Origin of the sequence: Chryseobacterium sp. R2A-55 (genome assembly GCF_021401085.1) — a bacterium.
In the GTDB taxonomy this organism is placed as follows: domain Bacteria; phylum Bacteroidota; class Bacteroidia; order Flavobacteriales; family Weeksellaceae; genus Kaistella.
Genome location: NZ_JACBFP010000001.1, coordinates 1 through 230,686, shown reverse-complemented (window position 1 = coordinate 230,686; position 230,686 = coordinate 1). Strand labels below are relative to the sequence as shown.

At 39.4% G+C, this 230,686-nt stretch carries 210 protein-coding genes and 5 tRNA genes (1 of these 215 cut by a window edge); 134 read left to right on the top strand and 81 right to left on the bottom strand.

Translation table 11 applies throughout. The features are described from left to right. From hpt to L0951_RS01045, 5 genes are all read left to right on the top strand, one after another. A protein-coding gene (hpt, locus tag L0951_RS01065) for a hypoxanthine phosphoribosyltransferase (protein ID WP_234108811.1) crosses the window boundary here: on the top strand, position 1 shows a 1-nt sliver of it. Its footprint begins 557 nt before the window's first position; a 1-nt sliver of its 558-nt coding sequence is all that appears in the window; the start codon falls outside the window, past its left edge; its stop codon straddles the left edge of the window (only 1 of its three bases is visible, at position 1). A gap of 116 nt (positions 2-117) precedes the next feature. Next, positions 118-699 carry an adenylate kinase gene (locus L0951_RS01060; RefSeq protein WP_234108810.1) on the top strand — a complete coding sequence of 194 codons (582 nt, stop codon included), beginning with the start codon at positions 118-120 and terminating at the stop codon, positions 697-699. An 80-nt stretch (positions 700-779) separates the two neighbouring features. After that, a complete protein-coding gene (gene obgE / locus L0951_RS01055) occupies positions 780-1,763 on the top strand; it encodes a GTPase ObgE (protein ID WP_234108809.1) in 984 nt (327 codons plus the stop codon). A gap of 503 nt (positions 1,764-2,266) precedes the next feature. Further along, entirely contained in the window at positions 2,267-2,734 is a 468-nt protein-coding gene (locus L0951_RS01050; RefSeq protein ID WP_234108808.1) for a DUF6438 domain-containing protein, read from the top strand. Between the two features lie 174 nt (positions 2,735-2,908). Then, positions 2,909-4,192: a DEAD/DEAH box helicase gene (locus tag L0951_RS01045; RefSeq protein WP_234108806.1), complete on the top strand. Its 1,284-nt coding sequence runs from the start codon at positions 2,909-2,911 to the stop codon at positions 4,190-4,192. 55 nt (positions 4,193-4,247) lie between these two features. Here L0951_RS01045 and L0951_RS01040 read toward each other — a convergent pair whose 3' ends face one another. The 6 genes from L0951_RS01040 to L0951_RS01015 all read right to left on the bottom strand — a co-directional run bounded on the left by L0951_RS01040 (position 4,248) and on the right by L0951_RS01015 (position 10,868). Further along, positions 4,248-5,021, bottom strand: coding sequence for a TatD family hydrolase (locus L0951_RS01040; protein ID WP_234108800.1), 774 nt, complete (start codon positions 5,019-5,021; stop codon positions 4,248-4,250). A 3-nt stretch (positions 5,022-5,024) separates the two neighbouring features. After that, complete coding sequence (locus L0951_RS01035; protein ID WP_234108798.1) at positions 5,025-5,987, bottom strand: GSCFA domain-containing protein; 963 nt, start codon at positions 5,985-5,987, stop codon at positions 5,025-5,027. Between the two features lie 87 nt (positions 5,988-6,074). Beyond that, complete coding sequence (locus L0951_RS01030) at positions 6,075-7,046, bottom strand: polyprenyl synthetase family protein (protein WP_234108796.1); 972 nt, start codon at positions 7,044-7,046, stop codon at positions 6,075-6,077. Positions 7,047-7,185: 139 nt separating this feature from the next. Then, positions 7,186-8,328 (bottom strand): inorganic phosphate transporter, encoded by a 1,143-nt coding sequence (locus L0951_RS01025; RefSeq protein WP_234108793.1) that lies wholly within the window; start codon positions 8,326-8,328, stop codon positions 7,186-7,188. Between the two features lie 27 nt (positions 8,329-8,355). Next, the gene (locus L0951_RS01020) at positions 8,356-8,994 is read right to left on the bottom strand and encodes a DUF47 domain-containing protein (protein WP_234108792.1); all 639 of its coding nucleotides are present in this window, start codon (positions 8,992-8,994) and stop codon (positions 8,356-8,358) included. Between the two features lie 161 nt (positions 8,995-9,155). After that, complete coding sequence (locus L0951_RS01015; protein ID WP_234108789.1) at positions 9,156-10,868, bottom strand: DEAD/DEAH box helicase; 1,713 nt, start codon at positions 10,866-10,868, stop codon at positions 9,156-9,158. Between the two features lie 177 nt (positions 10,869-11,045). On the opposite strand from L0951_RS01015, the gene L0951_RS01010 reads away from it, so the two are divergent. The 17 genes from L0951_RS01010 to L0951_RS00930 all read left to right on the top strand — a co-directional run bounded on the left by L0951_RS01010 (position 11,046) and on the right by L0951_RS00930 (position 26,053). Next, positions 11,046-11,714 carry a DUF2461 domain-containing protein gene (locus tag L0951_RS01010; protein WP_234108781.1) on the top strand — a complete coding sequence of 223 codons (669 nt, stop codon included), beginning with the start codon at positions 11,046-11,048 and terminating at the stop codon, positions 11,712-11,714. Between the two features lie 92 nt (positions 11,715-11,806). After that, positions 11,807-13,093 carry an adenylosuccinate synthase gene (locus L0951_RS01005; protein WP_234108779.1) on the top strand — a complete coding sequence of 429 codons (1,287 nt, stop codon included), beginning with the start codon at positions 11,807-11,809 and terminating at the stop codon, positions 13,091-13,093. Positions 13,094-13,305: 212 nt separating this feature from the next. Next, positions 13,306-14,544, top strand: coding sequence for an aspartate kinase (locus L0951_RS01000; RefSeq protein ID WP_234108777.1), 1,239 nt, complete (start codon positions 13,306-13,308; stop codon positions 14,542-14,544). A 6-nt stretch (positions 14,545-14,550) separates the two neighbouring features. Beyond that, complete coding sequence (locus L0951_RS00995; protein WP_234108775.1) at positions 14,551-16,374, top strand: lysophospholipid acyltransferase family protein; 1,824 nt, start codon at positions 14,551-14,553, stop codon at positions 16,372-16,374. 156 nt (positions 16,375-16,530) lie between these two features. Continuing rightward, a tRNA-Phe gene (locus L0951_RS00990) sits at positions 16,531-16,603 on the top strand. 139 nt (positions 16,604-16,742) lie between these two features. After that, positions 16,743-17,354 (top strand): WbqC family protein, encoded by a 612-nt coding sequence (locus L0951_RS00985; protein WP_234108774.1) that lies wholly within the window; start codon positions 16,743-16,745, stop codon positions 17,352-17,354. A 10-nt stretch (positions 17,355-17,364) separates the two neighbouring features. Next, positions 17,365-19,095, top strand: a complete 1,731-nt coding sequence (locus L0951_RS00980; RefSeq protein ID WP_234108773.1) for a S8 family serine peptidase — start codon at positions 17,365-17,367, stop codon at positions 19,093-19,095. Between the two features lie 110 nt (positions 19,096-19,205). Further along, entirely contained in the window at positions 19,206-19,685 is a 480-nt protein-coding gene (locus L0951_RS00975) for a lipocalin family protein (RefSeq protein ID WP_234108772.1), read from the top strand. Between the two features lie 21 nt (positions 19,686-19,706). Next, positions 19,707-20,402, top strand: a complete 696-nt coding sequence (locus L0951_RS00970; RefSeq protein WP_234108771.1) for an OmpA family protein — start codon at positions 19,707-19,709, stop codon at positions 20,400-20,402. A gap of 91 nt (positions 20,403-20,493) precedes the next feature. Beyond that, complete coding sequence (locus L0951_RS00965; protein WP_234108770.1) at positions 20,494-21,378, top strand: decaprenyl-phosphate phosphoribosyltransferase; 885 nt, start codon at positions 20,494-20,496, stop codon at positions 21,376-21,378. Next, on the top strand, positions 21,378-22,694 hold the full coding sequence (locus L0951_RS00960) for an FAD-binding oxidoreductase (RefSeq protein ID WP_234108768.1): 1,317 nt from the start codon (positions 21,378-21,380) through the stop codon (positions 22,692-22,694). The genes L0951_RS00965 and L0951_RS00960 overlap by 1 nt, the downstream gene beginning before the upstream one ends. 59 nt (positions 22,695-22,753) lie before the next feature. Further along, the gene (locus L0951_RS00955; RefSeq protein ID WP_234108767.1) at positions 22,754-23,479 is read left to right on the top strand and encodes an SDR family NAD(P)-dependent oxidoreductase; all 726 of its coding nucleotides are present in this window, start codon (positions 22,754-22,756) and stop codon (positions 23,477-23,479) included. A 64-nt stretch (positions 23,480-23,543) separates the two neighbouring features. Beyond that, positions 23,544-24,131 carry an HAD family hydrolase gene (locus tag L0951_RS00950; RefSeq protein ID WP_234108764.1) on the top strand — a complete coding sequence of 196 codons (588 nt, stop codon included), beginning with the start codon at positions 23,544-23,546 and terminating at the stop codon, positions 24,129-24,131. Positions 24,132-24,178: 47 nt separating this feature from the next. Continuing rightward, a complete protein-coding gene (locus L0951_RS00945; RefSeq protein ID WP_234108762.1) occupies positions 24,179-25,354 on the top strand; it encodes a cysteine desulfurase family protein in 1,176 nt (391 codons plus the stop codon). Between the two features lie 71 nt (positions 25,355-25,425). Next, positions 25,426-25,743, top strand: coding sequence for a thioredoxin (gene trxA / locus L0951_RS00940; protein WP_048500253.1), 318 nt, complete (start codon positions 25,426-25,428; stop codon positions 25,741-25,743). A gap of 129 nt (positions 25,744-25,872) precedes the next feature. Then, a tRNA-Asp gene (locus L0951_RS00935) sits at positions 25,873-25,946 on the top strand. Between the two features lie 33 nt (positions 25,947-25,979). Then, positions 25,980-26,053: transfer RNA gene (locus L0951_RS00930), tRNA-Asp, on the top strand. 154 nt (positions 26,054-26,207) lie between these two features. Here the strand turns inward: L0951_RS00930 and L0951_RS00925 are convergent. Further along, the gene (locus L0951_RS00925; protein ID WP_234108760.1) at positions 26,208-27,116 is read right to left on the bottom strand and encodes a hypothetical protein; all 909 of its coding nucleotides are present in this window, start codon (positions 27,114-27,116) and stop codon (positions 26,208-26,210) included. Between the two features lie 496 nt (positions 27,117-27,612). Between L0951_RS00925 and L0951_RS00920 the strand changes: the two genes are divergently transcribed. From L0951_RS00920 to L0951_RS00900, 5 genes are all read left to right on the top strand, one after another. Further along, positions 27,613-28,920, top strand: a complete 1,308-nt coding sequence (locus L0951_RS00920) for a TolC family protein (RefSeq protein WP_234108758.1) — start codon at positions 27,613-27,615, stop codon at positions 28,918-28,920. A 78-nt stretch (positions 28,921-28,998) separates the two neighbouring features. Continuing rightward, positions 28,999-30,084, top strand: a complete 1,086-nt coding sequence (locus tag L0951_RS00915; protein WP_234108750.1) for an efflux RND transporter periplasmic adaptor subunit — start codon at positions 28,999-29,001, stop codon at positions 30,082-30,084. 108 nt (positions 30,085-30,192) lie between these two features. Further along, positions 30,193-33,453: an efflux RND transporter permease subunit gene (locus L0951_RS00910; RefSeq protein WP_234108748.1), complete on the top strand. Its 3,261-nt coding sequence runs from the start codon at positions 30,193-30,195 to the stop codon at positions 33,451-33,453. A gap of 79 nt (positions 33,454-33,532) precedes the next feature. Then, complete coding sequence (locus L0951_RS00905; RefSeq protein WP_234108746.1) at positions 33,533-33,838, top strand: P-II family nitrogen regulator; 306 nt, start codon at positions 33,533-33,535, stop codon at positions 33,836-33,838. 66 nt (positions 33,839-33,904) lie between these two features. Then, positions 33,905-34,111: a DUF2892 domain-containing protein gene (locus tag L0951_RS00900; RefSeq protein WP_234108744.1), complete on the top strand. Its 207-nt coding sequence runs from the start codon at positions 33,905-33,907 to the stop codon at positions 34,109-34,111. 439 nt (positions 34,112-34,550) lie between these two features. On the opposite strand, the gene L0951_RS00895 is transcribed toward L0951_RS00900, so the two are convergent. Together L0951_RS00895 and L0951_RS00890 are read right to left on the bottom strand one after the other, a co-directional pair. Continuing rightward, the gene (locus L0951_RS00895) at positions 34,551-35,243 is read right to left on the bottom strand and encodes a ZIP family metal transporter (protein ID WP_234108741.1); all 693 of its coding nucleotides are present in this window, start codon (positions 35,241-35,243) and stop codon (positions 34,551-34,553) included. A 22-nt stretch (positions 35,244-35,265) separates the two neighbouring features. Continuing rightward, on the bottom strand, positions 35,266-36,057 hold the full coding sequence (locus tag L0951_RS00890; RefSeq protein WP_234108739.1) for a class I SAM-dependent methyltransferase: 792 nt from the start codon (positions 36,055-36,057) through the stop codon (positions 35,266-35,268). 118 nt (positions 36,058-36,175) lie between these two features. On the opposite strand from L0951_RS00890, the gene L0951_RS00885 reads away from it, so the two are divergent. From L0951_RS00885 to prmA, 3 genes are all read left to right on the top strand, one after another. Further along, complete coding sequence (locus L0951_RS00885) at positions 36,176-37,348, top strand: class I SAM-dependent RNA methyltransferase (protein WP_234108737.1); 1,173 nt, start codon at positions 36,176-36,178, stop codon at positions 37,346-37,348. Between the two features lie 63 nt (positions 37,349-37,411). Then, positions 37,412-38,410 (top strand): glycosyltransferase, encoded by a 999-nt coding sequence (locus tag L0951_RS00880; RefSeq protein ID WP_234108735.1) that lies wholly within the window; start codon positions 37,412-37,414, stop codon positions 38,408-38,410. 277 nt (positions 38,411-38,687) lie between these two features. Then, positions 38,688-39,515, top strand: a complete 828-nt coding sequence (gene prmA, locus L0951_RS00875; RefSeq protein WP_234108733.1) for a 50S ribosomal protein L11 methyltransferase — start codon at positions 38,688-38,690, stop codon at positions 39,513-39,515. Between the two features lie 81 nt (positions 39,516-39,596). On the opposite strand, the gene L0951_RS00870 is transcribed toward prmA, so the two are convergent. After that, entirely contained in the window at positions 39,597-40,811 is a 1,215-nt protein-coding gene (locus L0951_RS00870; protein WP_234108731.1) for a glycosyltransferase, read from the bottom strand. 121 nt (positions 40,812-40,932) lie between these two features. Here L0951_RS00870 and kbl point away from each other — a divergent pair, with 121 nt between their 5' ends. The 5 genes from kbl (at position 40,933) to L0951_RS00845 (ending at position 46,290) form a co-directional block, all read left to right on the top strand. After that, a complete protein-coding gene (gene kbl / locus L0951_RS00865) occupies positions 40,933-42,129 on the top strand; it encodes a glycine C-acetyltransferase (RefSeq protein WP_234108729.1) in 1,197 nt (398 codons plus the stop codon). A 46-nt stretch (positions 42,130-42,175) separates the two neighbouring features. After that, entirely contained in the window at positions 42,176-42,448 is a 273-nt protein-coding gene (locus tag L0951_RS00860; RefSeq protein ID WP_234108725.1) for a YciI family protein, read from the top strand. 119 nt (positions 42,449-42,567) lie between these two features. After that, on the top strand, positions 42,568-43,443 hold the full coding sequence (locus L0951_RS00855) for a glycosyltransferase family 2 protein (RefSeq protein WP_234108723.1): 876 nt from the start codon (positions 42,568-42,570) through the stop codon (positions 43,441-43,443). Between the two features lie 60 nt (positions 43,444-43,503). Further along, a complete protein-coding gene (locus L0951_RS00850; protein WP_234108721.1) occupies positions 43,504-45,204 on the top strand; it encodes an amidohydrolase in 1,701 nt (566 codons plus the stop codon). A 15-nt stretch (positions 45,205-45,219) separates the two neighbouring features. Then, positions 45,220-46,290 carry a hypothetical protein gene (locus L0951_RS00845; RefSeq protein ID WP_234108719.1) on the top strand — a complete coding sequence of 357 codons (1,071 nt, stop codon included), beginning with the start codon at positions 45,220-45,222 and terminating at the stop codon, positions 46,288-46,290. A 33-nt stretch (positions 46,291-46,323) separates the two neighbouring features. Here the strand turns inward: L0951_RS00845 and L0951_RS00840 are convergent, their stop codons facing one another. Then, entirely contained in the window at positions 46,324-47,802 is a 1,479-nt protein-coding gene (locus L0951_RS00840) for a lipopolysaccharide biosynthesis protein (protein WP_234108717.1), read from the bottom strand. Continuing rightward, the gene (locus L0951_RS00835; RefSeq protein WP_234108715.1) at positions 47,799-48,611 is read right to left on the bottom strand and encodes an FkbM family methyltransferase; all 813 of its coding nucleotides are present in this window, start codon (positions 48,609-48,611) and stop codon (positions 47,799-47,801) included. Before L0951_RS00835 ends, L0951_RS00840 begins: the two co-directional genes overlap by 4 nt. A 127-nt stretch (positions 48,612-48,738) precedes the next feature. Here L0951_RS00835 and L0951_RS00830 point away from each other — a divergent pair, with 127 nt between their 5' ends. Both L0951_RS00830 and L0951_RS00825 read left to right on the top strand, forming a co-directional pair. Continuing rightward, on the top strand, positions 48,739-50,370 hold the full coding sequence (locus L0951_RS00830) for an alpha-amylase family glycosyl hydrolase (protein WP_234108713.1): 1,632 nt from the start codon (positions 48,739-48,741) through the stop codon (positions 50,368-50,370). Continuing rightward, on the top strand, positions 50,367-50,888 hold the full coding sequence (locus L0951_RS00825; RefSeq protein ID WP_234108711.1) for a TlpA family protein disulfide reductase: 522 nt from the start codon (positions 50,367-50,369) through the stop codon (positions 50,886-50,888). Before L0951_RS00830 ends, L0951_RS00825 begins: the two co-directional genes overlap by 4 nt. Positions 50,889-50,944: 56 nt before the next feature. On the opposite strand, the gene mscL is transcribed toward L0951_RS00825, so the two are convergent. Beyond that, complete coding sequence (gene mscL / locus L0951_RS00820) at positions 50,945-51,313, bottom strand: large conductance mechanosensitive channel protein MscL (RefSeq protein ID WP_234108709.1); 369 nt, start codon at positions 51,311-51,313, stop codon at positions 50,945-50,947. 141 nt (positions 51,314-51,454) lie between these two features. Between mscL and L0951_RS00815 the strand changes: the two genes are divergently transcribed. After that, entirely contained in the window at positions 51,455-52,951 is a 1,497-nt protein-coding gene (locus tag L0951_RS00815; protein ID WP_234108707.1) for an NAD(P)H-hydrate dehydratase, read from the top strand. Positions 52,952-52,957: 6 nt separating this feature from the next. Here L0951_RS00815 and lgt read toward each other — a convergent pair whose 3' ends face one another. After that, complete coding sequence (gene lgt, locus L0951_RS00810) at positions 52,958-53,827, bottom strand: prolipoprotein diacylglyceryl transferase (RefSeq protein ID WP_234108705.1); 870 nt, start codon at positions 53,825-53,827, stop codon at positions 52,958-52,960. A gap of 134 nt (positions 53,828-53,961) precedes the next feature. Beyond that, positions 53,962-54,219 (bottom strand): membrane protein insertion efficiency factor YidD, encoded by a 258-nt coding sequence (yidD, locus tag L0951_RS00805; protein ID WP_234108703.1) that lies wholly within the window; start codon positions 54,217-54,219, stop codon positions 53,962-53,964. 91 nt (positions 54,220-54,310) lie between these two features. Between yidD and L0951_RS00800 the strand changes: the two genes are divergently transcribed. Then, positions 54,311-55,588, top strand: coding sequence for a replication-associated recombination protein A (locus tag L0951_RS00800; protein WP_234108701.1), 1,278 nt, complete (start codon positions 54,311-54,313; stop codon positions 55,586-55,588). Between the two features lie 80 nt (positions 55,589-55,668). Here the strand turns inward: L0951_RS00800 and L0951_RS00795 are convergent, their stop codons facing one another. After that, on the bottom strand, positions 55,669-56,115 hold the full coding sequence (locus L0951_RS00795; RefSeq protein ID WP_234108699.1) for a hypothetical protein: 447 nt from the start codon (positions 56,113-56,115) through the stop codon (positions 55,669-55,671). A gap of 192 nt (positions 56,116-56,307) precedes the next feature. On the opposite strand from L0951_RS00795, the gene L0951_RS00790 reads away from it, so the two are divergent. Further along, positions 56,308-56,931 carry a class I SAM-dependent methyltransferase gene (locus L0951_RS00790; RefSeq protein WP_234108697.1) on the top strand — a complete coding sequence of 208 codons (624 nt, stop codon included), beginning with the start codon at positions 56,308-56,310 and terminating at the stop codon, positions 56,929-56,931. Positions 56,932-56,952: 21 nt separating this feature from the next. After that, positions 56,953-57,645: a dipeptidase PepE gene (gene pepE, locus L0951_RS00785; RefSeq protein ID WP_234108694.1), complete on the top strand. Its 693-nt coding sequence runs from the start codon at positions 56,953-56,955 to the stop codon at positions 57,643-57,645. An 83-nt stretch (positions 57,646-57,728) separates the two neighbouring features. Here the strand turns inward: pepE and L0951_RS00780 are convergent, their stop codons facing one another. After that, complete coding sequence (locus L0951_RS00780; RefSeq protein ID WP_234108692.1) at positions 57,729-58,139, bottom strand: acyl-CoA thioesterase; 411 nt, start codon at positions 58,137-58,139, stop codon at positions 57,729-57,731. 133 nt (positions 58,140-58,272) lie between these two features. On the opposite strand from L0951_RS00780, the gene dnaA reads away from it, so the two are divergent. The 3 genes from dnaA to L0951_RS00765 all read left to right on the top strand — a co-directional run bounded on the left by dnaA (position 58,273) and on the right by L0951_RS00765 (position 61,026). Then, the gene (gene dnaA / locus L0951_RS00775) at positions 58,273-59,727 is read left to right on the top strand and encodes a chromosomal replication initiator protein DnaA (protein ID WP_234108691.1); all 1,455 of its coding nucleotides are present in this window, start codon (positions 58,273-58,275) and stop codon (positions 59,725-59,727) included. A gap of 111 nt (positions 59,728-59,838) precedes the next feature. Beyond that, a complete protein-coding gene (locus tag L0951_RS00770; RefSeq protein ID WP_234108689.1) occupies positions 59,839-60,300 on the top strand; it encodes a low molecular weight protein-tyrosine-phosphatase in 462 nt (153 codons plus the stop codon). Between the two features lie 27 nt (positions 60,301-60,327). Continuing rightward, entirely contained in the window at positions 60,328-61,026 is a 699-nt protein-coding gene (locus tag L0951_RS00765; protein ID WP_234108688.1) for an SAM-dependent methyltransferase, read from the top strand. A gap of 4 nt (positions 61,027-61,030) precedes the next feature. On the opposite strand, the gene L0951_RS00760 is transcribed toward L0951_RS00765, so the two are convergent. The 5 genes from L0951_RS00760 to L0951_RS00740 form a co-directional block, all read right to left on the bottom strand. Continuing rightward, positions 61,031-61,429 carry a hypothetical protein gene (locus L0951_RS00760; RefSeq protein WP_234108686.1) on the bottom strand — a complete coding sequence of 133 codons (399 nt, stop codon included), beginning with the start codon at positions 61,427-61,429 and terminating at the stop codon, positions 61,031-61,033. Between the two features lie 83 nt (positions 61,430-61,512). Continuing rightward, positions 61,513-61,986, bottom strand: a complete 474-nt coding sequence (locus L0951_RS00755) for a DUF962 domain-containing protein (protein WP_234108684.1) — start codon at positions 61,984-61,986, stop codon at positions 61,513-61,515. An 82-nt stretch (positions 61,987-62,068) separates the two neighbouring features. After that, entirely contained in the window at positions 62,069-63,247 is a 1,179-nt protein-coding gene (locus tag L0951_RS00750; RefSeq protein ID WP_317207189.1) for a cystathionine gamma-synthase, read from the bottom strand. 36 nt (positions 63,248-63,283) lie between these two features. After that, positions 63,284-63,610, bottom strand: coding sequence for a gliding motility protein GldC (gene gldC / locus L0951_RS00745; protein WP_234108679.1), 327 nt, complete (start codon positions 63,608-63,610; stop codon positions 63,284-63,286). A gap of 26 nt (positions 63,611-63,636) precedes the next feature. Then, positions 63,637-64,617, bottom strand: coding sequence for a gliding motility protein GldB (locus tag L0951_RS00740; protein WP_234108677.1), 981 nt, complete (start codon positions 64,615-64,617; stop codon positions 63,637-63,639). 43 nt (positions 64,618-64,660) lie between these two features. On the opposite strand from L0951_RS00740, the gene L0951_RS00735 reads away from it, so the two are divergent. The 5 genes from L0951_RS00735 to L0951_RS00715 all read left to right on the top strand — a co-directional run bounded on the left by L0951_RS00735 (position 64,661) and on the right by L0951_RS00715 (position 67,600). After that, positions 64,661-65,203, top strand: a complete 543-nt coding sequence (locus L0951_RS00735; RefSeq protein ID WP_234108676.1) for a GNAT family N-acetyltransferase — start codon at positions 64,661-64,663, stop codon at positions 65,201-65,203. 97 nt (positions 65,204-65,300) lie between these two features. Continuing rightward, the gene (locus L0951_RS00730; protein WP_234108675.1) at positions 65,301-65,735 is read left to right on the top strand and encodes a carboxymuconolactone decarboxylase family protein; all 435 of its coding nucleotides are present in this window, start codon (positions 65,301-65,303) and stop codon (positions 65,733-65,735) included. 104 nt (positions 65,736-65,839) lie between these two features. Then, a complete protein-coding gene (gene nadE / locus L0951_RS00725; protein WP_234108673.1) occupies positions 65,840-66,631 on the top strand; it encodes an NAD(+) synthase in 792 nt (263 codons plus the stop codon). A gap of 111 nt (positions 66,632-66,742) precedes the next feature. Beyond that, the gene (locus tag L0951_RS00720) at positions 66,743-67,261 is read left to right on the top strand and encodes a ribonuclease domain-containing protein (RefSeq protein ID WP_234108671.1); all 519 of its coding nucleotides are present in this window, start codon (positions 66,743-66,745) and stop codon (positions 67,259-67,261) included. Between the two features lie 54 nt (positions 67,262-67,315). Next, positions 67,316-67,600: a barstar family protein gene (locus tag L0951_RS00715; protein WP_234108669.1), complete on the top strand. Its 285-nt coding sequence runs from the start codon at positions 67,316-67,318 to the stop codon at positions 67,598-67,600. A gap of 96 nt (positions 67,601-67,696) precedes the next feature. Here L0951_RS00715 and L0951_RS00710 read toward each other — a convergent pair whose 3' ends face one another. Together L0951_RS00710 and L0951_RS00705 are read right to left on the bottom strand one after the other, a co-directional pair. Continuing rightward, the gene (locus L0951_RS00710; protein WP_234108667.1) at positions 67,697-68,935 is read right to left on the bottom strand and encodes a hypothetical protein; all 1,239 of its coding nucleotides are present in this window, start codon (positions 68,933-68,935) and stop codon (positions 67,697-67,699) included. A 32-nt stretch (positions 68,936-68,967) separates the two neighbouring features. Further along, positions 68,968-71,436, bottom strand: a complete 2,469-nt coding sequence (locus L0951_RS00705; RefSeq protein WP_234108666.1) for a TonB-dependent receptor domain-containing protein — start codon at positions 71,434-71,436, stop codon at positions 68,968-68,970. 191 nt (positions 71,437-71,627) lie between these two features. On the opposite strand from L0951_RS00705, the gene L0951_RS00700 reads away from it, so the two are divergent. From L0951_RS00700 to L0951_RS00690, 3 genes are all read left to right on the top strand, one after another. Beyond that, positions 71,628-72,305, top strand: a complete 678-nt coding sequence (locus tag L0951_RS00700; RefSeq protein WP_234108665.1) for a response regulator transcription factor — start codon at positions 71,628-71,630, stop codon at positions 72,303-72,305. A 33-nt stretch (positions 72,306-72,338) separates the two neighbouring features. Next, positions 72,339-73,373 (top strand): sensor histidine kinase, encoded by a 1,035-nt coding sequence (locus L0951_RS00695; protein ID WP_234108664.1) that lies wholly within the window; start codon positions 72,339-72,341, stop codon positions 73,371-73,373. Between the two features lie 137 nt (positions 73,374-73,510). Next, positions 73,511-74,092 carry a plasmid pRiA4b ORF-3 family protein gene (locus L0951_RS00690; protein ID WP_234108660.1) on the top strand — a complete coding sequence of 194 codons (582 nt, stop codon included), beginning with the start codon at positions 73,511-73,513 and terminating at the stop codon, positions 74,090-74,092. A 209-nt stretch (positions 74,093-74,301) separates the two neighbouring features. On the opposite strand, the gene L0951_RS00685 is transcribed toward L0951_RS00690, so the two are convergent. Continuing rightward, entirely contained in the window at positions 74,302-75,843 is a 1,542-nt protein-coding gene (locus L0951_RS00685) for a bifunctional response regulator/alkaline phosphatase family protein (RefSeq protein ID WP_234108658.1), read from the bottom strand. Between the two features lie 221 nt (positions 75,844-76,064). On the opposite strand from L0951_RS00685, the gene L0951_RS00680 reads away from it, so the two are divergent. From L0951_RS00680 to L0951_RS00645, 8 genes are all read left to right on the top strand, one after another. Next, on the top strand, positions 76,065-77,279 hold the full coding sequence (locus tag L0951_RS00680; protein WP_234108655.1) for an HD domain-containing protein: 1,215 nt from the start codon (positions 76,065-76,067) through the stop codon (positions 77,277-77,279). Positions 77,280-77,336: 57 nt separating this feature from the next. Then, on the top strand, positions 77,337-78,377 hold the full coding sequence (gene lpxD / locus L0951_RS00675) for a UDP-3-O-(3-hydroxymyristoyl)glucosamine N-acyltransferase (protein WP_234108654.1): 1,041 nt from the start codon (positions 77,337-77,339) through the stop codon (positions 78,375-78,377). A gap of 4 nt (positions 78,378-78,381) precedes the next feature. After that, on the top strand, positions 78,382-79,779 hold the full coding sequence (locus L0951_RS00670; protein WP_234108653.1) for a bifunctional UDP-3-O-[3-hydroxymyristoyl] N-acetylglucosamine deacetylase/3-hydroxyacyl-ACP dehydratase: 1,398 nt from the start codon (positions 78,382-78,384) through the stop codon (positions 79,777-79,779). Next, positions 79,780-80,571 (top strand): acyl-ACP--UDP-N-acetylglucosamine O-acyltransferase, encoded by a 792-nt coding sequence (gene lpxA / locus L0951_RS00665; RefSeq protein WP_048499926.1) that lies wholly within the window; start codon positions 79,780-79,782, stop codon positions 80,569-80,571. Positions 80,572-80,628: 57 nt separating this feature from the next. Beyond that, positions 80,629-81,192, top strand: coding sequence for an elongation factor P (efp, locus tag L0951_RS00660; RefSeq protein WP_234108652.1), 564 nt, complete (start codon positions 80,629-80,631; stop codon positions 81,190-81,192). Between the two features lie 75 nt (positions 81,193-81,267). Continuing rightward, positions 81,268-82,170 (top strand): LpxD N-terminal domain-containing protein, encoded by a 903-nt coding sequence (locus L0951_RS00655; RefSeq protein WP_234108651.1) that lies wholly within the window; start codon positions 81,268-81,270, stop codon positions 82,168-82,170. An 82-nt stretch (positions 82,171-82,252) separates the two neighbouring features. Beyond that, positions 82,253-83,125 (top strand): succinate--CoA ligase subunit alpha, encoded by an 873-nt coding sequence (sucD, locus tag L0951_RS00650; protein WP_234108650.1) that lies wholly within the window; start codon positions 82,253-82,255, stop codon positions 83,123-83,125. Positions 83,126-83,146: 21 nt separating this feature from the next. Next, positions 83,147-83,815 carry a porin family protein gene (locus tag L0951_RS00645; protein WP_234108648.1) on the top strand — a complete coding sequence of 223 codons (669 nt, stop codon included), beginning with the start codon at positions 83,147-83,149 and terminating at the stop codon, positions 83,813-83,815. Positions 83,816-83,908: 93 nt separating this feature from the next. On the opposite strand, the gene L0951_RS00640 is transcribed toward L0951_RS00645, so the two are convergent. After that, entirely contained in the window at positions 83,909-85,111 is a 1,203-nt protein-coding gene (locus tag L0951_RS00640) for an aminotransferase class I/II-fold pyridoxal phosphate-dependent enzyme (protein WP_234108640.1), read from the bottom strand. 155 nt (positions 85,112-85,266) lie between these two features. Here L0951_RS00640 and L0951_RS00635 point away from each other — a divergent pair, with 155 nt between their 5' ends. Further along, positions 85,267-85,728, top strand: coding sequence for an Lrp/AsnC family transcriptional regulator (locus tag L0951_RS00635; RefSeq protein ID WP_234108637.1), 462 nt, complete (start codon positions 85,267-85,269; stop codon positions 85,726-85,728). Between the two features lie 3 nt (positions 85,729-85,731). On the opposite strand, the gene L0951_RS00630 is transcribed toward L0951_RS00635, so the two are convergent. The 4 genes from L0951_RS00630 to idi all read right to left on the bottom strand — a co-directional run bounded on the left by L0951_RS00630 (position 85,732) and on the right by idi (position 90,227). After that, the gene (locus L0951_RS00630; RefSeq protein ID WP_234108636.1) at positions 85,732-86,700 is read right to left on the bottom strand and encodes an alpha/beta hydrolase; all 969 of its coding nucleotides are present in this window, start codon (positions 86,698-86,700) and stop codon (positions 85,732-85,734) included. 171 nt (positions 86,701-86,871) lie between these two features. Next, positions 86,872-87,510, bottom strand: coding sequence for an alpha/beta hydrolase (locus L0951_RS00625; RefSeq protein ID WP_234108635.1), 639 nt, complete (start codon positions 87,508-87,510; stop codon positions 86,872-86,874). Positions 87,511-88,246: 736 nt separating this feature from the next. Beyond that, positions 88,247-89,542, bottom strand: coding sequence for a tyrosine--tRNA ligase (tyrS, locus tag L0951_RS00620; protein ID WP_234108634.1), 1,296 nt, complete (start codon positions 89,540-89,542; stop codon positions 88,247-88,249). 175 nt (positions 89,543-89,717) lie between these two features. Continuing rightward, the gene (gene idi / locus L0951_RS00615; protein WP_234108633.1) at positions 89,718-90,227 is read right to left on the bottom strand and encodes an isopentenyl-diphosphate Delta-isomerase; all 510 of its coding nucleotides are present in this window, start codon (positions 90,225-90,227) and stop codon (positions 89,718-89,720) included. Positions 90,228-90,504: 277 nt separating this feature from the next. Between idi and L0951_RS00610 the strand changes: the two genes are divergently transcribed. Then, the gene (locus L0951_RS00610) at positions 90,505-90,906 is read left to right on the top strand and encodes a phosphoheptose isomerase (protein WP_234109326.1); all 402 of its coding nucleotides are present in this window, start codon (positions 90,505-90,507) and stop codon (positions 90,904-90,906) included. A 1-nt stretch (position 90,907) separates the two neighbouring features. After that, the gene (locus L0951_RS00605; protein ID WP_234109325.1) at positions 90,908-91,867 is read left to right on the top strand and encodes a D-2-hydroxyacid dehydrogenase; all 960 of its coding nucleotides are present in this window, start codon (positions 90,908-90,910) and stop codon (positions 91,865-91,867) included. Positions 91,868-92,116: 249 nt separating this feature from the next. Here L0951_RS00605 and cysK read toward each other — a convergent pair whose 3' ends face one another. From cysK to L0951_RS00590, 3 genes are all read right to left on the bottom strand, one after another. After that, positions 92,117-93,049: a cysteine synthase A gene (cysK, locus tag L0951_RS00600; RefSeq protein WP_234108631.1), complete on the bottom strand. Its 933-nt coding sequence runs from the start codon at positions 93,047-93,049 to the stop codon at positions 92,117-92,119. A gap of 27 nt (positions 93,050-93,076) precedes the next feature. Continuing rightward, positions 93,077-93,892: a serine O-acetyltransferase EpsC gene (epsC, locus tag L0951_RS00595; protein ID WP_234108629.1), complete on the bottom strand. Its 816-nt coding sequence runs from the start codon at positions 93,890-93,892 to the stop codon at positions 93,077-93,079. Between the two features lie 117 nt (positions 93,893-94,009). Continuing rightward, positions 94,010-94,378 (bottom strand): hypothetical protein, encoded by a 369-nt coding sequence (locus L0951_RS00590; RefSeq protein WP_234108627.1) that lies wholly within the window; start codon positions 94,376-94,378, stop codon positions 94,010-94,012. 301 nt (positions 94,379-94,679) lie between these two features. Here L0951_RS00590 and L0951_RS00585 point away from each other — a divergent pair, with 301 nt between their 5' ends. After that, entirely contained in the window at positions 94,680-95,051 is a 372-nt protein-coding gene (locus tag L0951_RS00585; RefSeq protein ID WP_234108625.1) for a hypothetical protein, read from the top strand. 616 nt (positions 95,052-95,667) lie between these two features. Here the strand turns inward: L0951_RS00585 and L0951_RS00580 are convergent. Next, positions 95,668-97,269: a S8/S53 family peptidase gene (locus tag L0951_RS00580; RefSeq protein WP_234108623.1), complete on the bottom strand. Its 1,602-nt coding sequence runs from the start codon at positions 97,267-97,269 to the stop codon at positions 95,668-95,670. Between the two features lie 84 nt (positions 97,270-97,353). Then, positions 97,354-97,866 (bottom strand): hypothetical protein, encoded by a 513-nt coding sequence (locus tag L0951_RS00575; protein ID WP_234108621.1) that lies wholly within the window; start codon positions 97,864-97,866, stop codon positions 97,354-97,356. Between the two features lie 94 nt (positions 97,867-97,960). On the opposite strand from L0951_RS00575, the gene L0951_RS00570 reads away from it, so the two are divergent. Then, a complete protein-coding gene (locus L0951_RS00570) occupies positions 97,961-99,088 on the top strand; it encodes a DegT/DnrJ/EryC1/StrS family aminotransferase (protein ID WP_234108620.1) in 1,128 nt (375 codons plus the stop codon). A gap of 7 nt (positions 99,089-99,095) precedes the next feature. Next, the gene (locus L0951_RS00565) at positions 99,096-99,386 is read left to right on the top strand and encodes a hypothetical protein (RefSeq protein WP_234108618.1); all 291 of its coding nucleotides are present in this window, start codon (positions 99,096-99,098) and stop codon (positions 99,384-99,386) included. On the opposite strand, the gene L0951_RS00560 is transcribed toward L0951_RS00565, so the two are convergent. The 3 genes from L0951_RS00560 to L0951_RS00550 all read right to left on the bottom strand — a co-directional run bounded on the left by L0951_RS00560 (position 99,364) and on the right by L0951_RS00550 (position 102,986). Continuing rightward, positions 99,364-101,397 carry a site-specific recombinase gene (locus L0951_RS00560; RefSeq protein ID WP_234108616.1) on the bottom strand — a complete coding sequence of 678 codons (2,034 nt, stop codon included), beginning with the start codon at positions 101,395-101,397 and terminating at the stop codon, positions 99,364-99,366. The genes L0951_RS00565 and L0951_RS00560 overlap by 23 nt on opposite strands. Before the next feature lie 18 nt (positions 101,398-101,415). Beyond that, positions 101,416-102,060: a monofunctional biosynthetic peptidoglycan transglycosylase gene (gene mtgA, locus L0951_RS00555; RefSeq protein ID WP_234108614.1), complete on the bottom strand. Its 645-nt coding sequence runs from the start codon at positions 102,058-102,060 to the stop codon at positions 101,416-101,418. A 71-nt stretch (positions 102,061-102,131) separates the two neighbouring features. After that, on the bottom strand, positions 102,132-102,986 hold the full coding sequence (locus tag L0951_RS00550; protein WP_234108612.1) for an ABC transporter substrate-binding protein: 855 nt from the start codon (positions 102,984-102,986) through the stop codon (positions 102,132-102,134). A gap of 238 nt (positions 102,987-103,224) precedes the next feature. Here L0951_RS00550 and L0951_RS00545 point away from each other — a divergent pair. Continuing rightward, positions 103,225-103,298, top strand: a tRNA-Arg gene (locus tag L0951_RS00545). 54 nt (positions 103,299-103,352) lie between these two features. Here the strand turns inward: L0951_RS00545 and L0951_RS00540 are convergent. The 8 genes from L0951_RS00540 to L0951_RS00505 form a co-directional block, all read right to left on the bottom strand. After that, a complete protein-coding gene (locus L0951_RS00540; protein ID WP_234108610.1) occupies positions 103,353-105,284 on the bottom strand; it encodes a M1 family aminopeptidase in 1,932 nt (643 codons plus the stop codon). A gap of 78 nt (positions 105,285-105,362) precedes the next feature. Further along, entirely contained in the window at positions 105,363-106,811 is a 1,449-nt protein-coding gene (dacB, locus tag L0951_RS00535) for a D-alanyl-D-alanine carboxypeptidase/D-alanyl-D-alanine-endopeptidase (protein ID WP_234108605.1), read from the bottom strand. 153 nt (positions 106,812-106,964) lie between these two features. Further along, positions 106,965-109,409, bottom strand: a complete 2,445-nt coding sequence (gene priA, locus L0951_RS00530) for a primosomal protein N' (RefSeq protein ID WP_234108603.1) — start codon at positions 109,407-109,409, stop codon at positions 106,965-106,967. Between the two features lie 22 nt (positions 109,410-109,431). Then, entirely contained in the window at positions 109,432-110,448 is a 1,017-nt protein-coding gene (galE, locus tag L0951_RS00525) for a UDP-glucose 4-epimerase GalE (RefSeq protein WP_234108602.1), read from the bottom strand. A gap of 42 nt (positions 110,449-110,490) precedes the next feature. Next, a complete protein-coding gene (gene recF, locus L0951_RS00520; RefSeq protein ID WP_234108601.1) occupies positions 110,491-111,573 on the bottom strand; it encodes a DNA replication/repair protein RecF in 1,083 nt (360 codons plus the stop codon). A gap of 284 nt (positions 111,574-111,857) precedes the next feature. Next, the gene (locus L0951_RS00515) at positions 111,858-112,094 is read right to left on the bottom strand and encodes a hypothetical protein (RefSeq protein ID WP_234108600.1); all 237 of its coding nucleotides are present in this window, start codon (positions 112,092-112,094) and stop codon (positions 111,858-111,860) included. Between the two features lie 302 nt (positions 112,095-112,396). After that, the gene (locus tag L0951_RS00510) at positions 112,397-114,118 is read right to left on the bottom strand and encodes a hypothetical protein (protein WP_234108599.1); all 1,722 of its coding nucleotides are present in this window, start codon (positions 114,116-114,118) and stop codon (positions 112,397-112,399) included. 95 nt (positions 114,119-114,213) lie between these two features. Continuing rightward, complete coding sequence (locus tag L0951_RS00505; RefSeq protein ID WP_234108598.1) at positions 114,214-115,002, bottom strand: hypothetical protein; 789 nt, start codon at positions 115,000-115,002, stop codon at positions 114,214-114,216. A 117-nt stretch (positions 115,003-115,119) separates the two neighbouring features. Between L0951_RS00505 and L0951_RS00500 the strand changes: the two genes are divergently transcribed. Then, positions 115,120-120,963, top strand: coding sequence for an alpha-2-macroglobulin family protein (locus L0951_RS00500; protein ID WP_234108596.1), 5,844 nt, complete (start codon positions 115,120-115,122; stop codon positions 120,961-120,963). Between the two features lie 373 nt (positions 120,964-121,336). Here L0951_RS00500 and L0951_RS00495 read toward each other — a convergent pair whose 3' ends face one another. Continuing rightward, entirely contained in the window at positions 121,337-121,900 is a 564-nt protein-coding gene (locus L0951_RS00495; RefSeq protein WP_234108593.1) for a hypothetical protein, read from the bottom strand. 429 nt (positions 121,901-122,329) lie between these two features. Between L0951_RS00495 and L0951_RS00490 the strand changes: the two genes are divergently transcribed. From L0951_RS00490 to L0951_RS00470, 5 genes are all read left to right on the top strand, one after another. After that, a complete protein-coding gene (locus tag L0951_RS00490; RefSeq protein ID WP_234108590.1) occupies positions 122,330-122,785 on the top strand; it encodes a DUF1569 domain-containing protein in 456 nt (151 codons plus the stop codon). 73 nt (positions 122,786-122,858) lie between these two features. Continuing rightward, entirely contained in the window at positions 122,859-123,329 is a 471-nt protein-coding gene (locus tag L0951_RS00485; protein ID WP_234108589.1) for a hypothetical protein, read from the top strand. A gap of 6 nt (positions 123,330-123,335) precedes the next feature. After that, positions 123,336-123,788 (top strand): VOC family protein, encoded by a 453-nt coding sequence (locus tag L0951_RS00480; RefSeq protein WP_317207185.1) that lies wholly within the window; start codon positions 123,336-123,338, stop codon positions 123,786-123,788. A 12-nt stretch (positions 123,789-123,800) separates the two neighbouring features. Continuing rightward, a complete protein-coding gene (locus L0951_RS00475) occupies positions 123,801-124,262 on the top strand; it encodes a GNAT family N-acetyltransferase (RefSeq protein ID WP_234108588.1) in 462 nt (153 codons plus the stop codon). 200 nt (positions 124,263-124,462) lie between these two features. Then, positions 124,463-124,909, top strand: a complete 447-nt coding sequence (locus tag L0951_RS00470) for a VOC family protein (RefSeq protein WP_234108587.1) — start codon at positions 124,463-124,465, stop codon at positions 124,907-124,909. A gap of 57 nt (positions 124,910-124,966) precedes the next feature. Here L0951_RS00470 and L0951_RS00465 read toward each other — a convergent pair whose 3' ends face one another. After that, on the bottom strand, positions 124,967-126,109 hold the full coding sequence (locus L0951_RS00465) for a methionine aminotransferase (RefSeq protein WP_234108586.1): 1,143 nt from the start codon (positions 126,107-126,109) through the stop codon (positions 124,967-124,969). Between the two features lie 72 nt (positions 126,110-126,181). Here L0951_RS00465 and L0951_RS00460 point away from each other — a divergent pair, with 72 nt between their 5' ends. After that, a complete protein-coding gene (locus L0951_RS00460) occupies positions 126,182-127,195 on the top strand; it encodes a M28 family metallopeptidase (RefSeq protein WP_234108580.1) in 1,014 nt (337 codons plus the stop codon). A gap of 60 nt (positions 127,196-127,255) precedes the next feature. Here the strand turns inward: L0951_RS00460 and L0951_RS00455 are convergent. The 3 genes from L0951_RS00455 to uvrA form a co-directional block, all read right to left on the bottom strand. Further along, positions 127,256-127,327: transfer RNA gene (locus L0951_RS00455), tRNA-Arg, on the bottom strand. 393 nt (positions 127,328-127,720) lie between these two features. Further along, positions 127,721-128,314 (bottom strand): TetR/AcrR family transcriptional regulator, encoded by a 594-nt coding sequence (locus tag L0951_RS00450; RefSeq protein WP_234108578.1) that lies wholly within the window; start codon positions 128,312-128,314, stop codon positions 127,721-127,723. 98 nt (positions 128,315-128,412) lie between these two features. Further along, positions 128,413-131,211, bottom strand: coding sequence for an excinuclease ABC subunit UvrA (gene uvrA / locus L0951_RS00445; protein ID WP_234108576.1), 2,799 nt, complete (start codon positions 131,209-131,211; stop codon positions 128,413-128,415). Positions 131,212-131,995: 784 nt separating this feature from the next. Between uvrA and L0951_RS00440 the strand changes: the two genes are divergently transcribed. The 8 genes from L0951_RS00440 (at position 131,996) to L0951_RS00405 (ending at position 140,051) form a co-directional block, all read left to right on the top strand. After that, positions 131,996-132,331 (top strand): ArsR/SmtB family transcription factor, encoded by a 336-nt coding sequence (locus L0951_RS00440; protein WP_234108575.1) that lies wholly within the window; start codon positions 131,996-131,998, stop codon positions 132,329-132,331. Between the two features lie 67 nt (positions 132,332-132,398). Next, on the top strand, positions 132,399-133,238 hold the full coding sequence (locus tag L0951_RS00435) for an arsenite methyltransferase (protein ID WP_234108572.1): 840 nt from the start codon (positions 132,399-132,401) through the stop codon (positions 133,236-133,238). Between the two features lie 188 nt (positions 133,239-133,426). Beyond that, positions 133,427-134,044, top strand: a complete 618-nt coding sequence (locus L0951_RS00430) for a class I SAM-dependent methyltransferase (RefSeq protein ID WP_234108570.1) — start codon at positions 133,427-133,429, stop codon at positions 134,042-134,044. Next, positions 134,045-134,659, top strand: coding sequence for a low molecular weight phosphatase family protein (locus tag L0951_RS00425; RefSeq protein ID WP_234108568.1), 615 nt, complete (start codon positions 134,045-134,047; stop codon positions 134,657-134,659). Between the two features lie 119 nt (positions 134,660-134,778). Further along, positions 134,779-135,489 carry a DUF2490 domain-containing protein gene (locus L0951_RS00420; protein WP_234108566.1) on the top strand — a complete coding sequence of 237 codons (711 nt, stop codon included), beginning with the start codon at positions 134,779-134,781 and terminating at the stop codon, positions 135,487-135,489. A gap of 140 nt (positions 135,490-135,629) precedes the next feature. Beyond that, positions 135,630-136,760 carry a DNA polymerase III subunit beta gene (gene dnaN / locus L0951_RS00415; protein ID WP_234108561.1) on the top strand — a complete coding sequence of 377 codons (1,131 nt, stop codon included), beginning with the start codon at positions 135,630-135,632 and terminating at the stop codon, positions 136,758-136,760. 383 nt (positions 136,761-137,143) lie between these two features. Next, a complete protein-coding gene (gene pheT, locus L0951_RS00410) occupies positions 137,144-139,543 on the top strand; it encodes a phenylalanine--tRNA ligase subunit beta (protein WP_234108554.1) in 2,400 nt (799 codons plus the stop codon). A gap of 103 nt (positions 139,544-139,646) precedes the next feature. Continuing rightward, complete coding sequence (locus tag L0951_RS00405) at positions 139,647-140,051, top strand: META domain-containing protein (RefSeq protein WP_234108552.1); 405 nt, start codon at positions 139,647-139,649, stop codon at positions 140,049-140,051. A gap of 40 nt (positions 140,052-140,091) precedes the next feature. On the opposite strand, the gene L0951_RS00400 is transcribed toward L0951_RS00405, so the two are convergent. From L0951_RS00400 to L0951_RS00380, 5 genes are all read right to left on the bottom strand, one after another. After that, the gene (locus tag L0951_RS00400) at positions 140,092-140,331 is read right to left on the bottom strand and encodes a hypothetical protein (protein WP_234108550.1); all 240 of its coding nucleotides are present in this window, start codon (positions 140,329-140,331) and stop codon (positions 140,092-140,094) included. Between the two features lie 125 nt (positions 140,332-140,456). Next, positions 140,457-141,779, bottom strand: a complete 1,323-nt coding sequence (locus L0951_RS00395) for a hypothetical protein (protein WP_234108548.1) — start codon at positions 141,777-141,779, stop codon at positions 140,457-140,459. Positions 141,780-141,823: 44 nt separating this feature from the next. Next, entirely contained in the window at positions 141,824-142,714 is an 891-nt protein-coding gene (locus tag L0951_RS00390; protein WP_234108546.1) for a 3-hydroxyacyl-CoA dehydrogenase family protein, read from the bottom strand. A 106-nt stretch (positions 142,715-142,820) separates the two neighbouring features. Then, positions 142,821-143,597, bottom strand: a complete 777-nt coding sequence (locus tag L0951_RS00385; protein WP_317207184.1) for a M23 family metallopeptidase — start codon at positions 143,595-143,597, stop codon at positions 142,821-142,823. A 113-nt stretch (positions 143,598-143,710) separates the two neighbouring features. After that, a complete protein-coding gene (locus L0951_RS00380; RefSeq protein WP_234108544.1) occupies positions 143,711-144,673 on the bottom strand; it encodes a Gfo/Idh/MocA family oxidoreductase in 963 nt (320 codons plus the stop codon). A gap of 145 nt (positions 144,674-144,818) precedes the next feature. Between L0951_RS00380 and L0951_RS00375 the strand changes: the two genes are divergently transcribed. Continuing rightward, positions 144,819-145,469 carry a protein-L-isoaspartate(D-aspartate) O-methyltransferase gene (locus L0951_RS00375; protein WP_234108542.1) on the top strand — a complete coding sequence of 217 codons (651 nt, stop codon included), beginning with the start codon at positions 144,819-144,821 and terminating at the stop codon, positions 145,467-145,469. Positions 145,470-145,737: 268 nt separating this feature from the next. Then, complete coding sequence (gene ccsA, locus L0951_RS00370; protein ID WP_234108540.1) at positions 145,738-149,112, top strand: cytochrome c biogenesis protein; 3,375 nt, start codon at positions 145,738-145,740, stop codon at positions 149,110-149,112. Between the two features lie 136 nt (positions 149,113-149,248). Here the strand turns inward: ccsA and L0951_RS00365 are convergent, their stop codons facing one another. The 13 genes from L0951_RS00365 to L0951_RS00310 form a co-directional block, all read right to left on the bottom strand. After that, positions 149,249-150,100, bottom strand: coding sequence for a diacylglycerol/lipid kinase family protein (locus tag L0951_RS00365; RefSeq protein WP_234108532.1), 852 nt, complete (start codon positions 150,098-150,100; stop codon positions 149,249-149,251). A 53-nt stretch (positions 150,101-150,153) separates the two neighbouring features. After that, complete coding sequence (locus L0951_RS00360) at positions 150,154-150,966, bottom strand: RsiV family protein (RefSeq protein WP_234108527.1); 813 nt, start codon at positions 150,964-150,966, stop codon at positions 150,154-150,156. Positions 150,967-151,079: 113 nt separating this feature from the next. Beyond that, complete coding sequence (gene gyrB / locus L0951_RS00355; protein WP_234108525.1) at positions 151,080-153,014, bottom strand: DNA topoisomerase (ATP-hydrolyzing) subunit B; 1,935 nt, start codon at positions 153,012-153,014, stop codon at positions 151,080-151,082. A 404-nt stretch (positions 153,015-153,418) separates the two neighbouring features. Next, positions 153,419-154,240, bottom strand: a complete 822-nt coding sequence (locus tag L0951_RS00350) for an RteC domain-containing protein (RefSeq protein ID WP_234108523.1) — start codon at positions 154,238-154,240, stop codon at positions 153,419-153,421. Positions 154,241-154,320: 80 nt separating this feature from the next. Beyond that, positions 154,321-156,057: an ATP-binding protein gene (locus tag L0951_RS00345; protein ID WP_129758666.1), complete on the bottom strand. Its 1,737-nt coding sequence runs from the start codon at positions 156,055-156,057 to the stop codon at positions 154,321-154,323. A 1-nt stretch (position 156,058) separates the two neighbouring features. Continuing rightward, positions 156,059-157,180 (bottom strand): sensor protein KdpD, encoded by a 1,122-nt coding sequence (locus tag L0951_RS00340; RefSeq protein WP_123247943.1) that lies wholly within the window; start codon positions 157,178-157,180, stop codon positions 156,059-156,061. A 78-nt stretch (positions 157,181-157,258) separates the two neighbouring features. Further along, positions 157,259-158,341, bottom strand: a complete 1,083-nt coding sequence (locus L0951_RS00335; protein WP_132776748.1) for a porin — start codon at positions 158,339-158,341, stop codon at positions 157,259-157,261. A 182-nt stretch (positions 158,342-158,523) separates the two neighbouring features. Beyond that, positions 158,524-159,084: a K(+)-transporting ATPase subunit C gene (locus L0951_RS00330; RefSeq protein WP_055041566.1), complete on the bottom strand. Its 561-nt coding sequence runs from the start codon at positions 159,082-159,084 to the stop codon at positions 158,524-158,526. 22 nt (positions 159,085-159,106) lie between these two features. Then, entirely contained in the window at positions 159,107-161,116 is a 2,010-nt protein-coding gene (gene kdpB / locus L0951_RS00325; protein WP_234108521.1) for a potassium-transporting ATPase subunit KdpB, read from the bottom strand. A gap of 20 nt (positions 161,117-161,136) precedes the next feature. Further along, positions 161,137-162,825, bottom strand: coding sequence for a potassium-transporting ATPase subunit KdpA (kdpA, locus tag L0951_RS00320; protein WP_234108519.1), 1,689 nt, complete (start codon positions 162,823-162,825; stop codon positions 161,137-161,139). A 242-nt stretch (positions 162,826-163,067) separates the two neighbouring features. Further along, positions 163,068-163,145 (bottom strand): potassium-transporting ATPase subunit F, encoded by a 78-nt coding sequence (locus tag L0951_RS13765; RefSeq protein WP_078691099.1) that lies wholly within the window; start codon positions 163,143-163,145, stop codon positions 163,068-163,070. Beyond that, entirely contained in the window at positions 163,142-163,525 is a 384-nt protein-coding gene (locus tag L0951_RS00315) for a hypothetical protein (RefSeq protein WP_032131839.1), read from the bottom strand. The genes L0951_RS13765 and L0951_RS00315 overlap by 4 nt, the downstream gene beginning before the upstream one ends. Before the next feature lie 300 nt (positions 163,526-163,825). Further along, positions 163,826-164,185, bottom strand: a complete 360-nt coding sequence (locus tag L0951_RS00310) for a hypothetical protein (RefSeq protein ID WP_234108511.1) — start codon at positions 164,183-164,185, stop codon at positions 163,826-163,828. A 563-nt stretch (positions 164,186-164,748) separates the two neighbouring features. Between L0951_RS00310 and nhaA the strand changes: the two genes are divergently transcribed. Genes nhaA through L0951_RS00290 form a run of 4 tightly spaced genes read left to right on the top strand, consistent with a single transcriptional unit; the run spans position 164,749 to position 169,864 of the window. Continuing rightward, complete coding sequence (nhaA, locus tag L0951_RS00305) at positions 164,749-166,080, top strand: Na+/H+ antiporter NhaA (protein ID WP_234108509.1); 1,332 nt, start codon at positions 164,749-164,751, stop codon at positions 166,078-166,080. A 13-nt stretch (positions 166,081-166,093) separates the two neighbouring features. Beyond that, positions 166,094-167,401, top strand: coding sequence for a DUF389 domain-containing protein (locus L0951_RS00300; RefSeq protein WP_234108506.1), 1,308 nt, complete (start codon positions 166,094-166,096; stop codon positions 167,399-167,401). A 17-nt stretch (positions 167,402-167,418) separates the two neighbouring features. After that, complete coding sequence (locus L0951_RS00295) at positions 167,419-169,158, top strand: TrkH family potassium uptake protein (RefSeq protein WP_234108501.1); 1,740 nt, start codon at positions 167,419-167,421, stop codon at positions 169,156-169,158. Positions 169,159-169,171: 13 nt separating this feature from the next. After that, entirely contained in the window at positions 169,172-169,864 is a 693-nt protein-coding gene (locus tag L0951_RS00290) for a potassium channel family protein (protein ID WP_048500228.1), read from the top strand. Positions 169,865-169,907: 43 nt separating this feature from the next. Here L0951_RS00290 and L0951_RS00285 read toward each other — a convergent pair whose 3' ends face one another. The 3 genes from L0951_RS00285 to mobA form a co-directional block, all read right to left on the bottom strand. Beyond that, positions 169,908-171,245, bottom strand: coding sequence for a sigma-54-dependent transcriptional regulator (locus L0951_RS00285; protein ID WP_129758656.1), 1,338 nt, complete (start codon positions 171,243-171,245; stop codon positions 169,908-169,910). A 122-nt stretch (positions 171,246-171,367) separates the two neighbouring features. Further along, complete coding sequence (gene mobB / locus L0951_RS00280; protein ID WP_234108500.1) at positions 171,368-172,630, bottom strand: conjugal transfer protein MobB; 1,263 nt, start codon at positions 172,628-172,630, stop codon at positions 171,368-171,370. Between the two features lie 4 nt (positions 172,631-172,634). Next, the gene (gene mobA, locus L0951_RS00275) at positions 172,635-173,069 is read right to left on the bottom strand and encodes a conjugal transfer protein MobA (RefSeq protein WP_234108499.1); all 435 of its coding nucleotides are present in this window, start codon (positions 173,067-173,069) and stop codon (positions 172,635-172,637) included. Between the two features lie 547 nt (positions 173,070-173,616). Between mobA and L0951_RS00270 the strand changes: the two genes are divergently transcribed. The 3 genes from L0951_RS00270 to L0951_RS00260 all read left to right on the top strand — a co-directional run bounded on the left by L0951_RS00270 (position 173,617) and on the right by L0951_RS00260 (position 175,248). Further along, a complete protein-coding gene (locus L0951_RS00270; protein ID WP_234108497.1) occupies positions 173,617-174,072 on the top strand; it encodes a DUF3408 domain-containing protein in 456 nt (151 codons plus the stop codon). 75 nt (positions 174,073-174,147) lie between these two features. Next, positions 174,148-174,891: a nucleotidyl transferase AbiEii/AbiGii toxin family protein gene (locus L0951_RS00265; protein WP_234108495.1), complete on the top strand. Its 744-nt coding sequence runs from the start codon at positions 174,148-174,150 to the stop codon at positions 174,889-174,891. Between the two features lie 39 nt (positions 174,892-174,930). Next, positions 174,931-175,248, top strand: coding sequence for a DUF6922 domain-containing protein (locus L0951_RS00260; RefSeq protein ID WP_139420220.1), 318 nt, complete (start codon positions 174,931-174,933; stop codon positions 175,246-175,248). 226 nt (positions 175,249-175,474) lie between these two features. On the opposite strand, the gene L0951_RS00255 is transcribed toward L0951_RS00260, so the two are convergent. After that, positions 175,475-175,699 carry a hypothetical protein gene (locus L0951_RS00255; protein WP_234108494.1) on the bottom strand — a complete coding sequence of 75 codons (225 nt, stop codon included), beginning with the start codon at positions 175,697-175,699 and terminating at the stop codon, positions 175,475-175,477. Positions 175,700-175,804: 105 nt separating this feature from the next. Here L0951_RS00255 and L0951_RS00250 point away from each other — a divergent pair, with 105 nt between their 5' ends. The 3 genes from L0951_RS00250 to L0951_RS00240 all read left to right on the top strand — a co-directional run bounded on the left by L0951_RS00250 (position 175,805) and on the right by L0951_RS00240 (position 176,860). After that, on the top strand, positions 175,805-176,185 hold the full coding sequence (locus L0951_RS00250) for a hypothetical protein (protein ID WP_234108493.1): 381 nt from the start codon (positions 175,805-175,807) through the stop codon (positions 176,183-176,185). A 100-nt stretch (positions 176,186-176,285) separates the two neighbouring features. Beyond that, the gene (locus L0951_RS00245) at positions 176,286-176,582 is read left to right on the top strand and encodes a helix-turn-helix domain-containing protein (protein WP_234108487.1); all 297 of its coding nucleotides are present in this window, start codon (positions 176,286-176,288) and stop codon (positions 176,580-176,582) included. Further along, positions 176,579-176,860: a helix-turn-helix domain-containing protein gene (locus L0951_RS00240; protein WP_034979496.1), complete on the top strand. Its 282-nt coding sequence runs from the start codon at positions 176,579-176,581 to the stop codon at positions 176,858-176,860. Before L0951_RS00245 ends, L0951_RS00240 begins: the two co-directional genes overlap by 4 nt. Positions 176,861-176,960: 100 nt before the next feature. Here the strand turns inward: L0951_RS00240 and L0951_RS00235 are convergent, their stop codons facing one another. Continuing rightward, positions 176,961-177,734 (bottom strand): LuxR C-terminal-related transcriptional regulator, encoded by a 774-nt coding sequence (locus L0951_RS00235; protein WP_234108486.1) that lies wholly within the window; start codon positions 177,732-177,734, stop codon positions 176,961-176,963. Between the two features lie 188 nt (positions 177,735-177,922). Between L0951_RS00235 and L0951_RS00230 the strand changes: the two genes are divergently transcribed. The 10 genes from L0951_RS00230 (at position 177,923) to L0951_RS00185 (ending at position 184,912) form a co-directional block, all read left to right on the top strand. Then, positions 177,923-178,312, top strand: coding sequence for a hypothetical protein (locus L0951_RS00230; RefSeq protein ID WP_234108485.1), 390 nt, complete (start codon positions 177,923-177,925; stop codon positions 178,310-178,312). 105 nt (positions 178,313-178,417) lie between these two features. After that, the gene (locus tag L0951_RS00225; protein WP_234108484.1) at positions 178,418-179,701 is read left to right on the top strand and encodes a tetratricopeptide repeat protein; all 1,284 of its coding nucleotides are present in this window, start codon (positions 178,418-178,420) and stop codon (positions 179,699-179,701) included. Positions 179,702-179,853: 152 nt separating this feature from the next. Further along, positions 179,854-180,552 carry a hypothetical protein gene (locus tag L0951_RS00220; protein WP_234108483.1) on the top strand — a complete coding sequence of 233 codons (699 nt, stop codon included), beginning with the start codon at positions 179,854-179,856 and terminating at the stop codon, positions 180,550-180,552. 11 nt (positions 180,553-180,563) lie between these two features. Beyond that, entirely contained in the window at positions 180,564-181,040 is a 477-nt protein-coding gene (locus tag L0951_RS00215) for a hypothetical protein (RefSeq protein WP_234108482.1), read from the top strand. A 98-nt stretch (positions 181,041-181,138) separates the two neighbouring features. Then, a complete protein-coding gene (locus L0951_RS00210) occupies positions 181,139-181,684 on the top strand; it encodes a hypothetical protein (protein WP_234108480.1) in 546 nt (181 codons plus the stop codon). A gap of 11 nt (positions 181,685-181,695) precedes the next feature. Beyond that, the gene (locus L0951_RS00205) at positions 181,696-182,250 is read left to right on the top strand and encodes a hypothetical protein (RefSeq protein ID WP_234108478.1); all 555 of its coding nucleotides are present in this window, start codon (positions 181,696-181,698) and stop codon (positions 182,248-182,250) included. A gap of 5 nt (positions 182,251-182,255) precedes the next feature. Next, on the top strand, positions 182,256-182,822 hold the full coding sequence (locus L0951_RS00200; RefSeq protein ID WP_234108470.1) for a hypothetical protein: 567 nt from the start codon (positions 182,256-182,258) through the stop codon (positions 182,820-182,822). 5 nt (positions 182,823-182,827) lie between these two features. Then, positions 182,828-183,394, top strand: a complete 567-nt coding sequence (locus L0951_RS00195; RefSeq protein WP_234108468.1) for a hypothetical protein — start codon at positions 182,828-182,830, stop codon at positions 183,392-183,394. Positions 183,395-183,405: 11 nt separating this feature from the next. Further along, the gene (locus tag L0951_RS00190; RefSeq protein ID WP_234108467.1) at positions 183,406-184,308 is read left to right on the top strand and encodes an RHS repeat domain-containing protein; all 903 of its coding nucleotides are present in this window, start codon (positions 183,406-183,408) and stop codon (positions 184,306-184,308) included. Positions 184,309-184,327: 19 nt separating this feature from the next. After that, positions 184,328-184,912 (top strand): hypothetical protein, encoded by a 585-nt coding sequence (locus tag L0951_RS00185; protein WP_234108465.1) that lies wholly within the window; start codon positions 184,328-184,330, stop codon positions 184,910-184,912. A gap of 105 nt (positions 184,913-185,017) precedes the next feature. On the opposite strand, the gene L0951_RS00180 is transcribed toward L0951_RS00185, so the two are convergent. From L0951_RS00180 to lysS, 4 genes are all read right to left on the bottom strand, one after another. Continuing rightward, entirely contained in the window at positions 185,018-186,268 is a 1,251-nt protein-coding gene (locus tag L0951_RS00180) for a site-specific integrase (protein ID WP_234108463.1), read from the bottom strand. Positions 186,269-186,526: 258 nt separating this feature from the next. Beyond that, positions 186,527-186,892 (bottom strand): type II toxin-antitoxin system HigA family antitoxin, encoded by a 366-nt coding sequence (locus tag L0951_RS00175; protein WP_234108461.1) that lies wholly within the window; start codon positions 186,890-186,892, stop codon positions 186,527-186,529. Between the two features lie 10 nt (positions 186,893-186,902). Continuing rightward, on the bottom strand, positions 186,903-187,199 hold the full coding sequence (locus L0951_RS00170) for a type II toxin-antitoxin system HigB family toxin (RefSeq protein ID WP_234108459.1): 297 nt from the start codon (positions 187,197-187,199) through the stop codon (positions 186,903-186,905). A gap of 177 nt (positions 187,200-187,376) precedes the next feature. Beyond that, positions 187,377-189,077 carry a lysine--tRNA ligase gene (lysS, locus tag L0951_RS00165; protein WP_234108457.1) on the bottom strand — a complete coding sequence of 567 codons (1,701 nt, stop codon included), beginning with the start codon at positions 189,075-189,077 and terminating at the stop codon, positions 187,377-187,379. Positions 189,078-189,286: 209 nt separating this feature from the next. On the opposite strand from lysS, the gene L0951_RS00160 reads away from it, so the two are divergent. The 9 genes from L0951_RS00160 to lipB all read left to right on the top strand — a co-directional run bounded on the left by L0951_RS00160 (position 189,287) and on the right by lipB (position 199,543). Further along, complete coding sequence (locus L0951_RS00160) at positions 189,287-189,670, top strand: hypothetical protein (protein ID WP_048499871.1); 384 nt, start codon at positions 189,287-189,289, stop codon at positions 189,668-189,670. A 95-nt stretch (positions 189,671-189,765) separates the two neighbouring features. Beyond that, complete coding sequence (locus tag L0951_RS00155; protein ID WP_183325340.1) at positions 189,766-190,290, top strand: hypothetical protein; 525 nt, start codon at positions 189,766-189,768, stop codon at positions 190,288-190,290. Positions 190,291-190,455: 165 nt separating this feature from the next. Further along, complete coding sequence (locus L0951_RS00150; protein WP_317207182.1) at positions 190,456-193,626, top strand: CusA/CzcA family heavy metal efflux RND transporter; 3,171 nt, start codon at positions 190,456-190,458, stop codon at positions 193,624-193,626. Between the two features lie 21 nt (positions 193,627-193,647). After that, positions 193,648-194,856, top strand: a complete 1,209-nt coding sequence (locus L0951_RS13740; protein ID WP_317207181.1) for a TolC family protein — start codon at positions 193,648-193,650, stop codon at positions 194,854-194,856. A gap of 48 nt (positions 194,857-194,904) precedes the next feature. Further along, a complete protein-coding gene (locus L0951_RS00145; protein ID WP_234108454.1) occupies positions 194,905-196,035 on the top strand; it encodes an efflux RND transporter periplasmic adaptor subunit in 1,131 nt (376 codons plus the stop codon). 137 nt (positions 196,036-196,172) lie between these two features. Next, positions 196,173-197,267, top strand: a complete 1,095-nt coding sequence (locus tag L0951_RS00140; protein ID WP_234108452.1) for a VIT1/CCC1 transporter family protein — start codon at positions 196,173-196,175, stop codon at positions 197,265-197,267. Positions 197,268-197,381: 114 nt separating this feature from the next. Next, positions 197,382-197,948 carry an anthranilate synthase component II gene (locus tag L0951_RS00135; RefSeq protein WP_234108450.1) on the top strand — a complete coding sequence of 189 codons (567 nt, stop codon included), beginning with the start codon at positions 197,382-197,384 and terminating at the stop codon, positions 197,946-197,948. A gap of 176 nt (positions 197,949-198,124) precedes the next feature. Beyond that, positions 198,125-198,757, top strand: a complete 633-nt coding sequence (locus L0951_RS00130; RefSeq protein ID WP_234108447.1) for a TetR/AcrR family transcriptional regulator — start codon at positions 198,125-198,127, stop codon at positions 198,755-198,757. A 63-nt stretch (positions 198,758-198,820) separates the two neighbouring features. After that, entirely contained in the window at positions 198,821-199,543 is a 723-nt protein-coding gene (lipB, locus tag L0951_RS00125; protein ID WP_234108445.1) for a lipoyl(octanoyl) transferase LipB, read from the top strand. Here lipB and L0951_RS00120 read toward each other — a convergent pair. Then, positions 199,540-199,830: a putative quinol monooxygenase gene (locus L0951_RS00120; protein ID WP_234108443.1), complete on the bottom strand. Its 291-nt coding sequence runs from the start codon at positions 199,828-199,830 to the stop codon at positions 199,540-199,542. The two genes, lipB and L0951_RS00120, sit on opposite strands and share 4 nt — an antisense overlap. A 119-nt stretch (positions 199,831-199,949) precedes the next feature. Between L0951_RS00120 and L0951_RS00115 the strand changes: the two genes are divergently transcribed. The 5 genes from L0951_RS00115 to L0951_RS00095 all read left to right on the top strand — a co-directional run bounded on the left by L0951_RS00115 (position 199,950) and on the right by L0951_RS00095 (position 203,914). After that, complete coding sequence (locus tag L0951_RS00115) at positions 199,950-201,275, top strand: dihydrolipoamide acetyltransferase family protein (protein WP_234108441.1); 1,326 nt, start codon at positions 199,950-199,952, stop codon at positions 201,273-201,275. A 219-nt stretch (positions 201,276-201,494) separates the two neighbouring features. Next, complete coding sequence (locus L0951_RS00110; RefSeq protein ID WP_234108439.1) at positions 201,495-201,968, top strand: GNAT family N-acetyltransferase; 474 nt, start codon at positions 201,495-201,497, stop codon at positions 201,966-201,968. Positions 201,969-202,103: 135 nt separating this feature from the next. Continuing rightward, positions 202,104-202,715 (top strand): DUF4142 domain-containing protein, encoded by a 612-nt coding sequence (locus L0951_RS00105; RefSeq protein ID WP_234108437.1) that lies wholly within the window; start codon positions 202,104-202,106, stop codon positions 202,713-202,715. After that, positions 202,715-203,107, top strand: a complete 393-nt coding sequence (locus tag L0951_RS00100) for a plastocyanin/azurin family copper-binding protein (protein WP_234108433.1) — start codon at positions 202,715-202,717, stop codon at positions 203,105-203,107. Before L0951_RS00105 ends, L0951_RS00100 begins: the two co-directional genes overlap by 1 nt. A 129-nt stretch (positions 203,108-203,236) precedes the next feature. After that, a complete protein-coding gene (locus L0951_RS00095; RefSeq protein WP_234108430.1) occupies positions 203,237-203,914 on the top strand; it encodes an RNA polymerase sigma factor in 678 nt (225 codons plus the stop codon). Positions 203,915-203,920: 6 nt separating this feature from the next. On the opposite strand, the gene L0951_RS00090 is transcribed toward L0951_RS00095, so the two are convergent. Continuing rightward, entirely contained in the window at positions 203,921-205,429 is a 1,509-nt protein-coding gene (locus tag L0951_RS00090) for a glycoside hydrolase family 28 protein (RefSeq protein ID WP_234108427.1), read from the bottom strand. A 452-nt stretch (positions 205,430-205,881) separates the two neighbouring features. Between L0951_RS00090 and kduI the strand changes: the two genes are divergently transcribed. The 9 genes from kduI to L0951_RS00045 all read left to right on the top strand — a co-directional run bounded on the left by kduI (position 205,882) and on the right by L0951_RS00045 (position 215,946). Then, complete coding sequence (gene kduI / locus L0951_RS00085) at positions 205,882-206,724, top strand: 5-dehydro-4-deoxy-D-glucuronate isomerase (RefSeq protein WP_410685684.1); 843 nt, start codon at positions 205,882-205,884, stop codon at positions 206,722-206,724. Position 206,725: 1 nt separating this feature from the next. Then, the gene (locus L0951_RS00080) at positions 206,726-207,511 is read left to right on the top strand and encodes a gluconate 5-dehydrogenase (RefSeq protein WP_234108420.1); all 786 of its coding nucleotides are present in this window, start codon (positions 206,726-206,728) and stop codon (positions 207,509-207,511) included. A gap of 12 nt (positions 207,512-207,523) precedes the next feature. After that, positions 207,524-208,924, top strand: coding sequence for a glucuronate isomerase (gene uxaC / locus L0951_RS00075; protein WP_234108417.1), 1,401 nt, complete (start codon positions 207,524-207,526; stop codon positions 208,922-208,924). A 23-nt stretch (positions 208,925-208,947) separates the two neighbouring features. Continuing rightward, complete coding sequence (locus tag L0951_RS00070; RefSeq protein ID WP_234108413.1) at positions 208,948-209,988, top strand: sugar kinase; 1,041 nt, start codon at positions 208,948-208,950, stop codon at positions 209,986-209,988. Next, on the top strand, positions 209,988-210,440 hold the full coding sequence (locus tag L0951_RS00065; protein WP_234108411.1) for a YhcH/YjgK/YiaL family protein: 453 nt from the start codon (positions 209,988-209,990) through the stop codon (positions 210,438-210,440). The genes L0951_RS00070 and L0951_RS00065 overlap by 1 nt, the downstream gene beginning before the upstream one ends. Positions 210,441-210,504: 64 nt before the next feature. Then, complete coding sequence (locus L0951_RS00060) at positions 210,505-211,170, top strand: bifunctional 4-hydroxy-2-oxoglutarate aldolase/2-dehydro-3-deoxy-phosphogluconate aldolase (RefSeq protein ID WP_234108409.1); 666 nt, start codon at positions 210,505-210,507, stop codon at positions 211,168-211,170. Positions 211,171-211,220: 50 nt separating this feature from the next. Next, positions 211,221-212,735: an MFS transporter gene (locus L0951_RS00055; protein WP_410685681.1), complete on the top strand. Its 1,515-nt coding sequence runs from the start codon at positions 211,221-211,223 to the stop codon at positions 212,733-212,735. Positions 212,736-212,814: 79 nt separating this feature from the next. Next, the gene (locus tag L0951_RS00050; protein WP_234108405.1) at positions 212,815-214,284 is read left to right on the top strand and encodes a tagaturonate reductase; all 1,470 of its coding nucleotides are present in this window, start codon (positions 212,815-212,817) and stop codon (positions 214,282-214,284) included. Positions 214,285-214,335: 51 nt separating this feature from the next. Then, on the top strand, positions 214,336-215,946 hold the full coding sequence (locus L0951_RS00045; RefSeq protein WP_234108404.1) for a UxaA family hydrolase: 1,611 nt from the start codon (positions 214,336-214,338) through the stop codon (positions 215,944-215,946). Positions 215,947-216,018: 72 nt separating this feature from the next. Here the strand turns inward: L0951_RS00045 and L0951_RS00040 are convergent, their stop codons facing one another. Then, the gene (locus tag L0951_RS00040; RefSeq protein WP_234108403.1) at positions 216,019-217,029 is read right to left on the bottom strand and encodes a LacI family DNA-binding transcriptional regulator; all 1,011 of its coding nucleotides are present in this window, start codon (positions 217,027-217,029) and stop codon (positions 216,019-216,021) included. A 184-nt stretch (positions 217,030-217,213) separates the two neighbouring features. Between L0951_RS00040 and L0951_RS00035 the strand changes: the two genes are divergently transcribed. From L0951_RS00035 to L0951_RS00005, 7 genes are all read left to right on the top strand, one after another. Then, on the top strand, positions 217,214-218,689 hold the full coding sequence (locus L0951_RS00035) for a glycoside hydrolase family 28 protein (RefSeq protein ID WP_234108402.1): 1,476 nt from the start codon (positions 217,214-217,216) through the stop codon (positions 218,687-218,689). 15 nt (positions 218,690-218,704) lie between these two features. Then, positions 218,705-221,686, top strand: a complete 2,982-nt coding sequence (locus L0951_RS00030) for a SusC/RagA family TonB-linked outer membrane protein (protein ID WP_234108401.1) — start codon at positions 218,705-218,707, stop codon at positions 221,684-221,686. A gap of 46 nt (positions 221,687-221,732) precedes the next feature. Beyond that, the gene (locus L0951_RS00025) at positions 221,733-223,520 is read left to right on the top strand and encodes a RagB/SusD family nutrient uptake outer membrane protein (protein ID WP_234108399.1); all 1,788 of its coding nucleotides are present in this window, start codon (positions 221,733-221,735) and stop codon (positions 223,518-223,520) included. 98 nt (positions 223,521-223,618) lie between these two features. Further along, the gene (locus tag L0951_RS00020; RefSeq protein WP_234108393.1) at positions 223,619-226,837 is read left to right on the top strand and encodes a pectinesterase family protein; all 3,219 of its coding nucleotides are present in this window, start codon (positions 223,619-223,621) and stop codon (positions 226,835-226,837) included. A 45-nt stretch (positions 226,838-226,882) separates the two neighbouring features. Next, on the top strand, positions 226,883-228,217 hold the full coding sequence (locus tag L0951_RS00015; protein ID WP_234108391.1) for a T9SS type A sorting domain-containing protein: 1,335 nt from the start codon (positions 226,883-226,885) through the stop codon (positions 228,215-228,217). Between the two features lie 163 nt (positions 228,218-228,380). Next, positions 228,381-229,154, top strand: coding sequence for a T9SS type A sorting domain-containing protein (locus L0951_RS00010; RefSeq protein WP_234108383.1), 774 nt, complete (start codon positions 228,381-228,383; stop codon positions 229,152-229,154). Between the two features lie 215 nt (positions 229,155-229,369). Beyond that, the gene (locus L0951_RS00005) at positions 229,370-230,194 is read left to right on the top strand and encodes a T9SS type A sorting domain-containing protein (RefSeq protein ID WP_234108382.1); all 825 of its coding nucleotides are present in this window, start codon (positions 229,370-229,372) and stop codon (positions 230,192-230,194) included. Positions 230,195-230,686: the final 492 nt, after the last annotated feature.

Sequence of the window (230,686 nt, the reverse complement as noted above, 5' to 3'; positions counted from 1 at the left end):
ATTTGATGAGCTAATTCCTTATGGAGATTGGCTTTAAAAATATTTAAATTTAAATCTAATAAAAATGGCGTTCGCAAAAAGCCACCCGCTCATTGCCAAATGCCGAAAGTAAAAGAAATGATCAACATCGTACTCTTTGGTCCTCCCGGAAGTGGGAAAGGAACTCAAGCCCAAAACCTTATCGAGAAGTTTAATCTGAAACAGATTTCTACAGGCGATTTGTTTCGCTACAATATGAAAAATGATACGGAGCTCGGTAAATTGGCAAAATCATATATTGACAAAGGCGAACTGGTTCCCGACGAAGTGACGACCGACATGCTGATTGACGAGGTGAAAAAACCAACCGAAAGCAACGGTTTTATTTTCGACGGTTATCCAAGAACCGCCAATCAAACTGAAGCATTGGAGAAAATTGTGAAGGAGGTTTTGAATTCTGATATTTCCGTGTGTTTGTCTTTGGTGGTGGAAGATGAAATATTGGTCGAAAGACTGCTGAAAAGAGGCGAAACTTCCGGTAGAGTTGACGACTCCAACGAGGAAATCGTTAGAAACAGAATCAAGGAATATTACGCAAAAACTGCTGAAGTTGCCGAACTCTACAAAAAACAGGGAAAATATGTAGAAGTAAACGGAGTTGGTGGCATTGATGAAATATCGCAAAAACTTATTGCGGAAGTGGAAAAAATAAAAAAATAATTGTTTCGGGTTTCAAGTCTCAAGTTTTTAGTTGGGAAAACCTGAAATTTTAAACCAAAAAACTTGAAACTAAGAATTTTATGAGCAATTTCGTAGATTACGTAAAAATACATTGCAAAAGCGGTCACGGCGGTGCTGGTTCGGCACATCTTCGGCGTGAAAAATACATTCCGAAAGGTGGACCAGATGGTGGTGACGGCGGCAGAGGTGGAAGCATCATCATGAAAGGGAATTCCCATGAATGGACGCTTCTCCCGCTTCGTTATACCCGACACATCAAAGCAGAACGCGGCGAAAACGGGGGAAAAAACCAACTGACCGGTGCAGCAGGAGCAGATGTTTATATAGAAGTTCCCGTAGGAACCATTGCTAAAAACGAAGAAGGTGAAATCATCGGCGAGATTTTGGAAGACCAACAGGAAATTGTTTTGATGAAAGGTGGAAAAGGAGGACTCGGAAACGAGCATTTCAAATCCGCCACCAATCAAACGCCTAGATATGCACAACCCGGACTTCCCGGTGAGGAAGGTTTCATTACTTTTGAGCTGAAACTCTTGGCAGATGTAGGTTTGGTCGGTTTTCCAAATGCGGGGAAATCCACATTGCTGTCTTCTGTTTCAGCAGCAAAACCGAAGATAGCAGATTATGCGTTTACGACTTTGACCCCGAATCTCGGAATTGTGGAATACCGGAACCATCAGTCTTTTGTGATGGCGGATATCCCGGGAATCATCGAAGGTGCAGCGGAAGGAAAAGGTCTTGGTCACCGCTTTTTACGGCATATCGAAAGAAACTCTATTTTACTTTTTCTGATCCCGGCAGATTCCCAGGAACATTTTGAGGAATTTAAAATCCTTGAAAACGAATTGAAAGAATACAATCCAGATCTTTTAGACAAGGAATTCATCCTTTCCGTTTCAAAATCGGATTTGCTGGATGAGGAATTAAAGACAGAAATCGCAAAAGAGTTCCCGGAAAATAAAAAGCCGATTTTCTTTTCCGCAGTTACAGGCGAAGGTTTGATGGAATTGAAAGATGTGATTTGGAAGCATTTGCACGAATAATTTCTCTTTACAAAGGGATTTGCTCTATATAAGTATTGACGGAAAATCAAAAGTGGATTTAAAGAAAATGACAACGGTATTTATATCGATATTGTTTATGTCCTTGCAACATACTGAAGCTAACAAATAATGTTGCCTGTAAGTGCAAAGTATCAAATTCTTAATAGTTTTTATATTTCAGCGGAAATCAATTATTTCGCAATTACTTTGAGCAGCGAGCCAAGTCAGGGTTTTAATGGAAATGGTTTGCGCAATGCCAAAGATCTCGAAAGTGCAAAAACCCTCAATATTTTTCCATTTGTAGGCTCCGGATTTTTTTTCACCAAGAATTTTTTGTCGATGCAAGGTATGATTTTGGAGTTTCAGACCTGATGAAAAGTGAGATTAATCTAAAAGGCTAACTCTTTCAGTTTGGTTTGGGATAAAGGACCAAATAATTTCGGAACAATTATTGAACGGAATATTACATTAAAGTAAGAAACATGAAATATTTGCCGGTCTTTATGCTCATCCTCCTAAGTTCCTGCGCAACACCAAACAAAACCAACTATTCAAAAATTGAGTACGAAGCAGGTGCCTGTTTCGGGTTTTGTCCGATTTTCAAAATGACAATTAATCCTGATAAAACAGCGATTATCGATGCAGAAAGATTTACTTTTTACGAAGGAAATTCAAAAGCCGATTTTTCTAAGCCTAAAGAAGGAACCTTTAAAACAACTTTAGACCAAGAAAGTTTTGATAAACTTATAGAAATGTTGGATTCTTTGAATTTGAAATCCTTAAAAAATGATTATGGAGACCGAAATATTACCGATTTGCCGACTTCGTATCTCACGGTCACCTTTAATGATCATTCCGTAAAACAGGTGGAAGATTACGGCAAAAACGGAAACGAAGACTTATCCCGTCTTTACCTATTCATCGAAAGCTTGACGAAAACCCAAACCTGGACCAAACTCAAAGGGCATTAAAAAAAAATGATGTACATTTGCGGCATAAAACCCTTCTTTGGTAGAAGGTTTTTTTATGAACGTAGTCATTCTTGATGAATCCGCTTTCTTGCGGTACTGAAAATCTCTTTTCATTCATTTCTTCGTTACATTAAAAGAATGACGCAAGTTTCATTTTAACCAAAAACATTTCATTTGAATTTTACAGACTTAAAACTCATCGACCCCATCGCGAAAGCGGTGAAGGAAGAAGGTTACACGCAGCCAACCCCAATTCAGGAGCAGGCAATTCCCAGTATTTTGTTGGGAAAAGATTTACTGGGAACAGCTCAAACGGGAACGGGTAAAACCGCCGCATTTGGGATTCCGATCCTTCAAAACTTATCTTTAAGAAAAGAAAAAAACAGACACATCAAGGCTTTGATTCTCACTCCAACCCGAGAATTGGCGATCCAGATTGAAGAAAGCTTTAAAGCTTATGGAAGACACCTCCCCTTGAAAACCTTAGTGGTTTTCGGCGGCGTGAAACAAGGTGGGCAAGAAGCAGCAATAAGAAATGGTGTGGACATCTTGGTAGCAACTCCCGGAAGATTGCTGGACTTCATCGGCCAAGGCTTGATTTCACTGAAAAACCTGGAAATATTTGTACTGGACGAAGCCGACAGAATGCTCGACATGGGATTTGTGCATGATGTAAAAAAAGTTTTGAAACTTCTGCCGTCAAAAAGACAGACTTTGTTTTTCTCAGCGACTTTTCCAGATGAGATCAAAAACCTGGCAAACTCCATGCTCACCAATCCTGTGAAAGTGGCAGTTGCTCCGGTTTCTGCAACCGCTGACACGATTCAGCAGAAAGTCTATTTTGTGGAGAAAGACAATAAACTGGATTTGTTAACGCATATTTTGGAAAATGATATCTCCGAATCGGTTTTGGTTTTTTCAAGAACCAAACATGGTGCGGATAAAATTGCCAGAAAACTTCAGAAAAGCAAGATTTCCGCAGAAGCAATCCACGGGAATAAATCGCAGAATGCCAGACAAAATGCCCTGAACAATTTTAAATCCGGAAAAACCAGAATCCTTGTGGCTACCGATATTGCAGCGCGTGGAATCGATATTGACGAACTAAAATATGTGTTGAATTTCGAACTTTCCGATGTCTCCGAAACTTATGTCCATAGAATTGGAAGAACCGGAAGAGCAGGCGCTGAAGGAAATTCCATCTCGTTTGTTGACGGGCTGGATTTGGTCAACCTGAAAAATACGGAGAAACTCATCGGTAAAAAAATCCCGGTGGAAAAAGACCATCCGTTTCATACCGACGATTTGGTGGTTCAGAAAAGGGATTCCAACAATAAACCCTTTCATGCGAATCAAGGCCAACGAAGCTCGGCCGATACGCAAAAATCCCGGCCAAAAGAGAAGGACGAAATTGGCTTTAGAAAAGTAAAAAACAAGAGTTTTTTCAGGAAAAAATAATCATTTTTCTGGCGCCGGTAATTATTGCCACTTTTTCATGATTTTTTTTTGTGAATTAGTGGCATTTTTTTCCAAAAATCCGTTCTGCATTTTCAGTGGTAATCCGATCAATTTCCAGAAAATCCATTTCGTAAATATCCACCAGTTTTCCAGCGACCAGCTCCAGATAAGAGCTTTCGTTTCGTTTTCCGCGGAAAGGAACCGGTGCCAAGTAAGGTGAATCGGTTTCCAAAACGATTTTTTCTAACGGGATTTCATGTAGAAACTGGTCGATTTTGCCGTTTTTAAAAGTCACCACTCCACCAATTCCAAGCACAAAGTTCAATTCGATGGCATGTCTTGCCTGTTCCAGATTTCCGGAAAAACAGTGAAAAATTCCGCGCAGTTTGGGGTGTTTTTTCTTTTCCAAAACCTCGAAAACTTCTTCAAAACTTTCACGCGTGTGAATCACAATCGGCAAATCTTTTTCAATTGCCCAATCGATTTGCTTTTCAAACGCTTTGATTTGGATCGCTAAGGTAGATTTGTCCCAATAAAGGTCAATGCCGATTTCTCCGATAGCGGAAAAAGTTCTTTCATTGAGGTAATTTTCTACGATTTCCAGCTCTTTTTCCCAGGTTTCCGGTTTTACATCACACGGATGAAGTCCCATCATCGCGAAAATTATTCCTGGATATTCCGATTCTAATTTCAGCATTTTTTGGTGATACAGGGAATCAATGGCGGGAAGGTAAAATTTTGTGATTCCTTTATTCATCGCACGTTGAATCATTTCGTCACGGTCAGAATCAAATTGCTCTGAGTAAAGGTGAGTATGGGTGTCGATCATGAGTTAAGTACTTTTTTGGAATATCGGAAATTTCACTTTGGTCTGCTGCAATGCGATTCTCCCTTTCAAATTCTCCAGGAATTCGTGGTATTTCGGGTGGGTCTCATCATTGGGTTTATGTTCCAATGCTTTCATGATCCTGAAGTTTTCTTCCACAAAATCCATGGTCCTATCTGAAAAATAGGCGTTCCCGAACTTTTCCCAAATATATTGAACCGCCTGGGAATTCGGATGGATCAGGTCTTCCTGATAAAAACGATAATCGCGCAAGTCATCCATCAAAATCTCGTAAACAGGGAGATAATGGCAGTTTTCAAACTGGGGCAAAACTTCGTGAACCGCAGAAATGAGTTTGGATTTGCTCAATGTATTTTCCATCATGCCGTCTTTTGTATGACGGACCGGCGAAACGGTGAATAGAATTTGCACGTCGCTTTTACAGATATCGTTCAGGTTTTCGATGGTTTCCCGAATGGAATCCATGATTTCTTGTTGAGTCAAAAGTCTTTTCTCGAAATATTTTCCGGGAATTTTATGGCAATTGGCAACTAATTTCTTCTTGGGCAAAAATTCATAGATGAAAGAGGTTCCGTAAGTAATTAAAACCCAGTTTGCATCCTGCAGGAAAAGATTTGCCTCTTCAATTTTTGCGTTGATGTTTGCAAGTGTCTGATGTGAAAATCTGGAATCAAAACTGGTGTGATGATCCAGCGAAATCACCTGATTATCATATCCGATGAGGTCTTGCTCGGTATAAAATTCGGAAAGGTGGATTTTTCTTATGGCAAGATTGATGGAAAACGGATTGAAGATCGTACCGAAAGGATTATTTAGACTTTGAATTTGCCCCGTTTCCAACAACTCCGAAATCTCGGTGGAGAAGCAAGATCCGATGGAAAAGATATGGTCTTCCAATTCAATTTTCTTTTCAGAATCATTTATTTCAACTGCTGTGCGGAATTTCATTTATTTTTTATTATTTACGAAGTTGTATTCCTGTCCGTCTTCAGATAGGTTTTCTTCCCTGTCTGTCTGCAGAAAGTTTTCGTATTTCTAAGATTCTCTTCTTAACAGATAATTGGCTAACTCAATAAACGGTTTTTTCTTTTCGTCGGGTACATTGATTTTGTTGAGGTAATGTTGGGCGATTTCGTTGTGTTTTTGGATGAGCAAAAGTGTTTTTTCGTCCACTTTTGTCCGGCGGAAAATTTTCTCCACACTGTAGATTTTATCGAGGTTATCCGTCTTTTTCGAATACCAGAATTCCAGTTCCTTCAGTTCCTCTTCGGTGGCATGTTCTTTGGCCAAAAGATAGAGTACGGTTTTCTTGTTTTCCACGATGTCACCCGCATGCATTTTTCCGAAAGACTGCTGGTCACCGAAAACGTCCAGGTAATCATCCATAATTTGGAATGCGATTCCCACGTGTTTTCCGAAGTTAAATATGGCTTTCGCATCTGTGAAATTCGCACCTGCGATCAAAGCGCCGATTTCAAATGAAGATGCGCTCAAGATTCCGGTTTTGTAGGTGATCATTCTGATATAGTCATTGAAGGTAACATCACCTTTTGTTTCAAAATTTATATCATATTGCTGCCCTTCGGAAAGTAAAAGTCCGGTATGGTTGAAAACCCTCATGCATGCTTTGAACAGATTGGGTTCCAGATCTTCAAAAAATTTGTATGCCTTGAAAAGCAATGCGTCTCCAGAAAGTATCCCCACGTTGACTCCGTGCAAGGTATGGATAGTTGGTTTCCCTCTTCTGAGTGGAGCTTCATCCATGATGTCGTCATGAATTAAGGTGAAGTTGTGGAAAAATTCAATTGCTAAAGCCGGTTTTAGGGCTTTTTCTATTTCGCCGTCGAACATATCATTGGCCATCAAGACCATGATAGGTCGAAGTCTTTTTCCTCCATGTGAGATGATGTAGTTCATCGGCTCATATAATTCCGCGGGTTTATCCCTAAAGGTATATTTTTCGATGGCTTCTGCCACAATTCTTTGGTAATCATCTAAAAACTGCATAAAATTTCCTGTTTACGCAAAAATACGATTTTAATAGTATTTGTCTAAAATTTAAGTTGAAAAAAGCCACTCCTTCAGGAATGACTTTTATTATTTTTTGTTGGTCAAGAAGCGTATTGCTTCTCCAAAAATTTCTTTATTATTTTACCATAATCACAAGCAAGTAGGTGATTCCGGCTACGATTGCAGAAATAGGAATTGTTAAAATCCAGGCCCACAAAAGACTTACAGTAATTCCCCAGCGAACCGCCGAAATTCTTTTCGTTAATCCAACTCCAATGATTGCACCTGTAATGGTGTGTGTGGTAGAAACTGGAATCCCGAAATGCTCTGTCAAAAACAGGGTGATTGCACCTGCTGTTTCTGCGCTAACTCCTTCCAGTGGGGTTACTTTTGTGATTCTTGTTCCCATAGTTTTCACGATTTTCCAACCTCCGCTCATGGTTCCCAAAGCAATCATCAAGAAAGAAGTGAAGGGGACCCAATAATAATGTTCCACAAAATAGGTGAACTGGTGTGCTCCGTCCATCGAAGTATAAACTGGATCTCCCAACATTGATACATGGTAGTAAATCACTGCCGCACCGATGATTCCCATTACTTTTTGCGCATCGTTGGTTCCATGTCCTAAACTGAAAAGTGCAGATGAGACCAATTGTAGTTTTCTGAAAATATGGTCTGCTTTTCGAGGATTTGTTCTCTTCGCGATATTTACTATCAGCAAGGTGATCACCACGGAAATAATCATACCAATAATCGGTGCCAAGAAGATGAAAAGGAAAATCGGAATGACCTTATCATATTTGACTACTTTCTGCGTAAAAAGCTGATGTATGGATAGCTTGATTTTTTCGAAAAATCCCAGATCCGGTTGTGCCAATGCGACGGCATGGTAATCGGAAACCAATGCATACATTAAAGCGGCACCCAGAAATCCTCCGATTAAGGTGTGCGAGGAGGAAGATGGGATTCCGAACCACCAAGTCAGCAAGTTCCATGCGATGGCTGCGATGAGTCCGGCGAAGATGACTTCTAGATTGATGAAGTTCTCATTGACCGATTTTGCAATAGTATTCCCGATTTTGAATTCTCCGATGACATAGGCGGCGAGAAAAAATGCCGCAAAATTCCAAACTGCCGCCCAAATTACTGCTTGGAAAGGTGATAGAACTTTGGTGGAAACAATGGTGGCGATAGAGTTTGCCGCATCGTGGAACCCATTGATATAGTCAAAAATTAATGCCAGAACAATAATGACAACTAATAATATTGGTAAATCCATTCTTTATTTTTTGTGTTAATGAATAGATTAGGCGTATTTGATGATGATGTTCTCAATCGTGTTTGCCACGTCTTCTGCCTTGTCAGTAACAGTTTCGAGGTATTCCAGAACAGATTTTATTTTGATGATGTTGATCGCGTCCTGAGTTTCGAAAAGTTTTACGGTAGCTTGGCTCAAAACGTCATCCGCAATATTTTCGAATGAATTGATCTTAATGCAGGATTCCTTTACTTCTTTTGGGTTCTTGAAATCCTTCATATTTTTGATTGCGTTTTCGATTTCTACGCAAGATTTGTAAATCAGTAGGGAGAATTCCGTGTATGAAGGATCCAGCGGTGTTTTATAAAGATAAATATATTTCGCTGAAGCAAACATGAAATCAGCGATATCGTCTAATCCACTTGCCAAAGTACTGATGTCTTCACGGTCAAATGGGGTGATGAAGTTTTCACCAAGCTGTACGAAAATCTCGTGGGTTAAATCATCGAGTTTGTGTTCGTAATCGCTCATATCTTTTAGCATCGTGTCGTCATTGATGTCAAATTCCAGCAAGCTTTCATGGAATTCTTTAGACATGGAAACCAAAGTTTCTGCCACCTTTTCAAACAATACAAAAAACACTTTGTCTTTAGGTTGGAATGCCTTAAAAATATTTCCGATTCCCATTTTTTTGAGTTTAAAATTAATGATGCAAATTTCCGAAAAAGTCTAAGGCTAATTTTTATTTTAATATTAAGTTTTGTTAACATTGCAAATTCAGATTCACAGAAAACAAAAAAATCAGCAATATTTTTGCTGATTTTATATTTGTCACATAATGATTTCTCCTAATTGGCTTCTTCCGCACGCATTTCTTTCCCTTTGAATTTCAGCGTTTGCAAGCCTCTTAAAACATCCTCTTTGAAGGATTTTTCCACTTCGAAGAAGGAAAACTTCTCCATAATTTCTATATCTCCAATATCCGGTCTTTTCTTGGATTTGGAAGTGGCTTTGTTCAGAATTTCCAGCATGTCGATCTTTTTCAGATGGTCTCTTTTTCCCAAATTGAAGAAGAATCTGGTCATTTCGCTGTTGTTTTTTCTGGAACCTCTTGTTCTGGATTCACCTCTGTCACGATCTCTTCTGTCCCCTCTGTCTCGGTCTCTTCGATCACCGCGGTCACGGTCGCCACGATCACGGTCTCTTCGGTCTCTTCTGCTTTCGCGGCCATCTTCTTTAAGGTGCTGCTCGCTCATGTCGTTTTTGTCCTTGTAAAAAAGTGCCAAATCCCGGAGCTGGAATTGCAATAATTTGTGAACCAGTTCTTCCTTGGAAAACTCAGACAAATCTGGAATCAACTTGTTGTCGAACTCAAAGAAATCTTCGTGTTCTGTCAATAGTTTTTCGAAAACGCCACCCACCTGAGCTTTGATGATTTCTTTCCCGGTAGGAACCACTTTTTCGATAATATCGATTTTTGTTGCAGATTTAATCTGCTTTAATTTTCGTGATTCTTCCGGCTTAATCAATGCCATTGAGATGCCGTCTTTCCCTGCTCTTCCGGTTCTTCCGCTTCGGTGAACGAAAACTTCAGGATCATCGGGAAGCGAATAATGAATCACGTGAGTCAATGAGTTCACGTCCAAACCTCTTGCTGCTACATCAGTTGCAACGAGAATGTCAATATTCTTCAGACGGAATTTTTTCATCACCGTGTCTCTTTGCGCCTGAGACAAATCGCCGTGAAGTGCGTCTGCACCGTAACCATTCTGCATCAGGAAATCTGCTACTTCCTGGGTTTCCATTCTGGTGCGGCAGAAAATAATGGAGTATTGATTGGGATTGTTGTCAATTAATCTTTTTAAGGCCTCCTTCTTGTTCCGGTAACCCACCACGTAATATTCGTGGGTGATGTTTTTCTTCACTTCGTTAATTGAACCCACCGAGATTTTGTGAGGTTTGTCCAAATAATTTTTAGAGATTCTCTCTACCTCTTTATTCATCGTAGCTGAGAATAGGAGGGTTTGTTTTGTCTCTGGGGTTTCGTTTAAAATGGTTTCCAATTCATCTTTGAAACCCATGGAAAGCATTTCGTCTGCTTCGTCTAAAACCAACCAGCTGATTTCAGAGAAATCCAGTGCTTTTCTGTTGATCAAGTCGATTACCCTTCCCGGCGTTCCCACGATAATCTGTGGTTTCTCACGCAGAGATCGGATTTGTTCGGTAATACTGCTTCCACCATAAACCGCTGTGGTTTTGATGTTTTTCATGTATTTCGAATAATTTTTAATGTCTTTGGTAATTTGCAAACAAAGTTCTCTTGTAGGACACAGCACCAAAAGTTGGATTTTGCGACTCCCGTCGTCAATCATATCCAAAATCGGAAGCGAAAATGCTGCTGTTTTGCCTGTTCCTGTTTGCGCAAGTGCGATGAGATCGCGGGTATCTGTAGAGATAAAAGGAATAGTCTGTTTTTGGATTTCTGTCGGGCTCGTAAAGCCCAGTTCGCCAATTGCCTGCAATATTTCAGGACTTAGATTGGTCTCCGTAAATAAATTCATGTAAATGATCGTCTAATAATTTGGCGGCAAAGATACGGAAAAAGTTGGAAGGTAAGACAGGTGGCGGAAATTTTTTTTATTTTTGATAAAAATTAACGACTTTTTTTAATTTTTTATTAAAAATAAATAAGGAGAAAGTTTACAATTTGTTTTAATTTTGATCAAAATCTACAGCTTATGAATCCGGTCATCGAAAATTCCACGCTGCAGTTCCTTCGCGAACTATCCAGAAACAATAACCGCGAATGGTTCCTTGAAAACAAGGAGAAGTATATTTCCGCAAATGAAAACGTCATCGTTTTTGTGGAAAAACTGATTGAAGAAATCGCAAAATTTGACGAGGATATTGGCAAATTGGACGCCAAAAAATCCCTGTTCAGAATCTACAGAGACGTCCGCTTTTCAAAAGATAAAACGCCATACAAAAGCAATTTCGGCGCTGGTTTAGGAATTGGAAAAGGCAATAAGGTTTCCGGGTATTACCTGCACATCGAACCCGGCAAGTCATTTTTGGCAGGCGGTGCTTATCAACCTAAAAGTCCTGTTTTAAAGGAAATCCGAAAGGAGATTTCAATGAATGGAGCTGAATTTTTAGAAATCTTAAAAAAAGACGATTTCAGAAATAATTTCCGGGGATTGAGCGTGGAAGACAAGCTGGTGAAAGTTCCGCAAGGATTCGAAAAATACGACCCGATGGCGGAATATCTTAAGCTGAAAAGTTTCGTGGTGATCCACCCAGTTGCAGATGCTGAGCTTCATTCGGAGAAAGCCATCCATCACTTTTCCAAAATATATCAATCCATAAAACCCCTCAATGATTTTTTGGATGCTCCGTTTTCAGGCTGAGTCATTCTGGTCCAGACAATTATTTTTCCACAATTTTTGCCCGATATTTTTATTAAAACTAATTTTGTAGAAATCTAAAAAAGTATAAATTTATGGCAACTTATGTGGTTGTAGGTCTTCAGTATGGTGACGAAGGCAAGGGAAAGATTACGGACGTGCTTTCCGCAAAATCAGATTACGTCGTTCGTTTTCAGGGCGGAGACAATGCCGGTCACACCGTTTATGTGGGCGATGAGAAATTCGTCCTTCACCTCCTTCCATCCGGAGTGCTGCAGTGCAAAGGGAAATGCATCATCGCAAACGGCGTAGTGGTGAATCCAAAATCTTTTATCCGCGAAATTGAACAGATTGAAAGCAAAGGGCTGAAAACTGACCACGTCTATATTTCCAGAAGAGCGCATGTCATCATGCCTTACCATATTTTGCTGGACCAATACCGCGAAGAAGAAGAGGGGGGGACCCAAATCGGCACCACAAAAAAAGGAATCGGACCGTGCTACGAAGATAAAATCGCCAGAGTGGGAATCCGTATGGTGGATCTTTTGAATCCAGATATTTTAGCCGAGAAGATTAGAAAAAACCTTAAGATCAAAAATTCTCTTTTTGAGAAATATTTTGAAAAACCTGGATTGGAATTCGATGAAATCTACCATGAGTTTCTAGAATATGGTAAAAAATTGCAGGACCGAATTGTGGATACTGAAGTGGAATTGAATCACGCCATTCACGACGGGAAAAATATTCTGTTCGAGGGTGCACAAGCATTAATGCTGGATATTGATTTTGGGACTTATCCTTATGTGACGTCTTCATCTCCCACCACCGGTGGTGTTTGTGCAGGCGCTGGAGTTCCTCCGACAAGTCTGCAGAATCTCATCGGTGTAGCGAAAGCTTATACTACCAGAGTCGGACATGGACCTTTTCCCACAGAACTCGACAATGAACTCGGCGAAAAAATCAGAAAGATCGGTTTTGAATTTGGTGCAACTACCGGAAGACCAAGGAGAACCGGTTGGTTGGATCTGGTTTCACTGCGTCACGCGACCATGATCAACGGGATCAACAATCTGGTGATTACCAAACTGGATGTGCTTTCCGGCATTTCGCCACTTAAAATAGCTACGGCTTACAAAACGGAAGATGGTAAAATCATTGATTATTTCACCTCTTCTACCACTAAATTATATGATTACGAACCGATTTACGAGGAACTTGAAGGGTGGGATGAAGATATTTCCCACGCCAGAAGTTATGACGAACTTCCGGAAAACGCCAAGAAATACATCGAGTTCATCGAAGGGTATTTGGGAATTAATGTTTACTTGGTCTCAGTTGGTCCGGAAAGAAGTCAGAACATCATCCGCAAGGAATTATTTTAGTATAAAAGTCCCTACGGAGGGATTTTTTTGTGAAGTGACATGGAATGTCTGATAGACGTTCTGGTACGATGGTTTCTCTAAAATCTTTTTGTGGAAATAAGTTTTTGTATCCCACGTGAAATAAGTATTTTTGGAGCTTCAAATTTTTTGGGAAAATATGGAATTCTTGAGAAATCATTTTTCAGTTAAAATATTGGTTTTTAAATATTTACATGAAGGTTTTTAAGTTTGGTGGAGCATCGGTAAAAGATGCGGAAGGCATAAAAAATGTGGCATTGGTTTTGGAGTCGCAAGGTTTCGAGCAATGTCTGCTGGTGGTTTCCGCTATGGGAAAGACCACGAATGCGCTTGAAATGGTGGTTCACAATTATTTTGACAAAGTGGATTATCAGCAGGAAATCGAAAAGATCAAACAAAACCACCTGGATATTTCAAATGGAATTTTTGCTTCTGGTCATCCGGTTTTTGCAGAAATTTCGTTGTTTTTTGATGACATCGAATCATTTTTAAGACGAAATAAGTCACCGAATTACAATTTTGTTTATGACCAAGTCGTAAGCTGCGGCGAGATGATTTCTTCAAAAATTTTAAGTGAATATTTAAATGATATTCAGTTTACCAACAAGTGGATTGATGCGAGAGATTACATCAAAACAGATAATTTTTACCGCGAAGGAAATGTAAACTGGGAAGAAACCGAAAAAAATATTTGTAAGCTGGATCAGTCCATTTGCTATGTCACTCAGGGATTTATCGGTTCCGAGGAAAATAATTTCACAGTGACTTTAGGAAGGGAAGGTTCGGATTATTCTGCGGCGATCTTTGCATACTGCATGAATGCGGAAGCGATGACGATCTGGAAGGATGTTCCCGGAGTGATGACCGGCGATCCGCGCAAATTTGAAAATGTGCAGCTGCTCTCGGAGATTTCTTATGAGGAGGCGATTGAAATGGCTTATTACGGAGCTTCAGTAATTCACCCGAAGACCCTGCAGCCGCTGAAACAAAAGAATATTCCATTTTTCGTGAAGTCGTTTTTGGAACCGAAAAAAAGTGGGACCAAAGTGGGAAATTCAGCAGATGCGCAAAAAGCAGAATCCTATATTTTAAAGGAAAATCAGCACATGATGCGGATTTCCACCAGGGATTTCTCGTTCATCGCAGAGCAGCATCTGACGCAGATTTTTGCCTTATTGGTTAAAAATAAAATTAAAATCTCATTGATGCAGAATACAGCGATTTCTCTGGAACTCTGTCTGGAAGACAAATACGGGCAAATCGATGAATTTAATTCTGAACTTCAAAAAGATTTCCAGACCGAACTTTTGAAAAATGTATCGCTTTATACAATTAGAAATGCTAAATTAGACGACTTGAATGATTTCTATAAAGACAAAAATGTGCTTTTTGAGCAAAGTTCTAATAAAGTCATTCAGGTAGTGACAAACTGATACCCAATGAGTCTAATTTCCAAAAATGATTTAATCCTTGCATCTGGACTGAATAAGGTCGGTTTTCTGAAAAGCCCGATCGCTTCGGTGTTGATGCGACTTACCAAGTTGGACAAGGTAAACCGGCTGTACGACGTCTTGAAAGATAAATCCGGGAAAGATTTCTTTGATTCTTTCGTTAGGGAAAGGGATTTGAAATATGTTGTTTTTGAGGAAGATCTGGCGAAGATTCCCAAAACGGGTCCTTTCATACTGGTTTCAAACCATCCTTTAGGTGCGATTGACGGCATTTTGATGACGAAAATTTTAACTGAAATCCGTCCGGATTTTAAAGTCATGGGAAATTTCCTTTTGGAGAAAATAAAGCCGATGGAACCTTATGTGATTCCGGTAAATCCTTTTGAAAACAGAAAGGAAATCCGCAACAGTTCAACCGGAATGCGTGAAACGCTCACTCATCTGAAAAACGGGGGCTGTGTAGGAATTTTCCCGGCTGGTGAGGTTTCAAACAAGAATAATGAGTTCGGTGATGTTTTAGATAAGAAATGGGAAAAGCCAGCACTGAAGCTGATTAAGATGGCGAAAGTTCCGGTGGTCCCCATGTACTTCCATGCCAAGAATAGTGCGTTGTTTTATCAGGCTGCAAAAATTCATCCGGATCTGCAAACCTTGATGCTGCCATCTGAAATGATGCACAAAAGGGAGAAGCCGATCAGAATCCGTTTCGGGAAATGCGTTTCCGTAAAAGCAATGGATGAATATGAGTCTGTGGATGAATTGGGGGAATTTCTGCAAAAGAAAATCTACATGCTGAAATCCTATTATGACAAGCGGAAATCGATTACCGAACGGCTCAATATTCCGAATTTGAAGATCAATATTCCGGTGATGAAGCGGGAAAATGTGGTTCAGAATATCATTGACGAAACACCGCAAGAAGATATCGTGAAAGATATAGAATCGCTGTACCAAAAGGATAAATTGCTTTTCCGAAATGGAAATTATGAAGTTTTCTTCGCAGCCTATTCAGAGATTCCATCAATTATGAGGGAAATCGGGAGACAGCGTGAACTCACCTTCCGAAAAGTGGGAGAGGGAAGCAACCTGCCTTTCGACCTGGATGAGTATGACCAACATTACCATCATCTTTTTTTGTGGGACAGTGCCGAGAAGAAAATTGTGGGTGCATACCGGATGGCTTTGGGGGCCGAAGTACTAAAGAAATACGGAATTGATGGGTTTTATACCAGTTCGCTGTTTGAATTTGATCCGGAATTAAGACCGTTTTTCAGAAAAGTCATCGAAATGGGACGAGCCTATATTTCGGCGGATTATCAGCAGAGACCATTGCCGCTTTTCCTTCTTTGGCGCGGGATCATCCATGTTTGCGTGAGAAATCCCGAATACAAATTCCTGATGGGCGGAGTGAGTATATCTGATAAGTTTTCTGAATTTTCAAAATCTCTGATGATCGAGTTCATGCGTTCGAATTATTACGATTCTGCGGTTGCTCAGTATGTTCATCCCAAAAAAGAATTTAAGGTAAGGCTAAAAGAACGGGACAAAAGTCTGTTTTTTGAAGAAGTGGAGTCGGATCTGAACAAGTTGGATAAAATCATTGACGACCTGGAACCTCAAATGAGATTGCCGGTCTTGATCAAGAAATATATCAAGCAAAATGCGAAAGTGATCTCTTTTAATGTGGATCCAAGTTTCAATGACGCCATAGACGGATTGATGTATATCCGAATCAGCGAGATTCCGGAAAGTACCATCAAACCGGTTTTGGAAGAATTGAGCGAACAAATCCGGAAGGAAGAAGGAGAATAAACAGGCAATTGTCTGAAAGTAAACATTTGCCGAAAGATATTTTGCAAAATAATCCTTCTGAAAATCAATGGGTTTTTATTCAAAGCAAAAAAGTTTTCCGAAAAGTTTGTGTAATACCGATAAAGTTTATATTTTTGCCGCACTCAATTACCAAACGGTTTCTTAGCTCAGTTGGTAGAGCAACGGACTGAAAATCCGTGTGTCCCTGGTTCGATTCCTGGAGAAACCACTGAAAAAAAACCATCTACTAATTGTAGGTGGTTTTTTGTTTTCATGATGAGGAGATCCATTTTGGGGTTTCTATAATGAGAACGTTATGCTTATTGGCGCCCAATCTCAAATTTACCCAATCAAAAAAGCTAAATACTTTGGAAATCCTGCTCCCCATTTTCTATCTGCCTCCAATTTCATGGTTTTCGGTTTTCCTCAAGGAAGAAAACGAGATCACTTTTGAACAAAATGAAAATTTTCCCAAACAGACTTATCGCAACCGATGCAATATTTATGGTGCAAACGGCAAGCTTTCATTAATTATCCCGATCAGTCATAATGGGAAAAGAAAGTTGAGCGAGATACAGATTTCCCACCGCGAAAACTGGCAATCGCTGCACTGGAAATCCATTAAGACCGCTTATCAAAGTTCGCCTTATTTCGAATTTTATGAAAACCGGCTAGAGGAAATATTTCAATTTAAGACTGAAGCACTCATAGACTTTAATTTGAATGCCTTAAAAATCATTCAAAATATTTTGAAAACCGAAAAGGCATATTCTTTGAATAGTGAGTATGTGAAAAATCCCCCAAAAGTTGATTTCAGGGGGAAGTTTTCGGCGAAACAGGACCCGGAATTTGAAATGGAAGAATATTATCAGACTTTTTCGGAGAAAATGGGATTTCTAGAAGATCTTTCAATTCTTGATCTGATCTGTAACAAAGGACCGGAATCTCTGACCTATTTACGTAATATTAAGAACAAATAAATAGTATCAAATGAAAAAAATATTGATTGCGGCTTGTTTTATGACGGGTTTTGCAACCTTTGCCCAAACTGCGAAAGCCAATGTGGATCCGATGAAGGATCAAGATCTGATGAATTGGTATCATAAGGATTTCTCGGCAACCAACGTTTATGGAGTCAATACTCAAAATGCCTATAAGTATTTGGAATCTAAGGGTTTGAAACCGAGAACTGTGGTGGTGGGAGTTTTGGATAGTGGGGTACAGGTGGATCATCCAGGTTTGGTCAATAATATGTGGAAAAATCCAAACGAAATTCCAAACAACGGTAAAGATGATGACGGAAACGGTTATGTGGACGATATTTACGGATGGAACTTCATCGGCGGGAAAAATGGAGATGTGGATGTGGACAACATGGAAGTGACTCGGGTGGTAAAAAAATATCAACCGATTTTTGAAGGAGCCGATTCTTCGACCAATAAAGCCAACCAGGCCAAAATGCCGGAAGAATTTGCCATGTACATGAAATCGAAAGAGATTTTTACCAAGAAAAGTATTGAAGGAAAACAAGGTTTTGAAACCTATAGCATGATCCAGAAAATGATACCATCGATGGTTGCCATGCTGGATGGGAAAAACCTGACTCCGGAAGTAGTAGCAGCAATTAAACCGGCAACCCAGGAACAGGCGATGGCGGCATCCGTTTTGGGGCAAATCGCTCAGGATCCTGCCATAAAAGGAAAATCCCCGGTTGAAGTACAAAAATTTCTGGAAGATCAAATGAAGGAAGCTCTGGATTATTATGGTCCACAAGCCACTAAGCAATATAATTTGGATTATGATCCTAGAGCTGCAATTGTGGGGGATAATTATGATGATTATTCAGAAAAATTTTATGGAAATAATCATTATGAGGGACCAGATGCGAAACACGGTACACACGTTTCAGGAATTATTGCAGGTTATCCGCAAGGAAAGGAAATACAGTACGGAGTGGCCTATAAAGTGGCCAAAATTATGACGGTTCGTGCCGTTCCAGATGGTGATGAGAGGGATAAAGATGTGGCAAATGCAATTCGGTATGCAGTTGATAATGGAGCCAAAATATTGAATATGAGTTTCGGTAAACCGGTTTCTCCTGGAAAAACCTATGTTTGGGATGCTTTTAAATATGCACAAGACAAAGGGGTTCTCTTAGTGAAAGCAGCTGGAAATGAAAATGAGGATATTTCTGAAGATCTGGCATACCCAACCAATTATAAAGATGTGAAAGATGCAAAGCCTTTTATTAACAACATGATTGTAGTGGGAGCTTCTACCAATGATAATGAGTTTTTACGGGCAAGTTTCTCCAACTACAACCAAAAAATGGTCAACGTTTTTGCGCCGGGTGATAAAATTTATTCCACCGTTCCACACAACAAATATGAATATTTGCAGGGAACTTCTATGGCTTCTCCTGTCGTAGCGGGTGGCGCAGCTGTTTTATTGGCCTACATGCCGAATTTGAAACCAGAGCAGATCATTGAGGCTTTCGTAAAGACCGCCAATAAATCCTCGGTAAATGCAATGATCAAGTCCAATACCAACAACAGATTCGATTTGATTTCCGAATCGGGTGGCGTCATTGACCTTAGAAAAGCGGCAGAATATGCTTATACTAACTTCTACAAACCGTCTCCATCATTAGAACATTTGACCAAACCAGCGTTAAATAAACGGGTGAAAAAGAGCAGCAAGAATGCAGTGAAAAAAAGATAATAACTCTTCGCATAAAATTTAAATGAAAGTCCGTTGATTCGGGCTTTTTTTGTAAATTTACAAAAGTTGGCACGGTTTTTTGTGATTCCTAAACAATTAATTTAACTACTATGAAAAATTTACTTCTTGCAGGAATTATCGGTGCAGCTTTCACCGTTTCTTGTTCCACTGCCAAAACAGCTCAGACAAACAGAGCGGAATTCTTAAAGCTCAAAGGAACCTGGGAAATCACCAGTGTGGATTATGACCATAACTTCAAGATCAAACCTTTTGACGAAGGAGTTGACATTCAGTGCTTCGTGGGAAGTCAGTGGCATCTGATCCCGAATAACTGGACCGGTTCATATACCTTAAGCGGAAGCGGCTCTTGCCCAAATACGGTGATGCCGATCAAGTTTGAAGTGGTGAACGGAAACGAATTCAAGTTCAAAAAAATACTTGAGGGATCAAAAGCAAAATCGGTTGTTTCCGGATATACTTTGGAGATGACCAATCAGACCACTGATCAATTCACTTTGGTAGACAATATCAATTCTGGCGGGCAAAACGTGCGGGTTCAGTATAACTTTGCCAGAACAGGAATAAAATAATCTATAGCTAAATCAAAAAATATGAAACTTATCAACAAGACCAATATCGCTGCAGTACTATTCTCAGCTTCATTATTCACTTTCACCGGTTGTGACTCTGTGAAAAATGCCAATAACCAACAAAAGGGAACCGTGATCGGAACTGCTGCTGGTGCAGTCATCGGAGGTATTCTCGGAAACAATATCGGTAAAGGTGGAAATGCTCCTATCGGTGCAGTTTTAGGTGGAATCGTGGGTGGTGTTGCCGGAAATGTAATCGGTGCAAAAATGGATAAACAAGCCAAAGAAATCAAAGAAACTTTGCCAGGTGCAGAAGTGGAAAGAGTAGGTGAAGGCATCAAAGTTACTTTGAAAGAAAATATGGTGAACTTTGCATTTGATAAATCGGATTTGCAGCCTCTGGCAAAAAGCAACCTCGACAAACTTGCCGAAATCTTGAAAAACAATCCGGATACCAATATCAACATTTACGGATATACCGATTCCAAAGGAACTGATGCTTATAATCTGGCGTTATCCGACAGAAGGGCAGCGTCTGTAAAAACTTATCTCATTTCCAAAGGAATCGCCTCCAGCAGAATGAACACTATGGGAATGGGTGAAGCTAATCCAATCGCAACCAACGATACCGATGCAGGCAGAGCTCAAAACAGACGTGTTGAATTTGCCATCACCGCTAACGAGAAAATGATTAATGAGGCTAAGCAGGGAAATTAAGCCAGGAAATTAATCTGAGCATATTTAAAGTCCGCTTTTGCGGATTTTTTTATTTTAAAATCATTAGTTTTGTGACTGATTTTATATAAGGATGACACAATTCTTTAAACTGCTTCGTGTAGAACAATGGGTGAAAAATTTATTCGTTTTTGCACCCTTGTTTTTTTCCGGAAATGTAACCAATTCCAAACTGCTCATTGAAAGCATTTTTGCGTTTGTTGTATTTTCCATCACAGCAAGTTGTATTTATATCATTAATGATTATTCGGATATTGAATCCGACCGCAAACATCCAGAAAAAAGAAACAGACCATTGGCAAGTGGTGCTATTTCAAAAAACAAAGCGCTTGGTATTTTGGGATTTCTGATTGCGTTTGCCACTGCACTCATTTTTTTCGGTCAGTCCTTTTTCCACCACAGTTACTGGAAATTTTCCGCCATCATTCTGTTCTACTTTATGATGAACCTGCTTTATACCTTCAAGTTAAAGCACGTCGCAATTGTGGATATTTGCATCATCGCCACAGGATTTGTGTTACGGGTTTTGGCGGGCGGTTATGCAACCGGAATCTATATATCTCAATGGGCAATTTTGCTGACCTTCGTTCTGGCACTGGTTTTAGCGATTGGCAAAAGACGCGGGGAATTGATTAACGCCCAGATTTCTGGCAGAACCAGAAAGGCTTTGGATGGCTACAATGTGCAGTTTGCAGATATTGCGCTTTCCATCAGTTGTGCTCTGGCAATTGTTTGTTATCTCATGTTTACTCTATCGCCTGAAGTTCAGAAGCGTTTTCATCCAAGGGTTTTCTACACGGTAATTTTTGTGGTGTTCGCTTTTTTAAGGTATTTGCAACAGACTTTGGTATACAACAAAACCGAATCTCCTACTAAAATAGTGTACAAAGACCATTACATTCAGGCCACATTGGTGCTTTGGCTCATTTCTTTTTTACTTCAAATCTATTTCAAATAATGAAGGCGAATTTTATACAGAAAGTAACGAATTGGGGGAATTTTCCGGTAGTAGAAAAAGAAATGAGATCAGACGATTCCTTAAACAAGATTAAAGAGTTTGTAAGAAACCACAATGAAATTATCGCCCGAGGAAACGGAAGGTGTTATGGAGACGCATCACTTTCTGAACATATTTTTTCCACCAAAAGGCTCAACAAATTCATCAGTTTTGACCGCTTAAACGGAATTATCGAATGTGAATCCGGAGTTCTGCTTTCAGAAGTTTTGGAAGTGGTGGTTACTCAAGGTTACTTTCTCTATGTGACGCCGGGAACAAAATTTATTTCCATTGGAGGGGCAATCGCATCTGATGTTCACGGAAAAAATCATCATGCCGAAGGATGTTTTTCGGAGTATGTCCTGGAATTTTCGTTGCTTAATGAACATGGTGAAATTGTGATTTGTTCGCGAACTGAAAACTCCGACAAGTTTTGGGCAACCATTGGCGGAATGGGCTTGACCGGAATTATTCTCTCGGCAAAATTTAAGTTGAAAAATATTGAAACTGCATATATTCGTCAGGAAAGCATTAAAGCAGAAAATCTGGATGAGATCTTTAGGCTTTTTGAAGAAAGTGAATCCTGGACGTATAGCGTGGCATGGATCGATTGCCTTCAAACTGGAAAAAACATAGGCCGAAGTATTTTGATGCGCGGTGAACACGCTTTCAGACATCAACTCCCTGATAACCTTCAAGATAATCCACTCAGATTAAAACCCAAATTTAGTCCCACAGTACCTTTTTATTTTCCAAATTTTGTTTTAAATAATTTCACCGTGAAGTTGTTTAACACGCTTTATTTTAAAAAGCAACGGTCCAAGGAAGTCAAGAATTATATTGATTACGAAACATTTTTCTACCCTTTGGATGCCATTAATGAATGGAACAAGATTTATGGCAAAAGAGGATTCATCCAATACCAAATGGTGATTCCCAAAGAAAAAGGAAAAGAGGGAATGAAGCAGATTCTGGAGACCATCGCCAAAAGTGGAAACGGATCTTTTTTGGCGGTGTTAAAGCTTTTCGGAAAAAATAATCCTGAAGCCTACAATTCATTTCCTTTTGAAGGATACACATTGGCTTTAGACTTTAAGGTGAATCGCAATTTGAAAACTTTGGTGCATCAACTGGATGAAATTGTGGAAGAGTTCGGCGGAAGAATCTATCTGACCAAAGACGCCATGAGCAAATCGTCATTGACAAATTACCTGCAAAATGTTCAGAACCCAAAATTTGTATCGCACCAACATAAAAGAATCATCAATAATATTTGAATTCCATCCAAAGGGAATTCACAGCGAAGCTCATTCAAATTTAAAATCACTTACCAGTTATGATCGTTCTCGGCAGTAATTCAGAAGTAGCACAGGCGTTTGTAGAAAAGGTTTTACAATCGGGAGAAAAGTTTGCTTATGTTTATTTGTTCACTTCGGATAGGGAAACCGCGGAGAGATTTGCGCAGCACATTGATGTGAAATATCTTCAGCAAAGCAAAATCATTGAACTTGACCTGCTACGCGAAATCGATTATTCCACCTTTGATGAAATTGATTCAGAGCTGCTTTTTTGTGCCACCGGTTATTTGGGTCAAAGTACCGAAGAAGGACTCTATGACCAAAATAACACCCAAAAAATAATCGACATTAATTACGCAAAACTGGTCCCAATTCTGAATTTTTTCGCTGAAAAAATGGAAAGAAAGCGCTCGGGAAATATGATTGTGTTATCCTCCGTTGCCGGTGACCGCGGAAGACAGAGCAATTTTATCTACGGAAGCGCAAAAGCCGGTTTGACGGCCTATTTAAGCGGCCTTCGAAATTACCTTTTTAGCAAAAAGGTTCATGTGATGACGGTGAAACCTGGTTTCATGGACACCAAAATGACAGAAGGAATGCCACTGAATCCAGCACTTACGGCGAGTCCAAAACGAGCTGCCGAAGAAATCTATAAAGCTTACAAAAAACAAAAAAATATTGCGTATATTTTGCCGGTTTGGGGAATTATCATGCTGGTTATCAAAAATATACCTGAGTTTGTTTTTAAGAAATTAAAACTTTAGTGAGATTCTTTCTAATAACGCAAAACTCATCGATGAAAGCTGAATGCCGATCGCAAAAATACTCATGAAAAAACTCTATTTATTCGATTTTGATGGAACCTTGACTTACAAAGACACCATGTTTTTGTACCTTAAATTCTATAATCCTTCGAAGTTTAAGTTTCAGTTTATCAAACACGTTCCGCTTTTTATCTTATTAAAGTTAAAATTGGCCAATACCGAAAAAGTAAAAAAAAGCTTCATCTCATCGATCCTAAAAGGACAAAGCAAAAGCAGAATAGAAGAAAAATCAAAAAAATTCTTTGAAAATCATTACCCGGAAATCATTCGGGGAAATGCCCTTGAATTCATCAATAATAGGGATAGCCAAAACACCGAAGGTTATATAGTCTCCGCATCACTGGATATTTGGGTGAAACCTTTTGCAGAAAAACTGGGAATGAACATGATAGCAACGAGGGCGGAATTTAAAAACAATATTTTCACCGGCAATTTTGTGGGAAGAAATTGCAACGGTGCAGAAAAAGTCAACAGGATCAAACAAGCCATACATGGGAAAAAATTCGACAAAATCATAGCTTTCGGTGATACTTCCGGAGACCGCCCAATGATGGATTTTGCTGATGAAAGCCATTTTGAATTTTTTCACTAAATTTAGTCCCGAAAAAAACACAGCAAAAAACCCCTTTTCAAGTAAAAATGGACAAAATATATTTGGATAATGCCGCCACAACTCCACTTTCGGAAGAAGTCATCGATGCGATGGTCGACGTTATGAAATTCAATTTCGGAAACCCTTCATCCACACATAGTTATGGTCAGGAAGCAAAAATCCTCATCGAAAAAGTCCGGCGCGAAATAGCGGATTACCTTCATGTGACGCCTGCCGAGATTATTTTCACCAGTTGTGGCACAGAGTCAAATAACATGATCATCAAATCATGCGTCGAACATTTGGGTGTGGAGCGAATCATCACTTCACCACTTGAGCACAAATGTGTTGCGGAAAGTGTTCTGGATATGAAAAAGCGGAAGGGAATAGAGGTGGTTTATCTTCGACCAGACAAAAATGGGGATATTCACCTCGGAAAATTAGAAGAAGCATTAAAAAGCTCTGACAAGAAAACCTTGGTTACCTTGATGCATGCCAATAATGAAATTGGGAATCTCTTTGACATTAAAAAAGCTGCGGAAATTTGCAAAGCAAATCATGCGTTGTTTCATTCAGATACCGTGCAGTCCATGGCGCATATGGCACTGAATTTCTCAGATATTCCAGTAGATTTTGCTTCTTGCAGCGCACATAAGTTCCATGGTCCGAAAGGATGCGGATTCGCATTCATCAGAAAATCCTCGGGATTGAAGGGGATTATCATTGGTGGTCCACAGGAAAGAAGTCTGAGAGCAGGTACGGAGAACGTTTGCGGAATTGTTGGTTTAGGAAAGGCGCTGGAAATTTATCTGAAAAACATGGATGAATTCGCCAATACGATCAAGGAAATCAAACAATACACCATCGAAAGGATAAGTTCCGAAATTCCGAACGTGAAATTCAATGGCAGAAGTGCGGATCTGGAAAAAAGTTTATATACCGTTCTGAGCGTTTTGCTGCCCTATAAAGATCCTATGATTGGTTTGAAATTGGATATGAAGGGAATCGCAATTTCTCAGGGAAGTGCCTGTTCATCGGGAGCTTCTCATCCATCAATGGTGATGATGAGCATTTTATCGGAGGATGAGATGGAAAATTCCACTCCTTTAAGGATTTCGTTCAGCCACCTTACCACGAAGAAAGAAATTGACGCATTAGTTGATGCTTTGAAGGAGATTTCGCTTACTTTCGATATAGAAAAAGCTAATGTGGAGCATAGATAAGATGCGCATTAAATTGGCAGGAAAATTGTAAATTTGTACCCTAAAAGAAGTTATATAAAAAATTAGATAAAATGGCATTAGAAATTACAGATCAGTCGTTCCAAGAAACGGTTTTGAATTCAGATAAACCAGTATTGGTTGATTTTTGGGCAGTTTGGTGTGGTCCATGCAGAATGTTGGGGCCAATCATTGAGGAAGTTGCCGCAGATTTCGAAGGAAAAGCAATCGTAGGTAAAGTAGATGTGGACAATAACCAACAAGTTTCTGTGGATTACGGAATCCGAAATATCCCAACCGTTCTGATCTTCAAAAATGGTGAAGTGGTTGATAAAATTGTGGGTGTGGTACCAAAAGAAACCATCGCAGAAAAACTAGCGGCCCACGTTTAAGAAATAATTTAATTGAAAATGAGTGCTTTCCTACTAAGGGAGGCATTTTTTTTGGGATTTGTTTGTGGAAACGGATAAAAATTGTATTTTTGCAGTCACCAAAAAGAAAGAGTTCTTTTAATTTATTGAGATCCGGTAGTTCAGCTGGTTAGAATGCCGCCCTGTCACGGCGGAGGTCGCGGGTTCGAGTCCCGTCCGGATCGCAAAAGATTTACAATTTTATCTTCGAAAAAATTGATCCGGTAGTTCAGCTGGTTAGAATGCCGCCCTGTCACGGCGGAGGTCGCGGGTTCGAGTCCCGTCCGGATCGCAATTATTACAACAAAGTAATAGAAAATGCAGTAAAACAGATATTTTACTGCATTTTTTGTTTTAAAGTGGCACCCGAAGGAACCAAAATTTACTAATCCATCAATTCATCATGCTGGTGTTTTTAAGAAAGTCTTTTTCCTATTTTAGGTCCACTACAATGTGGTATTCACTACTCCGTAATTAACAGATATTACTGGTTCATAATATTCTATGTGGGTGTTGCCAGTACCACCTACAAATAATTTAATGCCGTGATCCACAATTTCCTGGGTTACAATCAGCGGTGACATCACCAATTCATCCCGCACATAGCTAAATCCACTGGTAGCATTGAGTTTGAAAAATAGATCTTTGAGTTTTGTTCCTCCGGAAATATAGAATCCAGTAACACTGTCTGTCACAGCATCTCCTGTGTAAGCGACCAAACGGGTTGAAAGTGAATTGGAACTCACCTGTTGGTATTTCAGGGAAACGTTGATGGTGACGGCATATCCCTTCAACTGTTGGGGAAATTTGATGGTGGAGGTTGCATTATCCCACATCTGCACACCGAGGGGATTACTTTCAATAATAAGATCCGGAGTGCCACCTGAATTACCGTAAAGCGGATTCAAAAGTTTAAGATCCGGGCTGTGTGGAGAATTAAAAAAATTGCCTCCCTGCGGAAAATCATTATTATCACCGTACACAAAGTTCATTGGTTTGACCAGTGCCAGAATATTGTTGATAATGGTGGTGTTATTCGCGATACTTACCCAAACCGCGCCGTCCCAATAGTAATAGCCTTTAGCCGTCAGGTTCACTCCCACCCCGGTTTGGTTACTCACAGAGGCAGGGGAAGTGGCATACACTAAATTTCCTTCATTCGTGGCGGCAGATATCGGCATGTTGAAGATTTGATCCCCGGTTAATTTCGGAATCAGAATTCCTTCAACATGCGTAGCAGGCGATTTGGCGACAATCTCTAAGGTTGTTGCAGGCGCAGCAGTATTTATTCCTACTTGTGCGTCGATGCCCACCATCCATGGAAGGCAAAAGCAGATAAACAGTATTTTTTTCATCACTTAGGAATTTAAAATGTTATGTAAAGTTACACCTTTATCAGTTTATTTTCAAAGGTTTATGAGTTTTTTTTTAACATTTTATGATGGAGGTTAGTAGTTGATGAATACGGGATTTTTTATGAATTGCATTAAAAATTTCCTAATATACCCTATATTGATTATTAAATTTAAGTGCAATAATTCAAGAAAAAGTATGCTGATTTTTTAAAGAGAAGGCATGTACCTTATGCAGAATAATTTCGTCATCTCTCCCATGGTTTTTCAACATTTAAAAACAATATTTTCCGCAATTACTTTTTTTCGGCGTTTGATTTAATTCCCAGGATGTCAGAATTTGCCTTTTCTGATGTCTGATTAAAATTCAGAATCATTTTTAAAACTTTCTTTTTTCTTAACTCTAACACATCAATTTTTGTCGTGTTTTTTCTTATGTAACCAAGGTTACGTACTGCTAGGTAAGTTCCCGGTACTTTTGCAGCAAAATAAAATGAAAATGAGGAAATACCTTTTTACTGGATTTGCAATTCTTTCCTTTTTTACCTCCCGAGCACAGGAAATCGTCAAGATTTCTAAAAAGGATTTGGAACAAAAGATCTTCAACCAAAATCTGCAGCTCAAACTTGCGGAAGCAGAAGTGAACGCTGCCAATGCCGATTTGTTGATGAGCAGAGCAATGTATTTGCCAAACGTGACCGCATCTTACACGGGGATTTCTACGAACAGTCCTTTGATGGCGTTTGGTTCCAAACTGAATCAGGCTCGAGTGGAAATGGAAGACTTCAATCCATCCAATTTAAACAACCCGAAAAACATTTTCAATTTCGCTACCAAATTGGAAGTGCAACAACCCATTTTTAACAAAGATGCCGCCTACCAAAAGAAAGCAGGCGAAGTGAAGGTGGAGGTTTTGAAACTGAAGCAGAGTCGCGCCAAAGATTATCTGCAATTTGAATTGAATAAAGCCTATATGCAGCTGCAAATGGCTTACAGCGCTGTAGCGGTTTTGGAGCATGCAAGAAATACCGTACTCGCCAACAAAAAAGTCATCGACAATTATTTCAAAAACGGAATGATTCAGAAATCAGATGTTTTGGATATGAATGTGCGCGTCTCCGAAATTGACAATCAAATTCAGTTTGCCAAGTCAAACGTTCGAAACGCTTCAGACTATCTTTATTTTTTGTTGAATGAAAATTCGGAAAACAAAGTCTTTCAACCCGATGAAAAATTAGAATATCAGGAAAGTTTTTTAAGCCGGGATCCAAAATTAAAGACAGACCGAAAAGATTTACAGGCCTACGAAAAATCCCTGCAAGCCTACGATTTTTTGATTAAATCTTCGCAAGCGAAGTTTTTGCCAAAAGTAAATGCTTTCGGAAGTTTTGAAATGTTTGACAAGCGGCCTTATGAATTTCATGCAAATGGTTATTTGGTCGGTGTTCAGGTGGCATGGAATCTCTTTGACGGGCTAAAATCCAAGAGCGAAATCGAAAAATATAAAGCCGATCTGCTAAAATCCCAAACCGAAATCGAACAGTATCAAAAGCAAAGCAGTTTGGAACTCAAAAAATCTTATCGGCAAGTCTTAGATGCTGATAACAAGGTGAATCTTACAAAACTGGCATGGGAACAAACGGCAGAAGCCTATCGGATCTATAAAAACCGATACGAACAGGGGTTGGAAAAATCATCAGATCTTCTCAACGCAGAATCACAGATGTCTAAAAAAGAACTGGAACACCAGCAAGCCATCTTTGAATATAATATGGCGCTGGAATATTACAAATTTTTGAACGAGTGATGCAGCTCAGATCAGCTGAATTTTCAAACAATTTAAATATAGAGTAAAAAATCGTAAACCATTTCAAAAATATCAGTTATGAAAATTATAAAGACAGGATTATTTCTTTCAGCAGTTGCAATCCTCGCAAGTTGCTCTTCAGACAAAAGCGAAATTAAGGACAGCTCCAAACCGATCGAAGTGCAGCTCAGCAATTCTGCCACCACCGATGCGTTGGCTAATGCCGGTGCAAGCGGGAAACTGGTTGCCAGGAATTCGGTGAATGTTTCCACCAGAATGATGGGATATATCACCGGATTGAAAGCCGATGTAGGTGATTTTGTAAGTGCGGGACAACTTTTGGTGAGGATTAATAATACGGATATTCAGGCAAAAGGTGGACAAACCGACGCACAGATTGCACAAGCTCAGGCGAATTTTAATCTGGCTCAAAAGGATTTCAAGCGTTTCCAGAATTTGTACAATAATCAAAGTGCTTCCCAAAAAGAGCTGGACGACATGAGCGCCCGCTATGAAATGGCGAAAGCCAATCTGGACGGTGCGAAAATGATGAAAAACGAAGTGAATTCCCAATATCGCTATACGAATATTACAGCGCCAATTTCCGGGGTGATTACCGCAAAATATGCAAGCCAGGGAGATTTAGCCAATCCGGGAATGCCGATCTTGACGATTGAAAGTTCAGGGAATTTGCAGGCGCAGGTGCTGGTTTCTGAACAGGATATTACCTTAATCAAAAACGGTATGCCTGTTAAAGTGCTGATGAAATCAACGAACAAAGAAGTAGTCGGCACGGTGGATGAAGTAAGCCTGTCATCCATCAAAACCGGTGCACAATATTTAGTGAAAATCAATGTACCTCAAAATCATGAATATCTTGCGGGAATGTTCGTGAATGTGGTTTTCCCTTTCAAGAGAAACGGAAGTGCGAATCAGGATTTTCAGGAATCGGTTACTGTTCCTAAATCGGCGACGGTGGAAAATGGTCAGCTAACCGGGATTTATACGGTGAGCTCTGCCAATACAGCAACATTGCGTTGGGTGAGAATCGGAAAAATCTTGGGAGATCATGTGGAAATTCTTTCCGGATTGAATTCCAGAGAACCTTACATCGTTTCCGCAAACGGAAAATTGTTTAACGGGGCGAAAGTTCGAGTAAAATAAAAGCCCCAATTAACCTCCCGAAAAGGGAAGGAAATTGAATATCTTAAAATTAACATTTAATCTAAAAATGTTCCAACACACCATTAAGGAATAAGGGACAGATATATTATGGAAAAAGGATTTGCAGGCCGTATCGCGGAGTTTTTCATCAATTCAAAACTCACTATTTTGCTGATGATGGCATTGATGATTATAGGCGTTTATAGTTCCACACTGATACCAAGAGAAGAGGAACCACAGATTATTGTTCCGATGGCCGATGTATTGGTCGGTTATCCCGGAGCATCGCCCAAAGAAGTGGAGAATCGGGTGGTGAAACCTCTGGAAAAAATTATTTCTAATATTAAAGGAGTAGAACATGTTCACGCCATGGCGATGAATGGTAAAGCGATGCTGATTGTGCAGTTTTACGTAGGTGAAGACACTGAACGCTCTTATGTGAAACTTTATGACGAGTTGATGAAGAACAAGCTGATGTTTCCAAAAGGCGTTGATGAACCCATCGTGAAAACACGTTCAATCGACGATGTCCCGATGCTCGGTTTGACGCTTTGGAGCGAAAAATACAACGATTTCCAGCTTCGGCAAATATCCGAAGAACTCGCCTCCGAAATTAAGAAAATCAAGGATGTCTCTTTGACGAATGTGATTGGAGGAAGTCCGCGTCAATTGAAAATCATTCTGGATCGTGATAAAATGGCGGAAAGCAACGTAGATGCACTTTCGGTAATGCAGATGATTCAGGCCAATAACGGCAGTTCACAAAGCGGCAGTTTTGTAAGTAACGATCGGGAATACTTATTGACTACCGGACAATTTCTCACGTCCAAAGATGATGTAGAAAACCTCGTGGTAGGAACTTCGGGGAATATGCCGGTCTATTTGAAACAGATCGCAGAGGTGCAGGATGGAGCCTCTTCTCCGTCAAATTATGTAAGTTTTGGCTATGGAATGGGAATTGAAAAAGGAATTAAGAATCCTTCGGAATATCCCGCAGTAACCATTTCAGTTTCAAAAGTGAAAGGCGCAGATGCGATGAAAATTTCAGATCAGATTTTAGATAAAGTAAAAAGTCTTGAGAAAACTTTGATCCCCAATGACGTCCATGTAGAAGTAACCAGGAATTACGGAGAAACCGCATCACACAAAGTTTCCGAACTTCTGCTGCACCTTGCGATTGCAATTATTGCGGTGACCATTTTGGTGATGCTTGCTATGGGATGGAGAGGCGGATTGGTCGTGTTTTTCTCTGTTCCTTTAACTTTTGCATTGACGCTTTTCAGTTATTATATGCTCGGTTACACACTGAACAGGATTACGCTTTTCGCGTTGGTTTTCGTGGTGGGAATCGTGGTGGATGACAGCATCATCATCGCAGAAAATATGCACCGGCATTTCCACATGAAGAAACTGCCGTTTAAGCAGGCCGCGATTTATGCCATCAACGAAGTTGGTAATCCCACGATTTTAGCAACTTTCACCGTGATTGCCGCAATTTTACCCATGGCTTTCGTTTCCGGAATGATGGGACCGTATATGTCGCCAATGCCGATTGGAGCTTCCATCGCTATGTTGCTTTCCCTGTTTGTCGCTTTGACTGTGACTCCTTATCTAGGCTATCATTTGTTGAAGGTAAAAGATGATCAGGAACATAAAGAAGAGCAGGGAATTGAAACCGGATTCATCTATAAATGGTACAAAAAAATCGAACAGCCCTTCTTGGACAGCGGAAAAAAAAGGTGGATCATGCTGGGAATTACGGGGGTTTTACTGATGATTTCCCTCTTGGCGTTTTTCACGAAATGGGTCGCTGTAAAAATGCTTCCGTTTGATAATAAAAATGAAATCCAAGTAGTCATCGATATGCCGGAAGGAACCACCTTAGAGAAAACAAACGCCGTAACCAAGGATGTAGCACAATATTTGCGAACCGTTCCCGAAGTGGTCAACTACCAAAATTACGTAGGTTCCGCATCGCCGATCACCTTCAACGGATTGGTTCGTCATTACGATATGCGTGGAGCCAGCAACACTGCAGATATCCAGGTCAATCTTTTGCATAAAGAAGACCGCAAGAAACAGAGTCATGATGTGGCGAAAACCATTCGTCCTGAAATTCAGAAGATTGCCAAAAAATACGGTGCAAACATTAAAATTGTGGAAGTTCCACCCGGACCGCCTGTGCTCTCAACAATTGTGGCCGAAGTTTATGGTCCAAATTATGACGAACAGGTCAGAATTGCTGATGAGGTACAGAACATCCTAAAGAAAACAAATGATGTGGTAGATGTAGATTGGATGGTGGAAAGTCCACAAACAGAATTCAAAATTATTCCAGACAAAGAAAAATCCATGCTGAACGGAATCGCGCCGCAACAACTCGTGGGAAATCTAACCTATTTGATGGGCGAATATCCGATTTCAACTTTATACGACGAAAAAAGTAACCAGCCAGTGAATATGGTAATGAAACTGGATAATTCCGAAAAAGCCAGCATTCAGGATATCACCGCACTGAAAGTAAAAGGACAGCAGGGAATTATGATGCCAATCAGTGATGTGGTGAATGTGAAACGTGAAGAACTGGAAAAAAGTATTTACAGAAAGGACCAAAAACGAGTCGTGTACGTACTCGCTGATATGGCAGGAGGTTTGGAAAGTCCGGCTTACGCAATTCTGGGAATGGATGAAAAACTGAAAAAAATTCAGCATCCTGCAGGTTATTCGTTGAATGAACTTTATATGAAACAGCCCACCGATGAAAGCGATTACACAGTGAAATGGGACGGCGAATGGCAGATTACTTTGGAGGTTTTCCGCGATTTGGGTGCAGCTTTCGCAGTGGTAATCATCGTCATCTACATGCTGATTGTTGGGTGGTTCCAAAACTTCAAAACTCCGATGGTGATGATGGTTGCAATTCCACTTTCGCTGGTAGGAATCGTATTGGGACACTGGCTTTTGGGAGCTTTTTTCACCGCAACTTCATTTATCGGAATGATTGCATTGGCGGGAGTGATGGTGAGGAACTCGGTGCTTCTAATCGATTTCATTGAAATTCGGCTTAATGAAGGAATTCCAATTAAACAGGCCATTATAGAGGCAGGAGCAGTTCGGACCACACCGATTTTGCTGACGACAGGTGCGGTGGTCATCGGAGCAGTTATCATTCTTTTCGACCCGATTTTCCAAGGTTTGGCGATCTCCTTGGTTTTTGGGGCAATTGTTTCCACTTTGTTGACCTTGCTGGTTGTTCCACTCATTTATTATATGAGCGAAAAGAAAAAATGGCAAAAAATCCAGGCGCAGCAAGCAGACGAATTTGCCGATGATTTCTCAGAAGAAATTTCATATAATGAAACTCCTTAGTTTATTTTTCACTGAAACTTTGCCGAAATATTGTTTTTCGGTAAAGTTTCTATCCATCAAAAAAATCAATTACTAAAATATGAAACTATTACTCATCACCGCCGTGGAAGAATTTGAGAAGAATGTGAAAGAAATACTGGTTCATGCAGGAGTTTGCGCTTTTTCCTATACTTCCGTAAAAGGCTACAAATCCGAAGGAGGACTGATCTCTTTGGAAAACTGGTTTGCTGCTCAGGTTACGGAAAGTGATTCGCTCCTTTTCACCGTATTTGTTCCAGATGAAAATGTGGAAAAAGTCTTTCATTATGTAGAAAAATTCAACCAGAAAAGGGAGTTTTTTTCACGCATCCATCTCTCAAGTCTGGATATTGAAAATTCCATTTGAGAACAAATATTTTTAATTAAGATTAAAAATTTCAATCATCAACCTTTAAACATTATAAAAAAAAATATGAAAACAAGAATTATTCATGCGGTGGCCGGAACCATGGTTCTGACGAGTTTGCTTTTAGGAATTTTCGTGCACCAGAACTGGTTTTATCTCACTGGTTTTGTAGGCCTTAATTTATTCCAGTCATCATTCACCAATTGGTGTCTTTTGGGAATTATTCTGGCAAAATTCGGATGGAATGATGATGACGGCAGCTGCAAATGTTAATCAAAAGAATACCTAATTAAGTTTAAAATTTTGCTGATTATACCCGCAATATCTTCTTTTGCCGGATACCAAAAAACGCAATAAATTCAAGTCGAAACTTCTGTTTCATATGTGACGGAGCCAAAAACCAACTTACTGAACAGGAATTTTCAGCAAGAATAAATCAGAATCCGGATGCCGTTATTCTGGATCTGCTTTCGCCTGGAGAATTTGCAACAAGCCATATTGCAAAAGATTTAATGTAGATCTAAACGGAAATTTTGAAACCGAAATTTCAAAACTGGTTGCATCAAAACCACTTTTCGTTGATTGCTTAAGCGTTGCCAGAAGTTTCGTTGCTGTTGAAATTTTCGGCAATTAACATCTGAGTTCGTTGGTCACCAAACTTGAACAGTAGGTTTTCCAGTGGCTTCATCATGATTCATCAAAATAATAGGTACTAATGCTGGTGAAAAATATGAGCAATCATCGCCATCAGGATTCCCAAGATGACCAATCCGATTTTTTTCCAGTCCACATTGTGGTTTTTGCTTCCCTCGAAAATAATCACCGATGAAATATGCAGAAAAATACCTCCCACGAGCGCCAGGAAATAGACTTCCCATTCCGGATTAAAATATTTGCCTAAAAGTAATCCTAAAGGCGAAGCCAGTGCAAAAACTGAAATAATCAGCCAGGATGCGGGAGGAAATTTTCCCCGATCAATAAGGAAAGCACCCAGAATAAACGAAATCGGAAGGTTGTGAAAAAGGATTCCGGTTAGATACGGACTCAAACTATGCTGTTCATTCGCAAGCGGAATTCCCTCCAGAAATGCGTGGATGAACATTCCGATCATCAGTGCCAAAGGAAGAATTCCTTTTCCCTCACTGTGGTGGTGAAAGTGGCCGTGCTCAAAACCTTTGGTCAGATTTTCCAACAACATTTGAAGCAAAACGCCTGCAATAACCCAAATCCCGACATGATGGCTTTCAGAATTGTAAACTTTGGGGAAGACTTCATTTAAGCAGATGGTGATGAGAAATCCCGCACTCAAGATGAGCAGGTTTTTTGCAAATTCCTTTTTATTTGCAAAGAATTTTCCCAGAAAAACTCCGGCTAAAACGCTTAGAATCAATAATAAAATAATCATTTCTTGCTCTTTTAAATTGATTTTATGAATGATTCTGGGTCACATTTTTGTGATCTTCCGTTTTCCCACTTTCATCTTCCCGCTTTCTGAAAACATTGATGCATCGCGGCGATTTTTCCAGTTGAAATTCACCTAACTGATAATTACCGTAAATTTTGATTCTCTCGAAACCGTTTTCCACAGCGTATTTTTCAATATCATCCAGAGTATGAAGCTTCACTTTTTCAAAGAAGTGGAAATCTTTGCCTTTGTCACTAAAATAAATGTCCTTGATAATGTGTTTGTCCTCAATTCTTTTTTTGATGTGGAAATTGATTCCTTCTTTCTTCACGTAATCTTCCGCAACCAAGGTGTTTTTCACCCATTTTTCATTCAGGAAATCCAAGACGAACCAGCCGTTTTCCTTCAAAACATGGTGCACCGACTGAAAGACTTTTTTGTCATCCCGGTCATTTTCAAAATATCCGAAACTGGTGAACAAATTGAAAACAGCATCCACTTTTTCCTTAGAAACTTTTGGGAAAAGCTCATTCCGCATATCATGAACTTCAAATTTCAATGTGGAGTTCTGAAATTGTTTATTGTGGAAAATGCTTTCCTTTGATAGGTCAACTCCCAAAACCTGGTATCCAAGTTGATGAAGAAAAACAGAATGTCGTCCTTTTCCGCAAGCCAAATCAATGATTTTCGAACCGGTTGGAATTTTTAAATCTTTCACCAGTAGTGAAATGAAATTTTCCGCTTCCGCAAAATCCCTGTTTTTGTAAAGAATATGATAGTAAGGTGTATCAAACCAAGTTTCGAACCACGCCATTGTGCAAAATTAACTAAATTTGCGGATTAATCATATTTTGCAAACGGTTTTCAGCAGGTAATTTTTTATGGTGAGAAAACGGAAAAGCAAATTCAAAAAGCAAGAAGACAATAGCGAAATGGATCCAGAAAACATAAAAATACAGATCAAAACCTTCTTTGGATTGGAAGAGGTTTTGGCAGAAGAAATCAGAAAACTAGGCGGAAAAAGGGTAGAAGTGAAAAACCGCGCCGTGAATTGTGAAGGCGACCTCGGTTTTCTTTACAAAATCAACTATTCCGCACGAACCGCCCTGAAAATCATTGTTCCCATTCTCACTTTCAAAGCGTGGGATGAAAACCGTTTTTACGACAAACTGTTTGATTTTCAGTGGGATGAATTGATGGATGTGAATCAGACTTTTGCAATTGATGCTACGGTTTATTCCGAGAGATTCAAACATTCACAGTTCATGTCACTCAAAATGAAAGATGCGATCGTGGATTTCTTCAAGTTTAAATATAGGAAAAGACCAGATGTGGATCCGAAAAATCCGGATATCAAATTTCATCTCCACATTGATCGCGAACTGGTGACAATTTCCCTGGATTCTTCCGGAGATCCTTTGTTCAAGCGTGGTTACCGGAAAGAACAGGGCGAAGCGCCTATCAATGAGGTGCTCGCTTCAGGAATGTTGCAACTTGCGGGGTGGGACGGAAAAGGAAACTTCCTCGATCCGATGTGCGGTTCCGGAACTTTGCTGATTGAAGCCGGAATGATCGCGATGGATTTGCCTGCGCAGATTTTCAGAAAAAAATTCGCATTCCAAAACTGGAAGAATTACGACGGGGAACTTTTTCAAAAAATTAAGGAATTCCGAATTAACAGGGTTAAAGAATTCACGGGAAAAATCGTGGGTTACGATATCGACAACAAAATGTTGAACGCCTCCAAAATCAACATCGAAGCCGCTGAAATGGAAGAGGTCATAGAAATCAAAAAACAGGATTTCTTTGAATCAAAAAAAGAACTTTTTCCTTTGATGATGGTCTTTAATCCACCTTACGATGAAAGAATTGAAATCAGCGACGAGGAGTTCTACAAAAAAATCGGCGATACCTTCAAACAAAATTATCCGAATACTTTGGCTTGGCTCATCACTTCCGATTTGGAGGCGGTGAAAAAAATCGGTTTGCGGCCGTCAAGAAAAATCAAGCTTTTCAACGGTAAACTGGAATGTAGATTCATGCAGTATGAAATGTATGAAGGAACGAAAAAGGTGCATAAACTGAATACTGAAATATTGCAGTAAGGTAAAAATCTTATGATTCGTACCAGGATCATTGTTATTTTGGGAACTTGATAAATTTTCACATTGAACACCGTATCTATCATCATCGCCATTTTCAACCGCAGAGACGAGCTTTTCGAACTCCTCAATTCCCTGTCACATCAAACCGACAAAGATTTCGAGGTAATCATCGTTGACGACGGTTCTTCAATCGATTTGCGGCCAACATTGGCAATGTTCCAGGAAATGCTGAACATCCAATTTTTCCGAAAAGACAATTCCGGTCCCGGTCTCAGCAGAAATTTCGGTGCACGCCGTGCAAAAAGCGAATGGCTCGTCTTTGTGGATTCCGATGTGATTGTGGAAACCGACTACATCGAAAACATCAAAAAAAACATTACTGAAAACTCCTGCGACGCGTTCGGCGGTGCAGACAAGGCGCACAAAGGTTTCAACCTCATGCAGAAAGCGATTTCCTATTCCATGACCTCGGTTTTCACCACGGGCGGAATTCGTGGCAACAAAAAGGCGGTCACCAGATTCCAGCCGCGGAGTTTCAATATGGGAGTGAAAAAATCGGCTTTTGAAAAAGTGGGTGGTTTCTCAGAAATGCGAATCGGCGAAGACCCGGATTTATCCATGACACTTTGGGAAAACGGTTTCAAGACGGCGTTTTTCGATAATATTGGTGTTTATCACAAACGCAGAGTGGACTTCGGAAAATTCTCCAAACAAGTTTACCAGTTTGGCTGCGCAAGACCGATCCTCAACCAAAGACATCCGAAATACGTGAAGATTTCCTTTGCATTTCCATCATTGTTTCTCATCGGCTACATTCTCGGATTCATCGAGTATTTCTTGGTTGGGAAAGGTCTAATTCTCGCCATGTACGGATTATACACCTTCCTCGTCTTCTTCCACGCACTTTACCAAACCAGGAACATCAGCATCGCGGGAATGGCAGTGATTTCCACCTATATCCAGATGTTTTCCTACGGTTATGGCTTTTTGAAATCTTGGTTTTTGCTTCATATTTTAAGGATGAAGCCCGAAGAAGCATTTCCGAGACATTTTCACCGGTAATATTTTTGGGCGCACATTTCCCGCTTTCACTACTCGCTTTTTTTCTTCCCAAACCTAAATCCAAGCAAGAAAAAAGAGCTCAAACATGCCGTTCAATCGGGGGCGCAGTTTCCGCTTTTTTTGATAAAACCGAACTGGAGGAAGACTTCGGTTCTTCCCGAAAGTATAAATCTGCCAAACCAGCTCCATCACCGTCCGTCAGCAAAACGCTCCTCGGAATCAAACAGGCACCATCCAAAGAACGTCTAATTTTCCGTATTTTTGCAAAAAATTTTCAATGAACAATTACTTAGAATTTGATTTTAAAATCACACCACTTCAACCCTGGAACGAAATCCTGATGGCGGAACTCATCGAAATCGGTTTCGACAGTTTCACCGAAGAACACGAAGGGATTTTGGCATATATTCAAAAAGATTTGTTCAATGAAAATGAACTTCGTGAAATCCATTTGTTGAAAAATAATGAGGTAAAAATTTCCTATACTTTCAAGGAAATGCCGAATATCAATTGGAATGAAGAATGGGAGAAAAATTTTGAACCGATTTATGTGGAGGATCAGGTTTTGATACGGGCAGAATTTCACACTCCAAACGCAGAACTGCACGAAATCATCATCCAACCGAAAATGTCTTTCGGAACAGGACATCACCCTACAACTCACCTCATGATTCAGCAGATGCTGGAATTGGATTTTGAAAACAAAACCGTGCTCGACATGGGGTGCGGAACTTCTGTACTCGCCATTTTTGCAAAGCAAAAAGGAGCAGGAAAAACAGTGGCGATCGATATCGACGAATGGTCGGTTGAAAATTCCATGGAAAATGCCGAAAGAAATAATGTGAAACTGGAGATTTCTCAAGGAACTGCGGAAAATTTAGGCAAAGAAAATTTCGATATCATTTTAGCCAACATTAACCGCAATATTTTGATTTCAGACATTCCGACTTACGTTTCGGTTTTGAACAAAGGTGGTCAGCTTTTGCTTTCCGGGCTCTGCTTCTTTGATGTGGACGATATCTTGGAGGTCTGCACCCAACAAAAACTCACACTGAAAAAGAAACTCCAACGTGAGGAATGGGTTTCTCTGCTTTTAGAAAAGTAATTTTTGACCGCACTTGAAGGCCATTTCGCCGATTTCGAATATATCCTTTCTCTCGCCGAAAGCTTCGTTATTTTCGGAAGACTAATAGCGATTCTTCTCCTCAATCCATTTCCCCAAATATTTGGTGCTTTGCAAAGTGTGATGCTGAAGGATTTGTCCCAGGAAATTTTTGTTTCGATGGTTTTCTAAATTGTTTTCTATTTCTTTTAATCTCCTCGAAAATTGGGAGATAAACGCTCCTTTCTGAAATCGGTTTTCAAGGATTGCGAAACCATTCTTCTGTTTTGCCGTCCATAGATTTTCATCAGAATAAAGTTGAACCGATTTTTCCACAAAATCAAAATCATCGTCACAAACAAACCCGTTCCAGTCAAGGTTTCCCTTCATTCCTTCTGCACCGATGGAGGAAGTAACGCTCGGTAAACCAAATTCCATGCTCTCCAGCAATTTCCCCTTAATTCCTGCGCCAAAAGGAATCGGAGCCAACAAAACCCGGAAATTTCCGAAAACCTCTTCCTTCTTCTGCGCTCTTCCTTTAATCAAAAAGCCCTCTTTTTCTTGGTGAAGTTGCAATGCTTTTTCCGATGCATAAGCTCCATAAATGTGAATTTCGGAATCGGGTAGTTTTTGTCGGATTTGGGGCCAGATTTTTTTTAGCTTTAAAATCGTCTGCCAATTCGGCTCATGCAGAAAATTCCCGATGCTGACGAAATTCTTCCTTTCCGCAAATGTTCTTCCCGGAGAAGTTTTTTCCGCAAACAAGGGAAGATAATAAAGAATTGTTTGATCGATTTTGAAATGATTCATAAGCAAATCCATTTCGAATTCCGAAATAATCAACGATAAATCGCAGCGAAGAACAGATGCTGTTTCCCTTTTGAAAATATCGTTCACCAAATCGTTTTCCTGGCAGTTTCTATTTTGCTTGTAAGCCATTTCTCTGGCTTTCCTTAAAAAATGCAGATCTTCGGTATCTAAAATCTTCATCGCGTGCGGACAAATTTCCGAAACTTTCCAGCCAAATTGTTCTTCGGTCATAAATCGGTCGAAAATCACCAAATCGGGATTGAGTTCTGCGATTAGTCTTTCGAAGTGGGAATCATTGATTTTGATGGAAAAAGTTTTGATTCCTTGTGAATTTAAATTGAAGCTGTTTTCGGAAACCGCTGCAGCCGACAAAAATGAAATCCGAAATCCTTCACTCTGAAAAAAGTCGATCAATTGAAGCATTCTTTTTCCGGCGGCAGTAGAATTCGGTTCGGGAAAAACAGTTCCGATGATGACAAGATGCTTCATGGCTCAAAAATAGTAAAATTCAAAAGATTGCTCGATGCATTTCAGAATTCTATTTAATTGTTTTCTACATAAAATTCACCGTAAATTTTCATAAATTTACCCTCATTAAAAAAAGTAAAATATGATCTCCAAAAATTACCTGGAAAATCTCCGGAATGAATTGCAAAATATCAAAAATGACGGTCTTTTTAAAACCGAAAGAATCATTACTTCTCAGCAATCCGCAGTGATTGAAGCAAATGGGAAAACCCTCCTGAACTTCTGTGCCAATAATTATCTCGGACTTTCAAATGATCCGGAAGTCATGAAGGCTTCCCAGGAAATGATTGACAGTCACGGTTACGGAATGTCGTCGGTGCGATTTATCTGCGGAACCCAGGATATTCACAAGGAACTGGAAGCCAAAATCTCCGGGTTTTTGGGAATGGAGGATACGATTCTCTACGCAGCATGTTTCGATGCCAACGGCGGTGTTTTCGAACCGTTGTTTTCGGAGCAGGATGCCATTATTTCAGATGAGTTGAATCACGCCTCAATTATTGATGGAGTTCGGCTCTGCAAAGCGGCGAGATACCGCTACAAAAACAATAATATGGCAGATTTGGAAGAGCAGCTGAAAGCGGCTTCCGAAAAGAATCACCGCTTCAAAATCATTGTTACAGACGGCGTTTTCTCCATGGATGGAATCGTGGCGAATCTGCAGGGAGTGTGTGATCTGGCCGAAAAATACGATTGTTTGGTGATGGTGGATGATTCCCACGCCACAGGATTTATAGGAAAAACCGGTCGTGGAACCCACGAAGCGAACGATGTGATGGGAAGAGTGGATATCATTACTTCAACCCTAGGAAAAGCATTAGGTGGCGCATTGGGCGGATTTACTTCAGGTAAAAAAGAAATCATCGATATGTTGAGACAGCGTTCAAGACCTTATCTGTTTTCAAATTCTTTGGCACCGGGAATTGTAGGTGCGGCGATTAAAGTTCTGGACATGATTTCTGATAATACTGCATTGCGGGATCAGGTCATGAAAAATGCCGAATATTTCCGTTCGAATATGAAAGCGAAAGGATTCGATATTCCGGATGGTGATGCCGCGATAGTTCCAGTGATGCTTTATGATGCACCTTTGTCTCAAAAAATGGCGGAAAAGCTCATGGATGAAGGGATTTATGTGATCGGATTCTTTTATCCCGTAGTTCCGAAAGGGAAAGCCAGAATCAGGGTGCAACTTTCCGCAGCGCATACCAAAGAACATCTTGATCAAGCGATTGCCGCTTTTGAAAAGGTCGGAAAAGAACTCGGCGTGATTTCTTAAACTGAAAAAGCACTTCGGATTTCAATAAAAACCAAAACCCAGAAAAATGAGAACAGTAGTTTTTTATGAAAACACACAGGAAGGAACGATGGAAAAAATGATGGAGGTCTTTCCAAAACATCAGGAAAATGAGGACCAATTCGTGAATGCCGGGAAGATCATCGGTATCGGACCTTTCTCTGTCCCCGGTCAAGGTGCGATGGGAATTTTCACTGATCGCGAATCTGCTGAAGAATTTGTGAAAAACGACCCTTTCGTTCAAGAAGGTTTGGTGACTTATACCATAAAAGAATGGATGGACGATTTGGAGACGAAATAGCAAGCTACAATGATTCAATGTTCAAATGGTTCAATCCTGTTCAGTCATCCTTGGGAAATCAACTGGAAGAAGCCAATAGTCAAAAGTAATTCCGATAGCGACCGGGAGCAAAAAATTATATGAAATTCCTCATCATCATTCCTGCTCATAACGAGGAGAAAAATATTTCATTTTGTCTAGAATCCTTGAAAAATCAAACGTTCAAGGATTTTGAGGTGATCGTGGTAAATGATGGTTCAACCGATAAAACTGCGGAGATCACAAATGATTTTGTATCAACTGATTTTCGGTTTAAAGTTCAACATCTGGAAAAATCAGAACATCAACCGGGAGCAAAGGTGGTGCTAACCTTCAATAAAGGTCTGGAAATGGTGGATTTAAAGCGTTTTGATATCATTTGTAAATTCGATGCGGATATTATTTTTCCTAAAAATTATTTAGAAAAAATCAACCGGATGTATGTTGAAAATCCAAGAGCCGGAATGGTTTCAGGGTTGGTCAGAATTAAGAAATCAGTTTTCGAAAAAAATCTTGCGTATGATTTTAAAGATGAAAAACACCAGTGGACTTTCGAAAATCTTTCCTCAAAAAATCACATTCGCGGTCCGATAAAATCATATCGAAAAGAATGTTTTCAGCAGATGAAGGGACTTCGACCAGTTTTGGGATGGGACAATATCGACACGATGTTGGCAAAGAAAAACGGTTGGGAAATCATCACCATTAAAGATTTGTGGGTGAAACATCTTCGTCCGACTGCCTTTAAATACAAAAAGCAGAAAGCCGAAAAACTCGGTGAGTATTTTTACAATATCGGTTTGAGTTTTCCCTTGGCGATCGTTTCCTCTCTCAAATCATCTTTGAAGAACAGATCGTTTTCAGAATTTTTTACCACGTTAAAGACCTATCTTAAGCAAAAAGGCGAGCGAAAACTTTCAGAAGAAGAAATAAGATACATCCGAAATCTGCGATGGAAACAGATTCTGCGCCTGTAAAGACAAGTCGCGAACTGTCCAAAATTAGAAGAATTTTACTAATGCAATACTCGAAAAGTAATGACAAAATTTAAAAATAAATCTGCATTGAAGAACGCTAATGCTAACTGCACTGAAAACTTTCGGTTTTCGGACAAGTCCAGCCTTGTCCAAACGGTTTTGCTTCTGTTGATGTCTGTTTTCTTTTCCGCCCAAAAAAAAGCAGATCTCATCATTCAAAATGCAAACATTTACACGGTGAACAAAAACTTCGAAAAAGCCGAAGCAATGGCTATTTCCAACGGAAAAATTGTAGCGGTAGGAAAATCTGCAGACATTCTGAAAAAGTATCAATCAAAGAATATCCAAAACCTCCGAGGAAAAACAGTTTTTCCTGGATTTATCGATGCACATTGTCATTTCACGGGTTATGCGACCGACAAGTGGAAATGTGAACTTTGGGGAACAAAATCTTGGGATGAGGTGGTTTCAAGGATTACGGAATACTCCAAAAATGCACCGATGGAATGGCTTTACGGAAGAAGTTGGGATCAAAATAATTGGCCGGTAAAGGAATTCCCGGATAAAGAAAAGCTGGACGAACTTTTTCCGAACCGACCGGTTTATTTGAAGCGAATCGACGGTCATGCTGCAATTGCGAACCAAAAAGCACTCGATGTCGCCGGAATTAATTTAAACACGGAAATAAACGGCGGTGAAATCGAGCAGAAAAACGGAAAACTCACCGGGATCTTGATTGACAACGCCATGACTTTGGTTGAAAAACATCTGCCTCAAATCAGCGATGAAATGGCAATCAACTACTTTGCCGAATTGCAGAAGGAATGTTTTTCCTATGGTCTGACTTCCCTACACGATTGCGGAATTACCGAACACACCTTAAATCTTTTAGAAAAATCGCAAGCCCAGAACGTGCTGAAAATGAAGATTTTTGCCTTGCTGGAAGACAACCCGGACTATTATGAAAAATGGACAAAAAAAGGAAGATATACGAATGGAAATATCACCGTGGGTGGTTTTAAAGTCTATTCTGATGGTGCGCTCGGTTCCAGAGGAGCGTGTCTCATCAACGATTATTCCGACAAAAAAGGATGGAGGGGTTTTTTGTTGAGCGATCAGGAACATTTCCGAACTTTGGCTAAAAAGTTGAAAAACAGCAACCTTCAAATGTGTACACATGCCATCGGAGATTCTGCGAACAGGGTGATTTTGAATATTTACGGCGAAGTTTTGGGTGGAAAAAACGACAGAAGATGGCGAATAGAACATGCACAGATTGTGGATAAAAATGATTTCGGGCTTTTTGGAAAATTTTCGATTATTCCATCTGTACAGCCTACTCATGCGACTTCCGACATGTATTGGGCCGAAGAAAGACTGGGGAAAGAGCGCTTGAAATTTGCGTATGCTTATGAAGATTTGCTCAAACAAAACGGTTGGCTTCCTTTGGGAACCGATTTCCCGGTGGAGGAAATCAACCCGTTTAAAACTTTTTTAGCAGCAGTTGTGAGAAAAGATGCGAAGAATTTTCCGGCAAACGGTTTCCAAAAAGAAAATGCTTTAACCCGCGAACAAGCCATTCGTGGAATGACGATTTGGGCTGCGAAATCTGCGTTCCAGGAAAATGAAACCGGAAGTCTGGAGGTAGGAAAATCCGCAGACTTCGTCATTCTGAATCAGGATCTGATGACGGTCCCCGAAACGGAGATTCTGAATACCAAAGTATTGGAAACTTTTTCGAATGGGAAAAAGATGTACTAAACCAAATCTTGAATTTTGAAAAAAATTGCTTTTATCGAGCTTGATACCCATGCGGAAATTGCTTCGAATTTCATGGAACTGATGAACGATTCCCGGGAATTTTTCGTGGATTATTATTTTTCGAGAAAGATTCTTGAGCAATTACAAGTTGGAAAAAAAAATATTTTCCAGACCGAAAGTTCTGAAATTTTGAATGTATTGGAAAACAGGAATTATGACTTGATCATCGTTGGGACAGTTCATCGGTATTTCACTGTTTTCCATAAAATTTCTAAAAGGCATAAAACCGCAGCTATTGTTCATAATCTTAATTTTATCCGCCTTTCAAAATTTCAGTTATTCAAAAACATTTTCAAAAGGGATTTTCGGTTTCGCTTGAAATTATGGTGGAAGGAAGGATTGCTTTCAGCACCGGAAATTTATGAAAATGTGAACAATCTTTTGGTTTTGAATAAGAGTCTAAGCAATGAAAAGTTTAGATTTCTGCCGATTTTTTTTAATGAGTTTAATGAGCATACCGATTCAAATATGTACACGGTGGTGATTCCCGGAGCGGTTTCGCAAGAAAGACGGGATTATAAGTGGGTCATTAAGAAAATTAAAGATTTAGAAATTAAGTTCAAAACAGGCGAAATAGAATCTGAACAACGAAGCGTTGCAATCATTTTCCTCGGAAAAGCAGCAGGTGACGAACTTATATGGTTAAAGGAATTGGATCAGTGCTTGGAATTGGTCAAAATGAAATATTTCACCGAAAAAGTTCCGCAGAAAACCTTCGATGAATGGATGAACAAGGCCAATGTTTTATGGTGTCCGATTAAGCAAAAAACAGAATTCTTCAGCAATCCTGAAATTTACGGAAAAACCAAAATGTCTGGAAATATCGGTGATGCCATTAGGTATGGAAAAATGGCCTTTTTTCCGGAAAGCTATCCTTCAGATTTCACATTTATCTTGAACGAAAATGAAAGAAATCCCTTTGAAATTTTTAGGTATCAGTCGGAAAAGAACTATGATTTTCAGGAAAGATTCAACAGGGAAAAAATCAGAACTGATTTAGAAAAGGTATTGAATGACTTGCTTTAAAATATTGCGTCCGACAATAAGTCTAATCTCTAGTCAGAATTTAAACAAACTTTGGAAAAACCTCCGGTTCACATAATCTTCCACGGGAAAAATATTCATAAAATAATTTCCGGTAAAAATAATTCCCAAAACGACCGTCGGTTTATAAATCAGATTCCAGATGCTTCGGTCGAAATCAGGCAAGATAATCGCAACAGTAATGGCAACGGTGGAAATAATCGCTGCATAAATCATTTCGATGCTCAATGGCGAAACATTAAACTTTACATAATTAAACACGATTTTGATTCCATTGAAAAGCGTAAGCGAAATTGCTGTAGCCATCGCTATTCCGATGATTCCGAGATGAGTTTTCGTGAGGAAAAGCCAGTTCAGTGAAATCGTGGTAATTGCCAAAAAGAGCATTACCACAATGGTGAATTTGTAATATTTGGAGAGTGAAATAATGTGACCGTTAAAACCCGTCGCCAAGTCGAAAAGCATCGCGAATCCCAGAATCCAGATCACCGGTTCCGCCTGCCGAAGTTGGTCGCCATTTTTGATAAAATCGCAGAGATAGGGAAAGCCGACCAAAATACAAGAAAACAGCACCGTACCGAGAAAAAACAGACTGAGCGAAGTCTTCTTATGAAACCGGTCGAGTTCCTGGAAATCACCTTCTGCAATGGATTTGTTGATGATGGGCGCCGAAATGTTAAACAGTCCCATTTGGGGAATCATGATGAAGGACAAAATCGAAAGAATAATGCTGTAAACTCCGTTTTCCTCGAAATTCAGAAATTCGCCAATCATGAAATTATCCACCCGGAATGCGATGTAATTTCCGATGTTTCCTAGAAATCCGAAAAAACTGTAAGTCAAAACTTCTTTCCATAATCCATCTTTTTTCATGTAATCCGTGCGGAAATCCGGTTTGATTTTTTCCAGCTGATTGGCATAAAAAATATAGCCAAAAAAAGCAACGAGGTACATTCCGAAGAAAAAACCATACGAACCTTTCTCTGATAATCCAAGCCAGAAAAACAGGCAGAATGCTCCTAAATTAGCTAGTTTTGGGAAAATGTTCTCGAAAATGTTCGGAACCACGATTCTCTTGAAATTCGAGATGTATTTATTGAAAACCGCCGAAAGTGCCAAAACCAAAATTAATGGCAAAATCAACCGCTTCATCTTCCAGAGTTCAAGACTTTTGAACTGTGGAAAAATAAGGAAAAACGCGAAAAACAACAACGTGAAAACTGCAAAATTAATCGCCACCTGAACCAAAGAAAGCGTGAGGAAATTTTGATTTTTTCCGTCTCTTTGCGTTTGGTGAAAGAATTTCACATTCGAAAAAGAAATCCCAAAAACCACGATGGGCAAAAGCATTTCCGCCGTCGGCAAAATGTAGCGAAGTTTTCCGTAGAACTCCATGTCCCGCGGAAAAATGAAAATCGCTGAAAACGTCCCGAGCAAAAACCCGAAATAACCAATCAGCGAATATTTGAAACCTTGCCGTGCGACTACGCTCATTTCTTAAATTTTTTATGGTAATTAGGCACGAAAACGATATTGTTGATGTATTCGCTTTTATTTTTCAGCATATTATTTTTCTGAATTTCGAAAAAATCAGGAGCAATTTTTTTGAGTCCAAAGTTCTCACGGTTCATAAAATGCGCGGTGTAATCCCATGTTTCTATTTCCGAAACCATTTCCTGCAAAGGCTTTTCGTGGTGTCTTTGTTCCATTTCCACCATCAGAACCGGGCGAAATTTTTTGATGGTATTTTTGGCACCATGCAAAGTTTCCATTTCATTTCCTTCCACATCGATTTTTATGAAATCAAGCCGGTTCAAGCTTTGATTTTCTGCCCAATCATCCAGTTTCATGACTTTCACTTGCCGGGTGAGTTTTTTTTCTTCGCCAACTTCCGAAAAATCAGTGTGCAAAGTTCCTCGCGAATCGTAGGTTTTCCCATCAATCACCGGAATCTTGAACATGGCCGTTTCATTTTTATCGGACAATGCGATCGGAAAAAGATTCACTTTCGGAAATATCCGTTGCAGGCGGGCAAAAAGTTTTGGGTTGGGTTCGAAAGCGTAGATATTTTTCGGTGGAATCCGCTGTTCAACTCGGTAAATGTAGGAACCTACATTGGCACCAATATCGAAAAATACTGCGTTTTTCGGCAGATAATCTTTGATCCAGATCAATTCCGGCTCCATGTTCTTCTCAGAAAAATTACCGGCAGACAGATCTTCCAATTTCTTGAAATATCTTTCCTTATAGAATTTAGGCAGTATAAACTGTAATTTCTCAGCAATCTTCTGATAAATGGTCATTCAATTTCTAGATTAACAAGGCAAATATAACAAAATATGTTAAATTAATGTTAAAATACAATCAAAATTGGAAATGATTTTATTGTGATTTGCAATTGATTTACCTTTATAAACCATAAAAAAAGGCATGAAAAGATTATTTCTCATTGCGGGATTGGCTTTTTTGGCTTCCTGCTCCAGTTTACAGAAAACAACGCAGCAACCGTTCTCTTGGGAAGGTGCAAATATGTATTTCCTTTTGACCGACCGATTCCAAAATGGCGACCGATCCAATGATGTGAATTTTGGAAGAACAGAGAAAGCAGCTGTGCTTAGAGGTTTTGAAGGCGGTGATTTGCGCGGAGTCATTCAGAAAATAGATGATAATTATTTTTCAGATTTGGGAATTAATGCGATTTGGATGACCCCTTTAGTGGAACAAATTCATGGCGCTACTGATGAAGGAACCGGGAAAACTTATGGATTCCATGGTTACTGGGCAAAAGACTGGACAATTCTGGATCCCAATTTTGGAACGAAGGCAGATTTGAAAGAGCTGGTGGAAAAAGCCCATAGAAAGGGAATTCGAATCGTTCTGGATGCGGTCATTAATCATACCGGTCCGGTTACCGGTCCGGATGTCGTTTTTCCGAATTCGTGGGTGCGAACTGCGCCTCAATGTAAATACACCAATTACGAAAATACCACTGCATGCACTTTGGTGGCGAATCTTCCTGACATTTTGACGGAATCTAATGCATCCGTTGACCTTCCACAAATGCTCGTCGATAAATGGAAAAATGAGGGAAGGTACGAAGCGGAAATGCAATCACTGAAGGATTTTTTCGAAAGAACAGGTTATCCGAAAGCACCAAAATATTACATCATGAAATGGCTTGCCGACTATGTGCAGGAATTTGGAATTGATGGATATCGTGTGGATACCGTGAAACATACGAATGAGGATGTTTGGAAAGACTTCCAGAAAGTCTGCCAGGAAGCATTTGAAACTTACAAAACAAATAATCCGTCAAAAGTTTTGGATCAAAACTTATTTTTTATGGTGGGCGAAGTCTATGGTTACGGAATTTCACAAAAACAATTCTACGACTTTGGTGACAAAAAGGTAAACTATTACCAAAACGGTTTCAAATCGCTGATCAATTTTGATTTTAAAGGTGATGCAAACAAATCTTATGAAGAGATTTTTTCTAACTATTCCCAACTTTTACATTCAGATTTAGGTGGGAAAACCGTTTTGAATTATCTTTCCTCGCATGATGACAGTTGGCCTTTTGACAAAGAAAGGAGGAAAAGCTTCGAAAGCGGAACTAAGCTGCTTCTGACTCCTGGAATTTCGCAGATTTACTACGGTGATGAAACTGCGCGACCTTTGATGGTAACCGGGGCAGAAGGTGACGCCAATCTTCGCTCCAATATGAACTGGATCGATGTGAAAACCAATCCGCAAACGAAAGCGCTATTGACTCACTATCAAAAACTCGGGAAATTCCGGGCCAATCATCCTGCAGTTGGAGCGGGAGTTCATCAAATGATTTCTCAATCGCCATACTGGTTTACCAGAACTTTTAATCAGGATAAAGTTTTAGTGGGATTGGATTTAAAACCGGGCTTAAAAGAAATTTCAACCTCCGGTATTTTTGAGGACGGAACAAAATTAAGAGATGCTTATTCTGGAATTACAACAACCGTGAGAAATGGGAAAGCAATCATTGAAACAAATTCATCTATTGTATTATTCGAAAAAAAGGAGCTATGAAAAATGTAATTGCAGTTTTTTTGTTGATGTTTTCGATTACTGTTTGGGGACAGAAAGTTCCGAAAATCAGTAAAACCGAATTTTCGAAAGCAGCTTTGATGCAAAAAATAGTAGACCTCGAAGGGAAAAAACTTTCTATTTCAGAAGTGCTGAAAAAACATCAGGGACGGATTGTGATCATCGATTTTTGGGCAAGCTGGTGTAGAGACTGTATTCTCGCACTGCCTGCAACTACTGAACTGAAACAGAAAAATCCCGAAATTGACTTTGTGTATTTTTCTTTGGACAGAAGCCATGAACAATGGAAAAGAGGTCTGGAAAAATATGGAATCGCAGAAAACGAAAACTATTGGTTTGATGAAGGCTGGAAGAATAATTTCAATAATTTCATCGATTTGAACTGGGTTCCCAGATTCATGGTGATCGACCAGAAAGGAGGAATTGCCAAATACTACGCAATCCACCCAAGTGACCCCGAAATTCAGGAGAAAATTGATCAGCTGAAAGCAGAAAAATAAAATAAAAAAGCCCGAAAAAAATTCGGACCGGATTTATTATTTCACAGAAATTCCAATTATTTTTTGAGTAAATCCCGGATTTCTGTCAACAATTTTTGATCTTCAGTGGGTCCGGGTGGCGCCACTTCTGCCTTTTTCTGGATTTTGTTGATACCTTTAATCATGATGAAAAGTACCAAAGCAATGCAAATAAAGTCAATCACTGCGGCCAGAAAGTTTCCGTAAGTGACCCCGTTCCATGTCAGTTTTGCCACGTTTTCGGCTCCTGCCGCTTTCAGCGCTGGATTCAAAATTAATGGAGTAATCACATCGGCAACAAACGAGGAAACGATTTTTCCAAATGCTCCACCAATGATTACGGCAACTGCTAAATCAACTACATTGCCTTTTATGGCAAAATCTTTAAATTCTTGTACAAATCCCATAATTTATCTTTTTATTGTTATTCTAACAAATTTATTAAATTAATTTGAACAAATAGGTAGATTTTTTAAAAAATTTCAACGTTTGCTCGAACTACGGTCCGAAAATTTCATTAACTTTAATGAATAAAAACCAGACATCAGATGAAGATATTCAGTGCGGAACAGATTCGGAAATGTGATTTGGATACCATCCAAAATGAACCGGTTTTGTCAATTGATCTGATGGAGAGAGCGGCCAAATCCTGTGTCGATTGGCTTTTGAGAAATACTGATGATGACCCTTCCTTTTTTATTTTTTGTGGAAATGGAAACAATGGCGGCGATGGTTTTGCAATGGCGCGAATGCTTTATCAATGCGGTTTTGATGTGAACGTATTCATAGACAAAGACCAAAAAAAATGCTCCAAAAACGCTGAAATTAATCTGAATAAAGTGAAAGATATTTCCGGAATCGGTGTTTTCGGTTTTAATGAAGTTAAAGAATTTCAATTTGGTGCAAAATCGGTAATTATCGATGCGCTGTTCGGAACCGGACTCAACCGAAAGCTGGAAGGTAAATCAGCTGAAATCGTGCAGTTTCTCAATCAACTTTCATTTCCTAAAATTTCAATTGATATTCCGTCGGGTTTATTTGCAGATCAAATTTTTGAAGAGGGTTCTGCTGTTTTTAAGGCCGATGAAACTTTGAGTTTTCAGTTTTGGAAAAAAACTTTTCTTCATCCTGAAACCGGAATTTTTTGTGGAAAGATTAACGTTCTGGATATCGGTTTGAGCCAAAAATTTATTGAAAAGGAACCTTCGCAGAAATGGGTCGTTGATAAATCTATAATTAAAGGAATCTTTACTCCGAGAAACGATTTTTCCCACAAAGGAATTTTTGGAAAGACCACCATTGCGGCGGGAAGTTTCGGAAAAATGGGAGCGGCCGTTCTGGCCACGAAATCGGCTTTGAAATCGGGGAGTGGACTTACTTTCACACTTGCGCCGAAATGCGGTTATGAAATCCTTCAGACCACCTGTCCTGAAGCCATGTTTTTATATGGTGGCGAAAATTATATTTCACATTTTGAGGTGGAGGAGGATTCGTTTATTGGAATCGGTCCCGGTTTGGGAACTGATCCGGAGACAGAAATTGCCTATTTAGAGTTTTTGAAAAATTACCGGAAACCTTTGGTTCTGGATGCGGATGCGCTGAATATTGTTTCCAAAAATTCCGAGTATCTAAAGTTGATACCGAAAAACTCTATCATTACACCACATCCGAAAGAATTTGCAAGGCTTTTTGGCAAGACACAAAACTCATTTGAAAGACTGGAACTCGCTCAACAGAAATCTGCAGAACTTGGAATCTACATAGTTTTGAAAGATCACCACACCCAAATCATCACTCCGGAAAATCATGTTTTTTACAATATCACTGGAAATTCCGGCATGGCAAAAGGGGGAAGTGGAGACGTTTTGCTGGGAATCATCACTTCTCTTTTAGCCCAAAATTATTCCCCCAAAAATGCGGCGATTTTCGGAGTTTGGCTCCACGGAAAAGCCGGAGATTTGGCTGCGGAAATACACTCAAAAGAAGCGGTACTTCCTTCTGATTTGGTTGAGGAATTGGGAAATGCGTTCAAAATTTTGGAATAGTTTGGATTACTCTGGTTTTTCGTTTTCATCCTCTGTAATGGTGCGGTTTTTTGCCGTGAACAGAATAACGAAACCAGCCAGCATAAAAGGAATCGAAAGAATTTGTCCGGTATTTAACCCCGCAAATGTGATGAACTCGTCTCCTTGTGGTTCCTTCAAAAATTCCACGAAAAATCTCACAGCCCAAAGAATGATGAAAAACAATCCAAACAACCATCCCTGCTGATATTTTTTGTTGGTGTAACGGTAAAGAATCCAAAGCAAAACAAATAGTAAGAAATATCCTGTCGCCTCAAAAAGTTGGGTCGGATAACGTGCCACGATTGCTCCATATTCCGAACTTTGCTGTGGAAAAAGAACCGCGAAAGGCGAGTTTTCCGGTGCAGGTTTTCCAATGATTTCCGAATTGAAAAAATTGCCAATCCGCACGAACGCACCACCCAAAGCAACTACGATACCAATCCGGTCATAAACCCAAAATGGATTTTTTCTGATGATTTTGTAGGAATAATACAGGGTCGTAAAAATCAACGCGATTGTGGCGCCATGACTCGCCAATCCTGAAAAACCGCTGAATTCAAGTTGTGGTTTGGTTCTGATGGGCAAAAAAACCGACCAAAAGTCTTCCTTAAAAAGTTCTGGCTGATAAAAAATAACGTGTCCTAATCTCGCTCCAAAAATTGTCCCCACCAAAGTCCATGTGAAAAGCGGTTCCAGGTATTTTTGGTTTACATTGTCAATCCTGAAGATTTTCGCCATGATGACATAACCCAGTCCAAACGCCAAAATAAACATCAAACTGTAATAATGAAGCGTGATTGGACCCAGATGAATTCCGGTAGATGGATCCCAAGTGGTGTATAAAAATGTCAGCATAAACTATTTTTTTATAATTATTTCTTTTTACTAATTTCGAATTTCGAACTAGAATTGATGTTGTTTCCCAACCATAACTTTCTTTAACCGAGACTCAGCCAGTATCAAAAACTCCAATTCTTCAACCGCCCAACTCATTTCTTCGGCACTGGATCGTAACCTTGTCCTCCCCATGGATGACAGCGCAAAATCCTTTTCACACCCAAAAAAAATCCCTTGAAAATGCCGTGAACTTGAAGCGCTTCCAGCATGTAGTGAGAGCAGGTTGGTTCATAACGGCAGTTTTTTGGAAGCAAGGGCGAAATCGTCCATTGGTAAATTCTGATAAGAACTACCAAAGGAAATGAAATGATTTTGTTGAAAGTGGTTTTCAAAACATTGCAAAAGTACATAAAAAGTTGGAAGCGGGAAGATGGAAGTAGGAACAAGATTTTTCCTAAATTTGAAGTCTGAATTTATCGAAATAATTGCACCATTACTACTTTGAGCCACAATATTCCATTAGCCGAAAAACTCCGACCGAAAACTCTGGATGAAGTTCTGGGACAGGAGCATTTGACGGGGAAAGAGGGTACCATTCGGAAAATGATCGAGAACGACACGCTGAACTCGTTGATTTTTTGGGGACCTCCAGGTACGGGAAAAACCACTTTAGCCGAAATTATTTCCGAAAAATCCGGCCGAAGATTTTTTAAGCTTTCTGCTGTTTCATCGGGTGTGAAAGAGGTGAGGGAAGTCATTGACAATGCCAAAAAACTCAATCTTTTTTCGGGAAAATCGCCGATCCTGTTCATCGACGAAATTCATCGTTTCAATAAATCGCAACAGGATTCATTGCTTCATGCCGTGGAAAAAGGCTGGATTGTGCTCATTGGTGCAACTACAGAAAATCCAAGTTTCGAGGTGGTTTCCGCGCTCCTGTCAAGAAGTCAGGTGTATGTCCTGAAGTCTTTGACTTTTGAGAAACTTGAGGAACTTGCGGAGATTGCTTTGGCTAAATACAATGCCGAAGAAGGAACCGATTTTAGAATAAAAGATAAGGAAGCTTTAATCCAGTATTCCGGCGGTGATGCAAGAAAGCTGATCAATTCGGTGGAAATTGTTCTGAATAATTTTAAGAATTCAAAGAAACAGGAAGTCTCCAACGAAGATGTACTTTCCGTATTACAGGAAAACATGCCGCTTTACGACAAAAATGGGGAGCAGCATTACGATATTATTTCTGCCTTCATCAAATCGATGCGCGGTTCCGATCCTAATGCGTCGGTTTATTGGCTCGCCCGAATGTTGAGCGGTGGAGAAGACGTCAAATTTATTGCGAGACGAATGTTGATTTTGGCGGCAGAAGATATCGGATTGGCCAATCCGAATGCGTTGGTCATCGCGAATAACTGTTTTCAGGCGGTAAACGTCATCGGAAATCCGGAATCGCGGATTATCCTGAGCGAAACGGCGGTCTATTTGGCGGTTTCCCCGAAATCAAATTCCACTTATTTGGCGATTGATGATGCGTTGGCTTTAGTGCAAAAAACCGGAAATCTGCCAGTTCCGCTTCATCTCAGAAATGCGCCGACCAAACTGATGAAAGAGATGAATTACGGCAAAGATTACGATTATGCCCACTCTCACGAAGGAAATTTCGTGGATTTGGAATTTTTGCCTGAAGAAATCAAAGGCACGAAATTCTATGAACCTGGAAACAATTCCACAGAAAAGAAAATTTCGGAGGAATTGAAACGGAAATGGAAGGGGAAATATTAAACAATTTACCTAAGGGGAAAATGCAAGCAAAAATCCGTGTAAAATGCACGGATTCCTGTTTAACAAATTAAAATTTTAAATTAAGCCTTTACTTCGGCATTAATTCCTTCATTGATGCTTCCTGAACTGAGTGAAATTTCAGGAATGGAGTAGATTTGAGCTTTTGCCCGCAGTTCTACAATTTTTTTGATATAATTCAGGTTTTTTGCCTCTTCTATGGTCATGTCCTTGAACTCGTAGATATTTACCGCATTGTTTTGGGCAAAAGTTTTTCTGGCATCTTCCAACTCGTCTTCATTTTGCACCTGAACACTCGTGATCAGTTTTTCAGCATCAATTTTTTCAGCCTCATTTTGGGCTGTTCCGAACAGTCTTTCCCAGAAATTTTTCTTCTCTTCGGGCGTGTTTTCCCGGTCTGTTCTGTAAATGATGTAGTCTTCATTTTTGAATCCGGCAAGTTCCAAACTTGCCGAAACTTTTTTGGCATTTTCCTGATTGGGAAACAAGCCGACAACCGTGTAATTCATTATTAAATATTTGATGTAATTTTCTATACAAATATAGCCATAATTTGTATCATTATTGTTAATAGTTGTATTAATGCTGTAATGTTGATAAAAATCAGCTTTATTTTTATTAAATTCATAAGACGATTTTATTCGGCAATAGTTTTGTAACTTTATACCTGTTTTTTGTGTGAAATTTTAAGACCGAAACAGATGACAGAGCAGCAAATAAAGCACTGGAATGAGCGCTACAGTAATGAAGATTACGCGTATGGTGAAGAGCCAAACCATTTCTTGAAAGACCAGCTCAAAGACCTTGAACCTGGGAAAATTTTATTTGCCGCAGAAGGAGAAGGAAGAAATGCGGTGCACGCAGCGAAAAATGGTTGGGAAGTTTTTGCCTTCGACCTGAGTACTGAAGGAAAGAGAAAGGCTTTGAAGCTTGCAGAGAAAAATAAAGTTGCGGTGAATTATCAGGTTGGAGCGCTGGATGATTTGGATTATGATGATGAAAGTTTTGATGCGGTTGTGCTCATTTTTGCACATTTTAATCCGTTGGACCGAACGGCAATTCATCATCAACTCAGCAAACTTTTGAAAAAAGGGGGGCAGGTGATTTTGGAAGGATTCAGCGAAAACCATTTGGAATACAGGAAAAAAGATCCCAGAATTGGCGGTCCTGAAAATCTTGACATGCTTTTTTCCAGGGAAAAAATTCTTTCAGATTTTCCTGGATTCGAAACCGTTATGCTTGAAGAGGCGGAAGTTTTGCTTAATGAGGGAATTTATCACCAAGGTTTTGGATCTGTGATCCGGTTTGTGGCAAAAAAAATCTAAAATTATACTGTACTTGAAAATATGAATGTCCTTTTAGCATCCACTTCCACGCTTTTTGGTGGAAATTATCTGGAATATTTGACTGATGAAATCTCCACACTTTTTGATGGAGTCGATGAAATTATTTTCATCCCGTTTGCGCGTCCGGGTGGAATTTCGCATGATGAGTACACCCAAAAAGCAGCTGAATTTTTTGCGAGGATCAACATTAAAGTAAAAGGTCTGCACGAATTTGAAGATCAGGTTTCCGCGATCAATTCCGGAAGGGGATACTTCACAGGCGGTGGAAATACTTTCCTTTTGGTCAAAACTTTACATGAGGAAAATCTCATGGAAATGCTGAAAAGAAATGTGGAATCCGGAAAACCTTATCTGGGAACAAGCGCCGGTTCCAATATCGGCGGGATCAATATGAAAACCACCAACGATATGCCGATTGTGTACCCACCAAGTTTTGAATGTATGGGATTGGTGCCCTTTAATCTCAATCCGCATTATTTAGATCCCAATCCGGATTTGAAACACAACGGAGAAACCAGGGAAACCCGTATCCAGGAATTTTTGACCCAAAATGACACAAAAGTCGTCGGATTGCGGGAAGGGAACTGGATCCGAAAGATTGGCGACCATATTTCCGTGGAAGGAAAGGAGCTCACCCGGGTTTTTGAGAAAGGGAAGGAACCTTATGAGGTTACGCCGGGAAGTAAATTGTGAACGGGAAAGTAGATTGGTTATGGAGTAGTGATTTATCAGCAAAAACCAAATCATCGCATTTTACTATGGACATCTAATAACTTCTACCTCTCAAACTCTTTTTTGATAAGCTTCATCAAAAAATCCGGACATTTTACCGGCCTGTTTGTTTTGGAATCAAGAAAATAAAGCGTAGTTTTGGCTTGAGTGATCAGTTGTTTAGAATCATTAAAAATTTCATATTCGAACTCGATTCTCACGCCGGGAATTTTTTTGATGCAGGTGTGGATTTCAAGTACTTGGTCATATAAAGCAGGCTTCAAATATTTGATCTGAAACTCCGATACTGGCAGCCAAATTCCCCGTTTCTCGATCTCGTCATATGGCATTCCGAGAGTCCTGAAAAGCTCCACTCTTGCCACCTCGAAATATTCGGCGTAATTTCCGTAGTAAACATATTTCATGGGGTCGGTTTCGCCATAACGTACTCGTAATGAGTGGGTTGTATGTATCATTTTAAGGAATTAATAGATCATACAAATATATTTTTAAATAATCAATAGGACAAAAATTTTTTTTTAAAATTTAAAAATGAGATATTTGTCTTCTCTCAAAAATTTTAACCGCCGGAAAAATTGTAGCACGAAAATGGATGAAAACTTAACGCTTGTTTGGGCAAAGTGTCTTCAGTTCATGAGGGATAATCTGAACGCCGCTGAAGACAACACTGACCTGAAAAAACTGGAAAACTCTTTTGACTTATTGTTTGATAATGTGCAACCAGTTTCCTTGGTGAGCAATAATCTTACACTTTTAGTCCCTAGTGATTTTTATAAAGAATATATTGAAGACAATTATTTGTCTTTGCTTTCTGCTGCGTTAAAGAAAAACATCGGAAAAGGGGTGAAATTATGGTATTCCGTAATGGAAAACAAACCTGCCGGTCATGAAAAACCCATCACCGTGAATGTGAAAGGGAAATCTATTTCCACCCCGAAAGTTCAGGAAACTTTGCCACCGACTTTCACTCAGAATCTGATCAATCCTTTCGTAGTTCCAGGAATGAAGAAGGTGAACATTGATTCAAACCTGAAGGCAGATTTCTCGTTTGACAATTATGTGGAAGGTGAGAGCAATAAATTTGCATCCACTGTTGCAAAATCAATCGCGAAAAGACCCGGAGCAACTGCGTTTAACCCATTGTTTTTATACGGAGGATACGGAGTGGGAAAAACCCACCTTGGACATGCCGTTGGATTGGAAGTGAAAAATTCTTTTCCGGAGAAAGTAGTCCTGTATTTGTCTTCGGAAAAATTCATCCAGCAATTCGTTTCCGCCGCGAAAGCACACAAGCAGACTGAGTTTGCCAATTTCTACCAAATGGTGGATGTGCTGATTATCGACGATATCCAGTTTCTCTCCGGAAAAAAATCTACCCAAGACAGTTTCTTTCATATTTTCGATTATCTGCACCAAAACGGAAAACAGATTATCCTTACTTCAGATAAAGCGCCGGTTGATATTTTGGATATTCAGGACAGAATTGTTTCCAGATTTAAATGGGGACTTTCTGCCGAAATCAAATCTCCAGATTTTGATACCAGAAGAAAAATCATCGTTGACAAATTAAGCCGCGATGGTATTGTTTTGACTGAAGATATGCTGGACTTCCTTGCTGCAGAGGTGAAAACCAATGTTCGGGAACTGATCGGAGTGATCAACTCTGTGATCGCTTATTCCACCATCTATAAGTCGGATCTTTCGCTTGAACTCTTAAAGGAAACCATCAACAAAATTGCGGCAAACCAGAAAAAAGTCATCAATATTCCTTATATTCAGGAAGTAGTTTGCGAATATTTCGGGATTCAGAGAGAGCAACTTCTGTCTAAAACCAGAAAAAGAGAAATCGCTTTGCCGAGACAGCTTGCGATGTATTTTGCGAAAGAATTTACCAATGCAACCTTCACCAAAATCGGTGAGGAAATGGGCGGAAAAGACCACTCCACGGTAATGTATGCTTGCGACACCATCAAAGACGTTTCTAAAATTGATAAAGAACTTAAAAAGTATGTCAAGGAACTGACGGAGAAGATCAAACAGTAAAAAACCGGGAGTCCAAAGACCGAACTCCGAAGAAAATATAAAATGAAGGGTAGAAATATTCTTCATTTTTTTGTAAATTGACAATTCTTTATAACTCATTACTCCTTCATTATGAAATTACTAATGGTCTGTCTGGGAAATATTTGCCGAAGTCCACTCGCAGAAGGAATTCTCAAGAGCAAGCTTCCCGACCATTTTACTGTGGATTCTGCCGGAACGATTTCCCTGCACGAAGGCGAACAGCCAGATAAAAGAGGCCTCGAAATCGCAAGAACTCATGGGATCGACATTGCCGGACAGAGATCAAGACCGATTACAAATCGAGATTTGTTGCATTTCGATAAAATCTACTGCATGGATTTGCGGGTTTACGAAGAGGTGGTTTCTATGGCAAAAGATGAGGAACAACGAAAAAAAATCTCGTTGTTTTTGGAATCTGCAGGGGAAACCGGAGACAATTTGGAAGTTTTCGACCCTTATTGGAGCGGGATGGATCAGTGGGAAGAGGTGTACCAAGTTCTTGATCAGGCTTGCTCCGTCATTGCGGAAAAACTCACCATTAAATCTTCGTAATTCATCATTCATAATTCGTCATTCAATATGTTGTTTTTAATTCCTGCCTATCTCTCTGAAAACTCGCCGCTCGATTTTTTCGCGCCGGTCATCAAAGAATATATTTTAAAGACTGATTACTTCTTCGTGGAGAATGAAAAAACGGCAAGGAAAGTCATCAGGTTTTTTGCCCCTGAAAAGAAACAGGCTGATTTGAAACTATTTATCCTCGACAAATATTCCGAAAATGCTGACTTAAATGAAGCCCGAATTCTAATGAAAAGTGGACAGGATTTTGGTTTGCTTTCTGAGGCGGGACTTCCGTGTATTGCAGATCCTGGAAATTTAATGGTGAGTTGGTGTCATGAAAATAATATCAAAGTTATTCCTGTTAATGGACCTTCTTCCATCATTCTGGCTTTAATTTCCAGTGGTTTTAATGGACAGGAATTCACCTTTCATGGCTATCTCCCGATTGATAAGTCGGAAAAAAAGCAAAAAATTCAGTGGCTGGAAAACCAGGTTCTGAAATCTGGATATTCACAGATCTTCATGGAGACGCCGTATCGAAATAACCAGCTGCTGGAAGATTTGATTAAGTTTCTGAGTCCAAATTCCAAACTCTGCATCGCGGCCAATATCAATGATCCGGAAACGGAATTCATCAAAACCCGCACCATGAATGAATGGCAAAAAAATAAGCCGGAACTTCATAAAATCCCGGCGGTGTTTGTTTTAGGCAGATAATTTCCTATTTCTGGTAATGATAGGAGTATCCATCGGCATCATCGTCTGCTAAGATTAGATTGGTAGCATCGATCTGCATTACGATTTTTTCGCCGTTTTTTGAAAAAACCAAGTAGGTTCTTTCCACATGGTCAGTGTTGGTGACACCTTTTTCTATAGTATAGGTTCCTTCTTTCGTCACCACATCGTTTTCTGTGATGGAATATTGATAGGTTTCGGTAAGTTTCAGTTTTTTTACGATTCCGGCAGATTCTGGAGTTTCGATGATGTTTCCTAAACTTCCATTGGTGGATTTCCAGTTCCAGGTTCCCACATATTGGTCGTTGGAAAGCTCATCGTCCCTTTTTCCGCATTGAACAAAAAATAACAGTAAGAGCGGAAGTATTAACAGCAATTTTTTCATTTCTTGAAATTTTATTCAAAATTAGACATTTGCGATTTAGAAAACTTGATTTTTAATGGGAAAAATTCGAATTCTGACCAAAGTCAATATTTGATTCCCCATTTTTTCAGCAGGAAATGCAGCAGCCAAATCGGTCCAACCAGGAGAAACTGCAAATCTTTCAAAAAGCTCGGTTTCTTGCCTTCGATTTGATGTCCATAAAATTGACCAATCCACGAAAGCACAAAAACTGCCAGAAAAACAATCCATGACTGGTCCTGAAATTTGATATTGATGAAATACACGAAATGTTCCATCAACAGCATCAGGAAAATCATGATCAAGGTAATTCTCCAAGATAGCCGAAAATAGAAAACTGTTACCAATACAATTGCAACACCGGAAACGATGCTGATCATCCCGAAATATTTAATAAAGAGATGTGATGAAGGAATCAGTGAAATTAACCCCAAAATGCTCCAGAAAATTAAAGGAACGCAAATCCAGTGGATGGTTTTGTTGGTTTTATTTTGGTGACTTTCTGCATATTCGGCGAAGAGTTGATCTATTTTTCTCATTTGATCTAAATTTTCAATTTAAACAAATTTAAATAAAAAAACACATCAAATTGATGTGCTTTCCATATCTTCGAGTGAATAATTACGGCTTAAAAGCGTTCTCCAAATCTGCGATCAGGTCATCTTTGTCCTCAATTCCCACGCTCAATCTCACCAAATCGTCGGTAATACCTAATTCTGCTCGTTTTTCTGCAGGAATCGAAGCGTGAGTCATCAAAGCAGGGTGGTTTGCCAAAGATTCCACACCGCCCAAACTTTCCGCCAAAGTGAAGACTTTCAGTTTTTCCAAAAACGAGATTGCATCTTCTTTTTTCCCCGATTTAAAAGTGAATGAAACCATTCCGCCGCTTTCTCTCATCTGTCTTAAAGCAAGTTCATGTTGTGGATGAGATTTCAATCCCGGATAAAAAACTTTGTCAACAACTGGTTGGTTTTCCAGGTATTTCGCAATTTCCAGACCGTTGTCGGAATGTCGCTGCATTCTTAAGGCTAAAGTTTTGATTCCCCTTAAAACCAAATAGGAATCGTGTGGTCCGAGAATTCCGCCGCTTGCAAATTGGATGAAATGCAGTTTTTCGCCAAGTTCGGCATCTTTCGCAATCAAGGCGCCTGCAATCACATCGGAATGTCCTCCTAAATATTTCGTCGCCGAATGCATCACAATGTCTGCTCCCAAATCCAAAGGATTTTGAATGTAAGGCGATGCAAAAGTGTTGTCCACCGCAACCAGAATATTTTTTCCCTTCACCAGATCGGTCACGGCTTTGATGTCCACCAACTTCATCAAAGGATTGGTAGGAGTTTCCAGCCAGATCAGTTTGGTTTTATCGTTGATTAACCCGGCAATTTTTGAAACATCGTCAAAATTCACGAAAGTAAATTTAAGTTGATATTTCTCAAAAAGCCTTACAAACATTCTATAAGTTCCTCCATACAGATCATCAACCGCGATCACTTCGTCACCAGGATTGAGCAGTTTCAAAACACAGTCAATTGCCGCCAAACCTGAACCGAAAGCCAAACCTCTCGCTCCGTTTTCAATGGAAGCCAAACTGTCCTCCAATGCTTGTCTTGTTGGATTTGCCGCTCTGGAATATTCGTATCCGGAATGGATTCCCGGCGATTTCTGTGCAAAAGTGGAAGTTAAAAATACAGGTGCATTTACGGAACCCGTTGCTGCTTCATGGTGTTGTCCACCGTGTATTACTTTGGTATTGAAATTCATAATATTTTGCTTTTTTGTCGACTGGCTTTTGGCGATCAGCAAACCGCTAAGTTCCAAAAGCTAACCGAGATTCTACATTTTTATTGCAGCTTTCTGCGCAAATTCTTCTGCCATCACTTCCAGCCAATCTGCGATATCTTCTTCACCGGTTGCTCTTTCGTAGGTGCTTGCCAATGAAAGTAAAATCTGGTGGATGAACATTTTCATGTGGTCAACCGGCATGTCTTTCGTCCATAAGTCGATTCGCAGTGCCTCACTTTTTTTATCATCCCACACTGAAATCATGGTTGCTTTGGTTTCCTGTTTTTCAATTCCGCCATCTTCTGCATTCCAGGTCATGGTTTCCGGAACGTGGTTTTCATCCAGTTCTACGTCTATGGTAATTTGGGTTTTTCGCATATCTAATTTTCAAATTAATTTTCAGATTAATTTTTCGGTTTATAATTACTTTGATTAAAGATTTCAGTGGCATTCATTTTCAGGAAATCCTGGAGTTTTGTCTTTGGATTTTCCTGGAAGAATTTCCTGCAGATTTGCCACCCTTCAAAAATACCGATTTGTGGCGAAGATTCATTATCGATTTCGGTATAAAATTTAGAAAAAGGGCCTGGTTTGATGAAACGCTCGATGAGCCGGGAGTCATCACTGAAAATCAAATTGTTTTCCACGAAATAATTCCAGATATTGACTTCATTCGCCTTTGCCCATTCATACTGGTCCTGAGTGTAGTTCATTTTCAGATTATCCGGAAAATCGGGCAAGAACGCATCTTGCAAGGTCATCAGTTTTCCTTGATAGATCAGTTCGTCAATGAATTTTTGGTGGTCAAAACTTTTTGCCACAAAGAATTCTGCAAACGTTTGCGAGGTTTTCGGAAGGATGTTTGCCGGGTTCATGGATTTTTGGAAATAATTCTCCAGTCCGTTATAATTCAGGTTGTTTTCACCCATAAACGCTGAGATGTCAATGAACAGCATATTCTGTTCCGGCTGATAAAAAATCGGTTCCATGATTCCCTGCAATCCTGATGAATAAAGGAATACTTTCGGTTCCTTAAATTGAGGATAATAATATTTGATGTGGGAAAACAGGTCGGCTAGTTCCGTATTCAATTTCGGAACATCAATTTTCGAGATGGCTTCCCGGTAGATTTTTGCTTCGTTTGCATCGGCTCTTCTTTTGGCAAAATCTTCGTCAGGAACAGTTCCCTGGAACCACGGATATTTTTGTTTAAAGTTTTCCAGCGGAATATTCAAGTCATACAGTTCTTTTGAAATATCGGTGACTTCCACTTTGGAGACTGGATTTTTGATTTCTATGTTCCATGGGTTTTCAGGATCCTTTTTGCAAGAATTCATGATGGAAACTATGAATACCGAAATCGCTAAAAATCTAAAAAACTTCATTATTTTTACATCAGATTTAAAGCTGCAAAAATACGGAAAATTAATGGCAAAATTATGTATTGAAACCGAGCGCTTAATTTTGCGCGAATTGGTTCCCGAAGATTCAGAAAGAATGTTTTTGCTGGACAGCAGTCACGAAGTGATGAAATATCTTGGGATGAAACCTTTGACTAAAATCGAAGAAACTGCGGAAATCATCCAAAAAATCAGACAGCAATACATGGACAACGGAATCGGAAGATGGGCAGTGGTGGATAAAACTACAGATCTACTGATTGGGTGGAGCGGTCTGAAAATTCTCAAAGAAAAAACCAACGGCTACCAAAACGTTTACGAACTGGGATATCGTTTCTTACCCGATTTCTGGGGAAGGGGTTATGCAACAGAAGCAGCCGCTGCATGCTTGAATTATGGATTTGAGAATCTGAATCTTGAGGTCATTTATGCTTATGCAACTACCGATAATCATGCGTCAAATAACGTATTGCGAAAGTTGGGATTCACCGAAACCGAAACTTTTGTTGATCCTTCAGATGATGCAGAATGTTTCTGGTTCGCGTTAAAGCGGGAAGATTTTAAGGCGTAAAAGCATACTTCTTTGGCAATCATTTATTTGCCCTGAATTCAAAGGATAATGAATGGCAAGAAAAAAATAATTAAGTAATTTTTCTAATAATTAAATTATGAAGAAGAGAGTTAAAGTGAGCAAACTGGAACCGAAATCCTATGAAGTCCTTTTTGCGATGGAAGAATATCTTGCCACCACTGATTTAAGTCACCAATTGCGGGAGCTGATAAAAATCCGGGCTTCGCAAATCAACAAATGTTCATACTGCCTGGAAATGCATACCAAAGATGCCCGCGAAAATGGTGAAACCGAACAAAGAATCTATGCACTTTCCGCGTGGGAAGAAAGTCCTTTGTTTACTGATGCTGAAAAGAGTGCACTCCATTTTACAGAGCAGGTTACTGAAATTTCAAAACTTGGAGTTAGTGATGAAGTCTATGAAAATTTAGAAAAACATTTTACGGAAAACCAAATCGCACAGATGATTATCACGATCGGGCAGATTAATTTCTGGAACAGAATCGCGGTTTCGACAAGGTTGGTTCACTGAACTTAGAAATACGAAGTGCGAAATACCAAGGAGCAAGACTGAAAATGAAGGTAATCATTTGTCTGAGCTAGAACATTATTGAACAATTTTGAACCAAGAATTTTATGCAAACACAAAAAGTAATAGATAAAATTGTTTCCTGGCTGAAAGATTACGCTCAGAAAGCCGGCGCGAAAGGTTACGTCATCGGGGTTTCCGGCGGTGTAGATTCGGGAGTGGTTTCCACACTTTGTGCGATGACCGGTCTGGATTTGCTGATGCTCGAAATGCCGATTCGCCAAAAAGCAGACGAAGTGAACCGCGCATGGGAACATATGAACGATATCACGAAAAGATTTCCCAATGCAAAAGCGATGACCGTGGATTTGACTCCCGCTTTCGAAGAGTTGCATACAACCTTTAATGTAAAAGATCAGGAATTTCCTGCAGAAAAACTCGCTTTTGCAAATACCAGAAGCCGTTTGCGGATGATTACCCTTTATTATTATGGACAGATCAATTCACTTCTGGTTTGCGGAACCGGGAATAAGGTGGAAGATTTTGGGATTGGTTTTTACACGAAATATGGAGATGGCGGAGTAGATGTTTCCCCAATTGCCGATCTTTACAAAACCGAAGTCTATGAATTGGCTAGAGCACTGAAAATTGTGGAATCCATCCAGAATGCCATTCCCACGGACGGACTTTGGGATGCGGACAGAACCGATGAACAGCAAATTGGTGCGACTTATCCGGAACTTGAAAGAATCCAAAAAGAATGGGGAACAAAAACCGAGGCAGATTATTCCGGAAGAGACTTGGAGGTGTATCATATCTTCAAGCGGATGAATCAAGCCGCACAGCATAAAATTCAGCCGATTCCCATTTGTGATATTCCGGAAGAATGGCGTTCATAGGGATAAGTCGCGACTTATTCATTACGATGTGATGTAAAAAAAATCAGTATTTCCAAAAAAATATGCAGCGCTTTAAATCTCAAACCTCAAACTTCAAATCTCAAACGCTAAATGAATAACCCAAAAGTCAAATTATTCCTGTATTTCATTATCGGAGTCCTTTCAGCCTTTTTGGCGATGTATTTTTTTAATAATCAAAAAAAAGAAGAGAAAAATCCGGCTGAAATAACACAAACTTCTGCTTCCAACGCCAATGAAAGCAATTCAGAGGTTCAAAGGCAAAGTCCATTGAATTCTTCCGCTGATATCGAGAATTTGACGGCTGAAAATGTAGTGATTAAATATGTGAAAAAAAACCACCGACTTCCCGATTATTACCTCACCAAATCAGAAGCAAGAAAAAAAGGCTGGATTCCGTCTCAAGGTAATCTTTGCGAAGTATTGCCGGGAAAGGCAATCGGTGGCGATAAGTTTTCAAACCGCGAAAAGACTTTGCCGGAAGGAAACCCATATTTTGAAGCAGACGTGAATTTCACCTGCGGACAACGCCAAGCGGACCGAATCATCTTCACCAAAAATGGCGATGTTTGGCTCACCAAGGATCACTACCGAAGCTTTGATAAAAAATAGTTCACTGTAATGACAAGTTTAAACTTGTGCAAAATCAAACTCAAAAGAAAATTTATGACTGTGTACATAGACTTTACAGAAATCGGTGATTACGAAGATTTCTATACCCAACTCAAAGAAAAGCTTAAACTTCCCGATGATTTTGGCGATAATCTGGATGCGCTTTATGATTCCATCACTGGTTTTGTAGAAATGCCGCTGCATATCGAGTTTGTCAATATGAGTGTGGATCAGCTGGAAAATTTTGAGGATTTGCTGATCACTTTGGAGGATGCGGAGGATGAGCTGGAGGATTTCACGTTCAGCTATTTCCTGGAGCAATACGAAGACGAAGAATAATGTGGAAATCTCAGCAGTGAAAAACAGGAAACCGCTCCAGTCATTAAACTGAAGCGGTCCGGGAAAAAATATTCTGAAAAAACAGAAAGAAATTAATTAGTTTCCTGCGTCTGCTACGTTGAATGAAGTTAAACCAGACCATCCTTTTGCCCAATCCGGCAATGCAGTTCCTGAACCGGCTCCGGTAGCGTTTGCATTAAAAGTGATTTTTGCAGTAAGATTGGTAGCGAGTAGATTTGCATCAGGGAATGCAGTGGTTGCTTTTGCTTTCACGGAAGTACCCACGCTGACTAAGTTGATGTTATTAAGTTTCACGCCGCTGAGAAACCAGTTGTAGGTTCTGTCGGTTTCGAAATCTATACCTGTGGCGAAATTTGCAATAAACACATTATCAAAAATTCCGTTTGATCCCGCTCTGATCTTCATTCCTTGAGATTCCGAACCTTTCACGTTTCCGATCAAAGTAAAGTTTTTGATGGTAGGATTGAAAACACCTCCGTTTGCACCGTTGGTGGTATTGGCATCAGTATCTTGTGTGTCTGCTTCAATTCCTCTGTTTCCTGGCTCCGCATTGTTTAGGTATTCTTTTTTTCTGGCTGCATAAACATAGTCTGCTGTTCCCTGCCATCCTTCTGTCCAGTCAAAACTGTCGTCACCGTTTCCTAACAATAGGATGTGATCCACATTTACGTTTCCACCGAAGAATTCAATTCCGTCGTCACCTCCATCAATGATGGCGATGTGTGAAATAGTGGTTCCGCTTCCCACTCCGAAAAGTGAAAGTCCGTTGAATTCCTTTTCAGGATTGTATTTGAAACCACTGTCTTTGATGACCACATATTTCATGGATCCTGAATTGTCTGTTTTATTGGTTCCACCATAGATCATGTCCCCCAATTCAGAGGTGGAAGTTCCGGAAGCACTTCTGTTGGTGGGAGCGTTTCCTAGGATTACAATACCACCCCAATAACTTTGTCCGTGAGCAACACCTTCAAAGATAATTGGTTTGTCAGCAGTTCCGTTGGCCTGGATTTTTCCACCTCGGTCCACGATGAGGTAAGTTGCACCTTGAGCACCTTTGATTACGGTTCCAGCTGGAATAATCAGAGTTGCACCGCTTTCCACCAAAAGCTTGCCCGTCAAAGTATAAGTTTGGGAAGGATCCAAAGTCACGGTGGTTCCAGACTTGATTGAGCCTTTGAAATCTGCCGGATTAATTCCATTGGATGGTGTTTCTGTAGAATCGTCGTTGCTTCTGCTGCAAGAAGTTGCCACCATCGATGCGGATGCCATTAAGGTCAAGCAGAATGCTGCTCTTAAAAAGTTCTTTTTCATAATTAATTTTTGATTTACTTTATTTTGTTTTATTAAAATTTGTAAGATAGATTGAGTCCGATTTGTCTTCCTTTCGTGTAGTTTTTGTGGTCATAACCTGCCCCTTTAATCACCTGCTCAATTTTATTCTCCGAGTTGATTAAATTCTTTGCGCTGATTCCGATTCCGATTTGTTTGAATTGTAGTTTTAAGTTGGCATCCAGCAAATGGATGGGGTTTTCGTAAAAATTTCCAACATTGTTGGTGCCCAGTGCAAATAAACTTTTTCCGACATAGGAATAAGATACCACAAAATCTAAATTGGAATCTTGGCTGAATTTTTGGTTGTAACCGAGGTTTACGTTGGCTAGGAAATCTGCAACTCCTTGAACTTTGTCCTTGGATTGTCCGCTGAACTGGATCACTTTTCCGCGGTTTTCTTTTGCCAGTTCTGATTCAGATTTCAGATCCTGTTCAGAATGCATGTAGGTTCCGTTTAGGAAAGTGTAAAGTTTACCATTGTTCCACTTGAACAGATCTTTTCTGATTTCCATTTCTGCGCCCACCACATAACCCCTATTGGCGATGTTGAAATAGGTCATATCACTAGAGGCTGCAGTAGAATAGGTCGTTCTTGCGATGGGGTTCTGAAGGTATTTCCCGAATGCGGTCACTGAAACAACTTCACCGGATTTTGGGAAAAATTCCCATTTCAAATCCACATTGTAAATGTCAGATGGATACAGATCCTGATTTCCATAAACATTCGTGGTCACATCATAATAGGCGATCGGAACCAGTTCCTTCGCTTGCGGCAAGCTATATGTTTTTGAAGCAGCAAATCTTAGGTTTTGAGAGTCGGAGATGCTGTATTTCATGTTCAAAGCAGGCAGAATTTTAGTGTACGTCTTGTTGTTTTTTCCCAACTGGAAAATCACGTCGTCCCATTTGCTCTTAATATCCACATAATCTATTCTACCGCCCAACTGCACTATGAATCTGTCACTGAATTGATAATCAAGGTTTACAAATCCCGACTGGATCATCTGTTCAAAATTGTAATAAAAAGGCTTGTATCTTTCAGCATCTGGCCGGAAAGTGTTGTAAACAAAAATCCCGTTATTAAACGAATTGATGAAGGCATCGATATTATTTGGATCCAATGCCGCATTGGATGTGAAATTCATACCGATGGTGGTATTGTTGAATTTTCGGTCCTTATAGCTGCCATTGTACCCGAAATTGACTTTTAGTTTCTCAAAATTCTTGGTCAAACTCACCAATCCGTTGAAAGTGTTGTCCGTCAAATCGTCGAAATATCTGTGATTGTTCACAGCACTGGCTGCGATCAACTCTTTTGTTTCGGCATTCAAGGTGTTTTGCAGGCGGTCCGGTCTTTTACTGTTCATATAGTTGTAACCGAGCGCCCAGTCAGCGGTCCAGGAATTGGTAATTTTATGGTTACCATATAGCTGGTTGATTACCGTGGAAGTAATTTTGTTGTCACCTCGGTTAATGATCACATCGTTACCGATTTCACGCATATAACCTTTGAAGAATCTCGCATCCTGCTCAGAAGAATTGATGAAGTTGGTGGTGAAATTGATACGGTTTTTAGGATTCATCTTATAGACCACATTCAAGACTCCTGTGGTATTGGTTCCATAAGTATATCGCTCTACATCCAGTTTTTTCATCGCTTCTCCTTCTGAGTCATAGAACCCTTCTTTTCCCTTGCTGTAAACGTAGTTATTGTCAAAACCGCCATAAAGGAAAAATGCAAATTTCCCTAAATTAAATCCGCCCTCTATGTCCATATTTGAATTGTACGGATTCGGTTCGTTTTTGAAATTCCATTTAGTCGAAAAGGGATAAATTTCATACGGATTCCCTTTTCTGAAAGTAGTTTCCTTAAACCCGAAAAAACCTGGGCCACCATCCTGTAGTTTGAAGTTTTTTACATCGAAGGTTTGGAGGTTGATGCTGCTTCCAATTCCTATTTTGAAATAGGGCTTTCCGACATGTTCTTTGGAAATGATGTTGATGTTCGCACCCCCGAAATCCCCGGAAAGTCTCGGATTGTACACCTTATCTAAAGAAATATAATCTATGATGGAAGTTTTGAAGATTTCAAGATCTATGTTTTTAAACTCCGGATTATCCGAGGGGATCGGTAAACCATTTAGAGTAGTTGCGTTATAGCGGTCGCCCAAACCTCGGATCACAATTTGTCCGCTACCTTCCTGTTTCTGTGTTCCGGTTGCTTTGGTCACGGCAGTGGCAACATTGCTCACTCCCTGCTTGTCAAGTTGAGCGGAACCAACCCGCTCGATGATTTCTACCGATTTCTTTTGGGTATTGATGATGTTGCTTTCAGTTCCTTTTCTTGCGGATCCTGTAATCACGACTCCCTCAATCTTTCTTTCTTTGTTCGCGGAATCTTTTTTTATTTCTTGCGCGTAAAACATTGATGATGATGCAGTTAAGAATAACACTGCAATGGTCAGTCTGTTAATTTTCATTTTTTCTTTCTCTTTACTTTTTCCTTGTTGCAAAGAAAGGATGAAAAAAAATCAATGGTGTTGAGCCAGTTTTAAATCTTCTTTAATAAATCTTTAAGGATTTTAAAGGAATGTTAAGAAATCATGAACTTTCAGATCGGCAGTATTTTACATGGCAAAAATGGCTAACTTTGAAAGGTTAAAAAGTAGAAATGAATCAGAAAAAAATTCTTTTGATTGATGATGAAATGGACATTCTGGAACTCCTTTCATACAATCTGGAAAAAGAAGGCTATATGGTCTATACCGCACAAAACGGGAATGAAGGAATTGAAAAAGCAAAAAGCATCATTCCGGACCTCATTCTCTTGGATGTGATGATGCCTGAAAAAGACGGTATTGAAACCTGTCAGGAATTAAGGAGAATCAAGGAACTGCAAAAAACGCTCATCGTTTTCCTATCCGCAAGAAGCGAGGAATTTTCGCAGTTGGCAGGTTTTCAGGCAGGAGCTAATGATTATATCGTGAAAATCATCAAACCGAAAGTTCTAATTTCTAAAGTTAATGCGCTTCTGCAGCTTACGTCCAACATTTCGGATTCTTCAAAACTTATTGAAATTGGTGATTTGACCATTGACAAAGACAATTTCCGGGTGACCAAAAACGGTCAGCAATTCCTGCTTCCCAAAAAAGAGTTTGACCTGCTTTATCTCTTGGCATCAAATACTGAAAAAGTTTTCAAACGAGAAGAAATCCTGGAAAAAGTGTGGGGCAGCGATGTGATTGTGGGCGAAAGAACAATCGATGTACATATCAGAAGACTTCGGGAAAAACTGGGGATTGAATCCATCCAGACTTTGAAGGGCATCGGATATAAATTAGTTGTGTAACTTTGTGAATCCTAAAAGAAAGGATTCTTCAAAATGAAATTCCAGCGCCTGACTTTTTTCGCGTCCATTGTGCTGACCGCAGTCGTTCTGATGGTGGTCTATATATTTGACAGCGTGAAACACGAATTCTCCGATACTGACCGACAGTTTTTCCTCACAGTCGGAGTCAGCTCCATTATCATGCTGCTTATCAACTATTTCATTATTGATTTTCTACTGAATTTCTATGGAAAAAGGCAGATCCGGAAAATTTCCACCATTCTTCCCGAAGATATAATCCATGAGGACGAAGAGAGCTTGAACTTTCAGGAGTTGGGTGAAAGGGTTTCCGAAATGAGTCTGAAAAAATCCTCGGAAATCGACACCATGAAAGAAATGGAAACCTACCGTAAGGAATATATCGGAAATGTCTCCCACGAAATGAAGACGCCGCTTTTCTCTATCCAGGGTTACGTGGAAACTTTGATGGATGGTGGAATTGAAAATTTGAATATCCGCGACAAATATTTGGAGCGCATTGACAAATCAGTGGAGCGGCTATTAAACATTGTGAAAGATCTGGACATGATCAACCAGTTTGAAAGTGGCGAGATCACACTGAACAATAGCGATTTCGATATCAATGGTCTGGTTCGGGAGATCATCGACCTCCTCGATCTGGAAGCGGAAAAGAAAAGCGCGAAAGTGTCTTTGCAGACTACCACAAACCAGTTAATGGTTACCGCGGACAAGCAAAAAATTTCCCAGGTTTTAATCAACCTGATTTCGAATGCCATTCATTATTCAAACCGTGAAGAAGCCAAAATTACCGTGAACACCGCTATCTTGAAAAATAAGATCTTAGTGGAAGTTGAAGACAACGGAATGGGAATCAAACCGGAAGCGTTGCCGCGGATTTTTGAGCGTTTTTACCGGGTAGAATCCAGCAGGAACAGAAAAGATGGCGGCTCCGGTTTGGGACTGGCGATTGTGAAGCATATTTTGGAAGCTCACCACCAAAACATCAAAGTGGAAAGTGTTTATCTGGAAGGTACCAAATTCAGCTTTTTACTCGATCGGGCAATCTAGTGCAGGGGCTGAATTTAGGCAAATATTTTTAGAAAAAAAGGGGTGGAAATATTTTTTTGTCCAAAGCCAATTGTTTTATATTTGTACCCGAATTCAAAGTCAGAAAACAAACAGAAAAATCTTATTTAATAGTAGTAATGGTTTATAAAATCCGCATCATCTTAGACACTAAAGATGACATTTTCCGGGATGTAGAAATCAAGGGAAATCAGAATTTATGGAATCTTCACCTGGGAATCAAAAGTGCATTTTCGCTGATGGGAGACGAGCTGTCACTTTTTAATATTCTGGATGAAGACGGTGTGATTGTGAAATCAGTCCCATTGGAAGATATGAGCGATGATGGTGACGGAGAGATTATGAGTGATGTTTACATCAAAGAGGCCTTTGAAAAAGTGGGGGATAAAATTCATTTCCAGTACGGTTTTATGGACCTATGGGAGTTTTTCTGCGAACTGGTGGAGATTATGGACGAAAAACCTGCGGTAAATTATCCCATCACCGTTTTCCGCTTCGGAAAGATGCCCCTGAAAGCACCTGGAAAATCTGGTGGTGCCAAAAGCGCCAAAAATGGAGCGATACCTTTGATTGATGATGATTTCGCCCCTTTCGATGAGGAATTCAATTCAAATGGTTTCGAAGAGGAAGACGATGAAAGTTTTGAAGAAGAAGAAGATTTTATTGATGACAATTTCGAAGATGATTTGGATGAAGAATAGATCTTAGATCTTAGATAAAAGAGATAAGAACAAAGAATATCGATTAGATTCCTGATGCTAGAAATATGATTTCCCGAAGGTTTTCGGGAAATTTTTTTTGGGCGTTTTTGAAAACGAAAAGCCGGAAGATGAATCCATAAAAGAGGGCGGAAAAAACAAAAGTGCTTTCCGCCCCTAGAACCCAAATCAAATAAACTATGAAAAAAAAACTATTTGGGCTCCAAAATGCTGATCGGAATAATACATTCCTCCAATGAAATCCCGCCGTGCTGGTAAGTATCCCTATAGTAATTCACAAAGTGGTTGTAATTTTTCGGATATGCCAGGAAAGTGTTGTTCTTGGCGAAAATATATTTGGAACTCAGATTTCCTTTCGGTAAGAAAAGTTTCTCAGGATTAGAAATGGCCCAAACATCATTTTTTTCGTAGGTCAAACTTCTTCCGGTTTTGTAACGGATATTGGTAGAGGTTTCTCTGTCTCCGACCACTTTGCTTGGTTTTTTTACATAAATTGTTCCATGGTCAGTGGTAATAATGAGTTTGAAGCCGTTTTCGGCTGCCGCCTTAATGATTTTCATCAGCGAGGAGTTTTCAAACCAGTTGTAGGTCAAAGAGCGGAAAGTCTTATCGTCCCGAATTAATTGGTTCACAATCACATTGTCGGTTTTTGCATGAGAAAGAATATCGATGAAATTGTAAACGATTACCAGTAAGTCATTGTTCTTGTGCTGGTTGAAATCATCGAATATTTTTCGCTCAAAATCAGCATTCAGAATTTTCAGGTATTTCATGGTTTTAGATGAAAGTCCTAAACGCTGCATCTGGTCTTCCAAAAAATCTCTTTCATGCTCATTTTTGTTACCTTCCTCATTGTCATTAAACCAATATTGCGGAAATCTTTTTTCAATTTCGGACGGAAGCAATCCTGCAAAAAACGAGTTTCTCGCGTATTGTGTCGCAGTGGGCAGAATTGAAAAATAATACTCTTCCGAAGTCTTGTTGTAATATTTGGTGAAAAGCGGTTCGATGACTTTCCATTGGTCATACCGCAGATTGTCCACCATTAAAAGAAGGACTTTATCTTTCTCCACTTCTGGTTTCACCTTATCCTTAAATAAGGTATGGCTCATCATGGGCTTTTCGCCGCCATGTAGCCAGTCCTCATAATTTCGCTCGATAAATTTCGCAAATTGGATGTTGGCTTCTTCTTTCTGCGATTGCAATAAATCCGCAAATTCATTATCGGAAACCTTGTCGAATTTGATCTCCCAGTTCAGGATTTTCTTGTAGTATTCCGCCCAGTCTTGGTAGGTCTTCAAATAGGAAAGCTCCATCGAAAGGTTGCGGAATTCCTGCTGGTATTCCAAAATTGTTTTCTGTTCCACCAAAGACTCTTCCTGCAGATTTTTCTTAAGTGACAATAAGACTTGATTGGGATTTACAGGTTTTAGGATATAGTCGGCAATTTGTGATCCAATCGCCTGTTCCATAATCTGCTCCTCCTCATTCTTGGTCACCATCACGATTTTAATGGCAGAATCTATATTTTTGATCATTGGAATCGCTTCCAGACCGCTAATTCCAGGCATGTTTTCATCCAGCAATGCCAATTGGTAATTTTCTTTCTCAATCATTTCCAATGCCTCATTGACATTGTTTACGGGAGTTACATCATAGCCTTTGTTTTCTAAAAATACGATATGGGGTTTCAGTAAATCTACTTCATCATCAATCCAGATCAGTTTTGCCATATATTTCTTTGTTTAATTTGTAAGTCGGTGAATTGTATTCAGCGTATTAATGCATCAAAAATACAACCAAACTTTGCCAAGATTTCTTTAAAATGACGTTAAAATTAGGTTAATTTTAAAACAACTGTTTAAATTGCCGCATGCTTTATGGAAAAAAAAGAAAACTTAACTTTGTACGCACAGCTGCAGCCATTGCATCAATTGCACCAAATTAATTCTCGATGTTGACCAACAAATTCAAAATCATCAACGATCCTGTTCACGGGTTCATCAGTGTTCCGCATGAAATTATTTTCGATGTCATCGAGCATCCTTATTTTCAAAGACTGAGGCGGATTTCCCAAACCGGGTTACTGAATTTGATTTTCCCAGGTGCTACACACACCAGATTTCATCACGCTTTAGGTGCGATGCATCTGATGTTTACGGCGCTGGAAACCCTAAAGTTAAAAGGGATAAAAATTTCGAAAGAGGAAGAAAAAGCCGCGATGTTGGCCATTTTGCTACACGATGTTGGACATGGTCCTTTCTCCCACGCTCTGGAAAATATGTTGATGGACGATTGGCATCACGAAAAATTGTCGCTTTTGCTGATGAATAAAATGAATGAGCAATTCGGCGGTGAACTTTTGATGGCATTGGAAATGTTTCAGGGGAAATATAAAAGAAAGTTTTTTAACCAACTGATTTCATCGCAACTTGATGTGGACAGGCTGGATTATTTGAGGCGAGACAGCTTCTTCAGCGGAGTTTCCGAAGGAAATATTAATACCCAAAGGATTATTTCCATGATGAACGTTTCCGAGGATGAACTGGTGATCGATGCGAAAGGGATTTATTCCATAGAGAATTACCTCACGGCGAGAATGTTCATGTACTGGCAGGTTTATTACCACAAAACATCCGCATTGGCGGAACATCTTTTGGTGAAAATTCTGAAAAGGGCGAAAGAGCTGGTCTCGGAAGGAAAGGAATTGCCTGCATCTGAAAACCTCAACTATTTTCTTTACAGAAATCATTTTGAAAAAGCCACAGAGGAGGATATTCAGCGATTCACCGAATTAGACGATAATGATGTGATTCAGGCAATGAAATTTTGGACCACAAATGAAGATTTTGTCCTTTCCTATTTGTGCAAATCTGTAATCCAAAGAAATTTGCCTAAAACCATCATCTCCACCAAACCATTTGTGCCAGATTTTATTGATGAAAAAATCAGAAAGACCAATGAAAAATTCGGTATTGAAAATGGTGCCGAGTTGGTGGACGAAATCTCCAGGACTCTGCTTCCCTACAATTCCGAAAAACAGCCAATCTACCTTCTTCAAAAAGACGGAACGAAAATTACGTTGGAAAATTTTGAGAACCAGATTCTTTCCTCATCAATGAATCAATTGAATACCAAATATATCTTGTTTTTTCCCAGGGAAATATGAATTTTAAAACTCGTAAAAATTTAGCGTATATTTCATAATTTCTTATCTTTGCAGGATATGGAATTTACTGCTTCTCAGATTGCAAGTTTTATCAACGGAAAAATTATTGGAAATGAAAATGCCGTGATTACAGGTGTTTCGCCAATTGAAAGTGGAGAAAACGGCCATCTTTCTTTCGTTGCGCAAGAAAGATTTGCTGACTATATCAATTCTTCGAAGTGTTCCGTGCTGATCGTTTCAGAAAAACTTTTGACAAAAGACAACTACACAAAAACCATCATCGTTGTTGAGGATGCCTATCTTTCTTTTCAGATTTTAATGAATCTTTACAAGGAAATGCAGGGCAGAAAAACGGGGATAGAAGACGGGGCAGTTTTCCATGAAACTTCTGTTGTAGGCGAAAATGTTTATGTGGGCGCTTTTACCTGTGTTTCTGAAAAAGTAATAATCGGCGACGAGACACAAATTTATCCACACGTCTACATCGGCAAGAATGTGAAGATAGGCAAAAACTGCGTCCTTTACAGTGGAGTCAGAATTTATGATTACTGCGTCATTGGCGATAATTGCATCATCCATTCAAACACCGTCATCGGCTCCGATGGCTTTGGTTTTCAACTGACAAAAGAAGGATACCAGAAAATCCCACAACTGGGAAACGTGGTGGTGGAAGATCATGTGGAAATCGGTTCCAACTGCAGCATTGACAGAGGAACAATCGGATCCACGATTATTGGAAAAGGTACCAAAATAGACAATCTTATCCAAATTGCCCACAATGTAAAAATCGGAAGGAACAACGTGATCGCCGCTCAAGCCGGAATCGCAGGTTCCACCATAATTGGTGACTGGAACATGATCGGTGGGCAAGCCGGAATTGTGGGGCACATCCAAATTGGAAACCAGGTGAAAATCCAGGCACAAAGTGGGGTGAACAGCAGTACAAAAGATGGCGATATCCTTTATGGCTCTCCCGCGATCAACGCCAGCGATTACCGTAGAAATTATGTCCATTTTAGAAATTTCACCGAGATTGTGGCGAAAATGAATGAAATGGCAGCACGAATAAAAGAACTTGAAAACAACTCAAAAGATTAAACTAGTGAGTGATAAACAAAAAACATTAAAAGAGGAGGTTTCACTTTCAGGGATCGGGCTTCATACAGGTCATGAAGTAACGCTCACCATCAAACCCGCCAAAGAAAATACCGGTTTTGTGTTTGTGAGAACAGATTTGGAAGGAACCCCACATGTGGAAGCAGATGTGAATTATGTGACCACTACCGAACGTGGAACAACGCTGGAAAAGCTGGGTGTGAAAATCCACACCTGCGAACACGTTTTGGCAGCACTTGTTGGATGTGATGTGGACAATGCGATTTTGGAACTTAATAGTGCAGAACCACCAATTATGGATGGTTCATCCATATTTTTTGTGGAAGCTATTGAAAAGGCCGGAATTATTGAGCAGAATGCCAATCGGGAATATTTGGTCATCAAAGAAGTACTGAATTACATTGAACCTTCCACCGGTTCAGAACTTACCATCATTCCTTCGGATACTTATGAAGTAACCACTATGGTAGATTTTGGTACTAAGGTTTTGGGAACCCAGAACGCCACGTTGAAGGATATTTCGGAATTTAAGGAAGAGATTTCTTCCGCAAGGACTTTCAGTTTCCTTCATGAGCTGGAAATGCTTCTGGATGCAGGTTTAATTAAAGGTGGAGATATTTCAAACGCAATCGTTTATGTGGACAAAGAACTGACTCCGGAAACGGCAGAAAAACTCAAAAAAGCCTTCAATAAAGAACAGGTTTCAATTCGTCCAAATGGAATTCTGGATAATCTAAATCTTAACTTTCCAAATGAAGCCGCCCGACACAAATTATTGGATGTGATCGGGGACTTGGCTTTGGTCGGCGTGAAACTAAAAGGAAAAGTCATCGCAAACAAACCAGGGCATTTCGTGAATACCCAGTTTGCGAAAAAATTAAATAGACAGTGGAAATTGCAAAAGAAAAAAAATGTCCCGGATATCGACATCCATAAAGAGCCGGTTTTCGACATCAATGGTATTATGAAATTGATGCCGCATCGACCTCCGTTTTTATTAATCGATAAAATACTGGAATTATCTGATTCCCACGTGGTTGGGTTAAAGAATGTAACCATGAACGAGCCATTCTTCGTGGGGCATTTCCCGAAAGAACCTGTCATGCCAGGAGTTTTGCAGGTGGAAGCATTGGCGCAAACCGGTGGTATCTTGGTGTTGGCAAGTGTTCCCGATCCAGAAAATTACTCCACTTATTTTATCAAAATCGATAAAGTGAAATTCAAGAAAAAAGTGGTTCCAGGAGATACAATGGTTTTTAAAATAGAACTCATTACTCCCATCAGAAGAGGGATTGTGCACATGCAGGGATTTGGATATGTTGGGGACAGTGTAGTGGTAGAAGCAGAATTGATGGCTCAAGTTGCAAAAAATAATCCGGACTAAATGGTACATCAATTAGCTGCCGTTGACAAACGTGCAAAAATCAAGAAAAACGTTATTGTAGAGCCATTCACCACCATTGCGGGTGATGTGGAAATCGGGGAGGGAACCTGGATCGGACCCAATGTGACCATCATGGATGGCGCCAGAATCGGTAGAAATTGCCGTATATTTCCGGGAACGGTCATTTCAGCGATTCCCCAGGATCTGAAATTTGATGGCGAAGATACTCAGGTGATCATCGGTGATGGAACCACCATCAGAGAATGTGTTACGGTGAATAGGGGAACAAAAGCACTCGGCTACACCAAACTTGGAAAAGACTGCCTCATTATGGCGACTTCTCATATTGCGCACGATTGCGTTATCGGGAACAATGTGATCATCGTGAATGGCTGCGGAATCGCCGGTCATGTGGAAATTGGTGACCACACCGTGATGGGTGGACTTTCAGCAGTGCACCAATTCGGAAAAATCGGAAAACACGTGATGATTTCCGGTGGAACTTTGGTGAGAAAAGACATCCCACCTTATGTGAAAGTAGCTAGAGAACCGATGTCTTACGCCGGAATTAATTCTGTAGGGTTGAGAAGAAGAGGCTTCACCAATGATAAAATCTTCGAAATCCAAAAAATATACCGAGCGATTTTCCAAATGAAGATGAACGTTTCACAGGCTTCGGCATTCATTGAGAAGGAAATGCTTCCAACCGCCGAAAGAGACGAGATTTTGGAATTTATCAGAAATTCCCCAAGAGGAATCGTAAAAGGTTACGGAACCGGGAAGGATTCATAAATATTTGATATTCAAAATTTTAAATAAATAAAAACAAACATTAACTCAATTTTTTAGATGGCAACAAGCAACGATATCAAAAAGGGACTTTGCATTGAATACAGCAACGATATCTATAAAGTAATCGAATTTTTACACGTGAAACCGGGAAAAGGTCCTGCTTTCGTGAGAACTAAACTGAAATCTGTAACCAACGGAAAAGTGATCGACAACACTTTTTCTGCAGGTCACAAAATTGATGAGGTCAAAGTGATCACCAGAAAATTCCAGTACCTTTATGAAGATGACAACGGTTTTCATTTTATGAATAATGACGATTTCTCTCAAATCTACATCAACAAGGAGATGATTGAAAACGCTCAGTTCATGAAAGCCGGAGAAGAGGTGACCATTATTTTGAAGGAAGCCGATGAAACTCCACTTTCCGCAGAAATCCCACCAACCGTTTATCTGGACGTCATCGAAGCGGATCCAGGTGTGAAAGGAAACACCGCAACCAATGCTTTAAAAAATGCTATCGTAGAAACCGGAGCAAGAGTTATGGTTCCTTTGTTCATCGAACCTGGCGACAGGATTAAAATCAATACCGAGGACGGTTCGTACTTGGAACGTGTAAAATAAAATTGCAGGAGGTTGAAGGTGGGAAATGTAGATTTTCTTACTCCCATCTTCCATCTCTCATCTTTCCTCTAAAAAATGACTTTCAAAAATCCTCAAAATCTCAAAGCGATTGCAGAATTAATCGGTGCCAAAATGATTGGTGACGTAAATATTCAAGTTTTAGGCACTAATGAAATCCACATGGTGAAACCGGGTCAAATCGTGTTTGTGAATCACCCGAAATATTACGATAAAGCACTGAGTTCCCCTGCAACCATAATTCTTATTGATAAGGAAGTGGATTGTCCGGAAGGGAAAGCATTGCTGGTTTCTGAAGATCCGTTTAGGGATTTTAACAAAATCAATACTCATTTTACCAGAATATCCAATTTCACTGATGAACTTCATGATGTGGAAATCGGTGACGGAACGAAAATCCATCATTCCGCAGTCATCGGAAATGATGTGAGAATCGGAAAAAACTGCCATATTTTCCCGAACGTGGTTATTGGTGACAGAACGATAATTGGTGATAATGTCATTGTGCAATCCAACACGGTTTTAGGTGGCGATGCCTTTTACTACCGGAAACTGAACGGGGATTTCGATCGCTTGATCTCGGTGGGAAATGTGGTTATTGAAAATAATGTGGAAATCGGAAACGGATGCACTATTGATCGTGGAGTTACGGATTCTACGATTATTGGCGAAGGTTCTGTGCTGGACAATCAGATCCAGATTGGCCACGATACCGTAATTGGGAAGAAATGTTTGATTGCTTCGCAAACGGGAATTGCAGGTTGCTGCATCATTGAAGATGAGGTCACCATTTGGGGACAGGTCGGGATGGCTTCCGGAGTCCGAATCGAGAGCGGCACCGTGCTTTTGGCAAAATGCGGCGTAAACCGTGATTTGAAAAAGGGAACTTATTTTGGCCCGATTGCAGAGGAATTTAAACAATATTTAAGAAAAGAAGTGAGGCTTAAGAATCTGAAATAGGCTTGAATATTCACAGGATTTCAATTTTTATTAAGTAATTTTGTACTTATTTAAACTTTAAAATAAACATAAAAAATAAAAAATGTCAGTATTAGTAAACAAAGATTCAAAAGTAATCGTACAGGGTTTTACAGGAAATGAGGGAACTTTCCATGCAGGTCAAATGATCGAATACGGAACCAATGTGGTGGGTGGAGTTACTCCCGGAAAAGGCGGTTCCGAGCATTTGGGGAAACCAGTTTTCAACACCGTTGCTGAAGCAGTGGAGAAAGCGGGAGCAAATGTTTCAATTATTTTCGTACCACCTGCATTTGCTGCAGACGCGATTATGGAAGCCGCAGAAGCGGGAATCAAAGTCATCGTTGCCATTACAGAAGGAATTCCGGTGGAGGACATGGTGAAAGTTAAATCTTACATTGCTGACAGAGATTGCAGATTGATCGGACCAAACTGTCCGGGAATTATCACTTCCGATGAAGCAAAAATTGGAATTATGCCAGGATTTGTTTTCAAAAAAGGAAAAGTAGGGATTGTTTCCAAATCCGGTACTTTAACTTACGAAGCTGCAGATCAGGTGGTTAAAGCAGGTTACGGAGTTTCAACTGCAATCGGAATCGGTGGTGACCCCATCATCGGAACTACAACGAAAGAGGCTTTAGAACTTTTCATCAACGATCCTGAAACAGAAGCTGTAGTAATGATCGGCGAAATCGGTGGAAATCTGGAAGCTGAAGCGGCAAGATGGTACAAAGCAAGTGGTTCCAAAAAACCTGTCGTTGGATTCATTGCCGGACAAACCGCACCGAAAGGAAGAACCATGGGACACGCCGGTGCCATCGTAGGTGGAGCCGAAGATACCGCACAGGCGAAAATGGCCATCATGAGGGAAAACGGAATCAATGTGGTGGACTCACCCGCTGAAATCGGTTCTACCGTTGCCAAGGTTCTAGGCTAATAGAAACAAAAACACACAATCATGAAAAAAATTTTAATGGCTTCGGGGCTTTTTGCATCAGTTTGCTTATTTGCGCAGATTGATTTGAAAAGTACACGATTTGGATTAACGGCAGGTGCTACTTACTCCAGGGTTAGCAACGCACATAATCCCAGTGGACCACGTTACTCAATTTATGCAGGTGTATTGGCGCAGATCCCAATTGGTCAAAATGATCAGTTCTATTTGCAGCCAGAGGTTGAATATTGGGGTGCCGGAGAAACCGGAAAAGACAAAAATGCTCAGTCAACTAAAGGTTATGATGCGGTGTATGCGAACAATTATATCAGTGTTCCGATCTACTTCAAAGCATATCTGTCAGAAGCAGAGTCAGAATTTTTCGCGATAGCCGGTCCAAAATTCAATATCCTGATTGATCAGAAGGTCACGGATCCAAGTAAACCGTATTATGCGGTAGATCAATTGCCGGAATATCCCGGAGTTAACGGAAAAGCTGCAAGCCTTAACTTTGCCGTGAGTGTAGGTGTGGGTTATTCCCTAAAACGCCAGCTGGAACTCACTGCGCGTTATGATATTGGTCTTAGCAACACCTACAAAGGTTTGATGGGTGAAGCGGGATCAGATCCAAATATTTCAAAAGGTAAATCCGAACAAGTTTTAAGTGTCGGTTTGAGCTATATTTTTAAATAGATTTTCAATCATCTAAAAAATCCCGCCTGAAAAATTCTGGCGGGATTTTTTTGCTAAAGTGAAATTTCATTTGTCTGTCGATTGAATGCAGTTTTAAAGTAAACCAACCTTCGTCATGCAAGCGTTCATTTTTTCGTAAGTTCTTTTGATGTCGTGATCCAGACCTACTGAAAATCTGATCAATCCATCAGAAAGCCCCATTTCCATCCTTTCCTCCTCTGGAATTTCTGATGAAGTGGAAGTTCCGGATGCGGAGAACAGAGTTTTGTAGAATCCCAGACTCACCGCCAGATAACCCAGGTTTTCGTTTTGCATCAGTTCCATCAGTTCGTTGGCTTTTTCTACCGTCTTCACATCCAAAGTCAGCAAACCGCCAAATCCATATTCGGTATGCATTATTTTCTTGTAAAGTTCGTGGCTTTTATGAGTCTTCAATCCAGGATATTTCACGATCAGTCCGTCTTTTTCGAAGTTTTCGGCTAGGAACATAGCGTTCTCACTGTGTTTCTTCATTCGGATGTGCAGCGTCCTCAAATTCTTCAGAATACTTGATGCACGCAAACTGTCCATAGTGGGACCAAGCAGCATGCATGCTCCCGTGTTCACGCTTTTCAAATCATTGATGAATTGCTGATCGGCACAAATTACTCCCCCCACTGTGTCACTGCTTCCGTTGATGAATTTCGTCAAACTGTGAATGGTAATGTCGGCTCCCAGCAATTGTGGCGAAATCGAAAGTGGCGAAAACGTGTTGTCCACAATTAATTTTAAATTATGTTTTTTGCATATTTTAGAAAGCGCTTCTATATCGGCAACTTCCAATAGTGGATTACTTACTGATTCGCAATAGATTACTTTGGTGTTTTCGTTAATGGCTGCTTCCACTTTTTCCAGATTGGTAATATCCACAAATGAAGTTTGGATATTGAAATCCGGTAAAAAATTCTTCATGAACGCATAAGTTCCGCCGTAAATGGTTCTGCTGGAAACAATGTGGTCTCCGCTTTTGCAAAGTTGAAGAAGGGTAGAAGTGATGGCGCCCATTCCCGAGGCGGTTACATTTGCACTTTCGGTTCCCTCTAAACTGGCAAGTGCTTGAGCGAGATAAAGGTTACTTGGCGAAGAATGTCTGGAATAAAGATAGCAACCGTCTGTATTTCCTTCAAAAGTGTCGAACATTGTTTTGGCAGAAAGAAATGTGTAAGTAGAACTGTCTGAAATAGACGGGTTTACACCGCCGAATTCTCCGAAAAACTGCAAATCCTGAATATTGTTTGCTGCATTGAAAGTTTCCATTGTTTTTGATTTATTAATATGGTAAATATGAAGATTATTAAAATTTAAAACAATGATTTATTATTTATTCCGAATATAGATTGGATTTTATTTAATTTTGTAGATTTAAAAATTATATTCTTTAAATTTACATCGTATTTCCAAATATTATTCTGATGAACATCGACGAAAAAGATAAAAAACTGCTCATTTTGCTTCAGCAGAATTCCAAAAAAACCACTAAAGAGCTCGCCGATCAATTGCAAATGTCGGTCACAGCAGTGTTTGAGAGAATCAAGAAACTGGAAAGAAACAGGATTATTTCAAAATACGTCGCATTGGTGGATAAAAAGCTGGTAAAGCGCGACTTCATCGTCCTTTGCCATGTGAAATTATCACAGCATACCAAAGAACACATCACCCATTTCGAACGGGAAATCGTGAAGTTTCCCGAAATTTTGGAGTGTTTCCATGTGAGCGGCGATTACGACTATATCCTAAAGATTTGCCTTGAAAACATCGAGGAATACCGGGAATTCATGGTGACCAAACTCACCTCCATGCAGCATATCGCAAGTACGCACAGTTCATTTTCCATTAAAGAAGTGAAAAATTCCACGGTCATTTTTCCGGGTTGATTCTTAAGGAAAAAGCCAGGAAAAAGCTGCCGGAAATTCCTTCGACCAGTAACGCTCGGAATGGGTGCCGTAATCGTCAAACTTCGTATGGATGTTTTTTTTGGGAACTCCCTTTTTTATTAAAAGCTGAATTACTTCTTCCACATCCGAAATCATTTCGGGAGATTCTTTTTTTCCCGCGAGGAAATAGAATTTCGTCCTCTTTATTTTCATTGGATTTTTATGGACGAAAGAAACCAGATCCTTTTTGGAAAACCAAAAGCTAGGGCTGAAAACTCCCAGTCTCCCAAATTGATCTGGGTATTTCATGCCAGTGTAGAAAGAAATCAGTCCGCCCATTGACGAGCCGATCAACCCTGTGTTTTTTGCCTTTGGCATCGTTCTGTAGGTTTCGTCGATATGGAGTTTCAAAGTTTTTGCCAAGAAATCTGCAAAGAGGTCTCCTTTTCCGCCACCATATTTTGGGTTGTTCCATGCGGAATACTCATTCAAGCGCTCAGTTCCACCATTCTCTATCCCCACGATGATGGCGTTTCGTTTTCCGTTCACAAAAAGTGAATCCATGGCTTCATCCACTTTCCATTCGCCGGAAAATGAAGACGATTCGTTGAAAAGATTCTGCCCATCTTCCATGTAAATTACGGGGTATCTTTTCTTGGTGGTGGAATAATCTTCCGGGAGGTAGATCCAGATTCTTCGGGTTGTCTTAAGCTGGGGAATCCAAAAATTTTCGCTAAAAAGCTTCACATTCACTGACGCGGTATTCCGTTTCGGCTGGGTTTTTTCCCAGGAAAGAATTTGGTTGTCAATGTTTTGCGATTTTCCCTTAAAAATAAATATTCTATTTTCTCGACCGTTTCCGTTTTCGTCTCCTTCTGCGGTTTCCCAACTTCCACGGGTGAATTTGTATTCCACTTTTCCTGAATTTTCGGGAATCTCAACCGAATAATTTCCTACACTGTCCTTTTTCAATTCAAATTTCGGATCATTCGGATTCCATCTATTCAGCGATGATGCTAAAAAAATTCTCGCATTTCCCGGAGTGTCACTTGGAATAGACGAAATTTTCAAAAGTACCTGACTATGAACACCTGAAAAAATAAAAAATAAAAAAAAGAAAAGGAATTTGTTCATTACCGAAATCTAACTCTTAAAAAACTCCATCAGATCCATATAGTTTTTCTGGTTCACACCATGTCCGCTCATGTATTCGCGGAAGGAGAAATAGCAACCCAAATCGTAAAGTATTTCCGTAGCTTTTCTTCCCCATTCCAGAGGAATTACCGCATCTTCTGTTCCATGTGAAATAAAAAATCGGAGTTTTTCGAGTTTCTTTTTGTCTTTTGAAATGTTTTCAAGCAGTTTTTCTTCAGGATAGCAACTCATACAGGCAACCTTGGAGAAAAGTTCGGGGTTTTTCAGCGCCAGTGAAAAACTAAGAATCCCACCCTGTGAAAATCCGCACAGATGGGTTTCGTTTTCGGTCAATCCGTAATGGTTAGTTATTTTTAGGATATTTTCCAGGATTACCTTTTCAGATTCTTTCGCCTGATCCAGATCAATTCGGTTTTCCTCATTCATCAAATCGATGTCGTACCAAGAAAATCCGCCATAAGCCGTGGAATGTGGTGCCCGGAAACTCACCACGAGCCAATCTTCGGGTAGAGTAGGGACGAATGAGAAAAGGTCTTCCTCATTGCTTCCATATCCGTGAAGTAAAATTAAAAGCGAAATTTTCGGGTTGATATTTTGCGGTTCTCGAACCAAGTATTGTAAATCCATTGAACAAAGATAAGGATTTTTGCCTCCGATTGGAAGGTGGCTTTTTCAATAGTAATGGGTGGGAACAATTCCAAAAACTATGATAAAAAAGCACTAAATTCGGTCAAAATATATACTGGTTATTTTATAATTATTTCATGATAATGATGTAAAATCATTATTTACTAAAATAACTGTTTTTATGCATAAAATGTTATATTTATCAGGTAATTTTCATAAATAATCAACGGGTCTATTTCCATTTTGATTCACACTTCTGGTTTTGGTGCCTATTTTTTCAGTTCTTCAGCAAATATTCAATCATGTCGATATTAACTTTAAGTACAATAGTTTTTAACATTTGATTAATAGTTGGTTATAAAAATTAACTGAAAATAACTTTAAATAAATTTAAGCCGCATTCAGTGGAGATTTTGACTTAATTTTGAATTTTTTAAATAATTGATCAAAAAAAACATCAACGGTTGCCAATTATTAAGATTGAAAATTTTTAAAATCATAGAAATTAAATTTTATAAATCGATAATGAATATCAATTTAAAAATCTATAAAAAAATTCATATTCATTTAAATTTTTTTTTTAATTTTCGTCAAGAACCGGAGGTGTTTTCTCACAAAAAAAGCCAGAGCAAAGTCTGACTTTATTATTGTATTTCGTTGGTTTTACCAGAAATCTATTTCTCGGTTTCTAATTTGGCTCGCGTAATTTCGCAATTCCTTCCGATTGCTGTCGGGATCAAATTGCTTTCACAATAAAGTAATTCTTTTTTCCTTTTTGGACCAAAAGAAACTTACCGTCAATCAAATCTTTTTCAGACGCTTCAAAATTCTCGCTTACTTTTTCTTTGTTTATGGAAATTGCATTTTGCTGAAGTTCTCTTCTTGCTTCACCCTTTGATTTCAGAAATCCGGATTTTTCAGAGATCAGTTCAACCACATTGGAACCGATCACTTCGTTTCGGGAAATCTCTTTTTGTGGAACGCCTTCAAAAACTTCCAAAAAAGTCGCTTCATCCAGATTGACCAAATCTTCCGCAGTGCTTCTTCCAAATAGGATTTCCGAAGCTTTTACCGCTTTTTCGTATTCTTCATGATTGTGGACCCAAATCGTCACTTCTTCGGCTAACTTTTTCTGGAGTTTTCTTTCGTGTGGTGCGGTTTTGTGTGCTGCGATCAGGTTTTCGATTTCTTCTTTTCCCAAGAAAGTATAGAACTTGATGAACCTTTCGGCATCATCATCAGTTGCGTTTACCCAGAATTGGTAAAATTTGTAGGGTGAAGTCTTTTTTGGATCGAGCCAGTAGTTTTCCCCGCTTTCAGATTTTCCAAATTTGGAACCGTCGGATTTTGTGATTAAAGGTACGGTAAGTGCGAATGCTTCGCCTTGTGCTTTTCTGCGGATTAGCTCGGTTCCCGTGGTAATATTTCCCCACTGGTCGGAACCACCCATTTGCAGTCTCACATTTTTTTCCCGGTAAAGATGCAGGAAATCATAACCTTGCAGGAGTTGGTATGTAAACTCGGTGAAACTCATTCCTTCCGCGCCCCCTTCACCGGTAATTCTTTTTTTCACGGAATCCTTTGCCATCATGTAATTCACGGTGATATTTTTCCCGATATCGCGAATAAAGTCCAGAAAGGAAAATTCCTTCATCCAGTCGTAGTTGTTAACCAATTCTGCCTTGTTTTTGCCTTCGCCATCAAATTTCAGGAACTTGGAGAGCTGATTTTTGAGACAGTCCACATAGTGGTTCAAAGTGGCCTCGTCTAGGAGGTTTCTCTCGTTTGATTTCCCGGAAGGATCACCGATCATCCCAGTTGCACCGCCCACCAAAGCAATCGGTTTGTGTCCGTGTTGCTGAAAATGTGCCAGTATTTTTATTTGTATCAAACTCCCAATGTGCAGCGAATCTGCAGTCGGATCGAATCCGATATAGGCGGTCGTCATTTCCTTGTTCAGCTGTTCATCTGTTCCGGGCATCATGTCGGCAAATAGTCCGCGCCATTTCAGTTCTTCAATAAATGGGTTCATTTTCGTGAGAATTTTTAAGCGGCAAAGATAGGGATTTTTGAGAGGAACTTTGGATGTTCTTCGACTTTGCTTAGGGAAGCACAGGTGTACTTGTTCCGATAATCATCAGAATGGTGGTTTGTGATCAGGTATGAGTCCCGAAACTTTAAACTCGGGAATCTCATTTTGTAAGTCTTTAAAGATGTTCCTTGTATTCCTTAAGGATGATTTTAAACCATTCTGTGAAGTTCTTTGGGTTTTCTGCGAGTTCCCGATCCAAATCTGCCATGGAAATATAGCGGATTTCGGAAACCTCGTCGGGGTTCAGTTGGAAATTTCCATTGTAGGTCCCTGTGAAGACATGGTCGCGCTCGTGTTCCCAAAGATTTCCGCCCACATCGGCTTTGTAGATGAAGTGGAATTTTTCGGTGAGTTCCGCATCAATTCCGAGTTCTTCCTTCAGGCGGCGTTTTGCGCCATCCATATAGGTTTCGTCGATTCTGGGGTGGGAACAGACCGCGTTGGTCCACTGGTTTGGTGAATGGTATTTTTCGGAAGCCCTTTTTTGGAGCAGAATCTCACCTTCGTCATTAAAAAGGAAAACAGAAAATGCACGGTGGAGGATACCGTTTTCGTGGGCCTGCATTTTTTCCATTAAACCTAAAACTTCATCATTTTCCGAGATCAAAACTACCTGTTCTTCCATAGCCTGCAAAATTAAGGTTTAATGTTTAGTTGCGGAAATTTTTGTGAATTTTTAAGATTGGTGTCCGCAAACCAGGGGTTGAAAATGGAAATCCTGAGGTTCCGTAAATTCGGGGCGAGGAATTGAAATCTGCGCTTCCGTAGATAGGTGTAAAGCCCTACCAGGACAGCCGAAATGCACACAAGGCATAGATGATCCAAATCAAGAAATTTGTTGTGGATAATTATACCGCTGGAAACCAATGAAAATTTATAATTTTGCATCTTAAATTTTGATGATGGAACTAGAACATAAGGATCACCTGAGTCCAATATTGAAAGGGAATGTGAAGAATTATCTGATCGATATCGACGGGACGATCACAGATGATATCCCGAATGAGGAACCCGAAAGAATGATTAGCTGCGAACCTTATCCGGATGCTTTGGAAACTATCAACAGATGGTACGACCAAGGACATATCATATGTTTTTTTACTTCCAGAACTGAGAATCTGAAACAAATCACAATGGAGTGGCTGGATAAACACGGTTTTAAATACCACAGCGTTTTGTGCGGAAAACCAAGAGGCGGAAACTACCACTGGATTGACAACCATCTGGTAAAAGCAACACGATTTAAAGGGAAATTCACGGATATGGTGGAGAAACAGGTAAAGATAGAAGTTTTTAATGATTAGTATGAAGGTATTGGCAAATGACGGTCTGGACCAGTCGGGAATTGACGCTTTGAAGAACAAAGGTTTTGAGGTGATAACCCAGAAAGTTCCGCAGGAATACCTGGCGGATTTTATCAATGACAAAAAAATCACAGTACTTCTGGTGAGGAGTGCTACCCAGGTTCGACGGGAATTAATCGACGCCTGTCCATGTTTGGAAATCATTGGCAGAGGCGGCGTGGGAATGGATAATATTGATGTGGATTACGCCCGTTCAAAGGGAATCCATGTGATCAATACACCGTCGGCTTCATCAGCTTCGGTGGCGGAACTGGTTTTTGCGCATCTGTTTTCGGGTGCTCGTTTTTTGCAGGAATCCAACCGGCAGATGACGGTTTTGGGAAATACCGATTTTGCAAAACTTAAAAAATCTTACGAAAAAGGAATCGAACTTCGGGGTAAAACGATTGGAATTGTGGGAATGGGAAGAATCGGCCAGGAAGTGGCGAAGATGGCGCTCGGTCTTGGAATGAAGGTTATCGCCGCGGATAACCAAATCGGGAAAACTTCTATTAAGGTGAAGTTCTATAACAACCAGTTTATCAACGTGGATATTGAGACCGAACCGCTGGAAGGTGTTTTGAGACATGCCGACTTTATTACGCTGCACGTTCCGGCGCAGAAAAATGGTGCAATGATAGGTGAGCAGGAATTCTCGATAATGAAGCATGGAGTGGCGATCATCAACTGTTCCAGAGGTGGGGTGATTGATGAGGATGCTTTGGTTGCAGCTTTGGACAGTGGCAAAGTGGCTTTCGCCGGTTTGGATGTGTTCATCAACGAGCCAACTCCTTCAGAAGCCATTCTGAAACACCCGAAAATTTCGCTGACTCCTCATACCGGAGCTTCCACTTTGGAAGCGCAGGACAGAATCGGGATTTCTTTGGCGGAACAGATTTGCTCTATCTTCCAGGTCCGGTAGTGCTGTGCGAAGTGGGTGACACTTCCGGAAGCAATGCGCCGTCCACAATGATACGATAAATGAAAACCAAATGATCTGGTCAACGCAACTGCATTGATTTTCGTGAAAATAATTTGCCCGAAAGATGTGACGGGAATTAAGCTAAAAATTACTTCGGAAAATATTGAAAATCTACGTTTGTCAGAAATATCAGCAATTATTTTTTTAAAAAAAACCCTGCCTTATGGGACAGGATTTTATTTTTTTGGTTTAAAATTCAAAAACGCTTTCTTCGAAAAGTCCGTCCACCGACCAGTATCTTTCTCCCGTGTCGTAATTGAAGGTTAGGATTTTCGATCCTTCCGGGATTTCGGAAAGTTTTTTGTTGATCGCGGCCAAGGAAGCTCCGGTAGAGATTCCCGCAAGAATTCCTTCCTGTTTAGCCAGTTTTTTGGTGAATTCGTATGCTTCCTCTTTTTCCACCTGAATGGTTCCATCGAGAATTTCGGTATTCAACACCTTTGGAATAAATCCCGCTCCGATTCCTTGCAACGGGTGCGGACCGGGAATGCCGCCAGAAATTACAGGTGAATCTTTTGGTTCCACAGCGAAACTTTTCAGGTTAGGAAATTGCTGTTTCAAAACTTGGGTCACTCCGGTGATGTGGCCGCCTGTTCCCACTCCTGTGATGAGGTAATCGAATCCTTCGGGGAAATCGTTGAGGATTTCCCGAGCGGTTGTTTTCTGGTGGATTTCGGGGTTGGAAGCGTTTTCAAATTGCTGCGGAATCCACACATTGTCGAGGGTATCTGCCATTTCTAATGCTTTTTTCACCGCACCGGAAGTTCCGAGTTCTCTTGGGGTCAAAACAAATTTAGCGCCGTATGATGACATCAGTTTTCTGCGTTCCACACTCATGCTTTCGGGCATTACCAAAACGAGTTGATATCCTTTTACCGCACAAACCATTGCCAATCCTACACCGGTGTTTCCGGAAGTAGGTTCTACAATCAGCGTGTCTTTATTGATTTTGCCTTCTTCTTCAGCTTTTTCGATCATAGAGAGAGCGATTCTGTCTTTGATGCTGCCGCCGGGATTTTGGCGTTCGAGTTTCATCCAAATGTCCACATTATTATCAAAAATAGAATTGATTTTAACGATTGGAGTATTTCCTATGGCTTCTAAAATATTATTAATTTTCATTGTGAGAATATTTATTAAAAATTTTACTTAAATGATGAAATTGATGGGTTCATTCGCCGGCAATTTGTTTTTCACAGTGACCTGCCCTTTGTGAAAGACCACCGAATGCGGAGCTACGCTTTCTGTGATCCAAACATTTCCGCCAATCAGCGAGTTTTCGCCGATTACTGTTTCTCCGCCAAGAATGGTTGCGTTGGCATATATCACCACGTTATCTTGGATGGTTGGATGTCTTTTTTGATGCTTCAAATCTTTCGTTACAGAAAGTGCTCCTAAAGTGACGCCCTGGTAAATCTTCACATTTTTTCCGATGATGGTGGTTTCGCCGATGACGATTCCCGTTCCGTGATCGATAAAGAAATTTTCGTCAATCGCTGCTCCGGGATGGATATCGATACCAGTTTTGCTGTGTGCGAATTCGGTCCATATTCTTGGGATGAGTGGAACATGGTTGATGAAAAGCTCATGGGCAAAGCGATAAACAGCAATTGCGAAGAAACCAGGATAGGAAAACATGACCTCTTCCATATTCTGTGCAGCAGGATCATTTTCGCAGATGTATTGCGCATCTTTTTCGAGCATGCGGTAGATGGCGGGGAATTTCGCAAAGAAAAATTCGCTTTCCACAGCTTCCTGACCTTTCATGACACATGAAAGAATTTCAGTGAACTCTAGCTTGAAGGTTTTCAGCCGTTCCTCAATCTGTGTGATGTCTGAGCAACGGTGGTATTCCAAGAAAAAGATAAAACAGAAAAACCGATCGATAAAATCTTCAGTTTTTCTCTTGTCGATATCAAATTTTCTGTTTTGATATCCCAAATGAAGGTGCTCTGTGAAAGTCATGAAGGGAAGAATTTCAAACAAAGATATGCAAGAATGTAACCAAATCTGTTGATGTAAGTTAAAAAAAAAACGAACCGATTTATGTATTCGTTAGTGTCCGTCACCTTTGATTTTCTGCTATCCAAAGAATCGCTGACCAGGATTTTTCGGAGCAGGTCTTTGCCTTTGTTTTTCTATGACTTTCAAAGGAATCACCAAATCTCCTTCGTGATGTGTACCGGCAAGTGCAGCCAAAGTTTTCTTGCGGAAAGTTTGGTTGTTTTCTGCAGCAGGAATAGGTATTTGAAACAAAAGATTAAAATATTTACGTAATTTTTTACTGATCTGATGATCTTTTTGTAAAATAGATATATATTTGGGATAACGCTGATCTGCTTCAAAGAGTTCGCCTCGATGAAAATATGCGAAAAATATCGCCAAGAAATTACTGGGCAACTGATAAAAATAGCCACTGATTTCGATGCTTGTGATTTTTCCTATCCGCATTTTGTGAATCCACAACAATATGCAATTTGGGATAAGCAGGTTTTTTCGATTTTCAAATAATTGGGAACCTTCTCAATAAATGCTAGAAAAGCACAAAGGATATCTGGAAAACATTGCGTTTATAGAAGGCTTAAAAATTGAATAAAACCTTGGGACTTTTTGCCAACTGATGAAAGATAAGATTGACTGTGAAATCACGGAATGCAGTGCGTTAGAACTTGCTTTTTTTGAAGGATAATAATTATGTAACAGACTTAGAGGGAGTTAATTACAGGACATAAAATATAGAAAAATTTTTAGTATGAAACATAAATATTCGCGTTTTGGAGCAATAGTGCTCTTGTTTTTCTTGGGGAACACTGTGAAATCCCAAAACAAAAATGTGACACCAAAATTAGGTAAATACGGCTGTACGGCCGCAAAGTACAGTGGCGGGTCTTATCAGTATATTCCCAAAGGTTCATTTACCTTAAAAAAAGACGGCACTTATATTTATTCCGGATTTGAGAAGCCCAGTAATGGTAAGTTTAATGTTGATGAAAAGGGGAATCTCCACTTTAAGGGGGGATATCTCAATGATGGAACAGCTGAAAAAATAGATAGGCCCGACAAGTTTTTTCTTGTATTTCCTTCGATTCCGGATCATCGGTGGACTTGCGGCTTAGTGGAATAGTTTGAGTTCAATGGAAGCAGATTTAACGACTGGTTCCCGGCAAGATTTGTTGCTGGAATTTTTGATCTTTTAGTGAAGTAAAGGAATTTATTGCCAGATAGAAAAACGAAAAAAAAGCAAGGATTTTGAACGTAAAACTTCTAGTTTTTGCAGATTTTTTAAGAAAAACCATCCTATGTACAAGGCTGCCTTTTTGGACAGGTTAAAACTAGGGAATTAATTTTAAGAAAAGAAATGTCAAAGGGAAATCATGGTTGACAGAAGCACAAATTTTAAAGGGGCTTCAGAACCAGCAGACAGCAGGAAAAGTGAGAAAAATCTGCCGGGAGGTCGGGATTTCCCGGCAGATATTTCATAATTTTAAGAGCAAGTAAGAAGGGTTAACCCTTTTCGAACTCAAGAGTGTGAAGGAATTGGAATCCAAGAATGTGCGCCTCACGTGGATCGCAGCCGAACGGCAGCGGTTCATCCATATTTTGAAGGAGATCAACTCAAAAAAGTGGTGACACTTTATCATAAGAAGAGATGTATTGCTTACTTGCGGGAGATAAGATCCGAAATAAGTTATGATTAGCTGTCGGCACAACCGACCGTTTTTTTTATCAGCTAAACACCATTATTTCTTAACCAGCTTCTCAATCACTTCGCCTTTATCGGTCTGTATTTTCACAAAATAAACACCGGGACTCAGTTTTTCGATAGGATTTACTTTTTCAGGTTTCAACGTTTGAACTTTTTGACCTAATGTATTGAAAAGTTCCACGGAAATTATTTTATCATTCGTATCGATGGTGAACTTATCAGTTGCAGGATTCGGATAGATCTTTACCGAAGACTTCACCGCGTTTTCACCGGTCGCCAAAGTGATGTTGTTGTAAGCTTGCCCGAAGTTTAAGATTCCCCATCCCAGCTGCGGATTATTGCTTGGATACAGTGAGGCTGTCTGTCGGAGCATATTTGCCACTTCCGCCAAAGGTTTATTTCCGGCGGCCTGGATTAAGCAGGCAACTCCTCCTGCAGCAAGCGGCGTGGCGAAAGAGGTTCCGCTATTTGTGGTCACACTGTTGTTATATCCCATTACGGTGCTTGTTCCGCGTGCGCTTCCATCCGGCTTGATCACGCCCAGTGCATTCGGTCCGTAAGAAGAGAAGCTGGAACTCGAACCGGTAGAAGTCACTGCTCCCACGGTGAACACCTTTTGGTTATCGGCCGGCGTGATGATATAATGCCACGCATTTTGCGCTTCGTTCCCTGCTGCCGCCATTACAAATATTCCTTTTTCAACCGCAATCTGCGCGGTTCTGGCGATAAAAGAAGTGGTGCCGTTCATGTCGGAATACAGCATGTTGTAGCGCGTATCATCGAAATTGTAATATCCAAGTGATGTAGTGATTAGATCCGCACCGTTTCGGTCTGCCTCTTCAGCCGCTTCCGCCCAATAGATCATCTCTTCCGGAATTTCTATTGCCGCATTTTCAGAAGCATACAATAGGAAATCAGCATCGGGTGCAGATCCCACATACTGATTGGTTACATACGCTGCGATGGTTCCCAAACAATATGAACCGTGGTTGTTTAAGTTGGTATTGTAGATATCGGTGCTTTTATTCACGAAGTTGTAGCCGCCTTTGATTTGTCCGTTGTCCCGGATTCTTTGATAAACGGTTCCGGTATTTACCCTCGGGAAACCGGTATCGATCACGGCAATCGTAATTCCAGCTCCCGTAAATCCGGCGATATGCAGCGGACGAAGATTGATCTGGTTGATTTGCGCCAATCCCTGCCCGTAATTGAAATTGGTTTTCCCGATGGACTTGTTGAACTCGTCAAATTTGTTGGTCCCCATAGGTTCGGGTTTGCCGCCATGTTTGATGAATTTTTCCACGGACTGCACGTAAGGTTGCGATTCCAGCAATGCGATTTGAGCGGTGGTGGCATTCACTGCAACTCCATTCATCCATTTTGAATAATCGGTCACCGTGAAACCCAGATTTCGTACATTTTGGATATAGGTGGGTTCAATCGGCGCATCCTGGTCGTTTAACGCAATCCCGTATTTAATCCTTCTGTCCAATGATTTCTGGTTGAGTTCAGTAAGTGGATTTGCATAGAATGCGGCTCTGTTCGGTTTGTCTTTAAAGAAAACGAAGACCAACTCGGTTTGTGCACTGACCAAGGTAAAAACCGACAAAACAAGGAGTATAAATAATTTTTTCATGAAAATTTAGATATGAGTTGTTGCACCAAAAATAAGAAAAATGCTGAAATCAATCAGCATTTTTCCCTTATTATTTGTTTTCTGTTATTTAATATAGGTTTTGTTTCCGTTTTTATTAATGTAGTATTTTCCGCCTTTGGGTCCCACAAAAACCTGGTGTCCATTGTATGTTCCGCCATTTCCAGGAGTATAGGCTATTTTGGCAGTGGGTGTTTGCATAGGTCGCCTATAAGTTGGTTGATGTGCAGAAACTGTTTGAGTTTGTTCATTTGGATTTGGAGCAGGAGTTGCCACGGCTGGAGCAGTATTGCTTTTGGAATAAGTACGCTTTGGTTTTGTTTTAGATATTGCAGGGGTGGATTCCGTGGCGGAATGGGTCACAACTGATGTAGCGACGACATCAGACTTCTTGGTGTATTTTCTTTTCGGTTTTGTGGTTTGCGTGGATCCTTCAATGGTTTGTCCGAAGAATTCTGAGGTTCCAAATGCGGTGAACATCAACAGCATCAGGATGATTTTAATAGGTTTTATATTTTTAAGAATTTTTTCTTTGATTTTTTCTTGGCTAAATTCATACCATAATGTTTTGATTTTCAAAAATTTAACAAGATTTATTAAGGCTTAAAAAAACATTAAGTCTTTTTAGTTTCTTAAAATCCTTAATTTCACTAAATTTGAACAAATATTTTTTATGAGAAAAATTCAGATGGTTGACCTTCAAAGTCAATACTATAAAATAAAGTCCGAAGTAGATAATGCCATTCTGAATGTGGTGGATTCCGCAGCATTTATCAATGGTCCCGAAGTAAAATCTTTTCAGAATGAACTGGAAAATTATCAGGGAGTAAAGCACGTGATTCCGTGTGCAAACGGAACAGATGCGCTGCAAATCGCTTTGATGGCGCTTGATTTGAAAGAAGGAGACGAAGTGATTACCGCAGATTTCACCTTTGCTGCAACTGTGGAAGTGATTCATTTGCTAAAGCTGAAAGCGGTTTTGGTAGATGTGGATTACGACACTTTCACCATCGATACAGAAAAATTGAAAGCTGCAATTAACGATAAAACGAAAGCGATTATTCCGGTTCATCTTTTCGGCCAATGTGCTAATATGGAGGAAATCCTGAACATTGCAAAAGCACATAATCTGTTTGTGGTTGAAGATAATGCACAGGCGATCGGTGCGGATTTCACGTTTTCAGACGGAACTTCCAAAAAGTCTGGTTCAATGGGAATTATTGGAACCACCTCGTTTTTTCCGTCCAAAAATTTGGGATGTTATGGTGACGGTGGAGCGATCTTTACCGATGATGATGAACTTGCCCACAAAATCCGTGGCATCGTGAACCACGGAATGTATGAAAGATATTACCACGATGAAGTGGGCGTGAATTCCAGATTGGATAGTATTCAGGCGACTGTTCTCAGAAAAAAACTTCCGCTTTTGGATGCTTATAATGATGCCAGAAGGAAAGCTGCCGATTTTTATGACGAAGCTTTCGCCAACCATCCAAATATTTTGCCTCCGAAGCGTGCTGCCCATTCCACCCATGTTTTCCATCAGTACACCTTGAGAATCCTTAATGGAAAAAGGAATGAGCTTCGGGACTTCCTTGCAGAAAAAGAGATTCCCGCGATGATCTATTATCCTGTAGCGCTCAGAAAACAGAAGGCGTATTATCAAGAAAGCAATGATGCAGATTTCGCAAATACAGACAAACTTTTAGAGGAAGTGATTTCACTTCCGATGCATACCGAGCTGGATGAGGAACAGCTGAAATACATCACGGATTCCGTGCTGGAATTCATGAACCGATAAAAGAGCCATGAAAAAAAAGCGGGAATTCCAGTCTTCAGAACTCGTGAAATCTTTTGCGAAAATTTACGGTTTTGAGGACAAACTGCTTGCTTTTGAAATCAAGGATTTTCTCCACCAATATTTGAATGACGCTCTTTTTGCTGAAATTGATTCGGTTAATTTGAAGTCTAAAGTTCTGGAAATAAGAATTAAGTCACCACTGCTTAAAAATGATTTCAGGTTGCGGAAATCTTTTTTTTTAAAGAAGTTTCAGGAAAAATTTGGAGCCGAAAATATTAGCGATCTTCTCGTTTTGTAGCCACCGTATTGCTGATCATTTCATCTGCACTTTCATCCAATTCTGAACGGATAGGAAGGAAAAACCGGAATGGGTTTTTTATGAAATACCGAAAAATCTCTTTGTAAATCGCTGTCAATTCGCCAAAATTCAGGCTTCTGGAACGGAATGCCAAGATCATGGACAGTCCGAAGCTTACCGCAAAATTGAAGAAACCAATGATAAAAACGGTAATGAGGCAGATCCAAAAAGTTCCCCAGGAAACTGAAAAACCCGCGCCATAAAGTCCAAGTGCAAAATTTCCGGATGCAAAAGTGATGTGCCGAATGTCCAGATCCAGACCAAAGAAGAGCCCGATCGGACCGGTAACTCCCAAGAATACTCCAAACCAGAAATTCGACATGATTCCTGCCCAATTTTTGGCGAAATATTCTGAAATCCCTTTCGCGGCTTTTGTACCTAAAAAATAATTGAGAAAAACGTTTTTTTCAATGCGTTTTGGCAACTTGTAGAACACCAAACTGTTTCCGACATTTCCCGCAATTAGGCCTGAAAGAAACAGATAAAAGCCGGTGAGACTTGCATGAAGGATTGCCTTGGAGTGAACTGGATCCAGCTCGTTAAGTAATTTCGCTGATTTTTCCACGGCAAAGTTTTCCTTAAATAATACATCGAGTCCATAGATTATGGCAAGCGCAACCGGAAAAGCAAGCAAAACATTGCCCATAAATGCGATGAACTGTGATCTGAAAACCCGGGAAACCAAATGTGCGAAATCCACATAATTCTTGCGGGTGTTTTTGTCTTCGGATAATACTTTGGCCATCGTAGCGGCGGTCATTGCCGGTTGTTTGGTCGCCAAAGTGTAACTCATCAGATAAATCATGATGAATCCCATGGCATAATTCGTGGCATAAAGAAACGCATGGGAGAAATCGCTTCCCGGAAAATAGCTGTACAGCATTTTAAGTACACAGAGCGCACCCACAATGATTCCACCGCCACTTGCACGCAGAAACATCTTCAGATAATCTCTGGAATTGGAGGTGATATAATGTGTACCGGTTTCTGCCGTGTGATTCGTGATCAGGTGTGAAAGCAGGGTAGTGCTTTCTACAAATAGTTCCCGAAGATTATTTTTTTTCGATTTGTAATGCAGGATATTGAAAAAAAGTTGTTTAGAGTTCTTTAATAGGTCGCTTTCTTCATCGATGACCATCACCGAAAGGATGTCGCTCATTCGGTTCAATTGTTGGCGAATCTTCAAAAGTGCTTGGTTAATCTTTCCGGAAATCCCATATGTACTGGAATTCTTAAAAGCTACTGAAACAAATTCAGAACATTGCTCCAAATAAATTTTTATTTGCTTGTAGATTTCGTCTTTCGAAGATAACAGAAAATCCGGATTTTCCTTGAATTTTTCGTTTAAGAGCTCAATTTCAGACTGCATTGCCACAAACGGATTGTCCAAATTCCGATATTGAGGCGCCATGTTTACCACTTCAACATCCATCGCGTTTCCGATGATTCTCCAGGCCAGAATATTGAGCGAGAAAAGCAGCTCGCTCATCACCTGTCGGTCTGAAATAAATTGGTCAATTTTTAAAAGCCTGAACGCTTCATCCAACTGATCGGAGGACAAACTGCTGAAAAAAAGGAGGTCTTTTTTGGGCTGCACAGATACGGAATCCACCAAATACCAAACGGTATTTTCATTTTCGATACTTGGAAGAACTTTGTCAAGGATCCGTTTTTTCAATTCCGGATAGAACGCGTTTTCTGAGAGAATATTGGCTTCTGTTAAAGAGAGATTAAAAGGTTTTTGCCGGAATATTTTTAGGATATAGTTTGAAAAGTTGTCGGTAATGTCTTGATTTTCCTTTAAATAATCTAGAACATGATCGAAATTTTCTGTTCGGATTGAGCGCAGAAACTCAATCAGCGGCTCAAGTGATTGGGTCTCATTGCTGAAACTGAAATACTTCGCCAGAATATTGCTGAAACGCTCTGTATTGCTGAATTTAAACGCCATAAACACAACAAAGATAGCTTATTTTAAAATTACATTGTTCATCTGGCGCATTATCCAGTTGTGCTTTTTGTTCAGGTACGGCGATGGATGATGGGGGTCATATTTTTGCGGATTTGGTAAAATGGCGGCAATCCATGCGGCTTCACTTTTGGTGAGATCCTTTGATTTTTTCTTAAAATAGTACTGTGATGCTGCTTCCACCCCGAAAACGCCTTGTCCCATTTCTATGGAATTCAGATATCTTTCCAATATCACATCTTTTCCCCAAACCAATTCAATGATGAAGGTGTAAACGGCTTCCAATCCTTTTCTGATCCAGCTTCTTCCTTGCCAGAGAAAAATATTCTTTGCCGTTTGCTGGGAAATTGTGCTTCCACCTCTGAGCTTTTTACCGGCATTGTTTTTTTCATAAGCTTTTTGGATCGCCTCCACATCAAATCCATTATGATCAAAAAACTTTTGGTCTTCTGAAGCGATCACCGCTTTTTTCACCTGTTCTCCCATTGCAGCATAAGAGATGTAATCTCTGTTCAGTTTACCATATTGCAAAACGCCTCCTATTTGGGTCAACGTGATCGGCGGGTTAAAGAATTTTCCCCAAATAATGAAAAGAACATTGGCCAGTATTAAGACATAGATTAGTTTTTTGATTTTCTTCCACATGATTTGATAGTTTATTACAGGTGATTTTTGATCGCTGCAAAAATAGGTTTTTGTTTTTCTTCTGTGCAGAATTATTTCAATTCCTTCATGTAATGCAATTCATAATCCGGCAAAAGTTCCGGATGAAAAATTTTGATGTAATCCTTTAAGATGAGGTCTGCGTGAACAATTCCGCTCTCAAAATAATCGTTTGATTTTCCTTTTTCCTTTCCGGTAAGGGTGTATATTCTGCCGTTATTAAAGACATTCATTTTGGCATAGTTTGGATTAATCCGCAGAAGTTCTTTTTTGCTTTGATGATTTCCTGCATTGACCCAGAATTGCGCTTTTTCTGCCTTGACAAAAACTTCTTCGAAACTCATAGGCGTTGCGATTGACTGTTGATTTTCAGCATTTATGTAATTCGCATTGGCATCAGCAACCAGCATCGCGAAATTAGTTTTTCCACCTGGTAAAAACCACTGATTTCCATAAATTTCATTGGTTAAGATAAAGGGTCTGTTCTTAGATTTTTGCGCCAAAGATTTCAGGGAATTATAATTTTTCTGAATTTCTTCAAACTTCGAAACCGCACTTTTTTCGCGATCGAAGAGCTTCCCAAAAACCAACAGATATTTCGATTTAGCCAGCGGATCCTGTTCTAAATATTCATCCAGGAAAATCAATTCAATTCCATTTTTTTTCAGCAGTTCATAAGTGTTGTCAAAGCTTGCTATATAATTGGTAAAAATGGCATCCGGTTGCAGGGCGATGATTTTTTCCACGTCATACTTTTGCTCGTTTCCTATGTTTTGGATTTTTCCCGCATCAAGTAATTGATGGATTTTTTGTGAAAACACGTATTCCGGACTGGAAATCCCGATAATTTTGTCCTGCAATCCCAATTCATTGAAATATCCCACCAAACTTGCATTTAGCAGTATCACTTTTTTTAGTGGTAATTGGGATTTTGAAATGTGATATTCAAATTTTCCGGATTTTAAGTTAAAAAAGTTTTGATTATCCTTAAACTGAACATTTTCAGATATTTTAACCCAATCTTCGGGGATCACTTTATTTGTTTTTTTGCAGGAAATAGTCAGGAAAGCAATTATGAGGGTCAAAAAAAATGGTTTCATTTCTCAAAGAACGTAAAAAAGTGTTATATTTGCAAACCAAAAAACGGGGCTCGTGGCGCAACTGAATAGCGCATCTGATTACGGCTCAGAAGGTTACAGGTTTGAATCCTGTCGAGCTCACAAAAAAACTTTGCAATTGCTGCAAAGTTTTTTTTTATGAATTTCAGAATGGTTTTACTCCTTAATAAATTTGAACTGGTGTTCGCCAATTTTCAGGAGATAAGTTCCTTTAACTAATTTGTTGACATTTACTTTTTGCCCAGACTTATAAACTCCCTCCTTGAGCAGTTTTCCATCCATGCTGAAAATCTGATAAGGCGGGTTTTCAGAAATACCTGAAACCGAAAGTTCATCTTTCACAGGATTGGGATAAAGCGCAATTTTTGCATCGGCATGATCTGAAACGCCCAAAAGAGTAGTGTCTTTGGCCACTGTGGAATTTCTTTGAATGATTTGATATTCATAATTGAACTGCACCGAAGCCACCGTGAAATTCAGTTGATTGGCAAAAAGTTGGTTATTCGTAGTGTTATTTAAGACTAAATATGCAGTCTCACCGCCGGTTCCGTTAACCTTTATTGGTAAAGGCATTTCAAAGAAACTTACTGATGAATGGCTTTGCGTCTGTGAAACCTTGAAAATCAAGTTTTTATCCGCCATTTGGTTCCATTTGATTTGATAGGTCGGATAGCCTTGTCCATAGATCCAGTCGTTGAAAAATTCGGTAAAATCTTTTCCTGTAGATTGCAGCAAAGAGTTTTTCAAATCTGCGGTTACCGCATAATTATAGGCAAGATTCGGACGGGAATGATAATCCTGTATCGCTTGGTAGAATGCCGTATCGCCTAAAATCCATTTCAACATACGCAAAACGTAGCCGCCTTTTGAATAACTGAGTCTGCCGTTAAAAATTGTTCCAATACTGTTGAGGTTCGCATCTGAGACATAAACGCTTCCGTTGGTTGCACTGGTAATATAGCTCATTTCTGAACTTAGAAAGCTCATAAACTGAGTATTGCTCATCAGCAATTTTTCGTTGGCCAGATGTTGACCAAAGGTAGCGAAACCCTCATTGAGCCATATATCGTTCCACGCTCCACAAGTCACCTTATCTCCAAACCATTGGTGGGCAAGTTCGTGGGCAATGATCGACCGACTCCAGTCTCCCATCGAAGACATGGTGGCATGTTCCATTCCTCCTCCCCAGCCAAATTCCATGTGGCCGTATTTTTCGTTTCGGTATGGATAGGGACCAAAATACTGCTCAAACATGGTCATGATATTTTTGGTGTAGTTGATGTTGGATACCGTTGTGGAATTCAATGCTGTAGAAGGATACAGGTAATTCACGAAAGGAAAAGGTGGATTTCCCATCGTATCGTTTAATTTGGTGTAATTGGTGATTCCCAAACCGATCAGATAGGCAGGAATTGGATAGTTGGTTTGCCAGAAAGTGAGTTTATAGTTTCCTGGAATAGCGATTTCTGACAATAGTTTTCCGTTTGCAGCCACGTTATATTGCGATGGAGTAATGATCTTAAAATCCACTTTATCAATTTTGTCGTTCATGCTTTGTTTGGTCGGGAACCATTCCTGTGCACCATAAGGTTCAGAAAGGGTGTACATTACAGGAGTTCCACCTTGTGTGGATATCGTAAAAGCGTCACCTGCACTTCCTGTGGTATCTGGTACTCCGGAATATTTGATGGACAGGGAATCCAAAGTCGCGGCCGGAATATTTGCCGGGAAGTCAATTTTAATTTCTTTGGTAGCTAACTGAGTGAAAGTCAGATTGCTTCCGTGGTATTTTACTTCAGACACGGTCAAAATGTTGGACAGATCAAAATAAATGCTGGAAATATTCTGGTTGGGAACAAAATGAGTCGTCACCGTTCCACTCACAAATCGCACTGCAGGATCCAAATTGAGATCAAGCCGCTGATATTTAATATCGTAATTCAGGGTATTTGGGTTCACATTGAAGGTGACCATTTTATTGTAATGATCCAGTTCACTTTTGATCTTGCTTTTCATGTCGGCTTCCAGATTTTGGGTAAAGTAATTTGCGAAAACCAACATTAAAAATACAGAATATAGCTTTTTCATTGAAAATAATTTTGGGCTAAAGATAAAAAAAACCTCCCAATTAAAATTGAAAGGTTCGGTATAAATTTGTAATTTAGTTTAAAGATTCATAGCGGGATCCAGTAATTGTTCCATTTTTACCTTCACTTGGTCCACAGATCCTGCATAATTGTTAATGAGCAGAGAAAATACCAGTGTTTTTCCGCTGTTCGTTTTCATATATCCTGCGAGCGTTTTCACTTTGTTGAGTGTGCCGGTCTTCGCAAAAATCTGTCCGTTTCCGGTACCTGCAAATGATTTTTTGAGTGTTCCCGTTTGTCCCGCAATGGGCAGTGATTCCAAATAAGTATTGAAATATTTCTCATTCATAAGGTTTGTCAGGAATTTCACCTGAGACATCGGAGTAACGGTATTGCTTCTGGATAAACCACTTCCGTCAAAATAATTCAAACCTTCCGTATCAAACGAAACCTCCTTTAAATGTTCCATCACCACGTTTCTTCCAGATTCCAGGGATTGGTCACCACCTTTTTGGAATCCCACCATTCTGAGCATGGCTTCCGCCAAAGCATTGTCACTGTGTTGGTTGGTGTAATAAATGATTTCTGCCAAAGTCGGCGATTGATAAGCTGCAATCATTTCTCTCTTTTCAGGATTTTGATCCACAGTTTTGGTCACCACTTTTCCGGTAACCGGAATTCCACTTTTTGTCAGATTTGTTCTGAAGGAATTGGCAAGGTAGGCCGGAACATCCGGTAATTTAGTAGTTAAACCGATTCCGTCAAATTGATCGGCATACACCATTTGCTTAATGTATGGAGAAATATAATAATAGTTTTTGTTCTCTGCAAAAGGGTTGGACTGTTTTGCGATGAGTCTTTCGTTCGCGGGATTGATTTCATATGTTCCGCCCACTGGAAGATAATAACTGCCATTTTCCAGCCAAACTATATTTTCTGGCAAAGTCTGCATTTTATTGGATTTAAAAACAGCAGTTTGTAAAATGATATCGCCGTTGACTCTTTTGATTCCTTTGTCCACCATAGCGGATTTAAATTCAGAAACAATATCGCTGTATGAAGAAGCACCGGCTTTTCGGGTTCCCAAAGACGGATCGCCACTTCCCACAATATAGAGATTTCCGTGAAGAACTCCGTTTTCGTCAATGTTTCCCGAATATTCGAGTTGGGTGGTCCACCGGAATTTTTCGCCGAGCAAATGAATTGCGGTTTCGGTGGTGAGAAGTTTTGTGGTAGAAGCCGGAATCAGAGGCGTATTTTCGTTATAAGAACTGACCACTTTTTTGGTTTTCGGATCAAAAATCACAAACCCCCAATTGGCATTCCTCAAAACCGGATCACTCATCATGGAATTAATGTTGATATCCACCAGTTCTTTGGCGGTCATCAATTTTTCGGATGAAGCGGTATTGGAAGCTGAATTGTCTAAAGATTGAGGATAGTTATTGGAAGTGAAAGTTCCCTGTGCGAAAGCGTAAGAAGAAAATGCGATGGCGGCGGAAACTAGAATATTTGTTAGTCTAATCATTTAATTTTATTTATTTGATTAACTGGATTTGCTAGGGGTTAAATTAAAGAAAGTCAATGGCAATGACTTCTTTCGAACGCTCAAAAGTATAAAATATTGTTGGAAGTCAAGGGTTTAAGGATTATAAATCCAGGTAAATTTAGTTAAAGTTTGTTAAAAATCAACAAACACATGCCTTTTTATCGATCGGTACGCTGGAAGTTCGTCGAATTCTTCAAAACTTTTTAAAACCAAATTTTTGTAATCGCTGTACTTTTTTCCTTTCGGAAGTTTCAGTAAAATTTGATACTGATAAAGAAGATTTATTTTTGAAATGGGTGATTTTTCGGGTCCCAAAATACACTCTTCGGGAAGGTATTTCCTTAAAATAGACCCCATAAACTGCGATGAACGGTTCGCCTTTTCTTCGCGGCGGTGTTTTAACTCGATGAGAATCAGTTTCACAAACGGTGGATATAGAAACTTTTTTCGTTCTTCCAGAAAATGATTATAGATTTTGGCAGAATCATTTTCCTTAATCATCTGAAATACAGAATGATGGGGATTGTAGGTCTGAATCATTACCTTGCCTTTTCCGGAAATTCTCCCAGCTCTTCCCGAGATCTGGGTAATGAGTTGATACGCCTTTTCTTCGGCGCGAAAATCCTGAACATAAAGCAATGAATCCGCTTTCGGAATGGCAACCAACTCAATATTATCAAAATCCAAACCTTTGGAAATCATTTGGGTCCCAACGATGATGTCGGTTTCACCAATTTCGATTTTTTCATATAATTTCTCGTAGGCAAATTTCTTCCGCATGGAATCCACGTCCATTCGGTCAATTTCAGCATCGGGAAAAATCTTTGAAATTTCCTCGAAAATTTGCTCCACACCGACTCCGCGAACATTTAGCTTTTCCGAATGGCATTTGGGGCAGAATTTTGGTTTATTCGCTTTCTGTCCGCAGTAATGGCATTTCATCTCATCAGAAAATTTATGGTAGGTCATCACCACATCGCAGTTGGAGCAATAATGCACGAAACCACAACTTTCACATTCCACCACATTCGCATATCCGCGCCGGTTGTGCAGAATCATGATTTGTTTTTTCGCGTCCAGTTCTTTTTGGATTTCTTCAGTAACTTCCGTCGTGAAATTTCCAACTATTCGTTTTAATTCCTGAGCTTCTTTAAAATCAATCAATTGATATTCAGGAAGTTTCACGCTGCCGAATCTTTCACCAAGGTAAACATATTTCAGTTTGTCTTTTTGCGCCAGATAATAGGTTTCTACCGAAGGCGTTGCAGAGCCGAGAATCGCCGGTGCACCATAAGTTTTTGCCAAAACCAAAGCAGAATCTTTTGCATTAAAGTAAGGGGAAACTTCTCTTGGCCGGTACATGGAATCGTGCTCTTCATCCACAATGACCAAACCTAAATCTTGGAATGGAAGGAACAATGCGTTTCTGGTCCCGATTAAGATTTTCAGTTCATTGTTTTTAACTTTCCGCCAAACTTCAACTCTTTCAAAATCAGTAAGTTTCTGATGATAGAAGCCGAGCTGTTTTCCGTATTTTTTTTCGAGGCGCTGAACAATTTGTTTGGTCAGGGAAATTTCCGGCAACAGAAAAAGTGTGATTTTTCCCTGGGAAGCGGCTTCCTGAATTTTCTCCAGATAAATATGTGTTTTTCCGGAAGAAGTCACACCGTGAAGCAGAACATTCTTACCTTCCTTAAAGGCTTCATCGATTTCCAATTTCGCCTGCAGTTGGTAATCTGTGAGTTTCTCTATTTCCTCCATTTCGCCGGAATATGCTTCCAATCTGTCTTTTTGCAAAAAATATTCTTGAACTAAGCCTTTCTCCAAAAGTGATTTCAGCTGTGGATGAGCAAAATTTCCTTCATCAAAAACTTCAGATTTACGGATGGGTTTTTCAGGATGTTCGGTCTGTTTTTCCAGAATGGACAGAAAGAGCTCCTGCTGTTTCGGTGAACGTTTCAGATCCAAAAGGATTTCGGGGAGGTTCCGCTTTAAGATGCTGTCTTCTATTCTCAGATAGGCGACCTCTTTTGCTTTATATTTTTCAGCTATTTTTTCGTCGATTTCAATATATTGCAAATCAATCAGCGAATTGATGGTTTTCACCATATTCTTTTTCGGAATAAACGCTTCAATCTCCGTCAGATTAATCAATTGCCGAACTTCCAGTGCCTGGATCAAATACATTTCATTCACATCCAGAAGCTCGAAATCAACTGTTACATTGGGTTTCAATTTAAGGTAGGTCTCGCTTTCCAACTTCAGGGAAGACGGAAAAGCAAATCGGTAAATTTCGCCCAGATTGCAGAAATAATATTCGGAAAGCCAGTTCCAGAAGCGAATTTGCTCATTTGGTAGAATGGGGAACTCGTCCAAAATACTGATGATTTCTTTTGGAACAAAAAGTTCGGGCTCCGTGTGGTGGATTTCCACCACAATTCCGGTGTAGATTTTTTTCCCCCGAAAGGGTACCAAAACCCTCATCCCCACTTCAATTTCATTGAAGAAAACATCGGGAACTTTGTAAGTAAAAGTTCCTTTCAGGTTGAGTGGAAGAATGATTTGGGCAAATGTCAATTTTTAAACTTCGAATTTGTGGTTATTTTCTTGTTTCCAGATATTTCTGCCATTTCCAGGTGGATTTCAAGGCTTCTTGCAAAGTGGTTTCCGCTTTCCAGCCGAGTTCTTTTTCCGCTTTTTCCGGATTTGCGTAAGCAATCGTAATATCTCCAGCTCTTCGATCGCAGATTTGATAAGGAACTTTTATTTGGTTTGCACTTTCAAAAGCGTGAACCACTTCCAAAACTGAAGAACCTTTCCCGGTTCCCAGATTGTACATGTCGATTTTCGTTTCTTCTTTGGTGTTCATGAGTTTCTGCAATGCTTTCACGTGTGCTTTCGCCAGATCCACCACATAAATATAATCCCGAACTGCGGTTCCATCTTCCGTGGGATAGTCATTTCCCCAAATATTCAGTTTTTCGCGGATTCCTGCCGCAGTTTGCGTCACAAAAGGAACCAGATTATTGGGAATTCCGATAGGCAATTCACCCAAAAGTGCAGTGGGATGCGCCCCGATCGGATTGAAATATCTCAAAAGTGAAACTCTTTTTGCGTGTGCGATCGCGAAATCCTTCAAGATTTCTTCACCCATTTGTTTGGTCTTGCCATAAGAAGATTCGGGCAATTTTAGTGGCGTATTCTCGTCAATCGGCTGTTGGTCTGCTTGTCCATAAACTGTGCAGGATGAACTGAAGATAAAGTTTGAAATATTTCTTTCCTTAAATTCCTGGAGCAGATTGACCAATGTGAAAAGATTGTTCTCATAGTAGTCCAGTGGTTTTTCCTGACTTTCGCCAACCGCTTTGAATGCGGCAAAGTTGATGCAGCCCTCGATGTAGTGTGCATCTAAAAGTTGTTTAATGAGTTCCCTTCTTTTCAGGTCGAATGGATAAAAAGTGGGCTTTTTTCCGGATACTTTTTCAATATTTTCCAGAATAAACCTTTCCGAGTTGGATAAGTCATCCACAATCACCACCTCAAAATCATTTTGCAGCAGCTCCACCACGGTATGGGAACCGATATAACCTAATCCTCCTGTTACTAGTATGGCCATAATTCTGTTTTGTTAGTCTGTGCAGACTGGTTTTTCTAATTATTATTTTATTTCAAAGATTTTCGATTCCTCATTGATTTTTTTTACCAAGTTTGCTGTCCTTTCTTTGTGGGTATCGGTGATGAAAATCTGTCCGAAATTTTCTCTGTTGACCAGCTCAATCAGTTGTGAAACTCTGGAATCATCAAGTTTATCAAAAATATCATCGAGTAATAAAATGGGTGTTTTACCCGTAATTACCTTGATTCTGTTCATTTGCGAAAGTTTTAGGGCCACCAAGAATGATTTTTGCTGTCCCTGACTTCCGATTTTTTTCAGCAGATTACCGTTCATTTCAAAAAGCAGATCATCTTTGTGAATTCCTTTCGAAGTGTAGGTCAAAATCCGGTCTTTCTCCAAATTTTCATGGAGGAGATTTAAAAACGGACTGTCCTGTAAGTCAGACTGATAAATCACTGAAATCTTTTCCTTTCCATTGGAGATGATTTCGTAATAATTCTGAATAAGAGGTAAAATGGAGGAAATGAATTCCTTTCTTTTTTCAAAAATTTTCGTTCCGAACTTGATCAGTGGCTCATTGTAAATCTCTAGATTTTCATGATCAAAATATCTGCTTTTTGCGAAGGATTTTAGCAGCGCATTTCTTTGCTGAACAGTTTTTTGATATTGGATGAGATTGAAAAGATATTCCCGGTCTGTTTGAGAAATCATGGAATCCAAAAACTTTCTGCGGCTTTCTCCGGAATCGGAAATCAGGTTGGAATCATACGGCGAAATAGTCACGCTTGGCAAAAAACCGATGTGATCAGCAATTCTGTCGTAGGTTTTGTCGTTTTTCCGGATGATTTTTTTGGCTTCTTTCGGTTGTTGGATTTTGATAATATTTTCTTTCTCCCCATCAAAAATTTCACCTTCGATGGTGAAGAAACTTTCACCCATCATGATATTATTCAGATCCGTGTTTCCCAAAAAAGATTTGCCGACTGAAAGATAATGAAGCGCATCCAGAATATTGGTTTTTCCCACACCGTTATTTCCCACAAAACAGTTGATTTCAGGGGAAAATTCGAATGTTTTTTCCGAGTGGTTTTTGAAGTTGGTGAGGGATAGCTTTTGGATGGTCATTTAACTGAAATTTTTTACCAAGTTCAACAATTCATCCGAATCTCGCCGGGTATCCCAAATAAAAAGAATATCCACATTTTCTGAAGGGACATTATCTAAAATGCAGTAAGCTCTTGCTGGTTTCCCACGAAATTTTTTACCTGAAATTTGGATTCCGGAATATAGGAATTCTACCAAGATTTTAAATAATTCGTTTAATCTTGACGAATAATTTCTGGATTTTGTTCTGTCCATCCAAAAGTGCAAAATCGCTTGACGATTTTTTTTCGCATTCTGCGACCAAATCAGTTTTTTAGCCATTCATGAAAGTGTTTTTCTGCTTCATCTCCTCTCTGAAACTCACCTTTTTTGATTTGTTCCCCGGTCAATGGTTTTTCGGATTCGTAAAAAAAATGGGGTCCGGAAGCAGCAGTATCTTCTTTGGAAATCATTATTTCCCAAATTCTGAAAATCAGCTTACGGTCAGAACTTTCGTTGATCAATTTGATCAGGTTCTGCTTCAAAAATTCAAAGTTTTCCATCCCCAAAATTTTGGGTAAATATAGCGATTTCAATTTGTATTTTGAGTGAAATACAGTTGGTTCAGGTTAAACGCATATAAATGGCAAAAATCCTTTAAACCACAAAAGTCACAAAAGAATTCGGCATGAAACGATGCTCCATGATATTCGCATTATGTTTTTTGGAGAACACAAAAAAAAACAGAAGATTTTTTTAAGTTTTTCTGCCTTTACGATCTTGTGAATAGTATTTTTGTGTCAAAAGCGGGTACATTTTATTCCTTTTGTGGTTTTAAATTTTGATTCGTTTGACCTGCAGTCGCCTAATCCGCAAAATTCACAAATTTTGGAACTTCGGTGGAGAACGAACTCATTGGCATCATGGAATTTTGGAAATGGTTGAATTCGGATAGGGAATTGTTGCCAAACGGAACTTTCGGGTAATACATGAACGAAAGCTGGATTCGGTTAAAAACCAAGTATGGATTGTCTAAAAGAAGTCCGACTCCAAACCGGGTATGAGTGGCCGATTTGAAAAATGAATCATTGGAAGTTGAAAGCCAGCCCACCGCGGTAGAAAAGTAGGGACTGAAATGAAAATTTTTCCATGATTTGTTGATGAACATTTGGAACTGATAACGCAGCACGATTTTTTTCGTGCCGATATAATCTGGATCAAATGGCCGAAATTCACTCGGAGAGGAGAGGTTCATCCGGTTAGTGTAGGAGTTTTGGTCCTCATCATTTCCAATTGCTACGGTGGGCGAAAAAAAATGACGGATCTGAGCAAATCTCCAGTGATGAAGGTTGCTGAAATATGTGCCGTCAAACCTAAATTGGTTTTCACCACTTACACGGTTGCCGAAAAAATGGCCAAATTGAAGTTTGATGTTGTAATATCCCCAACTTTTGATTTCGCCCAAAGAAGCAGAAACTCCTAGATAAGGTTTGGTATTCCCGTTTCTCACCAGGAAACCCGAAGTGATTCCTAAGGATTTGCCATAAGAAATATCTTCCTGGAGATTGTACCTGAAGACATTTTTTTGAACTGAGAATTTTCGGTCCGTATAAACCACTGATCCCAGAAAGCTGGTAGAATTTTTAAAGAAGTTTACCGAATCAATTTGCGGACGGTCCTTGTACTGGAAATTCTGAAACCTGCCTAAAACAGCTATGTTTTTCGAGATCCTGCCGTTATCGGCATCATATATCGGAAACTGATAACCGCTCCAGAGATTTTGCCGGAACACTTTAATCTGGACTTCGGGAATGGTGGCGGTATTTTGCATCGGCAATCCCACTTTCCGCTTGAAAAACTCGAAAGTAAATCCTCCTGCCCACCGTGTCAGTGGAGAAAAGAATTCCCGGGTTGCCGTCAGATTGATCCGTTCATTTTTTTCGAAGTCCTTTTCTCCTACAATTTGTGCGTTGATAAAGCTGCCAAAAAGATTATTTGCAGTGTAGCCTCCGGAAAGATAATTCGTTTTATCTTGAAAATTTACGATATGCTCCAAATTCAGTTCATGTCCCAAACCCAAGAAATTATATTCAGAAAGTCCGCCGCCAATCTCGCTTCCAGAGAAATTTAGATGTGGAACCAAACTCCATGAATCCAACACTTTCACGTGCACATTAACTGAATCCTTCGAGGTTTTGCTGTTTTTTACATCGATGTTTACCCTATTAACAAAATACATCGAACGGAGTAAACGTTCGGATTCGTAGATTTTTTGGGTATTGAATTTTTCACCATTTTTAAACAGCAAATAGTTTTTGATGGTGGAAGCTCTGGTTTCGTAGTGCACTTTATCCGCAAGCCGGTCATACCATTTTCTGTCTTCAGCTTTCTCAAAACTGCTAACACCAAATGGATCCACCGTTTCAAAGGTGATTTTCCCGATGAATTTCCCCTGGTAGATTTTTCGCTGAAGTTCAGATTCATTTGTTTTCACCGAAACCGAATCTGCCTCCCTTCTGAAAATAAATTTGTGCAGAAATTTGGTGAACTTCCGTTTGTCAGAGAATTCCTCGATTTTGGTGTACACGGAGTCTTTTTTTTCCTGTGCTGAAAAAAAAGAAAAACCATTGATAAGGAGAACAAAAAATATTAGACTTTTAAGTTTCAATGAAGCCGTTTTTATCAATTTAATGATCCCGAAAGGTATAAAATTATAATATGAATTAAAAGTGGAAAACCGCTCAGACTTTCTACCCAAAAAGAAAAGTAAGATTCCCTGTTAGAGTTTTCGGAAAAATAAATGAGGATGAATGTAAAAACAGAAGTCATAAAAAAAGCAATTGCAAACTGCAGTTGTAAATACTCCATTGCTACCACAGTACTCACAAAAACCAAAGAATATGCCAAATATTTGGTGTTTTGAACGCCGATTAATTTTGGAAAAGTGGTGATTTCATCCTCTTTCATATCGCGGATATCGAATGGCAAAACCAGAGCGGTTACCAAAAGCAAACTGATCAGGAATATCGTAAAATGAAATTGCGGAAGGATTAACCATGAATTGATCAACGCCCATGTTAATCCAACATAGAAAACCTTTAGCAGCGGTATTTTTCGGATGAAGGATGCCAGAAAAACACTGTTGTAAAGCAAGCCTAAAGTGACAATGACCAACCATTTGAAGATCCGGATTTCATGATGATTCATGAAAATCAAAATCATCGAGATGATGCCGCAAAAAACGTTGAATATCAAAATACTGCGGAATATTTTGCGTCCTTGGTATTTGGTGTAAAGATATCCGCTAAAATAGGTGATGAAAATCAAAACAATAGTGGGGAAGCGGAACACATTTTGCTCCAACATGAAAAATACCGCCAAAAATGTTCCCATTAAAGAAACGTAAATCTGACCGTCGATAACGTATTTTTTTAGTAATTTTAATGGCTGCATTAATGCAAATTTAACCATTTTCAAAATTCAATATCACATCAGTTGTAGATATGCGCTTTATCACGCATCAAGCGAGAAACCGCCGGATTTTTAATCGCAATTGAATACCTCTCTCCCAGTTATAGAAAAATTTATATGAAAAAAACCACCTCCATTTTTACGATTTTCCTTTTGCTGATTATGTTCACGCCACTTTTTGGGCAAAAATATTACGACGATCAATGGAATAAAGTAGCCGAAAATTATAAAACCGGGAAATTCAAATCGAATCTTCCCATTATTTTAGAAATCCAGAAACAAGCCATGAAAGATGACAATGCGAATCAGCTGATACGCTCGCTGAAAGCGGAATTCAGCATTGTGAACCAAACCACAGATGATGAAAAAAACGATTCTTCGACGCAGTTTTTCACCAAACTTTCCACTTTCAGAAATCAGTTGAAAGGGGAACAAAAGTTAGTTTATGACGTTCTTTTGGGCGAATTTTTCATAGGTTATTACCGTCAAAATCAATGGGAGATCAACCAAAGAACCAATCTCAATAATCAGGATTTTGCACAGATTGAAACCTGGAGCAAACTGGATTTCAAGAATTATTTAGCCAGACATTTTTCAAATCTGGAAGTGAAGAAAGCAGATTTACAGAAGATTCAGCTGGCTAAATACAAAGCGATTTTCGAAGGTGGAGGCGATTTCGGATATTTCCCGACTTTATTTGATTGGAACGCCGTGAAGCAAACGGAGTTTTTGAAAAACGACAATTTTTTTACACCGAATGAAAGAAAAGAAAATCAGTCAAGAATCGATCAGATTTATGACGACCTAATTGCAAAAAATACAGGAAATTCTCAACTTTATTTTCAGCATCAGAAACTGAATAATCACTGTGAATTTTCCCGTTGTAAGGAGAAAATTCCTCAGCTTCAAAATCTTTATCGATCATCAACAGAAGGCGATTACAAAGTTCAAATTGCCGCTGAAATAATGGATTTGCTCACCGCAGAACAGAAAAATAGAGAAGCGATAAATTGGGCAGAAATTGCAAAAAGAGATTTCCCAAAATCCACTTTTTTGAACAACATAAAAAATAAAGAGAATGAAATAATACAGCCTGTTTTGACGATAAAATTTGAATCGCATACCCAGGCAAATCTTCCGATTCATTTGGTTGCCGAGGCGAAAAATGTGGCTCAATTTTCATTAAATATATATGAAGTAAAAGATAATGTGCTGAATTTCCTGAAATATGTTTCCAATTCTTATGATAAGAATGCTTTTTCCGCGGTGAAAAAATCTTTGGTGAGAAAGGAATCCTTTGAACTTCAGGATTTGAAAGATTATAGAAACCACACCACTTCTTTGGAGATAAAACCGCTTCCTTCCGGAATTTATTTGGCGGAATATGTGGTGGATAATTCGATTCAGAACAATTTTTATTTTATTTCTACCCATTCCAGATTGATTTACGAGAAAAAAGATGACCGCAAATCCATTGATAATCAGCTGAAAATCGTGAGCCGAGAAAACGGAATTTACATTTCGGATGAACCATTGAAAATTTTTGAATATTCCCGTGGAACTTCTATGAATACATACAATTCTGCTTCCGACAAAACGGCGAATTTTAAATTTAAAGTTTCTAAAGACAACGATTATTACCGCTATTATCTAGTTCAGCAACCGAAAACCAACGATTTTAATTTGATTCAGGTTTATGGAAATAATTATTTTGGCGAAAACAAAATTGCAGATCGTGAGCAAGCCCAGATTTACCTGGACCGAGCGATTTACCGACCTGGACAAATCGTTTACTTCAAAGTGATTGCCACTGCTTTTGGTGGAAAAACCCAAACAGAAAACGTGGTTCCAAAGTCTAAATTAAATGTAGTTCTGAATGATGTGAATGGCAAAGAAATCAGCAGACAACAATTGACAACTAATGATTTTGGTTCTGTTCATGGGAGTTTTACAATTCCACCGGGAAAATTGAATGGTCAATTTAGTATTGAAGTTGACAGCGATGATGAAAAATCGGACTTCGCCATTGAAGGAAGTAAATATTTCCAGGTTGAAGAATACAAACGACCGAAATTCGAAGTGACTTTTGAGCCGATAAAAGACGAGTACAAATACGGACAAACCATTGAAATGAAAGGAAAAGCAATCATGTTTTCCGGAGTTTCTCTAAGCAATGCAACCGTGAATTATGAGATTAAGAAACAGGATATCCGATGGAGGTATTTTTGGGGATATCCACGCTCAAATGACAACGAGAACTCGATTTTAGGTGAAGTGAAAACCAATGAAAAAGGTGAGTTCGTCATCAAAATTGATTTGGAAAAAGACGAGACTTTATCCGGAATTCAGGTGGATCAATATGAAATAAATGCTTCGGTGACCGACATCAACGGCGAAACGCAGTCTGCCACGGAAAGCGTGAGAGTCGCATCGGTTTCGCATTACATCAAAACCGACGACATTAAAGACACTTTCACGGATGAACCTTTAAAATTAAAGGTGGAAACCAAAAATTACAACGACCAGAATTTAAAGAAATTCTACCAAGTGAAATTGTCGAAACTGAGTTCCGGTGAAAGGATCTTCAGAACCAATTTTGAACGTGAAATTCAGGATTTGCCGAAATTTTCGAAAGCAGAATTTATTCAAAAATTTCCGCATGATTACTTTGACAAAAAGGAAAAAGAGGAACGGGTTGAAAAAGTCATTACGGAATCTCAGAACAATGAGGAATCTCTCGATTTAGGCAAGCTTTCCGCCGGCAGATACAGACTGGAACTCTTTAATATCGAAGGAAAAGATACGATAAGAACGGAAAAAACATTTGAAGTTTATGATAGAAAATCTTTGGCACATTCCCAGAAACCTTTCTTAAAAGTAATCCAGTCAAAAGCGGAATTTCAGCGCAATGAAAAGGCGAAAATCTATGTGTATTCCGCAGTGCCAAACGCTTTGCTGAATGTTTATCTTCAGAATGGAAAAGGTGAAACAGTGACGGAACAAAAATCGCTTAAAAACGGGGTTTTAGAATATGAAGTGGCGTTTCCGAAAGATGAAAGCATTGACCAAATCAACGTTCAGTTCCAATTAGTAGCGTTTAATGACGTGAAAACCGAATCGGTGAATCTGAAAATAGAATCTGACAAAAAACCATTGCGCATAGAAACAGTGACTTTCCGCGATAAATTGCAACCCGGCCAAAAAGAAAAATGGACGGTGAAAGTTTTAGGTGATGAAAAAGAAAAAATCAACGCCGAAGTTTTGGCGAATATGTATGACAAATCTTTGGACAATTTTGCTGTAAATCAATATTCCTGGCAAAAATTGTATCAAAAATATTTCATCATGAATTCTTATGGGATTAATGAGAATCTGGAGCAGAAATCTTACGATAAAAGAGCTGAATATTTCAATCAGAAGTGGATCAGATTTCCGCAGTTTAATTGGTTTACCGGAGGAATTTACGAAAATCGAATTATTGTTCGTGGACTTAGTTCTATGCCTTCATCAATGCCAGAAAACAAACTGGAAGGAAGAGTTGCGGGTTTGAAAATCACAAGGGATACAATTAGTAAAAGTCGAGATATTGAAGCAGTTGCAATAATTGGAGGATTAGCCAGAAAGAAAACTGAAGATTTAGAAAAAATTCCAGTACGCCAAAACCTGAACGAAACCGCGTTTTTCTACCCAAATCTTTTAACCGATAAAGAGGGAAATGTGAATTTTGAATTTACTTCTCCGGAAGCATTGACGAAATGGAAAGTGATGTTTCTGGCACACACCAAAGATGCAAGAGCTGCAGTTTTGGAAAAAGAAGTGGTTACCCAGAAAGAGTTCTCGGTAACGCCCAATTACCCGAGATTTTTGCGCGAAGGCGATGAACTGAATCTGCAGTCGAAAATTTCGAGTCTGGTGAATAAAAAACTGAATGGAGTAGCGCAACTGCAGATTTTGGATGCTTTTACCAATGACGATATTTCAGGGAAATTTAATTTAAATGATATTCAGAAAACATTTAATTTAGAAGAAAATGGAAACGCAGCAGTGAACTGGAAATTGAAAGTTCCGAATAATGTTTCTTCCATCATCCTGAAAATCGTGGCCAAAGCCGGTGATTTCTCGGATGGAGAACAAACAGCAATAGCGGTTTTACCGAACAGGATGTTGGTTACAGATGCCGTTCCGGTTTTTGTGAAGGAAGGCGAAACCAAAACCTTCGTGCTGGAAAATCTGGCGAAAAATACTTCTACCACGGCAACTAATTTTTCCAATACTTTGGAACTGACGACGAATCCGATTTGGGAAATAATCTTTGCTTTGCCAACCTTGAAAAACGACACCCATGGTTCTGCGGATGTGGTCTTCAACAAATGGTTTGCAGATGTTTTGGCATCGGAAATCTTTAAAGCGAATCCGAAACTGAAAACCGTTTTTGACGAATACCAAAGCAAAGGTTTGCTGACTTCCAATCTGGAAAAAAATCAGGAACTGAAACAACTGCTGTTGGAAGAAACGCCGTGGGTTTTGGAAAGTAAAAATGAGGAGGAGCAAATGCGCAAACTGGCGAGATTGTTTGATGCGAACACGATGCGAAATTCCATCAGCACCGACTGGGACGAGCTGAAAAAGCTGCAAAATCCGGATGGCGGATTTTCCTGGTATCAAGGTTATCCGAGTTCGTATCACACATCGCTGTATATCCTGAAAAATTTAGGCAGAATCAATAGATGGCTGAAAGGAAATTGGGCAGATGATCAAAGTTCGGAACAGAAAGACATGGTTTCTAAACTGATCAGCTATGTTGATTCAGAAGTTTACAAATACGGAGAAATTGATAAGAAATACGTAGTAAATAATTATGTTTTAGATTACCTGGATACCCGAAATTATTGGGAAAAAGAGTATCCTTTAAGACAGAAAGGAACTGCGCTCAAAAATGCAGTAATTGCTAAAGCGAAGACAGAAAAGATCACTGATTTCACGTTCTACGGACTGCACCGACTGGCGATTTTATTTGATGATTACGGATTAAAAGAGGTTTCAAAAAAATTCCTGACGTATTTGAAGGAAACCTCTACGGAAAGCAAAACTCAGGGAATGTATTGGAAACAAAACCTGGACGATTGGGGATGGTATTCTTCAAAAACCGTAAATCATGCAGGAGCTTTGGAGGCTTTTAATCAATTGACTCCTAATGAAACGGCAATGATTGAGGAAATGAAAATCTGGCTCATTACTCAGAAGGAAGTCAATTCCTGGGGAACTTCGCGCGGAACAGCGGAAGTGATTTTCACGATTTTAAATTCCGGAAAATCCTGGACTGGAAACGAAAGCGATAAAGCCGAAATTTCCTGGGGCGGAAAATCCCTGCAACCACAAACGCAAGCAACTGGGTATCTGAAACAAACTTTGAAAGAAGAAAAAATCAACAAAGATTTAGCGACAATCACCGTGAAAAAAAACAGTCCGGGAATTGTCCAGGGCGGCTTGTTCTGGCAATATTATGAGAATTTGGATAAAATAAAATCTTCTGAAAATTACATTTCAATCACCAAAGAACTGTATAAAAAAGTGAAAACCACAAACGGGGAGGAACTGATCAAAATCACCGAAAACTTCCCCTTAAAAGTGGGCGACAAAGTGACCGTGAGAATGATTCTGAATACCGATCGGAATATGGAATTCATCCATCTGAAAGATATGCGGGCAGCAGGTTTCGAACCATTGGATGTGATTTCCGGTTATCAGTGGAAAAATAACTTGGGGTATTACCAATCCACGAAAGACGCTTCCATGAATTTCTACATCCAGCAAATGCCGAAAGGAAAATATGTCTTCGAGTACGATTACATTTGCAACGCATCTGGAATATTCAGCAATGGAATTGCGATTTTGCAGAATTATTATGCTCCGCAGATGAATGCGCATACGAACGGAACAAAGGTGACGATTTCGGAGTAATTTCTTTGCCGGAGTTAAAAATAAAGAATCCGTTTCAACGAGTTTTGGAACGGATTTTTTTGTGTGGAAAGGGTTTTTAAGGAAAATGCTCAACCGTTATTAAATTGGTTGAATTTAGAACTTTCAATTTTGCTGCTATTTTTCCAGCTTCCATTTTTGAATGTCTGAAAAGTAGAAAATGAACATTTGCTAATATAACTTCGGTTTAAGATACAGAAAAGTCCGCACCAACTTTACCCCACAAAAAAACCTCTTTAAATTACTTTGAAAGAGGTGGGTTTTCATGCAGTTTGGAAATTTACTGAAAGGAAATAGTGGTTGTGCAGTGGGTACGCTTGTGGCCAGAAGTTTTCCTTTCCATAAATTATGAAAATTAAAACTTTTCGTCAGCTTCTTTTTGTGTTGAATTATACTCCATTAGTGTGGCAAATGCTTTTCTCAATCTCTCTACTAAAATTTTATCCATTTTAAATCCAAACGGAGCAGGGTAATCATTATAATTCGGACCACTAATTGATACATATTCGTCACTTTGATTATCGGGTTTTCCATTAACTGTCCAATTAACTTTAAGTAAATTTTTCCCATAAATATAAAAATCGGAAGCATATTCTTCGCTCATACCTGTAAGTTTATTCAAGTCCAAAGTATTTACATAAATTACCTCTATTCTTCCTGCTCCAAGTTGTTTAGGTACTGAAGAGGCTATTTTATAAGTTAATATTCCATTATCGTATGAAACAAACTCTCTTGGAGCGACTAGATATTCTTTCATTTTTCCTCCAATCCAGTCCATAGTTTCTTTTTTTGTTGGTTTGGTGGACTTACTTTCAGCAGTTGGTGTTGTAGAGTTTGTTGTTGCTTTTTTTTGAGCATTTAGATTCATGCTTGTAATAGTTGCTAAAATCGCAATTGCTAACTTTACTTTTTTTGTCATATTTTTTTATAATTAAATTAACGCTTACTACTGTTTTAGGGTGTCTGTTCAGCTTATTTCCCTGTTGAAAGTGAAATTGTTAATAAAATTACTGCCAACTCCCAAATATACATAATTCATCCAAACCACCAAATCACAAATCAAATTTGTTTATATGCTGATTTTTTGTCAAATAAAGCGTAATTCCTTTGTGTTTAATGAAAATACGTGTTGTGCATTTTATGCAATAATTTAAAGAATTTAAGACTTAGATGGAATTGCAGATATTGCTTCATTTTTTTTTGAAAAATTTAAAGAATAGATCTTCTGTGCCCATTTTGGTTTTTTTAAATCAGGTTTTAAAAGGTGTTGATTTCCCGGATTCTAAAAAATAAGTGGGCTTTTCATTAAAAAAACACTTAATTTTGTTTTACTTCAAAAAGTTAAACTATGGAAAATGTTTTCGATGCCAAAACCGCTCAAAACTATATCGACCGAATCAACAAGCTCACTCCCGAAACTCAAAGAAAATGGGGCAAAATGACCGTGGATCAGGTTCTGGCTCACTTGAACGTGGCCTACGAAATGATTTATGAACCCGCCAAACATCCAAAACCTGGGATGATCGCTGGATTTCTGCTGAAGAACTTTGTGAAATCCAAAACGGTGAACGAAATCCCGTACCGGCAAAATATTCCCACCGGACCTATGTTTATCATCAAAGGAAACAGGGATTTTGAGGAAGAGAAAAGACGATTGATCGGCTTTATCCAAAAAACCCAGCAGTTGGGAAGTGAAGCATTTGACGGAAAAATTTCCCACTCCTTTGGAAAACTCAGCGCAGCGGAATGGAATAATATGCTCGCAAAACATTTGAACCATCATCTTTCCCAATTCGGAGTGTAGCAAGCCCGAAATAACATCGGAAATTGATCAGAGTAATCATCTGCAACAACATATCATCTTGAAACAATAACCTATGAAAAAAATTCTGTTTCTCTTTCTAATGTTAGGAAATCTGGCATTTTCGCAGATGCCTAATATAGAGAATGTTTGGCTAAATAATTCGAAACCTTATGCCGGAACTATTGGCAACAATAAAACGGAGATGAAGATGAAAATCAATATTTCTGAGCAGGACAAAAAAAACGACCAGCAGTATTTTGTGGCGGGTTATACTTTGGTGGACCGCAATTATTCCAAATTTGAGGGGAAAATCATGATCACCAAATACAAAAACGGAACCAAGAGAAATGTGGTTTTCGGCGAATATGATTTTGCCGAAGAACCCAATGGAAAACACACCGGAACTTTGAAGGGAAAATTTATCTACACCTTCAATTGGGACCGCAAAACCGAAAAAATCGACAGCCAGTTCATTGAATTTATCGGTGATTGGACGAGTTACGATGGAAAACTGACTTACCGAACAAATCTTAAAAATGAATAAATATTAATGAACAGGATAGTTGTAGTATTACTGATGTTCAGCGCTTTCAGCTATGCTCAAAATTCGGAAACGCCAAAAAGTAACCATCTGGAATTGGGCGCTTTCTCTATGAGCTTAAAGGTTAAGGACATCAAAAAGTCTGTGGAGTTTTACCAAAAATTGGGCTTTACTTATAAAAATGGAAACATCGACCAAAAATGGGTGGTTCTAAAAAATGGAAATACCGTGATCGGATTATTTGAAGGCTTTATCGAAGGCAACACCCTTACTTTTAATCCAGGATGGGACCAGAATGCAAGGAATTTGGAACAATTCACGGACGTCCGGGAAATCCAGAAAAATTTGAAATCTGAAAATGTAAAACTGGATCGTGAAGCAGATGAAAAAACCAAAGGACCGGAGTATCTCCTGTTAAAAGATCCTGATGGAAATTCAATCCTGATTGATCAACACCGTTAAAATTTAAACCCCATGGAAATTCAAATCATAGAATTTGAACCGCAATACCGAGATGATTTCAAAATGCTGAATGTGGAATGGCTGCAAAAATATTTTGCGGTAGAACCATTTGACGAACATCAGCTTTCCAATCCGGAAACTGAGATTTTGGACAAAGGCGGAAGGATTTTCTTCGCAAAAGCCGATGACAAAATAGTGGGAACTGCATCATTGCTAAATGAACAGGGCGAATACGAAGTGGCGAAAATGGCAGTTACAGAAGACTTCAAAGGCCATGGAATCGGAAGCCTATTTATGAACCGCTGCATCGAGGAAGCTAAAAAACTGGGACTGAAAAAACTGATTTTGATTTCTAACCGAAGTTTAATCCCCGCTTTGACGATGTATGAGAAATTTGGTTTCCGCGAAGTTTCGTTGGGAGAAGTTCCCTATGAAAGAGGTAATATCAAGATGGAGCTGAATTTGAGGACATAGAACATTGAGAAAAAAGGAAAGAGCACAGACCAGAGAGGAATTTATTTTGGAGGGATTTTTAAAATTAGATGTCCGCAGATGGACCTAAAACTTCAAACTTCAAACTTTAAATCTACCTGTCGGCAGACAGGCTTCAAAAAAAATCAAATTATATCAAACAGCTTTAAACCTGAAACTTTAAACTTTAGACAAAAAATATTATGGCACAAGTAAACGCATACCTGACTTTCAACGGTAACTGTGAAGAAGCATTCAATTTCTACAAATCAGTTTTTGGCGGGGAATTCCCATATATCGGCCATTTCGGAGATATGCCACCTTCTGAGGACGGAAAACAGGTTGCAGAAGCAGACAAAGACAAAATCATGCACGTCTCACTTCCGATTTCTCAGGAAACGATTTTGATGGGTTCCGATACTGGTGGCGAATGGGCTTCAAACCATGTCGCAGGAAACAATATTTCCCTTTCGGTGAACACAGATTCCAAAGAGGAAGCAGATCGGATTTTTAATGGACTTTCGGCAGGAGGAAAAATTACGATGCCTTTGGCAGAAACATTCTGGGGCGCGTATTTTGGAATGTGGACCGATAAATTCGGCATCCACTGGATGGTGAACTACGACGATCCTGAGAAAATGCAGCATTAAAATTTTAGACCAAAATAAAAATTCCGTTCAAATCAAAGTGCGGAATTTTTTCTGGATTTACTTAAAGAAGTCCTTCAGTTTTTCTGCAGCCCGCAAAACCGTTTCTTCCTTTTTGGCGAAGCAAAAACGCACGGATTTGGTATCATTCACATTCTGAAAAAATGCTGAAACCGGAATGGAAGTCACTTTCGCGTTTTCGGTAAGCCAGACCGCAAAATCTTTGTCGGCTAATTCTGAAATGTTTTCAAATCCGAGAATCTGGAAATAGCCCGCTTCTGCTTTTTGGCGGACGGTAAACGGTAAACCATTAAAGGCTTCCAAAAAGAAATCCCTCTTTTGCTGCAAAAGTTTCCGGTTTTCTTCCACATCGAAAACTTCCAAATAGTTCGCCAAAGCTTGTTGAGCAGGGGAATTTACGCTGAAACCCAGATATTGGTGAATGCGCCGGTAAGCTGCGGTGAGTTCTTCCGACCCTAAAACGTAGCCGATTTTCCATCCGGTTGCGTGAAACATTTTCCCAAAAGAAAAGATGGACAGACTTTGATCTTTGAGTTTGGGATGATTAAACGCGCTGTAAAATTCATGACCGTCATAGGTCAGCAAATCGTAAACTTCATCGGAAATCAAAATTATTTGGCTTCCTTCGATGAGTGCGGCCAATCTATGGAAATCTTCTTCCTTTAAAACTTTTCCCGAAGGATTATGTGGAGAATTTATGATAATCGCCCTTGTTCGGTGATTGATGGAATTTTTTAATGCTTCAAAATCAATCTCAAAATCTTCGGTCATGCCCACAAAAACTGGAGTTCCGCCATTGATTTCAATTGAGGGAACGTAAGAATCATAACACGGTTCCAAAACGATGACTTCATCGCCAAACTGAAGAATCGCCGCCAATGCTGTGAAAATTCCATAACTCGCACCCGGCGAAATGGTAATATTTTCTTTGGCCAAAGTAATTGGAAACTTTCTTTTTGCATTGAATTCGATGAGGTTTTCTACCAGTAACGGATTTCCGGACATCGGTGCATATTGGTTGAAATCTTGTTGGGTGGCATTTGCTAAAAATGATTTTAAACGCCCATCAATTTCGAAATCCGGAAATCCCTGCGAAAGGTTGACCGCAAAATTTTTTAGCGCTAAAGCCGTCATTTCCGAAAAAATGGTCAGATCGGAACCCGAATGTTTTCTTTTAATCATAGTCAAATTTAGCGATAAATGTTCAGACTTTTGTTAAATAAAATTCCTATTTTTAGCCACCAAAATAATGATATGAAGAAGTTTTTGATTCCGATTTTTTCGGCTATTTTAATGACAAGTTGTGCCACAAACCTTACTTACAGTGGCTCCACTTTTAAAAATTCCTATAACTCCATTACGGCAAACGAGTTGAAAACCCATCTGTACATTGTGGCTTCCGATGAAATGCAGGGAAGAGACACCGGAAGTGAAGGCCAGAAAAAAGCGGGGAAATACCTGATTTCGCAGTATGAAAAAATGGGGATCTCACATCCGAAAACCATGAGTTCCTTTTATCAGACGGTGCCGAAAGAAGCATTGAAAAGCAGGAGGGGAGATTTGCCCGAATCCGAAAACATTCTGGCATTCATCGAAGGAACTGAAAAGCCGGATGAGATTATCGTGATTTCAGCACATTATGACCACGTGGGAATGAAAGATGGCGTAATCTATAATGGTGCGGACGACGACGGCAGTGGAACGGTGGCCTTGCTGGAAATTGCAGAAGCATTTCAAATGGCGAAAAAAAAGGGAAATTCCCCAAAACGTTCTGTGTTGTTTCTTCATGTAACTGGCGAAGAACACGGACTTCTGGGCTCAAAATATTATTCAGAAAATCCAGTTTTTCCATTGGCCAATACCGTTGCCAATTTGAATATCGATATGATCGGGAGATGTGACAAAGATAATTGCGGAAAAGATTATGTGTACGTAATCGGTTCGGAAATGCTTTCTTCGGAACTGAAAAAAATCAACGAGAAAGCCAACTCTTCCAACACGAAAATGGAGTTGAACTACAAATATGACGATCCAAAAGATCCGCAAAGATTATACTACCGTTCGGATCATTACAATTTTGCAAAAAACAATATTCCGGTCGCTTTTTATTTTGACGGAATCCACGAAGATTACCATCAACCTACTGATGATCCTGAAAAAATCGATTATGAACTTCTGAAAAAAAGAGCTCAATTGGTTTTCTCCACTGCTTGGGAACTGGCAAACCGTGACGCAAGAATTATAGTGGACGGAAAAAATATAAGGTAGTCCTTGAATTGTACAAAAAAACCAGATGTATCTTTGTTCATCTGGTTTCTTTTGGTAAAGTGATCCCACCAAGAATCGAACTTGGATCTAAAGTTTAGGAAACTTCTATTCTATCCGTTGAACTATGGGACCAGGAGTGCAAATTTATGAAAATAAAAAGTAAAATCTTTTAGAATCTGCGGTGTTCAACAAATCAATAACTTTTGTTACCAGCGATGAACTGCACTCTTTCGGAGGTGGATTCAGGGCGAGGTAAAGGACAAAAACAGCCCGCTCTTTAGGAACGGACTGAATAGATAAACATCTCATTTTTTAATTGAACAACAACAAAAAAGAGAAGTCGACAACACTTCTCTTAAATTTTTATATTAAGTATTTTAGTTCTGTTTCCAGACTCAGAAAAGAAAATGGTTTTCACATCAATCTTATTTCTAACGTAAATATAGGGGAAAAAACCATAGCAAAGATGAACTGAATGTTAAAATTCACTACTTATCCACATTTTTTTGTGGATAACTTTGATTTTCAGGGAGATAATTTGATGCTTAACAGTTTTTGCAGTAATTTATTTTCAAAGAAATCAATAATTTGTTCTGATTTGTAATTTTCAGGGGTCCATTTATAGGCGTAATTCATATTATACATCAGGAATTTGGCAATTAAACCAGCATCCAGATCCAGCTTTTTATCAATCTGGAAGTGTTTCAATGCATCGGATAAGTGATGCGCATATGCCTCTATGAATCTGTTGTAGCGTTCTTTTGTTTCTTTCGAAATCGAATTGAAGTATCTGCGGAATATTTCAGCCATTTCCAGGTTTTTCCCGATCAAGGTGATATTTTGGCGGATCATAAACCGCATCTGGTTTTCAAAACTTCTCTCTTTTGAGTTAAAATCAACGAGTTCCGCCTCTAATAATCCCACATAGTTTTTGGCAATCCATTCCAAAATTTGTTCTTTCGAAGAAATATGAGAATAGAGACTTGCCGCCATAATATTGAGCTTTTCGGCGATATCTCGAACTGAAGTTTCAGCAAATCCGTTCTCATAAAAAAGCTGCACGGAAATGTCAAAAATCTGCTGCTGTCTCTTGGAAAGAGTTTGGTAAAATGTTTTCATGATTAATTTTTATCAAAATTAATAAAGATTAATTGGAATCCACTTTAATTTCCTAAAATTTTGAAAAAGAATTGATTAGGTGGGTTTTCACCCAATATTTATTCCGAGCCGTTCAGTTTATCTACCAAAAATCTTGCCGTGTGTGATTTGCTCTCTTTCACCAAATTTTCCGGTGTTCCTGAGAAAACTACTTGACCACCGTTTTTTCCAGCTTCCGGACCAATATCGATGATCCAGTCAGCAGATTTGATGATGTCTGGTTGATGTTCGATGACGATCACCGAGTGTCCGAGTTCAATCAATTGCTGCAATGATTTCAGCAGTTTATTGATGTCATGGAAATGGAGACCAGTAGAGGGTTCGTCAAAAATGAAGAGCGTTTTCTCATTGGTCACCCCTTTCACTAAAAACGATGCGAGTTTCACTCTTTGTGCTTCTCCGCCGGAAAGGGTGGATGAACTTTGACCCAGTTGCAGATATCCTAAACCTACTTCCTGAAGTGGTTTTAATTTGGTTACTATTTTTTCCTCGTCGTTGTCGCTGAAAAACTGAATTGCCTCATCCACGGTCATATGCAGAATGTCTGATATGTTTTTTTCGTCGAATTTCACATCCAGAATTTCATTCTTAAAACGGGTTCCGTGGCAGGTTTCACATTCCAGCTCAATGTCTGCCATAAACTGCATGGATACATTGATCACACCTTCGCCTTTGCAATCGTCACATCTTCCGCCATCTACGTTGAACGAGAAATGTTTTGGTTTTAAGCCCATCACTTGTGCTGATTTTTGTTTGGAATACAAATCGCGGATGTCGTCATATGCCTTCAAATAGGTCACTGGATTGGAGCGGGACGATTTTCCAATCGGATTTTGGTCGATAAGCTCAATGTTTTTAATGTATTTTTTTGGGAATTCCACGGAATCATAATCTCCTTTTTTTCCACCCATTCCGAGTTGAATCTGAATCTCGGTGGTCAGAATTTCTTTCATCAAAGTTGATTTTCCACTTCCTGAAACGCCTGAAATCACTACCAGCATTTGCACCGGTATATCCACGTCGATATTTTTGAGGTTGTTTTGCCGGGCTCCTTTAATATGAATCCAGTCTTTCGGTTTTCTTCGCTCACCTGGAACTTTTATTTCCTGTTTTCCCGTCAAATATTTCGAAGTTAAGGTGTCGGCATTTTTCAGTTCTTCAAAATTTCCGGCAAAAACCAGCTCTCCTCCGAGATATCCTGCTTCCGGACCAATATCGATGATGTAATCCGCTGCTTTCATCACGTCTTCATCATGCTCCACCACTATTACCGTATTTCCCAAATCACGGAGGTTTTTCAATACTTCAATTAAATTCTCGGTATCCCTAGAATGAAGACCAATCGAAGGTTCATCCAAAATATAGATGGAGCCAACAAGCGAACTTCCTAGCGAAGTGGCCAAATTAATCCTTTGGCTTTCGCCGCCGGAAAGCGTGTTCGAGGTTCTGTTTAAAGTTAAATAACCCAAACCAACTTTTTCCAAAAACTCCAGTCGTGTCGTGATTTCATAAAGCAACCGTTTCGCAATTTCTGCATCGTGTTGGTTGAGCTTCAGGGATTTTATTAATGGCAAGAGCTCATCCAGTGGGAGTTCAATCAACGACTGGATATGATGTCCGTCAATTTTCACCCACGAAGTTTCCTCGCGAAGTCGCAATCCTTCGCAAGTCGGACAAAGTGTTTTCCCCCGATACCTGGAAAGCATTACGCGGTACTGGATTTTGTATAGATTCTCTTCCAACATCTTGAAAAAAGCATTGATGGAAGGGAAATCTTTCGTTCCATCACCTTTCCACAAAAGGGTTTTCTGTTCTTTCGTCAATTGGAAATAAGGTTTGTGAATCGGGAATTCATTGCCGACTTTTTTGATGAACGCACGTTTCCATTCCCTCATCGATTCTCCTTTCCATGAAGCCACTGCATCTTCAAAAACCGAATGGTTCTTATTGGGAATCACCAAATCTTCATCAATTCCGATTATTTTTCCGTAACCTTCACATTCCGGACATGCGCCGTAAGGATTATTAAAACTGAAGAAATGAACATTGGGCTCCAAAAATTCAATTCCGTCCAGTTCAAATTTGTTTGAAAATTCCTTGATTTTTCCAGTTTCGGTATTTTTTAAGGAACAATATCCACGACCCTCGTAGAAAGCCATTTGTATGGAATCCGCCAATCTTTGCAGGAAACTTTCATCTTCTTGATAGCTGAACCGGTCAATCACCAGTTGGATTTCCATTTCTTTTTCCGGCAAGAAACCGAAGCTTTCCAAATCCTCTATTCCAGCCACGTTTCCATTCACTTCCAGTCTTGTGAAACCCGAAAGTTTCAAAGTTTTCATAAGTTCCGGAAATTTCGAAACTACAAATTGGAGCGGTGATCGCAACAGGAAAGTCTTTCCTTCATTTTCTTTAATGAAATCGATGACGTCTGAAACGGAATCCTTCTTCACTTCTTCGCCTGAAATGGGGGAAAAGGTCCTTCCAACTCTCGCAAACAGGAGTTTCAGATAATCGTAAATCTCAGTGGAAGTTCCTACGGTGGAACGTGGATTCGACGATATCACTTTCTGCTGAATCGCGATGGAAGGAGCCAAACCTTTAATATCGTCGATTTTTGGTTTTTCTAATTTTCCTAAAAACTGCCGCGCATACGAACTTAAACTTTCCACATATCTTCTCTGTCCTTCCGCATATATGGTGTCGAAAGCCAGAGATGATTTTCCGCTTCCTGAAACTCCCGTGATCACGATGAGCTTGTTTTTTGGAATTAGAACATCAATGTTTTTCAGATTGTTAAGATGTGCATTCTTTACGAAGATCTGTTTTTTAATATCTATTTCTGTACTTGTAGCCATGGTAAAATTCAACCAGCAAATTTACGGAAATTTAGGGGAAAAATTCCGTGCGATTTTTTTGGGGAAAACCATTCTGAATAACAGCTTTGGTTTCCAAGTTAGTTCAGAACCCTTTTGATTTCAGGGTATTCTGATATTTTCTTAAACCGGAAATGCTGGCTTTTCTGCAATTTTGTGATGAATAAATCCAGTTCATTGATGGATTTTTTTCAGTGAAATATTGGTCGTGGATCCACAAAAACCAAATGTCGCGAAATTTTTTCCACGTCTTTGAAGAACATACGCTCTAAACTTTTCAACATAGTTTCGTGGGAATCTTTCAGTTGCATTTTTAAGTCATGTTTCGATTCCGGGTCCCAACCAATCAACCTGTACTGATTGGCTTGAAGGAAACCCGCTGATTCTTTGGAGGCTATTTCTTTTAAGCAGTTTCTTTTTGTTGCAGAAGTTCATTACTATTAACGGAGCACCGACATGTTTCATAATCCCAGAAAAGTGTCGTCAGTTGATTTTTCAGAAAAAGTTTTTTTCATCAAGATTAAAAAAACAGATTGTTAAAAAAATGTTAATTATGTTAATTTGTATTCAATTTAAAGACCCATATTTTCTATTTTCATCTTTATGAAGAAAAATAATGTTATGGATAATCAGGTACTTATTATAAAATTGATTGACTTTAACTAAAATTAACAGTTGCGAAACGAATTTGTTAATTCAATATCGTAATATTGCAATATAAAAATATTAGAATTTAATGCTTTTGTAATTTTTAAAGACAGATAAAATGGGAGTAACGAAAACCGAAAACTTTACACAGGAACAAAATGAAATCGCTACCTTCTTGAAAGCACTGGCTCATCCGGCTAGAATAGCGATTATCGAATATTTGCTATCTGTTGATTCCTGTATCTGCAATGATATTGTGGATGAGGTGAAACTGGCACAACCCACTGTTTCTCAACATTTAAAGGAATTGAAAAATGCGGGAATCATCCAGGGCGAAATTGATGGTAAATCCATTTGCTACTGCATTAATCCGGAAAACTTAAGAAAACTGGAGCATTTCGTGAATGGCCTTTTTCAGAAAATTCATCAGCAAAACGGAGGATTGTGTTGTTAGAATAAATGACCCATTTTTAAAATCAAAACCCATTTTTTGCATACTGCAATTATTAAACCCAAATATTATGGAAACCAACGAACAAATTAAAGAAATGGTGAAGCAAAAATATTCTGAAATTGCTTTACAGGACAAAGAAACCAACACTTCTTCCTGCTGCGGAGCGGGTGGTTGCAGCACTGAAGTGTACAACATCATGAGCGAAGAATATGATGAACTGAAAGGCTACAATCCCGATGCGGATTTGGGTTTAGGTTGTGGACTTCCCACGAATTTTGCCAAAATCAAAAAAGGCGATATTGTGGTCGACCTGGGAAGCGGCGCCGGAAACGACTGCTTTGTAGCCCGCGCTGAAACCGGAGATACCGGAAAAGTAATCGGGATCGATTTTACTGAAGCAATGATTGACAAAGCCAGGATGAATGCCGAAAAACTGGGCTTTAATAATGTGGAATTCAGACAGGGCGATATCGAGAAAATTCCTATGACCAGCAATGTTGCAGATGTTGTGGTAAGCAATTGTGTGATGAATCTGGTTCCCGACAAACAAAAAGCCTTTGGTGAAGTGTACAGGATTTTGAAACCGAACGGACATTTTTCGATTTCCGACATTGTTTTAGTAGGAGAACTTCCGGAAAAAATAATTACCGCTGCAGAAATGTACGCCGGTTGTGTGGCAAGTGCAATTCAGAAGTCTGATTATCTGGAAATTATCGAAAATTCAGGCTTTAAAAATATCGTTCTTCAGAAAGAAAAACCAATCATCGTTCCTGATGATATCTTGAAAAATTACCTGAATGAAGATGAGATCCAACAGTATAAAAATTCGGATACCAGAATTTTCAGCATCACAGTTTATGGGGAGAAAGGAGAAGAATGCTGTTCGCCAGATTCAGGTTGTTGCTAAATGGGTGTGGTAAGAAAATACGTGCTGAAGCACAAAAGAATGCTTCTTATTATCGGTGGGATTGTGGTGTTGAATTTCATTTTTGGGTTCGACTCCCGGTTTACCATCATTAATTTGTTATGGGTTTTCAGCAACCTTAATTTTGCAAATGCTCAAGAAAATTAGTCGCTTTTAATACGAAGAAAACAATGATCGATAGCAAGAAAGAGCACTGGGAAAAAGTTTTTGCCACGAAAGCCGAGAATGAAGTCAGTTGGTACCAAGAAAAACCGGAAACCTCGATTAAATTTTTCAGGGAAAACAATATTGCTAAAAATGCCAAAATCCTTGAAATTGGCGGAGGAGACAGTCATTTAATAGACCATCTTCTGGAAATGGGTTATGAAAAACTTACACTGCTTGATATTTCCGGAAATGCGCTTGAAAGAATCAAAAAAAGATTAGGGGAAAAGGCAAAAAAAGTAAATTTTGTGATTTCGGATATACTTGATTTTCAAACGGATGAAAGATTTGATGTGGTTCACGATCGTGCAAGTTTTCACTTTATCACTCAAGATGAAGAGAAGGTAGCTTATAAAGATTTGATTGCAGATTTGCTGAGTCCGATGGGATTGTTTTTCGTGGGAACTTTTTCAGAAAACGGACCCTTAAAATGTTCCGGACTAGAAATTACGCAATATTCTGAAAGCAAGTTTGAAAATCTTTTTTCGGAGGATTTCGACAAGTTAAACTGTTTTACACAGGATCACAAAACCCCTTTTGAAACCATTCAGAATTTCATTTTCTGCACCTTTAAAAAAAAATAAATGGACCAAACTTTGAAAAATTCAATCAAGCAAATCGCCGGAATCAAAGTCTCGGATGAACGAAAGCAAATTCTGAATCCTTTAGTGGATTTCATTCAAAACAAACAGGAGCTCAATGAAATGATTAACCTGAATTTTATCTGCACACATAATTCGCGACGAAGCCATTTGAGCCAGATTTGGGCACAAACCATGGCGGAGTTTTTCGGGGTGAAAAATGTTTTCTGCTATTCCGGCGGAACGGAAGCAACTGCGATGTTTCCGAAAGTCGCAGAAACACTCATCAAGCAAGGACTTGAGATCGAAAAACTTTCTGAAAACGAAAATCCGGTTTATGCGGTAAAATATGCAGAAAATGCGCACCCGGTCATTTGTTTTTCTAAAAAATATGACGATCCCTTCAATCCGGTTTCCGGTTTTGCAGCAATCATGACTTGTTCCAATGCAGACCAGGGTTGTCCTTTCATTGCGGGAGCAGAAAAAAGGATCGCAGTGAGATTTGATGACCCCAAATCTAGCGACGGAACATCTGAAATGGACGAGATTTACTTCAAACGCAGTCTTGAAATCGCTTCGGAAATGTATTTTGTCTTTTCACGGATTATTGACAAATAAATTTGCTGATCTCACCAATAATGATCTCTACCGCCCTGAAAGTATTTTTCATTAACGGTTAAAATGATTCGGTCAGAAATTAATTTTTTCGCACTTCGAAGATTTCGTAATTTTGCTTAATGAAAAAATCGCTGCCCTGCCTATTTTTTTTAATGGTTTCTTCCTTGTTTTTTGCACAGGAGCATATTTCCAGTTTCAATGCAGTGACGCTCACTTACCAGTTTCACCCGAAATTTTTTCTCTATGGCGAAGTACAACTCCGCGGAATTGAAGATTATGCTTATCCCGATTATTACGAAAGCAAAGGTGGAATTGGCTATAATCTGACGCCCAATCACAAGCCGTTTGTGGGAATTGGAAGGTATGCAACATATAAAAATCACAGTCTGGACAAGGAAGAATTTCGGGTCTGGCTGCAGGATATTTTGATTTTTAAATACAGCGTCCTGAAATTTGAAAACCGTTTCCGGGCAGAGAAAAGTTGGTTTTATGAACCGCAGAAAGACCTTCATTCCGACCGATACCGATTCCGATACCGGATGAATGTATCTGTTCCGCTGAATTCCAAATCAATCAGTCCGGGAACCGTTTTCGCCAATGCCTACAGCGAAATTTTCTTTGTGACGGAAAAACCGATTTTTGCCAGAAACCGTTTGTATGGAGGATTTGGTTATCAGGTTGACGAAATTTTTGGCGTTGCTTCCGGCTATCTTTGGCAAAGGGAATTCTCCAGTTCAGGCAACAAAAACCTCCATTTTCTATACTTTGCGCTAAACATCAATATCGACGACTCCCACGAAAAGCACTATCATTTTCCGGGAGCAGATTAATGTTGATAACTTTTCCTAAAATTCATTTTTTATTTGAAAAGTTGTTTTTCCAACTTCCTTTAAATCCTTATATTTGTCCGAATAATAATTTTTGGATGAAACGCCGGTGTTTCATCCAACCAAAAAAATTAAATTAGCAAATGAAGTTTATAGTTGCAAGTGGCGAATTACAAAAGGCGCTAAACACAGTGGGCGGCGTAATTTCCAGTTCACAATCGAGACCAATTCTTGAAAATTATCTTTTCGAACTCGAAGAAAACAACCTTAAAATAACCGCTTCGGATGGTGAAACCACATTGATTACTTCTTTGGAGGTGAAATCTGAAGATTCCGGCAAAATCGCCGTTCCTGCAAAAATTTTCCAGGATTTTGTGAAAACCTACGGTGAGCAACCTTTGACTTTATCCGTGAAAGATACCGAAGACGGCAATGGTAAACTGCTTGAAATCCTTGATGAAAAGGACAATTTCGCCGTGGCTTTAGACAATGCTGAAGATTACCCTGAACTTCCGGAATTTGATGCCTCTCAAAAGGTGAAAATCGCATCCGGAATTTTATCGGAAGCGTTGAACAATACGCTTTTCGCCACCAGCAACGATTCATTGAGACCCGTGATGACTGGAGTTTTGTTCCAGTTCAAGGAAGATGAAACCAACTTCGTTTCTACCGATTCTCACCGTTTGGTGGTCTACAAAAGAACCGATTTGATCAATCCGGAACCCATTGAATTCATTATGCCAAAAAAGCCATTGTCCATTTTCAAAAATATTTTGGCGAGTTCCAATGACGAGGTGACCATTGAGTTTAACGAAAATATGGCGAAATTCACTTTCGGAAACAATGTCTGGATCTGCAGATTGATTGACGGAAAATATCCCAATTATACCGCGGTAATCCCGAAAGAAAATCCGAATGTTTTGACCATCAACAGAAATCTTTTGCTGAATTCCATCAGAAGAGCATCCATCATGTCGAACAAATCTACAAATCAGGTGCGCTTCAAACTTTCGGGGAACGTCCTTCATCTTCATGCAGAAGATACGGAATACGCAAACAAAGCAGATATGCAGATTCCGTGCGATTACAACGGTGAAGATATCAATATCGGTTTCAGCTCCAAGTTTTTGACGGAAATGTTGTCGGTACTTTCAGCAGACGATATCACGATGAAAATGTCGCAACCAAATCGACCGGGAATTATTGAGCCAGTTGATGGTTTGGAGGATGAAGAAAACATTTTGATGCTTTCGATGCCGGTGATTGGAATGTAAGTTTTCGAGAACCAGCAGAAAAGAACCGGGACCGGTTCGGAATAGAAATAGAAAGCCCGATTTTGTCGGGCTTTTATGTGTTTTTTTAAATTTTCTTTTGCTCAGCACCAATTAGATCTGAAATGCTTTCGGGAAGGTGAGGTGTTAGATGACAGAAAACCATTCAATGAATTCAGTCTTCTTCTTTTGTATTTAAAGGTTAGTATTTCTGGTAAATCTTTTCCTGAAATTAAAATTTTTCTGAAATAGTGCTTTTCGATTCAGCGGTTACAGGTGCAAATGTTTTCAACCGTTTGAATCTTTCCATTAAAATCACGATATTTGCAACCTATTTTTTGAGCGAAAACTGTTGAAACTTTTTGTTCAAAATTCAAATTATTAGCATGAAAATCTCAAACAATTGGCTTAAAGACTATATCAAAACCGACCTGAAAATCGAGAAAATTGGGGAGTATTTAACAGATATCGGTCTTGAAGTGGAAGGAATTGAAAAATACGAATCCGTAAAAGGTTCGTTGGAAGGAATCGTGGTTGGAAAAGTTTTAACCTGCGAACCGCATCCAAATGCCGATAAACTGAAGAAAACCACCGTAGATGTGGGAAACGGAAAGGTGTTGAATATTGTTTGCGGCGCTCCGAATGTTGCGGCTGGACAAATTGTTCCCGTAGCAGTGGTCGGAACCACGATTTATAAAGGTGGCGAAAAACTGGTCATGCAGAAAGCGAAAATTCGTGGTGAATATTCCGAGGGAATGATCTGCGCGGAAGACGAACTCGGTTTGAGCGATGACCACGGCGGAATTATGATTTTGGACGATTCCTACAAGATTGGAGATGACTTTGCAAAATATTTTGAATTAACGACTGATCAGGTTTACGAAATCGGATTGACTCCCAACCGAACAGATGCAATGTCACATTACGGCGTTGCAAGAGATTTACATGCATTTTTAAGTACGAATCAACTGAATTCGGAATTTGAAAAAGTGGTGTCAAAACCTTTAAATATTGAAGGAACAACCGATTTCCAGTTGGAAGTTGAAGATTCCGAATTGACGCCGAGATATATTGGTGCAGTCATTGAAAATGTGAAAGTGGGGGAATCTCCCGATTGGCTGAAAAACCGCTTGAAAGCAATCGGGCTGAATCCCATCAACAATATTGTGGATATCACCAATTTCATCCTCCATGGTTTGGGACAACCGCTTCATGCTTTTGACGCCGATCAGATTAAAGGCAGAAAAGTGAAAGTAGGAACCGTGAAGGAAGGCACAAAATTCACGACTTTGGATGGCGCAGAACGAACCTTGAATGGCACTGAAATAATGATCAAAGACGGCGAAAACCATCCGATGTGTATCGCGGGAGTTTTTGGCGGCGAGAATTCCGGAGTTTCTGCTGATACCAAAACCATTTTCCTCGAAAGTGCTTATTTCAATCCGGTTGCAGTGAGAAAAAGTGCGAAATTCCACGGACTGAGTACCGATGCTTCTTTCCGTTTTGAAAGGGGAGTGGATCCGAACGGGGTGCGCATTGCCATTACTCATGCCATTTCCTTGATCGAGGAAATCTCCGGAGGAAAATTGGTGGGACAACTTTTGGAACATTATCCGAAAAAAATCGAAGATCATTACGTCATTTTGAGGTTCTCAAAAGTGGAACAGATTTTAGGGACAAAAATCCACAGAGAGAAAATAAAGGAGATTTTGAAATCATTGGAAATCCAGGTTCTGAATGAAATCCAGGATGGTTTTGAAATTTCTGTTCCTGCATACAGAGCTGATGTGACGCGAGAAATAGACGTGATCGAGGAGATCCTGAGAATTTATGGCTACAACAAAATCGATTCACCGCAGAAAATCTCATTCACTCCGGTAAGATTGAGTTTTGATGACCAAGAGGCATTGGAAAATTCTTGGGCCAGAACTTTGCAAAGCAACGGTTTCAGCGAGGTGATGAACAATTCACTGACTTCGGTGAAAGACGAAACCAATGCCGTAAAATTGCTGAATCCATTGAGCGGAGATTTGGCTTTCATGAGAAATTCTTTACTGGAAGGACTTTTGGAGAATGCCGATTATAATATTAAACGAAAAAATCCGGACATCAAATTTTTTGAACTTGGTAAAATCTATTATAAAAACGAAGGAAAATATGATGAAAGGAAACAATTGGCGATGCTGGTTTCCGGAAGAAATGTTGGGGAAAACTGGCTTCAACCCAAATCTGTTACAAACTTCTATTTTCTTAAATCTTATGTAAAAACACTTTTCGATCAGCTGAATTTTGCGATCGAAGAAAAATCCCTGGAAGATTCCAGGTTTTCAGATGCTTTGGAATGGCTTTCGCAGGGAAAAACCATTGCGAGATTGGGGAAAGTTGCACCAGAATTATTGAAAGATGCAGATATTGAACAAGACTGTTTTTACGCTGAAATAGAATTGGAAAACTGCCAAAGTTTACGTTCAAAGGAAAATCTGAAATTTGTAGATATTCCGAAATTCAACAAAATACGGAGAGATCTGGCTTTGTTGATCGAAAAAAATGTTTCCTACAGTGACCTGTATAAAGCTGCAAGAAAGAATCCATCCAAATACCTCAGAAACATCAACCTTTTCGATGTTTATGAAGGAAAAAACCTTCCCGAAGGAAAAAAATCCTATGCGATGAGTTTCGAGTTGTTAAATGAAGAAAAAACGTTGGAAGAAAAAGACATTACCGAAGTGATGAATTCTTTGATAAAGACTTTCCAGAAAGAGTTTTCGGCGGAATTAAGAGGGTGATGGACAGGCGAAACCGCCAATTCCTTTACCGCTCTTCAGCATGTGCCTGAAGCCAGCTGAAATTAGATTTTTTTTCCTAAATTTGGTTTTATAAAAAAGTAAAATGAAAAATTCCTTTAAAAATATTGCGCTTTCTATTTTTGCAGCGGCAGCAATGTTTTCTTGTACCACCTTATCCAAAGTGGGATCGTCTCAGCCAAATATTTCCAATACAAAATGGGTTCTGGCGGATCAGGTGAAAGGAAAAACACCGACTTTAATGATAGAAAGTGCCAGAATTACCGGTAACGGTGGTTGTAACAACTATTTTGGAGAATTAACTCTGGATGCGACTGCCGGAAATTTTTCTGTAAAAAATATAGGTTCCACCAAAATGGCTTGTGACAATATGTCTGTGGAAACTAATTTTTTCAACATGCTCAATGAAGTCAACAAATATATGGTATCTGGAAATACCCTTGAACTCTTCAAAAACAATTTGTTGCTGCTGAAATTCAATAAACAGTAAAAGATAAAGGAACTCCATTTTGAGTTCCTTTATCTTTTATTTATTCTTCGTCTTCTTCGTCATATTTTGCGAGTTCATCATCGCACCATTGAAGTGCTTCTCCCACTACTTTGGTGGCTTCATCTGCCATGGTTTCTTCATCGTCTCCTTCCAGATCGTCCAACCATTCCACTTCTTCTTCCTCCACATTGAGGATGAATCTTGGGTATTCCGTGTGGACTACAAATAGATCTTCAGGAAATTCCGAATTGTCGGCTAATAAAAATTTTGGTAGTTTCATCTCTTATTGATTTAATGATTTTTAGTTATTCGATAAACATCGTCAAAATATGCCTATTCATTAAGCTTTTCAAACCACGATGCCTTATTTTTTTAATGCTGTAAACTTGCTCAAAGATAAAAATTTTATTGGAATTTGTTGGTATCAATTCTGATTTTACTCAAAACTTTATGGGCAGTCAAAACATTTTTTTTTAAGGTGTCTTTTGGGTTGTAAGTCCATGAAATGTTGGGGTTTACGGTGCTGATCAACTCGGCGATTTGCACTTCATCCAAATGCTCCGGATTTTCCACATAAAATCTCAAGGGACCATTTTCCAGATTTTCAAATTTGAGAAAGGTGATTATTTCCCGTCGGTTTTGAAGATAATTCCCTTTTGAAAGCCACGTAAAAACTAATCCCGACATTAAGCTCAGAATGGTGATTCCGTATGCAAATCTTCCAAAAAATTGATAAAATTTCCTGAAATAGAGCAACCAAATTGGAAAAGTGAACGCAATCAAAAGCCGATAATCCAGTGGTGTTGTAGAATAAAAATATTGGATAAAAAATGAACAAATAATTCCTACAATTCCTATGAATAAAAAGAATCGTTGGGTTTCAGACAGTCTGGACTTTAGGAACAGGAAAATCATCAAAACAATATTCAGCAACCCAATTCCATAAATCCCGAAATTAATGACGCCACCTGTAGGATTGGCAATATGGATGAATGGATTGAAACTGGTTGCCAGTCCCTGGAAAAGTTCGGTGAGCAATTTGGAGGTGGGATGCAGCCCGATTTCCAGAAATTCGTTCACGTAATTTTCATTAAAGCGATCAATATAAAGAAACTTAAACAAAATCACGAAAACCAGTCCGATCAAGGCCGAAAAGATGAAGGTTTTGCCATAATGTTTTTTGAAATTCCCAATTCCCCAAAGCAACGTTCCTCCTATGATAAATAACGATGGATAACGTATATTGTAGAGAATAATAAGAATTAAACTTAAATAAAAAACTGCTTTTGTACCTGATAATTCATCGATGATGATTTTTCTGCCGATGTAAAGAAACAAAATAATGAATGGCAGAATCAGCGGTTCGCTCATAGTGTATGCGAAAATCGAAACAAAGCTGAAAAGTCCGGCTACCAAAACGCTTTCGCGGAAATAAAACCTCTTTTTCCACGCAAACCAAATGATGAACAGAAAAGCTAAAATACCAACGATTTTACTTGCCCAAAACTCACCGAAACCCAATATTGCAAACACTTTCAGGCTCAGTGGATATCCAAGTGGAGTAGTGGTGTTGTCAATGACCGGAAAAACGTGGGCGCTCCGCATGAATCTGATTGAGTCCGGATTCACACGGCCTTTTTCATTCAGCAGAAAACGAAGGATGATCATCACGAAAGTCGCGATGACCAAAGCAATCCGGATGAGTTTTTCCTGATTTTTTCTGCTCATTCTTTAGAAGTCCCTTCTTTTGGTATACAAATTACAAAATGGAATTATTTCGCAAACATCTTCGAAACTTTCTCCGCTTTTTTGCTTGCTGAATAATCATAGAATCCTTCACCGGACTTCACGCCCATTTTGCCGGCGGTTACCATATTCACAAGCAAAGGATTTGGAGCGTATTTCGGATTTTTGAAACCATCGTACATCACATTCAAAATCGCCAGACAAACATCCAGTCCGATAAAATCCGCCAATTGAAGTGGTCCCATCGGATGTGCCATTCCGAGTTTCATTACCGTGTCGATTTCTTCCACGCCTGCAACCCCGTTGTACAAAGTTTCAATCGCCTCGTTGATCATTGGCATCAAAATCCTGTTCGCCACAAATCCGGGATAATCATTGACTTCAACAGGAATTTTACCCAAAGTTTTCGACATCTCATAAATCCGGTCGAAGGTTTCTTTTGAAGTAGAATACCCTTTGATGATTTCCACGAGTTTCATGATAGGAACCGGATTCATAAAGTGCATTCCGATTACTTTTTCGGGGCGTTTCGTCACTGAAGCGATTTTGGTAATCGAAATCGACGATGTATTGGTCGCCAAAATACAGTTTTCAGGAGCAAAATCGTCCATCTGTTTGAAAATTTTCAACTTCAAATCGAGGTTTTCGGTTGCCGCTTCCACGATTAATTCGGCATTTTTTGCGGCATCTTCCAAATTGGTAAAAGTGGCGATGTTTCCTAAAGTTGCTGCCTTTTCTTCTTCGGTCAGGTTTCCTTTCGCAATGATTCTGTCAAGATTGGTGATGATGGTCTTCAGTCCTTTATCCAGTGCTTCTTGGGAAATATCAACCAGATTCACCTTGAATCCAGTTTGTGCGAAAGTGTGCGCAATTCCGTTGCCCATTGTTCCTGCTCCGATGACGACGATGTTCTTCATAAATTCTGTTTAAAATTTAAGGTTTAAGCCTGTCTTCTGACAGGTGAAATTTAAAGTCTAAAAGTACTGTTTTTTCAGAGAATTAGAAACCGTTCTGAAGATATTTCTAGTAATCCTTGGTGTAAGATTTTCCTTCCTGCAAGAGTGTTGCTTCATTTTCAGAAGTTTTGAAGTGGGTGGGAATATAATCCCGCTTTCCGTCAATCCGGTTCAGGAATACCGAAAAATGAAGATGTGGTCCATTTGAAAATCCCGTATTTCCACTAATTCCGATGAATTGTCCCTTCTCAATGAGATCGCCCACTTTCACAGCTGCACCTTTATATTTTAAATGGGCATAATCGGCGAAGCTTCCATCAGAATGCATAATCACGATGTTGTTGTTGAATTTTGCGCAGGAAATATTCCCACAATTTTGGGTGTTGTGGTCCACTACATCAACTACTTTTCCTTCTCTTGCTGCAAAAATTTTCTCGCCTATTTTTAAGTTGAAATCGAGGGCATTGACATTTTGGTGGGAAAATTTCCCGTTGTAACCTTGGTAGATCAACTGGGTTTTTCCAGTTTCGAAGGGGAGGGAATAAATGTAGTCTTTGTCATAATCCCTCAAAGTCACATCGCCGAAATTGATCATGTTGTTGGATGAAAACTGATTCGCTTGATTGGGATTTTTTGGGCTGAGTTTGGCTACAGGAAAGCGTTTTGTTTTTTCGGGAATTACCACTGTAACCTCATTTCCAACAGTGGAGTTTAAGTTATCTAGCTTAAAGGTGAATTTTGCCGACATCGGCATGTCCTCATTATTGTCGCCTAAAATCGTGATTTCTCTGTTTTCGGTTTCGTGGTAGAATTTTACGTCCCACTTCTTTTGGGAAAAAATCAAATTAAAACAAATCAAAAAGGAGCTTATTAAGAAATATTTCATCAGTCAGTTAATTCAAAAATTTTCAAACTTGAGAAAGCGTTGCATGACCTTCAAGTTTCCATTTTCCATCCTCAGGAAATCAGCTTCACGATTTCTAAAGCCACTTTCAGTGCCTCGGTTCCATCTTCCAAACTCACCTCCACATTTTTGTTTTCCATGATGGAATCCGCCAAACTTTCCAGCTCGTCCAGAATGGCATTGTTTGGCTGAATATTCGGATACTCAAACAAAATTTGGTTTTTCTCGCCCTCTGCATTTTCTATAATCATATCATAGTCACTTGGGTTTTCCGGAGCCGGTTTCATTCGGATTACTTCCGCTTTCTTTTCTAAAAAGTCCACCGAAATATAAGCATCTTGCTGAAAGAACCTTGACTTCCGCATCGCTTTCATTGAAATTCTGGAAGTGGTCAGATTGGCAACGCATCCGTTTTCAAATTCGATCCTCGCATTCGCAATATCGGGTGATTTTGAAACCACGCAGACTCCGGAAGCGTGAATTGTTTTGACTTTAGATTTAACCAGGGAAAGCAAAATGTCCAAATCGTGAATCATCAAATCCAAAACTACGGAAACATCGGTTCCGCGCGGATTAAATTCCGCCAAACGGTGAATCTCGATAAACATGGGATTATTGATGTAATCTTTGGAGCCAATGAATGCAGGATTGTATCTTTCAACGTGACCGACTTGTGCCTTGATTCCGTATTCACGGCACTTGTAGAGGATTTCTTCGGCTTGCTTCAACGTCTGAGTTACGGGTTTTTCGATGAAGAAATGCGTGCGGTTTTCAATGGCTTTCATTGCATAATCATAGTGATAGATGGTTGGAGTCACGATATCCAAAACATCGATCTGTGAAAGCAAATCATCAAAATTATCGAAATAGGTGTAGCCAAATTCGGCTTCCAGTTTTTTCCCGTTTTGCACATCGGCATCATAAAAGCCCACCAATTCGTATTTCTTGGATTGGCTAAGCAATCTCAAATGGATTTTACCCAAATGTCCGGCACCAACTAAACCTGCTTTAAGCATAGAAATTTTTTTTCAAAGATAATATTTTCGGATGGAAGAGGGAAAAATGAGAGTGCGAAACACGGAAAGAAGCGTTGAAGTGGCATTTGTTTTTTATCATTTTTAAAACTAGTTTTGCTCCCAGTGAAAGTTGGATTTTGATATTATGAATGATACTTTTTTGCACAAGGGAAAGCGGAAAATTTTGGTAGATTATCTCCGCGAAAAAATCGGGATTTCTGATGAGGCTGTTTTAAAGGCAATCAACGAAGTTCCACGGCATCTTTTCCTGGAAAGTATTTTCGAGGATTACGCTTACGAAGACCGCGCTTTTCCCATTTTGGCGAAACAGACGATTTCTCATCCTTCCACGGTTGCAGAGCAAACCGAACTTTTAGAACTGAAAGAAAAGGAAAAAGTTCTGGAAATCGGAACTGGAAGCGGCTACCAAACTGCCGTGCTCATCGAGATGAATGCTTGGGTTTACACGGTGGAAAGACAAAAAGATCTGCATGATTTTGCGCTGAAGAAACTGCGGGAACTTCATCTTCGTCCCAAGTTTCAGAGTTTTGGTGATGGTTTTGCGGGTTTGCCCACTTTCGCTCCATTTGACAAAATTTTAGTGACCTGCGGTGCGGAAATTCTTCCGACAGAATTGCTGAAACAGCTGAAAATTGGTGGGAAAATGGTGATCCCGATGGGAAAAACCGATGAGCAAATCCTTTATCGATTCACGAAAATCTCTGAAAATGAATTCGAAAAAGAAGAATTTGGGGCGTATAAATTTGTGCCAATGTTGGGGAATACCAACACTTGATTTTGAAGCGAAATTCCCCTCCAGAGGAGGGGGATTTCGCTTCGTCATAAATATAGATTTGACTACAGAGAAAGTTTTTTTTTCTAAGATTTTGTTTGAGAATCTAAACTTTTTTGGACAATTGTAATGGAAAAAGATTAACACTTTTTGATGTTTTAAAACTGACAAAAAACACCTCCCAAATTCGCTTTTTAAGTTTATAGATTGTAATTTTGCCCATCATCAAAAAAACAATTCAGACTATTTTGTCTGAAATAAATCTTTTCTTATGAAAAAACTTCAGGATATCCTAATATCGACACGAACTATGGCGGTAATGCTGCTGATTTTTGCGGTCTCAATGGCTTATGCAACTTTCCTTGAAAATGATTATGGTACCCCTACCGCGAAAGCACTGATTTACGAGGCGAAATGGTTTGAAATCGTGATGGTTATTTTGATGCTCAACTTTATTGGGAATATTTCCAGATATCGACTTTGGAAGAGGGAAAAATGGTCCGTTCTGGTTTTCCACTTGGCATTCGTGCTCATTTTCCTTGGTGGGGCAATTACCAGATACATCAGTTACGAAGGGATCATGCACATCAGAGAAGGTGAAACTTCCAAGGAGGTGGTGACTGATAAGAATTTCTTTAAAATTCAAATCGAAGAAAAGGGTGATGTATTAAATTATCAGGAAGTTCCTTTCATGATGATTCCTGATCAGGCCAAAGAAAACTCCTGGCTCGCTAAGATTTTGCCACACTCATTTAAAGCAGGCTATGATTTTCATGGAAAACAGATCGATGTTCGCCAAGTTCACTATATCCAAAGAAAAAAAGACAGTTTAATTGCTGACCAAAATGGTGAAGAATTCCTGCATGTGGTTTCTGCGGGACAGACCGGGCGTGAAAATATCTACATCAAACCAGGTGAAGCGAAATCCATCAATGGAATGTTGGTTTCCTACAACCGTGGAATTGAAGGTGCGGTGGAATTCCGAAACGATAATGGAAAGCTGATGATTAAAACTCCTGTGGAAGCCAATTACATGACCATGGCAACTCAGGATACCACTCATGTTCAGAAAGAGGTCTTTCAACCTTTGGCGCTGAGAAGTCTTTATTCCATCAATGATTTGAAACTGGTGGTACCTGAAGGTCTGAAAAAAGGGAAACTGATTGCCTTCGAAGGGGACAAGAAAAAAGACCAAAATGTTTCCGATCAATTAACCGTGGAAGTAAAAGGTCCAAAAACTTCGCAACTCGTGGATTTGCCTGTAGAGAAAGGAAATCCAAATGCTTTCAAACAAATCAATTTGGACGGAATGAACATCATTCTCGGTTTTGGACCAAAAGTCTATAACACGCCATTCGGGCTCAAACTGGATAAATTCGTGATGGAGACCTATCCTGGAAGTTCTTCGCCAAGTTCGTACGAAAGTCATGTTCAAATCATCGACCAAGGAAAACAGACGCCTTACAAAATTTACATGAACCATGTCTTAAATCACGGCGGTTACCGATTCTTCCAGTCCAGTTTCGATCCAGATAGACGGGGAACGATTCTTTCCGTAAACCATGATTTCTGGGGAACGAATGTGACTTATCTCGGTTATACTTTTCTGTTTTTGGGAATGTTTGTCACTTTCTTCTGGAAAGGAACCCATTTCTGGAAACTCAACAAACAATTGAAAGCCATCAACAGAAAAAGAGTGACAATGGCGCTTCTTTTCTTTTTGAGTTTAAGTTTCAACGCACAATACATCGATACTCATGGAACTGATGGTTCTCCAGAAAAAACACATTCCGCAAACGACGGGCACAACCATGGAAATGCTGATGCCGCTTTAACACTGGAAACTCGTCCGGTAAAAGAACAAAATTCTTTGGCACTGCGATCGCCAAAACCAATTTCCCCGGATGAAATCATTGCAAGAAATAAGATTTCAAAAGAGCATGCCGATAAATTCGGATATCTTTTGGTTCAAAATTATGAAGGTAGAATCGTGCCGATGAATACGCAAGCTTTAGACGTATTGAGGAAACTCTACAAAAAAGACGAGTTCAAAGGAACTGACGGAAAATCCATGGACGCCAATCAATGGTTCCTTTCCATCAATACCGACACTCCAAGTTGGACGATGGTTCCCATCATTAAAATTGGTTCAAAAGGCGGCGATGAACTCAAGCGAAAGACAAAAGCCAATGAAGATGGATATACTTCATTGATGTCACTTTTCCCGGCAGACAAAGACGGCCAGCTTCACTATGTTTTGGAAGAAGATTACCAAGCAGCTTTCCGGAAAAAACCTGCTGAGCAAACCAATTATGACAAAGAAGTAATTGCGGTAAATGACCGCGTTCAGGTGTTTAATGAATTTTTCAGCGGACAGTTTTTAAGAATTGTTCCTGTGCAAAATGACCCCAATTCCACTTGGCATTCCTGGCTCGACCAAAACTTTGAACCAGACGAGCAATCCCAAAAGGTCATGGGTCCCTATTTCTCCAGCGTTTTGGATGCCCAAAAATCCGGAAACTGGAGCACCGCCGATGCAGAATTGTTAAAACTGGAGCAATACCAGCAAACCTGGGGAAAAAATGTGGTTCCTGCAAAATCAAAAGTCGATTTGGAGGTTTTCATGAACAAACTCAATCTGAATTTCAAACTTTTGATTTTCTATACCTTGATTGGCGGATTGCTATTATTACTGGGATTTGTGGAGCTTTTCAAACCAAATAAAATTTTGCACACCATCATCAAATCCATTATTTACATTGGGTTGATTGGCTATGTAGCACATTTCCTTGGATTGGTTGCGAGATGGTATTTATCCGGTCATGCTCCTTGGAGTAATGGGTATGAGGCGATTATCTTCATTTCCTGGGTGGGAATCTCCGCCGGATTAATGTTCTATTTCGGAATGGGAAAACCCAACTTGAAAAGATATGAATCCACCAAAGCAGTAAGAAGCGGAAGCGTTTCCAATGCACTCATTCCAGCTGCAGGATTCATGGTTGCCGTAATCATGATGGGATTTGCACACGGCGGTTCCGCGCTCGATCCGCAAATCACGCCGCTTGTTCCGGTTCTGAAATCGTATTGGCTCATTGTGCACGTGGCAATTATCACTTCCAGTTACGGATTTTTCGCACTTTCCATGATCATTGCGGTCATCACTTTGGTTTTCTACATTATTGCAGATAAAAAACTCTACAAAATTCATCACGACATTACCATCAAGGAACTCACCATCGTTTCCGAAATGTCATTATTCATAGGACTTTTCGCATTGACGGTGGGGAACTTCCTGGGCGGAATCTGGGCAAACGAATCCTGGGGAAGATATTGGAGTTGGGACCCGAAGGAAACTTGGGCATTCATTTCCATCATCGTTTACGCATTCGTACTGCACATGCGGCTCGTTCCGGGATTGCGCGGAAGATGGGCGTTTCATGTCGCGACCATGTTCGCATTCTGTTCCATGGTGATGACTTATTTCGGGGTAAATTATTATTTGAGTGGACTCCATTCCTACGCAGCAGGCGATCCGGTTCCGGTTCCGGCGTGGGTTTACATTGGCTTGGCTTCCATGTTTACCTTGGCGGCAGTTTCCTATTGGCGCTTCAAAAAGGTTAACCAAACTGCTAAATCCAGAAATTAGGAGCAACCCATTTTTGGTGTCATCCGAAGATGGGTCCCGCTTTCCGCTGCAATCTTTTTGTTCGCTGCCGCAAACAAAAAGGATTTTCACTGCAATCGGGGCTAATGTTGAAGGGAATCCCTTCTCCGAAAAAAAGTCAAATCAAAATCCTCAAACTCTTCGGTGAAACCTTCACCGAAACCGGGGACTTAATTTTGTTGAATTCCCCATCCAAATGCCAATTTTTGGTGGAAACCTTGAATTCGACCTCCGAAACTGGGAGATACGTTACGTATTCGTCATCTTTCAGCCGTTTGGTAAACATTCTGAAAGCAAAGAAAGGAGAGTAGGTAAGCGGAAATTTCTTCACCAAAACCAAATCTACCAACCCGTCACTTTTGCTGGCTTTTGGCGCGATATAGGCATTATTCCCGAATTGTCGCGTGTTTGCAATGTTCAACATCAAATACTTTCCGCTGTACTGTCTGTAATTTTCAGTGATGAATTTTATCTTGATGGGTTTATAGTTGAAAAAAGTCCGGAGCGAAACCCTGATGTAATTCTTGAAACCCCGTTTGGTTTTTTCAAATTCTTTCACCACTTTTCCATCAAATCCAGTTCCGGAAACATTAATGGAAAGTCTGTCATTAACTGTAAAAGTATCAATTTTTCTGGATTTCTTAGCCTTTATCTTGATCAAGAGTTCATCCAAATTCTTGTTGAAATTTGTTTCATTGGAGAATCCATTTCCGGATCCGGCTGGAAATATGGCGAGAATTTTTTCGGTATTGATGATTTTTTTTGCCACCGAAGAAATCGTCCCGTCGCCACCAATTGCCACGAAGATTTCGGTGTTTTCAAAATGGTCGTCGATGAATTTTTCGGTTCCTTCCACAGATTCTGAAATGTAGAATATAGGCTTGTCCACTTTTTTCTGGAGCAAGTCCAGAAATGGCTGGTAATTTTTTTTGGCGGAATAGGGATTGATGATGAATGCGACTTTTTCCATTTCGTGCAAAATTAATAAAAGCAAGCCGACCTGTCTTGCTTTTTGGTAATTAATTATTTGATTCCTGTTCTTTGCTTGAATTCTGGCTTCAACATCAATTTGATATCAGAAATCGGAATCCGGATCAGAATCGGTCCAGCTGCATATGCTGCGATTTCATACTGGTTATAGAGAAAATAAAGATAATCCTGGTCAAAATAGAAATTATTATTCGGCGAGATTTCTTTCACGAGCAGCATTTCACTTTGTCCTTTTCCTGAGTCATTTTTGATGAAATTATCCCACAATGCTCGTTTCCAAATATCCGAATCGGGCGACAACAAAACATCTGCAAGCTGCAGCGTTTTCTGATTCTTCAAGTCGAATACTTTGTAGTATTCATAATAGTATCCGTGTGCACCGCCTGAAAAACCGTCACCGGTATATTTGATGGTCAGAAAATCATTTTGCTGTGAAAAGACCTTCATGTTGGAGTTTTCGCTCCAGGTCTGTTCAAAATCCATCGGAAAATCCTTGGCATCTTCCGTATTTTGCTGAAAATAATTTTGCTGTTTATTTTTTAGGGCGGCGAGCAGATTTTTGGAATCGTAAACATCCAGCCGGATGTTTTCGATAGAGTAGATGCTGTCCAGCAACGTTTTGTCTTTGAGTGTGGGGAAAGTCAAAATTTTTGATTTGAAGGCTACTGTAATTTTCGGATTAATTTTCGTGGAATCATTCACCGACAATGAGTCAACAGTAAATGGTTGCGGTTCAGAGGTGGTCTCCGTAGTTTTTTCTGTATTGGTTTCTTGCGTAGAACCCATTTTGTTGCATGATAAGACAAGAGCTGAAATTACTGAAAGAATAAGGATAATTTTTTTCATTTTTAAATTTAATGAATTTTTTGGATTACCAACAAAAAACCGTCCAATATTTTGGGCGGTTCCTTAAAATAATGCTTTTCAACGCAATTCTTCAAAATGAATTTGAAGATTTCTTAGACGTCAATTTTGGCATATATCGCGTTTTTCTCGATGAATTCTCTTCTTGGCGGAACTTCGTCTCCCATAAGCATGGAGAAGGTGCTGTCTGCTTCCACCAAATTGTCTATGGTGACTTGCTTCAGAATTCTGTGTTCCGGATTCAGCGTGGTTTCCCAAAGCTGTTCCGGGTTCATTTCCCCGAGACCTTTGTACCGTTGAACTTCAACGCCTTTTCCATCGGAAGACATTTCCAAAGTTTTTTCTTCCCGTTCTTTTTCGTTATAGGCGTAAATTTTCTTGTTTCCTTTTTTCAAAAGATACAACGGTGGTTGCGCAATATAGATATATCCGTTTTCGATCAGCTCCTTCATGTAACGGAAGAAGAAGGTCAAAATCAGCGTAGAAATGTGGGATCCGTCAATATCCGCATCGGTCATGATCACGATTTTGTGGTATCTGAGTTTGGCCAGATTCAAGGCCTTGGAATCTTCTTCAGTTCCTACGGAAACGCCCAATGCAGTGTAAATGTTTTTGATTTCCTCGTTATCGTAAACTTTGTGGAGCATGGATTTTTCCACATTCAAAATCTTACCTCTCAGTGGAAGAATTGCCTGGAAATGTCGGTCTCGACCTTGCTTTGCGGTTCCACCTGCGGAATCTCCCTCTACCAAGAATATTTCTGAGATTACGGGGTCTTTGGAGGAACAGTCCGAAAGTTTTCCCGGAAGTCCACTTCCGCCCATCGGGGATTTTCTTTGTACAAGTTCTCTCGCTTTTTTAGCGGCTTGTCTTGCTTTTGCTGCGAGGACCACTTTCTGCACGATGAGTTTCGCTTCGTTCGGATGCTCCTCCAGGAAGTTGGTGAGCATTTCGCCCACGATTTTGTCCACAGCACCGGAAACTTCGGAGTTTCCTAACTTGGTCTTGGTTTGGCCTTCAAACTGTGGTTCCATTACTTTCACGGAAATCACTGCGGTCAACCCTTCCCGGAAATCGTCACCAGTTACCTCCACTTTTTCTTTTTGTGGAAGACCGAGTTCGTCTGCAAATTTCTTCAAAGTTCTCGTCAAAGCACGTCTGAAACCTGCAAGGTGCGTTCCGCCTTCATGGGTATTGATGTTGTTTACATAGGAATGCAGGTTTTCATTGTAGGAAGTATTGTAGCGCATAGCCACTTCCACTGGAATATCGTCTTTGTTTCCCTCCATGAAGATCACGTTCTGCATAATGCTTTCGCGGTTTCCGTCAATGTATTGCACGAATTCTTTCAATCCGCCTTCGGAATGGAAGGTTTCGGTTTGAAAAGAACCGTCTTCATTGGGATGTCTTTCGTCGGTTAAAGTGATGGTAATTCCTTTATTTAAATAGGATAATTCGCGTAAACGAGCCGCTAAGGTGTCATAATTGTACACCAATTCTTGAAAAATGGTATCGTCCGGCTGGAAGAACTGTTTTGTTCCTCTTTTATCGCTGTTTCCTATTTCTTCAACTTCGGTTTGTGCCTTACCTTTAGAATAGATTTGTTGATAAACATGACCATCTCGATAAACCGTAGTAATCATTTCGTTAGAAAGTGCATTCACACAAGATACTCCAACACCGTGAAGACCTCCAGAAACTTTATATGAATCTTTGTCGAATTTTCCGCCGGCACCAATTTTCGTCATTACAACTTCTAATGCTGATTTCTGTTCCTTTTCGTGAAAATCTACCGGAATTCCTCGTCCATTATCGGTAACCTCAATCGCATTTCCTTCTTTAATGGAGACCGTAATGGTGTCACAGTACCCCGCCAAAGCTTCATCAATAGAGTTGTCTATTACTTCATAAACCAAATGGTGAAGACCACGAGCTCCTACGTCTCCGATATACATTGAAGGACGCATTCTTACGTGCTCCATTCCTTCTAATGCCTGAATACTACTTGCTGTATATTGTTTTTGACTCATAATTTTTGCTATTTGCTGTTGGCTGCCGAGTAATGATCGGGACCGCTTTTCAGCAACTAAAATTCACATTAAAAATTGATTGTTTTTGCCCAATGCAAAGACCAACAAAAATACGGAAAATAACTGAGATATGAAAGAAAATTCCTGTTTGAATCATAGAAGTTTTCCACAAAAAACTCCTCAGATGTTTGAGGATTTATGATTTACTTCTTTTTTATTTTAAAGTTTTCAGGAAAAAGCTGTATCGGTTGAATACTAAGCTTTTATAAAGATTATCAAAAAAGTCAGGTAACGATTTGGTAACGGTGCTTATTGCTTTGCTTTTCAACGTGTTTCCGTTAGCTCATAGCAAATATATGAAATTTAATTCTGTTCTATTAGTTTAAAGAAAATGATTTTAAAATCTATTTTTCATACTCTTCTATCTTTCGAACCAAACTAAGTTTAAGGGTATCAATAAATTTTGTACGATTTATTTTTCGAGATTTAATTTCCATAAACGTATGGTAAAAATCACCTAATTCGATATTGAAAACGCTTTCAAAATACTTTGCAATATGCTTTACATTTCCATTTTCGAATACTCCTTGGGAGTGCAATGCATAAATTAACTCTATTAATGCAGTTTTACTTGCAGTCCAATTTAAATTTGAATGATTTATTGGTTTGCTCCTTTTTTGTAAGTGGGAAAGTCGATCCTCCAAATAGACTTGTATTAAATCATTTGCCAAAATTTTTGCAACTTTATAATCGTGGGATGTTGAAAAATTATGATCTGATTCAAAAAAATATGTGTCAAGGCTAAGCTTGATATCATGTTTACCCCTTACAAAATATTTTTGATCCATATAAGTGCTATTCGTTCTACAGTATTTATAAAATTCCAAATTATTATCAAAGTATTTTTTCAGCCTTATTTGTTCGTTGCTAAGATACTTTTTTATTAATTTATATGAGCCGTGAGGTTTTTTCGATTCAATCTTAAAAATAGCATTATAGTATATTAATTTAGACAAAATATCTGGCTTCAGTTTTTTAAAGAAATATATTTCATCTTCTTCCTTGTCAAATCCTTTTTCCAGAACATATAGTTTGACTTCCTTAAGATAATTTAGGATGAGAGAAACAGATGCTTCTGCCAGCTGAATTGGTTCATCAAACTCAATTTTATATACTTCAATTCGTTCATCAAGTTCTTTTAGTTTATCTCTATAAAATTTATGCATTTTAAAAATATGATATAAATGTCAACAACGAACCAAATAAAATATTAGCTCGGACACTTAAAATTATTGGTATTAATATGTTAGAAGTCTTTATCTATGGAATTTAGCGTAAAGCAAAAAGTACTACCAGTACCATACTCACTCTCTATCCAGATTTTTCCTCCCTGAGCTTCAATAAACTCTTTGCTGATACTTAATCCTAATCCTGTACCTTCTTTTTTAGTACCGGGAATACGGAAATAGCGTTCAAATATTTTATCCAGAAATTGAGGTTGTATTCCCTGCCCTGTGTCGGTGACGGAAAATTTTATCTGATCGTTTTCTTTTTCGGCTTTAACAAAAATCGTTGCATTCTCATACGAATACCGAACGGCATTGGAGATGAGATTGGTAAGAACCCATGCCGTTTTTTCACTATCGGCAGCAACGAGTGCATTATTATCTATATCAACATCGATTTTAATATTCTTGTGATCAGCAGCAGATTTATTGGCATTTACAGCATACTCAATCATGGGCTTAATTTCTGAACTAATTAAGTTTACTTGAATAGCACCACTTTCAACCTGTGCGATGTTTAATAACTCTCCGGTAATTCGTAAAAGCCTGTCAGCATCGTCCTTTATACCATTAATTAATCCTTTTTGTTCCTCATTTAAGTGACCTGTCTTTTCATTCTCAAGAATTTGAATACCTAATTGCATCGACGAAATAGGTGTTTTAAATTCATGGGAAACAGTTCCCATAAAATTGGTCTTTGCCAGATCCAGCTCTTTAAATGGTGTGATATTTCTCAGAAGAATAACCTGACCGATAAATTCACTATCCGCTTCTCCGGTTGGAACGATATTGATGTCAACAACCTCTTTCTCAAAATAGCTTTCCTTTCTGTCGGCATAAATCTTTAATTGTTCGGATTTAGCATTTTCGGGCTTAAGAAGAAAAATATCCTTAATGATATTTCTAATTAAATCATTGGTAACGGCTATATCCTGTATTTGTTTGCCAATGAACTCTTCTTTTTTTAGACCGCAAATATTCAAAGCTTCTTCATTAGCGAAAAGCACTTTTTTGTTCTCATCAATTCCAATAACGGGATCATGAAGATTATCAATCAACGTTTCAATTCGTTTTTTGCCTTTTAGGATTTTATCGAGCTTACTCTCGGAATATTCTTCCAGCTTCTCCGCCATCGTGTTGAATGATTTTGCTAAGTCACCAAACTCATTATGGCTTTCAAAATGCACCCTCTTTTTATAATTCTGCCCAGCTATTTCTTTTATACTATCGGTTAATTCCTTAATGGGATTGGCTATATTAGAAGGTAAATTGACCAATAAAATAAATGCAATCAGGAAGCATAGTGAGCCAGTAACTGAAATGATGACAATTGCTTTTTGAGCGGTATCGTCGGCAATATCACTCTTCCTGTTGATAGCTTCCATGTTTAGACGCATTAACTCCGTGATGTCTTTCCTTATAGATGATATTACGATAGAATCTTCCGGGTTTTCTTTTAAATCTTTAAAATGTTTAACGATAAGATTGGTAGCTTCGATTTCTCCAATCTCCGTTACATTCTGCTTTTGCAGATCGAGATTTTTTTGAAAAGTATCTACAGCAGATTTGTCTGAACGAACATCTTCCAAAGACAAAAGCATGTTACGGGCATACTGTAAGGTATTGTAATTGGCAACTAAGATATTATTAGTATCTTTTTTCAGTTGGTTTACATACCAGCCACTAACAATTGCCAGTGCCAGTATCAATAAAAATAGAGCACCAACTCCAACCGTTAATTTTGCTTTAATTCTCATTTTATGATAGTATTACGAGATCAATATTTTCCTGTGACAGCTTGTTCAGCAAGGCATTGAATGTATCAGTCGCTAAAATAATTTTAGCTAAGTTTAAATGTGGTTTACCGATACAGACCGTAGTTATCTTACGATCTTCACACTCTTTGATGATTGCCTTAGTGGTGTTTTTGGCCTTTACCTTAATTATTTCTGCTCCTAATTCAGTAGCTAATTTAAAATTATTAATCAAATGCCGTTGTTTATCCAGAGCAATTTTATCAGGGCTTTCTTTAGGTATTTGCACATACATCACATACCATTTACTGTTGTAATAATTAGCTAATCGTGCCGTTTTCCTAATAACGTTTTTGGCTGTTTTTTCGTTTGAACTGATGCAGGCCAGGAAACGTTCCTTTTTGATGCTTCTTGTAAGTACAACTTCGGTTTCTACTTTTCGCTGCACCTGCGAAGCTACCTCCTTTAACGCCAACTCACGAAGCTGTAAAATATGCTCACTCTTAAAAAAATTATTAAGTGCTGCTGTTATTTTAGAGCTTTCATATATTTTTCCGGCTTTTAAACGATCTATCAAATCTTCTGCTGTAAGATCAATATTGACCACCTCATCAGCCTGAGCGACTACGCTGTCGGGAATACGTTCCTGTACATCAATTCCTGTAATTTCCCGCACTTCTTCATTCAAACTTTCAATGTGTTGAATATTTACTGCACTGATTACATTAATCCCGGCATCTAAAATATCGAGTACGTCCTGCCATCGCTTTTCGTTATTGCTACCTTCAATATTGGTATGAGCCAATTCATCAACAATCACAACTTCTGGACGAAGGTTTATAATGGCTTGCAGATCCAGTTCCTCTAATTCTTTCCCCTTATAGAAAAGTTTTCTGCGTGGAATGACCGGAAGCCCATCCAACAAAGCATGGGTCTCTGGTCTTTTGTGTGTTTCGATATATCCGATTTTCACATCGATACCGTTTCGCAATAGCGTATGTGCTTCCTGTAACATTCGATAGGTTTTACCCACACCGGCACTCATCCCGATATAGAGCTTGAATTTTCCTCTTCGGGATTTCTGAATGAGGTCTAAAAAATGTTCTGCACTTTTTCTTTCGTCCATACAATCTGTTTGCTTATATAAATTTACAAATTCCCCTTAGACAAATTGTCCAGGGGAATCATTAGTAAATGGAACTATTTAGAAACGTATCGCCAGCGATGTAACCGCCATAACGTTGTCTTTTTTCATATTATCATCTCTGTTTAAGAAAATGGCATCTTTACTATTTAAGCTTTTAACTTCTGTTCTCCATACCAAATTAGGCAGAATTTGATAATCAACGTTTATTGAAGCCCCAAATGTTTGAAATCCGTTTTCCGTTCCCGAATTGATGATAACGCCATTCTTATCCTGGTAATATTCTCCTCTTGCAGCGATATTTACTTTTTCAGTCGGGCTGTATTTTGCAATCAGTACAGGCGTATACCATGTATCGTAGTCATCACTTGCTTTTTCTTTTTGTTGTGCTCCGATATCAAAGCCCGCGATCAATGCAAATTGATTGCTGATTTGAAACTGCCCATACAGATTGTGGAAGTAACGCATCTTACGCTCTTCATCAGGGAAGTCGTTGCCTATGAAAGAACTACTGTTTAAAGTCATTTTATCTGAAGGACGGTAAGTTAATTGATGACCAAAAGCTGGTGTGCTATTGCCTTCAACCCGTTGTATTCTTTGCCAACTGTTCATCACTAAAAAAGCCATATTCCATTTACCATTATCGGTAGCATACGACAACTTAGCCCCGGTTTCAAAATAGGGCGAATTATCTGCCATCATACTTCTGGTCAGTGTAAAGCAGTCTGCCCCGATGGCACTTTCAAAACCAATGTGAGATGGTAATATACCTGCATCTAACCATAAATTTTTCGTTTTAGATAGTTTCACACCTACATTTGCTTCATAAATGTTTTTCAGCACGCCTTCTTCAGTTGCATAATTAGCATTCATATAAGAGCCTACTCCAAGAGCCAGGTTCGCTCTCATATTTTCTGTTTCATAAGCCGCTTTTATAAATCCCAAATTTAGACTCACTTCATTGCTACGGTTGTGGCTGTACACAAATCCCGGTCTGGTATTGGATTTCGGGTTATTAAAATCCTGCTGATAATATACTTCTGCATATCCACTGATGGTTAATGGTTTTTTTTCAGTTTCCTGAGCACATACACTTCCTGTTGCTCCCAGCAGAATAGCTGAGAACATAATTATTTTTTTCATCTTATTAATTTGATTTTTAAACGTGATGAAGCTATCAGATTTATCCTCTCTGTGTGGTTGAATAAATCATGATGGTTTCATTTTTGAATTATTAAAATTTTACTGTTTATTGAATACTCCTACAAGGCATTTTCAATGGCTACACATACATTTGAAAACCCGTAAGTTTTTTTAGGAATTACTTATTTAAGTTGATCCAGAGCGATATTTAATTTAAGTACATTGATCTTTTCGGGACCAAACATGCCCCACAAAGGTTTTTCGGTTTGTTCATCAATTAATTGATTCAATTTAACCTCATCAATACCCCTTGTTTCAGCGATTCGTGCTACCTGTACCTTGGCAGCCTGAACAGAGAAGTTAGGATCCAGTCCACTTCCGCTGGCAGTAACTAAGTCAACAGGTATTTCAGATTTATCAATTCCGGGATTATGTACTAAAAAAGTATCAATTCGTGCCTGAACCTCTGCTAAATATTCCTCATTAGAAGGACCTTTGTTACTACCTCCTGAACCAGCAGCATTGTAATCTACGGCCGATGGTCTTGACCAGAAATACTTATCCTCTGTGAAAGACTGACCAATATTGACATAATGTTTCTTTCCGTTGTGTTCTATAATTTCTCCTTTTCCAGCATTAGGAGCAAACTGTGCGATACCCCAGACTGCAAGTGGGTAAATGACTGTAAAAAACAGGATCATAACAGCAGTCAATTTTATTGCGGGCAAAATATGTTTTTTCATTTTATCTAAATTTTATAAAGGATTAAAAGAAAACGGATATAAGCATATCTATCAGCTTGATTCCTACAAAAGGTATCAGTACACCGCCTAAACCATAAATGAACAGGTTTCTTCGAAGTAATGCACTTGCTCCAATAGGTTTGTAAGCTACACCTTTCAATGCTAATGGAATCAACATCGGAATGATGATTGCGTTGAAAATTACAGCTGATAGTATTGCACTTTCCGGACTGTGTAAATTCATAATATTCAGTCCTTGCAATGCAGGAATCGCTGTGATGAACAGTGCTGGAATGATGGCAAAATACTTAGCCACATCATTCGCAATACTGAAAGTAGTCAATGTACCACGGGTCATCAGCAATTGTTTTCCGATTTCTACGACTTCAATCAATTTGGTCGGATCGTTATCCAGATCGACCATGTTTCCTGCTTCTTTTGCTGCCTGAGTACCAGAATTCATTGCTACACCCACATCAGCTTGTGCTAAAGCCGGAGCATCGTTTGTTCCATCACCCATCATAGCGACCAAGCGACCTTCCGACTGTTCTTTTTTGATGTAATTCATCTTGTCTTCGGGTTTTGCTTCTGCGATGAAATCGTCCACACCTGCCTTCTCAGCGATAAATTTAGCAGTCAAAGGATTGTCGCCCGTTACCATGACGGTTTTGATACCCATTTTACGCAGCCGTTCGAAACGTTCTTGAATACCCGGTTTGATGATGTCCTGTAGCTCAATTACACCCAATGCGATTTCATTCTCTGATACGACCAACGGTGTACCTCCATTAGAAGAGATGGCTTTCACTCTTTCTTCGACCTCTTTTGGAAAGTTATTACCTGCTTTTGTAACCAGATTTTTTATCGCATCGGTTGCACCTTTTCGGACACGCACATTCTCATAGTCTATACCTGAACTTCTAGTTTCTGCTGTAAACTTGATGAATTGAGGATTTTTGACTTCGTAACTCAAAGGGTTGATACCTGCTAATTCGATAATCGATTTACCTTCAGGAGTTTCATCAGCCATGGAGCTTAATACAGCCGCTTTAATTAATCTTTTCTCGTCAATACCATTTGTTGGATGAAAATGAGTTGCTTTACGGTTACCAATCGTGATTGTTCCTGTTTTATCCAATAATAAGACATCGATATCACCTGCGGTTTCTACCGCTTTACCACTTTTTGTAATAACATTGGCTCTCAATGCTCTGTCCATCCCTGCAATACCGATTGCAGACAACAATCCTCCAATGGTAGTCGGGATAAGACATACAAATAAAGAGATAAAAGAAGCAATGGTAATCCCCACATTTGCATAATCAGCAAATGGCTTAAGCGTCACACAGACAATGATAAACACAAGTGTAAATCCTGCTAACAAAATGGTTAAAGCAATTTCATTTGGTGTTTTTTGTCGGGCTGCACCTTCTACCAAGGCAATCATCTTGTCCAGGAAGCTTTCGCCCGGTTGCGTTGTTACCTGCACCACGATTTTATCGGACAAAACTTTGGTACCACCGGTAACAGAACTTTTGTCGCCACCTGCTTCACGAATCACAGGAGCAGATTCTCCGGTAATTGCACTTTCATCGATGGTCGCTAAGCCTTCAATAATTTCCCCATCAGAAGGAATGATGTCGCCAGCTTCACAGATGAAAACATCACCTTTTTGTAATTGAGCAGAGGAGATCGTTTTCCCATTTTTTAATCTTGCAGGCGTTTCTTCTCTTGTCTTACGCAAACTATCTGCTTGTGCTTTACCTCTTGCCTCAGCAATTGCCTCGGCAAAATTGGCAAATAACAGGGTAAGCAAAAGGATAATAAAGACGGTAAAATTATAACCAAAACTTCCTTGTCCCTGAGCTCCTGCCAACGTCCATAAACTCACGGCTAGCATAACCAAAGTACCGATCCATACAGTAAACATGACCGGATTACGGAACATGGTTTTCGGATTGAGTTTCACAAAAGATTGTTTCAGTGCTTCCTGAACCATATCTTTTTGAAACAATGATGTATTATTGTTCATTTCTAAATTCTTTAATCAGTTTAATAAAGTGAAAAGTACTCTGCAATAGGACCTAATGCCAATACCGGGAAGAATGCTAAGGCAGCTACGATTGCGATTACAGCGAATACCATTAGTCCGAAAGTTGCCGTATCGGTTTTCAGGGTTCCGTCTCCCTCTGGTATAAATTTCTTTTGAGCTAACAAGCCTGCAATGGCTACCGGACCAATGATCGGTAAGAATCTTGAAAGAATAAGTACAAATCCTGTTGCAATATTCCACCAAGGTGTATTATCTCCCAATCCTTCAAAACCACTACCATTATTGGCAGATGACGAAGTGAACTCGTATAGCATTTCACTCAATCCGTGAAATCCCGGGTTATTTAGAGAGTCCATAGTATATTGTGGTGATGCAGCGGCTAATGCTGTTCCTACTAATATCAGGAAAGGATGAAGCAAGGCAATAATCATGGCTATTTTCATTTCCCTAGCTTCCACTTTTTTACCTAAGAATTCTGGTGTTCTTCCTACCATCAATCCACTGATAAATACAGCAAGAATGATAAAAATAAAGAAGTTAAGTATTCCTACACCGACTCCTCCGTAAAACGCATTGATCATCATTGCTAATAGCTCATTCATTCCTGACAATGCCGTGGAACTATCGTGCATAGAGTTTACTGATCCAGTAGAGATTACAGTGGTGACAATGCTCCAAAAGCCAGATGCAGGAGCTCCTAATCGAATTTCCTTTCCTTCCATAGCCCCCAAGGAATTGTCTATACCCATGGCTGCAATTGCGGGATTGCCATTCATTTCCATATTGATATTTGGAATGGCCAGCATTAAAAAACCTACTGTCATTACACCAAATATCATCCACGATAGTTTTCTTCTTCTGGTAAAATAACCAAAGGCAAAGATCATAGCCAAGGGTACAATCAGCTGAGCCACCATTTCGACCATATTGGACAGATAAGATGGGTTTTCAAACGGATGGGCAGAATTCACTCCAAAGAATCCACCTCCGTTGGTTCCTACGTGTTTAATAGGCACAAATGCTGCTGCGGGTCCTCTTGATACTTCCACAGAATCACCTTGTAAAGTGGTAATAGCGTCTTTACCTTCAAAAGTCATCGGAACTCCATCGAATGCAAGAATTATGGCAATCACAAATGATACAGGTAATAAAATACGTGTACATGATTTTATAAAATTGCTGTAAAAATTCCCCAAGGTTTCAGATGATTTGTCTCTGAATGCTCTAAATAGCACTACTGCGGCAGCCATACCAGTTCCGGCACTTACGAACTGTAAGAACATTAACCAGTATTGTCCAAGATAACTTAATCCTGATTCCCCGGAATAGTGTTGCAGATTACAGTTTACCACAAATGATATCACGGTATTGAATGCAAGGTCTGCGGACATACTTGGATTGTTATCCGGATTAAGCGGTAGGCTTCCCTGCGTCATTAGAACAACCATTCCCAACAGGAACCACACCATATTGATCGTGATCATGGCTACCATCTGCTGTTTCCAGTTCATTTCTGTTTGCGGATTGATACCGCTTATTTTGTAAAAGATTCGCTCTATCGGATTAAAAATCGGATCGAGCAGCGTTTTTTCACCGCCATAAACTTTTGCAATGTATTTACCGAAGGGTATTGCAAGCAATATCGACAGGGTAAACATTACGATTATTCCTAAAATTTCTGTATTCATTTTTATTAATTAAATATGGTTTTAAACATCCATCCGAACAGCCTGACCAATGCCAATACAATCAGGAATATCAAAGCAATTCGGGCTACATCTTTCATTTCAGTAAATATCTTTTTCATAGCAATATTTGAATTTTTAGAAAAGCCAGATAAATGATCGAAATGAAGAACAGTATCCAGAATATAATGGATATCCATTCCTTGATTTTTCCTTTTGTATCTTTCTTCATCTGCTGAAGCGTTTTAAAATTTTTCCGGTTTGAGCAATACGTAACATATATAGGCAAATACACCTATGGCTACTATGAATAATGCTGTCATAGACTTGTTTTTTGTGTTAAATAATTTGTGTTCTGAAGCTGATAAACATGTTTCAGGTTATTGGGAATGAGCTGGTACATATAAATCCATTGTTCTGTAGTGCAACGTCTTTTCATTCCTTCAAAAGAGCGTACAAACAAATTTTCAATGATGTACTGTACATATTCATTACCTCTTTTATGAAGCCAACCGATGAACTTGATCTTTACCCCAATTTTCTCTATCTGTCCTTTGGAAAGCAAGAGATTGATGTGGTTGACGATTGCCTGAAATATTCCCGCAAAATTTTTTCGCATGGATAGTTCGTTGATCTCTTCTTTAATTTCACCGTAGTGATGTGCCAGGTACGTACTGGCTGCGTTTTCATTTATTTCATTCATTGATTTATAAACTTCTTTTTATTTACCGAAGAACATCGCATAGAAAATACAGAAGACAATAAAAGCTAAAAGTATTTTTGCCAATATATCCGTAACTATTTCCCTGTTTGATTTTCGTTCTTTTTTCATCTGCTTATTAATTGAAAGAATAGAAAGAAAAACACAAAGCCGATCAAAATACCTGCGAATCCTCCGAGCTTTACGCAAACGGCAAACAGGACAAACAATAAGATTGCTAATACTGCTTTTTTTATTTTAGCCGACCAATGTATTTTTCCCTTTAAAACTTTCATTATTTAATTAGTTTTCTAAAATGGTTTTGATATATCCTTTTCGTAATTCGATGGGAAATAAATCCATGTGTTTTTTTAGGCTTCCGGGGCTTTCTTCAAAAGACAAGGCTGTCAGAAACTCATTTTCAATGGCATTCCGGGTGTATTGATTCCCTCCCTGATATAAAAGGTTTATAACTTTGGCTATCTCCTGAACACACTCTAATTCATCTTCCGATCCAGAACCTATTTTTTGGGAACAAACTTCTGCCAGTTTATGTAGTAACAGATAGTCTGCGATAGAATCGTCCAAAGTATCCAAATCAGGAATGAGTCTTGCGGCTTCAGGAGCCCATTGTTGTATCGTATTTATGATTTTTGTTTTCATTTTATTTTAGATTTTCTCAAAGAAGTCAATTGACTTAATGAACAGACCGAAACAGGCTAAACCTGCGAGTACTAAAACTATTGTTATCATTTTTATCTATTTTTAAGTGGTACTAATGTGCTTCATAATTGCTCCAAAAATCATGACCACAATAAAGGCAAAAAGCAATAAGTGGTATGATTTTAGCCATTTTGGAAACGAAGGAGGCTCTTTTCTTTGCTTCCATTTTACATTTCTTTTCCTCATTTTTAATTTCTTTTATATCCTCTATGCCAAATCCTATTCCAATAGAACTTTTTTGAATTTAAAATATTGATTTTCAATATTTTATCTCGTTATTTCAGGATTTGTTGATGCAAAAACCTTATCAAAATGATAGGGTAATTATCATTTTGATAAGAGCACAGATTTTTTGGTGGTAATGAGCGAAATCCTAAAGGACTATATCACCTTGATTAATACGGGGAATCGTTTTTAATTTTATATTTTTGTACTTTATTAATCATAGAATGACTGGTTTCTAAGTCATTTTCAGCACAAATCGGAGGGATAAGCAAAAAAAGATGAGTAAACTAAAAAAGACCCCTATTGAGAAAATCGTATCGCCAATTCAAAGCTTTATTAAAAATGAAAAAGCAGGTGGCATTGTATTAGGAATCAGTGTAGTGATTGCATTGATGTTAGCCAATTCGCCTTTAGCAGAAGAGTACCATCATGTTCTGGAACATAAATTTGGATTTCAGTTAGACGGAAGCACGTATTTTGAATACAATCTGCATCATTGGATTAACGATGGTTTAATGGCTATATTTTTCTTTGTAGTGGGTTTAGAACTAAAAAGAGAAATCGTTGGCGGGGAGTTATCCAATCCACGTAAAGCTTTATTACCCATCGCTGCTGCATTTGGTGGAATGGCTGTGCCAGCTGCAATTTATTTATTTTTGAATCCAACAGGAGAAGTGCATAGTGGTTGGGGAATTCCAATGGCGACAGATATTGCATTTGCCTTGGGGGTACTATATTTATTGGGGAATAGAATTCCGCTTACACTAAAAGTTTTCTTAACCGCTTTAGCTATTGTTGATGACTTAGGAGCTGTATTGGTTATCGCATTTTTCTATACTTCGGATATCTCTATGTTCCATCTCATTATCGGTGCTTTGGTGCTTTTGACGATGTATATCGGTAATAAAATGGGGGTAAGAGCCATTTTATTCTATGCCATTTTAGGAATAGGCGGAGTTTGGACAACTTTTTTACTTTCGGGGGTACACGCCACTATCGCAGCTGTTTTAGCAGCATTTACCATTCCGGCAGATGTAAAGATCAATGAGAAAATATTCAGTAATAATATCCAAAAACTTTTAGATAAGTTTAAAGGTATTGACCCGGATAACAGTAAACCTACTTTGACAAATGAACAATTACATATTCTGGAAGAAATTCAAAATAGTACAGTAGCCGCCACTCCGCCATTACAACGATTAGAACATGCTATGCATCCCATGGTAACCTTTTTGATCATTCCTATATTTGCTTTGGCAAACGCTGGTGTTTCATTGGCTATCGATATGGAACATTTATTCAGTACCAATGTAGCTTTGGGTGTTGCTTTAGGTCTTTTGGTAGGTAAGGTTGTTGGAGTAGTTGGTTTTACATTGCTTTTGGTGAAGCTGAAAGTGGCTCCTTTTCCAGAAGGAATGAATGTAAGAAATTTGTTTGGTTTAGGTTTACTGGCTTCTATAGGTTTTACGATGTCCTTATTTGTAACTTCTTTGGCGTTCTCGCATGAGGAATACATGACACAGGCGAAGATTGGAATTTTTGCAGCTTCTATTATTGGCGGTGTATTGGGTTATTACGTGCTGAGTAAGCAGTCTAAAAAGCAACTGTAAACCTTGTAAGCAAATGAGCAATAAATTATGGGATTTTATCAATCTGCACAACGGTGAAGAAGATAAACAGAAAGTTTTAGAAAATGTAACCGCTAACATTTCTTTCAGGGGATCTAACCTATGGATATTGGCTTGTGCTATCCTTATCGCTTCTGTTGGATTAAATGTCAATTCAACAGCTGTGATTATTGGAGCCATGTTGATATCTCCTTTGATGGGGCCTATTTTAGGAGCAGGATTTGCATTGGGAACGTACAATTTTTTACTCTTACGGAAATCTATTAAAAATCTTTTAATAGCAACTGTAGTTAGTTTATTGGTCTCAGCCTTTTACTTTTATATCAGTCCATTCAAAGATGTGCAATCCGAATTATTAGCCCGAACTTCTCCGAATATTTATGATGTATTGATCGCTTTTTTTGGAGGTTTAGTAGGTGTTATTGCCATCACAAGGGTAGAAAAAGGAAATCCCATTCCCGGTGTAGCCATTGCTACGGCTTTAATGCCTCCATTGTGTACGGCAGGGTATGGACTGGCTACCTTTAATTTTAGCTATTTCTTTGGGGCGTTTTACCTGTACACCATCAACTGTTTTTTTATTTGTATTGCCACGTTTTTAGTTATCAAATATTTAAAATATCCTGCTTCTGCTACGATTGAACCAAAGAATGAAAAACGCATCCGGTACGGAATTACCACCTTGATGATGATTATGATCATCCCCAGTTTTTATCTGGCGTATAATCTATTTGAAGAAAAGAAGTTTACTAAAACCGTTGAAGAATTCATCAATTCTGAATTCAGTAGCAGAGGATATACGGTGATTTACAAAAAACTGAATTATAATTCCAATCCAAAAAAGGTGGATCTGGCATTTCTGAATAAAAAACTCAGCAAAGAAGAAATGGAAATGTATAACCGATTACTGGATGAAAGAGGTATTCATAATACGATGCTGAATTTCAGACAGGATGATGCAGATCTTAAGTCGGAGATACTCAGTGAACTGAATAAGCAGGATGCTTCTTTGTCAGAAAAAGATGTGACCATCAACAACCTTCGACAAGAACTGAATAAATATAAAGTAAATGAATCAGGACTTGTTAGAGAACTGAACGTTCTTTTCCCTGAACTGAAAGATGTGTCTCTTGGTAAAATAGAAAAATTTTCAGGAACAGATAGTGCCAAAGTTGAATGGTTGGTGTTATATCATTTGGAGAAAGGGACAAAAGAAATTGATAAATCGAAAATGAAAAAATGGCTGAACGAGCGGCTTAATGTTGATAATACACTGATATTACAAGACACCCAATCCGAATAGCCTGAGAGAATTTTTAAATGAAAGAGTTTTTATATGCCAAATGGATACAACAGCTCATTGTTGTATTACACTTGGTTGCACTTACAGCACTAATAGCTGATTACGGTTTTATACTAAACCCAACCTTACAATTAAGTATCATTTCTTTGTATCTGTTTGTATTGGTTATTGGTGTTTTTTATACTGTTTTGAAATACTATTATCATCGAAAAGAATTCATATTAAGTGTTTTTATCTTTGATACATTGAGTGTTTTGTTTGTGTTTTATTGCTTATACAAACAATTATCAACAGGGGGAATATCAGAAATAACCCATTGGATACGGTTGGCTGTTATCTTAAAATTGATACGGGAATTTACACGCCCGCGTTTGAGCTATAAGCGTTCTTTACTCAATCCTGCCCAATTATTTATCATCAGCTTCATGGGATTAATTGTCGTGGGAGCCTTACTATTAATGCTGCCTAATGCAACCTATCAAGGTATAAGCTTTGTGGATGCTCTATTCACTTCTACCAGTGCAGTGTGCGTAACGGGATTAATAGTGGTCGATACGAGTAGTTATTTTACTCCTTTTGGGCAAACCTTAATCATGCTGTTGATCCAAGCCGGTGGTTTAGGTATCCTTACATTTGCCAGTTACTTCAGTTACTTCTTCAAAGGTGGATCTACCTACGAAAACCAATTGGCATTGAGTGATATGACCAATTCAGAGAAAATAGGCGAGGTTTTTACGACGGTAAAGAGGATTTTAACCATTACTTTTTTAATAGAGTTTATTGGAGCGATATTAATTTTCCTCAACCTGGATAAAGCTTTAATTCCATCCTTTTCAGAAAGAGTTTATTTTTCTGTGTTTCATTCTATATCCGCTTTCTGTAATGCGGGATTTTCAACCTTGCCCAATGGAATGATGGAAGACAGTTATGTGTATAATTATCCCCTACAGTTTATCATTGTCATCATCTTTGTATTCGGAGGTTTAGGTTTTCCAATTGTTATTAATTCAGTACGGTACATTAAACATTTGATAGCAAGATATATTCTTTGGTTTGTAGAGAAAAAGAACAATTACCGCCCATGGATTTTAACCTTGAGTAATAAGATAAATTTATTGACCACTTCCATATTGATTGTTTTGGGAACCGTCATTATCTACATCAAAGAATATTACAATGTATTGGGCAATCATCAAGGTTTGGGAAAGGTTGTTACGGCATTATTTACAGCAACTACACCCAGAACGGCAGGTTTTAATTCTATAGACTTTAGCCAAATGCACTTTTCATCTATCATCATTATCATTTTTTTGATGTGGGTAGGTGCATCTCCAGCTTCAACCGGTGGTGGTATTAAAACGAGTACGTTTGCCATTGCTACTTTGAACTATTTTAGTCTTGCAAAAGGAAAAACCAGAATAGAAGTCTTCAGAAGAGAGATTGCGGATATTTCCGTGAGAAGAGCTTTTGCCGTAATGAGTCTATCCTTATTGGTAATAGGAATAAGTGTCTATCTGATTTCTCATTATGATAATCATGTACCTCTTTTGGATATTGCATTTGAGAGTTTTTCGGCTTATAGCACTGTTGGGCTTAGCTTAGGAATAACCGGAGATTTAAGTAGTGAAAGTAAATTGGTTCTTATTGGAACTATGTTCGTTGGAAGGGTAAGTATGTTAACCATTCTGATTGCCTTTTTTAAGAAGGTCAGACAGGGTAACTACCATTATCCATCGGATGAAATATTAATCAACTAAAAGAATAATTGAAATGAAATTTATAATTATAGGATTGGGAAATTTTGGAGGCTCATTGGCAGAAAAACTAACCCAACAAGGAAATGAAGTTATCGGTGTGGATTCACGTTCGGAAAAAGTTGTAGCATTAAAAGATAAATTGTCTCACACCATCTGTATGAATGCTACAGATCAATCAGCCATTACTCATTTACCGCTAAAGAATACGGATATAGTGATGGTTTGTATTGGTGAAGACGAAGGTGCAAATATCATGGTTACTGCTCATTTTAAAAATCTGGGGGTAAAACGATTGATTAGTCGTGCCATTAATCCACTTCACGAAAGTGTTCTACAGGCTATAGGCGTTAATGAAATTGTACGTCCGGAAGAAGAAACTGCTGAAAGATGGGCTAAAAAACTATGCCTAAAAGGTGTTATAGATTCTTTTGAGCTGAACAAGAGTTATAGTATTGTAGAGATTGTAGTACCAGAAAAATACATTGGAAAAACCATAGAAGAAGTAAAATTCAGAGAATTGCATAATGTGTTAATTCTGACTATTATCAGAGATGCCCAAGAGAAGAGTTTCTTAGGAAGAAGTAAAACCGTTGCTAATGTGCAGGGAATTCCGGAACCTACTACTATGCTACAAAAAGATGATATCATCGTTATTTATGGTAATAATGAAGATCTACAGAGATTTGCAAAAGTAAAATATGAATAGCCTATATTATTTCTCAATCAAAAATGCATTAGATATCAAACTGCTACTGAAGTTTATACAACTCCATTTTTCGGTAAAGGGTTGCAATCCCGATTTCTAACAAGCGAGCTGTTTCTGCTTTATTTCCATTGGTATGATTTAGTATTTTCTGAATGTGCAGTTTCTCTGCACTGGCCATAGAAAATGCAGACAATTGTTTTGCATTTGATTTTGCATATTGAAGGTCTACCGGCAGCGTATCTAAGTCAAGCAGGTCATCATCCGCTAAAATCACGCTTCTTTCAATCACGTTTTTCAACTCGCGTATATTTCCTTTCCAGGGATTGTTTTCCAACGCTGTAACATAATCCTCAGATAGGGCTAATGGCTTTCTATTGGATTTGATTGCAAAAAGATCGGCATAATACTGTGCCAACAATTTGATGTCTTTTACACGCTCTCTCAAAGATGGAAGTTCTATACCAAATACAGAAAGTCTGTAAAACAAATCACTTCTGAAATGACCTAACTCAATTTCGTTTTCCAGATTTCGATTAGTTGCAGCGATTACACGCACATTGACTTTTATGGGTTTGGCATCACCAACACGCAAAAATTCACCCGTTTCTAATACACGTAAAATTTTAGCTTGCAAGTCCATAGCCATTTCTCCTATTTCATCCAAGAATATGGTTCCATTATGAGCCTCCTCAAAAAGTCCTTTTTGATCTTTATTAGCACCTGTAAATGAACCCGCTTTGTGACCAAATAATTCGTTTTCTAAGAGCTCTTTACTAAATGCAGAGCAGTTTATCGCAACAAAATTTTGGTTTGCTCTCGGGCTACCTTGATGAATGGCCTGTGAAAAAACCTCCTTACCAGTTCCTGTTTCTCCGGTTAATAATACTGTTGTATCTTTTGGTGCGACTTTTTTAGCCAATTCAATTGCTTTTAGGATTGGCTTTGATGTACCGATAATTTTATCAAAGGAATATTTTTTGCCTAACTGCTTTTCTAATTGTTGAACTCTTTTGTTTAAAGCTACCTTTTCACTGGCTTTATAAAGAAGTGGAATAATCTTATTGTTATCATCACCTTTGGTTATATAATCGAACGCACCGTTCTTAATAGCTTGTACGCCATCCGGTATATTGCCGTAGGCGGTCAGCAGAATAACTTCTACTGATGTGAATTTTTCTTTAATCAGTTTTGCGGTGTCCACACCGCTTCCATCAGGAAGCTTGACATCGCAGATAATAACATCTATTTCTTCTGCTTCTAACCTTTGTAAACCCGATTTGATATTGGATGCCTGAAAAACCTCAAAACCTTCAAAACCAATTATTTTTGAAAGGAGGTTTCTCAATTTTTCCTCATCGTCTATTATTAATACTCTGCCCACGTTCAAGCTAAATTGTTATATGCGAATTTACAATTATTATAGCTGTTTTAAGTTTATTGTACCAATTTATTATAACATCTGCGAAAGAAGTTTATGAATCATGAGTGAATATTTTATTAGTACTAGTGTTTTCGTCTTTTCCACCTCTTCTTCATCTGATTAGCAAACTTTTCCTCTTCGTAATCCTCTCCTTGTGTATCAGATAACACACTCAACAATCCTAAATCTGAACTGTGGGAATGTTCCTGTGAACTAAACTCAAAAAGGTCTTTCATTGGCAAATCGTCCGATGTGTTTGTTTTGGAAACAGGGGTGTCCTGTATTTTTAATTCGGGTTTGTTTCCGTTGTTCCACCAATCATTGAATACGTTTGCCGACAAATTTCTGTCTAATTGTGAGCCGTTCCAAACACTTCGGTTTTCGTGGTCGATCAAGGTCATTCCGTAAATCCGTCCGCTTTCGTTCCGGCGGACAATCATACTGATACCCTGTTCTACAAGTTGCTTTTTAAACTCCATTTCATTGCCTGTTGTATGTATGGAAAGTTCCACCGTATTTTTCAAAACAGACCTTGCAGGATTGGTTTTCATTTTCTCGTTAGATTGCTCAAAATGTTTTTGTAGTTGTGCCACGCCTGCATCTTTCCCGAATAGCGATGCTTTAAATGGATTGCTTACCTTGTTTCCTTTCTCATCCAATGCTACATACACCAATCCGTTTACAGGTTGTCCGTTCCGCTCGCCTTTTACTTCTTCTACTGTAATGTTGAAAAGTGACAGCAAAGCATTGTAACTACCCATAGTTGAAAAGCTGTAGTACTTTGGCAAATACCGTACTACCGAAGCAATCTGACTTTTGATGTCGCCTTTGTGGTAATCTACAGGCTTGAAAATTTTGTTGGATTGTTTCTGCTCTTGTTCGGTGGCTTTGTGCAGATTATATTTCTGCTCTAAATCCCGACAGATTGCCATTGAGCGTGGATGGTCGTAATCATCGGGGATTTTCTTTCCGTCAATATCTACGCAGGTTGAAACGATATGAATGTGTGTTCGGTCAATATCCGTATGCTTGAAAACAATATAGGGTTGATTGCTGTAACCCATACGTTCCATATATTCCTGTGCCATTTCCATAAATTGTTCATCACTTACCTGGTCTTTTGGGTCGGGGTTCAGCGAAATATGCCGTACCGTTTTTTCCGTTTTGATGTTTGCTGATAAATATGACTCAAAACATTTATTAAAATAGGCTACAGAATAGTTGCCGTCTACTGTATCAGGTATTTTGTTTAGTAACAAAACTGCTCCGTTTTCCTTTTCCACTTTCTGCTGATTGTACAAAATCGCTCCATACATATTGCTTCCTTTTCCTATTTTTGCAATCATAACTTTACTCTTTTTTCAAATACTTCTCTTCAAATTCCTGTGTCAAACGGATGACTTCTTTTGTGACTTGTACCAATTCAATTGTTTCTTTTTCCAATTTAAACAGGTAAGTTCCTGCTTTTTTCTCTGAAAAATTGCGGTACAATATCTTCACAATCTGATTGTAATTTGTTCCGATTGCTCGGAACTGGCTAAAAAATCGGGTCAACTTTTCGTGATATTCTATTGCATCCATATCAATCTTTACGGTCTTTACGGTCTTCTGAAAGATGCAGGCGGTAATAAAATGGGCAATTACTTTCATATCTGATTGGTCAAAGAGGGCAAGAAATTTGGCATTGTCCTCTGCGTTCAGGTTGATAGAATACCGATTGACGGCAGGGTCAATCTTTGGTTTCCTTCCTGTTTTTTTAATCTGTTTTCTGTTTTTCTCTTCCATAATAATCCATTTTTAATTTTACATAAACGAGCGACTTCGGAGCCGTTTCCAGCCCCCTGCAAGGGCAAGTGCTCTTGAGGTGCGGAAATTTATTTCGAGGACCTCAAGAGATAACTTGCTCTGAACAAGGGTTCAGAAAAATCCGTTTTGCAAACGGATTGGAGTTAGCAGGGAAAACCCATAGCTTCCATTACAAATTTCGGCAAGACTATTTGAATAACAGTTATTTATAACAATGACAATGAACGCCAAATGATGCCACTGAATACCACCTTAAGGCAGATTGGGACTGCTTTTATTTCCTTTGTATCTGGTTAGCTGGCTGATTGGTTATAACCTTAACTAGGTAATCAATCAGCATAAATCCCAACAGCAAATCTGCGTGACTGAATGCAGACGAATTGCACACTTTTCAGTTAAGGAAACAGCTAATTAAGGGTATGTAGGTGCATAGGTAGATAGGTTGTTACATAGGTGTAACAGTCCATACAACTGACTGCTTAGCTAGCCAAATAGCTAATTGGATATAATATTAAAATTAAGAGATATGATACACGAAGAAAACAAAAATCAGCAACCCGAAAAAGAGAGTTTTTCTATTGAAAATTTCCTAACTGAAAAGAAAGAACCTGAACAAGAGCAGAACACTTTACCGCATAGTGATGACCTTACTGCCATCGAAACAGGCGAAAAATCTGTAGAACCAGAAGATACAAAACCGATTGCAGGCAATACCAAAAGAACCGTTTCAAAACCAAAGAAGCTGACGAAAGAGGATTATTGCGTAACGTTCTTTAGAATCCCTAAAAGAAATGCAAGCAAAGGTAAATCGGTCTATGTACGGCAGGAACATCACGAAACATTTAACAGGCTTACCAACATTATGGGAATTGACAAGCTGACAATTTATGCTTATCTGGATAATATTATCGAATACCACTTTCAGGAGTTCGGAGAGCTGATTAAGGAAATCTATAACGATAAGCACAAGCCGTTGTTCTGATAACGGGTTGTGTAGGCAAAGAGCAATATAATCTTTTGGATATTCATCGCTCATTGTGTCCATGAACGCCAAACAGTGCCACTGACTACCATTTTGGGCAAAGGCTTCGTTTTCGGGATTAAATTCCCGAAAAAGCGAAAAATCATGCTACACAAAGAAACAGTCAGCAGTGAGATGTGGAAACTTCTCCAGACACTAATGAAAGATGAAATGCTAAAAGATTTTAACCTTGTAGGGGGAACTGCATTAAGTCTACAGATTGGTCACCGATTGAGTATTGATATTGACCTTTTTACAACCAAAGGCTTTGATGAACAGAAGCTATTAAAACATTTAGTCACTCAATATCCTCGGGTATTGATAAACGATATGTTTAATAATACAATCTTACTTGATATAGATAAGATTAAAGTTGATATTCTTTCGCATCAATATCCATGGCAAAAGCCAATTGAAACAAAAGATGGGATACGATTAGCATCCTTAGAGGACATAGGGGCAATGAAACTCCACGCCATCTTCCAAAATGGTACACGGATTAAGGATTTTATAGATATGCATTTTCTATTAGAACACCATCCGTTAAGAACCTATTTAGAAGCATATCAAAATAAATATGGCGGTAATCCTGCAATGGCTACATACGCATTATTGTATCACAAGAATATCGACCACGAAGCAAAAGTTAAGTTGTTAAAAGGTAAAGAGACCGATATGGAAAAAATTAATGAACGCTTAAACAAGGCGGTTCTTAATCCGTCTTTAAAATTTGGACAAATACCCGATCTGCCGAAAAAAGGTAGAGGCTTTAGGCGTTGAAAAATCAATGAACAACTAAAAAAATCGTATCTTTACTATATGGAATTAAGAGAAAAAAATAACGACATTCCAAATCTTGACCGAGTGTTTTTTTGGGATTTCGACATCGAAGCAATGGACTTTAAGAAAGCCTACAAGACTATTATAGCCCGTATCATAGAACGTGGCGGTCAAAATGAAATTGATGAGCTTGTCCGTTTCTATGGTCATAGCAGGGTTATCAAAGCAATCCGTGACGAAATTTACTTCTTACCCAACTATGCAATTGATAGGGCATTGAGGTTCTTCCCAGAACTTAAAAAGGAAGAAATGTACTGCTACCTGAACCGTAAGGATAAGCCTTACCATTGGATATAAATTAAAATCTTATAGAGGGATAGGTTGAGAAATCAGCCTGTCTTTTTTTTTCATCCAACGACTTTTAGCCTAATAGTTTCAACCCCAATAGCGGAGTTCTTTTTGCTTCCTTTTCTTGCTCCGCAACTTGTCAAGAAAAAGAAATTGGGCTATCCCGAACCATAGATACAAGGGGTATCCTGCATATGCTGATTATAGTTCTGAATCTCTCTCTCAAAAAATATTTTCAAAACAAAAAAACAGAAAAAAAAGAAAGCCATTTTAACAAGGCGGACAGACGAAAAACCAAAAGGAAACGGAATAAGTCCCGAAGGGTGGCAGGGTAACACGACAACTCGGCGAAGCCACCTTTTTGCTCTGCCATTATGCCGTAAGCTTTTGGTTGGGCGGTGCGGTGGCTGTCCGCCTTACCTTTGCTACCTTTTTGTTCTTTTTTGGGTACACTTTTCAAATATTCCTTTTATCAAAATGCCTTTGACTGCCAAAGACTGCCACTAAATGCCAAAGGCAAATGGAGTAAACTTCTATGGTTTACATTGGGGAAAATTTTGAACCTATGGCACAAAAAGTAATTACCGACAAAGAGCGGAAAGAGAAAGAACAATCCGAGCAAAGAAAGAACACACCTTTTATGCAGGTCGATAAGAACAGTGACCCAATTTCCAATTTCATTACCAGCTTTAAACGTCAATTCAAAGACATAAAGGGTTTAGGTCTTGGCAGGCTGTTCGGGGGCAAACCTGCTGAACTACCAAAGCAACCGGCCGAACCCGAAAGCGTAATAGGTGCGACAAAAACTGTTATGCGTTCGGATTATAAAAATGCTGAAAACAATCAGACCGTACAGACCAATAAAAAGCCTGCTTTAAAAATGGACAATTCAAACAAAATACAACAGGCTCGCCCAAAAAACAAAAAAACAAAGTTGGGATTTTAACCGAGTATTTAGCATCTGAACGCCAAATGCAACCTTTGACTACAACATTGGAAAACCCTGTATAAGCACCTTATATTTTTGAAGTTTAAATGATGTAGATATGGAAATAACAGTTTTAGACATTCAGATTTTAAAGACATTGCACAGGGAAGTAAAGGAAGTGTCCTTATTGATTAAGGAAATTACATTGCCCTACAAAGCATTGCAACAGGCAACAAAATGGCTCGACCAGCAGGAAGCCTGCCAACTGCTTAATATCAGTAAGCGAACATTACAGACATACAGGGCAAAGGGCATTCTTGTTGCAACGCAAATCAATCGAAAGACTTATTTCAGATTATCCGATGTGGAGTTACTTATGCAGGGAGAGCGAACATTAAAAAAGCAAAAGAAATGAAACAGATTGGAAATTCAAACGAGGATATGCTTGCCCTGCTCGAAGCTGTGGTAGGTATCAAAAACGAACTGCTGTATATCAGGGAATATTTTCACCCACTCTTAAAAGGAGAAATCTACCTGTCAGGTGAACAGGTTTGTGAGATGTTGCATATCAGCAAACGGACATTGCAACAGTACAGAGATGACGGACTGATACCCTTTATCAAACTCGAACGGAAAATCCTTTTCCGTGAAAGCGATATTATCAAGGTGTTGGAAGATAACTATCAGCGTTAGCCACTAAATGAATGTTTTGAAACTGGAAGCCGTATCGGTCAATTAAAGAAACAGCCCACCGTTTTAAGCGGTGGGCTAATTTATTGTGGAGTGATTGAAATTATATCCATCCCTGTTTTATAATTTTCGCGCCTAATTCTGTCAATGTTTTACACTCTGTTTTTCTAAAAATATTTTTGCGGTGCGTTTTAATTGTATGAATGGACAATTTTAAAACATTAGCTATTTCTTCAGATTTTTGTCCCGATAACATTAGGTTTACAATCTCTTTTTCCCGTATAGATAAAGGAGAATTGACCTCTTGTCTATCGTAAGGCAATAAAACATCGTAAAAAGATGGTTCTCCGTCTAAACCAATAAACGAAAGTCCGGAAGGCGTGGCTTCTGTTTTTAGAAATGAAATATCGGTATGGACACCTAAAACTCTTATCACACCACCATCGTCAGAACTCTGTATAGTAGAAACTTGTTGTAAAATCCATTTGTAGCAATTGTTAGCGCAACGTAATCGGTAATCATAATGAACTTTGTAGTACGGGATTTTATTTGAAGGCAGTTGAGTAAAAAAATCAGTTACTTTTTGTTCATACTGTACAAATCGATCTTGATCTTCAGGATGAATGTTATGGACAACTAAATCTGGCGAGAAATCTTCAGGTTTGTATCCAATAACACTAGTGACCTCAGGGCTTACAAATTCCATTTTAGCTTCAAAAACATTAAAAATATAGTAATAATAAGGTCCTGGATGAAACCTATCAAATAACTTCTTATAGAGGTCTAATTCAAAATCGGGAGGTAAAGATATTTCTCTGTCATATTTAGAAATTTCTGACCAGGTCTGCTTTACTACATCAAATTTTAATGATCTCATAAATAGAATGTTTTTAGTTAAAATTGATTGCTTACAAACTTACACAAAAACCTATATCGATGAATAATAAAATATGTCTTTTTAGTACCGAAAGCACATGTTTTACACCATTAAATACCTCCTTAGAGGTATTGCGTTGAGAAAACCGGCAAATTATCTTTGTTAATAAAAACTTAATATTTATAAATATGAACACCATTACTAAAATTCTAGCAGGTATTTTCGGGATGATGATATTGCTAATCTCACAAAATGTACAAGCGCAAGTACAGTCACCAAATGTTGTGTACATTATCGCAAAAGAATATGGAAGCAATAAAACAATTATTACTTATCCATTTGGTGGAAACTGTAGTAAAATGTTTTATGGAAAAACAAATATAATCAATGAGTACAAAGAAAAATATGGTAAACGAAATAACGGGAAAACATTAATCTCAGTCGAAATAAAAGGACCGTATTCATCACATGAAGAAGCGCAGAAAGCATACTATAAGGATCTAGACAAACTTGTTGAAAGCTCTATCAGTTCTTTTCCCTTTCCTTTTGGATTAGAATGTAATGTGGGAAAGCAATAAGATGAATTTTCTTTTTTCATTTGTTAGATCCTATCAAAACTAAATTAGACAAACAGTCAGTCAATACCTAAAGAATTCAAACAAATTATATTTAAATCAATTATCATGATAAAATTCATTTATACACTTTTACTTTTGTTTGCCTCTAATTTTATCCAGGCACAAAGCAAAAATGCATCGGATTACATCTTTGATGCTAGATTATCAGGAGATCGCATTGCTCAGATACGTATTTTAACCGAAGGTATAAAACAAAATCAACGAAATTCGGAATTGTATACCATGAGAGCAGAAGTTCATCTTACAAACAACTCGCTTGATTTGGCAGAAGCCGATGCACAAGCTGCATTAAAAATAAAATCAAAAGATTTCGAAGCTTTATATTTATTATCTGAAATTGCAGAAAGTAGAGGCAAAAATGGAGAAGGAGATCTGTTTTTAGAAAAGATATTTAAAACTGATAAAAAAGAAGCTGCTGTAATAGCACAAAAACTCACCGAAAAGGCTAATAAACTGTTAAGAATTGAAAAATCTCCGGATCTTAAACTTCTTATTCGCTATTATCAACGTGCCATTATATTAGAACCTATTGCAGAAAATTATTTATATCTAGGGGAATATTTATTCCGAAATAATATGCATAGTGATGCACATAAGATTTTTGCAAAAGTTTTGGAATTAAAAACCGACAATGACTCAAAAATTTTAGCATATAATGGTTTAACAAAAACTTGTATCGACTGTACTCAACAACAAATGGATAGCTACCTTCAAAATATCGTTAAATTAAACCCAGATGCTCTTCTTTATGATTACTTTAATCCACTATACGAAGCTGAAAAAAACAACCGGCAAGCTATTTTAGATAGATGGGGCAAATTAGCACCTAATGATTATTTTTATCATTCAGTAAATGGACTATACCATTACGAAGCTAAAGAATATCAGCAGGCGATCGATGCATTTGATCGCGCAATAAGTTTTAAATCCAGAGCACTTATCGACTATACTAGAATCTATTTTTTTCGAGGAGAATCTTACCATCAGCTTTTTCATCAACAAAACAATCCTGAATTGTTGATTAAAGCAGAAGCCGATTTTACGCAGACCATTGCATTAGATAAAAGCATGTTAAATGCTTACGTTCTTAGAGTGGAAGTAAAAAAACATATGTTTCAAAATAAATATGAAAATGATAAAACAATAGATCAAAAACTTGCTGATGAAATGCTTACAGATCTAAAGTACATTCTTTCTCAGGATAACAAATTTGCATATGCATATAAAACCCGTGCATTGATTAATTATATACTAAACGGAGAAAAAGAAACAGACGAAGTTTTAAAGGATGAAGAATTAGCTGAAAAATATAAAACGGAAATACAATAAAAATTGTCAGGATGAAATAATTAACCTGTCAGAGATTCTTAAAGTAAAACATAGGTTCATTTGTAAATTAGAAAATTGCCTGAAAAAGTATTTTAAATGGCGCCAAAAACGTAACCGGAATTCTGACCAAAAACAATTAAAATTCATAAATTATGGGTAGTATTAAAATTCTTTGCATACATGGTATCGGTGGAAAAGACAACCCCAATGAACAGCAACAATGGCAAACCAGTTGGGAAAAAGCAATTAAAGAACATACTTCAAAGGAAATAGAGGTTACTTTTTCTGAATTTGATAGTTTCTTCGACTCACAAAAAGCTACTTTGAAGGACTATCTGTTTTTTCTTCGTAATGCTATTTTTGGAAGAGAAAGACCAGAAAAAGGATTGTTCCCTGATTTAAAAGATGATTTTATCGATATGATAGTAGAATTTTTTAGATATGAGGGAGTTCGAGAAGAACTAAGAAGACTCTTAAAAAAAGATATAGAAAAAACACATTGCAATATCATTTTTGCCCACAGTTTAGGTTCCCTTATGTGTTACGATTTCTTTCGTGAAGAATTTCAGAACGACTTATTTAAAAATATAACCCTTATTACTGCCGGAAGCCAGCTCGGGCATAAAAACTTACCTGACTTTAAGCCGATACAGGCTTTGAATATTAAACATTGGTACAATCTGAATAATCAAAGAGATGGTGTTTTCGCATCAAGAAAAATAGGTAGTTCCAAAAATAATTGTGAAGATATTCCTTTGAAATTTGGTTTCCGTTTCGGAAATGCTCACGATGGAGAGCGATACATTAAAGAAGGAGCTATATTATGGAAAAAAGTTTTGGATAATTATTAAAAGAAAACGAAATGAATTTACAAATCAAAACCACCATACCAAAATTTCAACAGGCTTTTGAAAGAGCACAGGAAGTTTTGGATAATCCCATGTTTTGGGAAGCTATCGAATCAGAACCAAAATTTGAGCATACGAAAGTATCCCCTCGTGAAATCGCCAAATTGCTAAAGGAAACTAATCATCTCATCACGATTATAGATTGGAAACCGTTAGGTCTACAAGCTCAAATCAGATATAGAAAAACAAATGCGTTAACAGAGAGTAAAGATGTTATAAAAATGAATGTTTTAAAAGATTACAGAGAGATTATAGATATTGCAGGAACGATAATCCACGAGGGAGTACACGCTATAGATCAGGCACATCCCTATTTAAATTTTGGACATAAAGGAAATAAAGAAAAAGGGAATAAAAATACAGCACCTTATTGTATTGGAAATTTAGCGATTAGAATTCTAAAAGGAACGTATGGACTAAATAATCCGTGATACTTTTTAGGAGAATGAAAATTATAATCTAAATATGAAACAATTTTAAACTTTACCTCTATAAAATCAAGATTCACGAACACAAAAATCAAATAAAAATGAATGTGAGTAAAACAATAACAACCTTATTATTAGTGCTTTTTATTTTTACCATAAGTTGGGCACAACAAAAAAATGATTGTCACTTAGGTAATGGAAAAGAAAGAGCATTACGAGGTATCTGTAGTCATGTGATTTCTCCTGAACTGTATGATGGTGAATATAGTTATGTTACTAAATTTAAAAAAGCGGCAGGTGTTACACCAGAAGATTCTGAAGAAGAAATGTACCGAAAAATCCGTGAAGTTTGGGACAAATATGAAGATTGTTTGATTTGCGACACCATTGCATTTTCTCTTCGGGGTGGGAGCATCCTCAAGGCCGCAACAGTTAGTCTTAATAAAAACTTTTATAATACCGTAATAAAATGGGGAGTGAATCTTAACAGAATAGATACTGTTGATGGTAAAACAGTTCTCGATTTTATTCAGGATAAAATCGCAATCAATCCACCTAATATAGAATTTTATCGAGCGTATTATAATGTTTTAAAAGAACACGGCGCCAAACATGCAGCAGATATTTTAGCAGAGAAAAATAACTAAAGATAAAAATCATGATCAAAACAATAACAACCCTATTATTAGTGTTTTTTAGTTTTACAAATTCTTTTTCACAAACCACATTGGAAAAACAACAAAAGAATGATTGTCCGCCTGATAAACCGAGGGCTCTACGGGGTATTTGTAATCATGTCATAAAACCAGAATTATTTGATAATGAGTTGAGTTATGTAACCCACTTTAAAAAAGCTGCAGGTGTTACACCAGAAGATTCGGAAGAGGAAATGTATCGCAAAATCCGCGAAGTATGGAATAAATACGAAGATTGCTTGATTTGCGATACTATGGCTTTTGAAATTAGAGGAGGGAGTATTCTAAAAGCCGCATCGATTAGTGCAAATAAGATTTTCTATAACACTATACTTAAATGGGGAGTAAACCTTAACAGAATAGATACTGTTGATGGAAGAACAGTTTTAGATTATTTTAGAGATGAAATGGCTAAAAACCCACCAAATATTGAGTTTTATCGAGCGTATTATAATGTTTTAAAGGAACACGGTGCCAAACACGCAGCAGAGATTTTGGCTGAGAAACAACTAAAATAAAAATTATGATAAAAGCAATAACAACTATACTGTTTGTACTTTTTAGCTTTACAAGTTCTTTTTCACAAACAGCATTGGAAAAACAACAAAAAGAATGTTCCGAGAGAATAAAGAATGGTGGAAACGCTAGAGCCTTACGCGGTATTTGTGAACATGTGATTACTCCTGATTTGGTAGATGGAGAATTGAGTTATGTAACCCGCTTTAAAAAAGCCGCAGGTGTTACACCAGAAGATTCGGAAGAAGAAATGTATCGCAAAATCCGCGAAGTATGGAACGAATATGAAGATTGTTTGATTTGTGATACCATCGCTTTTTCATTAATAGGAGGAAATATTTTAAAAGCAGCAACTGTAAGGCGTAACAAAGATTTTTATAATACGGTTATCAAATGGGGAGTAAATCTTAATAGAATTGATCCTGTTGATGGAAGAACAGTTTTAGATTATTTTAGAGATGAAATGGCTAAAAATCCACCAAATATTGAGTTTTATCGAGCGTATTATAATGTTTTAAAAGAACACGGCGCCAAGCACGCAGCGGAGATTTTGGCTGAGAAACAACTAAAATAAAAATTATGATAAAAGCAATAACAACTATACTGTTTGTACTTTTTAGCTTTACAAGTTCTTTTTCACAAACAGCATTGGAAAAACAACAAAAAGAATGTTCTGAAAGAATAAAGAATGGTGGAAACGCTAGAGCCTTACGCGGTATTTGTCAACATGTGATTACTCCCCATTTAGTAGATGGAGAATTGAGTTATGTAACGCGCTTTAAAAAAGCCGCAGGTGTTACACCTGAAGATTCGGAAGAAGAAATGTACCGCAAAATTAGAAAAGTTTGGAACGAATACGAAGATTGTTTGACCTGTGACACCATTGCGTTTTCACTTATAGGAGGAAGTATTTTAAAAGCAGCAACTGTTTCTCTAAATAAAGATTTCTATAATACCGTCATAAAATGGGGAGTTAATCTCAATCGTATTGATCCTGTTGATGGTAAAACAGTTCTTGATTTTATTCAAGATAAAATCGCTACAAACCCTCCGAATATTGATTTTTATGAAGCTTATTATTTAGTGTTGAAACAGTATGGTGCCAAGCACGCAGCAGATATTTTGGTATCACAAAAGAATAATTAAAATCTAAAAAAATGAAAAAAATCATCACATTTTTAGCTTTATTCCTTACAGTAGGAATAGCAAATGCGCAAACCGATTGGCAGAAAGAAGAGCTGAAAGGAAAAGTTAAAGAACTTACTGAAAAGCGTAAAAAATCTATGAAAGATGTCCCACCAAGTGAATGGGCGATTATACAGGATAAAACATTGGTTTTTAACATACAAGGTTATAAAACAGAATCGAACGATTTGAATTATGAAAAAAGAGACGAAAACCATATAGCGTATGAATATGATGCTAAAGTGAAACTAGTACTCGAAAAAGACCTTAGTTCACGTGGAGAACCTAGGGTAGTAAAAGGGTATGCTTACGACAAAAAAAACAATCTAATAACAGAAGTTAAATACGACATATTTGGAAAACCTACAGAAGGAACAATTTACACCTATGATAAGAGCAACAACTTAGTGAAAATAGAGTCTGAGAATACTGGTTACGGAACATCCGAGAAAACATATACGTATAATTCCAAAAATCAAATAATAGAAGAAAACGAAGCTTCCTGGCATGGACGTTATCGTTATACTTTCGAATACGATAGTAAGGGAAATATAACGGCTAAAAATGAATATAATAGTAAGCAAATTACAAACACTGTTAAGAGTCAATATGCAGACAATGGAAAAATAAGTGAGGAAACAACTTTTACTTACAAAGACGGAGAAGCCCCAAAAAAGACGTATTACCGAACTTACAAATATGATGCAATGAATAATTTGACCGAGTACATCTCTCAATCACATCACCTTACAACTCCCTTTACCACAACGTATAAATACGAATATGACACATTTAAAAATTGGGTAAAACGTGAAAAATACGATAATAAGAATCTAAAAGAAATTATTGAACGAAAAATCGTTTATTTCGAATAAAAACTTTAATGCAAAAAGCATGAATCCTGACCGCAAAAATCAATTGTTAGCTAAAAGAGCGCAACTGCAAAACCGCATTCGATTCAATGAATTTGTGGAAAACCGCATTGTGCCTTTTTTAGAAATTTTAGATGAACTGCAAAATCTGGAAATTGAACATTCCATTATTTCGTTTCGTTGTATTCCGCCAGAGTTTCACGAACTTTTGCGGAGACATACCCAAACCGAAGCTTTGGAAAAATACAAATTAGCTAAGGTTGAAATAACTACAGAAGATACAACAGTAGAAACGGTTTTAGAAAAATACCCAAGCATCAATCCGTTTCGTTATGTTTTGGATGCATCTGTGGTTGGTTATGGTAACTTGCCCGATGAAGCCTTGCAGGAAATTCAGGAAACGCAGCAATTTAAGGAAGAAAAAGTATTTGTCTACTGGCTAAAATATGCTTTTTTATTAGAAATAGATTTTAAAGATTTGGTTAAAAGAGCAAATGATGATCTATTCAATTCATGGCATGACGATGCGGTTATTTTCCCGAAAGATTACAGCTGGCTTATTGCCTATACAATAGAAGATGAGTGGCGGGTTGATAAAAATAAGTAAATAGATAAAGTAATACCAGAATGTTTTTTTGATTTTGATAATCTATATAAATAAGAAAAGTCCAATGTTAAAAACATTGGACTTTTCTTGACTATTTTATATTTTTCAGAGTTGTGAAACAAAGGAACTCTCCATTCCTTTAAATTTATGCGACACCTTTTGCATGTCCTTTCCAACTTTCTCGTTGAGGATCTTAGCATAAATCTGTGTGGTGGCAATGTTTTTATGTCCTAACATTTTACTTAAACTCTCTAAAGGAACACCCTCGCTTAAAAATAGCGTGGCAAAGGTATGACGTGCCAAATGAAAGGTTATTTTCTTTTCCCTTAAGCAGTCAATTTGATTAGATATTCGCTTTAAACCATTATTACAAACAGAATTGGAGGGTACAGGAAATATTGTTCCATCTTTTGTCAATCCTTTATATTTTTCAATAATCATTTTTGGAATATCCAAAAGCATCACGTTTGACGATGTAGCCGTTTTCTTTCTGCGTACGATTATCCATTGGTTACCATCAAAAAAGTCTTGAATATTACTGTTTCTAAGTCCTTTCATATCTGAATAGGAAAGACCTGTAAAGCAACTGAAAACAAACAAGTCTTTAACTAATTCGTCTTTCTTTTTATCGCAGTTGAATGTTACAAGCTGTTCCAATTCGTTCCGTAACAGATAACCACGGTCTTTGTCCTTTTTAGTATTCTTGTACTCGCAGAACGGATTAAAGGCAAGATGCTTTCTGCTCATTGCCAATCGGCAAAGCGTGGTAAATCCAATCATATACAGCCAAATGGTATTGTGTGTCAAACTTTGGTCATCACGCAAGTAGTAATCAAAGTCCTGCACAAAATCTGGAGTAAGGTCGTTAAAGGACACATCGGAATAACCGTATTTTGTAAGTGCAAAATTTCGCAGGTGTTTTAAAAGTATTTTGTATTTACTGCATGTGCCATTTACCCGAAGTCCGCTGTTTACCTTTTTTTCATAGTCGGACAGGAACTGTTCATAGAATTTGAAAAAGGTCAGTTCTCCGCTCTCCATCCCAAGAAAGGCATTTTTAAGTTTAGCACTGTTTACAGCCCCCTCGTTCTTCAGGATTTTGGAATAGCATTCCTCAATACCCGAACGAATTTTGTCAAGTTTGCTGTTTGTGTCTTGGGCTTCTCGGCTTTTACCTAAAACCCTTCCGTACTTCAAATCCCAATTTGATGCAGAAATATCCAGCTTGGTACTGAATGCAGACTGTTTGCCGTTTACGGTAATCCTGCACATAACCGTAACTTTCCCGTTCTTCTTCGGGGCATTTTTTTTAAGGTAGAAAAGAACCTTAAACGTTGATTTTTTTGTCGTTTCCATAATCACAATTCTTAATGATAAAATTAAACCTATGTGAGCTACGGAACAATATGAAAAACTATGCAGAAAGCTGAAATACAGCATCTTAAAACGATTGTTTGTAATGTTTGAAAGTAACGTTTTAGTAACCTTACTTTTGCCAAACATCGCTTTTTACTGCTTTTTATCTCATCACCAAAAAATCATAAAACGGCTGTAAAGTCTTTATTTACAACCGTTTTGCCTGTTATTAATCTTTGATGTATTTTTACTGAAAATTTATTTTAAAGCATAATTTGAAATCAGAACATTTGCCGAAATATTTAGTTTTTCGGTTAATTTTCGAATCATATCAAGAGTAAGTTTTTGCTTTCGATTCAATACTTCTGAAGTTTTACTTTTGGAACCAATAAACGGTACCAAATCTTTTTGCTTTAAATCCATCTCTTCCATGCGGATTCGAATTGCTTCAATCGGATCGGGTGAGTCGATTTGATAATATTCATTTTCAAAATTTTCGATTAGTATCGAAAGGATCTCCGCTTCGTCGCCTTCGGGAGAATTCGCAGGAGCATCAAAAATTTCATCTAATCTCTTAAGTGCCTTGTAGTATTGATCGTCGTTCTTTATAGGTTTAATTGTCATGTCTCAGGTCTTAAATTTCGTCTGCGTTGATCTGGTCATAATCAGAACGGGTTCCAACAAATCGGATGAATGCCCAACGTTTTTCGTAATTGAATTTCACTACCAACCGATAAGAATTGCCTTTAATGTTAAAAACAACTCGGCTGTTTTTAAGAATACTCGCAGTAGCAAAAGAATTTTTGATGTCCGCAGGACACGTCCATTCCGAATTTTTTGCCACATCATACCATGTTTTCAAGTACTGTTCGGCATCAGAATGCATTTCCCAAAATTCTTTGAGTGTTCTTTTTGCGATGATTCTTTTCATTTCTTATACAAAGATAAAAAAAGTTCCTAAATCAGGAACTTTTCAAATGGATATTTCTAAAATCAATTTTTCAATCACAAAAATTTCTCATCTTCAATAGGTCAAGAGATTACTGAAACACTTATCAATTCAAGAATCAACACAATGATCATCAAAATTTAGGAGCATAAATCTTAACTACGCTAACTTTGATACCAAGAGTGAATCCCCCACTTTCTCCACATTCACCAAGTTGTTCTTCGTTAAATTTTTCGTCGCCTTATCCCATTTTTTACCTGAAAGTTGCGAACGGTTTTTCACTTCCGAAAGTTGCATGGGTTCTTCCTGGGAATTAAGGATTTCCAAAATCACTTTTTCGTCTTCTCCCAATTCGATTCGCGGCTCGGTTTTTTCCGGGCGCATCTGCGGGAAGAACAGCACTTCCTGAATTGACGGATTATTGGTCAAAAACATGATCAGGCGGTCCATGCCGATTCCCAAACCTGAAGTAGGCGGCATTCCGTATTCCAAAGCCCGCAGGAAATCGTGGTCAATGAACATCGCCTCGTCGTCACCTCTTTCCGAAAGTGCGAGTTGTGCCTCGAAACGCTCTCTTTGGTCGATCGGGTCGTTCAGCTCCGAATAGGCGTTTGCGATTTCTTTTCCGCAAACCATCAATTCGAAACGCTCCGTCAAACCTTCTTTGGTTCTGTGTTTTTTGGTTAATGGCGACATCTCGATCGGGTAATCGGTGATAAAAGTGGGTTGAATAAAGTTTCCCTCACATTTTTCGCCGAAGATTTCATCGATGAGTTTTCCTTTGCCCATCGTCTCATCAACTTCAATTCCGATGGATTTCGCAAAATCGTAAAGTTCCTGCTCGGTTTTCCCGGTGATGTCGAAACCGGTGAATTTTTGGATGGCTTCCGTCATCGAAACTCTTGGATACGGCGCTTTCCAGTTGATGGTGTGCTCCCCGAAAGTGGATTCGGTCTTCCCATTCACCTGAACTGCGGTGTATTCCAACAGTTTTTCGGTGAATTCCATCATCCAGTTGTAATCTTTGTAGGCCACGTAAATTTCCATCGCCGTGAATTCCGGATTATGGGTTCTGTCCATCCCTTCGTTTCTGAAGTTTTTGGAGAATTCATAAACTCCGTCAAATCCACCAACAATCAATCTTTTTAAATAGAGTTCATTGGCAATTCTTAAATATAATGGAATGTCTAAAGCATTGTGATGCGTAATGAAAGGTCGCGCCGCAGCTCCTCCCGGAATGGATTGCAGAATCGGAGTTTCCACTTCGAAATAGCCGGCATCGTTGAAAAAAGTTCGCATCGCGTTGAACATTTTGGTTCTTTTCACGAAAACATCTTTCACTTGCGGATTCACCACCAAATCAACATATCGTTGTCTGTATCGGAGTTCCGGATCGTTGAACGCGTCGAAAATATTTCCGTCGGCATCTACTTTCGGCAATGGCAGCGGACGAATGGTTTTTGTCAAAAGCATGAAATCTTTCACCATCACAGTCATTTCACCTACCTGGGTTTTGAAGAGCTCGCCTTCAATTCCAATAATATCACCAATATCTAAAAGGTGTTTATAAACCTCGTTGTACATTGTTTTGTCTTCACCGGTGCAGATTTCGTCTCGGTTGAAATACACTTGAATTCTGCCTTCGGAATCCTGTAATTCAGCAAAACTCGCTTTCCCCTGAATCCTTCTGCTCATCAATCTTCCGGCGATTTTCACCTTTTTGCCTTCCTCAAAATTTTCTTTGATGGATTTGGTGGTTTCGGTGATCTGGTAAGCTGCTGCGGGAAATGCGTCGATTCCCATTTCAGTCAGTTTCTGCAATTTTTCACGTCGGATGATTTCCTGTTCTGATAACGACATTTTCTTTAAATTTTTTAAGTTGCAAAAATAGTGATTTTTTGGGTATGATTTTTTCCCTCAGCATATTACTTTCTAGCGGTTTGGTGATCCCCATTGAATATATTTTTACGGTTTTGCTGAATGAATTGGGCGGCATGTCTTTATTTGATTTAATTCTAAATTGATAAAACTCATTTTTTTGCGAGAAAATTTTTGTATAACTTTGCGATATGAAAAAGTGGATTTCCTATTTCTTTATCTGCGCTTATCTTCTAAGTTTTCCGGAAGCCAGGCAGATTTTGAAATTTCCCACTTTGGTAGAACATTTTATTTCTCATAAACTTCGGGATCACCAAACTACTTTTGCTTCCTTTTTGAAGATGCATTATTTGGAGGATCATGGCATAGACGCGGATTATAGCCAGGATATGAAGTTGCCATTCAAAGTTCAGGATTCTTCCCATTATTCACTGAATATTATTGTTCCTCCCAGCAATTCCGAAACCTTGGCGGAACGCAGTCACTTGATCGATGGGGTGAAACATAATTTTGTGTACGCTGAAAGTTTTTTTCCGTCTATTTTCTTAAAAATTTGGCAACCGCCTAAGATTTGATTTAAAGTTTTTTAAGCCCAAATTGTGTCTGATCCAGAAGGTTTTGGACATGATTGCAATTTCAAAAAAAATCTAAATTTTTAAATTAAATCAAAATGAACAATGCACATTTGCATATGGTGATAAACCATTTGCCAATCATATTTCCAATCGCTGGAATCGTGGTCCTTTTAGTCGGAATTTTTTCAAAATCCGAAGTCAGCAAAAGAAATTCTTATCTATTATTCATAATCGGTGCAATGGCCTCAATTGCCGCGATGGCAACTGGAGAAGGAGCTGAGGAAACCGTGGAAAACCTTCCCGGAGTTGCTGAAAGTTTAATCAAAACCCACGAAGAAGCCTCCGAGCTTTTTGCGGGATTATCTTATGTTTTGGGCGGTGCGTCTTTGCTCGCACTCCTAGCAAATTTCAAAGCTTTTAAGATCAACAATTTGATGCAGTTTGTCGTTTTGGCCATTTCGGCTGGTTCGCTGTATTTTGCGGTGGAAGCCGGTAGAACTGGTGGTGAAATCCGACATACCGAAATCCGAAGCGGGGCGGTCATCAAAACTGGCGAACAGGGTGAAAATGCTTACCAAAACGGTTCTGAAAACACAAAAAAAGAGAAAGATGAAGATTGATCCTTTCCGGGATCTTTTTTCATGACCATAAATAGTCTATACGAAGTGAGTATGGACTATTTCCAAACTGCAATTATTTGATTATCTTTCCATATCATTTTTCAAAATCTACTATTAAAGGAAAATGAGCCATGGATCCACTTACATTAAATTCGAAAAAAGAGAATGTTAAACAGAATTATAGAATTTTCCATAAAGAATAAGTTCATCATTATTTTGATGACCTTGGGATTGGTGATTTATGGAACCTTCGAAGTTACCAAACTGCCGATTGACGCAGTTCCAGATATTACCGATAACCAGGTCCAGCTCATTACCGTTTCACCCAGTTTGGGTGCTCCGGATGTGGAGCGTTTCATCACTTTTCCTTTGGAGCAGGCGAATGCGAATATCCAGGGAATCAAAGAGATGCGGAGTTTTTCCAGATTTGGGTTGTCCGTAATTACCATTGTTTTTAAGGAAAATGTTGATATTTATTTGGCGCGTCAGCAAGTTGCGGAGCGGTTGCAACAGGTTTCTCAGAATATTCCTGCCAGTTTAGAAGTTCCACAAATGGCACCGATTTCTACCGGCTTGGGAGAAATTTACCAATATGTTGTTCGTCCGAAAAAAGGTTACGAACACCGCTACAATGCGATGCAGCTCAGAACAATTCAGGATTGGGTGGTTCGCAGACAACTTTTGGGAACGGAGGGAGTTGCTGATGTAGCCAGTTTCGGGGGCGATTTGAAACAGTATGAAGTCTCAATCAATCCGGCCCAGCTAAAAGCGATGGGCGTCACGATGAATGAAGTTTTTGATGCGCTCCAAAAAAATAACCAAAATACGGGAGGAGCCTATATTGAAAAAGGTCCAACCGTACTGTTCATCCGAACCGAAGGTTTGATGGGCAAAATTCCCGATATCGAAAATACGGTGGTGAAAAATCTTTCAGACGGCACTCCCGTTTTGATTAGAAATGTGGGAACCGTTCAGTATGGAAAGGCAATCCGATACGGTGCGATGACTTATAATGGGGAAGGTGAAGTTGCAGGTGCTGTTGTGATGATGATGAAAGGGGCCAACTCCAATCAGGTCATCAAAAAAGTGAAAGAAAGGATCGCCGAAATTGAGAAAACACTTCCGGAAGGTGTTAAAATTGACGCTTTTTTAGACCGGACAAAAATGGTGAACAACGCTATTTCCACCGTGGAAAAAAACCTCTTGGAAGGTGCGCTTATCGTGGTTTTCGTGCTGGTTTTGTTTCTCGGTAATTTCCGGGCGGGTTTCCTGGTCGCATCTATTATTCCTTTGGCGATGCTCTTTGCCATCATCATGATGAATATTTTCGGGGTTTCCGGGAACCTGATGAGTTTGGGAGCATTGGATTTCGGATTGATTGTGGATGGCGCCGTGATCATCGTGGAAGCCGTTTTGCACAGGCTTCACCACCTGAAAAATTTTCAGAATAGGAGTATTTCGCAGTCATTTATGGATGATGAAGTTTATACAGCTTCAAGTAAAATGATGAATTCTGCAGTGTTTGGGCAAATCATCATCCTGATTGTTTATCTGCCAATTTTGAGTTTGCAGGGAATCGAGGGGAAAATGTTCAAACCAATGGCACAGACGGTAATTTTCGCATTGCTCGGTGCATTTATCCTTTCATTGACTTACGTTCCGATGATGAGTTCGCTTTTCCTTTCCAAAAAAATTAAAAACCAAAAGACGTTTTCGGATCGAATGATGGAGAAACTGGAGCATTTTTACTTCAGTACTTTAGAAAAAGTCCTCAGGATTCCTAATATTGTGTTTTTCACGGTGGTTGGATTTTTCTTGTTGTCTGTTTTTGTGATGACCAGATTGGGTGGCGAATTTATACCGAGTCTCCCGGAAGGTGATTTCGCGGTTGATACGCGGGTTTTGCCGGGAAGTAATTTGAAAACTTCCACCGAAGCGGTCTTAAAGTCACAGCAAATCCTTTTGAAAAAATTCCCGGAAATCGAAAAAATAGTCGGAAAAACGGGAAGTTCGGAAATTCCAACCGATCCGATGCCGATTGATGCAAGTGATATGATGATCATCCTGAAACCGAGAAAAGAATGGACCTCGGCAAAAACTTACGATGATCTTGCGGAGAAAATGTCAAGCGAACTGAAGAAAAATGTAATCGGCGTTACTTATTCCTTCCAATATCCCGTTGCCATGAGGTTTAATGAGTTGATGACGGGTGCAAGACAGGACGTGGTCTGCAAAATTTTTGGGGAAAACATGGATACCCTGAAAGTTTACGCAGAAAAGTTGGGGGACATCTCTAAAGAAATTAATGGCGCCCAAAATATTTATGTGGAGCCGGTTTCGGGAATGCCGCAGATTGTAATTTCCTATAATCGGGGGGCGCTTTCTCAATTTGGATTGAATGTGAATGACGTCAATAATATCGTGAACACCGCATTTGCAGGCCAATCAACAGGTTCCGTTTTCGAGGGTGAAAAGAAATTCGATTTGGTGGTCAGATTGAGCGGAAATCAGAGAAAAAATGTGGAAGATGTCAACAACCTCCTGATTCCCACACCTAATGGAACAGAAGTTCCGTTAAGTTCGGTTGCCAAAGTGGAATTGAAGGAAAGCATCAACCAAATTCAGCGAGAAAATGCACAGCGAAGGATTATCGTGGGTTTCAATGTGAGAAACCGGGATATTCAGTCCACAGTGGAGGATTTGCAGGCCAATGTTGAAAAGAAACTTGATCTTCCTGCGGGATATTCAATCAGCTATGGGGGAACTTTCGAAAATCTTCAGGAAGCTAAATCCCGTCTTTCAATTGCGGTTCCGGTGAGTTTGCTGTTGATCCTGCTGATGCTTTATTTCGCATTTAATTCCATAAAATATGGATTGCTTATATTTTCGGCAATTCCGCTTTCTGCGATCGGTGGAATCTTATCCCTCTGGATGAGGGACATGAATTTCAGCATTTCCGCAGGTGTGGGATTCATCGCTTTGTTTGGGGTTGCTGTTTTGAACGGTATCGTTCTGGTTGCGGAATTCAACCGTCAAAAAGTAGATCATGCGGATTTGAAAAAGGCAGTGAAATTAGGAGGAAGAACAAGATTGCGCCCCGTCTTGATGACGGCGTTTGTGGCATCATTCGGGTTTTTACCGATGGCTTTAAGCAATGGTGAAGGCGCGGAAGTGCAGAGACCTCTTGCTACTGTGGTGATCGGCGGTTTGCTGCTTGCGACTTTTCTCACCCTCTATCTTTTGCCGGTGATGTACATTTGGTTTGAGAAAAATTTTCCGGACCGAAAAAGAAAACTGCACGAACTGAGCGACAAAGAAGATGGTTATGAAGCTTAAACATTAAGAATTTGAATTAAAATGAAATATCTAAAATATATACTGCTCATGCTTCCCGGAATTGGATTTTCACAAATTCCGATTTCCTTAGAAACTGCTGTTCAAAAGGCATCAGAACAGAATTTGAGCTTAAAGTCCGGACAATTGCGAATAGACTATCAGGAAAAAATGAAAAATTCCTACAAGGTGATTGATCCTTTAAATGTTTCGGCAGAATTAGGTCAGATGAATTCTGCGTATTTCGATAATGCGATCATCGTAAACCAGACTTTCAGGTTGCCGTCTTTTTACAAAACGCAAAAACAGGTCTTAACGGAAGAATGGAAAAGTTCCGCTTTAAACCTGGATGTTCAAAAATGGCAGCTCAAACGTGAAATTGCGCTGGTTTACAATAATTTGAACTATCTGGATGAAAAGGAAAAATTGCTTAGAAAAACCGACAGCATTTATACCAATTATTACAAAAGGGCAGAGCTACGCCTGAAAAAGGGCGAAAGTAATATCCTGGAGAAGACCACGGCAGAAGCATTTTTAAACCAGGCAGAAATTCAGTTGCAAAGTCTGTTGAAAGACCGCGACATTGCACTTTATCAGTTCAATTACCTCATTGGTGATGGCGAAATCTATACCCCTGAAAAAGGTGATTTTTTTCGAGGTACACTCAATTACGATGAGCATTTTGCCGGAAATCCTGTCGTTCTAAAACAGCTGGAACAACAGAAAAACATCGAAAATGCAAAACTGGAAAATGAAAGAAAGAAATTGCTGCCGAGCTTTAATGTAGGTTTAAGGTCTATGACCATGAAAGGAAATGGTGCAGACGACAAACTGTATGACGGGATTCACCGGTTTCAATCCGGCGTGATTGGGGTTGGCTTGCCGATTTTCAACACCGCCCAGAAAGCGGTAATTGAAGGTCAAAAGATCAATCAGCTGATCGCCGAGAATAATTACGAAATTGGAGCCAGAAACCTTAAAAATCAATATGCAAAGACTTTTGGTGAATACCAAAAACTGAAATCGGAAATCGAGTATTATCAAAAATCAGGTTTGAAAAATGCGGAAACGATTCTTTTTACGGCAAATCTCTTGTTGAAAGAAGGTGAAACCAATTACCTGGAATACACGATTCTGGTAAATCAAAGTCTGGAAATCCAGAACAAATATATTGATGCACAAAAACTTCTGAATGAAAAAATAATCGAACTGAACAGCCTGAAAAGTGAGTAAGGACAGTGGCGAGGCTGCTTCATTAATGTTAAAAAAGATATAATCAAAATGAAAAAAACAACCCTTATATTATCTCTGTTTGTTTTCCTGTTTTCCTGTTCTAAGGGAGAAGATGCGAAAACGGAGGAAAAATTTGCAATTTCAGGTGATCAGATTACGCTTACAGATCTGCAGAAGAAAACAGCGGGAATCGAAATCGTGTCTCTCAGCAAGGAAACCATTGCCAATAAAATTCTGTTAACCGGTCAAATCAACCTTCCTCCAAATGCCATGGCTGAAGTTTCATCCACGAGTGGCGGAATAGTGAAAAGCGCAAGATTTTTGCCCGGAAACTATGTCTCCAAAGGTCAGACTTTGGCAATTATTGAAAATCCAGACATGGCGGCACTTCAGCAGGAATATCTTCAGGCGAAATCCAATTTAGGATATGCCCAGAAAGATTATGAAAGGCAGAAATACCTGAATAAATTTCAGGCAAGTTCCGACAAAGTGACGCAAAGAGCCGCGAACGAAGCGCAAAATCAAAATGCGGCAGTTCGCGGAATCGAGTCCAGGTTGAAAACCTATGGTCTAAATCCCGGCGCGGTGAACTCAGGAAATATCCAGAAGTCGATCGCAGTGGTTGCACCAATTTCCGGCTATATTTCAGCGGTGAATGTAGCTCTTGGACAGCATGTTTCCCCGGCTGATGTGCTGTATTCCATTGTCAACAACGGCAGAATGCATCTGGCTTTAAAGGTTTTCGAGAAAGATTTGGGTAAAATTTCTTTAGGCCAGAAAGTTTTTGCTTTTACTAACCAAAACCCCGAAAAAAAGTATGCGGCAACTGTGGCCTTGATCGGAAAAGATTTTGCGGCGGACAGAAGCGTCTATGTACACTGTGAATTGAATGAAAAAGATGCATCCCTTATTCCCGGAACCTTTATGAATGCCGAGATTGAAGTGAATGCCGAGGTAGGTTTGACGATTTCTGACGATGGAATTGTTTCCTGGGAAGGCAAGCAATATATCTTTGAGGAAGTGAAACCCAATACCTATAAAATGCTTCCCGTAACCATTGGGAATTCTGAAAACGGAATCACTGAAATCTTGAACAATACCAGTCATTTTCAGAACAAGAAATTTGTCACAAAAGGCGCCTATCATTTGCTGATGGCACTAAAGAATATGGAGGAATAGGATAGTTTTGGTGATGATGTGGTATCATAATTTTGATAATGGTTTCTAAAAAAGAAAAACCGAAATTTGTATGCCATTATGAAACCTAAAACTCAAAACCCGTCTGCCAAAACGCAGACTTAAAAAAAAAAAAAACGATGAACCTAAAGAACATTCAAACCGAAGTTGACGCATCTTACCTGTATGCGCTTCTAGCAGAAAAAGAAGAAGACGAAAATGCGAAAGAAGTCTTCTCGCAAATGAGTGAAATTGAAAAGTCTCATGCGGTAGCATTTTTGGAGAAAGCCGGACTTTCACCGGATAAAATGCCAAAACCATCGGGTAGGGCCAAAACCTTAAAGTTGATTGGTGGAATCTTGGGCTATGATTATGTTTTAGGGGTTTTGATGGATACGGAGAAATCGATCTCCGCATCAGTGGGGAAGGCAAGAAAACTGACTAATACTGAAAGAGCCGTCACAGATACCGCTCATGTGAAAATCCTGGAAAATCTCATTGAAAATAATCCAAATATTTCTGGGCATACGCTTTCCAGATTTGAAAAAAGACACCGGTCGGTTGGTGGAAATGCCCTTCGTGCTGCTGTTTTGGGTGGGAATGATGGTTTGATTTCAAATTTCTCGCTCATCATGGGAGTTGCCGGTGCTGCGAGTGACCAAAAAGCTGTAATCCTGGCAGGAATTGCGGGACTTCTGGCGGGTTCTCTTGCGATGGCGCTAGGCGAATGGATTTCCGTGCAAAGTTCAAAAGAACTTTATGAAAACCAGATGGATCTCGAAATGGATGAGTTGGAAGTCAATCCGGAAGGTGAGGAAAGAGAGATTGCATTAATTTACAGGGCCAAGGGAATTCCGCAAAATCAGGCAGAAGAAATAGCCAAAGAAATCATGACTGACCAAGCGAAAGCACATGAATTTTTGGTGAAGGAAGAACTCGGCATCAATTCGGAAGAATTGAAAGGTTCGGCTTGGGAAGCATCCATCGCTTCATTTTTTATGTTCGCGATTGGAGCGATCATTCCGCTTTTCCCGTTCTTCTTTTTCGGTGGGATGAAGGGAATCATGATCAGTGCAATCTGCAGTGCAATGGGATTATTTGGAATTGGAGCCGCAATTACTTTGTTCACTGGAAAAAGCGTCTGGTTTTCAGGTCTTAGAATGGTCGTCTTTGGATTAATTGCTGCTGCGATCACGTTTGGAATAGGAAGGCTTATTGGGTTTTCTGTAGCATAGCGTTTCTGCGGGATTTGAAATGTTCGAACGGTTTCGAGCAGGGAATGAATATTTTCTGAGCGGTGAACTATGATCGAATAATTCAAAACCAACTCAAACCTTTATCTTTGCCAGATGAAAATTCTGGTTTTTGATAATTACGACAGCTTCACCTATAATCTTGTTCAAATGATTGAGCAGATTGTGGGTCAATCGGTTTCCGTCTTTAAAAATGACCAGATTTCGGTGAAAGAAATTGAAGATTTCGATAAAATCATTTTGTCTCCCGGTCCGGGAATTCCTTCGGAAGCAGGAATATTGTTGGAGGTGATCAGGAATTATGCCGGAAAAAAGCCGATTCTAGGTGTTTGTCTCGGGCAGCAGGCGATTGCTGAAGCTTTTGGCGGAAGTCTGATCCACTTAAAAGAAATTTATCATGGAATCGCCACGGAATCCATTCAGACAGCAGAACATAAAATTTTTAATAACTTACCAAAAAAGCTGGAAGTCGGAAGATACCATTCATGGGCGGTAAATCCTGAGAACTTTCCCGAAGAATTGCAGGTGACTTCCGTTGATCAGGAGGGAATGATTATGTCCTTAAAACACAGGGTCTATGATCTGCATGGAGTCCAGTTTCATCCGGAAAGTATTCTGACTCCATTGGGAAAAAAAATATTGATGAATTTTTTGTTAAATTAAGAAAGGTAACCACCTCAAAGCAGTTACCTTTTCTTCTTCTTTTTTCATCATTTGTGTACTGCAAAGATACGGTATTTTTTTAATTCACAAAGGAGTGAAAAATCGTCCTTCAGACAAATTGTACAGATTTGATGAGGATGCGGAATTGCCCGAAATAATGAAAAAAATTAATTACTATGAGAAAAATGGTGAGTGGCCCGATTAGGGATAAAGAGCGGACAAAGGCCAAACTGATCAAGACGATCGGTAAAATCATAAAAACAGGTGGTTTCCACCAACTTAAAGTAACGAAAATTGCGGAAACAGCAGGGGTTCACAGAAAACTGATTTATGAATATTTCGGTAGCGTGGAGAATCTGGTGAGTGAATATCTGTGGTTGCAGGATTACGGAAGCTCCGCACAGAAAATTCACTTCTCAGAGATCGATTTTTCAGACAGCGGAAAGGATTATTCAAAAATGTTGCTTGCAAAGATGTGGGATGCACTTGCTGAAAATAAGGAGCTGCAGAAAATAATTATCTGGGAATTATCAGAACATAATGAAATCCTGCGGAGACTTTCTGACCAACGTGAAGAGCTGGGAATGAAGTTGTTTAATCAAGTGATGCTTCCTTATTTTAAAGAAAATGAAAAGAAATACCGCGCAATTTTAGCAATACTGATTTCCGCCACCTATTACCTTTCGCTGCATGCAGAATCGAATGGAAGTCTTTTCGCAGGATTGGATATTCATCAGAGTGAAGACCGGCAAACGATCAACGAAGCAATGAACGATATCATCGAAATGGCGTATGAAAAATATAAGTAAAATCATTATGTTATTTGATGCATAATGATTTAATTCGCTACCTTTGGACCCGAAAATCAAAGAATGACCATTCCGCAAAATAAAACCCTGCACTTTACCGACCTTGGTTTGATGGATTATCTTCCCGCATTTGAACATCAGCAAAAACTGATGGATTCGATTACTAATTTGAAAACCGAAAATCGAAACAGGAGTGAGGAGGAATATGAAGAAACTCCCAATTACTTTCTGTTTGTGGAGCACCCGCATGTGTACACGTTGGGGAAATCCGGCCATGAGGAGAATATGCTCGCCAACTCAGAAAAACTGAAGGAAATTGAAGCAACATTCGTAAGAACCAATCGTGGCGGCGATATCACATATCATGGTTTCGGGCAAATCGTGGGTTATCCCATTTTGGATTTGGATAATTTTCAATCCGATATTTTCCTGTACATGAGAAATCTGGAAGAAGTCATCATCCGCACCATAGCGGAATATGGTTTGAAAGGGGAAAGAAGCGAAGGTGAAACTGGAGTTTGGCTAGATGTGGGAAAACCTTACGCAAGAAAAATTTGTGCAATGGGCGTGAAAACCTCAAAATGGGTGACCATGCATGGTTTTGCTCTAAATGTGAATACCGATTTAAGGTATTTTGAATATATCATTCCATGTGGAATTAAAGACAAATCAGTCGCATCACTTGCCCGCGAACTGGAACGGAAATTTTCTGATGAAGAAGTGCAGGAATTGAAATCGAAAATCAAAAAGCATTTCGCAGAAGTCTTCCAGGCAGAGTTTATCTAAAATATTTTTGTACCTTTATAGACCTGTGTGGTCTCTTCCAGCATCGTTCTCGCATGATTCCTAAAATCCAGCAAATGATCTGAACAGCAGTGTTGGTAATGATATTCCTGGGTTTCCCATCTTTCGATCAGTATGAAAACACCTTTTTGCTCATGGTCTTCGATCAGGTCATATTGCAGACAACCTTGTACTTTACGGGTTTCAGATACCAGTTTTTTGAAAAGCTCAATGGCTTCCATCAAATAATTTTCCTTAAAACGGAAAAGCGCGACGATATGCAGATTCATTTTGAGATGATATTATAAACCTCAAAATTAAATTTTTTAATTATCAAATTCTTAATTTATAAAGGTCAATTTTCAGATTCTTTAAATTATTTTATCTTTGTAGAAATCCAAAAAAGAAAATGGCAGAATATAAATTATTACTTCCCTCGATGGGAGAAGGCGTGATGGAAGCTACAATTATCAGCTGGTTGTTCAATGAAGGAGATGTGGTGAAAGAAGATGACTCCGTGGTGGAAATTGCGACAGACAAAGTAGACTCCGATGTTCCGACACCGGTTTCAGGTAAGATTATCAAAATTCTTAAGCATAAAGACGAAGTGGCAAAAATTGGCGAAGCAATCGCTATTTTAGAAACTTCAGCTCAAACTGAAGCGATCACAGAACAACCGCAGATCCCGGAATCCCGCCCAGATGTAAAAACCGAGCTGCCCAATTTGGAACCAGAAGTACTGAAAGCTCTGGAAACATCCATGGAAAGCGCCAAAGTGTTGGCCGGAGTTCCGGCAACCGACTTGTATTTGTCGCCTTTGGTAAAATCCATAGTACAGCAAGAAAATATTTCCGCTTCCGAACTGGAATCCATCAAAGGAAGTGGTTTGGAAGGCAGAATCACCAAGGAAGATATTTTGGCTTTTGTGAAAAACCGAGGTCAGGGTTCAGCAGAAAGAACAGTTCCGGTTCCAACTCCGGTCGCGCAAGTTGCGGCTCCGGTTCAAGTACCGGTAAACGTTTCTGCGGGAGACGAAATCATCCAAATGGACCGAGTGCGAAAAATCATCGCCGATGCCATGGTGAACTCAAAACGTATTTCGCCACACGTCACCTCTTTCATAGAGACCGATGTAACGAATGTGGTGAAATGGCGCGCAAAGCACAAGGATATTTTCGAAAAGCGGGAAGGTGAAAAACTCACATTTATGCCTATCTTCGTGAAAGCGATCGTGAAAGCAATACAGGATTTCCCAATGATCAATATTTCCGTAGATGGCGACAAAATCATTAAAAAGAAAAACATCAATATCGGAATGGCAACCGCTTTACCGGATGGCAACTTGATCGTTCCGGTCATCAAAAACGCAGATCAGCTGTCACTTTCCGGTTTGGCAAAAGCCATTAATGATTTGGCATACAGAGCCAGAAACAAGAAACTTCGTCCGGAAGATACGCAAGGTGCAACTTACACGATTTCCAACGTGGGAAGTTTCGGTAATCTGATGGGAACGCCCATTATTCCGCAACCTCAAGTGGCCATCATGGCGATTGGAGCGATCGTGAAAAAACCAGCAGTTCTGGAAACCAAAGATGGAGATGTGATCGCGATTCGCCAGATGATGTTCATGTCCCACTCTTATGACCACCGCGTGGTTGACGGTTCCCTCGGCGGAATGTTCCTGAAGCATGTCCATGATTATCTTCAGAATTGGGATTTGGACACCGAAATATAGGATCTGGAAGTCAGAATCTACCGAAAATAAACCTTCAAAAATTTTTTGGAGGTTTTTTTTGGAGCTGTTTCCCGCTTTCCGCCTGTCTGCCGACAGGCAGGCTATATCTTTTTTGTTTTGCCATCACTATTTCCACCGCCGAAAACAAAAAAGGATGCCGCTGCAATCGGGGCTATGGATTTCGTCATCATTTCACTATTTTTGACAAAAAATTTAGATATGTTCAAAATCCGAAAAGCCACAGCGCAAGATATCCCCACCATTTTTGACCTCATCAAAAAACTCGCTGTTTACGAGAAACTCGAAAACGATGTCATCACTTCAGAAGAGGAATTGAAAGAAAATATTTTTGACAAAGATTTTGCCAAAGTCTTAATAGGAGAAGAAGACGGTAATCCGGTTGGATTTGCTTTATATTTCTATCATTTTTCCACCTTCGTCGGAAAACCCGGAATGTATCTTGAAGATCTTTTCGTGGAGCCAGATTACAGAGGGAAAGGCTATGGAAAAAAACTGTTGATCGAGTTGGCAAAAATCGCAGAGAACGAAAAATGTGGCCGTTTTGAATGGTCAGTTTTGGACTGGAACACCCCATCCATCGAATTCTACAAATCGCTCGGCGCAAAACCTATGGACGAATGGACCGTTTTCCGCCTGGATAAAAAGGGAATTTCCGAGTTGGCAAAACTTTGATTTTCAAGCATATGAAATAGCCTTTTTGAAAATATTTGTAACCTTTTTTCAAATTTCGACTCTATTCTATTGTGAAGTGATTTTGAATTTAACCGCCTCGGCAAAAACTTCTGTCGGGACACAAAATAATAGATTATGAAAAATGTTACAAAACTCGTGGCGATCTCTTTATTGGCATCAACACTTCTGTTGATTTCTTACAGCTGCAAAAAAACAATTGAACAGCCTGCAAGCACAGAAACAACCACAGAAACCACCGCAACTCCGGAAGTGGCAACTCCAGCTCCTGAACCTGCAAAACTAACTGACCCGGAAATTGCGTCCATCGCGGTAACTGCAAACCAAATCGACGTTGATTATGCGGAAATCGCATTGAAAAAATCGACCAACAAAGCCGTTACAGATTTTGCGAAAACAATGGCGAAAGACCACAAAGCCGTGATTGACCAAGCGGTTGCCTTGGCAAAAAAACTGAATGTTACTCCGCAGGATAACTCCACCACACAATCCCTGTTGAAAGGAGCAACAGATGTGAAAGCAAAATTTGAAACCAAATCCGCGGCTGATTTTGACAAAGCCTATGTGGATAATGAAGTGGAATATCATAAAGCCGTTATTTCCGTTGTGGAAAATGATTTGATTCCCAGTGCGACAAATCCGGAACTGAAAGCGCTTTTGGAATCTGCGCTTCCACTTTTTAAAGAACATTTGGCTCATGCGCAGATGGTTCAAAAAAGTCTGAAATAATGAAAACCCAAAATTTGGGAAGGGCAACTGGATTTACTATTTTGCTCTTCTTGGCATGTTCTTGTGTTCAGAAAGGCGATTCAATCCCTGAAACCAGTGATACAGCTGCAGAAAATCCTGGTTCAACAGCTCCTCCAACAGTGGCGAAAGCCGATACCATACTGATCCGGCAAATGAAGTTTAATCCGCAGGAACTGCACGTCAACAAAGGAGCCACGGTGATTTTCGTGAATAAAGATGTAGTTGCACATGATGTGACCTCAAAAGACAAAAAAACATATTCTGATACCATTAAAGTCAATCAATCATGGACCTGGGTTGCCAATGACAGCATGAGTTATTACTGCTCCATTCATCCCACCATGCTTGGGAAAGTTTTGATAAATCCTTAATTATCAACCATAATTTCACCATTTTTCCACTGCTGTCTCTGATTTTTTAAATTCACTTGCTATCAGAACAGCGGTGGAATGATCATGAATTTTAAATTCACTAACTTTAGCTTTCTTAACGATTAGGAAGTGGATTTAACCGAAAATGTTTGGAATGATCATCTAAAACTGACCGATGAAGAAACCATCCAAGAAATTTTGGCTGGCAATTTACATGTTTTCGAAATCCTGATCCGCAGATATAACCCCTTTCTTTACAAAATCGGGAAATCTTACCACTTTTCACAGCAGGATGTTGAGGATCTGATGCAGGATTGCTATCTGAATATTTACAAAAACCTTGCGAAATTTGAGGAACGCTCTACATTTAAAACTTGGATTGCGAAAATCATGCTTCATCTTTGTTACCAAAAAAAGCAGAATTTCAAAAGGTTAAAGAATACGATTTCAGAAGAAAAAACCTACCTTAAAGCTAAAAGAAATCAGTCTTTTTCTCAAGACGGTGCTTTGGTTCACAAAGAATTGGGAATCATCATAGAAACTGCAATTCAAGGAATTCCTATCAACCTTAGAAATGTTTTCGTCTTAAGGGAAATCAACGGTCTGAATACTCAGGAAACCGCAAACCTTCTGCAAATCACCGAAAGCAACGTGAAAGTCCGGTTGAGCCGAGCTAAACAAATGCTCAGGCAAAAAATTGGCGAGAACTATCTTCCGGAAGAGTTGGTGGATTTTCATGATGCTTGCTGTTCCCTTCCTGTGGAAATGATAATGCAGAAAACCGTAAGAGGAGCAAACAATGAATGACTATTCTTAATTGACCGGCTTTTCATCCAGCAAAATATTTGTTGTATTTTTCAAATCAAATAATTTCGCAGTTGCAATGATCTTTGTATTTTTCATCGAAATATTTTCAGCATTTTCTGCGATAAATCCGTTGGTGGCAGTGATGTTTACGTTGTCAAAAAACAGATCATGAATCGGAGCGTTTTCTAAACCGGTCAAACTGATTGCGGTTTCTGCACCAGTACAGACAATATTCTTCAAGTAGAAATACGAATAATCCGGAATCTTTTCGCCCCTGGTTAAATTGTCATTTGATTTGCCGACTTGCTTGTTTTCATAGATTGATGATAGGTAAATCGCCTCGTTCACAATATTTGCCATCTTGATATTTTCAATGTAAATATTCGATACTTTTCCGCCGATTCCCTCATTGCTTTTCACCCGGATTCCGATATCGGTTCCATCAAAAGTGCAGTCGGTCACGAAGATGTTTTTCATGCCGCCATCGGTATTTGAGCCGATTGAGAATCCGCCATGTGCGTTATATACAGTGTTTTTCGCAATAATGATATTTTCAAGCTGCACGTCGTTTTCATTCTTTTTGCCGCTGCTTTTCATGCAGATTCCATCATCACCAACATCCACGGTGCAACCATAAACAAGGACGTTTTTGGAGCCGCTGATGTCTATTCCATCGGTATTCTGCCCCCATTTTGGATTCAGTACTTTCAGGTTATTCAGAATGACGCCATCAGATTGCGAAATATAGACCGTCAATTTTGGAGAATTTTGAATGGTGATTCCGCTCATCTGAAGATTTTTACAGTTGATCAGATTCATCAGATAAGGCCTCTGGAAATCCCTGGTTTTCAGGAAATCATCGGCGGATGCATTTTGTTTCTTTTTGAGGTCATTGAGGATTCTGTCACCATTCATCGCATTTTGAGACGGCCACCAAACTTTTTTGTCGTCACTTAAGGTGCCGGTTTTGATCAAATCGTTCCAGAATTCTGCGGTTACTTTTGATTTTTTCACAGGTCTCCAAGAGTCCCCACCGCCGTCAATGATTCCCTCGCCGGTAATGGTTATATTTTTGACGTTTTTAGCATAAATTGGCGACATCACGAAATAGTCCGTTCCGGCAGAATTTTTCGCAAGCATGGGATATTTCGTGCGGTCTTTCGTGAACTGCAGCACAGCGCCTTTATTGATCTGGATGGTGATGTCGCTTTTCAGTTCGATCGGGCCCAAAAGCCAGATTCCTGCAGGAACGGAAATCACGGTATTTCCTTTGGCTGAACCTTCGTCGATGGCTTTTTGGAATGCTTCCGTATTAATTGTTTTCCCATCTGCAACTGCTCCATAATCCTTCACGGAGATTGTTTTCTGCGATAAAGAAGACTTTGCGGGTTGCGGAAGTTCTACTTTAAAGGGTGCTTTGTCAACATAGGTTTGCCATTCCGGAACCTGTGAGTTAATCGATTGCAAAAAAAAAGTAAACACTATTGCAGTTAATGTGGATTTCTGAAGGTTCATTCTAGGTAAATTTGGATTTTGAGAAAGGAATTATGAAGCAAAATTAGCTATTTTTTGATAGTGGAGATAAGTTTAATTTAAATTTAATTCAATTTCTGCTCCACTAAATTGGAAATGATTCTTTATGATATAGTTCTTTTCGATTTCAAACTTTAAGATTTAGGGCAATATATTATGAAATATAATGCCTAAACCAATGGGTAAAATTGAAATTGTGCAAAAAATTGCAATACGCCACCATCTTCGGTGAAAAGGTTTTTGGATTTCTGCAATTTTTTCAAAGTAATAAAGGCGTTATGAATTTCCTTAGATTCGAATTTGTTCCTGTCAAGATTTTGATTGACAAGATATTAATATTTGGAACGGGATAAGAGAATTCAAAAAATCAAAAATAGTATTGGTCATTGATAAAAATTATATATCTTTGTGTAATCGATTACAAATAAAATTTAATGAAGATGAATTACAGTTTTAGATACGCAGCAAATCCCAATGATGTAAAAAGTTACGATACCGAAAAACTCAGAAGTGAATTTCTCATCGAAACTCTTTTTACTCAGGATGAGGTAAACCTCGTTTATTCCATGTATGACCGACTGATAGTAGGTGGAGTAATGCCTGTGAATGAAAAGGTTTCCCTGGAAACGATTCCTTATTTGAAATCGGAGAATTTCCTTGACCGGCGTGAAGTAGGAATTGTAAATGTGGGCGGAAAAGGCGTGGTTTTGGTTGATGGTGAAATCTTTGAACTCGATAAGAAAGAAGCGCTGTATGTGGGGAAAGGAGTGAAAGAAGTTGTTTTCAGCAGTAAAGACTCTTCAAGTCCCGCTTTGTTTTATTTGAATTCCGCACCGGCTCACGAAGTTTTCCCCACCAAAAAAATTGGTAAGGAAAACGCTATCGTCATCGAACTTGGTGATCAGAATAACGCCAATAAGCGGATCCTCAATAAACTGATCGTAAACGAACTGGTGCAAACCAACCAGCTGCAAATGGGATTAACCGAACTTCTTCCCGGAAATGTTTGGAACACCATGCCTGCGCACACGCATTCCCGAAGAATGGAAGCGTATTTCTATTTCGATTTGCAGGAAGGTCAGACGATTTCTCATTTTATGGGTGAACCGCAGCAAACCCGACATATTTTTATGCAAAATAATCAAGCCGTGCTTTCACCGGAATGGTCCATTCACAGCGGGGCGGGAACTTCGAATTATTCCTTTATCTGGGGAATGGCAGGTGAAAACCTCGATTACGGCGATATGGATATTTGCACACCAAACGAATTGAAATAGGATGGAACTGTTCTCACTTAAAAATAAGACGGCGGTTATCACCGGAGGAACCCACGGTTTGGGAATGGCGATGGCGGAAGGACTTGCAAAAGCCGGTGCCAAACTGGTCATTACCGGAACCACCCCGCAGAAAATGCAGGATGCGCTTGTTTACTACCATTCCAAAGGTTATGATGCAAAAGGCTATCTTTTCGATGTGACCAATGAAGCTGATGCAGCCAAATTTGTTGCCCAAATTACCGAAGAAACCGGCGGAATCCATGTTTTGGTGAACAACGCCGGAATCATCAAAAGGGAATTGGCGCTCACCATGCCGGTCTCTGATTTTAGAAAAGTGGTGGATGTGGATTTGGTGGGACCTTTTATTATGTCGCAACTTGTTGTGAAGCAAATGATTGAAAGAGGTTCTGGAAAAATCATCAATATTTGTTCAATGATGAGCGAGCTTGGCAGAAATTCCGTTTCGGCGTACGCCGCCGCGAAAGGGGGATTGAAAATGCTGACACAAAACCTCGCCACAGAATGGGCGAAATACAATATTCAAGTCAATGGAATTGGTCCCGGCTACTTCGCGACCTCGCAAACTGAGCCGATTCGTGTTGACGGAAATCCTTTCAACGAATTTATCATCAGCAGAACTCCTGCCGGAAGATGGGGAAATCCCGAAGATTTGGAGGGAACTGCCGTATTCCTTGCTTCCAAGGCAAGTGATTTTGTGAACGGACAAGTAATTTATGTGGATGGCGGAATCCTCGCCACCATAGGAAAGCCTTCCAACGAAGATTAATAAAAATCAAAAATGGCAACAAATTTTATTCACGACAATTTTCTTTTAGAAAACAAATTTGCGGAAGAACTGTTTCACAACTATTCCAGGAATCAACCAATAATCGATTACCATAATCACCTTTCGCCTCAGTTGATCGCCGATAACCATGTTTTCGCCAATCTGACGGATGTCTGGATTAAAGGCGACCACTACAAGTGGCGTGCAATGCGAACTTTGGGAATCAATGAAAGTTTTATTACCGGAACGGCTTCCGACAAAGAAAAGTTTCTGCAATGGGGGAAAACGGTTCCTTATACCTTAAGGAATCCGCTTTATCATTGGACTCATTTGGAATTGGCAAGGTATTTTGACATATACGAATTGCTCAATGAAAATTCTGCTGAAAAGATCTATGAAGAAGCCACGGCAAAACTCAATTCACCCGAATACAGCACCCAAAACCTTTTGAGGAAAGTAAATGCCGAATTGGTGTGTACTACCGAAGATCCAACCGATAACTTGGAGCACCACAAAAAGTTGGCCTCAAGTGATTTTGAAATCAAGATGAGCACCGCGTGGAGACCGGATAAGGTGATCTTGATTGAGAATGAGTCTTATAATGATTATCTCAATGCTTTGTCGCAGGTTGCGGAAACAGATATTATTACTTATAATGATTTATTGGAAGCATTGAACAAAAGGCTCAAATTCTTTCACGAAAACGGATGCCGGCTTTCAGACCACGGTTTGGACCAGATTTATTTTGAGGATTTCACCGAAAGCGAAATCGAAAAAATATTTAAAAATAGGAGGGAAGGTCAAACAATTTCAAAAGAAGAAGCGCTGAAATTCCAAACTGCAATCCTGATTTTCCTTGCCGAAAAATACCACGAATTGGGATGGGTTCAGCAATTCCATTTAGGTGCATTGAGAAACAATAATGCCAGAATGCACCGTATTTTGGGACCCGATACAGGATGGGATTCCATCGGGGATTTTTCTCAGGCGGAAAAGCTTTCCAGATTTTTGAACCGCCTGGATTCCAATGATACACTCACCAAAACCATTATCTATAACCTGAATCCGGCAGATAACGAAGTTTTTGCGACGATGATCGGAAACTTTAATGACGGAAGTGTGAAAGGTAAAGTTCAGCTCGGTTCCGGTTGGTGGTTCCTGGACCAAAAAGATGGGATGACCAAACAGTTGAACGCCCTTTCAAATATGGGACTGCTGAGTTGCTTCATCGGTATGCTGACCGATTCCCGGAGTTTCCTTTCCTTCCCGCGACACGAATATTTCAGAAGATTGCTCTGCAACATTTTGGGTGAGGAAATGCAGCGCGGCGAAATTCCTCAGGACGTAGAATTGGTGGGGAAAATGGTTTCGGATATCAGTTATCATAACGCAAAAGAATATTTCAACTTTTAATTAAAACAAAAAAATTATAACGAATGAGCAGAGTAGTAACTTTCGGGGAAATTATGTTAAGACTTGCACCGCAAGGTTTTTTGAGGTTTTCTCAGGCTGATAATTTTGACGTCGTTTACGGCGGTGGAGAATCGAATGTGGCCGTTTCTTTGGCGAATTATGGGATTCCGGTGGATTTCGTGACCCGTTTGCCGAAGAACGATATCGGGCAATGTGCGATGATGGAGATGAGGAAAAGAGGAGTCGGAGTTGACAAAATCGTTTGGGGAGGTGACCGTTTAGGAATCTATTTCCTTGAAACCGGCGCGGTTTCCCGTGGAAGTAAAGTAGTTTATGACCGTGCTCATTCTGCAATGGCGGAAATTCAGCCGGGAATGGTGGATTGGGATAAAGTTTTCGAAGGTGCGGAATGGTTTCATTGGACCGGAATCACTCCTGCAATTTCCCAAAGTTCTGCCGATGTTTGCCTGGAAGCTGTGAAAGCGGCAAGCGCAAAAGGACTGACGATTTCTACCGACTTGAATTACCGTGCTAAATTGTGGAAATACGGTGGAGACCGAGAAAAAATAATGACGGAATTAACTTCCTATTGCGATGTGATTTTAGGTAACGAAGAAGATGCTGAAATGCATTTTGGAATCAAACCCGAAGGATTGGATGTTACCAAACACGGCCACGATGTGAAGGCGGAAGCATTCCTTTCCGTTTGCCAGCAGATGATGCAGAAGTTTCCAAGAGCGAAAAAGGTCATCACTACTTTGAGGGGATCCATTTCGGCTTCGCACAATACTTGGGCCGGAGTTTTATATGACGGCACCAAAATGTTTGAAACCCGTCAATACCAAATCACCGATATTGTGGACAGAGTTGGAGGTGGTGACAGCTTTATGGGCGGTCTGATTTACGGATTGCTTACCTGGGAAAATGACGACCAAAAAGCACTCGATTTCGCAGTGGCGGCTTCTTGTCTGAAACACACCATTAAAGGTGATGCCAATTTGGTGACCGTGGATGAAGTGATGAAACTAATGGGAGGCGATGCTTCCGGAAGAGTAGCAAGATAATGATTATCGGTTCACTACAAAACGCAGGGAAATTTTTCTCGTTGCATCCTTTGTTTTCAAAGGCATTCCAGTTTCTGGAAGACCATGATTTGATGACTTTGCCCGATGGAAGCATTGAAATTGAAGATGGATTAAAGGCAATTGTAAGTCAGAAAAACGGAAAAACCAAAGAAGAAAGTCTCCAAAAATTTGAGTGTCATGATGCCCAAATCGATATTCAGGTTTGTGTGAAAGGAAAGGAAACCATCGGATGGAAACCGCGTGAAAAATGCTTTTCGCCAAAAGGAGCATATGATTCCGCGAAAGATGTTACTTTTTTCAAGGATGAACCGGATACCTATTTTGACTTGACGGATAACCAATTTGTTATTCTCTTTCCGGAAGATGTACACGCACCGATGATTGGTGATTATGAAATCAGGAAGATTGTATTTAAAGTTAAGATCTCATGATTCACAGTGGAAGTCAGCGTTCGCATTCTGTTCACTTATTCGAAGTTAAAAATAAAATATAAAAATGAGCAATATTCAAAAAGTTTCCGAGGCAATAGTAGCACAGGGAATTTTACCTTTGTATTTCAACCCCGATGAACATGTAACCATTGAGGTTCTAAAGACCATCTACAGAGCGGGAATCCGTGCCGTGGAATATACAAACCGTGGTGAAGCCGCCTTGAGAAACTTCAAAAAAATGGTGGAATCCCGGAATTCCGAAATGCCCGACTTGCTTCTGGGAATCGGTACCATCAAAAACCTTCAACAGGCGAAAGACTTTGTGGAAGCAGGAGCGGATTTCTTTATCAGTCCCGGTTTCGTTCCGGAAGTGGCTGATTTTTTAATCCGGCAAGATAAATTCTATAGTCCGGGTTGTATGACGCCTACAGAAATTATCGCTGCAGAAAATGCGGGAGTGACCTTTATCAAACTTTTTCCGGGGAATTTATTAGGACCCTCGTTTTTGAGCGGGATCAAGGACATTTTCCCGAATCTGCTTTTCATGCCGACAGGAGGTGTGGATACCACCAGAGAAAATATCGAAGGCTGGTTCAAAGCCGGAGTTTCGGCTGTGGGAATGGGAAGCAAGCTCATCAGCAAAAAACTGATGGGCGAACAGAATTATGCCGAAATAGAATCTGAAACAAGAAAGGTTTTGGAGATCGTGCAGGCAGTTAAAAAAGCATAATTTTTTAAAATCAAAAGCCCAAATATATGAATCAGGTAACAACATCAAAAATGACAAATTTCAGGTGGTCCATCTGTGTTTTGCTGTTTTTTGCCACCACTGTTAATTATCTTGACCGGCAAGTGCTTTCCTTAACCTGGAAAGATTATATGCAGCCCGAGTTTCACTGGGATAATAATGATTACGGCAACATCACGGCGTTGTTCTCGATTTTTTATGCAGTCAGTATGCTTTTCGCGGGCAAATTCATCGACTGGATGGATACCAAAAAAGGCTTTCTTTGGGCGATCTTTATTTGGTCGATTGGTGCGGTCCTTCACGCTTTTTGTGGAATTGCAACTTCCGGCATCCTTACGGGAAACTGGATCGTAGGTTTTGAAGGTGCTAAAGAACATATTGGCACCGTAAAAAATGTTTCAAGAGTAATCAATGTAAGTGTTACACTTTTCATTTTTGCAAGATTAATTCTTGCCATCGGTGAAGCGGGGAATTTTCCGGCGGCCATCAAGGCGACTGCGGAATATTTCCCTAAAAAAGACCGTGCTTTTGCCACGAGTATTTTCAATGCGGGAGCAACTGTTGGTGCTTTAGCGGCACCGCTTTCTATTCCGTTCATCGCAAAAGCGTTTGGTTGGGAAATGGCCTTTATCATCATTGGTGCGCTTGGTTTTGTTTGGATGGGATTCTGGATTTTTTATTACAAAAAACCTGAAGTTCACCCAAAAGTAAATCCCGAGGAGCTCAGTTATATCCAGCAGGATGTGGAGGACGCACCTGAAAAACTCAATGCCGAAGGCGAAGATGTTGGAAAGAAATTCACTTTGGCGCAAAGCTTCAAATACAGGCAAACCTGGGCATTCGCATTCGGAAAATTCATGACTGATGGTGTGTGGTGGTTCTATCTTTTCTGGACACCGGCTTACCTAAGTTCAGTGTATGGAATGGACAGTACTGAAAGTGCAATTCCGCTCTTCGTTCTGTACGTCATCACTTTACTTTCGATTATTGGAGGTTGGCTGCCAAAAGTTTTCGTTGAAAAATTCGGCATGAATCCTTATGCGGGCAGAATGCGTGCCATGTTGATTTTCGCGTTTTTCCCTTTGCTCGCACTTTTCGCGCAATCCGGCGGAAAAATTTCCTACTGGATTCCTGTGCTGATTATTGGTATTGCGGGAGCGGCACATCAAGCATGGTCTGCCAATATTTTCTCCACCGTGGGAGATATGTTCCCTAAAAAAGCCATCGCTACCATCACCGGAATTGGTGGAATGGCGGGAGGAATCGGTTCATTTCTGATCAATAAAAGTTCCGGAAAACTGTTCGATTTTGCACATAAAAACTGGACCACCATTGACGGTGTTCCTTTGCTGCAAAAGTTTCCACAGTTCAACACCGAGAGGATTCCAGATGACTTCTTTACCAAACTTAGGGAATCAGGAGCCATAATTTCAGACGGAATCAATACAGGCTATATGATTATTTTTTCGGTTTGTGCCGTGGCGTATCTCATAGCCTGGTTCGTAATGAAGGCATTGGTGCCCAAATATAAAGTAATCAGCGATTAACTTACGGTCAATAATACTTAATAATTTAGAATTAACAATTAGACAAAATCAGCATTGATTTTAAAATTTACAATCCGAAATGGAAACAGCGACAAATACAAAAATTCAGTTAAACCGTAAAGATTTTGGCAGCGGAAAGATTTTACCAATCAAAATCCTTCAATTCGGGGAGGGAAATTTCCTCAGAGCATTCGTAGATTATGCGTTCCATCAACTGAATCAAAAGTTGGATTATAATGCGGGAGTTGCAGCTGTGCAGCCACTTCCGGGAGGAGTAGTGGAGTTGCTGGACGAACAGGATGCCATGTACACCGTCTTCTTAAATGGTGTGAAAAATGGTCATAAAATTCAGGAAATTCATTTGGTTGATAATATCGTGAAAACCATTAATCCGTATAAAGACTTCCAGGCGCTTTTGGACGTTGCGAAATTGGATTCTTTGGAGTTTATCATTTCGAATACTACAGAAGCCGGGATTGAGTTGGTGGAGACAGACGTGCTTTCCGAAGATTGCCCAAAATCCTATCCTGCGAAAGTTGCAGCGGTTTTATACGAAAGATTCAAACATTTTAAGGGTGACAAAGACAAAGGTTTGACCATCATTCCCTGCGAACTGATCAATTATAATGCAGATACTTTGAAGGAAATTCTGCTGAAATTCTGCGATTTATGGAATTTGGAGACTGAATTTGCAGCTTGGATTAATGACGCATGTACTTTCCATAATACTTTGGTGGATAGAATCGTTCCGGGTTATCCAAGAGAAGAGGCGGAATCATTTGGTCAGAGAATAGATTACCATGACAAATTCATGGTGGCGGCAGAACCGTTTTTCCTATGGGTAATTGAAGGTGATGAAAAGTTGAAGCAAAAATTACCTTTTGACAAAATTGGACTTGACGTGAAAATCGTTTCAGACATGCAGCCGTACCGAAATAGAAAAGTGAGGATCCTGAACGGAATCCATACCGCAATGGTGCCGTTTTCGATTATGTACGGAAATGAAACCGTGCAGGAAACGGTGGAAAATCCTTTCACCATGGATTTTGTTTCCAAGATTGCTTTCGATGAGATTGTACCGACTTTGGATATGGACAAAACAGAATTGCGGAACTTCACTGAGGAAGTTCTGGATCGCTTCAGAAATCCGTTTATCCGTCACCTTTTGTCAGATATCGCTTTGAATTCAGTTTCAAAATTTAAAGTCCGCGTACTGCCGACGATTTTGGAATATTTTGAGCAAAATGGAAAACTGCCCCACCGTTTGGTGTTCGGTTTTGCCTGTCTGATTCGTTTTTATGGCAAAGATTGGAATGGCAAAAAACTCCCGGTGAAAGATTCTGCAGATATTTTAGAAGCGATGAACAAAGCCTGGTCGAATTCGGATCTGAATGAAACCGTGAAAGAAGTTTTGGCGAAGGAAGAATTCTGGGGACAGGATTTGAACAAAGTAGATGGATTGCGGGAAGCGATTGTTGATGCCATCCAGAAGGTCAATGAAAAGGGAATTGAAAACGGGTACGAAGCCTATATTAAACATTTCGGTTAAATTTTAAACAACGAGTGATTGCGGTAAACCCCACTCAAAATTTAGTAAATAATGGAAAATAAACTTATAAAAGTAAATCCAAGCGACAATGTGCTGGTTGCTTTAGCTGATATAAAATCTGGGGAAACTCACCATTTTAACGGAAAAGATTTCGTTGCCATGACCGATGTGAACGCCAAGCACAAAATGGCTGAACACGATTTTGCGGTGGGTGATCCGATTGTGATGTACGGCGTTTTGGTGGGAAAGGCAAATCTCCCTATTAAAAAAGGCGAAGTTCTGACTACAGAAAATGTGAAGCACCAAAGCGAAAAAGCAACAAAGAAAACGGGCGACCTTGGCTGGGATATCCCCAACGTTGACCGATGGAAAGACAAAACCTTCATGGGATATCACCGTGCAGATGGACAGGTTGGGGTGAAAAACGTGTGGATGTTTTTCCCGCTGGTTTTCTGCGAAAATAAGAATGTGGAAAAACTGGAAGCAGTCTTTAAGGAACTGATGCCGAAAGAAGAGGATCCGCATACCAGATATCTTCGCTCTTTGCTGGGCGGTCCCGTTGAAGAGGAACCGAAAAAAAATCGAGACGAAAATTATCTTGACAACGTCGAACTGAAATTTCTTCGCCACGAAGGGGGTTGTGGAGGAATCAGACAGGATTCAGATCTTCTGGCAAAACTTTTCGCTGGCTATGTTAATAATCCCAATGTAGCTGGAGCAACGGTTTTGAGCCTGGGTTGCCAGAATCTTCAGGTAGAGATTTTTAAAAACGCTTTGAGCGAAATGAATCCAAACCTCGGTAAGGAAGTGCTTACTTTCGAGCAGCAGGAAATTGGAACCACAGATGAAATGATGCAGCTGATCATAAGGGATTCCCTTGAAGCCATCAAACGTGCCAATAAAATTGAAAGAAAACCGGCGCCGGTTTCCAAATTGACCATCGGTTTAGAGTGTGGTGGTTCAGACGGATTCTCAGGAATTTCAGCGAACCCTGCATTGGGAGTAGTTTCTGATATTTTTGCAGCATTGGGCGGAAAAACAATTTTAGCGGAATTTCCCGAATTGTGCGGAGTGGAGCAGGAACTGATGAATCGCTGCGTAGATGCTGAAAAAGCTGATAAATTTATTGGCTTGATGCAGGATTTCGAGAAATCGGTAGTTGCAGCAGGTTCGGGTTTCGACATGAATCCTAGTCCGGGAAATATCAAAGACGGATTGATTACTGATGCCATGAAATCTGCAGGTGCCGCTAAAAAAGGCGGAACTTCACCGGTGGTAGATGTGCTGGATTACGGCGAATATGTTTCAAGAGCCGGGCTCAATTTGCTGAACACTCCGGGAAATGATGCCGAATGTACAACCGGATTGGTGGGTTCTGGAGCATCGATAGTTTTGTTTACCACTGGTTTGGGAAATCCGATGGGAAACCCAATTGCTCCGGTTGTGAAGATTTCTTCCAATACAGGCGTTTCCGAGAGAATGTCAGATATCATAGACGTCAATGCCGGAACCGTGATTACCGGTGAGAAAACCATTCAGGAAGTCGGCGAAGAAATTGTGGATTACATCATCGATTTGGCTAGTGGAAAAGTGAAAACCAAAGCCGATGAACTGAAACAGGATGTTTTCATCCCGTGGAAAAGGGGAGGAGTTTCTTTGTAAAGTGCGATCGCTGTAGCGATTGGGACTAAATCGAAATTAATAGAATCCGTTCAATATTTTGGACGGATTTTCTTATCTCGTAGATTTCCTCAAAATCAGCTTCGGTTCCAGAACCACTTTCTTCTGGATGTTCTTATTTTCAGGATTGGTTTCCTGATTCAGATAAACTCTTGCGGCGGTTCTTCCCATTTCCAGAGGAAATTGGTCCACTGTACTGATAGAGAGTTCCAGGAATTCGGTGAAAGGTTCGTTGGCAAAACCTATGACTGAGACTTCTTCCGGAACTTTTATATTTCTTGCCTGCAATTCCTGGATCGCGCCCAATGCCACAAAGTCGGAAGCGGAGAAGATCGCGTCAGGTTTTTCCGGCAAATTAAATAAGAGGTCTATCGCCCTTTTCCCTTCTTCGATGCTTGAGTTTGTTTTTAGTACATATTCTTTTCGGTAATCGATATGGTGATCTTCCAACGCTTGCTGGTATCCCCTGTGTCGTTCTCTGAAGATTTCAAGCTCGATCGGTCCCGAAACGATGTGCGCAATTCTTTTGCAACCGGTATCAATTAAATGTTTGGTCGCCAAATAGCCTCCGGTAAAATCGTCGATGGTTACAGAACTTACATGATCCATGATTTTTCGGCGGTCAAAGAAAATGAGCGGGATTTTGGCATCCAAAATTTTCTGCAGAGCCTTTGAGCTTTTACTGGAAGAGGAGATGAAAATAGCATCAACGTGTGAATCGATCAGCGTTTCAATGTTTTTTGCTTCCATGGCCTCATCATTATGACTTTGAGTGATGATGATGTTGAACCCTTTTGCATTCAGTTCTTCCTCCAATCCGCGGATGACCGAACCAAAGAAATTGGTATTGATTCTGGGAACAATGACCCCGATATAGTTGCTCCGGCCACTCTTCAAAGCCAATGCCAGTTTATTTTGCTTGTAATTCATCTCATGAGCGGCTTCCAAAACCATCTTTCTGGTTTTTTCGCTGATGTTCTGGTTTCCGTTCAGTGCTCGGGAAACTGTTGCTGCAGTGATGTTGAGTTTCTTTGCGATGTCGTAAATGGTAACTTTACCGTTCATAAAAATTGATTTTTTTTTCTTTGTACCGTCAAAATGTAACAGAATGTAATTTTTTATCGGCGCAAATCCCTTTATTGAAGCACTATGAGATAAATCACTTTGTAAATTTAGACAAATTTTCAGTTTAATGATGCAAAGTAACAAAATATTTATATATATTTGTAATCGATTGCATTAATTATTTATGAATACACGTAATTTCTTTTCCGGAAGCGAAGCAGCGAATTGGTTAAAAATAGCTTACTCCTTTATCACAATGGTTTTGCTGATGAATTGCAGTTCTAAAAAATCAACAGAAACTGCAGAAAATTTTCAGGAATCCTTCCCAATGGAAAGAATGCTGAAAATAGAAAAATCGATTACAGAACCCAAATTCCGCAATGCGACCTACAATATTGTAGATTTCGGAGCAATAGCGGACGGGAAAACGGTGGCGACCTTAAGCATTAAGAAAGCAATCGAGAAATGTTCAAAAGAAGGAGGCGGAAAAGTATTGGTTCCCAACGGAAAGTTCCTCACGGGTCCGATTCATTTGGATAACAATGTGAACCTGCATTTGGAGGAAGGTGCGGAATTGTTGTTCAGCACCAATCCTGATGACTTCTATCCTTTAGTTCACACCTCATTCGAAGGACTTCAGCTGATGAACTATTCTCCCTTAATCTATGCGAAAGGAAAAAAGAATATCGCGGTTACGGGTAAGGGAACTTTGAACGGACAAGCGAGTACGGACAACTGGTGGACCTGGAAAGGAAGTGCGAATTATGGTTTCGTGAAAGGAATGCCAAGTCAGCTGGATCAAAATAATCTTCCGGCGTTAATGGAAATGGCGGACAAAAATGTTCCGGTAGATCAAAGGATTTTCGGAAACGGAAGATATCTGCGTCCGAACTTCATCGAGCCATTTGAATGTGAGAATGTTTTGATTCAGGGGGTGAAGATCGTGAACGCACCTTTTTGGATTATTCATCCTATGTTGAGCAAGAACGTCATCGTGGATGGAGTAAACATTCAGAGCCATGGTCCTAATAATGATGGCTGTGATCCCGAATATTCGCAAAATGTCTTAATCAAAAATTCTATTTTCAATACCGGAGACGACTGTATCGCCATCAAAGCGGGGCGTGATGAGGAGGGAAGAAGAGTTGGGATAATGACTGAAAATATCATCGTGAGAGATTGCAAAATGGTTGACGGACACGGTGGAGTAGTCATCGGGAGTGAAATGTCTGCGGGGGTGAAAAACGTTTTTGTGTACAATAATTTTATGGATTCACCCGAATTGGACCGGGCGATCCGTCTGAAAACCAATAAAGTGAGAGGCGGATCGGTGGACGGGCTTTTCGTGAAAAACATTACCGTGGGTGAAGTGAAAGAAGCGGTTTTGCATATTACCATGGATTATAAAGACTATTCGCAAAGAGTAGGAAATGCCATTCCACAGATCAGAAATATTTTGATGGAAAATATCAGCGTGAAAAACGGCGGGAAATATGCCATTTTCGCAGAAGGTTTGGAAGAATCGAAAATTCAGAATGTTATTTTCAAAAATGTAACGATTGATCAGGTGAAAAGTAATTTCAAGGTGAAAAATGTGGAGCATCTGAAATTGATTAACACCACCATCAACGGCGTAAAAACCGAATATCATCAGAACTAAAAAATATAAAACTATATGAAGAATATTACCTTAAGAGTAACTTGCATTGCAGCGCTGTTTTTCATGGGTGTGGATGTTGTTGCGCAAAAAAAAGATTCCGCACTGAAAGAGAAACAGATTGAAGAGGTCATTGTAATCGGTTACGGAACCGCAAGAAAAAGTGACTTGACGGGTTCAGTGGCAACTGTGAGCGGAAACGCTCTGAAACAGATTCCTGTTTCCAATGTTGCAGAAGCGCTGACCGGAAAGATTGCCGGAGTTCAGATTACCACGACAGAAGGATCTCCAGACGCTGAAATTTCACTGAAAGTCCGTGGTGGTGGCTCCATTACTCAGGACAGTTCACCGCTGATTATTGTGGATGGTTTCCCGGTGAGCGGCATGAGCGAGGTTTCCCCGTCTGATATCGAAAATATTACCGTGCTGAAAGATGCGTCTTCCACTGCGATTTATGGTTCCAGAGGTGCTTACGGTGTGGTTTTGATTACCACGAAAGGTGCGAAAGGCGGTAAAATTTCCGGGAATTTGAACTCGTTTGTGGGTTATAAATTTTTAGCCAAAAAAATAGACGTATTGTCTCCTTATGATTATGCCAAATGGCAATATGAGGATGCGTTACTATTGGGAAATGTAAATTCTTATAACCAATATTTCCTGCCGTGGAACCAGATTGACCAGTACAAATCTTATGCACCAATGGATTGGCAGGATAGAATCTATGGAAACACAGGGATTGTAAACAGTAACGATTTTGCGGTACGCGGCGGAAATGATAGGACCAGCTTCAGCTTGAACCTCGCCCGTTACAAGGACGATGGAATTATGATTGGTTCCGGATTCAAAAGAGATAATATCACCTTTAACCTGAAAAATAAGCCGAAAAACAATCTGGATCTGTCATTTACTTTCAGATATTCAAATACCGATATCAAGGGAAGTGGTGCCAATGAGCAGAAAGAGTTCTCCAACACAGACGGAAGACTTCGGCACAGTGTAGGATATTCACCAATTGATATTCCTGCTTTGACAACAGACGATACTGATGAGGCAGTTGCAGGATATTTGACCAATCCATACATTGCCGTTGCCGATAACGACAGGTCGCAAAACAGAAAAACGTTTACCATTCAGGGGGGATTTGGCTGGACTATTATTAAGAATCTGAAGTTCCAGTCCAACATTGGGATGGATTTTTACAATTACCACGATAATCGCTTTTACGGACGATCTACCTATTATGTAAAAAATAAGCCGCTGCAGGCATACCAAGGTTTGGCCGCATTGACGATGACCAATACCGAAAATCAAAGCTTCAGGATTGCCAATACTTTGAATTATGATTTCAAAGAACTATTGGGTGACAATCATTCACTAAAGTTAATGGGTGGTATGGAATACAATAATTTTTCATCAACTGTGCTTACCAATACCATTCACGGTTTTCCGAAATCATTCACTTTTGAAGATGCTGTGAATCTGACTTCCCAGGGAAAATGGTTTTCTGTGGATAACCAGAATTTGCAGGATGATCGATTGTTGTCTTTCTTTAGCCGTTTGAATTATGAATTCATGAACAGATATTTGTTGACTGCAACTTTCAGGGGAGACGGTTCCAGCAAATTCATGCCTGAAAATAGATGGGGCTATTTTCCGTCGGTGGCTGCAGCCTGGAAGATGAGTGAGGAAAGTTTCCTAAGAGATGTTTCCTGGATTCGACTCCTGAAACTGAGAGCGAGTTACGGGCAAGCCGGAAACAACAATATCCTGACCGGACAAACCATCCAAATGTACAGCCCTTTTACCACAACTTGGGTGAATAATGTGACTAATTACTGGGCTCCAGGAAGTTACATGGTCAATCCAGATTTGAAATGGGAGACCACGGTTTCGCAAAACTTTGGATTAGACTATGAATTCTTTAACGGAAGATTAACCGGCGCAATTGACTTATACAAAAACAATACGAAAGATTTATTGATCGCGTTTCCTACTCCGGGAACTGGTTATGACGCCCAGTTCAGAAACCTGGGTGAAACCCAGAATAAAGGTGTGGAAGCTTCCTTAAATTTTGACGCAATTAAAAAGAAAGACTATTCCCTGAGTTTGGGATTCAATATTTCATTTAATGAAAATGAGATCCGATCATTGGGAGGACTTGATCATTACCTTTGGACTTCCAACTGGTCATCTGCGGTGGGATATGATTATATTACCAATGTGGGAATGCCACTTGGCTTAATGTATGGCTATCAAAATGCCGGAAGATATGAAGTTTCTGATTTCGATTTCGTAGGCGGTGTTTATAAACTGAAAGCAGGAATTGCAGATGCTTCCGCCATTGTGGGTACGGTGAAACCGGGTTCCATGAAACTTGTGGACATCAATGGTGATGGTAAAGTGGATGCCAATGACCGCGGAGTGATTGGAAACGCCAATCCAAAGCATACAGGAGGATTTACCTTAAATGCCACCGTGAAAAATTTCGATTTGACTGCAGTGTTCAATTGGAGTTATGGAAACCAGGTTTATAATGCCAACAAAATTGAATTCAGTACCGCTCCACAATCTTCACCTTCAGGACAGTACAGAAACTTGAATACATTCATGGCAGACGGAACGAGATGGACCAATATTGATGCGGGAGGAAATTTGGTGACCGATCCTGCAGAATTGGCAGCACTGAATGCCAATACTTCTATGTGGTCGCCTTACATGCCTAGATATGTTTTCAGCGACTGGGCGGTGGAAGATGGCTCATTCCTAAGGTTGAACACGGTTTCATTAGGGTATTCGTTACCCGAGGATTTCGTGAAAACAATTGGTTTGACAAAACTTAGATTATATGTTTCGGGATACAATGTGTGGATTTGGACCAAATATTCAGGAATGGATCCGGAAGTTTCCACCAGAAGGCAAAATCCTTTGACACCTGCAGTGGACTATTCTGGGTTTCCAAAAAGCAGACAGGTTGTGTTTGGAGCGAATCTGAACTTCTAAATAAACGATAAGTAAAAAATTGACCACTAGAAAATATTAAAATACAATGAAATTATCAATAAAACTTTCACTCCTGCTTCTTCCCCTCGCAGTAATTTCCTGCAAGCAGCTCGGCGAAGAAATATTAAACACTACCGCTCCTTCGGCAACTTCTGAGGCGGTAATCTTCTCAAATCCGGATTTGGCAAAAGGCGCAGTGGACGGAATTAAAGTTCCGATGATGGAAACCAATTCCTACAGGGGAAGATGGATCTCATTTTACGGAATGAATACCGATTCAGAATGGTACAATTCCTCAGAATCCACCTCCAATGACAATGCGGACCTTTGCGTTTATGATCCCAAACCAAATAACTCGCAAATGAACACTGCGAACAATGTTTGGGCTATGATGTATCAAGGTATTGAAAGAGCCAATCTCTGTATCCGTGGTTTGCGCGCTTATGGAAACCCAACTCCAGGTTCAGAATTAGGTTACCTTTTAGGTGAAGCGCTTACTTTGAGAGCGATTTATTACGCTGATTTGGTGAAAGGTTGGGGAGATGTTCCCGCAAGATTTGAACCCATTGTGACCGAAACCACCTATTTGCCGAAATCCAGCAGGGATGTGATCTACAAACAAATTTTGGCTGATTTGGCAGAAGCTTCCACTTTAGTTCCATGGCCGAATTCTTCCACCGCAACTGCTACAACCGAAAGAATTAACAAAGCTTTTGTGAAGGGATTAAGGGCAAGAGTAGCTTTGGCTGCCTCTGGTTATTCTCAGTATCCCGATGGAATCAGAAGAAGTTCTGATCCGGAATTGTCTGTAGCCAAACTTTATCCGATTGCCTTGCAGGAATGTAGAGATGTGATCAACAGTGGCTCCGCGAAATTGGAGACTACTTTTGAAACTTTGTGGCGAAATTATAATAAAGAAATTATTGCAGCGGGAAATGAATCGCTTTGGGAAATCCCGTTTGACGCCGGTAGAGGACGTGTTCTGTTTACTTTCGCAGTGAATCATGCAACCAACGACCAATACCAACAAATGGGAAGCAACAGAGGCGGACAGGCAGGTCCGTTGCCAAATGTGTGGTATGATTTCGATGAAAAAGATCAGAGAAGAAATGTGACATGCGTCCCTTACAAATGGGGGAATGCTGTGGCTGGAAAATCCAAGCAGGAACTGGGCGCATTCAACAGATGGTATTTTGGAAAATACCGTTTTGAGTGGATGAACCGAATCGTTACTTCAAGCAATGACGATGGCGTTAACAAAATCTACATGAGATATGCCGAAATTCTTCTCATGGCTGCTGAAACTGCAAACGAACTGGAAGGACCTGCAGCTGCAGCCCCTTATTTAAAACAACTGAGGAACCGCGCTTTCGCAGCAGCAGACAGACCAGTAAAGGTTGAAAATTATGTAAATGCCTTGACCTCTAAACAAGCGATGTTCAACGCTATTGTTGATGAAAACAAATTTGAATTTACCGGTGAATTTGAAAGAAAATTGGCTTTGATAAGATGGAATCTTTTGGGAACAAACTTGGCCGATGCAAAAGCAAGAATGACCGAACTGAAAAACAGAACAGACCGCTATGCTGATGTTCCTTCAACGGTTTACTGGAAATATGCCGCCGATAATGAAACCATTCAAATCTATGGTTTAAACAGAGGGGAAACCACCAATCCAGGTACGGGTTGGACTGCAGCAGACTGGACTGCACTTTCTGATTCCAAAATTGCGGCACTCTATAGAAAAGATCCCAACACCAGACAGTTCTGGCCGATTTGGCAAGTATTCCTTGACGCAAGTAACGGTACCCTTAAAAATGATTATGGTTACTAGTTCGATAATATAGTTAGTTTCTTAATAAACCTGCTGATTGATTTCTTCTCAGAAAATCGAAAAGCAGGTTTTTTCTTGACCATCAAATCCATTTCATTATGAAAAAACTCTCCTTCTTCCTGATCTTAATGTTTCCGATGTATGCTGTTTTCGGACAGTTCACAGACGTTTGGGATTTCGGCGCAACCCAACTTGAGACCTCCCAATACAACAACAGATTACAGGTTTCCACCATCAATGGATGGTATCCCGGAACCATCACTCCGGGAAGTTCCAGCACCACAAACGTTTTTCCTTCCACATTCACAGCTGGGGAACTTTCTTGGGTGGGCGGAACCAACGACCGACTGAGAACCACCAATACCGCAGTGACGAGATATGACGAAAATATTGCCAGTGTGAGTACCCATTTGGGCCGTCTTTATTGCAATGGAATTCCCACAGTCAACGGAAGCGGACAACCTAATTCAAGATATTTTAAATTGAGCCTTAATGAAGATGATGAGGTGAAAGTCATCGCCAGAGGTGACACCGCAGGAAATTTGGTTTTCAGCCTTTCTGCAAATACTTTGCTTCAAACTGATAATTTCGCAACCACCGCTACATCCGCTGCGGTAACGGAAGCGACTTTTGTGGCCAAATATTCCGGAACTTATTTTATTTATGACAACCTTGCCAAAGCGAGTTATTACCGCATCTACAGAAATCCTGCAACGTACACCACCGTTTCGGGAACCATTGATGTTTCGCAGGCAGTCGGAATTCCTGCAGGATATTCTTTGATTATTAACAACACGGCAGGAAAAACCTGGAACGTTCCGGTTAATTCCAATGCTTACAGTGTGAATCTGCCGGTTGGTTATTCCTATTCCTACAGTTTGGCCAATGCGAGCGGATATCTCATTACTTCCGGGGAAACTTTGAATACGACGGGAGCAGGTTCCGCTTTGTCTCACCATCTTTCAGTTTCCAATGTGAGTTTAGCAGCGGTTACCGGAAATATTTCCGGGTTGGGAACAAATATTGCGAATCTTGGTTTGACCTTTACTCCGGATCCGGAAAGCGGAAGCATCTATGTACCGAATCCCACGATCAATACTAGCAATTCCACATACACTGTTCAGTTGGAGCCGAATATTCCATATACCATTTCGGCAAATGGGGTCAATGATTATCAGATTTTAGACAATACCGTCACAGTGACTGGAAATTCCATCTTAAATATTGATTTTGCGCTAAAACCCAAATATCCGGTAACTATTAGCACAAACCTTAATACGTCACAGCTTGCGGCATTAAGTCTGACTTTTAGCAATATTAACGAAGCTGGTTATCATTATGCTTTTAATGACCTGGGCAATATCAGTCTGAGAAATGGAACCTATAAGATTTCGGCAAACGGCTTGGATCAGTTTCCTCTTGAATTGGCCCTGACTTCTTATTTGAAAGTGAATGGAGCAGGTGGTTCTAAATCACTGGCCTTTAACCCCGTAACAATCTGGTCTTTTGATGATAAAGTCATCAACTCCTCCACAACTGCATTTTACAAAGGATTACAGCTCAACGGCCAGATTTCAACACAACTTCCGCAAAATCATCTTTTGGCAAAACCAGGTGCTACCATTTTAGTTCCCGTTAATCCAAATCAAAAGATTATCGTAAGCTATTATTATGCAGCAAATTTCAATATCGAAGGAGGAACCACCTATTCTACTTCATCAGGTTCAACTTCAGTCATAGAAACTGTAGAATACCTGTATCCGGGAGCTTCTGCCGGAAATGTGTCTATAACTTTTGGCGGAACGGCTGGTTATACTTCATATCTTAAGCAGATTAAAGTGGTAAACAATGTGGCATATTCACCAACGATCACAGTGGGTGCAGACAAGCAGTATCAAACCATCAATGCAGCTTTGACGGCGGTCTCCAATATGATAAGAAACGCAAATGACCGGGTTACGATCATGATAGATCCCGGAAATTATGAGGAAATGTTAATCGTTTCCCAGCCGAATGTCACTTTGAAAAATGCTTCTGCAATTCCAGATACTTCAGTTTTAAACAAAGGAGTTGATATTTCTCCGAATGCCGTTCGGATAACTTCCTATTATGGGCATGGATACAACTATTATTCTATGGCGAATAACCAGAAATGGAATCAAGATGTCCTGAATGTCAACAAAGAAAATGGCAATTATTCTTACACGAATACCGGAGCCGGAACCACGAACGGATCTTATTGGAATGCAACCGTTGTAGTGAGTGCTGTGGGCTTTGAAGCGGAAGATATTATTTTCGAGAATTCATTCAATCAGTATATTTCACTTAAAGAATCGCAGGACGTGGTAGTTCCGTGGACCACAGGAAGTCCGGGAACAAGACCAACAAGTGCAGGAAATATAAACGTACAGAACAAGTCTTTGGTCGAAAGGGCTGCAGCAATTGCTTACACGGCAAGTGGTGATCGTTCATTTCTGAAAAACTGTAAGGTTATCGGAAGACAGGATTCCTTCTTCGGTGCGCAGGGAGCAAGAGTTGCTTATTACAAAGGCGAGGTATTGGGTGCAGTTGACTTTATTTTCGGTGGAATGACTGCGGTTTTCTATCAGACTAAGTTGACTATGAATACAAGCGATTCCTCCAATGACGCTTCCTATATTGTGGCGCCGCAGCAGATTTCAGGAAGAGGATTCCTGATGTACAACTGTACCGTGACTTCCACCACACCGGGAATGGATACCAACTCCACCTACCGTGCAAAGCCGGGATATTTCGGAAGACCTTGGGCGGCAAATACAAGTGAAGCAGTTTTCTACAACACCACCATTGAGACCTCAAACTTCCCGGGGTCGGTCGGTCTGTCATTAATCCAGCCTTTGGGATGGCTCAATACTTTGGGGGGAACTTCACCGGGAATGTATGAATATGGAACCACCGAACTTTCGGGTGTGAACAATTCCGGGAACCGCGCAGCTTGGGCGACTTTCTTAAACAGCCCCATATTGAATGATGCCACGGCAATCAACACTTTCAACTTTACCAAAGGAAACGATGGTTGGGATCCGTTTTCTTCGATCGTTTTAGGAACCGGAAATGTGAAAACTGATAATGGAGTATGGGTTTTTGCATCAGAAAATGAAGTCTTCATAAAAGAGGTGAAAGAACGCACACTGGTGAAAGTGTATGGAATGGGCGGAAATCTGATAAAGTCATTTTCGGCTTATAATGAAACAAGTTTTTCCCTTCCTACTGGAATCTGGGTGGTAAATGTGGAAAATGCCAAAGGATTAAAATCAATAAAAATCAGAACAAACTAAAAATAAATAATGGGAATCTTCATAAAGATTCGAAACAGAAAAGACATGAAAAAAATAATCATTTCATTATCCTTATTGGTGGGATTGGGGAATTTATCAGCCCAAGTATTATCATCAAATACCCCACAAGGATATGGAGCTTTGGCAACAGGAGGTGGAAATGCTACACCGATTACCGTAACCGATTATGCCACTCTGAAATCCAACCTCACTTCTGCAGGCGCAAAGGTAATTCTGGTTTCCGGAACGATCACCATACCACAAGGGGGAGTCATTAGTGCAGTAATTTCCAACAAGACTTTGATCGGACTGCCTGGAGCGAAATTGGTGAACGAAAACCAAACCGGCGCCGGAATTCTGAATTTCAAAAACGGTTCTAACAACATCATTGTGCGGAATCTGATTTTCGTTGGACCGGGAGCTTATGATGTGAATGGACCCGATAACCTCACCAATCAGGGTGCAACAAATGTTTGGGTAGATCACTGTGAATTCCAGGACGGGCAGGATAGCAATTTTGATAATGTGGGATTGGCAGATAATGTGACCGTTTCCTGGTGCAAATTCACTTATTTGAAAGCTCCAATTCCGGGCGGTTCCGGTGGCTCAAACGATCACCGATTCTCTAATCTTGTTGGTTCAAGCGCAACGGATGCTCCTGCTGATGGGCATTACAGTATCACTTTCCATAATAATTTCTGGGCAGAAGGATGCAAAGAAAGAATGCCAAGAGCCAGAAACGCGGAACTTCACCTCCTGAATAATTACTATTACACTTCTGTTTCCGGAGCATTGGCCATCGGACTTGGCGGCGGGGTAAATAACTCCACGGTGTATGTGGAAAATTCTAACTTTGCCAGAGTAACCAATATGTTCAGAAGCTACACCTCTACAGACGGTGGTTCTTATGCAATCAATTACGTAAACAGTTCGTGGAATGGTAATCCGGTGAATACTGCTGCTTATAATACAGGAACTGTTTCTGCGCCTTCCTATTCCTACAGCGTGATGTCTTTAGAGGAGGTGGCGACTTATGTTCCCGACGCTGGTTGTGGTGCAGGAGCAACTTTGCAGGTCACAACAGGTGGGGCGATTACCCCCGGAGTCTGCAGTTTTATGGCAACGGCAGGTAATAATGTGCCGCAGAATATCAAAGTATTCCCAATTCCTGTAAAAGATTTTTTAAACATAGAACTTCCAGAAAACGCTTCCGGAAAAATGCAGATCGTGATTTATTCGGCGGACGGCAGGAAAGTGATGTCAGAAAATGTAAATGCTTCCAAACATACTACATTAAACGTGCAGCATTTAGCAAAAGGAACCTATTTCGGAACAGTAAATGTTTCGGGCAAAGCCCATTCTATCAAGTTTATCAAATAAGGGCTCTCCAAAAACACAATCACAAAAGTCCGGCAAAAAAAGTCCGGACTTTTTTCTGAAATATCTAAAAAAAACTGGCAACATATCAAATTAATTTATACATTTGTGTAATCGATTGTATTTTATTAAATATCGAATAATCAATAACTTAAAATTAATTAAAATGAGAAAAACTTTACTATTACTTGCCTGTGGATTAATGGGTTCTGTACTTTCCGCACAGTTAACTTTGCCTAAAACCTGGGATTTTAGTGCATGGGCTTTGAGTTCTGGGATTGGGCAGGAAACAACCACGATTGATGAATTGGGAATTTATGCCGGGGTGAACACCACCCTCCATAATACAGGAACTGTGACGGCCAGTAACTACACGTTTTCCGACAATTTCGCTGCAACAAAACGTTTTCAACTGAATGGTGCAGGATATACCAGCGGAGTTTATAGCCACCTTCCGACTCAAAGGTATATCTATTTTGACGTGACAGGAAAGGTGGATGTGAAAATATGGTGCAGAGGAGGGGGATCCGGTTCACGGGTTCTATATGTTACTGATGGAAGTTCGATTTTGGCACAGGCGACCAGCGTGGATCAAGCCGGCACGATTTTCACGGCAACCAAATCTACTGAAGGAGCAGGAAGAATCTATATTTTTGGGGATACCGCTGTGAACCTGATGAAAATTGAAGTGACGCAGAATACCACTTTAGTGACTGCCAATACAGCTAAGGAAATGGTGAACGTTTTTTCTGCAGGTAATACGGTTTATGTCAAAAATGTCACTTCGCCAACTGATGTTTCCGTATTTTCTACAGACGGAAAATTGGTTAAATCATCAACGGTAAAGAATGATGTGGCTTTTGAACTTGGAACCGGGGTGTACCTTGTCAACACTAAATCGGAGAAGGGAATCAGATCTCAAAAGGTGTTGGTGAAGTAAGCTCATTTGATGCCATAATATTCTGATAAAAAGCGGTGATTTTCGAATGGCCGCTTTTTTTGTGATCTATTCGAATAAGATAAACAGCTTGCATGTTAAAAAAATGATATTTTTTGAGATTAAGAAGGTAGTTTGAATTTTTTTTTTAACTTTGTGTAATCGATTGTATAAGATCGAACAACAATAAAATCAATTATTTAAAACTTCTTTCTATTATGAAAAAATCTTTACTTTTCGCAGCAGCTTCAATGCTGTTTTCGGCGATTTCGCTTAATGCGCAGACTACTACTTGGGATTTCAGCAACGATACCGCAAACTGGCCGCTCAATTCCGGAATCGGAACCAGCCCTATTGTGAAACAGGGTCTCGGATTATTTCCCATCAGCACCAACAGCAATTTTGCCGCAGTGACCAATTCATCGCAGGTAACTTTTTCAGATGGCTACGTGGCTACAGGAAATCGATTGCAAACCAATGGCGGAGGATCAGCAGCTGTAGGAACCTACAAACCCGTTCAACGATATTTCTTCATCGAGACTTCCGGTACGGGAAGTGTGACTTTCAAAGCTTGGTATAAATCCGGAAGCGGAGGTGCTGTGAGAGCTGCATTTGTTTCTGATGGAGATGCTGTATTATATGGTACTGCTGCAACCAGCCCAACTGCAAGTCCTGCAGATACGGCAATTCTTACTGCAACCGTCCCGGCTGGTAAAACTTTTTACATCTATACGGATGCCGCTATTAACTTTTACAAGATGGAAGTATCCGGAGCACCGGTAATCACCACGTTGAACTCAAACCAGCTTGCAACTTCTGATGTTTCCACAAAAGTTTCCGCCAATATTTTCTCCGTTGGAAACCAGGTTCACATTGCAAATGTTTCTGGGAATACCAATGTGAATGTGTACTCTGCAAATGGTGCGCTGGTGAAGACTTTAAACACCAGATCAGATGTAAACTTCGATTTGAAGCCAGGTTTCTATATCGTCAATTTGCAAACTGAAAAAGGAAAGAAAACTCAGAAAGTACTCGTGAAATAATTTTTTTTGGATTAATATTATTTAAAATGGCGGCATTCTACGGAATGCCGTTTTTTTTTGTTAATGTTCACGCTGTTTTTTTAATCTGGAAGAGATTTTCTGTGTAGCCGATTCCCGCGGATAATTCAATGGTGTTCAGAAGATCAATCGGCGGTTTAGGAATCTTTCTATTGTCATCTTGCAAAGCAATAATCTGACAGGATCAATTTTCTATTGCTGCAAAGCAGGGTTAATCTTGATCCCCTATGAATATAATACCAATCATATTTCCTGGTTTCAAAAAGTTGTTTCAAGGGAGATTTGCAATAATTCAGGTAAACTGACCAATTGTCAAACCTGGCCATATTTGTTATTTTTTGGTTGGAAGTACTTAGTCTCTCCTTAAAACGCCATCAACATATTGACAATCAATAAATTAATTGTAATTTTTCTTGTTTTTCTTTGCAGGATTTTGTATATTTGAGCATTAAAACCTTGCAAATATGTTGGGGA

Coding starts and splice junctions, on each gene's coding strand:
- L0951_RS01060 (WP_234108810.1), top strand. CDS start 118: ATGATCAACATCGTACTCTTTGGTCCTCCCGGAAGTGGGAAAGGAACT.
- obgE (WP_234108809.1), top strand. CDS start 780: ATGAGCAATTTCGTAGATTACGTAAAAATACATTGCAAAAGCGGTCAC.
- L0951_RS01050 (WP_234108808.1), top strand. CDS start 2,267: ATGCTCATCCTCCTAAGTTCCTGCGCAACACCAAACAAAACCAACTAT.
- L0951_RS01040 (WP_234108800.1), bottom strand. CDS start 5,021: ATGATCGACACCCATACTCACCTTTACTCAGAGCAATTTGATTCTGAC.
- L0951_RS01035 (WP_234108798.1), bottom strand. CDS start 5,987: ATGAAATTCCGCACAGCAGTTGAAATAAATGATTCTGAAAAGAAAATT.
- L0951_RS01030 (WP_234108796.1), bottom strand. CDS start 7,046: ATGCAGTTTTTAGATGATTACCAAAGAATTGTGGCAGAAGCCATCGAA.
- L0951_RS01025 (WP_234108793.1), bottom strand. CDS start 8,328: ATGGATTTACCAATATTATTAGTTGTCATTATTGTTCTGGCATTAATT.
- L0951_RS01020 (WP_234108792.1), bottom strand. CDS start 8,994: ATGGGAATCGGAAATATTTTTAAGGCATTCCAACCTAAAGACAAAGTG.
- L0951_RS01015 (WP_234108789.1), bottom strand. CDS start 10,868: ATGAATTTATTTACGGAGACCAATCTAAGTCCTGAAATATTGCAGGCA.
- L0951_RS01010 (WP_234108781.1), top strand. CDS start 11,046: ATGAATCCGGTCATCGAAAATTCCACGCTGCAGTTCCTTCGCGAACTA.
- L0951_RS01005 (WP_234108779.1), top strand. CDS start 11,807: ATGGCAACTTATGTGGTTGTAGGTCTTCAGTATGGTGACGAAGGCAAG.
- L0951_RS01000 (WP_234108777.1), top strand. CDS start 13,306: ATGAAGGTTTTTAAGTTTGGTGGAGCATCGGTAAAAGATGCGGAAGGC.
- L0951_RS00995 (WP_234108775.1), top strand. CDS start 14,551: ATGAGTCTAATTTCCAAAAATGATTTAATCCTTGCATCTGGACTGAAT.
- L0951_RS00980 (WP_234108773.1), top strand. CDS start 17,365: ATGAAAAAAATATTGATTGCGGCTTGTTTTATGACGGGTTTTGCAACC.
- L0951_RS00975 (WP_234108772.1), top strand. CDS start 19,206: ATGAAAAATTTACTTCTTGCAGGAATTATCGGTGCAGCTTTCACCGTT.
- L0951_RS00970 (WP_234108771.1), top strand. CDS start 19,707: ATGAAACTTATCAACAAGACCAATATCGCTGCAGTACTATTCTCAGCT.
- L0951_RS00965 (WP_234108770.1), top strand. CDS start 20,494: ATGACACAATTCTTTAAACTGCTTCGTGTAGAACAATGGGTGAAAAAT.
- L0951_RS00960 (WP_234108768.1), top strand. CDS start 21,378: ATGAAGGCGAATTTTATACAGAAAGTAACGAATTGGGGGAATTTTCCG.
- L0951_RS00955 (WP_234108767.1), top strand. CDS start 22,754: ATGATCGTTCTCGGCAGTAATTCAGAAGTAGCACAGGCGTTTGTAGAA.
- L0951_RS00950 (WP_234108764.1), top strand. CDS start 23,544: ATGAAAAAACTCTATTTATTCGATTTTGATGGAACCTTGACTTACAAA.
- L0951_RS00945 (WP_234108762.1), top strand. CDS start 24,179: ATGGACAAAATATATTTGGATAATGCCGCCACAACTCCACTTTCGGAA.
- trxA (WP_048500253.1), top strand. CDS start 25,426: ATGGCATTAGAAATTACAGATCAGTCGTTCCAAGAAACGGTTTTGAAT.
- L0951_RS00925 (WP_234108760.1), bottom strand. CDS start 27,116: ATGAAAAAAATACTGTTTATCTGCTTTTGCCTTCCATGGATGGTGGGC.
- L0951_RS00920 (WP_234108758.1), top strand. CDS start 27,613: ATGAGGAAATACCTTTTTACTGGATTTGCAATTCTTTCCTTTTTTACC.
- L0951_RS00915 (WP_234108750.1), top strand. CDS start 28,999: ATGAAAATTATAAAGACAGGATTATTTCTTTCAGCAGTTGCAATCCTC.
- L0951_RS00910 (WP_234108748.1), top strand. CDS start 30,193: ATGGAAAAAGGATTTGCAGGCCGTATCGCGGAGTTTTTCATCAATTCA.
- L0951_RS00905 (WP_234108746.1), top strand. CDS start 33,533: ATGAAACTATTACTCATCACCGCCGTGGAAGAATTTGAGAAGAATGTG.
- L0951_RS00900 (WP_234108744.1), top strand. CDS start 33,905: ATGAAAACAAGAATTATTCATGCGGTGGCCGGAACCATGGTTCTGACG.
- L0951_RS00895 (WP_234108741.1), bottom strand. CDS start 35,243: ATGATTATTTTATTATTGATTCTAAGCGTTTTAGCCGGAGTTTTTCTG.
- L0951_RS00890 (WP_234108739.1), bottom strand. CDS start 36,057: ATGGCGTGGTTCGAAACTTGGTTTGATACACCTTACTATCATATTCTT.
- L0951_RS00885 (WP_234108737.1), top strand. CDS start 36,176: ATGGATCCAGAAAACATAAAAATACAGATCAAAACCTTCTTTGGATTG.
- prmA (WP_234108733.1), top strand. CDS start 38,688: ATGAACAATTACTTAGAATTTGATTTTAAAATCACACCACTTCAACCC.
- L0951_RS00870 (WP_234108731.1), bottom strand. CDS start 40,811: ATGAAGCATCTTGTCATCATCGGAACTGTTTTTCCCGAACCGAATTCT.
- kbl (WP_234108729.1), top strand. CDS start 40,933: ATGATCTCCAAAAATTACCTGGAAAATCTCCGGAATGAATTGCAAAAT.
- L0951_RS00860 (WP_234108725.1), top strand. CDS start 42,176: ATGAGAACAGTAGTTTTTTATGAAAACACACAGGAAGGAACGATGGAA.
- L0951_RS00855 (WP_234108723.1), top strand. CDS start 42,568: ATGAAATTCCTCATCATCATTCCTGCTCATAACGAGGAGAAAAATATT.
- L0951_RS00850 (WP_234108721.1), top strand. CDS start 43,504: ATGACAAAATTTAAAAATAAATCTGCATTGAAGAACGCTAATGCTAAC.
- L0951_RS00840 (WP_234108717.1), bottom strand. CDS start 47,802: ATGAGCGTAGTCGCACGGCAAGGTTTCAAATATTCGCTGATTGGTTAT.
- L0951_RS00835 (WP_234108715.1), bottom strand. CDS start 48,611: ATGACCATTTATCAGAAGATTGCTGAGAAATTACAGTTTATACTGCCT.
- L0951_RS00830 (WP_234108713.1), top strand. CDS start 48,739: ATGAAAAGATTATTTCTCATTGCGGGATTGGCTTTTTTGGCTTCCTGC.
- L0951_RS00825 (WP_234108711.1), top strand. CDS start 50,367: ATGAAAAATGTAATTGCAGTTTTTTTGTTGATGTTTTCGATTACTGTT.
- mscL (WP_234108709.1), bottom strand. CDS start 51,313: ATGGGATTTGTACAAGAATTTAAAGATTTTGCCATAAAAGGCAATGTA.
- L0951_RS00815 (WP_234108707.1), top strand. CDS start 51,455: ATGAAGATATTCAGTGCGGAACAGATTCGGAAATGTGATTTGGATACC.
- lgt (WP_234108705.1), bottom strand. CDS start 53,827: ATGCTGACATTTTTATACACCACTTGGGATCCATCTACCGGAATTCAT.
- yidD (WP_234108703.1), bottom strand. CDS start 54,219: ATGTACTTTTGCAATGTTTTGAAAACCACTTTCAACAAAATCATTTCA.
- L0951_RS00795 (WP_234108699.1), bottom strand. CDS start 56,115: ATGAATTACACGGTTGTCGGCTTGTTTCCCAATCAGGAAAATGCCAAA.
- L0951_RS00790 (WP_234108697.1), top strand. CDS start 56,308: ATGACAGAGCAGCAAATAAAGCACTGGAATGAGCGCTACAGTAATGAA.
- pepE (WP_234108694.1), top strand. CDS start 56,953: ATGAATGTCCTTTTAGCATCCACTTCCACGCTTTTTGGTGGAAATTAT.
- L0951_RS00780 (WP_234108692.1), bottom strand. CDS start 58,139: ATGATACATACAACCCACTCATTACGAGTACGTTATGGCGAAACCGAC.
- dnaA (WP_234108691.1), top strand. CDS start 58,273: ATGGATGAAAACTTAACGCTTGTTTGGGCAAAGTGTCTTCAGTTCATG.
- L0951_RS00770 (WP_234108689.1), top strand. CDS start 59,839: ATGAAATTACTAATGGTCTGTCTGGGAAATATTTGCCGAAGTCCACTC.
- L0951_RS00765 (WP_234108688.1), top strand. CDS start 60,328: ATGTTGTTTTTAATTCCTGCCTATCTCTCTGAAAACTCGCCGCTCGAT.
- L0951_RS00760 (WP_234108686.1), bottom strand. CDS start 61,429: ATGAAAAAATTGCTGTTAATACTTCCGCTCTTACTGTTATTTTTTGTT.
- L0951_RS00755 (WP_234108684.1), bottom strand. CDS start 61,986: ATGAGAAAAATAGATCAACTCTTCGCCGAATATGCAGAAAGTCACCAA.
- gldC (WP_234108679.1), bottom strand. CDS start 63,610: ATGCGAAAAACCCAAATTACCATAGACGTAGAACTGGATGAAAACCAC.
- L0951_RS00740 (WP_234108677.1), bottom strand. CDS start 64,617: ATGAAGTTTTTTAGATTTTTAGCGATTTCGGTATTCATAGTTTCCATC.
- L0951_RS00735 (WP_234108676.1), top strand. CDS start 64,661: ATGGCAAAATTATGTATTGAAACCGAGCGCTTAATTTTGCGCGAATTG.
- L0951_RS00730 (WP_234108675.1), top strand. CDS start 65,301: ATGAAGAAGAGAGTTAAAGTGAGCAAACTGGAACCGAAATCCTATGAA.
- nadE (WP_234108673.1), top strand. CDS start 65,840: ATGCAAACACAAAAAGTAATAGATAAAATTGTTTCCTGGCTGAAAGAT.
- L0951_RS00720 (WP_234108671.1), top strand. CDS start 66,743: ATGAATAACCCAAAAGTCAAATTATTCCTGTATTTCATTATCGGAGTC.
- L0951_RS00715 (WP_234108669.1), top strand. CDS start 67,316: ATGACTGTGTACATAGACTTTACAGAAATCGGTGATTACGAAGATTTC.
- L0951_RS00710 (WP_234108667.1), bottom strand. CDS start 68,935: ATGAAAAAGAACTTTTTAAGAGCAGCATTCTGCTTGACCTTAATGGCA.
- L0951_RS00705 (WP_234108666.1), bottom strand. CDS start 71,436: ATGAAAATTAACAGACTGACCATTGCAGTGTTATTCTTAACTGCATCA.
- L0951_RS00700 (WP_234108665.1), top strand. CDS start 71,628: ATGAATCAGAAAAAAATTCTTTTGATTGATGATGAAATGGACATTCTG.
- L0951_RS00695 (WP_234108664.1), top strand. CDS start 72,339: ATGAAATTCCAGCGCCTGACTTTTTTCGCGTCCATTGTGCTGACCGCA.
- L0951_RS00690 (WP_234108660.1), top strand. CDS start 73,511: ATGGTTTATAAAATCCGCATCATCTTAGACACTAAAGATGACATTTTC.
- L0951_RS00685 (WP_234108658.1), bottom strand. CDS start 75,843: ATGGCAAAACTGATCTGGATTGATGATGAAGTAGATTTACTGAAACCC.
- L0951_RS00680 (WP_234108655.1), top strand. CDS start 76,065: ATGTTGACCAACAAATTCAAAATCATCAACGATCCTGTTCACGGGTTC.
- lpxD (WP_234108654.1), top strand. CDS start 77,337: ATGGAATTTACTGCTTCTCAGATTGCAAGTTTTATCAACGGAAAAATT.
- lpxA (WP_048499926.1), top strand. CDS start 79,780: ATGGTACATCAATTAGCTGCCGTTGACAAACGTGCAAAAATCAAGAAA.
- efp (WP_234108652.1), top strand. CDS start 80,629: ATGGCAACAAGCAACGATATCAAAAAGGGACTTTGCATTGAATACAGC.
- L0951_RS00655 (WP_234108651.1), top strand. CDS start 81,268: ATGACTTTCAAAAATCCTCAAAATCTCAAAGCGATTGCAGAATTAATC.
- sucD (WP_234108650.1), top strand. CDS start 82,253: ATGTCAGTATTAGTAAACAAAGATTCAAAAGTAATCGTACAGGGTTTT.
- L0951_RS00645 (WP_234108648.1), top strand. CDS start 83,147: ATGAAAAAAATTTTAATGGCTTCGGGGCTTTTTGCATCAGTTTGCTTA.
- L0951_RS00640 (WP_234108640.1), bottom strand. CDS start 85,111: ATGGAAACTTTCAATGCAGCAAACAATATTCAGGATTTGCAGTTTTTC.
- L0951_RS00635 (WP_234108637.1), top strand. CDS start 85,267: ATGAACATCGACGAAAAAGATAAAAAACTGCTCATTTTGCTTCAGCAG.
- L0951_RS00625 (WP_234108635.1), bottom strand. CDS start 87,510: ATGGATTTACAATACTTGGTTCGAGAACCGCAAAATATCAACCCGAAA.
- tyrS (WP_234108634.1), bottom strand. CDS start 89,542: ATGAACCCATTTATTGAAGAACTGAAATGGCGCGGACTATTTGCCGAC.
- idi (WP_234108633.1), bottom strand. CDS start 90,227: ATGGAAGAACAGGTAGTTTTGATCTCGGAAAATGATGAAGTTTTAGGT.
- L0951_RS00610 (WP_234109326.1), top strand. CDS start 90,505: ATGGAACTAGAACATAAGGATCACCTGAGTCCAATATTGAAAGGGAAT.
- L0951_RS00605 (WP_234109325.1), top strand. CDS start 90,908: ATGAAGGTATTGGCAAATGACGGTCTGGACCAGTCGGGAATTGACGCT.
- cysK (WP_234108631.1), bottom strand. CDS start 93,049: ATGAAAATTAATAATATTTTAGAAGCCATAGGAAATACTCCAATCGTT.
- epsC (WP_234108629.1), bottom strand. CDS start 93,892: ATGACTTTCACAGAGCACCTTCATTTGGGATATCAAAACAGAAAATTT.
- L0951_RS00590 (WP_234108627.1), bottom strand. CDS start 94,378: ATGCGGATAGGAAAAATCACAAGCATCGAAATCAGTGGCTATTTTTAT.
- L0951_RS00585 (WP_234108625.1), top strand. CDS start 94,680: ATGAAACATAAATATTCGCGTTTTGGAGCAATAGTGCTCTTGTTTTTC.
- L0951_RS00580 (WP_234108623.1), bottom strand. CDS start 97,269: ATGAAAAAATTATTTATACTCCTTGTTTTGTCGGTTTTTACCTTGGTC.
- L0951_RS00570 (WP_234108620.1), top strand. CDS start 97,961: ATGAGAAAAATTCAGATGGTTGACCTTCAAAGTCAATACTATAAAATA.
- L0951_RS00565 (WP_234108618.1), top strand. CDS start 99,096: ATGAAAAAAAAGCGGGAATTCCAGTCTTCAGAACTCGTGAAATCTTTT.
- L0951_RS00560 (WP_234108616.1), bottom strand. CDS start 101,397: ATGGCGTTTAAATTCAGCAATACAGAGCGTTTCAGCAATATTCTGGCG.
- mtgA (WP_234108614.1), bottom strand. CDS start 102,060: ATGTGGAAGAAAATCAAAAAACTAATCTATGTCTTAATACTGGCCAAT.
- L0951_RS00540 (WP_234108610.1), bottom strand. CDS start 105,284: ATGAAAAAGCTATATTCTGTATTTTTAATGTTGGTTTTCGCAAATTAC.
- dacB (WP_234108605.1), bottom strand. CDS start 106,811: ATGATTAGACTAACAAATATTCTAGTTTCCGCCGCCATCGCATTTTCT.
- galE (WP_234108602.1), bottom strand. CDS start 110,448: ATGGCCATACTAGTAACAGGAGGATTAGGTTATATCGGTTCCCATACC.
- recF (WP_234108601.1), bottom strand. CDS start 111,573: ATGACCATCCAAAAGCTATCCCTCACCAACTTCAAAAACCACTCGGAA.
- L0951_RS00515 (WP_234108600.1), bottom strand. CDS start 112,094: ATGGAAAACTTTGAATTTTTGAAGCAGAACCTGATCAAATTGATCAAC.
- L0951_RS00505 (WP_234108598.1), bottom strand. CDS start 115,002: ATGGTTAAATTTGCATTAATGCAGCCATTAAAATTACTAAAAAAATAC.
- L0951_RS00500 (WP_234108596.1), top strand. CDS start 115,120: ATGAAAAAAACCACCTCCATTTTTACGATTTTCCTTTTGCTGATTATG.
- L0951_RS00495 (WP_234108593.1), bottom strand. CDS start 121,900: ATGACAAAAAAAGTAAAGTTAGCAATTGCGATTTTAGCAACTATTACA.
- L0951_RS00490 (WP_234108590.1), top strand. CDS start 122,330: ATGGAAAATGTTTTCGATGCCAAAACCGCTCAAAACTATATCGACCGA.
- L0951_RS00485 (WP_234108589.1), top strand. CDS start 122,859: ATGAAAAAAATTCTGTTTCTCTTTCTAATGTTAGGAAATCTGGCATTT.
- L0951_RS00480 (WP_317207185.1), top strand. CDS start 123,336: ATGAACAGGATAGTTGTAGTATTACTGATGTTCAGCGCTTTCAGCTAT.
- L0951_RS00475 (WP_234108588.1), top strand. CDS start 123,801: ATGGAAATTCAAATCATAGAATTTGAACCGCAATACCGAGATGATTTC.
- L0951_RS00470 (WP_234108587.1), top strand. CDS start 124,463: ATGGCACAAGTAAACGCATACCTGACTTTCAACGGTAACTGTGAAGAA.
- L0951_RS00465 (WP_234108586.1), bottom strand. CDS start 126,109: ATGATTAAAAGAAAACATTCGGGTTCCGATCTGACCATTTTTTCGGAA.
- L0951_RS00460 (WP_234108580.1), top strand. CDS start 126,182: ATGAAGAAGTTTTTGATTCCGATTTTTTCGGCTATTTTAATGACAAGT.
- L0951_RS00450 (WP_234108578.1), bottom strand. CDS start 128,314: ATGAAAACATTTTACCAAACTCTTTCCAAGAGACAGCAGCAGATTTTT.
- uvrA (WP_234108576.1), bottom strand. CDS start 131,211: ATGGCTACAAGTACAGAAATAGATATTAAAAAACAGATCTTCGTAAAG.
- L0951_RS00440 (WP_234108575.1), top strand. CDS start 131,996: ATGGGAGTAACGAAAACCGAAAACTTTACACAGGAACAAAATGAAATC.
- L0951_RS00435 (WP_234108572.1), top strand. CDS start 132,399: ATGGAAACCAACGAACAAATTAAAGAAATGGTGAAGCAAAAATATTCT.
- L0951_RS00430 (WP_234108570.1), top strand. CDS start 133,427: ATGATCGATAGCAAGAAAGAGCACTGGGAAAAAGTTTTTGCCACGAAA.
- L0951_RS00425 (WP_234108568.1), top strand. CDS start 134,045: ATGGACCAAACTTTGAAAAATTCAATCAAGCAAATCGCCGGAATCAAA.
- L0951_RS00420 (WP_234108566.1), top strand. CDS start 134,779: ATGAAAAAATCGCTGCCCTGCCTATTTTTTTTAATGGTTTCTTCCTTG.
- dnaN (WP_234108561.1), top strand. CDS start 135,630: ATGAAGTTTATAGTTGCAAGTGGCGAATTACAAAAGGCGCTAAACACA.
- pheT (WP_234108554.1), top strand. CDS start 137,144: ATGAAAATCTCAAACAATTGGCTTAAAGACTATATCAAAACCGACCTG.
- L0951_RS00405 (WP_234108552.1), top strand. CDS start 139,647: ATGAAAAATTCCTTTAAAAATATTGCGCTTTCTATTTTTGCAGCGGCA.
- L0951_RS00400 (WP_234108550.1), bottom strand. CDS start 140,331: ATGAAACTACCAAAATTTTTATTAGCCGACAATTCGGAATTTCCTGAA.
- L0951_RS00395 (WP_234108548.1), bottom strand. CDS start 141,779: ATGAGCAGAAAAAATCAGGAAAAACTCATCCGGATTGCTTTGGTCATC.
- L0951_RS00390 (WP_234108546.1), bottom strand. CDS start 142,714: ATGAAGAACATCGTCGTCATCGGAGCAGGAACAATGGGCAACGGAATT.
- L0951_RS00380 (WP_234108544.1), bottom strand. CDS start 144,673: ATGCTTAAAGCAGGTTTAGTTGGTGCCGGACATTTGGGTAAAATCCAT.
- L0951_RS00375 (WP_234108542.1), top strand. CDS start 144,819: ATGAATGATACTTTTTTGCACAAGGGAAAGCGGAAAATTTTGGTAGAT.
- ccsA (WP_234108540.1), top strand. CDS start 145,738: ATGAAAAAACTTCAGGATATCCTAATATCGACACGAACTATGGCGGTA.
- L0951_RS00365 (WP_234108532.1), bottom strand. CDS start 150,100: ATGGAAAAAGTCGCATTCATCATCAATCCCTATTCCGCCAAAAAAAAT.
- L0951_RS00360 (WP_234108527.1), bottom strand. CDS start 150,966: ATGAAAAAAATTATCCTTATTCTTTCAGTAATTTCAGCTCTTGTCTTA.
- gyrB (WP_234108525.1), bottom strand. CDS start 153,014: ATGAGTCAAAAACAATATACAGCAAGTAGTATTCAGGCATTAGAAGGA.
- L0951_RS00350 (WP_234108523.1), bottom strand. CDS start 154,240: ATGCATAAATTTTATAGAGATAAACTAAAAGAACTTGATGAACGAATT.
- L0951_RS00345 (WP_129758666.1), bottom strand. CDS start 156,057: ATGAGAATTAAAGCAAAATTAACGGTTGGAGTTGGTGCTCTATTTTTA.
- L0951_RS00340 (WP_123247943.1), bottom strand. CDS start 157,180: ATGGACGAAAGAAAAAGTGCAGAACATTTTTTAGACCTCATTCAGAAA.
- L0951_RS00335 (WP_132776748.1), bottom strand. CDS start 158,341: ATGAAAAAAATAATTATGTTCTCAGCTATTCTGCTGGGAGCAACAGGA.
- L0951_RS00330 (WP_055041566.1), bottom strand. CDS start 159,084: ATGAAAAAACATATTTTGCCCGCAATAAAATTGACTGCTGTTATGATC.
- kdpB (WP_234108521.1), bottom strand. CDS start 161,116: ATGAACAATAATACATCATTGTTTCAAAAAGATATGGTTCAGGAAGCA.
- kdpA (WP_234108519.1), bottom strand. CDS start 162,825: ATGAATACAGAAATTTTAGGAATAATCGTAATGTTTACCCTGTCGATA.
- L0951_RS13765 (WP_078691099.1), bottom strand. CDS start 163,145: ATGACAGCATTATTCATAGTAGCCATAGGTGTATTTGCCTATATATGT.
- L0951_RS00315 (WP_032131839.1), bottom strand. CDS start 163,525: ATGAATGAAATAAATGAAAACGCAGCCAGTACGTACCTGGCACATCAC.
- L0951_RS00310 (WP_234108511.1), bottom strand. CDS start 164,185: ATGAAAACAAAAATCATAAATACGATACAACAATGGGCTCCTGAAGCC.
- nhaA (WP_234108509.1), top strand. CDS start 164,749: ATGAGTAAACTAAAAAAGACCCCTATTGAGAAAATCGTATCGCCAATT.
- L0951_RS00300 (WP_234108506.1), top strand. CDS start 166,094: ATGAGCAATAAATTATGGGATTTTATCAATCTGCACAACGGTGAAGAA.
- L0951_RS00295 (WP_234108501.1), top strand. CDS start 167,419: ATGAAAGAGTTTTTATATGCCAAATGGATACAACAGCTCATTGTTGTA.
- L0951_RS00290 (WP_048500228.1), top strand. CDS start 169,172: ATGAAATTTATAATTATAGGATTGGGAAATTTTGGAGGCTCATTGGCA.
- mobB (WP_234108500.1), bottom strand. CDS start 172,630: ATGATTGCAAAAATAGGAAAAGGAAGCAATATGTATGGAGCGATTTTG.
- mobA (WP_234108499.1), bottom strand. CDS start 173,069: ATGGAAGAGAAAAACAGAAAACAGATTAAAAAAACAGGAAGGAAACCA.
- L0951_RS00270 (WP_234108497.1), top strand. CDS start 173,617: ATGATACACGAAGAAAACAAAAATCAGCAACCCGAAAAAGAGAGTTTT.
- L0951_RS00260 (WP_139420220.1), top strand. CDS start 174,931: ATGGAATTAAGAGAAAAAAATAACGACATTCCAAATCTTGACCGAGTG.
- L0951_RS00250 (WP_234108493.1), top strand. CDS start 175,805: ATGGCACAAAAAGTAATTACCGACAAAGAGCGGAAAGAGAAAGAACAA.
- L0951_RS00245 (WP_234108487.1), top strand. CDS start 176,286: ATGGAAATAACAGTTTTAGACATTCAGATTTTAAAGACATTGCACAGG.
- L0951_RS00240 (WP_034979496.1), top strand. CDS start 176,579: ATGAAACAGATTGGAAATTCAAACGAGGATATGCTTGCCCTGCTCGAA.
- L0951_RS00235 (WP_234108486.1), bottom strand. CDS start 177,734: ATGAGATCATTAAAATTTGATGTAGTAAAGCAGACCTGGTCAGAAATT.
- L0951_RS00230 (WP_234108485.1), top strand. CDS start 177,923: ATGAACACCATTACTAAAATTCTAGCAGGTATTTTCGGGATGATGATA.
- L0951_RS00225 (WP_234108484.1), top strand. CDS start 178,418: ATGATAAAATTCATTTATACACTTTTACTTTTGTTTGCCTCTAATTTT.
- L0951_RS00220 (WP_234108483.1), top strand. CDS start 179,854: ATGGGTAGTATTAAAATTCTTTGCATACATGGTATCGGTGGAAAAGAC.
- L0951_RS00215 (WP_234108482.1), top strand. CDS start 180,564: ATGAATTTACAAATCAAAACCACCATACCAAAATTTCAACAGGCTTTT.
- L0951_RS00210 (WP_234108480.1), top strand. CDS start 181,139: ATGAATGTGAGTAAAACAATAACAACCTTATTATTAGTGCTTTTTATT.
- L0951_RS00205 (WP_234108478.1), top strand. CDS start 181,696: ATGATCAAAACAATAACAACCCTATTATTAGTGTTTTTTAGTTTTACA.
- L0951_RS00200 (WP_234108470.1), top strand. CDS start 182,256: ATGATAAAAGCAATAACAACTATACTGTTTGTACTTTTTAGCTTTACA.
- L0951_RS00195 (WP_234108468.1), top strand. CDS start 182,828: ATGATAAAAGCAATAACAACTATACTGTTTGTACTTTTTAGCTTTACA.
- L0951_RS00190 (WP_234108467.1), top strand. CDS start 183,406: ATGAAAAAAATCATCACATTTTTAGCTTTATTCCTTACAGTAGGAATA.
- L0951_RS00185 (WP_234108465.1), top strand. CDS start 184,328: ATGAATCCTGACCGCAAAAATCAATTGTTAGCTAAAAGAGCGCAACTG.
- L0951_RS00180 (WP_234108463.1), bottom strand. CDS start 186,268: ATGGAAACGACAAAAAAATCAACGTTTAAGGTTCTTTTCTACCTTAAA.
- L0951_RS00175 (WP_234108461.1), bottom strand. CDS start 186,892: ATGACAATTAAACCTATAAAGAACGACGATCAATACTACAAGGCACTT.
- L0951_RS00170 (WP_234108459.1), bottom strand. CDS start 187,199: ATGAAAAGAATCATCGCAAAAAGAACACTCAAAGAATTTTGGGAAATG.
- lysS (WP_234108457.1), bottom strand. CDS start 189,077: ATGTCGTTATCAGAACAGGAAATCATCCGACGTGAAAAATTGCAGAAA.
- L0951_RS00160 (WP_048499871.1), top strand. CDS start 189,287: ATGAAAAAGTGGATTTCCTATTTCTTTATCTGCGCTTATCTTCTAAGT.
- L0951_RS00155 (WP_183325340.1), top strand. CDS start 189,766: ATGAACAATGCACATTTGCATATGGTGATAAACCATTTGCCAATCATA.
- L0951_RS00150 (WP_317207182.1), top strand. CDS start 190,456: ATGTTAAACAGAATTATAGAATTTTCCATAAAGAATAAGTTCATCATT.
- L0951_RS13740 (WP_317207181.1), top strand. CDS start 193,648: ATGAAATATCTAAAATATATACTGCTCATGCTTCCCGGAATTGGATTT.
- L0951_RS00145 (WP_234108454.1), top strand. CDS start 194,905: ATGAAAAAAACAACCCTTATATTATCTCTGTTTGTTTTCCTGTTTTCC.
- L0951_RS00140 (WP_234108452.1), top strand. CDS start 196,173: ATGAACCTAAAGAACATTCAAACCGAAGTTGACGCATCTTACCTGTAT.
- L0951_RS00135 (WP_234108450.1), top strand. CDS start 197,382: ATGAAAATTCTGGTTTTTGATAATTACGACAGCTTCACCTATAATCTT.
- L0951_RS00130 (WP_234108447.1), top strand. CDS start 198,125: ATGAGAAAAATGGTGAGTGGCCCGATTAGGGATAAAGAGCGGACAAAG.
- lipB (WP_234108445.1), top strand. CDS start 198,821: ATGACCATTCCGCAAAATAAAACCCTGCACTTTACCGACCTTGGTTTG.
- L0951_RS00120 (WP_234108443.1), bottom strand. CDS start 199,830: ATGAATCTGCATATCGTCGCGCTTTTCCGTTTTAAGGAAAATTATTTG.
- L0951_RS00115 (WP_234108441.1), top strand. CDS start 199,950: ATGGCAGAATATAAATTATTACTTCCCTCGATGGGAGAAGGCGTGATG.
- L0951_RS00110 (WP_234108439.1), top strand. CDS start 201,495: ATGTTCAAAATCCGAAAAGCCACAGCGCAAGATATCCCCACCATTTTT.
- L0951_RS00105 (WP_234108437.1), top strand. CDS start 202,104: ATGAAAAATGTTACAAAACTCGTGGCGATCTCTTTATTGGCATCAACA.
- L0951_RS00100 (WP_234108433.1), top strand. CDS start 202,715: ATGAAAACCCAAAATTTGGGAAGGGCAACTGGATTTACTATTTTGCTC.
- L0951_RS00090 (WP_234108427.1), bottom strand. CDS start 205,429: ATGAACCTTCAGAAATCCACATTAACTGCAATAGTGTTTACTTTTTTT.
- kduI (WP_410685684.1), top strand. CDS start 205,882: ATGAAGATGAATTACAGTTTTAGATACGCAGCAAATCCCAATGATGTA.
- L0951_RS00080 (WP_234108420.1), top strand. CDS start 206,726: ATGGAACTGTTCTCACTTAAAAATAAGACGGCGGTTATCACCGGAGGA.
- uxaC (WP_234108417.1), top strand. CDS start 207,524: ATGGCAACAAATTTTATTCACGACAATTTTCTTTTAGAAAACAAATTT.
- L0951_RS00070 (WP_234108413.1), top strand. CDS start 208,948: ATGAGCAGAGTAGTAACTTTCGGGGAAATTATGTTAAGACTTGCACCG.
- L0951_RS00065 (WP_234108411.1), top strand. CDS start 209,988: ATGATTATCGGTTCACTACAAAACGCAGGGAAATTTTTCTCGTTGCAT.
- L0951_RS00060 (WP_234108409.1), top strand. CDS start 210,505: ATGAGCAATATTCAAAAAGTTTCCGAGGCAATAGTAGCACAGGGAATT.
- L0951_RS00055 (WP_410685681.1), top strand. CDS start 211,221: ATGACAAATTTCAGGTGGTCCATCTGTGTTTTGCTGTTTTTTGCCACC.
- L0951_RS00050 (WP_234108405.1), top strand. CDS start 212,815: ATGGAAACAGCGACAAATACAAAAATTCAGTTAAACCGTAAAGATTTT.
- L0951_RS00045 (WP_234108404.1), top strand. CDS start 214,336: ATGGAAAATAAACTTATAAAAGTAAATCCAAGCGACAATGTGCTGGTT.
- L0951_RS00040 (WP_234108403.1), bottom strand. CDS start 217,029: ATGAACGGTAAAGTTACCATTTACGACATCGCAAAGAAACTCAACATC.
- L0951_RS00035 (WP_234108402.1), top strand. CDS start 217,214: ATGAATACACGTAATTTCTTTTCCGGAAGCGAAGCAGCGAATTGGTTA.
- L0951_RS00030 (WP_234108401.1), top strand. CDS start 218,705: ATGAAGAATATTACCTTAAGAGTAACTTGCATTGCAGCGCTGTTTTTC.
- L0951_RS00025 (WP_234108399.1), top strand. CDS start 221,733: ATGAAATTATCAATAAAACTTTCACTCCTGCTTCTTCCCCTCGCAGTA.
- L0951_RS00020 (WP_234108393.1), top strand. CDS start 223,619: ATGAAAAAACTCTCCTTCTTCCTGATCTTAATGTTTCCGATGTATGCT.
- L0951_RS00015 (WP_234108391.1), top strand. CDS start 226,883: ATGAAAAAAATAATCATTTCATTATCCTTATTGGTGGGATTGGGGAAT.
- L0951_RS00010 (WP_234108383.1), top strand. CDS start 228,381: ATGAGAAAAACTTTACTATTACTTGCCTGTGGATTAATGGGTTCTGTA.
- L0951_RS00005 (WP_234108382.1), top strand. CDS start 229,370: ATGAAAAAATCTTTACTTTTCGCAGCAGCTTCAATGCTGTTTTCGGCG.